A 221,410-nucleotide genomic window follows, 5' to 3' on the forward strand; every position below is an offset into this window, starting at 1 on the left:
CGCAGCACCCGGCGCCGTGCTGGTGCGGCCCGACGGGCACGTGGCCTGGGTGGGAGACGAGAGCCAACACGGACTTGCAGAGGCGATGACGAGGTGGTTCGGACCGGCCGCAGACTAGTTTCAGGTCGGGCGCGAAGGAACGCGGCTCAAGATTCGAATATTCGTGCGCTCACCGTGCGCAGGCTCATCGACGCTGCCGGCTTGCTGCGGTGGCGTGGGGGCCGGCTGACGAGATAGCGCGTCGCGCATCCATCGAGGTAAACCGATCAGAGCCGCGTTCTCTTGCTGTGGATGCATATTTTCAGGCGCCACGGGAGTCGATGGCGACGGTGTTTTCATTGCAATTCCTCGTCTGGAGACAAGACGATGCGAAGCTTACGAAGCCTCGGGTTCGCGCGTCTCATTGTTGACTATCGATGGATGATCCGGATGTACGATGATGCGTTCGATCCGTTGCAGCAATTCGCGCGGCCGTGCGTCCGTCGCTAAGGGCTGCACCGGCTTGCCCCATCCACGATCGAGAATAGCGTTTGCGGCGGCCACCCGCGCGAAGGCATTCGCTGTCTCTCTAAACATGATGGCAGCAAGCACGTTGAGTGCGGCTTCGGTCTTGGCGCGTGCCAGGGTTTCGATATCGCCCAGCGTTGGTGCCCTGAAACCTTCACTGGCCACATGCTGAGCAACAGGAAGACGCAGCTCGGTCCTTCTCCTAAATTTGGTCATTGGAAATCCGTTTATTAAATGACGAGTCTCCGCAAACAAAAAGCCCGCGGCGGATTGCTCCGCGCGGGCTGATCTTCAATGATGCTATTCTGCCAGTGTTTTGCCCGACGTGTCAAATCCGTAGTCAATAGCGGAATGTGCTGACACGCCCGCTGAGGGCCAACAGATGACCTCAATGTCAGGCGCGGATGGAATGAAGGGCCAGCCAGCGCGACCGGCTGACCGGAATCGATTCAACCTGCAGCCGCGAACAGGATCCAGGAGACTGCGAATCGGGTTACCGACTTCTCGGTTGATTGCATGATCTCGACGTCGAAACCTTTCTGGTCGGCACGAGTAACCTCGACAAATAGGCTGGTCACTCCACGATCTCCTCCAATATGGAAACCGGTCAAGGAGGCCAACACGACGGGTTTCGCATTCTTGATGTCGCGACCGTAAGGAATATTGAACTTGGTTTGACCAGACGTATCGAATTCAGCGGTGCCACCAGCCAAGGCTGCACCAAGAGAAAACGTTTTCATGAATGCCCCTATCAATTAAAGCGGGAATAGTTTCCCGCAACAACTACAGCAGAGGGCGCCTGTTTTTGCAACCATCCTAAAGTTAGAGGCTAGGCCCGCACGCGACACCTGGGCCCAAAGAAAGCCGGCCGCTCACGCGACCGGCTTGCCACGAACCCACGGACTGGCGCAAAATTGTCAGCCCCCCAGCTTACGATCCACCTTCTTCCGACTGCTGCCGACCTTCTTGACCGCCTTCTTCACGGCAGAAGCCGAGCGGCCCGTCTTCTTTGCCTCGTAGCTCACTTCGTATTTCTGTCCGCCCGCCACGCGCGCGCGGTCCTGCTTGCGACCGCGAGCGGTCTGCTTCTTCGCTTTAGCCATGTTGACGCTCCTTGCACCTGCAAAACGCAAGAGGACTCAAACGGTTCCTAGCGCCCATTAGGGCCGCGCCAATCAGCGGAACGAATCCGGCCTTTAGGATTCGAATCAACGTGTTCGTTGCGTGGAGTTTGTCAGTGGCGTTTCAGCGTCAGCGTAAGCCGGGGGTGATCGGCGTGAAAGCGCCCTTCCCCGGCTTCATCGAACCGGCCTTGGCATCGGCGATGGACCGCGTGCCATCCGGAGAGCGGTGGATTCACGAAATCAAGTTCGACGGCTACCGGGTGCAGCTTCATTTGGCCAACGAGGCCGTCACAGTCTACACCCGTCGCGGTCACGACTGGACCAAACGCTTCAAGAAAGTTGCCGACGACGCTTGGCACATCAAGGCGGGATCGGAGGTCATCGATGGCGAGGTTGTCGTCCCTGCTGCCGATGGCAGCACCGATTTTTCCGTCCTTCAACACGAGCTGAAGGGCACATCGTCCAAGATCATGCTCGTGGCATTTGACCTGCTTCATCTCAATGGGCGAGACCTGCGGGGCCTGCCGCTGTTCCAGCGCAAGGCCGAGCTGAAGAAGATCATCTCCGGAACCGACGTGCAATTCAGCGAGAGCTTCGAGATCGAAGGGCGCGAGATGTTCGCACATGCCTGCAAGGTCGGGCTTGAGGGCGTGGTCTCCAAGGTTCGCGACAGCATCTACAATAGTGGCCGCGGCAATAACTGGGTCAAGACAACTTGCGCGCAACGAGAGACGCTAACCATCGCCGGCTTCGCACTCGATGAAGGCAAATGGGACGGCATGTATCTGGGGCGCCATAAGGGAGATCATCTTGTTTATGCGGGCAAGGTTGACCACGGCTTCGACAAGACATCTGCCGCAGAACTGCAAAATCGATTGAAGCCGCTCATTCGCAAGACGCAACCTTACGCCAAGCGCATCGCGCACAAGGGCATCTGGGTCGAGCCGAAGCTGCTTGCGGAAATCGAATACCGCGCCAAGTCGGCCGAGGGAAAAGTCCGGCATCCATTCTTCAAAGGGTTGAGGGAGGATCTGTGAGAAAGCAGATGGTGGTTTACTGCGCCCATAATTGTAACACCGAATTCGAGACCGACGTTGAGGACGTCGAATGCGGTGCCGGCCAAATCGTCTGCCTGGAATGCGACGGAGGCGGGCGCTGCCTGTTTCCTCCGGAGATGGTCGGAGGCGAACTGGCCTGCGTCGATTGCAAGGGGACGGGCCGCCAGTTGGTCAGCATTTGAATGCGCCTTGGTTTTCCACAGCCACGACAGGCAGTAGCTCATTGCGCTCCTCGCCTACCACCCATCGATAATTTGCCAGCTTGGCCGGCACATGGCTTTGATCGCCGCATGAGCACCAAGTCCCGCCAACATCTCTACGGCACTCAAATCAAGATTTCGGCCGAGCGCGCCAAGGAGGCGCGCAAGGAGGCCGACAAACTGGCTTGCGCGGCCTGGAACTATCGGATGCTTGGCTATAAGGGCCCGGCGCAGCCATCGCCGACGATCGGAGACGCCATCAACGCCGGCTTCCTATACCTCGAAGTGCGATGCCTTGGATGCGACACCAACCAAACCGTGGCGCTCGATATCGTCCGTCGTGCCAAGACGACGCCGGTGCATGAACTTGAGCGCTACATGCGATGCAAGGACTGTTCGGAAGTGCGGCGCTATCCGTATAAGCGAAGCGCACTTGTTGCATTATGACCAACGAAAATCTCGGCGGATAATCCGGCATCTTACTGGTGGCCCGGCGAGCGCTAAGGATCGTCGAACATATGTGCAATCTCTATTCGATCACCACCAATCAGGCCGCGATAGCCGACCTCTTTCGGGTCGTCCGTCGCTATGAAGGAAATCTGGCCCCGATGCCCGGCGTGTTTCCGGATTACCCCGCGCCGGTCATCCGCGACGCAGCCGGCGAGCGAGAGATGGTGCTGATGCGCTGGGGCATGCCGCCGCCGCCGCGTACCGGCGGCCCGCCCGTGACGAACATTCGCAACACCTCGTCGCCGCATTGGCGCGCGTGGCTCAAGCCGGAGCACCGCTGCCTCGTCCCGGTCAACAGCTTTGCCGAATACGCACCGGAGCCCAACCCGGAGACGAAGAAGAAAGACATCGTGTGGTTCGCGCTTTCGGAGGCTCGTCCGCTGTTCGCGTTCGCCGGCATCTGGACGACCTTCAATGGTGATCGCGGCTCGAAGTCGAAGCCCGTTCTGGGGCCGCATCAGGTGTACGGATTTCTGACAACGACGCCAAATGCAGTCGTTGAACCGATCCATCCGAAAGCAATGCCGGTGATCCTGACCTCAGCGGAGGAGCGAGAGGTTTGGCTGAGGGCGCCCTGGGATGAAGCCAAGGCGCTGCAGCGGCCGCTGCCCGACGAGAGTTTGAAGATCGTGGCGCGGGGAATCGAGAAAGAAGACGCCTTGACCGCGAACTTGCCGGCGTCCGAGCCGGGCTAACGTCCGATTAGCGTGCGCTTCTGTCCAAAAGTGAACATTGCCTCAAGTTGAGTAACCCGCTCAAACCCTGAACCTGCTCACGCAATTTAATCCGCCGACATATCATATGCTGTGTCTCTCCCTCAAACGCGGGGCGTAAGCTTTATCCATCACCGCAAGGCAATTGGCGTCGACCGGTGATGAGAACGCCGAAAAAGCGCTCCCACCCCGCACACGAACGAGGGAGACGTGCATGCCGACACGCCGACGATTCAAGCAGACCACGACACTCACCGAACGGCTGGCCGAGGAGGCCGCCCGGCTGCGCGAGGAAGCGCGCACGCTGGCACCGGGGCGCCGCCGCGAGATGCTGCTGCGCCGCGCGCGGCAGGACGAGACCGCCATGCACATCGACGCCTGGCTGCAATCGCCAGGGCTGAGGGCACCGTCATGATGCAGCAATATCGCGCCTATCTGGTCGGCGACAACGGCGTGTTCCGCTCCGCCGAGGCGTTCGAGGCCGCGTCGGATGCGAACGCCCTCACCTTCGCGCAGCAGTTCACGCGGCACGGCAAGGTGGAGGTCTGGCAGCTCGGCCGCAAGATCGCCGTGCTCGAGCCCGACTCCTACCCGCCGGAATTTCTCACGCGTCAATGATCGCGTGATGTCGAGGGCGGCCTGAAGGTCTCGATCGCGAACGAGAACTTGACCTGCATCACGGGACCTTTGGCATCGCGAACGTCGATCGCCATGGTCTGCCTGGCACCCGCGGGAGGCGCGGAGAGGATGGCATCGCGCGCCATGTCCGCGACCGACTTGGCGGCCTCCGCCTGAACGGCGCGCGCGCTGGCCAGCTCCAACCCTTCCTCGTCGAGCGCTACACCGGTGTCGTCGCGCAGGTCGAAATAATATCGGGGCATTGCAGCATCCTTTGCCCGTAATAGGCCCGAAGCGGACAAAGAGTTTCCGGCGGCCCCGAAAAAATCTGGTGGAATCAACGGGTTCCGGGAACCCGGGGTTTTCCCGACCTGCGCCTGCACTTCGCCTGCGTGTACCCATCTCAGGTCGATCCGGCAGGCAACGAGCGCCGGCCGCGCCGCCCCTCCCCCGTCATCTCTCATTCCAACGAAGGAGGATTTCGCCTGCTGTGTGCGCGGCGTCACGGATGCACGCGCCATGTCCGCCTATCACTCATCCCACGACGACGGCATGAGACAAAACAAACAACCAGACAGGTGGACCATGACGAAGACCCTGATGATCACGAAGATGGCGGCAGCGATCGTGTTGGCCAGTGTTGCGGCAGGCGTTGCGAGCAGCTCGGCTCAGGCCGGCTGGGGCGAGAACGGACAGTACGGCAACGCGCCGCAGGCGCGGCCCCAGTTCGGTCCCCATTTCAACGGCTATGGCGGCAACGGCGGCCAGCGCCCGGTCGTCTATCCCGGCCCCCGGCCGATGCCCCAGGTCGTCGTCTATCCGCGGCCCGCGCCGCCGGTCTATATCCCGCCGCAGGTCGTGGTCCGGCCGGTCCAGTATCCGGTTGTCGTGAACAGGCCGGTGTACGTTCCGACGCCGCAGGTGGTGGAGAAGACGGTGGTCGTGCAGCGGCCCGCCACCGTGGTTGCGGCACCGGTCGCGGCGGCTGCGCCCACTCCGGTGGTCAACAACAACTGCAACTGCCTCGTGAAGGAATATCCGCAGGCCGGCGTCGTGGTGTTCAGGGATATCTGCACCAAGGAAAGCGCGACCTACACCAACCTGCCGCAGCAGACCACGCAGGCCGTGCTGCCGCCGACCCAGTAATCGCGGGAGCCGGGCTCAGGATACGATGACCAAATCGAACGCGGCAGCATCGCCTGCCGCGTTCGTGTCTCTTCTTGAAGCGAAAGCGACAGGGGCGAAACGACATTCGGCCCTTCACTCCTCCGCAAGCTTCCCGACGATATAGGCATCCACCGTCTCGGCGAACGAGCGCTGCACGCCGACCGCGGTCCCATGCTGGTCGAGCGCGTCGCGCTGGAGCACGCGCAGGCCGCGGCCGCGCATGCAGATTGGCGCCGTGTTCAGATATTGATCGATGGCGCCCTTCGCGAGCGGGATAGCCTTCGGGTCGCCCCTTGCGATCAGAAGCCGCAAGAGGCTCTGGCATTCGGCCAAACCTGGCATGGGATCAGCGCCTCACGCGCGCGATTTCGCCGGCCGCTTGACCGGCTGGGTGTGGGTGCCGAACAGCGCCAGCAAGAACGCGACTTCTTCCTTCGAACCGACCTGGATCATGATGATCTCCTTTTCGCTAGGTTGGTCGGGCACAGCGGGCGGGGCGTTCGAGACAATCGGGTTTCAGCACTGTTTCAGGCGTGTTTCGTCGCGACGCGCGACATGGTCGTCTGAAATAGGAACAGCTGTTCGGGCCAAAGGTTATCGGTGCGTCGGTCCGGATGCACGACCGGCTACCCCCCACGGCCTCAGCTCCGCCCCCGGGCTGGGGCCGTTTCTTCCCCCGCGCAAATTCAACCCGAGCGCGCCTGGTTCTGGTCTCGCCTGGGCTTCTCCCAGGACAGCTTGTTGCAGCCGGAACACCGGAAGATCGCAATCGCCCCCTCGGGTGAACTCACCGCGTCGATGAAGGTCATGGGCTTGTTGCACGCGGCACACATCGGCCGCTGCCTGGTATCTCGGTTCGCCATCCGCGCAAACGCGGGACGGAGCAGGAGGTTTCTATCGTTCTGCTCTTCGCTGTTCCTTAACGCCTGCGACCTAGTTTTTCCCGCGGCGCTTGAGAGGACGTGGGGTTCGCGTGATGGCTGTGAAGTGTGCGGGATGTGCCGACGGGACCGAGCTCCCGTTCCAGTTCAAGATGGCGTTTCAGCCGATCGTCAACGTCGTCGAGCACCGCATCTGGGGCTATGAGGCCCTGGTGCGCGGTCCGAACGGCGAAAGTGCGCATAGCGTCCTTAGCCAGCTCACCGACCAGCAGCTCTATCGCTTCGACCAGGCCGCACGCGTGCTGGCGATCGAAACCGCAGGCGCGCTGTTCGACGATCCGGAGGCGCGGCTCTCGATCAACTTCCTGCCGAACGCGGTCTACGAGCCGCGCGCATGCATCCAGAAATCGCTGGAGGCCGCGCGCCGCGCGAGCTTTCCGACCTCGAATTTGATGTTCGAATTCACCGAGAACGAGCGGATCAGCGATCCCGCCCATATCGAAAACATCGTCCGCGCCTACAAGGCCTTCGGGTTCTGGACCGCACTGGACGATTTCGGCGCGGGCTATGCCGGCCTCAGCCTGCTTGCGCGGTTGCAGCCGAACCTGATCAAGATCGACATGGAGCTCGTGCGAGACATCCAGCTCAGCCATCCCAAGCAGGTGATCGTCGCCTCGGTGGCCGCGATCGCGCGCGAGCTCGATATCACCGTGCTGGCCGAAGGCGTCGAGAGCGAGGCCGAGCTCACTTCCTTGCGGGCCGCCGGCATCGCGCTGTTCCAGGGTTACTATTTCGCCAAACCAGGCTTCATGTCGCTGCCGCAGGTTGCGGGACTCCAGCGGCTGGATGTCTCGATCGCAAGTGCCTCGTGAAGAACGGTGGACGAGGTCTCTATTGTTCTGGAGGCTCGGGATGCCAAATCTTCGGCACCTGGTGCTGAAGCAGCGCCATTGACGCCGCGATCTGCTCCCGGGAACGGCGCAGCATCTGCGGCGTCGTTTGGCTTCCATCAAGCTGATGCGTTTTCTGCCGGTCGAGATACGCCTCGAATTCCTTGCTGGTGAGCATGACAAGCTCCCGTCTTCCTGCTCGATGGGCGAAGTAGGTCAAGAGATGATTGCGGACAGTTCAGAAGTGAACTTAACGAGACCGGCGACCAGATACGGCAGCACGCGAGACCATGCATGTCTCCATCGACTTGGGCTGCTGTTTAACCCACGGCCATCGAAGGCATATTGAAAAGCACATAATTTGTTCCGAGCAGGGAACTGAACTTACCGTTTTCAGTTTTGGAGTCGTCGTCAACAGCTCAGGAGCGTGCGTCGTGATCGGACATCGCCGCAGAGTGAAGCATACTCGTTCCCTGGAAGAGCGACTGGCCGAACTGGCCGCCAAGTTCAAAGACCTGGCCAATCAATTACCCGCAGGCGCGGAGCGCGACAGTCTTCTCAGGCGGGCACGCCTGGCGGAGACGTCCGCGCACATCAACGATTGGTTGAAGTCCCCAGGCTTGCAGGCGCCAAAGTAATGCCATCGGCCCGGTATGTCATGGGTGATCGGATCGTGCGCGCTTCTGCGTGACGAGGCGCAGCGCGATGCCGTGCTGCCAGGCGCGCACCCTCACCGCCGCTTCGCTGCGACCAAGCTCGCCGGCGATCTCGTCCGGCCGCCAGCCGGCTTCGGCCAGCGCCTTCAGCCGCTCGTGCTCTTCCGTTGTCCACTTCTTCAACAACGGGTAGCGTGATTGCATGGTCGGAAGCTGTCTCGCCTTGCGTGGTCGATGCAGACGAAAAGCGCGCGAAACAAGCGAAGTTCCTATGCGGCGTTCCTCTGCGACCCGCAAAAGGCCATCCCGCAGATGGGGCCGACGCTGGGGACCCCCTCACTCAGATCCATACGTCCTCGCGGCACGAGTCGCAGCGATAGATCAGGATCGAGCAATCGCGCCTCACGTCGAAGATCGAGGTCAGGCAGCGCGTCCCCCTCTCGCATTTGGGGCAGGCCGGCCCCGGCCTGAAATGCTGATCCGGCCTCGTTGCCGGGCCCTGCTGTTCGCTGCTCATCTCATCCCTCATTGGAGGACCGAGTTCCTAAGTGCCAAAGTGGACATTCGTTCCAATGGCGGGCGGTGCTTCCGATAGAAGCGAGGGCCTAGACGCGCCATGATCGCGCGCGCTGGTCATGGGCTTTGTCCTGAACCATCAAGCGGGTTTGTCCTGAACGATCAAGCCGGCTTGCTGTTGGCGGGCTCCCCCCCCCCCGCAGTTCGTCCAGGCTTTCGAGTGTGGAGATGCGCGCGGCGCGGCGGGCCAGTTCGTCGTAATTTTCCGCCACCTTGCGCAGCACGTCCCGCGTCTCGGGATATTCGCAATTGTCCGCCTTGGTGCGGAATTCTTCCGCCCGCATCCGCCAGTACCGCGGAGGGTGCATCCGCTCGGCGCCCATGGGCCACTCCCCTCAGTTGGTCCAATTGTTCAGGTTCGTTAATGGAGAGCGCGTCCAACAGTTCCCGCGCAGATATTCCATTCCCGCCCGCACGTCCAGATTGCGCAGCAAACTGCAGCCGACGGCGGCATCCTGCGGGACGAGCCAACTTTAGTTCAAATGCAGCAGGGAGAATTCGGCAGGACGCAATGGGTTCGCGCCATGCTGGGACGCGTCCCTTGACAGGTCCCTTGCGACAGACGCAAGGGGGATAGCTCGGAGAGATCGTCGATGTATGTCGTCGCCGCCGCATTGCTGGTGCTGTCCGGACTGTTCTACTCCGCGAGCCATCACGAGATCGGCTCGTTTGGCGTCACCATGTGCACCTATGGCAGTGCGTTCTGCGACAACCCGCTGATCGTCTTTTCCGGCGCCGCGCTGGCCGGCGCCTGGGGCATGTTCGTCAGCATCAAATAATCCCGACCGCACTCTCTGCGGGACGAACACCTTGCTGGTGTCCGTAATACGGGGGTTGCGGAATGCGCGACAGCCGTCCATGGCCGCCCGGTTGCGCCCGGGGATGCGCGCCAAAGCGGGCACCGGGTATTCTCCGATGATGAACTTATACAGGTGTTTTGCCCGACGAGTCGAAGGCGATTAGCTTTATCCGAATTGGATGAGGCGCCCGCTCACCCCGGCTCGGGAACCTTGTTTCCTGCTTAGCATTTGTGAAGGACGCGCCCGACCGAGGTCCTCCTGCATGACCGACAGTGCCCTCACCCCTGCGAAATCCGCGCCGACGCTGTTGCAGAGGCTGGGGCCGGGTCTCGTCACCGGGGCGGCCGACGACGATCCGTCCGGCATCGCCACCTATTCGCAGGCCGGCGCGCAATTCGGATACGGACTGCTCTGGACGGTGTTTCTGACCACGCCGTTCATGATCGCCATCCAGCTCGTCAGCGCCCGGATCGGCCGCGTCACCGGCAAGGGGCTCGCCGCCAACGTCATGCAGATCGCGCCGCGCTGGGCGGTGCTGTCGCTGGTCGCCATGCTCGTCGCCGCCAACACCTTCAACATCGCCGCCGACATCGCGGCGATGGCGGAGGCGCTGTCGCTGGTGATCGGCGGCCTCAACCACGAGCACGCGCTGATCTTCGCGGCGGGCTCGACCCTGCTGCAGGTGTTCCTGCCCTATCGGCGCTATTCGCCGGTGCTGAAATTTCTCACCTTGGCGCTGTTCGCCTATGTCGCGACCGCCTTCACCGTCAAGATCCCGTGGAGCACGGCGCTGCTCGCGGCGGTGTGGCCGAAGACGAATGTCAGCGCCGACTATTTCATGATGGTCGTCGCCGTGCTCGGCACCACGATCAGCCCGTATCTGTTCTTCTGGCAGGCCTCGCAGGAGATCGAGGAGATGAACCAGGGCAAGCGCGACAAGCCGCTGCGCGAGCTCAAGCGCGGCGGCAGTCCGGAGCTGGCGCGCATCAGGTCCGACACCATCGCCGGCATGCTGCTCTCGAACGGCATCGCCTTCTTCATCATCCTCACCACCGCGTCGGTGCTGCACGCGAATGGCGTCACCAACATCAATTCGGCGACGGAGGCCGCCGAAGCGCTGCGGCCGCTCGCCGGCGACTTCACCTTCGCCCTGTTCGCGACCGGCATCATCGGCACCGGCCTGCTCGCGATTCCGGTGCTGGCGGGCTCGGCCGCTTACGGCGTGGCGGAGATCTTCGGCTGGCGCGCGACGCTGGAAGCGAAGCCCGACGAGGCGGTCGGCTTCTACACCATCATCGCCGCGGCAACCATCATGGGCTTCGGACTCGGTTTCACCGGCATCGATTCGATCCACATGCTGGTCTGGAGCGCCGTGCTCAACGGCATCGTCGCCGTTCCGATCATGGCCATGATGATGCTGATCGTCTCGAGCAAGGCGATCATGGGCCGCTTCAAGGGCCGCTCTTGGCTGGTCGCGCTGGGCTGGCTCGGCACCGCGCTGATGGCGCTGGCCGTGCTCGCTCTGCTCGGCTCGTCCGCGATCGGCTGACCAGCCTTTCACTAACCTTGCGACAAGGCTGCTGATATCTGCGAGGCGATGACGAGGGCCGCGAACACGGCCGGCACGCTGATGAAGCGCAGAAATTGGTCGATCGAAAGCATCGCTGTCTCCCCCAAGACAAAAAGCATCTCCGCCCGCCGCGCTATTCCACCCCGTGCGCGACGTGCTGATCGGCCGTCAGAAACTGATCGGAAATGGCGGCTCCACCCATCGTGAGCAGCGCCAGGATCGAAATCACAGCCAGAAATTTCATGGCCGGAGGGTCGATCCCGATTGTGGCCAAAAACGTCAAAGCATGGTCCCTTTTCAGGACGATCCCGGGAAAGATCATGGCTGTCCCCACCGGATTCCCCAACCTTCCCGCCGAAGAAAGGCGGCAAAGCGCCCCCGGCGCAGCTCCGCGGGCTTCACTGCGCAGGGCCATTAGCTTAACAGTTGCGGCTGGAGCGGGGCTTGCGAGCCGGCCAAACAAAAAAAGGACCCAGCCGGGTCACAGGGAGCGACATGACCAGATCATCAAAAGCAACGAGTCTTGAAATTCTCGCCTGCGACGCCGGCTGGCGAAACTACCACTTCGTCAAGCTGACGACCGAGGACGGCATCGTCGGATGGAGCGAGTTCGACGAGGGCTTCGGCTCGCCTGGCGTCGGCGCTGCGATCCAGCGCCTGTCCGCCCGCGTCGTCGGGCAGAACGTCTTCCGGCACGAGCGCATCTACGCAGAGCTGTTCGCGGCCACGCGTCCCGCCGCCGGCGGCGTGGTGGCGCAGGCGCTCGGCGCGATCGAGAATGCGCTGCTCGATGCCAAGGCGAAGTGTCTCGGTGTGCCCTGCTACGAACTGCTCGGCGGCAAGATCCGCGACCGTGTCAGGGTTTATTGGTCGCATTGCGCGACGTGGCGGATCAATCATCCGTCCTGGTACAAGCCGCCGATCGAGAACCTTGACGGCGTCAAGGCAATGGGACGCGAAGTGCGCGAGAACAAGTTCACCGCGCTCAAGACCAACATCTTCTCCTACGACGACGGCAAGCCAACCGGTTGGCGACCGGGCTTCGGCTCGCCCTTCGCCCCCGAGATCAACGTCGATCGCAAGATCCTGCGCGACCTGCGCATGCATCTGGAAGCGATCCGCGACGGTGCAGGCCCTGATGTCGACATCCTGCTTGACTGCAACTTCAACGCCAAGACCGAGGGCTATCTGGAGATCCTGCGCACCATTGCGGACCTCGACATGTTCTGGATCGAGATCGACAGCTTCAATCCGGAAGCGCTCGGGTACATCCGCAGGCAAAGTCCGCATCCGATCTCGTCCTGCGAGACGCTATTGGGCTTGCGGGAATTCCTGCCCTATTTCCGCGAGCAGGCCATGGACGTCGCGATCATCGACACACCCTGGAACGGCGTCTGGCAGTCGATGAAGATCGCAGCCGCTGCGGAAGCGTTCGAAGTCAACGTTGCGCCACATAATTTCTACGGCCATCTCTGCTCGATGATGAACGCGCATTTCTGCGCCGCCGTGCCGAACCTGCGCATCATGGAGATCGACATCGATCGCCTGGCATGGGACCGCGAACTGTTCACGCATGAGCCCGAAATTCAGAACGGCCATCTGGTCATTCCGGACCGACCCGGCTGGGGCACCGATCCGAACGAGGAAGCCCTTCGCGCGCACCCGCCAAAGACCACCGGCGGACTGCTCAACTACGGCCGCAAGAGCTAGAGCGTCTTACGGCGTCACTGGATTGACGGTCGGGGACGTCTTGGGCCCCGGCCGCTCCGGCTCGAGCGGCGACTTCTGTTCGGTCGGGAGCACTGCGGCGCCTGCGGCGCGTGCGGCCTCGCCCGTGGTCGCATACATCGCAACGTGAGCAGGCTGCGTCTTGGCGCGATTCCATGGCCCATGATCGACGATGAGCATCGCAGCAATGGTCACAGCGGCCACAATCAACGCGATTACGCCGGGATGGCGAAGCGCTGAGGACACGGAATTTGCGAAGCGATCCGTTGGCATCGTGGAATCCATACGTTTTCCTCTCACAGGTTAATGCAGTCGCGTCCTGCGAGTTCCGCCGTTGTCCAGCCCATACGGGGAACCTGATCGCCCCAAGGCATTCAGTGTTTCACATCCGGCCGCGTATCGCCGACGAACCGGTCGCGGTTCGGCATCTTGACAGCCGCAAGCGATTTGGCATCGAGCGTCGCATCCGCTCCCACCAGCCCGTTCAGGTTCAGGATGTACGCGGACACCGCATAAACCTCCTCATCGCTCAGCGATTGCGGCGCGTTCTGCGGCATCGCACGGCGGATGTAGTCGAACAGCGTCGGCGCATATGGCCAATAGCTGCCGACGGTGCGGATCGGCTTTGGCGTTGCCATCGTGCCCTGCCCACCGACGAGCCGGTCACCCAGCCCGCCCTCGCCTTTGTCGCCATGGCATGATGCACATTGCTGGGCGAACACCTCGCGCCCATGGCTGACCGAGCCACTTCCCTTCGGGAGATTGCTGCCGTCGCGTCCGATGTCGATATTCCAGCCCGCGATCTCCGCAGCTGTCGCGGGGCGTCCGAGGCCGTACAGGCTTTGTGCTTGCGCTCCGCTCGCGAACGCACACAGCAAGATGACGACGGCAATGCCGCAAGTCTCACGCCAGCGCATTGGTCACCTCGCCGTCAGCCGCGATGCGCCAGGGCCAGATTGCGTTGTTGTGGTAGAAATAGTTCTCGCCGCGGACCGCGAGCAACTCGGAGAGCGTCGGCTGCACATAACCGGTCTCGTCGATGGCACGGCTCTGGATCACGGCAGGCTTGCCGTCCCACTGCCAGGGCAGGCGAAAGCGTGTCAACGCTCGCGTCAGCACCGGCTCCTGCAATTGCGCCGGTTGCCAACTCTTTCCCTCGTCGACGGACGCTTCGACGCGCGCGATCTTGCCATGCCCGCTCCAGGCGATGCCGGTGATCTCGTGGAAGCCGGGCGCGCCCAGGCGTTGGCCGCCGGAGGGCCTCGTGATGATCGACTTCGCCTCCATGTAGAACGAAAATTCACGCGCGGTGCCGTCCGGCAGCAGGTCTGTGTATTTCGAGGTCTCCTCGCGCGAGTAAACCGGCTCAGCCGTCACATGCAGGCGGCGCAGCCACTTCACGCTCATATTGCCCTCGAAGCCCGGCAGGAACAACCGCAGCGGATAGCCCTGCTGCGGGCGCAGCCGCTCGCCGTTCTGGCTGTAGACCAGCATGGCGTCCTCGAGGCATTTCTCGATCGGGATGCTGCGGGTCAGTGCAGCCGCGTCGGCGCCCTCGGCGACGACCCATTTGGCTTCCGGCTTCAGCCCGGCCTCTTGCAGCACCAGCTTGAGGCTGACGCCGGTCCATTCTGCACAACTCACCAGACCCACAAGGTCCGACGCTGTCTTGCCGTAAGGCTTGCTGTAGCCGGGATTGCCGGAGCATTCGAGAAAGTGGACGCGCGATTCCGACGGGAAACGCCTGAGATCGTCCATTGTGAAGATCAGCGGGCGCTCGAGCAGCCCGTGCAGCATCAGCCGGTGCTGGGCCGGATCGATGGTCGGAACGCCGCCGTGGTGACGCTCGTAGAACAGTCCATTCGGCGTGATGATGCCATCGAGTTCCTGCAACGGCGTCCGGCTGGAGGCCGAGATGTACTGTTTGAGAGTCTTCGAGATGTTCTTGACGACGCCCTTCTCGAACGACGATGGCGCGCCATAGAGCTGGCCCCCCGTCGGTTCGCCCGGCGCCTTCATCCATTCGGGAATGTTGGGTGGAAGGTTGTCGATCCCGGCGGCAACCGATGCGCCGGCGCCCAGGACAGCACCACCCGCAGCGGCAGCGCTGCCGCGCAGAAAGCGGCGGCGAGTCGTCCCCGCGGGTTTGTCGGCGGCGTCGAACGTGCGGCTCATTTGCGGATCCTCGGTTGAAGCGCGACCCGCATGAAACATTCTGCGACGAGCATTTGCAATTCGCACCTGTTTCAAAAACAGGCGATTTCGATCTGGACTGATCTAAATCCGGTGGCGGCGACGGCAATTCTCTTCTTCGCAACGCACAAACGGCTCGTCGGTCACTCGCCCGGCGCGATCGCATTGCTCGGGGTCGGCCGGTCGGCGATCTGCTGGCCGAACAGGCTGCCGATCAGTTCGACCGCGGTGCGCGCGGTGCGGCCACGCTCGTCGAGGAACGGATTGAGCTCGACGATGTCGAGTGAACCGACTACGCCGGAATCGTGCAGGAGCTCCATGATCAGATGCGCCTCGCGATAGGTCGCTCCACCCGGCACCGTCGTGCCCACGCCAGGTGCGACGCAGGGGTCGAGAAAATCGACGTCGAAACTGACATGCAATACGCCGTTGCTGGCCCTGACGCGCTCTATGACGCGGCGGATCAGCACGGCGACGCCGAATTCGTCGATCTGGCGCATGTCGACGACCCTGATCCGGCGCGTGCGCATCAGCTCCTTTTCGAGCTTGTCGATCGAGCGCGCGCCGAACAGGTCGAGCCTGTCGGGATCGATCGAGGCGCGCGGATCGTCGCCCAGCAACCCCTCGAGGCCGGGTTCGCCGCAAAGGAATGCCGCCGACATGCCGTGCATATTGGCAGTGATGGTCGTCTCCGGGGTGTTGTAGTCGGCATGGGCATCGAGCCAGAGCACGAACAGCTCGCGTCCGCGCTCCTGCCAGTGACGGGCCATGGCATTCACCGATCCCATTGACAACGTGTGATCGCCGCCGAGAAAAATCGGCAGCGCGCCGGTTTTCGCGATCTCGTAGCCTCTGCGGCTCAGCACGCGCGTCCAGCGCTGAATTTCGCGGTAGTGATTGGCTTTGTCGGGGGCCCTGTCTGCGAGATCCCGGAGCTCGGCCACCGAGAGATCGCCGTAATCGACCACCTCGAAATCCAGGCTCTCGAGCAGTGTCGCAAGGCCGGCAGTGCGGAGCGCCGCAGGGCCCATCAGGGTACCGCGCTGCGAAGCCCCCATGTCGATGGGAGCGCCGAGCAAGGCGATGCGCCGGGCTCGATCCGTCGTGGTCCGGTCGGTCACAGCTGTCTCCTGACATCAGCAAGATTGAGCCAGCCTAACAGAGATTCGCATCCGTCGTTTCACGGGGGCGGGTCCGCGCAGGGGCGGATCGTTTCGGAACAAAAGCCCGCGCGCCGAATTGCCCATTCAAGGCCGGTACCCGCCGTAAAAACCACGGCGCCTGTCGCGGATAGCCAAAGGTCATCTGACCCGCTGTTCAGAACGAGCGCTCGCGCGGATAGCCAAAGGTATCGGCCTCCGTCACATGATCAGCCCGGAGGTCGCGCACTTGAGCACGGAGATCCCGCAGTCCACCTCACATCCCGGCATGGCCGAGCGCGCCATCGATGCCGCGACGGACGTATCCCGCACCATCGGTGAAGTCGCGGGTGGCCTGCATGCAGCTGTCGACCGCATGACCTCCGCTATCGACGAAGCGCGAAAGCCGGGCCGGCCCCTCGCGACCGTCGCCGCGATCACGCGCGAAGCGCCGCTCGCCAGCCTGTTCGTTGCTTTCCTGTTCGGCGTCGCGGTCGCGCGTCGGCGCTAGAGCAACGTATGTTCAGGCCGCACTGACGGCGGCGCACTCGGCTGCGAGGAACTGCCGCTCGAATGCTTCCGCCGGCATCGGACGGCCGAAGAAATAGCCCTGGCCTTCCTCGCATCCCATGCTCACCAGGAAGTCGGCCGTAGCGCGATTCTCGATGCCCTCGGCCACGACCGTCAGTCCGAGCTGTTTGCTGAGGCCGATGGTCGACCCGACGATCGCGGCATCGTCGGAATTCGCGAGCAGACCGAGCACGAACGACCGGTCGATCTTGAGCCCGTCGAGCGGAAACTTCTTCAGATAGCTCAGGCTCGCATAGCCAGTGCCGAAATCGTCGAACAGAACGCGGACGCCGAGCTGCTGAATACGCTTGAACATGTCGAGCACGCGGGCTTCGTCGTGAAGCAGGATGTCCTCAGTGACCTCAATCTCGAGCAGCGACGGTGTGAGCCCCGTCGCTTCGAGCATCCCCGCAACCGAATGGGCGAGGTCGCCGGAGTGAAGCTGCGAGGGTGACAGGTTGATCGCGACGCGCACAGGGTCGCCTGACAATTCCCAGGCGCGTGCCTGGCGGCAGGCAGTCTCCATCACCCAGTTTCCGATCCGCTCGGACAGGGCTGAGCTGTTGACCACGGGCATGAACTCTCCGGGCGAAACGTAGCCGCGCACGGGATGCCGCCAGCGGATGAGCGCTTCGGCCCCGACCAGGCTGGCGTCGATCAGGCGAACCTGGGGCTGGTAGAACAGCTCGAACTCGCCGCGATCCGCGGCAAGCGCCAATTCGCTCTCCAGCGTCAGGCGGTTCTCCAGCTCCTGCCGGATCGCGCTCTCGAAGACCACATGACCGCCGCGCCGCGTCAGCTTTGCCTTGGTCAACGCAAGATGGCCGTTGCTCAGGAGATCGTCGGCGTTGTGTCCGCCTTCCGGATGGACCGCGACGCCGATGCTGATCCTGACGCGATGCTGCCGCGTGCCGGTCGCAAGCGGCGCTTCGAACGCGCGCGCAATTCGTTCGGCGTACTCTGCGATCCGCTCGTCGCCATCGGCGCCTTTGCGCGCAATTGCGAATTCGTCGCCGCTAAGCCGGGCAACGACAGCGCCGTCGCCCGCGTGGGCTTTCAGGCGAGTAGCGACCGCCTGCAGCACGAGGTCTCCGGCAGAATGGCCCAGCATGTCGTTGATGCTCTGGAAACCGTCGAGCCCGATCACGAGCAGCGCGACCTCGCAAGGACGCTGCGCTGCATCCGCGATCATGCCGACCAGTCCGGCGTGCAGCGTGTTGCGGTTGACCAGACCGGTCAGCACGTCGTACTCGGCGAGATATCTGACGCGTTCGGCCTCGCGCTTGCGGACCGAAATGTCGCGCAGGATGGCTCCGTATTGGAAGCCGTCCGTTCCCTGCCAGCCCGAGAAGCTCGCCTCGACCGGGAAAGTTTCACCGTTCTTGCGCCGCCCTTCGAACTCGATGACGACCGCTCCGCCGGGTGCGAGGAGTGCCTGGCGCGCGGCGTCGCGCGTGGACGGCCTCGCCTCACCGTCCACCGGAACGGCACATAGCGTTTCGAACGGGCGGCCGATGATCTCGGCGGGCATATAGCCGAAGATCGCGCTGGCGCCGGGGTTCCAAACGGTGATCAGCTGATCTTCGTCGGTGCAGACGAGGCCATCGCCGAGCGACATCGCGATACGATGAAAGCGGCTTTCGGCGATGCGCCCCAGCAGACCACGAAAATCGATCTCGTCGAGTGCGATCGCCGTCAGATAAGCGACAATCGCGATGTGGAACAACGATGTGTCGATGATGAAGGGCCATCTTGCCTGAACGAGGATCGCAACCAGCTCGAAGGCCGCCCCGGCCGAGATCAGGATTGCGACGCGAATTCCCGAAGCGAAGCGGCGCCACGAATACATCATCAGCAGGCAGATCACCGCGAGACCCAGGATCATGCCGGTATCGGAAGTCCAGCGCAGCATCCGGTTCTGGAGGATCGATTCCGCTGCCAGCGCCTGGAGGATGGGTCCGGAGATGATGCGGCCATTTGGAACGCTGAAGCGGTCGCCGAGTTCGAGCGCCGTCGCTCCAATGATGATCTTCTTGTCTCTCAGCCTGTCGAGAGCGGCGGCTTTGCCGCGGAGCACGTCGACATAGGAGACACTTGGAACGGAGCCCGCCCGAATGCTGAAATCGATCAGGAACGGCGGCCGCCGATTGGCGTCCTGCCCGGCCAGCACGACGGCCATCGAAGGCATCAGGGCATCGCCGAGCTTCTCGCCGAACGGATATCGGCGAACGAGCCCGTCGGATTCGATGGCGACATTGACCAGCGCGGGCCACGACTGGTTGCCGAACGGCTTCAGGGGGCGATTGATGTGAGCTGCGCCGCCATTCGGCGCCGGCTGCTTGAAGGACGGCAGGATGGTCGAGCCGCCTGCCTCACGCAGCGCGTTGACGAAAGCCTCGTCGGAGGCCGGATCGGATGGCGAGCTGAAATCGACGTCGAAAGCGACGTCCTGTGCCCCCGCAGCCTCTAACCTTTGCAACAGTTCCGCGTGCAGCCGGCGCGGCCAGGGCCATACCCCGATCTGGTCGATTGAGGGCGCGTCAATGGCCACCACGACGACGTTGCCGCTCGCGGCGCGCGATTGCCAGGCAAACCGTAGGTCGGTCAGCGCGTTGCGAAGCGCACCATGCCACCCCGTCGACAGCACGATCGCCAGCGCGGTCACGACTAGAATATGCGGACGATAGCGCTTCACTCCGGTCCTCCCGCGCACCCGCTTCTGCGGTTGCGCCCCCTCATCCCCAGGAAATCGCCTCAGTGCTTGTTGTGGCCAAAGGCATTGCCGTGGCCATTGCTGCCGTTGCCGCCGCCATTGCCATTGCCGTTGCCGTTGTTGCCCTTGCCGTTTCCGGTGGCACCGCTGTTGCCATTGCCGTTGCCGGAATTCCCATTGCCGGAATTGCCGTTACCGGAGTTGCCCTTATCCGGTTTGGTCTTGCCATCGGAATTTCCGCTGCCGCCGCCCGAACCGTCGCTGGACGCACCTGCCGTGGTCGCGGCTATTGTCGTGCTTGCAGCCGACGAACTGGTGCTGCCAGCCGTCACGCCGCTGCTCGTGGTTACCGCAGTCTGGACGGTGCTGTTGGATGCGTTTGTGCCCGATTTCGAGTCGCTCCAGACCGTCTCCGTGCTGGCGTGCGCGTTGCGCACCTGTCCGGGGGCACCGCCGCCGTGGGCGAGCCCGTGCGTGACCTTGTGGACGTTCAGCTTGACCTCGCCGAGCGAGTTCGAGATGCGTACGACGCCGGGCTTTGCAGCACCGCCCTTGGACGCGTGAGCTCCAGCCGCCTGTTGCGATGGCTTGAGCGCGCCAGCCGCCTTGGTGCCCTTATCGATCGGCCCGAGCGCATGGATCATGTGGCCATTCGCCCCGTTGCGCGGCGCCGGCAGGCCCGATTTCGGCACGGGCACGCGCTCGATGCTCGAGGCGCGTGGCTTGCCGTGCTCGATCGGATTGAAAGTCCCGGCGCCGCTCAGGCTGAGACCAGGCTTGCCATGCTCAAAAACGGTGGCGGCCTGCCCCGGCAGGACCTGGGCGATCTGTCCCGTCTTGAAGTCGGAGACCTCGACCTGGCCGCGAAGCACGCCGACCTTGGTGCTGCCCGCGGCCACGGTGACGCTGAACTGCGTTCCCTTGACGACAGCGGCGAGATAGGGCGTCTCGACCTCGAAATGCTTGACGTTGCGCTTCTCGACCTCGAGCAGGATCGAACCTGCCTGCTGGATGATGGTAGTCGAGAGGCCCTCCTTGCTCTCGGTCGGCAAGCCGACCACCGAGTTGGGAGAGATCAGGATCGTTTCCTCGCCGCGGACGAGCAGCACGCGGCCATTACGTCCGGTGCGAATGGTGTCGCCGGGCTTAAGCGCCTCCTGCTGATTCAACGAGACCTGCTGCGCGCCGCTGGTGGCGACCCAGACCTCGCCGGTGGCTTTGCCGACCGACCAGACGCCATCGTCGGCGGCGGATGCGCCGCAAGCCGTTCCCAGGATCAGCGCAGCCGCGAAGGCGCACCGCATTCCAATTTTGCTCAGCATGACGATCCTCAGTCCGCGTTACAGCCAGCCTGAGGGGTATCCGAAATCACTCAACATAGGATTAGCGGGAAGCAGCCAGCGGAGCGGTCGCGTTAACGGTTCATTGACCATAAAAAACTATGAAAAATCATGTGGCTAACGAACCCTTATCGCACCAGGGGCACATCTCCGTCGAACTACGGGGGCAGGCGCATTGCGCGCGTCGGGAAGCGGCATCTCATTACCGCATTGGCGCTGTTAGCCCCTTTTTTCACGGGAGTTCCTCAGGCTTTCGCACAACAGGCGAACCAGCCGGGCTTCGATCCGCGCCAGCCTGAGAAATATTTTGAAAACCAAACCGAGCGGGAATCGCTGACCCGCCCTCCGGTCAGGCTGCCGACAGTCGGCCAGCCCAACACCGGCGGCGATACCAAGCCTCAATTCGTGCTGCGCGGCGTCGATGTCAGCGGAGCCCGGGCCGTTTCCCCCGATCGCATCGCCGCGGTCTACCAGCCCTATGTCGGCAAGAAGGTTTCGCAGGCGGATCTCGCCGCGATCGCAGGCGCGATCAGCGATCTCTACCGTGCCGATGGTTTTCACTTGAGCCGTGCGATCGTGCCGCCGCAGGATATTGCGGACGGACGCGTCCGGATCCAGGTCGTCGAAGGCGCCATCTTGGAGGCCGAGTTGAAAGGCGACGGCGCTGAGCAGTTCGGCGTGAGACCGATGCTTGGGCCGGTTCTGGCTGAGCAACCGTCGCGCCTGGCAACGCTGGAACGTCAGCTCTTTCTCGTCAACGGCAGACCTGGCGTCCGGATCACCGATACCGCACTGGAGGAGATCGGCACTGCAACGGGCCGATTCCGCCTCATCGTCTATTTGAAGACTTGGCACGTCTTCTCGTCGTTCGGTCTGGACAATCTCGGCTCATCATCAGTCGGTCCGTGGCAGACCTATGCGACCGGCGCGTTCAACTCCTATCTCACGCCCGGCGACACGCTGGCGGTCAATCTGTCGACCATCGCCAACGACCCCCGCCAGCTTGGCTTCGCACGGTTGTCCTACGATGCACCGGTCGGTGTCGACGGTGTGCGTCTCGGCGGGTCCGTCCTGTACAGCGCGGTTAGACCGGGCGATGCCCGCCGCCTCGACAACGACATCACCACGACCGAGGCGTTCGAGCTGCGTGCCAGCATCGTCCCATTGCAGTCGCAATCCTCCTCGCTGACCCTGACTGCGGCGACGACCTTCAGCAACGTGTCCGAGCATGACCTTTACGGCCCCTGGTACAATGACCACATCAGGACCGTGAGCCTGACCGCCGACTACCGGCTTCAGGACCATTTCGGCGGCACCAATTTCGCGACGCTGACCTACCGCCAGGGCCTCGACATCTTCGGTGCCTCGCATTTCGACGACGATCTTTTGTCGCGCGATGGCGCTTCATCGAACTTCTCGGTGCTAAACCTCTGGTTCACTCGCTACCAGACGCTCAACGACGTCTGGTCGCTCAAACTTTCCGCTGCGAGCCAGACGGCGTCACGGCCGCTGTTCACCTCGCAGCAATTCTATCTCGGTGGCGCTGCCTTCGGGCGCGGCTATGGCGCAGCAGAGATCAGCGGGGACAACGGTCTTGCCGGCTCTCTCGAACTGCGCTTCGACCAGAAACTCAACTACCGCTACTGGACCGGCTATCAGCTCTATGCCTTCGGCGACGCCGGCGCCGTCTGGAACGACGGTTACCGCCTGAGCGACGGCCTGTCGCTGACCTCGGCCGGAGCTGGCGTGCGGTTCTTCCTGCCGGACGATTTCCAGGCCGATCTCGGCGTGGCCGTCCCCCTGAGCTACCGGGCGCCCGACAACGACCGCCGCAGCCCCCGCTTCCTGTTTACTCTGTCCAGCGCGCTGCGGCTCTGCTCCGAACGCGGCAAGGGCGGCTGTCTGTAAACCCTCGCCCTTCGCGCTATGGCCCCGGGCGTGCGGCTCTTTTGGGGCGCGGCTCACAGACTTGCCTAAATTTAATCCCGTAACCTGCTCACGATCGCTCGATCCGGGAGTTCCCAATGGCCATGTTCAGTCGAAAGTGATTTGGGACGGAACCATGAAAAAGGTTTTTGCTGTTCTGGCGTTTCTCTGCATCCTCGGCGTCGGCCAGTATTTCGTCGTCAGCCGGTTCGCGATCCGCCATGAGGTTTTGACCCTGTTCGACGCCGCGCGCCAGCGGCCGATTGCGGTCGAAATCGCTGTACGGCGCGATTACGAGACCAAGGCCAATCTCGGCCTCTGGAAGCTCCCGCTCGCCATCATCAGCAACGGCAATACCGTCAAGGCCACCGAATATTCCTTCCTCGCCAACGTGCTCGCCGCACGCGGTTATCTCGTCGCGAGCATCCAGCAGGATCTGCCGAGCGATCCGCCGCTGATGACCAAGACCGGCCAGCAATATGTCGGCCGGCGCGAGGTCTATATCCGCTGCGAGGCCAATATCCTTTTCACCTTGGGCGAGTTGAAGCGGCGGCAAGAGAACGCCGACTACGACCACATCACGCTCGTCGGGCATTCCAACGGTGGCGACGTTTCGATGTATGTCGCCCATCAGCACCCGGAGCTGGTGTCGAAAGTGATCACGCTCGACAATCTGCGAGTGCCTTTCGTGCTTAGCGACAACATGAAGATCCTGTCGTTCCGCTCGAAGGATCCGCATTTCGTAACCGATCCCGGCGTGCTGCCGACGCCGGAAGAGGCCAAGGCGCGCGGCATCGACATTATCCACACCGGTGCGCAGCATACCGAGATGAGCGATCGCGGTCCCGATGCGGTCAAGGAGAAGATCCAGGCGACACTCGACCGCTTCCTGCGCGACAGCGCCAGCAGCGCGCTCGCGCCGGCCGATACACAAAGTCCGATGATCATGAACCCCGGCGACTATTAGTCCAGCACCTTTGCGGCAGATCAAGGCTGCGGCGAGCCGGCCACGCTAGAAAGGGCCTTGCCATCTCGGAGAGACACCGTGTCGCACTCCATCGAAAGCCTTGGTACGAAAAGACTCGCTGCGGCAAGCTTTGTCCTGCCTGCGGCAAGGACGCCGAGATTCGCCCGGCATCTCTATCGTTTGGCCCGCAAGCTGCTGCGGTCGATCATCGCCCGCATCGACCTCTCGCAGTTTCCGGGTTCGTGTTGCGGATGAGGACGGCGTCGCTAGCCAACAACACACAGGGTTGCCCTATGCACCGGCATTTGAGACGAATCTGTCTGCTGGTTGCAGTGGCCTCGAGCGTGTGCGCGTCGTCCGCTCTCGCCGCCGATGCAGATCACGGCGCCGACCTTGCGAGGCGCTGGTGCGCCAGCTGCCATGTCGTGGCGAACGGCCAGATCCAGGCGAGCGCCGACGTCCCCTCCTTCGCGTCCGTTGCGCGCAGGCCTGACTTCAGTTCGGAAAGGCTCGCCTTTTTCCTGCTAGACCCGCACCCGAAGATGCCGAATTTCCCTTTGAGCCGGATCGAAGCCGGCGATATCGCGGCCTACATCGCATCGCTGCGCTAGCAGAGCCACCGATCGGTCAAGACACCCGCGACAAATGCTTATCCCTGCCTGAGAACCGACAGGGATCAGCAGAAGGGATGATGGGCGGCGAATGAGGTCCATTCGACGGCCCAGCATGGACCGGTACCCGCATCGACGTGCGGATAATCGCGCCCGGGCAAGTCCAATCTCTGGACGCGCCAGGAACACACCGAGAATCAGGACTTGCCCTTCCCTGGCTGCATGAGACTGCCGGTCATCTGGCGCATGTGGTCTCCGGCATTGGTGAACTGGCTGCGCAGGAAATCCGATTGAATTCGCATCGCCTCCTGAAGGTCGGTCGCATGGACGAGCTTGCGAGCATGCTCGAACGCCGACTTCATGTTCTGCTCGGTGAATGCGAGCGCCTGCTTCGAGACGTCCGTCCCCGCACCCGGAACGGTCGTCATCGATTTGGTGGCGGCTTCGAAAAACATGCCGAATGCTTTTTCCGCCTGGTCAATCGTCTTCTCGGCCAGGTCGCGCAGTTCGGCCGGAACTTCGAGCTTCGGTTCGATCATGGTCGCACTCCTCCCGTTTTCAGAACTGAATACCACACTTGCCGGATCGCCTGCCAGCGTCCATGCCGGGGAAGACGTCGCCCGGCGGCCGGCTCTGGCAGGAAAACGAAGGGCAAGGGGTAAGGCCAGCGCGCAGGCCGGCTCAGGACAGGGGGTGTTCGGGAAGGGATTCTTCGGTGGCGAGGTCTTCGACAAGCTTGATGACCTCGAAACGCTGCCGGGGCGCGAGCTTCAGAAAGGCGCGGAGCAGGCGCAGGCTTTCGACAGTACCGCTTGCAGGCGCGCCGAGCTTGAGGTGCAGCTCAGCTGCGAAATTGAGGTTCTTCATCTCGCACCTATGACAAGCATCGGACTTCGTGATCCAACATCGAGGTCCCAACTAAGAACCGAACGCCACAACCGAATGACACAACCGGGATGCCGTGGCGACGGCGCGCTTCGTCCGGGGGAAGCACGGTGTGTTCGCACGCCGAGTTGCATGTGCAAGCGGGCGCACTTGAGCAGGTTGCAACTATGTCAAGAAACAACCCCTCCAGCAAGCCTAAGAGTTGGCCCAGCGATGCTTCGTCTGCATCGCGCCACGGCAATTCCGGATAACAGGAATATGGCCAGCCGTCACCCACCTGCGTCAAGAAGCGTCATCGATCAGGCATGCAGCCTGGATCCCCGTCAATCGACGCCTTGTTTCGTCTTGTTTCAGATGTGAATGGACATTGGTGGATCCGACCAGTGCTTCTTCAGCTTATGCACGTAATTGTTGAGTCCGTCGTCGGCGGTTGTATCGTCGCGAAATAGACGTCGATCTCGGGCCATGGATCGGTGGCCACAGCGCGGCCTTCTGAACCAAGAGACAGACTATGGCGTTTGGATTCATCTAAACCCGCTCCATCGAGCTCTTGGACTTGGACTCGCCTCTTCGCATCAGAATTCATCGGGCCGCATTTGTTTCCGGCGGTGAACCGTTTTTGAGGAGCAAACGACAAAGCGGTGGCGAAACAGCCACGCAGATCACGGGCGCCATGGCCGATGCATTGATCGATTCGGCGCCCCAGAACCAAAGGACGACGGCATGCTTTCTCGCTGCGATCTCATCAAGGGCGCCGCAGTCGCGCTTCTCACCTTCTCGATACAAGGCGCATGGGCGCAGGAGACCAGGATGAACCTGTTCAAGATCGTCACCATCAAAGACGAAGTCGTCGTCGGATTGTCGACGGAGGAGCTTCAGGCGCTCGGCGGCAATGATGCCAGCGCCGTTGCACATGCTCTGGCACAGAAGGGCGATCTCACCGTCTGGCAATACAACGTGCATCGCGGTCCGAACGGCGAATTGCAGCAAGCGCCGACCGCCAGAATCGGGCTTTTGGCCAACGCGTCGCTCCGGGTCGAGCCGTATACCACGACCTACCAGATCCTACCGCATCCCTAAGCAGCAGACCGGCGCGCCCGCGACCGAGGTCGCGGGCGCGCCCTTGTCATCTGCGTTGGCCTGCACGCCGTGCCCCCGTTTCCGTCGCAAAGCCGTAGATCAGTGCCAACCGGTCCAGGCATTCACGAAAACGTCGGGAAAAATAGTCGGTCCAGCGTTGCGTACGAACGGCGCGACGCTGGCCGATCTCGTCCATGGTCAGGCCCAGCACCAACACGTCGTGCACTAGCGCGGCACCGTCGGTGCCGAGTTCGCGCTCGATCCGGTTCAGCCGCAGCACCGCCTGACGTTGGCTCTCGGTAACCGGCTCGCGCGTGCGCGCGCCATCGACATATTCGCGGGTCGGGTCCATCGCCTGAGGGCCACGCTCGGCCCTCTCCCAATCGTTCTGGAAGGCGCGCCCGCCGCGATACTGCGCCTCGTCGATCTGATGGTGCGCGTGCAGCCGGCCGAGCGGATCGCTGCGGATCGACCGCACGGCCATGATCTTCTCGCCGGGGTCGAGCGCCAGCGGATTGTCCACCTCGACTTCCGCGATCTCCGCATTGAATGGTATCTCGCGCGAGCGTCGATCGTAGACATTCGCCAGTTTGTAAGACCTGTTGCGTCGGACACGTGCCACTCGGATACTCCTTGCGAAATTGACGATTGAACGGGCGGTCGTCAGGTCAGGCGGCAGAGACCAGCCTCAGCACGACGGGGCCGGCGACGCGAGCGGATCCAGCTCCGGCGCGGCGCGTCAGGCGCGCATGCGGCGTGCAATAGCTCGAGCCCGGCTCACGCGGATGGCCGCAGAAGGTGATCTCCTCCCCGTCCTTGTCGCCGCCATAGGGATAGCGACAGTCCTCGCCAGCGAGTTCGACCAACGGGACCAGGCGCGGCTGGACGCCGACGCAGCGCAATTTGACCTGCGCGGCAGGCTTCATCGCAGATTTCGGCGGCAGGCTCAGCACCGTAGGGCGGTGCGGCAGGACAAGACAGCCCCCAGACGGCAACACTGGGACGATCGACGGGCTCGCCGTCCGCACCTGCACGACCAGCCCGAGCCGCTTGGCGCGGCCGACCACCGCGTTGCGCGTGTAAGACGTTCCAAACCTTGCGTTAATCTGTCTTCCGATCTCCGCATAAGACATTCCCTTGAGAAAATAGTCGCGAAGCGCGTCGGAGTGCTCCGACGGCCAATGGCCCGGTTCCATGCTGCTGTCCTGTGATGCGCCTCCTCCGATCGCACGATCGCGAGGCGAAGCGCACATTCCGGTATTCCGAAGTTAGAGTCAAGCGATAATTCTGATATTCATAATTGCATCAATTCCGAATTTCGGATTACAAGAGGCGGAACGATGGACAATCGAGGGAATCACCATGTTGGACGCTGCAATGATCGAACGGGGCCTGGAAAAGACAGGCAAGAGCAAGGGCGGCCTGGCGGCTGCCATGGGCGTACGGCCCGGCGCGGTCTCGGAGATCCTCGGCGGTGAACGCCTGGTGAAGGCTTCGGAAATCATTCCGATCATGGAATATCTCGAGCTCAATCTCGCGCCGATCATGGGCCGCGTCGGCGCCGGTGCCGTGATCGAGCCGGATTATGAGCAGGTTCCACCGGAAGGCCTAGGCGACATCGCGCTGCCCTTTCCGATCATGGAGGAGACCATCGCATTCGAGATCGTAGGCGATTCGATGCTGCCCAAATACGAGAGCGGCGACGTCATCGTGGTCTACAAGGACCAGCGCCATCCCCTGTCGAGCTTCTACGGCGAGGAGGCCGTGGTCCGGCTCAAGACCGGCGAGCGCTATCTAAAGACGATCGAGCGGGGCAAATCCCCCTCCGTCGTCAATCTCAGCAGCTTCAATGCCAAGCAGATCGTCGGCGTGAAACTGGAGTGGGTCGGCGAGATCTGCCTCTCCATGCCCAAGGGGCAGCTGGAGCGGCTGCGCGCCAAATCGGCGCGCCCTCGCAAGAGGAGCAAGTAGGCTGGAATTTCCGTTTTTGCGAAATGCGTCTTGACTGGATTCCGTTTTTCGGAAATACTCTGCCGTGCCCGACATGGGGCACGGCAGGATTATTTCATGCAGTATTTTGTCGTGATGATCGATTATGGGCGTCGCGGCCGCGAGGCGGTCGTCGACCCTGAAATCACCAGGCGTGAGGTCATTTCCCGCGTTGCCTCAGGTGAATATCGGAACATCTCGTTCATCCACGAGATCGCGGAGAGCTCGGTCGAGGACATTACCGAGGCCATCCTCGCCGAGGCGGCCCTCCCGGAGATCCGGCCCGAAGAAGTCGACTTACAGGCTATCCGCTTCGATCACGCCCACGATCTGCGTAAGCACGAGCCGACGTGACGCAAGGCCAAGCGGCCTGCGCCACAGCCCGGTTGGAGATCACACCGTGAGGACGGTCGATCCCGTGGTCTTGCGCGCGGCGAGATCGGCATGCGCCTTGGCGGCGTCCTTCAGCGGATAGGTCTGGTGCACCTCGATCTTGACCGCGCCGGACTTGACCACGTCGAACAACTCACCTGCCATCGCGACCAGGCTTTCACGCTTGGCGGCGTAGGTGAACAACGTCGGCCGGGTGACGTAGAGCGAGCCCTTCTGCGCTAGCAAACCGAGATTGAGCGGCTCGACGGCGCCGGACGACGCACCGAACAGCGCGGCGACGCCGAGCGGCGCGAGGCAGTCGAGCGACTTCAGGAACGTATCCTTGCCGACGGAATCATAGACCACCGGCACCTTCTTGCCGCCAGTGATCTCATCCACGCGCTTCACGAAATCCTCGCGGCTATAGATGATGACATGGTCGCAGCCATGCGCCTTGGCGAGCTTGGCCTTTTCGTCGTTGCTGACGGTGCCGATCACGGTCGCGCCGAGATGCTTGGCCCACTGGGAGAGAATCAGGCCGACACCACCGGCTGCCGCATGGAGCAGGATAGTGTCGCCGGCCTTCACACGATAGGTCTGCCGGATCAGATACTGCGTGGTGAGTCCCTTCAGCATCATCGCCGCCGCGGTCTTGTCGTCGACACCGTCCGGCAGCTTCAGTAGTCGGTCGGCCGGGATCAGCCGCGCCTCGGAATAGGCGCCGAGCGGCGAGGCGCCGTAGGCGACGCGATCGCCCGGCTTCAGATCGGTGACACCGGGCCCGACCTCCTCGACGACACCAGCGGCCTCGCTGCCAAGCCCGCTCGGCAGTTGCGCCGGGTAAAGGCCCGAACGGTTGTAGATGTCCACGAAGTTGAGACCGACGGCGGTATGGCGGATTCGTGCCTCGCCCGGTCCGGGCTTGCCGACACTGACCTCCTCCCAGACCAGCACTTCCGGACCACCAGTCTTGTGAAAGCGAATGGCATGCGTCATGGGCGTTGCTCCCTTATCGTTGAGGTCAAAATCCGAATACCGGATCGGGCTTTTGAAATAGGTATTTGGTCCGCCCGTCACAGTACAGAGACGTAACAAGAATGTCACAGCGAACGACAAACCTCCGCCGTTCCGCCTCTGTTCGAAAGAGTTGATGTCGGCCTTGCGCCAGCCGGCAGTAGCCTTCGCGCGGGTTGGGAGGTCGTCTGCGAAGGAGAGCCGAGATGCCAGCTTATGTACAGCATCATCAGGATATCGAGATCGCGCCTGTGATTTGCCCTGCTTGCACGGGGTTCCTTCCAATGTATGTGCGCGAGGTCGAACCGCATTGGAGTCTTGCCAAGATCGACTTCGTCTATGAATGCGCCGATTGCGGCGCCGAGGTCAGACAGACGATCCGCAAGCCGGAGTTGCTGCGGCACTGATCGCGCGGCTGGTGGCTGCTCGACTATTTGCGCTGAGCGGAAAAAACGCCCATTCGCGCGGGTCTGGCCTCTCCCAAACGAGGCTTGTTCTTTGCCGTGAACGCAGGCAGAACAAGCCTCAAACAAGACCTTTGGGAGCGCCTTTTCGTGGCTGAACAGAAGCCCTCGACAGCGATCGAGGCAGTGGAGAGCGGCCTCGCCGCGCAAGGCTACATCGCGAGCCGGCAGATCGCGACCGCCGTCTATTTGTCCCAACAGATCGAGAAGCCGATCCTGGTCGAAGGCCCCGCGGGCGTCGGCAAGACCGAGCTTGCCAAGGCGATCGCGGCCTGGCGCGGCCTGAAGATGATCCGCCTGCAATGCTATGAAGGTCTCGACGAGGCCAAGGCGCTCTATGAATGGAAATACGCCAAACAGCTTCTGTACACGCAGATCCTCAAGGACAAGCTCGGCGAAGTCCTTGGCGGCGCGCAGACTTTGCACGCTGCACTTAATCAGCTCCACGATTTCGGTGACGTGTTCTTCTCCAAGGAGTTCGTCGAGCCGCGGCCGCTGCTGCAAGCGCTGGAGCAGCCGGGCGGCTGCGTGCTCCTGATCGACGAGATCGACAAGTCGGATGCGGAGTTCGAATCGCTGCTGCTGGAAATTCTCTCCGACTTCCAGGTCACGATCCCCGAACTCGGCACCGTCTCCGCGATCACGCCGCCAACGGTGATCCTCACCTCGAACAGCGAGCGCGATCTCGGCGACGCCCTGAAACGGCGCTGCCTGCATCTGCACATCGGCTTTCCCGAGCAGCGGCTCGAGGAGCGCATCGTCGAGAGCCGCGTCCCCAACATTTCGCAGACGCTGCGGCGGCAGATGGTCGGCTTCATCCACGAAATCCGATCGCTCGACCTGAAGAAGCTGCCTTCGGTCAGCGAGACCATCGACTGGGCACGCGTGCTGGTGCTCTTGCAGGCCTCGGAGCTCGACACCGAGATCGTCAAGGACACGCTCAACGTACTTCTGAAATACGAGGCCGACATCGAGGCGGCTCAGCCTCAGATTACGACCTTCATTGCCAAGGCAGCACGATCCAACGTCTTCGGTTGACGCCGATGCGCGAGAATATTCATCGCTTCTTCCGTGCGGCGCGGGGCGCCGGGGTCCATGTCTCGCCGGCCGAAAGCATCGATGCGATGCGTGCGGTCGCGCAGGTCGGCGTTTCCGACCGGACCATTCTGCGCGATGCGCTCCTTCTGACGCTCGCCAAGTCGCAGGACGAAAAGCTCGCGCTCGGTGACTGCTTCGATCTGTTCTTCAGCCAGCCGGAGCCGCGGCAGGAACAGCCTGAAGCCGACAGCAACGATGTTTCGGAGGACGCAGATCAATCTCCGTCATCCGGCGAGGCCAGCGATGCGAGCGGCGGTTCGCCTCCCGCAGAATTGGGCCCCCTCGCGCAGATGCTGCTGTCGCAGGATCGCAACGCGATCACCGCCGCGATCGCCAGCGGCTCAGGTGCGGCCTCCCTGTCCGACATCCGCTACTCCACCCAGCGCGGCATCTTCTCCAGCCGCATCCTCGACGCCATGGGGCTCCAGCGGCTACGCGACGATCTCGACGAGCTGACCGCGACCGATCCGGCACTGGCCGAGCGGCTTCGCGCCGCGCTCGATGGCTTGCGCGACGCCGTTCGCGACACTGTCGCGCAGGGGCTTGCGCTCTATGCCCGCGAGGAGGCTGAAAACCTCCGCAACGAGATTCTGCGCAACGCGCCGCTTGCCCGCATCGAGCGGCGCCATGTCGCGGAAATGCGCGCTCTCATCCGCCAGATCGCGCGGCGCCTGCGCGAGCGCTATTCGAAGCCACGCAAGCGCCAGCGGCGCGGTCATCTCGACGTCCGCCGCACGCTGCGCCGCAACGCCGCCTGGGGCGGCATCCCCTTTCTCACGGCCTGGAAGCGCAAGCATCGCGACCGGCCGAAGATCGTGGCGCTCTGCGACGTCTCGGGCTCGGTCGCGCAGGTCTCGGATTTCTTCCTGCTCCTGATCCACTCGCTGCACGAGGTGGTCGACGACGTCCATTCCTTCGCCTTCTCCTCGCATCTGATCGAAGTCAGCGACGTCCTGGAATCGAAACTACCGGAAGAGGCGATGGCCGAGATCATGTCCAAGGTCGGCTTCGGCTCCTCCGACTACGGCTCTTCGCTGGCCGATTTCGACAAGGAGTTTATGAGCACGCTGACGCCGCAGACCACGGTGATCGTGCTGGGCGATGCCCGCAGCAACAATCTCGATCCGCGCGCCGACATCCTGCGCCGCATCTCTGAGCGCTCGAAGCGACTGGTGTGGCTCAATCCCGAAGGACGTCTCGCCTGGGGCTTTGGCGATTCCGAGATGCCGCGTTATGCGACCTTCTGCAGCGTGGTGCGCCAGTGCGCCACCGCGCAGCAGCTCGAGCGCGCGGTGTCCGATATTGTGGCGACTTATCAGTAGGGCTTACCCAAGCCGACGTCAGTTTCGCATCAGCTCCGTCTGAGCCATTGCACTCCCGGAAATGATAGGCGATCTCGTCAAGCGCGCGCTGCTCCCATTCCTGAGCTTGCGCAAGCCAGAAAACCCGGCGCTGGAAATCAAGCGCGGCGCGCTCCCGGCACAGGGATTCCTGACTACGAATTTCGACCAGTCTGTTCATGCACTCCACTCCTGCCGTGTGAAGCCATTCCCCGCGAATCAGCGTACAGAATCCCGAACCCTTCGTCTCATGATTTCTGTGCATATTGCGACGCAGAATGGGACAGCAGCGCTTCCCGTGCAGTGCGGTGGTTCGCCGACCAATATGAAGCCCACATCATCAATATGTGATCGAGCTCCAGACGGTCCTCGTGATCGAGCGGTCTTAACGCTTGTGGCGCAATGGCGTGCAGCAATTTGTGAAGAGGAGTTCTAAACACCTCACCGAATTCCCGACTCATTGTCGTCGCACGGTCTTCATGCAGCGCCTCTAACAGAGGCGCACGAACGGCACTACGGCTTGAGGCAACATGAGCAACGACATCGACTTCGATCTTTCGCCAGACCAATGGGAGGTTCTGAAGGCGCTTCGCAACCCGGTGTCGAACGGTCGCCTTTCCAAGGCCTATCTCATCGAGAGCCTCGTTAAGCTCGGACTTGTCGTCGTCTGCGACGGTGTGCCGGTCATGACGCCGAATGGACGAAAGGTGCTGGTACGCGGATCGTGTCGGCTGCTGGATCTGGCGGCGTGACACGGCCACCCGCGTGCGGAACATGACGGTACGACCGCAAAATCGCCTGTCCATGTGACCGATGGCAGCTCGAACGGTGGCCCGGTGCCGATGCTGGATGCCCAGTCGCACCGCAAAAGCGACCAAATAGACCTCCTCCTCAGCGGAAACCGCGACAATCTGGCACGCTAGTTGCTCCTTTCGACGATCGAGACGTCGTCAAAACGGGGGAGTCACCATGTCGACCATTGCCGCGGCCCCGGCTGCCGAGCCAAAGCCGCTCTATACATCGCTGTTCGTCCAGGTCCTGGCCGCGCTGATCCTCGGCATCATTCTCGGCGTGGCCGCGCCGGATTTTGCCATCTCGCTCAAGATTCTGAGCGACGCCTTCCTGAAGCTGATTTCGATGATCGTGGCGCCGATCGTGTTCTGCGTCGTCGTGCACGGCATTGCCGGTGCGGGCGACCTCAAGAAGGTCGGACGCGTCGGCGTCAAGGCGCTGGTCTATTTCGAGGTGATGACCACAGTCGCGCTCGTGGTCGGTCTCATCCTGGCCTACACTTTCGGCCCCGGCCACGGCATGAACATCGACCCTTCGACGCTGGACGCCAAGGCCCTCAATACCTATGCCGACAACGCCCACAAGCTTCAGGGCGGCGGCATCGGCTCCTTCCTCCTCAATGTGATCCCGAGCACCTCGTTCGACGCGTTGTCGCGCAACGACGTGCTCCAGGTGCTGTTCTTCGCCGTGCTGTTCGGCGTAGGCCTCGCACTGGTCGGCGGTGAGAAAGGCAAGCTCGTCACCTCGATGATCGATGCCGCCTCAACCGTGCTGTTCCGCGTCATGGGGCTTATCGTCCGCGTCGCTCCACTTGGCGTGCTCGGCGCAGTCGCCTACACCGTCGGCAAATACGGCGTCGGCTCGCTCAAGCAGCTCGTCTCACTGGTGGCGCTGTTCTACGTCTCGGTCGGCATCTTCGTGCTGGGCGTGCTCGGCGGCGTCATGGCGCTCGCCGGCATCAACATCCTCAAATTCCTCGCCTACCTGCGCGAGGAGTTGACCATCGTGCTCGCGACCGCCTCGTCGGACGCCGTGCTGCCGCAGATCATGAAGAAGCTGGAGCGGATGGGCGTAAAGGATTCCGTGGTCGGCCTGGTGATCCCGACCGGATATTCCTTTAATCTCGACGCGTTCTCGATCTACCTGACGCTTGCGGTCGTCTTCATCGCGCAGGCGACCAACACGCCGCTGTCATTCGGCGACCTCCTGCTGGTGCTCGGCGTCTCCCTGATCACCTCGAAGGGCGCGCATGGCGTACCGGGCTCCGCGATCGTGATTCTGGCGGCGACGCTGAACGCGGTGCCGAGCATCCCTGCGATCGGCCTCGTGCTGGTCTTGTCGGTCGACTGGTTCATCGGCATGGCTCGCGCGGTCGGCAACCTCACCGGCAACTGCGTTGCCACCGTGGTGGTGGCCGCCTGGGAAGGCGACCTCGACCGCGCCAAGGCGGCGAAGGTCCTCGACGGCGGCGAGCTCGTAGACGTAACGGTGGGGTAACGACCGCCGTTCAGTCATTCCACTGGAGGAGCGGCGTTCCATGCGCCCTCCTCCAGACGGAGAGGAAACGCGGAAACCAGGAGTGGGCTACGGCGCCCTTGTAGGCCCAGGTGCGATATTTCAGGCCCTGCTCCGAGATCAGTTCCTGATAGCCGCCGTGGACTTCGGTCGCGGTGCGAATGAACTTCAGAATTCCCTGGGCGCAGGAACGGTAAGTATTGCTCCCCGAGAATTCGTCGTAGTCCAGCATGCGATCCGCGAACTCGACGTTGAACGTCGGCCAGGAGGACCGTCCCTGGTAGGCGGGAGCCGCGATCTTATGGATCATCTTGTTACGCGGATTATCCGCGGACACCAGGAAGTGGAATGTGCCGGGGATGCGAAAGCGCGGCTCCGCAATGATCAGATCCGCCGTGGCCGCGAACAGCGCGCGCTCGCTTTCTTCGCTCATATCCCAGAAGCCGCGATGCACATTGACGAAATCCAGCGCGACCGAGGACACCGGCGAGCCCGTAGGGCCATCAAGAGAATGCCTGATATGGCCGCCCTTGCCGAACAGGTGGAGCAGGTCCCTCTTGTACTGCGCCAGGTCGCGTCCGAGCCGCCGCTTCAGCTCGTTCTCGTTGACGATTCCGAGCTGCACGCCCCACACGAACGTCGTGTGAACGCAGGCGTTGGTGACGAAACGCCTGCGCTCGGCGCGCGTGTCGGTTGCCGCGGAGCGCGGAGCACTGGCGTCGCACAGCAAATAGGTGGAGCCATCATCATTGAACGGTTCGAGCTCGCTTGCGAGCTGGAGGATCGCGCGCTTCAGATCACCGCAATATTCGGCCAGCAGCAGGCGGCCGGCATGCGCGCATTGCGACATCGCCAGATAGGATGACGCTCTCTCCTCGGCAGAGATCATCTGCCGCAGGCCGGCCAGAATGCCGAGCAGCGTATCCGAGGGACGCGAGAAATAGTTCACGCCAAGATACCGGGCGCGCCCAGCGGGGACGATGGTCGTCGTGACGACGTTGGCGCGAACCGCTTCCAGCAGCAGGCGGACGCTCTTGTCGAGCAGACGAGCCCGCCGCACCGCATCCTGCGAATCGATGATGGTGTCGGGGTCGAGGACGTCGGGATAGAACCAGGCGAAGTCGCGCGGATAATACGCAGAGGCGTGCGGCGCGCCCGTGACGAGAAAGGACTCAGTCACCGCAAAGGCGCTGTCCATCGAGTGCCGGTAAAGGTCTTCGATGGCCGTGAACGGATGATGTGACTGCCTCAGGAATCGATCACCGAGAAAGTTCACGGCTTGGAGCGCGTTGGCGACGAAGGTCGCCGCCACACCCTGGTAAAATCGGTTTTCGCGATGGGATGGAAAAGAGATGCCGCTGTTCATAGGCGCCGTCGAATGGTGTCTCGTGGTTCGGCGGGAGGCCGTCGCGGCTCTAGACCTGTCTGATTCGTGTCTCTATCCCGTGACTTGCGGGCTCAGTTTAGCCTTGCCGGGGCCGAAAATTCTCGATCAGCCCCAGCAACACCCGCGCGCCGGCATCGGCGTCGGCTAGCTCGACATGCTCGTCCGGGTGATGGCTGATGCCGCTGCGGCAGCGGACGAAGATCATGCCGACATCGGCAATATCGATCATGGCCATGCCATCATGCCCGGCCCCGCTCGGCAGCTCGAACACGGAAAACCCCTCCGCCTTGATTGCCTGCGCGATCTGCTCCTTCAGCCAGGGCGCGCACGGCGCGGTGCGGTTCTCGTGGGTGACGTCGAGCTGAAGCGACAGTTGACGGCGCTTTGCGATGGCTTCGATCTGCCTGACGACATCGGCGACCGCGCGCTTGCGGTGCATGTCCGTCGGTGCCCGCATGTCGATGGTGAACGACACCTCGCCCGGAATGACGTTGGTCGCGCCGGGCCTCGCCTGGATGTAGCCGACGGTGCCGACCAGTCCGTCCTCGTCGGTGCGGCAAAACTGTTCGATCGCGCCGATACATTCGGCCGCGCCCGCCAACGCATCGCGCCTGAGCGCCATCGGCACCGTGCCTGCGTGCCCCGCCATGCCGGTCAGCCGCGCGGCAAGCCGTGTCGCGCCCGCAATCGCGGTGACCACGCCGACGGGCAGGTTTTGTGTTTCCAGCACCGGCCCTTGCTCGATGTGCAGCTCGAGATAGGCAAGCAGCTCGCGCCGGGCTCGCGCGGCCGCGCCAATATGATCGGGGTCGAGCCCGAACTGCACCAGCGCGTCGCGCATGGACACGCCATCGCGGTCGCGTGTGTTGAGGGCGCTCTCGTCAAAGGTGCCGGCGACCGCGCGGCTGCCGAGCAAGGTCGAAGCAAAGCGCACCCCTTCCTCATCAGCAAAACCGACGATTTCGATCGCGAACGGGAGGCGCTTGCCGCGGCCATTGAGATCGGCGACGCAGGCGATCGCGGTGATCACGCCCAACGGCCCGTCCCATTTGCCCGCATCGCGCACGGTGTCGTAGTGCGAGCCGAGCATCAGGCAAGGCGCGCCCGGCTGCTCGCCTTCGTAGCGCCCGCAGACATTGCCGATCGCGTCGAGACGCGCACTCATGCCGGCGTCGCGCATCCAGCTCAGGATGAGGTCCGCCGCCTTGCGCAGCTCGCTGGTCAGATAGATGCGGGTGAGCTTGTCGCCTTCTTCCGAGATCGCCGCGAGCTCATTGATCCCTCGCACGATCTCTTCGCCGAGCGAACCAGTGTGAACGGCGTTACCAGCAGCCATCTCGGCGAGCTTTCCATCTCTTGGGACCGCGGCGACGGCGGTCCTGGCGCAATCGATTCAAGTTCGGTGCCAGCGAAATCACGCGGCCGACACCGTTCCAATCAGCGCGTGGTTAGCATGAATGCGGTCGCCGGCAGACCACCCGGCCCTCGTCATGCACATGTCCAGGCCGGTTAAGACTGCTTAACTCCATTGCATACAACTATAAAATATTGCCTATAATTTCATCTGCTGCTTTCCTGATCAAGCTCGAATTGCCGAAAATACCTAATTAATTTCAACGGCTTAACCACAAGATTCTCTCTCGGCAACCTCTGGCACGAAGCTTGCGACAATTGATCCCGGGCTCCGCCAGACCGGCGCAGCGCGAGATGAGGCGGTGCATCCGCCAAGGGGAGCAAGCAATGGAATTTGGCAGGATCTCACGACGTCATTTGTTGCAGGGCAGTGCGGCCCTCACGCTCGGCGCGGCGGCCGGCGCCCGCCCGTCCTTTGCGGCCGAGACGACGATCGGTTTCATCTATGTCGGCTCGCGCGACGACTACGGCTACAATCAGGCGCATGCGCAGGGCGCGGCGGCGCTGAAGAAGATTCCCGGCCTCAAGGTCGTGGAAGAAGAGAAGGTGCCGGAGACCGACGCGGTCGAGAAGACGATCGAGTCGATGATCAATCTCGACGGTGCCACCCTGCTCTTCCCGACCTCGTTCGGTTACTACAATCCGCACATGGTCAAGATGGCCAACAAATTCCCGAAGCTTCACTTCGAGCACTGCGGCGGCCTGTGGAGCGACAAGGACCCAAAGAACGCCGGCAGCTATTTCGGCTATATCGATGAAGCCCAGTATATCTCGGGCATCGTCGCCGGCTACAGCTCCAAGAGCGGCAAACTCGGCTTCGTCGCCGCGAAACCGATCCCGCAGGTGCTGCGCAACATCAACGCATTCGCGCTCGGCGCGCGGCTCGCCAATCCCAAGGCCACCACGCAGGTCATCTTCACCGGTGACTGGTCGATGCCGATCAAGGAAGCCGAGGCCACCAACAGTCTGATCGACCAGGGCGTCGACGTACTGACCTGCCATGTCGACGGTCCGAAGACCATGGTCGAGAACGCCGCGCGCCGGGGCGCCATGGTGTGCGGCTATCACGTCAACCAGTCGCCACTCGCGCCAAAGGCGTATCTCACGGGAGCCGAGTGGAACTGGGAAGCGTTGTACCCCAAGTTCGTCAAGATGATCGCCGCCGGCGAGAGCATCCCGAACTTCTATCGCGGCGGCCTCAAGGAGGAAATCGTCAAGACCTCGCCCTATGGCGAAGCGGTCTCCGCCGAGGCGCGCAAGCACGCCGACGACGTCAAGGCCAAGTTCTTGTCCGGTGACGGCTACGCCATCTTCAAGGGAGGCCTGGTCGACAACAAGGGCAAGACGGTGATCGCAGCCGGCACCGATCGCGGCCAGAAGGATCCCGAGCTCGAGAAGATGGACTATCTTGTGGAGGGCGTGGTCGGGGCAACTTCGTGACGACGGAAGCTGCGGATCTCGTTGAAGCGGTCGGGACGGTGGCCCCGGCCGCCGATCCGGGATTCCTCCAACGTCACGGCGGAGCGATCGAATATATCCTGATCCCGGGCGCGGCGCTGGCCGGCGCGCTCGGGGTCTTCGGCATCTTCGTCGCGATGTTCGGCAAGAGCCCGCTCGACCTCTATTTCTACATGTACTACGGCGCGTTCGGCACCTGGTTCTCATGGCAGAACACGCTGACGCGCGCGGCACCGCTGATCCTTACCGCACTCTGCACGGCGCTGCCCGCCCAACTCGGCATGGTCATCATCGGCGGCGAAGGCGCACTCCTGATCGGCGCGCTGTCGGCAACCAGCGCGGCACTGGTGCTTCAGGGCATGCCGCCGCTCGTCGTGCAGATCGCCATGGTCATCGCCGGCGTGATCGGCGGCGGCCTCTGGGTCATGCTCTCGGGCGCGCTGCGGCAATATCGCGGCGTCAACGAGACGATCTCGAGCCTGCTGCTCGTTTACATCGCGCTCGCGGTCCTCAACCATCTCGTCGAAGGCGTGATGCGCGACCCCGCGAGCCTCAACAAGCCGTCGACCCGCGAGATCGGCGCGGCCAACATGATCGGATCGATCCCCAGCACCGACGTGCATTGGGGTCTGGTGTTCGGCCTGATCACCGCGATCGCCGCCTATATCCTGATCTATCACACTGTGTTCGGCTTTGCCGCGCGCGTTGCCGGCGGCAACATCCGCGCTGCGAAGATCGTCGGTCTCAATGTCAGCAAGCTGATCCTGACCGTCTGCTTCCTCGCCGGCGGCGCCGCGGGCCTTGCCGGCATGGTCGAGGTCGCCGCCGTGCAGGGGCGCACCAACGCCAACCTCGCCGCGGGCTACGGCTTCACAGGGATTCTCGTCGCCTTCCTGGCGCGGCAAAATCCGCTCGCCATTATCCCCGTCGCGATTCTGCTCGGTGGTATCAGCGCCAGCGGCGGGCTGTTGCAGCGCCGCCTCGGATTGCCGGATGCATCCGTGCTGGTGCTGCAAGGCATCATCTTCGTCTTCGTCCTGGCCAGCGATGCGCTCTACGGCCGCATCGGGTTTCTGAAGGGAAAGTCCTGAGATGGCAGACGGCTCGATCGGACTCTGGACCGTCCCGCTCGCCGTGCTCGGCGGCGCCATTCGCGTCTCGACCCCGTTCCTGTTCGTGAGCCTGGGCGAATGCATCACCGAGCGCTCAGGCCGCATCAATCTCGGCCTCGAAGGCACGCTGGTGATGGGCGCGATGAGCGCATACGGCATTTCCTATCTCACGGGATCGCCGTGGCTGGGCGTGCTCGCCGCTGGCATCACCGGTGCGCTTCTGGGCGCGCTGCATGCCGGCATCTGCTCGTTGCCGCGCGTCAACGACGTCGCGGTCGGCATCGCGCTGATGTTGTTCGGCACCGGACTAGCTTTCTACCTCGGCAAACCGTTGATCGAACCGACGGCACCTCGACTGCCCGCAATCGATTTCGGCTGGTGGAGCGATATTCCGCAGGTGCGCGCGGCCCTACGGGTCAACGTGCTGTTCCTGATCGGCGTCGCACTCGCGCCAATTTTCTACTGGGCCTTCCGGACCACGCGCTGGGGCCTCCTGATCCGCACGGCCGGCGAGAGTTCGGACGCCGCGCGTGCGATGGGCCACTCCGTGCTGCTGATCCGCCTGCGCGCGACAATGGTCGGCGGCTTCCTCGCCGGCATCGGTGGCTCCTTCCTGTCGCTGTTCTATCCCGGAAGCTGGAACGAAGGCCTGTCCTCGGGCCAGGGCATCACGGCCGTGGCGCTCGTGATCTTCGCGCGCTGGGACCCCTTGTTGTGTCTGTGGGCCTCGCTCGCCTTCGGCGGCGCCGCGGCGCTGGGCCCGGCGCTGCAATCGGTCGGCGTCACCTCCGGCTACCACCTCTTCAACGCTGCCCCCTACATCCTGACGCTGGCGATCATGATCATCACCTGCTCGCCGAAGCGCACGCTGACCGGAGCACCGGCCGAATTGTCGATCACCCGCTAGGAAGCGAAATCATGCCCGAGCGCACCATCAAGTCCGAGCCCTATGCCTGGCCGTACAACGGCGATCTCCGCCCCGAGAATACCGCGCTCATCATCATCGACATGCAGACAGATTTCTGCGGCGTCGGCGGCTACGTCGACAAGATGGGCTATGACCTCTCATTGACGCGGGCACCGATCGAGCCGATCAAGAAAGTGCTGACGGCAATGCGCGCCCAAGGCTTTCACATCATCCACACCCGCGAAGGCCACCGTCCCGATCTCTCGGATTTGCCCGCCAACAAGCGCTGGCGCTCCCGGCAGATCGGCGCCGGCATCGGCGATCCCGGCCCCTGCGGCCGCATCCTGGTGCGCGGAGAGGCCGGGTGGGACATCATCCCGGAGCTCGCGCCGCTGCCCGGCGAACCCATCATCGACAAGCCCGGTAAGGGCTCGTTCTGCGCCACCGATCTGGAGCTGATCCTGCGCGTGCGCGGCATCGAGAACATCGTGCTCACTGGCATCACCACCGACGTCTGCGTTCACACCACCATGCGCGAGGCCAACGACCGCGGCTTCGAATGCGTGCTGCTGCACGATTGCTGCGGTGCCACCGACAAGAGCAACCACGACCACGCGCTGAAGATGATCAAGATGCAGGGCGGCGTGTTCGGCGCGGTCTCGACGTCCGACGCTTTCATCGGAGCGATTTCGTGATCGTCGGCGAAACGCCGCCGCCATCGGGCGCCTTCGGCGTCGATGCCATCGCCATGACCATGCGCTTCGGTGATTTCCTGGCGCTGAACAATGTCGCGCTGAAAGTGCGGCCGGGTTCGTTCCATGCGCTGCTCGGCGAGAACGGCGCCGGCAAGTCGACCCTGGTCAAATGCATCATGGGCTACTATCACGCCACCGAGGGCGACATTTTGGTCGGCGGGCGCGAGCACGCGATCGGCAATCCTAAGGACGCCCACGCCCTCGGCCTCGGCATGGTCTACCAGCATTTCACGCTGGTGCCGGCGATGACGGTCGCCGAAAATCTGGTGCTGGCGCGCGATGACGTGCCGGCTGTCGTGAACTGGCCGAAAGAGATGAAGGAGCTCGAGGCCTTTCTCGCGCGCATGCCATTCAAGGTCCCGCTCAGCTCAAAAGTCGCCGACATCTCCGCGGGCGAGCGGCAAAAATGCGAGATCCTCAAGCAGCTCTACCTGAAGCGCCGCTTCCTGATCCTGGACGAGCCGACTTCGGTGCTGACCCCGGCGGAAGCCGACGAGGTGCTCGGCATGCTCCGCGACATGGTCCTCAAGGGCGAGCTGACCATCCTGATGATCACGCACAAGTTCCGCGAGGTTATGGCCTTCGCCGACGACGTCACGATCCTGCGCCGCGGCAAGCTCGCCGGTGCCGGCAAGGTGTCCGAATTGACGCCGGACGCGATGGCGCGCACCATGATCGGCGCCGAGGAGCTGACGGTGCAACCGCCCCGCACCGGAGAGGCCGGCAAGGCGAGGCTGGAGCTGGCGAAGATGCGCGCGCTCGACGACGCCGGCGCCATCGCCGTTCATGATGTCTCCCTCACGGTCCGCGCCGGCGAGATCGTCGGCATTGCCGGCGTCTCCGGCAACGGCCAGCGCCAGCTCGTCGAGGTGCTGGCCGGGCAGCGCGCAGCCGACAGTGGCGAGATCCGCGTCGCCGGCAATCCCTATCACGCCAGCCGCGAGGAGATGCGGCGGCACAATATGTCACTCCTGCCGGAGGAGCCACTGAAGAACGCCTGTGTCGGCGGCATGAGCGTCGCCGACAACATCGCCTTCCGCGAGTTCGACCTCGCGCCTTTCGCTAGCTTCGGCTGGTGGCTCAACCGCGGTGCCTTCCGCGTCGACGCCAGGAAGAAGATCGCCCAGTACAAGATCAAGACCCGCACGCCCGACACGCCGATCTCGGCGCTGTCGGGCGGCAACGTCCAGCGCGCCGTGCTGGCCCGCGAACTCGGCGGCGACGTCGAGGTGCTGATCGCGGCCAATCCCTGCTTCGGGCTCGATTTCGCGGCGGTGGCGCAAATCCATGCGGAGATCATGGCCGCGCGCAACCGCGGCGCCGCGGTGCTGCTGGTCAGCGAGGACCTCGACGAACTCCTTGAACTCTCCGATCGGCTGGTGGTGATGTTCCACGGCGAATTCGTGTATGAAGCACGGACCAGCGAAGCCGATCTCACCGTTGTCGGCCGGCATATGGCGGGGCATTGACCAGGGGAGAGCGATGAGCGGCGGGTCCGAGCGCGACGAGCACTTCCTCCGCCTTTCCTTTGCGGTCGCCCGCCGTTCCCTCACCCACGGCAACCATCCCTTCGGTTGCATCGTCGTCGATGCCGAAGGCAAGGTCCTGATCGAAGCCGAGAACGGCTACATGCCCGATCACGACGGCACCGCGCATGCCGAGCGTCTCGCCGCGACGCAGGCCTGCCGCACGTTCGGCCGCGAGGTGTTGGCGAGGGCCACGCTCTATTCCTCCGCCGAGCCCTGCGCGATGTGCGCCGGCGCGATCTACTGGGCCGGCATCGGCCGAGTCGTCTATGGCCTCAGCGAACACCGCCTGCGCAGCATTACCGGCGATCATCCGGAGAATCCGACGCTCGACCTGCCCTGCCGCGAGGTCTTTGCCAGTGGCCAGAGGCCGACAGACGTTGCGGGGCCGTTGCTCGAAGACGAGGCCGAAGCACTGCACGATGGCGTGTGGACGAAGTAGCAAACACCAATTCAATTTCGTAGAGCGGATTGCGCCCACGGCTCATCCCCTACCTTCTTGCCCACAAACGAAGATGACGCCGCGAAGGTTTGACGCGGCGTCATCATCATTCACCTGAAGAATGTCAGGTGGTTAGAACTTCACAGTGATACCGGAGTAGAGCGAGGACTCGGTGCAGGATCCGGTGCTCACCTTCGTACCACCGACGAAGGTGGTGCAAGCAAAGGCATTGTTGTGATCGAGGCCGAACTTGTTCTGCCAGTAGCGATAGGCGACCCAGACGTCGACGAAGTGCGAGTACTTGTCGCCCCAAATCGCCTTCGAGGCATCGAGGGTCAGGCGGATTGGCTCGGAGTTGAACTCGACCTTGGTGGGATAGACGCCGTTGGCGACGCTGGCGGGAAGCGGCTCAGTGTCGGTGCCCTTCTTGCCGTACCACGCCGCGCGGCCGCTGATCGAGAAATACTGCATGTTCTGCGGCAGGAAGCCGAGGTCCATATAGTAGTTGGTTTCGATCGCCCAGGTCGGCTTGAACGACGTGTTGCCGTCGGCAATACACGGAGCGGACCAACCGGCGCCGCACTGCGAGAAGGAGTTGTGGTTGGCGAACTCCCAGTACACCAGCGGCGCGACGTTGAAGTAGCCCTTATAGGGAAGATCGAAGGCGAACTGCAGACCCGCGACAACGTCGCGCTTGGCGGCGCCGAAATACCGGTTCTCCGTGTTGGCATCCATACCAACCTCGAACGAGATGTTGTGCAGGGGGCCTTGCGTGAAGGCCTTGGTGTTGAAGATCTCGTTCCAGCCGAAGGTCGAGCGGAAAAGGCCGTAGATTTCTGTCGCGCCGGCACAGCTCGTCGGCGTCGCAGCGAAGCCCGCAGCCGGCGAAACGACCACGCCTGTGGCGGTGCAGGGGCCTGCCGGATCGTTGTGGTCCGACTTGAACATCGAGATGGTGAAGAAGTTGGTGCCGTAAGTCCAGGCATCGAAGTGGGTGAAGGAGTAGACCTGCTTCGTCGTCTTGGCGTTGATCACACCGTTGGTGTTGGTGAACGCACCGGGCTGCGAGGCATTGAAGATGTAGGAGAAGGTGACGCGGTCGTCGATCACCAGGAAGAACGGAAGGTCGGCCGCCTTCTTGGCAGCCTTGACCGGCAAGTCGGCTGCCTGAGCCATGCCACCGGTAGCGAGCGTAGCAAGTGACAGCGCCGCCGCCGCAACTGCCTTCATACGAAACGACATCCGAATACCCCCAAGTTTGGACACGTAAAAATGAACGTCCCTTGGGTGCGACACTTGCGCCGATCTCCCGGAGTGAGAAGCCTCAACTTGTTTCAAGGTATGCCGCTTGTTTGCACAGGGTGCGGCGTTTCACCGGCGGATTTGGAAGGCCAAGCTCACCGCCACAGGGTCAGGCGAGAGCGGCCATTGCCGGATATTCCCGTTTGATTTCGCTCGCCTTTTCATGTCTCGCGGACGAGGCAGACAAGATGGGCGGGAGCTACTGTCGCGGTGTTCGCAAATGCATACGCGTGATGGCGCGTCTCTGCTTAACTTCACGCCAAGCCTGCATAGCGGGTTCCGATTTGGCTTGAGCCGTCACAAATTTGCAACACGCGTCGCACGCAAGTCGGGACTGCAAAGGCTGCTCGGCAGGCTTTGGGGACGATCGCCGCCGGGCGACAGCCGCGACTCGCCGACACCACTTGCCTGCCGAAGCGTTGAGCAAGGGATGACGCTTTTTCACACCTTACGCGGCGGTTCAAACTAGCCCAGTATTGAGGCACTTCACCCCATGCAAGCGCATCAGCGAATGTTGGATCCCACGGCTAAGAGCCTGCATTCCGGCGAGTCCCCGCTCCTCAGGACGGTCGGGCTCACCAAGCGCTATGGCGATTTCCTTGCCAACGATGCCATCGACATCGATATCTGGCCAACGGAAATCCACGCGCTGCTGGGCGAGAACGGCGCCGGCAAGTCGACGCTGGTCAAGGCGATCTACGGGCTGATCCAGCCCAGCGCTGGCCAGATTTTCTGGCAGGGCCAGCCGATCGTGCTGTCCGGCCCCTCGGAAGCGCGCAGCCGCGGCATCGGCATGGTGTTCCAGCACTTCTCGTTGTTTGACAATCTCACCGTCGCCGAGAACGTCGCGCTCGGCCTCGACGGGAAAGAATCCTTCAAGGACATGTCGGCGCGGCTTGAGCAGGTGTCGAAGACTTATGGATTGCCGCTCGATCCCAAACGCGAGGTCTGGCAATTGTCGGTCGGCGAACGCCAGCGCATCGAGATCGTTCGCGCGCTCATGCAGGATCCACAATTCCTGATCCTTGACGAGCCCACCGCGGTGCTGACGCCACAGGAAGCCGACCAGCTCTTCATCGTGCTGGAGCGGCTCAAGGCCGAAGGCCGGGCGATCCTCTATATCAGCCACAAGCTCGAAGAGGTGAAGCGCCTGTGCGACACGGCAACGATCCTGCGCGGCGGCAAGAAGGTGGAGACCTGCAATCCCAGGCTTGAGACCGCCGCTTCGCTCGCGCGCATGATGGTCGGCGGCGAGATCAAGGAGGTGAAGGCGGCCGCCGGCCGGCAGACCACCGTGCCGCGCCTCGTGGTCAACGACCTCTCGCTCGCCCCGGGCGAGGCGCATGGCGTGCGGCTCGAGCACATCTCGTTCGAGCTGAAAGGCGGCGAGATCCTCGGCATCGCCGGGGTTGCCGGCAACGGCCAAGACGAATTGTTCGCCGCTCTGTCCGGCGAACGCCTGTCGAAAGATCCCGGCACGATCGTGATCGAAGGCCTTGCTGCCGGCCATCTTTCGATCACGCAGCGCCGCAAGCTCGGCGCGGCCTTCGTTCCCGAGGAGCGGCTCGGCCACGGCACCGCGCCCCGCATGAAGCTTTCGGAGAATGCGCTTCTCACCGGGCATGCCGCCAGCGGCATGGTCCATCACGGCTTCATCGATACTGCGGCCACTCTGAAGACGGTCGACCGCGCAACCGAGACGTTCGACGTCCGCAAGGCCAAGCGCGATCCGGAAGCAGCATCCCTCTCCGGCGGCAATTTGCAGAAGTTCATTGTGGGACGCGAGATCCTGCGCAATCCCGCGGTGCTGGTGGTGAGCCAGCCGACCTGGGGCGTCGACGCCGGCGCTGCCGCCGTCATCCGCCAGGCGCTGCTTGATCTCGCAACCGCAGGCGCCGCCGTGCTCGTCACCAGCCAGGACCTCGACGAGCTCGCGGAAATCGCCGACCGCATCGCCGTGATGTTCCATGGCCATCTGTCTGCACCGCTCGCCACCAGCGAGGCGACGCGCGAAAAACTCGGCCTGTTGATGGGCGGCAGCACGCTGGAGCCGAAGGAGGCCGCGCATGCAGTTGGTGCTTGAGAAGCGCGCCGAGCGCTCCAACACGATCGCGCTGATCTCTCCGCTGATCGCGATCGGCCTCACGATCGTGACCATGGTCATCCTGTTCGCGATCCTCGGCAAGAATCCGCTGCTCGCCCTGTACGCCTATTTCATCGCGCCTTTGACCGACAGCTATTCGCTCCAGGAAATCGCGGTGAAGGCAACTCCGCTGGTGATGATCGCAATCGGACTATCGCTCTGCTATCTCGCCAATGCCTGGAACATCGGCGCCGAAGGGCAGTTCCTGATTGGTGCAGTCGCCGGAAGCTGGATTGCGGTGAAGACGCAGGGCACCGACGCCGGCGGCTGGGTGCTGCCAGTCATGCTCGTGCTCGCCGCCGCGGCGGGCGCGCTCTACGCACTGATCCCGGCAATCTGCAAGGTGAAGTTCGGCGCCAGCGAAATCCTGACCAGCCTGATGCTGGTCTATGTCGCCGATCTCTTCCTAGACTATCTCGTGCGCGGCCCCTGGCGCGATCCACACGGCTTCAACTTCCCGACCACCGCCGAGTTCGATCCGGTCGCAACGGTGCCGCTGCTGATCGAAGGCGGCCGGCTGCATCTCGGCTCCATCATCGCCCTTCTCGTCGTCGCGGCGGTGGCGATCCTGCTCGGGCGCACCATCAAGGGATTCGAAATTCGCGTGGTCGGTGCGGCGCCTCGCGCCGCGCGGTTCGGCGGCTTCAATTCCAACCAGTTGATCATCCTGACCTTCGCCGTCTCGGGCGCGCTGGCCGGCCTCGCCGGCATCATCGAGGTCGCGGGTCCGGTCGGACATCTCCAGCCCGGCATCTCGCCGGGTTACGGTTTTACGGCGATCATCGTGGCCTTTCTCGGCCGGTTGAACCCCCTTGGAATATTAATTGCAGGCCTTTTTCTCGCGTTGACCTTTATCGGCGGCGAGCAGGCGCAGATCGCGATGAAGATCCCGTTGGACGTCACCAAGGTTTTTCAAGGCATCCTGCTGTTCTACGTGCTCGCCTGCGATTCCCTCATTCTCTACCGCTTCAAGCTGGTCTTCCCGAAGCGACAGGTGGCTCGTGGAACTCATTGAAGCCATCATTCTCGCAGTGCTCGCCGCTTCGACGCCGCTCCTGATCGCGGCGACCGGCGAGCTCGTGACCGAGCGCTCCGGCGTGCTCAATCTCGGCGTCGAGGGCATGATGATCGTCGGCGCCGCATGTGGCTTTGCAGGTGCGTGGCTGACCGGCTCGATCTTCATTGGCGCACTGTTTGGCATCGTCGCCGGCACGCTGATGTCACTGGTCTTCGCACTGATGGCGCTCGGACTTGCGGTCAACCAGGTCGCAACGGGTCTTGCGCTGACCATCCTGGGCGTCGGACTCTCCGGCCTGATCGGCGCCGGTTTCGTCGGCGAGCGCATCACCCCGGCGCTGCATCTCAACATTCCCGGTCTCACGGATATTCCGCTGGTCGGCCGCGTGTTGTTCGGCGAGGACGCCTTTGTCTATTTCTCGCTGGCGCTGGTCGTCGGCGTCTGGTGGTTCCTGTACCGCACGCGGCCAGGATTGATCCTGCGCGCCTGCGGCGACAACCATGTCTCCGCGCATGCGCTCGGCTATCCCGTGCTGCGCATCCGCGCCCTAGCGGTGATGTTCGGCGGCGCCTGCGCCGGACTTGCCGGTGCCTATCTGCCGCTCGCCTATACGCCGTTCTTCATTCCGGGCATGACCGCGGGACGCGGCTGGATCGCGCTGGCGCTGGTGGTGTTCTCGTCCTGGCGGCCGGGCCGCCTCGTGGTCGGCGCCTATCTGTTCGGCGCGGTGACGATCCTGCAGCTGCACGCGCAGGGCTGGGGCGTTGGCATTCCCTCGCAGTTGATGTCGGCGCTGCCTTACCTTGCGACTGTCGTCGTCCTGGTCCTGCTCTCACGCGCGCGCACGGGTGGATCGACCGCACCGGCTGCGCTTGGCACCGTGTTCGTGCCTGACCGCTGAGTTTCATTTCCACACCGTGCGCGATGGGGCGCGCACGTTGCGGATCGTGGCTTTCCCCTGATATTTGGAGATTGATGATGAGGAAATCACTTCTTGCGCTGGCTGCCGGGCTCTTGCTTGCCGGGAGCGTCAGTGCAGCCTCCGCCGCCGACAAGCTGAAAGTCGGATTTATCTACCTCGGCCCGGTCGGTGACCTCGGCTGGACCTATCAGCATGAGCTGGCACGCCAGGCGCTAGTGAAGGAGCTCGGCGACAAGATCGAGACCACCTTTCTCGAAAACGTGCCTGAAGGCCCCGACGCCGAGCGCTCCATCGAGCAGCTCGTCCGCGCCGGCAACAAGCTGATCTTCACCACCTCGTTCGGCTACATGGATCCGACGCTGAAGGTCGCGAAGAAATATCCGAACGTGCATTTCGAGCACGCGACCGGCTACAAGCGCAACCCGAACATGTCGACCTATTCGGCTAAATGGTATCAGGGCCGCTACATCCAGGGCCTGATCGCGGCCAAGATGTCGAAGTCCGGCGTGCTCGGCTATATCGGCTCGTTCCCGATTCCCGAGGTCGTCTCCGGCATCAACGCGACGATCCTCGCCGCGCAGACCATCAACCCGAACATCAAGGTCAAGATCATTTGGGCCAACACCTGGTTCGACCCGGGCAAGGAAGCCGACGCCGCCAAGGCGCTAATCGACCAGGGCGCCGACATCATCATGCAGCACACGGATTCGCCCGCTGCGATGCAGATTGCCAGCGAACGCGGCAAGCTCGCCTTCGGCCAGGATTCCGAGATGATCAAGTTCGGGCCGAAGACCCAGCTGACCTCGATCCTCGATACCTGGGGTCCGTACTACATCGCCCGGGTCAAAGCGGAACTCGACGGCACCTGGAAATCCGAGGACAGCTGGGGCGGCCTCGACAGCCACATGTTCGCGATGGCGCCCTACACCAACATGCCCGACGACGTGAAGAAGATCGCCGAGGATGCCCAGGCCGCAATCACCGCGGGCAAGCTGCATCCGTTCAAGTGCCCGGTCGTTGGGCAGGATGGCAAGCCGGTCGAGTGCAAGGGCGGCGCCAATCTCGACGACGGCCAGATCCTCGGCATGAATTTCTACGTGAAGGGCATCGACGACAAGCTGCCGGGCAAGTAGCACGCTTCTTGCATCGCCTAAATCACCTGCTCCTCCCGGAGGAGGTTCGGAGGGGGTGGCCAGAAGCACCCGGCACTTGTGGTCGCCCCCTCTTTCTATTTTCGCCTGGATACTATCCCGCCTGCATGGCCCGCGCCGCCGAACTGTGGCGGTGGATGAGGTCTGCCACATCTAGGCCGGGGACCGCGCCGTCGATCACGACCCATTTTCCTGCCACCATCACCCTATCGGCCCGATGCGCCCCGCACAGCACCAGTGCGGCCAGGGGATCGCCATGGCCGGAGAAGCGTAGCTCGTCGAGCCTGAACAGCGCGAGATCGGCCGCCTTGCCGAGCGCGATCTCGCCGAGTTCCGGCCGGCCGACGCAGGCTGCCGAGCCCTTGGTGGCCCAGCGCAGCGCATCCTTGTGACTGACCTTCGTCACCCCGTAGCGCGCCCGTTGCAGCAGGAACGCGGCCCGCACCTCCTGCATCAGGTTCGATCCGTCGTTCGAGGCCGAGCCATCGACGCCGATGCCGATGCCGACGCCGGCCTCCTCCATTTCGCACACCGGACAGCAGCCCGACGCCAGAAGCTGATTGCTGCATGCGCAATGACTGATGTTCGTCTTCGCCTTGCCGAGCCGCTTCATCTCGTCTGCGTTGAAGAAGATGCCATGGGCGAGCCACGTCCGCGCATTGAGCCAGCCGCATTGTTCGAGATAGTCGAGCGGACGGCAGCCATAGATCTCCTGGCAGAATTTGTTCTCGTCCTCGGTCTCGGCGAGATGGGTATGCAGGCGTACGTCAAGCTTGTCGGCCAGATCGGCGGTGGCGCGCATCAGGGACGTCGTCACCGAGAAGGGCGAGCATGGCGCCAGCGCGATCTGCACCATCGCATCCGCGCCGCGCTGGTGGTACTTGGCGACCACGCGCGCGCTGTCCGCGAGGATCGTGTCCTCGTCCTGCACGACGCTGTCAGGGGGCAGGCCGCCATCGCGCTGTGACAGGTTCATCGAGCCGCGCGTGAGCAGCACGCGCACGCCGAGCCGCCTGGCCACCCCCACCTCGATATCGACGGCGTCTTCGAGCCCTGCCGGAAATACATAGTGATGATCCGTCGTGGTGGTGCAGCCCGAGAGCAGCAGTTCGGACATCGCCACGGTGACAGCGAGCTCGAGCGCATCCGGCGTCAGCTTCGCCCACACCGGATAGAGCGCCTGGAGCCAGGGGAACAGCTCGCGGTCCATCGCCGCGGGTAGCGCCCGTGTCAGCGTCTGGTAGAAATGGTGATGGGTGTTGATGAGGCCCGGCAGCACGACGTGGTCGCCAGCGTCGAACACCGCGACGTCAGCGGTTGCGGGCGCAGCGCCGGCCGGCACCAGCTCGACGATCCGGCCGCCTTTCACCACGATCCCGCGCTCGGCGCCATCGGCGAGGATAGCCAGAGGATCCCTGATCCAGATCGGCTTTGCGTCGCTCATGATCCCGCTTCTCCTCACATCCGCTGACGACAGGCCTGCACGGCAGGGGCCGGCCTGATTGCGTTTTTGTTGCGACTTGTTGTTGCGACTTGGCGCTCGTCTTGCAAGACTTTCTCCTGGCTCGATTCACTCGTTGGAAGCGTTGACGTCGCCATGGACTTGAATACCATCACAGCGGTCGCTCATCCGCAAACGCGCGCGCAGCTGCCCGTTTGGACGCCAGGTGATGCTTGGCTCGCGGGCGGCACCTGGCTGTTCTCGGAGCCGCAAGTTCACCTCACCCGACTCATCGATCTCACTGACCTGAAATGGTCGGCGCTGACGGTCACCGAGAGCCATCTCAGCATCGCAGCCACCTGCACCGTTGCGCAGCTCGATGGATTCCTCTGCCCACCCGACTGGTTCGCGGCGCCGCTGATCAACCAGTGCTGCCGCGCCTTCCTTGCTTCGTTCAAGATCTGGAAGACGGCGACCGTCGGCGGCAATCTCTGCATGTCGCTGCCGGCGGGACCGATGATCTCACTCACCGCGGCGCTCGACGGTGTTTGCACCATCTGGAAGGCCGGCGGCGGCGAACAGATGATGCCTGTCGTCGACTTCGTCACCGGCAACCAGCGCAACCTGCTGGCGCCGGGGGACCTGCTCCGGCAGATCGATATCCCGATTGCCGCCTTGAAGCGTCGTACGGTCTTTCGCCAGATCTCGCTGGCGCCGGTCGGCCGCTCGGCGGCGCTGGTGATCGGCAGTCTGGATGCCGATGGCACGCTGACGCTCACGGTCACCGCCTCGACGGTGCGGCCGATCCGGTTGTCCTTTCGCGAGGCCCCCGACGTGACAGTGCTCCGCGACGCCATCGCGCAGCAGATCACGGACGATCTGTACCACACCGACATCCACGGCAAGCCGCTCTGGCGCAAGCACATGACACTGCGGCTTGCCGAAGAGATCCGCGACGAACTCCTCGGAGCACCATCGTCATGAGCTTCGAGGTCAACGGCACGACGTTTCCGCAGGAGCCACGCGCCGGCCAGTGCCTGCGCACGTTCCTGCGCGAGCTCGGCCATTTCGGCGTGAAGAAGGGCTGCGACGCCGGCGATTGCGGCGCCTGCACCGTGCTGCTGGACGGCGAGCCGGTGCATAGCTGCCTGATCCCGGCCTTCCGTGCCGAGGGGCGCGCCGTCACCACGATCGAAGGTCTCGGCGGAGACAGCGGCGCGCACCCGATGCAGCAGGCTTTCCTCGATGCGCAGGGCTTTCAATGCGGCTTCTGCACCGCCGGCATGATCCTGACCTGCGCCTCGCTGAATCAGGCGCAGCGCACCGATCTCGGCGTCGCGCTGAAGGGCAATATCTGCCGCTGCACCGGGTATCGTTCGATCGAGGATGCGTTGATCGGCAAGACCAATATCGAGGAGAACGTCGAGGCCGGCGCCGCATTCGGCCGCAGCCTGCCGGCGCCAGCTGGCCCCGATGTCGTGCGCGGCAAGGCGCGCTACACGTTCGACACGCAGATTGACGGCTTGCTGCATATCAAGCTGCTCCGGTCACCGCACGCCCACGCGAGAATCGTCGCGATCGACAAGTCGGAAGCCCTGAGCGTTCCCGGCGTGCACGCGGTGCTGACGCATGAGGATGCGCCAACCACTCTGATGTCGACCGCGCGGCATGAGAAGGACTGGATGGATCCCGAGGACACTCGTGTTCTCGACGACATCGTCCGCTTCATCGGCCAGAAGGTCGCAGCCGTCGTCGCAGACAGCGAAGCCGCCGCCGAGGACGCTTGCCGCCGGCTGAAGGTCAGTTACGAGATTTTGCCCGCGCTGGTCGATTCGGAGCAGGCGATGGCGTCCGGCGCCCCCATCATTCATCCCGATCGCACCACCGCGAACCGCGTTGCCGACGCCCAGCGCAACCTCGCCGCGGAGACGCATGGCGAGTTCGGCGACGTGGCGGCTGCGCTCGCGACATCCGCCGTCACCTTCGAGGGCACCTTCCATAGTCACCGTGTGCAGCATGCCGCTTTGGAAACCCACGGCGGCCTCGCCTGGCTCGACGCTTCCGGCGTGCTCAATGTCCGCACCTCGACGCAGGTGCCGTTTCTGACCAGGCGCGCGCTGTCCGACATCTTCGAGTTCCCGCTGGACAAGGTCCGCGTCTTCTGCGAGCGCGTCGGCGGCGGCTTTGGCGGCAAGCAGGAGATGTTCGTCGAGGACATTCTGGCGCTCGCCGCGCTCAAGACCGGACGGCCGGTGAAGCTGGAGCTCACCCGCGAGGAGCAGTTCATAGCGACGTCGACGCGGCATCCGATGCGGGTCCACGTCAAGGCCGGTGCAGACGCGAACGGCAAGCTCACCGCGCTCCAGCTCGACGTGCTCTCCAACACCGGCGCCTACGGCAATCATGCCGGCCCCGTGATGTTCCACTCGCTGGCCGAATCCATCAGCGTCTACAATTGCCCGAACAAGCGGGTCGACGGCTGCGCCGTCTACACCAATACGGTGCCGGCAGGCGCGTTTCGCGGATATGGCTTGCCGCAAACGCTGATCGCGGTCGAAGCCGCGATCGACGAACTGGCCAAGCAGCTCGGCATCAGCCCTTACGAGATGCGCCGGCGCAACGTCGTTAAGCCCGGCGATCCCATGGTGTCGCCACCGTCATCGGAATTCCACGACGTGCTCTACGGCTCCTACGGGCTCGACCAGTGCCTCGACCTCGTCGAGCGCGCGATGCAGGCTGATGGCCCGCAGCCGGACCTGTCGCCGGAGTGGCTGATCGGCGACGGCATCGCGCTGACCATGATCGATACGGTGCCCCCGGCGGGCCATCTCGCGGATGCGATGGTCACGCTCAACGACGACGCCAGCTTCGACCTCATCGTGGGTACCGCCGAATTCGGCAACGGCACCAGCACCGTGCACCGGCAGATCGCGGCCACGACGCTTGCGACCACCGTCGACCGCATCCGCCTGCGCCAGTCCGACACCGCCCATGGCGGCCACGACACCGGCGCCTATGGCAGCGCCGGCATGTTCGTTGCCGGCAAGGCGACGCATTCGGCAGCCATGCAGCTCGCGACTGAGCTGAAGGCGGCCGCCGCCGGCGCATGGCTCTGCGACGTCGGGAACTGCGCGCTCGAGAACGAGGCCGTCGTCAGTGGCGTGCGGCGGATGTCCTTTGTGGAGCTGGCCAAGCTCGCGCGCGAACGCGGACAGCCGTTCGCAGGCGCCGGCAATTCCGGTGGCACGCCGCGTTCGGTCGGCTTTAACGTGCAAGGCTTTCGCGTCGCCGTGAGCAAGGGCACCGGCGAGCTCCGGATTCTCAGGAGCGTGCATGCGGCGGACGCCGGCGTCGTCGCCAATCCCATGCAGTGCCGCGGTCAGGTCGAAGGCGGTGTCGCGCAGGCGCTCGGTGCCGCGCTCTACGAGGAGATGGTGATCGACGCCGAAGGCCGCGTCACCAACCCCAAATTTCGCGACTACCACCTGCCCTCCTTCGCCGACCTGCCCCGCACCGAGGTCTTCTTCGCCGAGACATCCGACACGATCGGACCGTTGGGGGCGAAGTCGATGAGCGAGAGTCCGTACAATCCGGTCGCCGCCGCCCTCGGCAACGCGATTGCCGATGCCACCGGCATCCGCTTCACGGCGCCGCCCTTCAAGCCGGACAGGCTGTTTCCGGCGCTGCACGATAAGTTTGGGTAGGCATATTTCGGGGGATTGATCCATGAGCAGCGAAGTGCATCCCGTCGACGAGGTCTTGCCGGTCCCGCGCCTGCTCGCGCTCGGGCTTCAGCATGTGCTGGTGATGTATGCCGGCGCGGTCGCGGTGCCCCTGATCATCGGGCGCGCACTCAAATTGCCGCCGGAGGATGTCGCTTTCCTGATCAGTGCCGACCTGTTCGCCTGCGGACTCGCGACGCTGGTGCAATGCCTTGGTTTTCCCGACGTCGGCATCCGCCTGCCCGTGATGATGGGCGTGACCTTCGCATCCGTCGGTCCGATGCTGTCGATGGCGGCTTCACCTGACATCGGCCTGCTCGGCATCTACGGTTCGGTGATCGCCGCCGGCCTGTTTGGCGTTGTCGCAGCGCCGTTCGTCAGCCGGCTGTTGCCGCTATTTCCGCCCGTCGTCACCGGCAGCATCATTCTCGTCATTGGAATCTCCTTGATGCGGGTCGGCATCAACTGGGCCGGCGGCGGCCTGCCGACGCTGACCAGGATGGTGGACGGCGTCGCCGGCAGCTTTCCCAATCCGGCTTACGGACAGTTGCAGGGGCTCGGCATCTCGCTGTTCGTGCTGCTCTTCATTCTCGGCCTGATCAAATGGGGCACCGGCTTTCTCGCCAACGTCTCCGTGCTGCTTGGCATCATCGCCGGCGCCGTGCTCGCGAGCATTCTGGGCGTGATGCATTTTGACAAGGTCGCTGCGGCCTCCTGGGGCGCCATCGTGATCCCGTTCCGCTTCGGCATGCCGCAATTCCATCTGGTATCTGTTATCACCATGTGCGTCGTCATGGTCGTCGTGATGATCGAATCGCTCGGCATGTTCCTCGCGCTCGGCGACATCACCGGCAAGACGGTCGATCGCGATGCCCTGAGCCGAGGCCTGCGCGCCGACGGCGTCGGCACGCTGCTCGGCGGCATCTTCAACACCTTCCCGTACACGTCGTTCTCGCAGAATGTCGGCCTCGTCTCGGTCACCGGCGTGCGCTCGCGCTGGGTGACGGTCACGGGCGGCTTCATCATGCTCGTGCTCGGCCTGTTGCCGAAGCTCGCCGCGCTGGTCGAGGCCGTGCCGATGGTCGTGCTCGGCGGCGCCGGCCTCGTGATGTTCGGCATGGTCGCCGCGACAGGCGCACGCATCCTCACCTCGGTCGACTTCCGCAACAATCGCTACAATCTCTTCATCGTCGCGATCTCGATCGGCTTCGGCCTGATCCCGCTCGCCGCACCCGGCTTCTTCAGGAATTTACCGCACGATCTCCAGCCGCTGCTGGAGTCAGGCATTCTGCTCTGTGCGATCGTCTCCGTGCTGCTCAACGCCTTCTTCAACGGATTGAGCGGCGGCGCAGCCGCGGAAGCGGATGCAGCAGCGGTCGCCTCATCCGCGCAACATGTTTAACTACCGCGATAGGTCGAATAGCTCCACGGCGTGACGAGCAACGGCACGTGGTAGTGGCTCTCCGGCTCGCTGATCGCGAAACGAAGCGGGATTTCGTCGAGAAACGGCGGGTCAGAGAGCTGCACGTTGCGCTCGGCGTAATATTTGGCCACGCTGAAGCGAAGCTCGTAGCGGCCGATCGGAAGCGGACGGCCGCCGATCAACGGCTGGTCGGTGCGGCCGTCCGCATTGGTCACCGCGCGCGCTATCACGCGGCTCTCGCCGAGGTTCGCGAGCTCGATCAGTTCGACCGGAATGCCTGGCGCAGGTTTGCCGACGTGGTTGTCCAGCACATGGGTCGAGAGCCGGCCGTGGACCTTGAGCTTGTCATCGGCTGCGACGAGTTGATCGAGCCGCAAAGCCGAGATGCGGCCAATCTCCTCGATCGCACGCCGCGTCTCGGTCTTGGCGATATTGCGCAACCGCGTCTCGAAATCGCGCAGCACGGAATCTTTGGTGTGACGGCGCACGCAGACGATATAGGGGATGTCGAACTTCTCGCGATAGGCATTGCTGACGCGCTCGAACGCCGCGTATTCGGCATCCGACAGCCGGTCGAGGCCGGCGCTGTTCTGCTCCTCGGTCGATTCCGCGGTGAGCCCCGCCGCGCGCTGGGTCTTGTTGGCGAGGTCCGGATGCGCCCGGATCAGCGCCAATTGCACGTCGGGTTCGGCACTCTGGATCGCCGCCACCAGCGCGGCGTGCAACTGGTTGATGCCGGCGAACGGTCGCTTCGCGGCCAGTTGCCCGGCGATCCACGGCGAATATTCAACGACGTTGGCGAGCGCGGCAACGAAATCGGCTTCATCGGCGGCATTGAGATCAGACAGCGATATCTGCGACATCGTCCTCACCCGATCTCGAATGCATCGGCCGCAAGGTGCGCGAGCTTGTCGTGCCAATGCTGGGCGATCTGCAACCGTGTCGGCACCCAGACGCGGTCGTGCTTGCCGATGTAGTCGAGGAAGCGGATCAGCCCCGCCGCACGGCCGGGGCGACCGGCGAGACGACAGTGCAGGCCGACCGACATCATCTTCGGCGCGCTCTCGCCTTCGGCATAGAGCACGTCGAAGGCATCCTTCAAATAGGTGAAGAACTGCTCGCCTTCGGCAAATCCTTGCGGGTTGATGAAGCGCATGTCGTTGGCGTCGAGCGTATAGGGAATGACGAGCTGCTTGCCGCTCGCGCCCTTGATCCAATAGGGCAGATCATCGGCATAGGAATCGCTGAGATAGAGGAAGCCGCCCTCCTCCATCAACAGACGGTTGGTGTTGATCGAGGAGCGTCCGGTATACCAGCCGAGCGGACGCGAGCCTGTCGCGGCGGTGTGGACGCGGATCGCTTCCGCGATCTCCGCCCGCTCCTGCGCCTCGGTCATGTCCCTGTGCTCGATCCACTTCAGGCTGTGGCTGGCGATGTCCCAGCCCGCCTCCTTCATGGCAGCAACGATTTCCGGATTGCGCTTCAGCGCTGTGGCGACACCGAACACGGTGGTCGGCCACTTCCGCTCGCCGAACATCCGCCACAGCCGCCAGAAGCCGGCGCGCGAGCCATATTCGAACATCGATTCGATATTGGCGTGGCGCTGGCCGGGCCAAGGCTGAGCGCCGAGCACGTCGGACAGGAATGCTTCCGAGGCCGGGTCGCCATGCAGGATGTTGTTTTCGCTGCCCTCCTCGAAATTGACGACGAACTGCACCGCGACCCGCGCGTTGCCGGGCCATTGCGGATGCGGCGGGTTGCGGCCGTAACCGCGGAGATCGCGCGGGTAGCGGGTACCAGTCACTCAGACTTCCTCGAAGCGGATCGGCAGCGCGCCCTTCCACAGCACGCTCTTGCCGAGCGTCGCCAAATTCTCCAGGCCGGAGGTCAGCGTGATGAAATGGTTGCCGGCGAGCTGCCCCATCTTGCTCGCGAAGTGCACGCCGCCATAGGCCATCAGGATCTCGGTCTCGCTGATGCCGCCGGGATAGAGGATGATCTGGCCGGGCGCGGGATAGCTGGTGTGGTTCTCGTAGCCGACACCGAAATCGAGGTCGCCGAGCGGCATCCACACGCCCTCGCCGCTCCAGCGCACGTGGATGATGTGGCTTTCGAACGGCAGCGCCTTGCGGAACGCGGCGACAGTCTTGGGCGCCGCTTGCTCCTCGAAACGGGCATCGAAGGTGAAGTCGCCGGCACGGATAACGAGTTTGCTCATCTCATCTCTCTGGATCGGGGGCGGTGGCCCCACGGGGAATTTTCAGGCAAAGAGCATTCCATCGGGCTTCGCGCAAGGGGCGCGGCAAGTCACCTCAAGTTACCTGCGGTCGTAGGACCAGCCGAAAACGCCACTCCGCCGCGTCTCGGGCTCCGGCTCGGCGGCGGGCTGCGGCGCCTCCCTCAGTTCCGCCTGCGGCGGCGGAGGCGGCACCGGCAAATTCTCGCATTTCATGGAATAGACCAGCTTGCCGTCCGCGGTATGCCCGATCGGCGCGCAGGAGTCCGGATGCGCCACCGATTTTTTTGGGGTCAGCTTGACCTGCGCCACCGCTGGCGCAGCGATCAGCAGAAGGACCAGCAGATATTTCGACATCATTGTCGCCTGAAAACTAGATCTGGCCCATTGAACCGGATTGGAGGGAGCAAGTCCACCGGTGCAACGGGCGCGATTGCCGAATATTTAGCCGAGGCTAGAAAATTGGCTCGCCCCAATGTGATGTCGCGAGCGCTGATATCGGCTGGGCGCGTCGCCATGTCAGCCGCGACGGCGAGCACACAAACACACAATCTCACAGCCGGGCTGTCGTCACGGGAGAAAGAAACAATGCAAAAGACTTTCATCATTCTCGGCGCGACGCTGATTGCCGCCGCCACGATCCAAATCGCCGCGGCGAACGACCGCCGTCATGTCCGCAAGGCGCAGCCCCATCCCATCACCCAGTCGGTGCGCGACTCCAACGCCGCGCTCTGGCCATCACAACGGACCGAGCCCGCCTGGTCGCGCTATTCCAACGGCGCGATGTCTGCACCAGCGGGACGGTGATGCGGGAAGCCTAGCGCGATCAAGCGAAACTGCCTCCACGTCGCCATTGCGAGGAGCTCTTGCGACGAAGCAATCCAGACATTCTCCCCGGATGCATTTCTGGATTGCTTCGCTGCGCTCGCAATGACGAAGTATGAGGCGGCAGCGCCACGCTTCCAGCTCGCATTTTTGAAGCAGACACAGCTTCGCAGCCTCGCGGCTGATTTCGCCCGAGCTTTGCTTCGTCGCTTCACCCTCTTGTCCAAGAGGGCGCAGGGAAGGCCGGGTGCCGGCTGGCACCCGCGGTCCGCTGCGCGAAAAGCACACGCAGGAAAACCGCACAGCAGCATACAGGTGTAGCCAATCACTCGGCCTTCCCTGCGCGATGATTGGACGGCTTATGCCGTGCTCTCCCGGGAGCCGAGTTCCTTTTGGCCTCCCTCACCCTCGCGAAATTCACCGACACCACGCCGGTTGACGCAAGTGCCGCATCCGCCAGAGCTTGACCGTAGCAACGACGGCCAGGACCACACGGTTTTGCCGTACGCACGGCCCGCCATTTCGTCACCGGTTTCGACGACGTTGTGCACGTTGCCGCCGACCTGATGACGAGACGAAGCCTAGCAGCGCCGCTCGTCGGAACGAAGCCTTGGGCTCACGGAAAGCAATCCGCCCTGCCCCACGCCTCGCACCCGAACGCTGCCGCGTCCACCGCAAGCCCGGCTCGCGAACGTGACGACCACAAGATCGCCCCTCAAGGATGAGCCGGGATGGGCGACACATACGCCATTTCCGAATTTCGGTAAAGTGGAATATTTTTCCCGAAGGGGATTGACGCGCCCGCGACACAGGCCGCGCAATGACACGCCTCGCGTAGAAGCAACAAGGGGCGGCGCAAAACACCGCCCCTTTGGCGCAATCAAGACTGCGGCGAGGACAGGCGCCTAATACGGCTGATAATAGCCACGCGGACCATAATAGGGACCGCCGCCGTAATATCCCTGGCCGCCGTAGTAAGGACGGGGTCCGTAATTATAGCGGTCCTCGTAGTACTCTTGGCGTCTGCTCTCTGCGATCGCGCCGCCGATCAGACCTGCCGCCACGCCCATGAAGGCGAGACCTGCAGCGTTCGGACCTCGTCGATAATAGCGGTGGCGGCGAGCGGCGCTGAAATCGGTGGCAGCCGGAGCGGCCGGGCCCGCGGCAGCGGCCTTGGTGGGCGCGGGCGAGTCGGCAGCCGAAGGCGTGATAGAGGCCGTAATCAGAGCGAGACTTGCGAAAACCGCCAACACAGCGTTGCGGCCGGCTGCAGAAATCATCGGTCCTTTATTCATCGTGACCTTCCCTGTTCTCGCTCAAAGCGACATAATCAAACAAGACCTAATGCACAAACCACTGAAATGGTTTCGTGATCGCGGCAATCTGCCACGCTTTGAACGATTGTAAACCGAACGTCCACATCCAGCTTGAACCATCCAACATGAGCGGATAATGAACGGACGCACCGTTTTTCGGTCGCCGTAAGCGTTTTACGTGAACCAACGCATCAACCGACGTCGTCGGGATCGATGCCATTTTTGGGTTCACCGTGACTGACGCGTCCTATTCCAAAGAGAAATCAGATGATTGCGGTTCGCAAACTGCCGGCGCGCTATGCGCCGATCGTGATGCCATTCGTGCTGTCCATCCTCATGACGGCCGTGGTGTCGGTCATTTCCACGCTTCGAAGCCTCGGCGCAACGCCGGCGTTTCTCGCGACCTGGCCGGGCGCCTGGGCGCTGTCAATGGCTCGTCGCGTTTCCGACGCTGCTGATGGTGCTGCCGCTGGTCCGCCGGATCGTGGCTAGCGTCGTTGCCGTTCCCTCCCAATCGGGCCGATAGCGGGCGCGGACGGCGGCGCATGATGCACGCCGTCCCGCTTCCGCATGACCTTACGACAGCGCCCCGAGCACGCCGCGCGTCGCCTTGTCGATCTCCTCGACATAGCGGCGCCGGACGAAGGTCTCAGTGAGGAAGCCGACCACCTTGCGGCTGTCGGTGGAATCGACCACCGCCAGCATTTCGGCCTCCGCCTCGTCGAACACCGCCATCGCCGATTTCACGTTCATTTCCGGGATCAGCACGATCTCGGTCAGGCGCGCGAGCTCGATCACCTGGATCTCGTCGGCGATGCTGTCGAGGTCGCCGGAGAACAGGTCGGGCAGCAGGACGAGGCCGACATATTCGTCCGCATTGTTGACGATGACGATCCCGGGCCGCGAGCCCAGCGCGAATTCACGGCGGACCGCGGCGATCGTCGTGGTCGACGGCACCTTGCCGACATCGGAGCGCATCAGCCGCTCGACGGTGAGGTTGCGCAGCCAGCCGACGTCGTTGGCGCTGCGGATGGTCTCGCCGCGCAGATGCAGGCGCCAGGTCGAGAAGGAGTGTCCGAACATGAAGCGGACGCAGATCGAGGTGACGATGCAGCCGGCCAGCACCACGGCGGTGACGTCGACGTTGCGGGTCATCTCGAGCACGAGGAACGACATGGTCAAGGGACCGCCGACGATGGCGACACCGAGCGTCGCCATGCCCGTCAGCATCGCGACCAGCGGATCGATCACGAAGTTCGGGCTGATCAAGACCAGCACCGCGGCAAAGAACTTTCCGATCAGGCTCCCGACGAACAGCGAGGCAAAGAACAGCCCGCCGCGGAAGCCGGAGGCGAGCGAGATCAGGCAGGCCGTCACCTTCAAGGCGATGATCAGCGCGATCAGGCCGATCGTCATGTCGTGAAAGAGATCGAGCACCATCGCGCCGTGGCCGGCCGCCAGCACCTGCGGCGTGACAATCGCAAAGCCCCCGACGATGAGGCCGCCGATCACCGGGCGCAGCCAGACCGGCAGCCATTTGAACAGGCGCTCGAACATCGAGGACGAGCGCATCACGGCGATGCCGACGCCGCTGGTGACGAGGGCGAGCCCGATCAGCGCCAGATATTGCTCGACGCCGACGGCGCTGACCTTGGGGATTTCGAGCGAGTATGGCGCGCCGCCGAGCCATTGCGCGGTCAGCGCACCGGCGAGCGAGGCGGCGAGGATCGGCGCGGCGCTGCCGACCGAATAGACGCCAACGATGAGCTCGCAGGCGTAGAAGGCGCCCGTGATCGGTGCACCGAAGGCCGCCGCGATCGCCGCAGCGGCGCCGCAGCCGACGATCAGGCGCAGATCGTTGCGTCGCAGATTGAAGAACTTGCCGAGCAGCGAGGCGATGCCCGAGCCGATCTGGGTATAGCCGGCCTCGAGGCCGACTGAGGCGCCGCAACCGTTCGAGATCAACGTCTGGCTCGACACCACCATGCTGTCGCGCATCGACAGATTGCCGCCACGCAGCGCGTTCGCCTCGATCGGATCGACCGCACTGGAGAGCTTGAGCCGTCGCCGCCACCACTCCATGATACCGAGCGCCAATCCACCCAGCGCGGGCGCAATCAGCGCGGCCCAAGGACTGACGCTGGTATTGGCAGACAGGCGGACATCGATGGGAATGCCGTAGATCACCATATGGGCGATCTGTGCAATCTCGGCCATCAGCGTCACGATGGCGCCGGCAAGCGTGCCGATCACCAGCGCCAGCGGGATCAGATAGAATTCGTTGCTGCGCAGCAGCGCCCGCAGCCGAACCATGACGCGGTTCGTCCCCTTGCGGTCGGCGAGATGTCTGATCCGCAGGAACACTTTCTGCCCGCCCTACCCTTCCGACATGCCGTAGCCGGACATGCGCTGGCGGACCCGCTCGATCTCGGCGCTCGACAGCAGCGGCGGCTCTCCGATCTGGAGACAGCCGTGATATTGCCGCGCCAGCGTCTCGGCCTCGACGGCGAGCCACATCGCCTTGTCCAGCGACTTCCCGATCGCGATCATGCCGTGATGGTCGAGCAGGCAGGCAAGCCGGCCCTCCAGCGCCCGAACGGCATGCTCGGACAGCTCCATCGTTCCGAAGGTGGCATAGGGCGCGCAGCGGATGCTGTCGCCGCCGGCGGCCGCGATCATGTAGTGCACGGGCGGGATCTCCAGGCCCATGATCGCCAAGATGGTGCAATAGGTCGGATGGGCGTGGACGACAGCGTTGATTTCGGGCCGGGCCTTCAGGATGTCGAGGTGGAAGCGCCACTCGCTGGACGGCTTCTGATCGGGCGCGTGCGAGCCGTCCATGGTCATGAACACGATCTGGTCCGGCGTCATGGCGTCGTAGGGCACGCTGGTCGGGGTCACCAGAAGCCCGTCCACATGCCGGACGCTGATATTGCCCGAGGTGCCCTGGTTGATGCCGAGCGCGTTCATGCGGCGGCAGGCGCCGATGATGGCCAGTCTCTTGTCGAGCTCGTCCGCTGTCATCGACATCTCGATTTCCTGACGATGGGCGCCTGTCAGACGGGGAGTACGTCAAGCAATATGGCAGCGCAAGAGAAAGCGGGCCGGATCGCGCGCGAGCCCGCCAGCCGCCGCGTGGCATCATGAAATAAACATGAAAATCAACGCATTAACAATTGTCGCAGCTCTACGGCAAGCTCGCCCGGACCGCTGCGATCCCATTGATCACGAACTGCACCGAATAGGCCGCGAGCAGCATGCCGAGCACGCGTGAGAGGACGGCGTTGCCGGTGCGTCCAAGGCTCCGCGCGATCATGTTCGCGAAGATAAAGCAGAGCGTGCAGAGCAGGCACACCGAGAGCACGACCGCGATGATGATCGCGAGCCTCGGACCGTAGCCGGCATCGCCCGTCAGGAGCAGCGTGGTCGCGATCGCGCCGGGACCGGCCATCATCGGGATCGCCAGCGGGAATACCGCGACGTCGGAGGCATGCTCGGAGCTTGCCTTGTCGGCCTCGCGAGCCTCGCGATGCGGACGGTCGCCGAAGATCATCTGGTAGGACACGCCGAACAGCAGCAGTCCGCCGGCGATCTGGAAGGCGGGGATGCCGATCCCGAGCTGGCGCAGCAGCCAGTTTCCGATCAGGGCGATCACCACCAGGATCGACGCCGCAATCAGCGGCGCGCGCAGCGCGATGGTGCGCTTGGTCTTGTCGGGCATACCTCCGGTCGCGGCAAGGAAGGCCGGCGCAAGGCCCACGGGATCGACCACGAGCAGCAGCGTCACGAACGCAGATAAGGTGAAGTCGATCATGTCTCGGTGGGCTCCCTGGACGCAGGAACGATGGCTGGCGGAGTGACTTAGCCCGACAGAACCGCTTTGAAAATCACCGGAGATGCACAATGAGCGACAGTGGAATTGGAATGTTGCTGGGCCAGCTTTCGGGCAACCTGCTCTGGCTCTGGTTCATCGGAGCCTTCGTGCTGGGTGCGGTCCTCGTCTACGGCGTGGCGAAGGCGGGGCGCCTGCGGCGCCACGAGCGCGCGCAGCTTGACCGCAACACCGAGGCGCGGCAGCGGCAGGAAGATCCCTACAAGCGTCCGACCTGAGCGCAGGTTGCCGTTTGGAACTTTCGTTCTCCGAAAGCTTTTGATCGCCTGAGGATTGCGGAAGGCGATGCCTTCGCGTGTCACCTCAAGAGGAGGATGTATGGCCAAGAAAGCAAAGAAGCGCACAACCAAGAAATCGTCGACGGGCCGTGCCCGTCAGGCGCCGAAGATGTTGAGCGACCTATTCCTGGAAACGCTCAAGGACATCTATTTCGCCGAGAACAAGATCATCAAGACCTTGCCCAAGATGGCCAAGGCTGCCAACTCGAAGGAGCTCGCGGCGGCTTTCAACAAGCATCTGCGCGAAACGCAGGGTCAGGTCAAACGTCTGGACCAGATCTTCAAAATGCTAGGCAAGCCGGCCCGCGGCAAGCCTTGCGAAGCGATCAACGGCATCACCGACGAAGGCGCCGAGATCATGAAGGAGTTCAAGAACGCGCCTGCGCTCGACGCCGGTCTGCTCGCAGCCGCGCAGGCGGTCGAGCATTACGAAATCTCCCGCTACGGCACCTTGCGCACCTGGGCTGAGGAGCTCGGCATGCAGGACGCCGCAAGGCTGCTGCAGGCGACGCTGGACGAGGAAGAGGCGACCGATCACGCGCTGACCGAGCTCGCCACCTCCGTGATCAACCTCGAGGCGGAAGAGGAATACCGCCAGGCGGCCTGAGCCGCACATCGCGTGACAACGGAGCGCCGCGGTCTGGAAGGCCGCGGCGCTTGTCTTTTCGGATCGCACGATCCGCATGGCACCTCCGCGCCGCCGGGCTGGAATTCTTGGGAACCGGCCCCATATTCAGCGTTCCCCACCGCCGAGCCTGCATCATGCAACCCAAAAATCCCCTCGACTGGATGCTGTCCGAAGCCCTGGACTCGCTGACCCGCGCCGAACGGCTGCGCCAGCAGTTCGGCCGCCAGGAAGCCTGCTGGGAGCCGCCGATCGACGTGCTCGAAACCGAGCATGAGCTCCTGATCCTGGTCGCGCTTCCCGGCGTCAATCCCGACAATGTCGAGACTGTCATCCATGACGGCGTGCTCGTCATCTCCGGCCAGCGCACCCTTCCGCCGGAGCTTCGCAACGCCCGCATCCACCGGCTCGAACTGCCGCAGGGGCGTTTTGAGCGCCGCATTGCATTGCCCGTTGGCCGCTACGCCATCAGCCGCTTCGTGATGGACGGCTGCGTCGCGCTGCGCCTCGCCAAATCCTGAGGTCGATCATGGCCACCGAACCAATGAATACCGCACAGACAAGTCCCCAGAGCAATTCCGACGTGAAAATCCCCGAAGACGCGCTGATCATCATCCCCGTGCGCGAGATGGTGCTGTTCCCCGGCGCCATCGCGCCGATCGCGATCGCGCGGCCGAAGTCGGTCGCCGCCGCGCAACAGGCGCTGCGCGAGCAGCGGCCGGTCGGCATCGTCCTGCAACGCAGCCCCGAGACCGAGGAGCCCGGACCGGACGACCTCTATCGGGTCGCGACCATCGCCAACATCGTGCGCTACATCACCGCGCCCGACGGCACCCATCACATCGTTTGCCAAGGCGTGCAGCGCGCGCGCATCCTCGACTTCCTGCCGGGGACGCCGTTCCCGGCCGCGCGGATCCAGCAGATTCCGGAGCCGACCACGAGCACGCCCGAGATCGAGGCCCGCGGGCTGAACCTGCAGCGCCAGGCCATCGAGGCGATCGAGCTGCTGCCGCAGGCACCGCCCGAACTGATCGCGATGTTCCAGGGCACCACCGCGCCCGGCGCGCTGGCGGACCTGGCGACCTCGTTCATGGACATCAAGCCGCAGGACAAGCAGGAGGTGCTGGAGACCATCGACCTCGCTCTGCGTGTCGAGAAGGTGTCGAAGCATCTGGCCGAACGGCTGGAGGTGCTGCGCATCAGCAACGAGATCGGCCAGCAGACCCGCGCCAGCTTCGACGAGCGGCAGCGCGAAGCGATCCTGCGCGAGCAGATGGCGACCATCCAGCGCCAGCTCGGCGAAGGCGACGGCAAGGCGGCCGAGGTCGCCGAGCTGACCGCTGCCATAGCCAAGGCCAACATGCCGCCCGAGGCGGACGCTCATGCGAAGAAGGAGCTGCGCCGCTACGAGCGCATGCCGGAGGCCGCCGGCGAGGCCGGCATGGTCCGCACTTACCTGGACTGGCTGATCGAGCTGCCGTGGGCGCTGCCCGCGGAGAAGCCGATCGACATCAAGGAAGCGCGCCGCATCCTCGATGCCGATCACTTTGGCCTGGAGAAGATCAAGAGCCGGATCATCGAATATCTGGCGGTGCGCAAGCTGGCGCCGCAGGGCAAGGCGCCGATCCTGTGCTTCGTCGGACCGCCCGGGGTCGGCAAGACCTCGCTCGGCCAATCCATCGCACGCGCGATGGATCGTCCCTTCGTGCGCGTCAGCCTCGGCGGCGTGCATGACGAGGCCGAGATCCGCGGCCATCGGCGCACCTATATCGGCGCGCTGCCCGGCAACATCATCCAGGGCATCAAGAAGGCCGGCACCCGGAACTGCGTCATGATGCTGGACGAGATCGACAAGATGGGCCGCGGCGTGCAGGGCGATCCTTCCGCAGCGATGCTGGAGGTGCTCGACCCCGAGCAGAACGGGACGTTCCGGGATAATTACCTGGGCGTGCCCTTCGACCTATCGCGCGTGGTGTTCATCGCGACCGCCAACATGCTGGACCAGATCCCGGGTCCGTTGCTGGACCGCATGGAGCTGATCAGCCTCACCGGCTACACCCAGGAAGAGAAGCTGGAGATCGCGAAGCGCTATCTGGTGCGGCGGCAGCTCGAGGCCAATGGCTTGACGCCGGAGCAAGCCGAGATCGAGCCGGAGGCGCTGCAACTGGTGGTCAAGGGCTACACCCGCGAAGCCGGCGTGCGTAACCTCGAGCGCGAGATCGGCAAGCTGTTCCGCCATGCTGCCGTGCAGGTCGCCGAAGGCACGGCTGCCAAGGTCGTCGTGGCGCCGAAGGATATCGGCACCGTGCTCGGCCAGCCGCGCTTCGAAGGCGAGATCGCGCAGCGCACCAGCATCCCAGGCGTGGCCACCGGCCTTGCCTGGACGCCGGTCGGTGGCGACATCCTGTTCATCGAGGCCTCGCGGGTATCCGGTCGCGGCGGGATGATCCTGACCGGCCAGCTCGGCGAGGTCATGCGCGAGAGCGTGCAGGCTGCGATGACGCTGGTGAAGAGCAAGGCCACGCAGCTGGGCATCGATCCGCAGCTGTTCGAAAAGAGCGACATCCACGTTCACGTGCCCGCAGGCGCGACCCCGAAGGACGGGCCGAGCGCGGGCGTTGCGATGTTCACGGCGCTGACGTCCCTGCTCACCAACCGCACGGTGCGCAGCGACACCGCCATGACCGGCGAGATCTCGCTGCGCGGCCTGGTGCTCCCGGTCGGCGGCATCAAGGAGAAGGTGGTGGCGGCTGCGGCCGCGGGCCTGAAGCGGGTGATGCTGCCGGCGCGCAACAAGCGGGACTACGACGACATCCCGCAGAGCGCGCGGGATAACCTCGAATTCATCTGGCTTGAGCGCGTCGACGAAGCCATCGCCGCGGCGCTCGAGCCGGCCGAGGCCAAGATCGAGGCCAAGGTCGAAGCGGCGGAGTGAATGCGATGAAAAAACTGCTGGAAAGAGCGAAGCGATCGCGGACAACGCAACGGCTGCGCCAGTTGCTCGATCGCACCATCGACGGGGTTCGCGATGCGCTGGCGGCATCAGGACCGCGGCTTCAGCCGATCCCGGTTCGCGCGAAGCGCCGCAAGGGTTGAGCCCTCCGTCTCAAGTCCTCGCGACAGCCCCGAACAAAAGGCCCCCTCCACGCGAGGGGGCCTTTGCGTTGTTAGCCCACGGCGTCCTTGGCGGCCTTGACCGGGCGGGCGCGGACGATCTTCCGGGCCGGCTTGGCCTTGAACATCATCTCTTCGCCCGTGAACGGGTTGGTGCCCTTGCGCGCCTTGGTCGCGGGCTTCTTGATGACCACGAACTTGGCGAAGCCCGGCACCAGGAACAGGCCGTTCTTCTTGAGCTCCTTGTGGCCGACGTCGGTCAGCGTCTCCATGACGCTCTTGACGTCACGCTTGGAAAGCTCGGTGGTGGTCGCGATCTTTTCGATCAGCTGCGATTTCGACATTTGGGTGGCCATCGTGTCTCCTCTGATTCGTTGACGGCTGCATATTAGACCAACCGGTGAAGGCCTATAGCCTTCTGCACAGTTTTGTCGGGGTTTTACGGGCTTTTTTGGCCCTCTGTGGCAAAAAACCCTGCTTTTTAGCCACTTCCGGAGCGGGAGAAGCCTCAGGCAGCGGATTTTACCTTGTTTCAAAGGCCCGCACGCAGCCTTGCTAAAGCTGATTCGATGCTTTCGACAAGCGACGACCGGCCTCTTTGTGAAAGGCGGGTCGCGATTCACCCTGGAAATAAGGCTAGACCGTCGGGATGCGGCGATCGCGGGTACTTTCTTTCCCTTATTTCTAAGGAGCCCGACGAGCTTCGCTCGCGCTAGATACGTTCGATGATGACGGCCGGGGCCATGCCACCGGCCGCGCACATGGTGACGAGACCGCGCTTCAAGTCGCGCCGCTCGAGCTCGTCGAGCAAGGTGCCGATCAGGATCGAGCCGGTGGCGCCGATGGGATGGCCGAGTGCGATCGAGCCGCCATTGACGTTGACCCGGGCGCGGTCGAGCTTGAGGTCGCGGATGTATTTTTCCGCAACCACGGCAAAGGCCTCGTTGATCTCGAACAGGTCGATGTCGTCCACGGTCAGCCCCGCCTTCGCCAGCACCTTGCGCGTCGCCGGCACCGGCGCGTTCAGCATCAAGGTCGGCGAGTCCCCCATGTTGGCCATCGCGACCACGCGCGCGCGCGGCTTCAGGCCATGCGCCTTGGCATAAGCTGGCGACGCCAGCAGGATCGCAGCCGCGCCGTCGACCACGCCGGACGAGTTGCCGGCGTGGTGCATGAAGTCGATCTCGAGCTCGGGGTACTTCTGCAGGATCAGGCCGCGATAGGTCGTGCCCTTGTCGTCGAGCGCATAGTCGGCGACCGCGGGGAATGCGGGCTTCAACGCGCTCAACCCTTCCATCGTGGTCTGCGGCCGCGGATATTCTTCATGGTCGAGCGCGAGGCTGCCGTTCTCGCGATGCACCGGCACGAGACTCTTCTTGAAGTGGCCGTTCGCGATCGCGAAGGCTGCGCGCTTCTGGCTTTCGAGGCCGAGCGCGTCCACGTCCCTTCGCGTGATGCCTTCCATGGTCGCGATCGCGTCGGCGCAGACGCCCTGATGCGACTGCGGATGCCGCGCACGCAGGCGCAGATTGCCGTTGTCCATCATCATCGGGCCGCCGCCGCGACGTCCTTCCATCGACATCATCTCGCAGCCGCCGGCGACGACGAGATCTTCCGCGCCCGCCATGATCGAGCTTGCGGCCATGTTGACGCTGGTGATGCCGGAGCCGCAGAAGCGGTCGAGCGTCACGGCACTCGCGCGCACGTCGTAGCCGGCGTCCAGCGCCGACATGCGGCCGAGATCGCCGCCTTGCGTTGCGACCTGCGCGCTGCAGCCCCAGATGATGTCGTCGACATCGGCGGTGTCGATGCCGGTGCGCGTCGCGAGCGCGCGCAGCACGGTTGCTCCCAGCTGCTGTGGATGAATGCCCGAGAGTGCGCCCTTGCCGGCCTTGCCGACGCCCCGTGGGGTCCGGCAGGCATCGATGATGAGTGCGTCGGTCATTGGCGTTATCCTCTTTTTGAATTCTTGGAGGCGTTTTGAATCAAGGTGCGAAGGGAGTCAATGCGCGTCGGCGGAACCGCCTCACCCCACCCTCTCAGCGCAAGCCAAGCTCGTCGCGCCTCCGCAAGAACGGGGGGAGGGAGAGCAATCACGCCCCCGCCGCGTTCTTCGCGATCACGTTGCGATAGAAGCTGGCACTGAGTTTTGGCGTACGCACCTGCGTGTCGAAATTGACGTGGTAGAGCCCAAAGCGCTTGTTGAGCCCGAACACCCATTCAAAATTGTCCATCAGGCTCCAGAGGAAGTAGCCGCGCACCGGCACGCCTTCGGCGGTGGCGCGCTGGAGCTGAGCGAGGTAGTTGCGCAGATACATGATGCGGTCGGTGTCGTAGATCTTGCCATCGGGCGTCACGACGTCGTCGCCGGAGGTGCCGTTCTCGCTGATATAGATCGCGTCCGTCTTCCATATCTTCGCCGCCAGCTTCGGCACCCAGTAGATCGTCTCGGGGCCGACGCGCAGCCAGTCCGAATTCATGTGCGGGAACGATTTCGGGATCGGCAGCGGCATGAAGCCCGCGCCCTGGTCGGACGCCACCACATAGTTCTGCGGCGCGTAGATGTTGAGGCCGAGGAAATCGACGGGCGAAGAGATGATCTTCAGCTCCGCATCGGTGTATTTCGGCGCGTCGCGCCCGGCGAACTTCAAGAAGGCGTCGGTGTACTGGCCCGTCATGATGACGTTGAGATAGCCGGCGTTCATCTCGCGCAGCGCGATCTCGGCGGCACGGACGTTCTCCGGCGTGTCGATCGCGGGGGCGCAGGCATCGATGTTCTCGGCCGGCCCCACCCTGGTGCCGCGGCGGCCATGGGCGCGCACCGCCTGCACCGCGAGCCCGTGCGCGAGCGCGCTGTTGTGCCTGATCTGGTTGACCTCGGCTTGCGGCAGCATCACGCCGGGCGCGTCGATGCCGATGCCGTAGCCGAAATGGACGAAGCGACCGCTCTCGTTTAGTGTGAACACGTTCTTGACGCGATCAGTCAGATGCTCGGCGACATAGGCCGCGTAATCACCGAAAATCTTGCAGGTCTCCGTCGAGCGCCAGCCGCCAAACCGGTCCTGGAGCGATTGCGGCAGGTCCCAATGATAGAGCGTCAGCCACGGCTCGATGCCGTTCTTGAGGAGTTCGTCGACCAGGCGGTTGTAGAAGTCGAGCCCCTTCGGGTTGGGTTTGCCATCGCCGTCCGGAAACAGCCGCGGCCAGGCCACCGAGAAGCGATAGGCCTTGCAGCCGAGCTCCCTGATGAGCGCGATGTCTTCCTTGTAGCGGTGATAGTGCTCGTTGGCGCGGTCGCCGGTGCTGCCGTCCTCGATCTTGCCGGGGATGCGAACGAACTTGTCCCAGATCGAGGCCCCTCGCCCGTCCTCGTTGACCGCGCCCTCGACCTGATAGGACGAGGTCGCCGTGCCCCAGACAAAGCCCGCCGGAAAGCCGTCCACGCTCCGCGGGGACGATGCGGGCTTGGCATCCGCGACCTCAAGAGGATTGGCGATTCCGGCTGCGGACAATCCCGCCAGCGTGGCGAACTGGCGGCGCGAGACCTTGTCCGACATTGATAGTGCTCCGGGTGATGCTCTTTCGGCGGCACCATGGCGAATCGCGGGTCGTTTGAGAAGCGGGCGAGCCGAGGGCCGAGGATGCAGGATTGCGGAATGCGACAAAGTTGTCCGAAAGGGACTAGGGCGATTGTCGGCAGAGCTACCCCAAAGCCGAAATACCAGCCCAATCCGGCGAGGAAGTTGTCAGTTCCCCTCGATAAGAGGGCCCGTAGGCTCACAGAATGCCCTAAACCGCTCGGAAATTACGACCAAAGTTCGAAAATATGGCGTATGGTGCAACCATCGCCGCTCCGCTCTGGGCGATTGTCTGTCTGCACCGGTCAAGCAAGAGAACGCTGACTTAGGACGCGGTTTGACCGCATGAGACTGTGGTCACCGCTTCCGCTTGACCAAGCGCCTGTCCCGCCAGGGATACATCGACTGACCCCGCGTCAGAGCCACTGTGAATTCGAGGTAGATATATGTCGTATGCCTACAAGCTGAATGAAGACGTTCGCCACCAACCCCAAGGCCCACAAGGACGTGCCGCAACTGAGCCGCCGATGATTTACACCATCGTCCAGCATATGCCCATCGAGTCCGATGGACGTCTCCGATACCGCATCAAGTGCAAGTCGGAGAAAATCGAGCGAGTCGTCACGGAAGATCAGCTTTCGTATTCGCAGTGAACTGCTTGACGACGGCGGCTTCCGCGATCAGCGTGAGCGCTTCGGCAATTTTGGCATCTTGTCGGGATTGAACGGCGGTATCTGCCGGGCTCGTTCGGGTGCGGGGGTCTGCTGTTCCGTCAGAATCAGCGTACCCTGGAGGACCATTCCCGGCACCTGCGCTGCCCTCGCCGTGTAAGTCGCGACCTTGCCCGGGCAGTTTCCGTCGATATCCAGCGTGAGCTCATCGTCGACGCCGAACACCGTTGCGCGTCCGTCGGTATGGCGCCTCGTCGACACGGTGGCGGTGAAGCGATCGCCGTCGACCTTGCAAGAGCCGTGATAGGTCATCAGGCTATCGCAGCCCCAAATCTGTCCGTCTGCGACATGGACGATCCCGGTCCCCTGATCGAGCGGCGTCTTGTACCAGGCGGCGTAGGTGCCGTCCTTCAACATGGGAGCAGTCTCCCGGTATTCCCTCGCGCATCATCGACACGATCAGCGCTAACAAAGCGTTAATCGCGCGGCCTGTGCCAATCCGGGCTATCCCTGCGCAGTTCGGCCTCCAGGTCTTCAATGATGCTGTGAAGCAGGCAGGCGGCAAGTGGATCGGTCACTTCGCGCTCCAAATGCCGGTAACGCGCGATCTGGAATTCCTGCTCTCTCAACTGGTGCTCTGTCATCGGACGGGCCCTCCGACGAAACGACGCAGAGACAGCCGAACAGTTTCGTTACAATTTTAGGATCATTCGCTATGGTTTCTGATCGGTAAAACAACGCAGGCCAGGCTTTGCCGACGCGCGGACCATGGGGCGTCAAAAGGTCGATACGCTGACACGTACCGCTGTCACGGCACCTCGCCGTTGTTGCGACTTCCGCCGATGCTGTGCGGCTTGTTGAGGAAGAACTCCCGGTTACCGAGAGCCGCCTCCGCGTACTGGTCGATGGCGACCTGGATGGCCTCGATGTGCATGCGGCACCAGCCCTCGAGGCAGGACAGGCGCCGCGCATGATGGAGAGCCTTCAGAAATTCCGGGGGCTCCGGCATGTCGGAGAAGTAGGTCGGCCTCTCCCCCTTCATGCCCGTGCCATCTCTCGCGGCGGAACAAGGCGGCGCTTCTCAACGCCGACGCGCGATGGCATCGGTCGCCGGCGGGGAACGAAGAGGCTGGCGACAACGATCGGGTCGGTGTCTCCGAGCGCGGCCCGCTCCTGGACGAGGCCGCTCATCACCGTGCGCATTTTCATGACTTCGCCCGCAACGAAGCCGCAGTCCTCGTCCCTGTTGATCTGCTCATGCATGATGGCCTCGGCCTCACGCATGCTGACGCGTAACGCCCTGATGATCCTGCGGATTTCGTTGATGCGGTTGTCCATGGCTCGCTCCCTTGGCTGGACGAGCAGCATAAGAACAAAACATGAACAATGAGTCAATCGGCTTGAGGTAGAACACACCCGTGGCGGCACGCCGCGCCGGCGCAAACCGGCCTCCTCGTCATCCCACATGGGCCGGGGCTTGCGAGCCAGATCAGAACGTCACCCGCATCCCCGCATAGAATGCACGCGGCCTTGCCGGGCTGAGCGAGCGCGGGTCGTTGAAGTCGGCGGCGCCGTTGGTGAAGTTTGGCAAGGCTCCTGTGTCGAAGAACTGTCCATAGGTCGCGTAGCGCTTGTCGAAGATGTTGTCGATCTTGCCGTAGAGCTGGAAGTTCTTGGTCACCTGGTAGGACGTGTGCAGGTTGAACACGGTGTACGACGGCAGCTTCGCATATTGGTTGGACTCGTCTCCAACCAGGTATTGGCTGGAGACGAACAGCGCGTTGCCGCCGACCTTCCAGACGTCGGTGACGGCATAGTCGACACCGACCTTGACGCGATGGCGCGGGATCGCGGGGAGCTGGTTGCCGGGCAGCACCTGAATGGTCTCGGTGGCAATATCCCTGAACGGGCTTTCGGAACCGAGCGCGAAAGCGTCGAGATAGCGTGCGTCGACGAACGCGTAGCTCGCCTGAAACTGAAGCGTGGGCGACTTGATGTTGACCTCGGCTTCGAGCCCCTGACGCCTGGTCCGGCCCACGTTGGAGAAATAGCCGAAGCCGGTGCGGCCGACTGCGGGAACGGCGACGATGTCGTCGTAATTGGTCGCGCGGAATCCGCCGAGCTTCCATCCGAGCGTGCCGATGTTGAGCTCCCTGCTGCCGCGCAGGCCCGCTTCCACGGTCTTGGACACGACCTGTTTCAGCGGTGGATCGGAGACGAGAAACGCGGCAATGAGACAGGGACGGGCGGGATCGGAGCAGCCGAGCTCGAGCGGCGTCGGAACGCGGTTGGCCTCGGAATAGCCGGCATAGGCCGTCAGCTCCGGTGTAATTTTGTATGTGCCGCCGATCACCGGATTGAAGCGGGTGAAGGTGTGATCGCCGTTAAGATCGGTCCCGAGCTGATCCTCCAGCGTGATGCGCGCCACGTTGAAACGGCCGCCGCCGGTGACGGCGAAGGCGTCCGTGATATTGAACGTGTCCATTGCGTAGAGGCCGTTATACTGGTTGACGGTCCGCAGCGAGACAGGGCCGGCAACGGTTTCAGGTACGCCGGTCGGCCCCAGGAAGAGACTGCTGCCGCTGACGACGTAGTTTTCTCCGATCGTGCCGATTTCGGCGGTGGCGTTGTAGCGCGTGACGCTGGCATCATAGGTCGTGCCCATCACGAAGCGGTTGTCGTGGCCAAACAGTTGATCGGTGTTGGTGGCCTGCCCCGACACGCCGAAGGTGGTCGAACGTATCGAACTGCGGTCGATCTCGCCGAGGATGGTTCCGGACGCGAAAGGATTGGCAAGCGGCAGGCCGTTCACGCCGTTTGCCGGTGTGGCGCCGTCGCCGAAGCAAAGAAGGCCGGTGAGCCCCGGATCGGTGCATTCCTGCGCGTCGGTCGGATTGCCGTCGACGAGCTTCTGCTCGTAGCGGCGCACATGGGCGGTGCCTTCGAGCGTCCAGGTCGGCGTCGCATCGACCTTGCCGGTCAGGTTGAGATAGCCGACGCGATTGGAGGTGGTCTGCGGTGTCGTGTAGGTCGCACCCCAATATTTGTCGAGCAACTCGGCGGGAACGGTGGCGCTGGCGCCGAAATCGTTCTTGGCGACGCCCATGTTGGCGTGGAATTCGCTGTCGCCGGCCTTGTAGCCGACATCGCCGTAGAAGCGCCGCACGTCCGATTGGGAGAAATTGCGGAAGCCGCTGTCGTGCAGGCCTTCGAGCGCGGCATAGACGCCGTAGTTCTTGTCGACCGTCTTCCCCCATTGCGCCGAGCCCTGGATGCGGCCGAACGAGCCGCCCATGAGATCAAGCTCCGCACCCTGATAGGTGAAACCATCCTTCATTTGCAAATTAATCGCGCCACCCAGCGCGTTGAGGCCGAAGGCTGGGTTGTTGGTCACGAGCGTGACCGACCGGATCGCCGCGGTCGGGATCAGGTCCCAATTGACGGCGTCGGAGAAGGCTTCGTTGATGCGGACGCCGTTCTGATACACGGCGAGGCCTTGCGGCGTGCCCGTCACCGGCGAGGCAACGAAGCCGCGGAATTCGACATCCGGCTGAAACGGATTGCCGGTGACCTCGCTGATGTTGACGCCGGCGATGTTGTCGCGAAGCGCATCGGTGATGCTCATCGAGCCGGTGCGCTTGATCTGGCTGGCATCGACGGCGTTGATCGCCGACGGGACCTTGTCGACGTCGAGACCTCTGCCGGTACCCGGCGCGGTCGGATAGACGTAGAGGCGCGTCCTGGAACTGGCGGATGACGGTGCCCCGACGTGCGCGACCGGACGCGACGACGCGGTGCGCCGCGCCGTCGACGGCGGTGGCGCCGTCACCTCGACCGGCGGCAGGTTCTGGACGTTGGTTTCCTCGTCCTGCGCGGCCCTCGCGGGGATCGCGAAGATCAACCCCGACACCAGCCCGGTCGAAACCGAGGCCATCACCAAACGACGCTTGAACCCAAGAGGCTTGAACCCAAAACGCTTGAACCCAACACGATCGCCCATCCTAGCCTTCCCATCCGTGACCGCCGGCTGTTTTGATTTTCGCCGGTTGGTCGAGACGAGTGTAATCGGCAGAGATGCGTGCGCCACCCACAAAAGGTCGGGCCGTATCCGCACCAATTTTCCCGCCAAAATCGGGAATTTTTCCCGACGCGATCAGGCCGCCGCCGTCGGAACCAGTGCTTCGACGGTCAGACCGCCATCACCGGAAACGACGTTGAGCGTGCCGCCCAGCGCCAGGATCCGCTCGCGCATGCCGACGAGCCCGAAGCCGAGCTTCTGGCCTGGCTCCATGCCGCGGCCGTTGTCGCTGACCCGTACCCGGGCACAGCCGCGGCCATCGCTTGCCGCCTGCGCCACCGGCTCGATGACGACATTGACCGAGGTCGCGCCGGCGTGGCGGAACACGTTGGTGAGCGCCTCCTGCACGATGCGGTAGATGGTGAGGTCGGCGGTCTCCCCGGTGACGCCAAGCGCCGGCGAGATCGCGGTCTCGATGGTGACATCGGGATGCGACTCCCGCCACAGCCGCGACAGCGATTCCAGCGCCTGGCGCAGGCCGAGCTCGGCAAGGCCGACGGGCCGGAGGCGTTCCAGTACCCGGCGATTGAACTGCTGAAGCGCGTTGATCTGCTCCAGCATGGCGCTGCCGTGTTTTCGTACGGCCTCCGCACTGGGGGCGCGTCCGTCCGCCTGCTTCGCCAGCGCGCTGGCATGCGCCCGCAGCGAGAACAGGTATGGCCCGAACTCGTCATGGAGCTCGCGCGCGATCTCCTTTCGCTCGACGTCCTGGAGCGACACCGTTCGCTCGGCGAGGCGCCGCTTGTCCTCGATCGCCTCGCTGAGCGTTGCCGCAAGATGGTTGAGCTTGGTGCAGATCGCGGCGAGCTCCGGTGCGCCGCCCGGCGCGACGCGCGCCTGATAGCGCCCGTCTTCGAGCTCGGCCATCACATCCGCAAGGGACTGGAGCGGCGCCAGTGCCCGGCCGATCACATTCATCATCACCAGAAACAGCGCCAGCGCGATCACCGAGCCGACCTCGAGCTGGGTCACGATGGCGTCCCAGATCTCGGCGATCTCGTCATCGGGATGGGAGGTGATCAGCAGCGAACCCGGCTTGCCATGGATCGAGACGGGTACGCTCACCGCGGTCTGCTCGGGATGGACCAGGCTGACGAACCAGGCCGGCGGCGCGCGGGTCTCGTCGTCGGCGTCGGTCCGGGGCTGCGTCAGCGGACTGCCCGCTTCGTCCCGAAGCGCAATGCTGACATGGCGCAGGCGGCTGAGGTCGCGTGCGATCTGGTTCAGCCTGGCGTCCGGATCGGGCGCCTCGTTGAGATCCGCCACGATCATTTCGATGAATTCGCGCGCCAGCCGGATCACGCTCTGGTCCTCTGCCTGCACGCGCGGCCCGGCTTCCGCGACCTGGCGGCCGATATTGACGGCGAGCCCCAGCGCCAGCAGCAGCGCCAGCAGCAAGTTGATGCGCCCACGCAAGGATAGATTTTGCCACATTGGTATCGCCCGTGCCCCGCGAAGGATTGGCCTGCGCCTGTCCGATAACGTTGACAGAGGCGAAGCGCCCGATATCTAATCGAAAGCGTACAGCAATCCCGGCCGGGCGCGAAACAGGCCAAGACGCTGTCGCGAGGAACGCCTATGCGCATTTTGATCGTCGACGATCATCCCATCGTCGCCTCCGGCTGCCGTGCCGTGCTGGCCGACGAGGGCGAGATCGAGATTTTGGAGGCCGCCGACGCCGAAGACGGCGAGTGCGTCTTCATCGTCGAGCGCCCTGACCTCTCGATCATCGACATCAACCTGCCGACCGTGTCCGGCTTCGAGCTGGCGCGCCGCATTCTGGAGCGCGCGCCCGAGGCCCGAATCATCATGTTCAGCATGAACGACGACCCTGCGTTTGCCGCGCGTGCGATCGAGTGCGGCGCCAAGGGCTACGTCTCAAAGACCGGCGACCCCGACGATCTCGTCGAGGCGATCCGCACCGTCGGCAGCGGCGGTACCTATTTGCCGAGCGCGATCGCGCGCAGCATCGCCTTTGCAGGACCCGCGCTGGCGCAAAGCCCGCTGTCGAAGCTGAACGCGCGCGAGATGGAGATCTTGCGGCTGCTCAGCGCGGGAAAGAGCCTTTCCGAGATCGCCTGGCTGGTGCAGTCGTCCTACAAGACTGTCGCCAACACCTCGTCCATCATGCGCCAGAAGCTCGGGGTGAAAACCTCTGTCGAGCTGGTGCGGCTCGCGATCGACAGCGGCGTGGCCTGAAGGCCGCCACGAATTCGGTCACACAAGCGTTGCAATCCTGATGTGGCTTGATGCCACGGAGCATAACGGCATGATGATCCAGACTGTCTCGACCAATACATCCTATGGCGGCGTGCAGGGCGTGTATCGCCATGCCAGCCAGGCGACCGGAACCGACATGACGTTCTCGGTCTATGTTCCCCCGCACGCGCAGGGCGCCAAGCTGCCCGTGGTCTGGTATCTCTCCGGCCTCACCTGCACGCACGCCAACGTGACCGAGAAGGGCGAATTCCGCAAAGCCTGCGCCGAGCTCGGCTTGATCTTCGTCGCGCCCGACACCAGCCCGCGCGGCCCCGACGTGCCGGGCGATGCGAACAATGCCTATGATTTCGGCCTCGGCGCCGGCTTCTATGTCGACGCGACGGAAGCGCCGTTTTCACGCAATTATCGGATGTGGAGCTACGCCACCGACGAACTGCCGAAACTCGTGGCGGAGAATTTTCCGGTCGACGCGAAGCGCCAATCGGTGATGGGCCATTCGATGGGCGGCCACGGCGCACTGACGGTCGCGCTGCGCAACCCGCACCGTTTTCGCGCGGCCAGCGCTTTTGCGCCGATCGTGGCACCGTCGCTCGTGCCTTGGGGTATCAAGGCGCTGACCGGCTATCTCGGGCCGAACAAGGACAATTGGCGCAGCCACGACACGGTGGCGCTGATCGAGGACGGCGCGAAATTTTCAGGCTTTCTGGTCGATGTCGGCGAGGCCGATAATTTCCTCAAGGAGCAGCTCAAGCCGGAGCTGCTGCAGGCCGCCTGCAACAAGGCCAACATCCCGCTGACGCTGCGACGGCAGGCGGGCTACGACCACAGCTATTATTTCATCTCGACCTTCATGGGCGATCACCTGCACTGGCATGCGGAGAGATTGAAAGGGTGATGGCTTCTTCTCTCTTGGAAGAACCTACTCCGGCTTGCCGTAGTTCGGTGCCAGCAACCGGTTGCGGATCAGATAGCTCATCGTGCGCGTCCAGGATTCATCCGTGTTGCCGCGCATGTCGGCGCTGGCGGCCGTGATCATATTGCCGGTCTTCACGTCGCGCAGGTAGATGTTCAGATTGATGATCAGGTTCGAAACCTTCTGCACCATGCCGGTGATTTCCAAATCGGCACCCAACTGCCCGGCAAGCTTGAGGTCGCAATTGCCGCAGGCCTGCAAATTGCTGTGACGCGCCGCATCCCGGATCGGCGCGATATCGAGCAGCTGGAACCTGCCTGACTCGACCAGTGCCTTGCGCAACTGCTCGCTGATAAGGTCGAGCCTCGCCTCCTCCGGCTTGGAGCCGTAGAACTCGCCGGGCAGGCTGGTGTCGATCAGTTCGAAATCGAACACCGCGAGTTTCGGCGGATCGGCGAGCGCGACCGAGCCCGTCAACAGCAAAGCCGCGAAACCTATCAGCGCTCGCATGACCGTGATTCCCGGCCTCACGCGCGCGAGGACGAAATGCGGGGTTGCATGGCCTGACAAATCGGTCATGCTTTAGCAGAGACAATTCTCCATCGGTGGTCAAGCCGGGGAGTTGTACGGAGGAAACATGATCCGATGGTTGGTCGGCCTGATCGGCCTGGGTGTTGCTGCGACGAGTGCGCTCGCGGCCGACCCTGTCATGATCGGCGTCGGCTATCTCGGAGTCGCCGGCACCAGATCGACGCTGTCGCTGGTCGCGCAGCCCGCGGAGAATGACGGCATCGCCGGCGCACGCCTCGCCATCGAGGACAACAACACCACCGGCAAGTTCCTCAACCAGCGTTTTGCGCTGGAGGAGCGGCGCATCAAGGAGGGCGAGGATGCCGTGCAGGCCGCGACCGACCTCGCCGCACGCAACGGCTTCATCATCGCCGACCTGCCGGCCGACGCGCTGCTGAAAGTCGCCGATGCCTTGCGCGAGCGCGGCACGTTGCTGTTCAACGCCGGCGCGATCGACGAGCGGCTGCGCGAGGCCGATTGCCGTGCCAACGTCATCCACACCGCGCCGACGCGCGCAATGCTGGCCGATGCGCTCGGCCAATATCTGGTGTGGAAGCAGTGGAAGCGCTGGCTGCTCGTGGTCGGCTCGCATGACGAGGACAAACTGTTCGCCGATGCGCTCCGGCGCACCGCGACGCGGTTCGGCGCCAAGATCGTGCAGGAGCGCAGCTTCGAAGACAAAGGCGGCGCGCGCCGCACCGACTCGGGCGTGACGCTGATCCAGCGCCAGATGCCGGTGTTCACGCAACAGGCTCCGGCCTACGACGTGCTGCTCGCGGCCGACGAGAGCGAGGTGTTCGGCGCTTACCTGCCCTATCGCACCTGGGATCCGCGGCCTGTCGCGGGCTCTGCCGGCCTCGTGCCGCGGAGCTGGGACGCCGCGCAGGACCAGTGGGGCGCGATCCAGATGCAGAACCGCTTCGTCAAGCTGAACGCGCGGCGGATGACCGCGCTCGACATGCAGGCCTGGACGGCCGTGCGCATGATCGGAGAGGCCACCTCGCGCACCAATTCCGGCGACATCAAGAAGGTCACCGATTTCATCAAGGGTCCGGAGTTCTCGGTCGCCGCCTTCAAGGGAACGAAGCTGACCCTGCGCGACTGGAACCTACAGCTGCGCCAGCCGATCCTGCTGGTCGACGGCCGCATGGTGGTGTCGGTGTCGCCGCAAGAAGGGTTCCTGCACCAGGTCTCCGAGCTCGACACGCTCGGCTATGACCGCCCGGAGAGCAAATGCAAGCTGAAATGAGGAAGAAGATGTTGCGCTTGTGGCGTGTGGGACTGCTGTCCGGGCTGGCGCTGACGGCAGCGCCCGCGCATGCGTTCATCGCCTATGTCTCGAACGAGAAGAGCAACACGGTGTCGGTGATCGATACCGACAGCTGGACGGTGACCAAGACCATCAAGGTCGGCCAGCGCCCGCGCGGCATCGACTTCACGCGCGACGGCAAGTTCGTGATGGTCGCGGTCGGCGACGACGACACCATCCAGATGATCGATGTCAAGACGCAAACCGTGGTGGACAGCCTTCCCTCCGGGCCCGACCCTGAATTGTTCGCCCAAGATGCCGCCGGCAAGGTCCTCTATGTCGCCAACGAGAACGACAACACAGTGACGGTGATCGACCTCGAGAAGCGCGCCCGCCTTGGCGACATTCAGGTCGGCGTCGAGCCCGAGGGCATGACCATCAGCCCGGACGGCAAGACGCTGATCAACACGTCCGAGACCACCAACATGGCGCATTTCATCGACACGTCGTCGCGCCAGATCGTCGCCAACGTGCTGGTCGACGCGCGGCCGCGCTTTGCCGAATTCAAGCACGACGCTTCCGAATTGTGGGTGTCCTCCGAGATCGGCGGCACCGTCTCGATCATCGACCCCGGAAAGCACGAGGTGACCGGCAAGATCAATTTCGAGATTCCGGGGTTGAGGAAGGAGGCCATCCAGCCCGTCGGCATCGGCATGACCCGGGACGACAAGACCGCCTTCATCGCGCTCGGGCCCGCCAACCGCATCGCCGTGGTCGATACCGCCTCGCGCAAGGTGACGAAATATCTGCTGGTAGGACAACGGGTCTGGCACATGGCCTTCACGCCGGACGAAAAATACCTGCTCACCACCAATGGCGTCTCGAACGACGTCTCCGTCATCGACGTCGCCGCGCAAAAGGTGATCAAGACCATTCAGGTGGGCGAACTGCCCTGGGGTATCACGATCGCGCCATGACCAACCCTGCTCCCATTGCCGAACAACGCGAAACACCAAGGCCCGATCCGACGGCGGTACCCGCGCTGTCGATCGACGGCGTCAGCCACGCCTATGGACCGCGCCGCGCGCTGATGGACGTGTCCTTCAACGTGCAGCCCGCGAGCTTTACGGCCCTGCTCGGCCTCAACGGTGCGGGCAAGAGCACGCTGTTCTCGCTGATCACACGGCTGTTCGGCATCCAATCCGGCCGCGTCGGCATTTTCGGCCATGACGTCGGCAAAAGCCCCGGCGAAGCGCTGCGGTTGCTCGGCGTCGTGTTCCAGCCGCGCACGCTCGATCTCGATCTGTCGCTGACGCAGAACCTGCTCTATCACGCCGCACTCCACGGCATCAGCCGCCGCGAGGCCCGCGCGCGAGCCGCCGAGCTGCTCGGCCGCATCGGGCTTACAGAGCGCGCCGGCAGCAAGGTGCGCGATCTCTCGGGCGGGCAGATGCGGCGGCTGGAAATCGCCCGTGCGCTGCTGCACCGGCCGCGCCTGCTGTTGCTGGACGAGCCCACCGTCGGCCTCGACGTCAAGGCGCGCGCCGACATCATCAGCCATGTGCGCCAGCTCGTGAGCGAGCAAGGCATCGGCGTGCTCTGGGCCACGCATCTGTTCGACGAGATCATGGCCGGTGACAATCTCGTGGTGCTGCACCAGGGCAAGGTGCTGGCGCAGGGGCCGATGAGCCGCGTCGTCGCGGAAGCCGGCGCGCAGGACGTCAACACCGCCTTCATGCGTCTGACCGGCGCGCAGACCCTGCCGGGAGGCGGCGCATGAGCAGCATCGCCACCCGCAATGCCCCACGCGGCTTCTCGTTCCAGGAATACATGACCTGCCTCACGGGCATCGTCTGGCGCGAAGGCCTGCGCTTCCTGCACCAGCGCGAGCGTTTCGTCTCGGCGCTGGTGCGGCCGCTGGTGTGGTTGTTCATCTTCGCCGCCGGTTTCCGCCAGGTGCTCGGCATCTCCATCATCCCGCCCTACGAAACCTACATCCTCTACGAGGTCTTCATCGCGCCGGGGCTGATGGCCATGATCCAGCTCTTCAACGGCATGCAATCCTCGCTCTCGATGGTCTACGACCGCGAGATGGGGAACATGCGCACGCTGCTGGTAAGCCCACTGCCGCGCGGCTACCTGTTGTTCTGCAAGCTGCTCGCGGGCACCGCGGTGTCGCTGCTCCAGGTCTATGCGTTCCTGCTGATCGCCTGGTTCTGGGACATCACCCCTCCTTTATCCGGCTATCTCACCGTGCTGCCGGCACTGATCCTGTCGGGACTGATGCTGGGCTCGCTCGGCATGCTGATCTCCTCCGGCATCAAGCAGCTGGAGAACTTTGCCGGCGTGATGAATTTCGTCATTTTCCCGATGTTCTTCGCTTCATCGGCGCTCTACCCGCTCTGGCGGGTGCAGGAGGGCAGCCCATATCTCTACTATGTTTGCGAGGCCAATCCGTTCACCCATGCGGTCGAGCTGATACGTTTTGCATTCTACGGGCAAATCAACTGGATCTCGCTGGCGGTGGTCGCGACCTGCACAATCGTCTTCATGATCGGCGCGATCTATGCCTATGATCCCTCGCGCGGGCTGGCGCGACGGGGCCCTGCGGGAGGCGAAGGATGACGGTTCGGGTTCTGGCCATGGCCGCTCTGATGCTCGCAGCCGCGAGCACGGCGGCACGCGCGGCCGATCCGCGCTATCCGGATTGGCCCTGCACGCAGGCCAAAGTGCCGGACATTTCGCTCGCGGCCGTTTGGGCCGGTCCTTCGCTCGACGACGTGCAGAACAAGTGGAAGGACGACGCCAAAGTCAGCGCGCTGGTCGCCAAATTGTCGGCACGCAAGACGCCGCTGGACGAAGCCGAGAAGTTGGTGAGGGAGTTTTTGGCGGGCTCCGCGGCCGACAAGACCGCGAATGCGAAACTGCTGTTCGCAGGCTTGTTCGACACGCTCAACGCTCAGCGCTCGCAGGTCATGAGCGGACTGGAACGCGTCAGCCGCAAGCAGCGCGAAGCCGCCGACAAGATCCGTGAGGAGAGTGTGCAGCTCCAGGCGCTCCAGGGCGCCACGCCGCGCGACGAGGCCAAGGTCGATGCGCTCAGCAACGAGCTGATCTGGAAGACCCGCATTTTCGAGGACCGCTATAAGGTGGTACGGTTCGTCTGCGAGGTTCCCACCACAATCGACCAGCGGCTGTTTGCGCTCGGACGCGTGATCCAACAGGAAATGGAATAGCGTCAGCCTCATTGACCGCTTGCGGCAGGTTCCCGCGCCCCCATTGCGATGATTAACCTGTCGCCGCGCTATATGCCGGAACCAAATCGATCCAGGATGTCTTGTCGATGGGTAATCCAAGGCATCGGGAGGCCTCGATGGGAACCACGAAATTCATCCTCGCAGGCGCTGCGGCCATCAGCATGCTCGCAAGCAGCGCATTCGCTGACGATTTGACCGGAATGGTCACCCGGATAGATCGGCTCAACAGCACGATTTCGATCCAGCAGACACAGAAGGGCACAGTCGGCGGCAGCGCAGGCGGCGCCGGCGCGCTCCAGGAGTACAAGGCCAAGGATGCCGCGATGCTTGACGCCGTCCACGCCGGCGACAAGGTGAGCTACTCTGCGACCGACAATAACGGCACGGGCACGCTGACGAAATTGCAGAAGCAGTAGGCTTTCCTCGCCTCTTCCCACGTGCGACAGGGCGTCATGGCCGGGCTTGTCCCGGCCCTCCACGCATAGCCACGCGGCACCAAGAACGTGGATGCCCGGGACAAGCCCGGGCATGATGATCTCTTGCCTACTGCTCCGGCCGCGGCTCCGGCTGAGCCTCCTCGGTCGGAAGTTTGGCGCGCTCCCAGCCGTCGGTGCCATCGGGATACCAGGCGATGTTGGAGTAGCCGTACGCGAGCGCGCGCTTGGCGGCGTTCCAGGACATCCAGCAATCGGCCAGGCAATAGATCACGAGCAGCACGGTCTTGTCGCCGTGTGCTGCACGCGCGAGGCCGCGCTGGAAATAATCGTCCATGACGGGCGGCAGCGTGCCGTAGCCGGTATCCGGCAGCCAGATGCTGCCCGGAATGTTCTTGCGGGGCGCCTCGCGCCAAACGGTACCCGCTGGGAGGTTCTTCGGCTTCGGCGCGCGCGGCAGCACGTCGATGAAGGCGCCGCTCCTCGCGTGCCAGATCGCCTCGGCCTCTGACGTCGACAGCACGCGCGCGCCGCCCAGCGTCTCCGGCACAGGCGCGCGGTAATTGTCGGTGCGATAGCCCTCGGGCTCGAACGGCTCCTGCTGCTGCGCAACGCCCGGCGCCGCCAGCATGGCGGCGACCAGCGCAACGGCAAGGTGCCGCCTCATGGCGTCTGCCTCATGGCGTCTTTTTGGCCGTCTCCGCGCCGAGCGGCCGATCGTTCTCGTCCAGCAGCGGAACGCCGAAGTCGAGCAGGATCTTGTTGATCTCGCCCTGGTTCTCCTGGATCAGCTTGTTGAGCTGCCGCTTCCAGTTCTGGTCGGCGCCACGCACGCCCATGCCGATGCGATAGACCAGTTTTGGCCCGGTGGTTTCCTTGACCAGCGGGGTGACATGAAGCGAGCCCGCCTTCTTCGCGTAGAACCCCGCCATCGGTCCCCACAGCACGCCGGCGTCAATCTTGCCCGCCGTGAGATCATTGATCATTGCCTGCGCTGAATTGTCGTAACGCGTGTCGATCATCAGCGGATAGGGTTTTGCATCACCCATCAGTCCCGCGATGGCCATGTTGGTGGCAGGCGGCGTGCCGGCGACGATGCCGACATGCTTGCCCTTCAGCCTGGCATCCTCGAGCGTGTCGACCTCCTCCAGCCCGCTGCCTGCTTTCGCGACTAGGGCATAGCTCGTGCGGTAATAGGGATTGGTGCCTTGCACGAGGTCATCGCCTTGGGGAAAGCCCATGATGACGTCGCAGCGATGCGAGCCGAGCGTCATGCGCACGAAGCCGGTGGCTTGCGGAAAAAAGACATAGTCGAGCTTCTTCTGGAGCTTGTCCGCAAACAGCTCGGCAAGCTTGTTCTCGAACCCCTCGCCCTTCTCATTTGAGAACGGCAGATTGCGTGGGTCGGAACAGACGCGCAACACCTTGGGATCGACCAGCTCGAACGAGAGGTCACCCGTCTCGTTGGTCTGCGCGATGGCGACGTCACCGAACGCGCAAGACGCAACCAGTATACTCAGTGAAAACAACCAGCGACGATGTCGTCCGGCCTCCGTCATCGCGCTTCCTCCTGGGCTTGTTTGAATGCTAGCCATGCAACGCATGACGCGCCATGTTTTGCCAGACTGTGTGCTGGCTTTTCTTTATTGCAGTGCAGTGCGCACAACCCTTTGAACTGAGGCGAAAAAGTGTCTCGCATCGCTCTCGTGATCGCAGCCTTGTCCCTGCTGGTGACAGCGACGCTAGCATGCGCCGCAGCGGCCGAATTGCCTGTGAGCGAAGTCGCACCGGGAATCTTCGTACACTCCGGGACCATCGCCCTGATGACCCGCGAGAATGAGGGCGACATCGCCAATGTCGGCTTCATCGTGGGCGAGGATGCGGTGGCCGTGATTGATACCGGCGGTAGCGTTCGCGAGGGCGAGGCGCTGCTGGCGGCGGTGCGGGCCCGCACCAGCAAGCCGATCCGCTACGTCATCAACACCCACGGCCATCCCGACCATGTTTTCGGGAATGCGGCCTTCGCAGTCGGGGACACCATTTTCGTCGGTCACAGCAGGCTGCCGCGGGCGCTCGCTGCCCGCGGGCCGTACTATCTCGACAATTTTAGGCGCATCATGGGCGACGAATTGATATCTCCCGTGAAGATCGTGCCGCCCACAATGCTCGTCACGGACGCAATGACGCTCGATCTCGGCGCACGCCGCCTGACCTTGCGGGCCTGGCCGGCCGGGCACAGCGACAATGATTTGACCGTGTTCGATGAGATGACGAAGACGCTGTTCACCGGCGACCTCGTCTTCCTCCGCCATATTCCGGTGATGGACGGCAGCATTCGCGGCTGGCTCGGCACCCTCGCGGAACTCGAGAGCATTCCGGCGCAGCGCGTCGTTCCCGGTCACGGGCCCGTGAGTGAATGGCCTACGGCGCTGTCCGATGAGCGGCGCTATCTGATGGCACTGCTGGCGGACGTCCGGGCATCGAACAAGAAGGGCGAGCCGATCCGGACCGCCGCAGACAAGGCCGTCGCCTCGGAACGGCCACACTGGGAGCTGTTCGATGACTACAATGCCCGCAACGCAACCGCAGCATTTTCGGAAATTGAATGGGAGTAGCGGACGCGCTACGATGTCCGTAACGTTGCTTCGTCCGCGAGACCATGACCATGACGGGATGCACGCGCCGCCTGCCTCTGATCGCCCTGCTCCTCGGCATTGCATTCGCCGTGCCGGCGCAGGCGGAAGACGCTTACGATCCCTGGCCGGGCCTGGTGCAGGACATCTTCAGCAACCGCCCGATGAATGACGGCGGCAATGTCATTGGCATCGAGATGCCGTATCGTGCCGAGGACGCGGCCATCGTGCCGGTCACTCTGCGCAGCAAGCTCTCGCCTGGCGATGCCCGCCGCATCCGTTCGATCACGCTGGTGATCGATCGTAATCCCGCGCCGATGGCGGCGAAGTTCGAGCTCGGACCGAATGCTAACGTCACCGAAATCTCGACGCGCGTGCGCGTCAACAATTACACCGACGTCCATGCGGTGGCCGAGCTCAGCGACGGCCAGCTCTATGTCTCGAAGGTCTATGTAAAGGCTTCCGGCGGTTGCTCGGCCCCGGCAGGAAAGAATGCGGAGGAAGCCCAGAACCGGCTCGGGCAGATGCGTTACCGGCAATTCGCGCGCGAGGAGGCACCGGCGAGCCGCATGCGGGAGGCTCAGATCATGATCGGCCATCCCAATAATTCCGGGCTGCAGATGGACCAGGTCACGCAGCTCTATATTCCCGCCTTCTTCGTCAACCAGCTCAAGCTGACGCAGGACGACAGCCCCGTACTCTCGATGGAAGGCGGCATCTCGATCTCGGAAGATCCCAATCTGCGCTTCACCTATGTGTCCAACGGCGCCAGGCGTTTTCGCGCGGAAGCCAAGGACACGGACGGACACGTGTTCCGCAACGAGTGGGATGTGGAGAAGCCGGGGACGTAGGTCTCCTGGTCGTCATGGCCGGGCTTGTCCCGGCCGCATGACGGCCACTACAGGCGCAGCGAAGCGGTCAGAAACATCTCACCTCGGCTTCCGCCTGCGCTCGCCTCAAATCATTCACGGCCGAATTCGCCTGCTCCGAGGTGCGGAACTGGACGCCGAGATTGCCGCGGACCTGGGACATGCTGAGCGCGGTTTCGGCGGTGACGTAGCGCTCATAAGACACGATCGAGGCCACCACGTCGATCGAGCAGGAACATTGCTCGATCGCCTGTCGGCTCTCGCCATTGGCCTTCATGCAGCCATAGACGTATTCCGCACGCGCCGACGTCGGATAATCATTGGCCTCTTCAGCCTGCGCGGCGAGCGCGGTCGCAGCCCACACCGCCAATGCGGCGACAATCGGTCGTAGCTGTCCGGCCAGATTCATGCGCGTCCTCCCGCTGGTTGCGACGGAAGCTATGCTATGCCTATTGTCCTGAAAAGCACTCTGTCTGAGGAAACGGCTCACAAGGTGATGAGAGCAATTGGTCGACCGTTGGCACTTGCGGTGACGCTGGCGCTGACACTAGCCGGGCCCGGCCGCGCCGCGGATACAATCCGCCTTGCGGTGCAGAAGACCGGAACATTCTCCTGGGAGCTGGCCGCGATCCGCGCCGGTGGCCTCGACAAGGAGGCCGACCTGTCGCTCGACGTCACCGAGCTTGCGAGCCCCGAGGCCGGCAAGATCGCGCTGCGCGCCGGCAATGCCGACATCATCCTGTCCGACTGGCTGTGGGTGTCTCGCGAGCGCACGCTCGGCGCCAAGCTCACCTTCTATCCCTATTCCAGCGCGCTCGGCGCGGTGATGGTGCCGGCCTCCTCGCCGATCAAGTCGCTCGCCGATTTGAAGGGCCGCAAGCTCGCGGTCGGCGGTGGTCCCATCGACAAGAGCTGGCTGCTGCTCCAGGCGCGCTTGAAGCTGGACGGCATCGACCTGAAATCGGAGGCAACCATCGTCTATGGGGCTCCGCCCCTGATCGCCGCGAAGGCGCTCGACGGGGAGATGGATGCAAGCCTCAACTTCTGGAATTTCTGCGCACAGCTGGAGGCGAAGGGTTTTAGACGCCTCGCCGGCATCGAGGACATTTTGCCGAAGCTCGGCGCCAAGGGCGCCGTCTCCGCAGTCGGCTATGTCTTCGACGAGAGCTGGGCAGCAAGTCATCGCGAGGCCGTGGCGCGCTTCATCGCGATGACCCGCAAGGCCAAGCAGCTGCTGGTGACCTCGGATGCCGCCTGGGACAAGGTCGCGCCGCTCACCGGCACCAGCGATGCCACCCTGCTCAAGACCTATCGCGAGCGCTATCGCGACGGCATTCCGCGCCGGAGCATCGCTGACGAAGAAAAGGACGCGCGCGTGCTCTACCGCGTGCTGGCCGAGACCGGCGGACGCGACCTCGTTGGCTCGGCCGCTGAACTCGAGCCCGGCACGTTCTATCACGCAGTTCCCGGAGACTGAGGTGCTGCGTCTTCTGTCGTTTGCCCTGTTGCTCGCGATCTGGTGGACAGCCGCGCTGTTCGTCGGCGCCGCGAAGCTGCCCTCCCCGCCCGCCGTGCTCGACGTCGTCATCGCGGAAGCATCGAGCGGCGCGCTGTTCCTGCATCTCGGCGCCACGCTTGCCCGCGTAAGCCTCGCCTTCGTGCTGGCGATGTCGCTCGGCAGCGCCCTCGGCTATCTGATGGGACGAGTGAAGCTCGCCGACCGGCTCGGCGATCCCTGGCTGATCCTGCTCCTGAACCTGCCCGCGCTGGTCGTGATCGTGCTCGCCTATATCTGGGCCGGGCTCACGGAGGCCGCAGCGATCGCGGCGATCGCCATCAACAAGCTGCCGACCGCCATCGTTACCCTACGCGAGGGCGCGCGCGCGCTCGACCGCTCGCTCGACGAGATGGCGAGCGTGTTCGCGATGCGGCGCTTGCGCGCCTTTCGCCACGTCGTGCTGCCGCAACTGGCGCCCTATATCGCAGCCTCAGCCCGTTCCGGATTGTCGCTGGTGTGGAAGATCGTACTGGTCGCCGAACTCCTGGGCCGGCCGAACGGCGTCGGCTTCGAGATCGGCGTCGCTTTCCAGCTGTTCGACACGCCGCGGCTGCTGGCCTATTCACTGACCTTCGCCGCCGTCGTGCTCGTGATCGAGACCGCGCTGGTGCAACCGTTCGAAGCCCGCGCAACACGATGGCGACCCCGTGCGGCTTGAGGTCGATATCACAGGCAAGACGTTCAGGAGTGCCGCGGGCGGAACGCAGGAGGTGCTCGCGCCGGTCCACTTCGCGCTTCAATCCGGCGAGGTCGGTGTGCTGATCGGCCCGTCCGGCTGCGGCAAGAGCACGATGCTGCGCATCATCCTCGGGCTCGACCGCGATTTCGAGGGACGCGTCTCGCGCCCGCCGGAAGCGCGGATCGGCATGGTTTTCCAGGAGCCGCGGCTGCTGCCATGGCGCTCGGTCGAGCAGAATGTGCGGCTTGCGGCACCCGACGTCACTGATGCCAAGCTCGCCGAGCTGTTCAGGATCCTGGAGCTGGAGGCGCATCGCAGCCATTTTCCCGGCGAATTGTCACTCGGCCTCGCCCGGCGCGTCGCGCTCGCCCGCGCCTTTGCGGTGGAGCCCGACCTGCTCGTGCTCGACGAACCCCTCGCCTCGCTCGACGACGCACTCGCCGGCCGTTTGCGCGACGAGATCGCGACGCTGGTGGCGCGCCGTCCGGTGATGACGCTGCTCGTCACCCACAGCCTGGATGACGCGATCCGGCTCGGCGACCGCCTGTTCTTGCTGTCGCCGCGACCGGCGCGCATCATGCGGGAGGTGCCGATTGCCATCCCGCGCGCGGAGCGCAGCGAGGCCGAGCTCGGTAGGATCAAGGCCGAGCTCGCGGCGTTGCAGCTTGAATCAAAATGAGAAGTCATGGTCAACTGGACCAACGAGATTTTCGCGGGAGGTTCACCATGCGGCGCACGCTGATTGCGATCGGCATCCTGTTGGTTGCGATGCCGGGCGCGGCGCTCGCGCAGGCCAAGGGCAAGGGTATCCGGCTCTGGAATCTGACGACGGAGACGATCTCCGGCTTCCAGCTCTCGCCGGCCGGGAAGACCGAGTGGGGGCCGAACCAGTGCCTGAACGACAAGGACAAGGAGGTCGACCACGACGAGCGGCTGCGCATCACCGGCGTCGAGCCCGGCCGCTACGACGCCAAGGTCAGCTATCCCAATGCGCGGCAGTGCATCGTGCGCGACATCGAGATCAAGGCGGATGCGGTGTTCTCGATCGCCGACAAGGATCTGAAGGATTGCAGCAAGTAACGCGGGCTGCGTTACGAGCGTTTTCCCCTCATGGTGAGGAGCGCGGAACGCGCGTCTCGAACCATGCAGGCCCGTCTGTCGCCTGCGGCCATCCTTCGAGACGCTTGCTTCGCAAGCTCCTCAGGATGAGGACCTAAGCCAGTCGCGACCGGCAACGCAGCTCAGGGCTTCACGCCTTGTCGTTCGGGTGCGGATATTCGCAGCGCCACCGCACCGCCTGCCACTTCGGATGGTCGCCGACCCATTGCGCGATATAGGGCGGCGCAGCCATCGCGCATTGCGTCGGCGACCCCGCATAGTTGAACACCAGATGCTGCTCCTCGCAGGTCGCAGGCGAGAGCACCGCACACACAGTCACCACCAGGTCGATCGGGTTCATGCCGGGATCCTCGCAGAGGCGATGAAGTTAGCACAAAAGATTACGTTCCGAGGAGCGGGAAGTTTCAATCCGGCCGCGCGAAATCGAGCGGGAATCGCCCGTCGCCTGTCCCCGCAACCGGTGCGCGAGCGCTAGAAATTGACCCCAAACACCAGCCTCGCCTGATGGCGCTCAAAATTGACGAGGTCAAGATTGCCGCCCGATCCGGCCGGACGGCCCCAGGCCTGCATGCTCCAGCTCATGGTTAGGCGCGAGCGCTCCGAAAGCTGGAAATAGGCGGTCGGACCGACGAAGAGGGCCTGGCCTGCGAACTCGCCGAGGCCGATGCCTTCGTACTGCCGGAAGTAGCGCACCTCACCGCCGAGCAGCACATCGGGCCGCACGCGCACGAGGCCGGCGAACGCCGCGCCGATGGTCGAGCTCTTTTCGGACAGCCCCGTCATCTCGAAGCGCGCCCATTCCGGCTGATAGATCAGGTTGAGCGCCCCGATAGCAAAGTTCGGGATCAGCTCGCGATCGAAAGCGAGCGTGAAATCGGTACCGTACATCCGCCCTTTTGCGCCGGAGGTCTCGTCGATGCGGTCGCCATGGAGTTCGGCGGCAACAGTTAACCCGAATGGCGCGCGCTCGCGATCGAGCAGGCGATAGCGCAGGTCGAGCGAAGCGCCCTGGAAATTGAACTGGCGACGGTCGCCGATATCGGGGACGCCGGTGATGTCGTGCAGGGTGGCAGTGCCGCCGACCTCGACGCGGAAGTTCGGCAGCGGCACGACCTCGATTTCGACCTCCTGCGACAGCGCGCGATAGGTCCCGCCGCCTTTGCCGAATCGACCTGTCGTCTGGGTCTGGAATTCGCGCTCGCCGGGATTGCCGACATCGGTGCCGATCATGAAGCCGAAGATGTGCTCGGTATCGAAGCCCTCTTCGGCGCTGACGCATGCCGGCGCGAGCGCGACGGTGCAGGCGACTATGGTCCAGAATGTATGGGCTCTCGCTCGCATCCCCGACACTACCACGGCTTCGACGGTGTTTGCCATCGAAGCCGCGGCAGGTCGTCAGTCTTGCAGTCTTACTTGCGCAAAGCGCAGGCGTACATGTTGATTTCCATGCCGACCGGCACTTCCACGATCTTCGGAGCTTTCCAGGCCATTCGGGGACTCCCAAGGGATTGAGCGCGACATCGCGCCGGCCAAAACCTAGGGCTGCGTCAGGCACAGCGCAAGTCTGGAATCGCGCCGTTGACACAGCGAACGGTCGCATCGCGCTTGCAAATTTCTCTCTCGGGCAACTCGCCTTCGCTCTCAGTCAAGCGGCGCGGTTCTCACCGCAACAAGCGCAGCAGCGCGCGGCCGGCGCGCGAGTTCATCTCCTTCGCATCCAGCGTTCCGTCCTTGTCGGGATTCGCTGCGTTGAAGCGCTGCTCCACCACCGAGAGATATTCGTCGAGCGTGAGAGTCCCGTCGCGATCGGGATCGGCGGCGGCGAGCTCTTTCGCCGTTAACCGTCCGCGCAACTCGCGGGCGTCGAGCGTGCCGTCGTGATCGGGATCGAGCTTGGCGAACAACGCGGCCGCCGCCTTCTTCACCTCGGCGAGATCGAGCGTGCCGTCATTGTCGGTATCGAACGTCTTGACCGCATTGCCGGAGGCCGACCATGCCGGACCGGACAGCAGTGCAATCGTGAGCGCAAGTGCAACAGAGCGACGCGATATCATGAAAACCTCCCAGACCAAGAGCTCCGATTCGAGCCAGATCGACGACATAAGTCCCCAAGCGAGCCTCGGTTCAAGCCCCGAATTGCAGCCTGCGCCCGTACAACTTGCGGAACCCGTCGGCCCGACCATTGCCGTGGCGCACGCGCTCCTGCTCCGTGTCGCGGAATTTCTTCAGCGCCTGCGCACAAGTGAGAGTTGCTTGTCAGCTCTCCGTCAGATGACCGGCATCCCGCGCCGCCCACCATATCGGCATCGCAATTACGACTTTCGTATTGACGCGTTTTGCATTCGGGCGGAGTGTTGCTGTCGCAGCGTCAATAGGCGCGCATATTGGGAGGAACGGATGAAACGCTTTGCGATGGCCGCGAGCCTCGTCATGCTTGCATCGACTTGGGCAAATGCACAAACCAGCGAGCAGCTGGTCAAGGGCGCGACCGATACATCGAACGTTCTCAATTACGGGATGGGCTACAATCTCCAGCGTTTCTCGACGCTGAACCAGATCAACAAGGACAGCGTCAAGAACCTTGTCCCGGTCTGGAACTACTCTTTCAACGACGATCGCAGCGAGGAATCGCAGCCGCTGGTGTACCAGGGCGTGATCTACGTGACGTCGCACAACGCGACCATGGCGGTCGACGCCAAGACCGGCAAGCAGATCTGGAAATCCAAGGTCGAGTATCCTGCCGAAACGCCGCGCATCGTCTGCTGCGGCATCATCAATCGCGGCGCAGCACTCTATGACGGCAAGGTGTTCCGCACCACGCTCGACGCCAACGTGATCGCGCTCGACGCCAAGGACGGCAAGGAGCTGTGGCGGCAGAAGGCGGCCGATATCAAGGAGGGATATTCGATGACGGTGGCGCCGCTGGTCGCCGACGGCATCGTGATCACTGGCATCTCCGGCGCCGAGTTCGGCACCCGCGGCTTCATCGACGGCTGGGATCCCGCAACGGGCAAGCATTTGTGGCGCACCCATTCGATCCCCTCCCCCGACGAGCCCGGCGGCGACACCTGGAAGGGCGATACCTGGAAGCTCGGCGGTGGCTCGACCTGGATTACGGGCTCCTATGACCCCGAGCTGAACACGGTCTATTGGGGTATCGGCAATCCCGGACCGTTCAACTCGGCGGTTCGCCCGGGCGACAACCTCTACACCTGCTCCGTGCTGGCGATGGATCCCAAGACCGGCAAGATCAAGTGGCACTACCAGTTCTCGCCCAACAATCCATTCGACTATGACAGCGTGGCCGAGATGGTCCTCGCCGACATGAACGTCGAGGGCAAGCCGACCAAAGTGTTGATGGACGCCAACCGCAACGGCTTCTTCTACGTGCTCGACCGCACCAACGGAAAGCTGCTCGCGGCCAATCCCTACGTGAAGGTCAACTGGGCGACAGGAATCGACATGAAGACCGGACGTCCCATCGAGACCGACGTCTCGAAGGACGCGCGTGAGGGCAAGAAGGTGACAGTTTATCCGTCGATCCTCGGCGGCAAGAACTGGGAGCCGATGTCGTTCAATCCGCAGACCGGCCTCGCTTACGCCAACACGCTAGCCTTCGGCGGCAGGTACAAGACCGAACCCGCCACCTTCAAGCAGGGTGAATGGTATCTCGGCATGGACCTTACCGATCTCTGGGAATGGGGTGATGGCCCGCGCGGTCATCTGAAGGCGATCGATCCCATGACCGGCAAGGCGAAGTGGGAAGCACCAAGCGACATCCCGCGCTTCTCCGGCGTGTTGTCGACTGCGGGCGGCGTCGTGTTCTCGGGCGCGCTGACCGGCGAGTTCGAGGCCTTCGATGCCGACACCGGCAAGAAGCTCTGGCAGTTCCAGACCGGCTCGGGCATCGAAGGACAACCGGTGACCTGGCAGCAGGACGGCGTGCAGTATGTCGCGGTGACGAGCGGCTACGGTGGCGTCTACTCGCTGTTCTCCGGCGACGAACGGCTGGCCAAAGTCCCGCCCGGCGGCTCGCTTTGGGTTTTTGCGGTCAAGCAATAACCACGGCACGATGCTGAGAAAGCTATCTCACAAGACGGTGGCGATCCTCGCCACCGTCGCGGTGCTGACGGTCGCGCTTGCGGCGACCGTTCGTGCCGCGGATGATTCAACCGGCAATCCCGTGCAGGCACAGATCGACCACGGCAAGTCGACTTATGCCGAGAAATGCTCGCACTGCCACGGTCCCAACATGATGAACCCCGGCACCATCACGCCGGACCTGCGCGCCTTCCCCGACGACAAGACGCGCTTCGTCACCACCGTGAAGAACGGCAAGAACAACAAGATGCCGCCTTGGGCCGATATTCTCAGCGACGAGGAGATCGGGAATCTCTGGGCCTTCATCTCGAGCCGGAGAAAACCATGAGGCGCTGGCTGGCCGCTTGGAGCATTGCCGCGATCCTCGCGGCGGCGGCCGCGGCTGCACGCGCGGCCGACGATCCGCTCAAGATTTGTCTCGACGAAGACAGGCCGCCGCTCTCGGTGCATCACAAGGGCAAGCCGGGCTCGGGTTTCGACGTGCTGCTGGCGCAAGCGATCGCCGATCGGCTCGGACGGCCGCTGACGATCCAGTGGTTCGAGAGCAAGCTGGACGAGGATTCGAGCCCGCAGCTCGAGGCCAATGCGCTGCTGTCCGACGGGCGCTGCTCGCTCGTCGGCGGCTATGCGCTGACGACGGACTCCCTCGTAAAGCCCGGCATGAAAACGGCGCGCCTGCCGGATTTTGCCGGCGCCACGCGCGACGACCGGCGCCGCCGTGTCGCACTCGGCGTGCTCGTGCCGAGCCAGCCCTATGTCTACTCGCCGATCACGGTCGTGCTCGGACCGAAGGCGCGGGGTCGCAAGATCGCCGATATCGGCGACCTCGCGGGCCTGCGCCTCGTCATCGAGAGCGGCTCGCTCGGCGATGCGATCCTCATGACCTTCGACAAGGGGCGCATGATCGACGACATCACCCATCTCGTCCCCGGCCGCGATGATCTCCTCGGTGCACTTGCCCGCGGCGACTATGACGCGACGCTGATCGACCTCGGCCGCCTCGACGCCCATCGCGCCGCGCACCCCGATACAGCGATCACCGCGTCCGGCTACTACTATCCGATCGGGGCCAATCGCGGCTATGTCGGGCTCGCCAGCGATCCCGCGCTGACCGACGCCGTCAACAAGGCGCTGACCGGGCTTGCTGCCGAGGGCAAGATCGCCGAATTCGGCAGGCAGGCGGGGCTGACCTATCTGCCGCCGCGTGAGCCCGCGATCCTCGGCGACGTCTGGATGAAGATCATTCAGCGTTGACCGGAGCGTCCGGCTCCCGGAATGACGGATAAAGTGGTCGGCGATGGGCCGCTACAACCATGGCTAGCTCGGCGACATTCTGCACCCTATGATGCCGCCGTTTTCATTCGGCCATCTGGTGGCATCGTGAATCCTTCCGCCGCAAGCCTGCGCGATCTCCTCTCGCGCGAAATCAAGACCGGCGAGCTGGTGCGGGCGCTGATCGTCGTGGGCCCGATGGTCGCCGCCTATTTCATCGCGCACGAGACGGCGCTGCTGAATCTCGGGTTGGTCGCGGTGTCGTTGCTCATTCCCGCACTCAGGCTTCACCTGCCGCCGAAAGTCGTCGCGTGGCATTATCTCGCCATCCTCCTCACCTTTGCCGCGCTGTTCCTCGCGAGCCCGATCAAGCCGCTATTCGCAGTGCTGACGGCGCTCGCCGGATTCCTTGCGGTCGCAGTGACGCGCCACGGCGAACATTTCCGCACGCTCGGGAATTGGGTGTTCATCCCCGCCGTGTATCTTGCCTGCGAGGTGCGGGAGGGCGTGAGCGCCTCGGAAGCCCTGCGCCATGCCGGCATGATCATCGTGTCCTCTCCGATCGCGCTGGCTCTGGTCTGCGCCATCCGGATTTACGACCAGCGACGGTGCGGCGATGCCGCGACCTCGTTCGGAGCGCCCGCGGCCGGATGGTTTGTGCCCGCGGCGGCAACCGCCCTTGCGGTGTTCGCTGCGGCGGCTCTGGTCGAGATCCTCGATCTCGCGCAGGGCCAATGGGTGATGTGGTCGGCCGCAAGCGTCGTGGTCGGCGATCTCGTCGCTTCGACCGGCAAGCTGAAGCAGCGGGCGATCGGCGCCGTCGCCGGCGTGCCGCTCGGTTTCCTCGCCGGCATGGTGCTGCCGCAAAGCCGGGTCGGCTATGCGCTCGCGGTTCTCGCGGCCACCCTCACGCTGATCTCGTTCTCCCGCTACATCATCGGCTTCGGCCTGCGCTGCTTCTTCATCGCGCTAGCCGCCTCTTTCGCCGGCAGCGCCAGCGGCATCTCGGAGGAGCGCATCGTCAACGTGCTGATCGGCGGCACCTTTGGCTTGCTTGCGGTAGCCCTGACCGAAATCGTCTGGCTGCGTGTCATGCGAAAAGCGCGATTGTCCTGATGACGCCCGAATAGGCACAGCGCGGCCCTTCGAATGCGCCAATCTGTCTCGCCTGCCACCATGGCAGAGGCGACCCGATGCAGTACCGTCGGCGACAACCCGGGAGAGAATCATGTCCCCAAAACTCGATCGCCGCCACTTCATTGCCGCCGGCACCGCCACGCTCGCGACGCCTTTCGTCTCGCGCAACGCCTCGGCGCAGGCTGCATGGCCATCGCGGCAAATTCGCATGATTTGCAGCTATCCCGCCGGCGGACAGACTGACCTGCTCGCACGCGCCTATGGCGAATTCATTGCCAAGCAGGTCGGAAAGACCGTCGTCGTCGAGAACAAGCCGGGTGCCGCGGGCGCGATCGGGACGGCGGAGGTCGCACGCGCGGAGCCCGACGGCCACACCATCCTGTGCTCGATCTCGACCACCTACATCATGAACCGGGTGGTGATGAAGACTCCGGGCTACGACATGGACAAGGATTTGACGCTCGTCAGCGTCATTCCGGGCGCCGGCCTGTTGCTGGTGGCGAACCCGAAAACCAGCGTCAAGACGCTGGAGGATTTCGTCGCCTTTGCGCGCAAGAGCGGCAAGGTCAACTTCGGCACCGATAGCGCGGGCTCGGCCCCGCATATGACGGTCCACGAGCTCAACAAGCAGTACGGCCTTGCCATCGAGCCGATCCACTATCGCGGCGAAGCCCCGATGTGGACGGGCATGCTGGAAGGTACGCTCGATGTCGCCATGGGCAGCTACACGGCAGCGCAATCGGTTTTGCAGAGCGATCGCGGCACAGTGTTCGCGGTTCATTCGAAGAAGGTCGACGCCATCCCCGATATCAAGACCCTCCCCGAGCAGGGCGCGACGTCGAAATTCTTCACCGTCAGCGGCTTCTCCGGCTGGGCCGTGCCGAAGGCGACACCGCAACCGGTCGTCGACCGCCTGGCGGAGCTTTGCGTTGCTGCCAACAACGATCCGAAGGTGAAGGAAGTTCTCAACACGTTCGTGCTCGAACCCGCGATCGGCTTCAAGGACACCAACGCGCTGTATCAGCGCGAGCTGCCGATCTGGATCGATAGCGCGCGGTCGCTCGGCCTCGAGCCCTCCTGAACCGCGAGACAAGACGCTCTTCGCGGCGCAGCATTCGACCAAAGCCTAGTGCCGGAAACGTATTTTCCCGCTATGATTGTGCGACGCTGCCGGGAAGCTCTCACCGGCGCGGAACAGAAAGGCCGATCCCATGACACCGGATGGCGTTGCCGTAGCCGTCATGATCATCCTGCTCTTTCCGATGGGCTATTTCACGTTGGCGTCTCCGGCCTTCCTGCTGGTGAAGCTGGATATCCAGCCCGTCGCCCAGCTTTTGCGCGGAATGTTCAATGCGCATTTTCTGGTGATGCGCGTTGCCGGACTCATCGGAGCGGTCGCTTTCCTGCTCGACGGTCGTCTGGTCGCCGCGATGGGCGTTGGCCTTCTTGCAGCCTTGGCGATCTACGGACGCCGCTGGTTCATGCAACGGATGGACGAACAGCTCAGCGCCAGGGACGCCGGCGATGCCGAGGCCCCGCGCCGGCTACGCCGACTACATTGGAGTGGAATGCTCGGCAATGCGGTGCTGCTCGCCGCTCTCCTGACCAGCATTCCCTACATCGCCATATCGGCGTGAGAGACATCGCGGGCGCGCGACGGTCAACCGTCGTCGTCGCCGAACCTGGCGTTTGCCTAATGCTCGTCCGCGGCAACCGCGCCCTGTTGCGCCTTGTGGATCGAGGACGGCACTACGCCAAAATATTTCCGGAACACCCGGCTGAAATGCGATGAGCTGGAGAAGCCCCAGGAGAACGCGACGTCGGTGATGGTCTTGCCGGCGTGGGCCTCGAGCTCCTGGCGGCAATTCTGAAGACGCGCCTGCCAGATGTAGTCGCTCACCGTGGTGCCGCGCTCCGAGAACAGCATGTGCAGATAACGCTTGGAGCAGCCGAGCTCGCCGGAGATCTGGTCGATGCACAGATCCGGATCGCGCAAATGCTCGCGGATGAAGAACTGCGCGCGCACATAGGTCGCTTCGGGACCGACGCGATCGAGCATCGTGTCCGCCTCGCGCAGCGGCAGCAGCAAGAGGTCGATCAGCGAATCGGCGACGCCGACCGCACTATTCGCCGACAGCTTGGCCGCCTCGTCGAAGGTCGCATGGACGAAATCGTGGGCGATCCGCCCCGTTCCCGTGCGTGAGGTCAATTTGCAGGCCGGCATTCGCTGCGACGGGAACCCGCGGTCGCGCAGCAGCGCCTTGGGTACGATCACCACGTCGTGGCGCGTGAAAGCAGGGCTGATGATCGAATGCGGACAGGAGACGTCATAGGCGATGATGTCGCCCGGGTTGATCTCGATGTGGCGGCCTTCCTGCTCGAAATAGGACACGCCGTAAGTCTGGAAGTGGATCTTGATATATGGGTGTTCGTTGGCCTTGGCGCGCGCCAGTGTGTGCGCGATGCGATGCTGGCTGACCTCGATCTGGCAGAGCTTCAGGCGCGAGACGCTGGTGTAGTCGATGCGGCCTTCGAGCGAAGACGCTTCCAGCGGATCAACGTCGAAATGCCCACACAGGCTCGTCAGCCCGTCAATCCAGCTCTGGATCTGCCGCTTCGGCGTCATTCCCGTCGTCGAGAGCGTGTGAATTGTGTCGGACATTAATCCAGCCACTGGTTTGATCCGGAGATTTTGACGCGAATCGCGAGCCGCGCTGCCGGAGCCCTGAACCGTGATTGCGTGACGTTTACCTCGATTTTGAGCGATCTTCTGGAACGAGCGCCATCGTTCCATTGCCACCCTTGGAAGTTAATCCTCCGCCTTAGTTGCAGCGCCGTCAAGGGGAACCTAAGCGTGGAAGACGGTCCCAAAGCGCTGCGGAAGCCGCTGAATTCGCTACTGCAAAATCAAAATCTTCGCGGCCGTGCGCTGTCAAGCAAACCAGCTTCTCTCTTGGGCAAGTTTCCCGATGGCGAAGTCGCTACGGATGCATCAGGAACAACAAAAACGGGCCGCTCCTGCATGTGGACCCGTAGCTCTCATCAGGAGGAGAAAGCACCCAGCATCGTTTCTGGTCCCAAATGTGACCGCCCTGCACGAGCAGACACCGGACGAGAAGCCCGGTGATTGAGCAATGCTTCGGAAAAATAAACGAGACAACGGAGGAATGACTATGCGCAAGGTACTACTGGCGACCTTTCTTGGGTCCGCTGCGGCTCTCGCCGTAGGCAGCGCGTCAGCCAATGACGAGCTGAACAAGATGGCGCAGAACCCGAAAGACTGGGTGATGCCGGCGGGCGACTATGCCAATACCCGCTATTCCAAGCTCAACCAGATCAATGCTCAAAACGTCGGCAAGCTCCAGGTCGCCTGGACCTTCTCGACCGGCGTGCTGCGCGGCCATGAAGGCGGCCCGCTGATCATCGGCAACATGATGTACGTCCACACGCCGTTCCCGAACAAGGTCTACGCTATTGACCTTTCGAACGAGAACAAGATCGTCTGGAAGTATGAGCCGAAGCAGGATCCGAACGTCATCCCCGTGATGTGCTGCGACACAGTCAACCGCGGCGTATCTTACGGCGACGGCAAGATCTTCCTGCATCAGGCTGACACTACCCTGGTCGCGCTCGATGCCAAGACCGGTCAGGTTGCATGGACCGCCAAGAATGGCGATCCCGGCAAGGGCGAGACCGGCACCTCGGCGCCGCTCGTCGTCAAGGACAAGGTGCTGATCGGCATTTCCGGCGGTGAGTTCGGTGTTCAGGCGCATATGAGCGCCTACGACATCAAGACCGGCAAGCTGGCTTGGCGCGGCTACTCTGAAGGACCGGATGATCAAATCCTGGTCGACGCCGAGAAGACCACCGCACTCGGCAAGCCGGTCGGCAAGGACTCCAGCCTGAAGACCTGGCAAGGCGATCAGTGGAAGATCGGCGGCGGCGCCACCTGGGGCTGGATCTCCTACGACCCCGAGCTGAATCTCGTCTACTACGGATCGGGCAATCCTTCGACCTGGAATCCGAAGCAGCGTCCCGGCGACAACAAATGGTCGATGACAATCTGGGCTCGCAACCCTGACACCGGCCAGGCCAAGTGGGTTTATCAGATGACGCCCCACGACGAGTGGGACTATGACGGCGTCAACGAAATGATCCTCTCGGACCAGCAGATCAACGGCCAGCCGCGCAAGCTGCTGACGCACTTCGATCGTAACGGCCTCGGCTACACGCTCGATCGTGCCACCGGTGAGCTCCTGGTCGCCGAAAAGTACGATCCGAAGGTGAACTGGACCTCCGGCGTCGACATGGACAAGAACTCGCCGACCTACGGCCGCCCGAAGGTGCTCGACGCAGCTTCGACCGACAAGGCGGGCGAGGACCACAACGTGAAGGGCATCTGCCCGGCCGCGCTCGGCACCAAGGACGAGCAGCCGGCAGCCTACTCGCCGGACACGCAGCTGTTCTACGTCCCGACCAACCACGTCTGCATGGACTATGAACCGTTCAAGGTGAGCTACACCGCGGGCCAGCCCTATGTGGGTGCGACGCTCTCGATGTATCCGCCGCAGGGTGAAACCCACATGGGTAACTTCATCGCCTGGGACGGCAAGACCGGCAAGATCGTCTGGTCGAACAAGGAGCAGTTCTCGGTCTGGTCGGGTGCGCTCGCAACCGCAGGCAACGTGGTGTTCTACGGAACGCTCGAAGGCTACTTGAAGGCAGTCGACGCCAAGACCGGCAAGGAGCTCTACAAGTTCAAGACTCCTTCCGGCATCATCGGCAACGTCACCACCTATGAGAACGGCGGCAAGCAGTATGTCGCAGTGCTCTCCGGCGTGGGCGGCTGGGCTGGCATCGGTCTGGCGGCAGGTCTGACCGATCCGACCGCCGGTCTCGGCGCAGTCGGTGGCTACGCGGCGCTCAGCAACTACACGGCACTCGGCGGTACGCTGACCGTGTTCTCGCTGCCCAACTAGGCCTCTCAGCATCGCTCCGGCGCGTGGATAAACTCCACGCGCCGGCTCGTCTCACCGAATGCCTTCCGAGGAAAATCTCTTGCGTAAAATCTGCTCTGCCATTGCCGCGATGTTCTTGATCGCGTCCGGGGGAATTGCCGTCGCGGACGGCTCAGGTGACCCGACTGCCGTCAAGCAGAACGAAACCGGCGAATGGTCCGACAAGGAAGGCAACCCAACCTACAAGATCACCGACGGCTCCGTCGACTGGTATACCTATTCCGGATATCGCCGCTATCACTCGGACTGCCATGTGTGTCACGGCCCGGATGGCATGGGCTCGACCTACGCCCCGGCGCTGAAGGATTCGCTGAAGACGATGAGCTATGCCGATTTTCTCGGCGTCGTCGCCTCCGGCCGCAAGAACATCTCGACTGCCGCAGAGAACGTGATGCCGGCCTTCGGCGATAACCCGAACGTCGCCTGCTACATGGACGATCTCTACGTCTATCTGCGCGCCCGCTCCAACGAGGCCTGGGGCCGCACCAGACCTGGCAAGCACGACGACAAGAACGACGCCTATACCAAGAACGAAGATTCGTGCATGGGCAAGAAGTGAACGTGCGGAGCCCGACCAGGACCTGGTTCTTGGCGCCCTGCCGGAATTTGAGGAGCTTAAGATGAAGACACGTGCCGCCGTCGCTTTCGAAGCCAAGAAGCCGCTCGAGATCGTCGAAGTCGATCTGGAAGGACCGAAGGTCGGCGAAGTCCTGGTCGAGATCAAGGCGACGGGCATCTGCCATACCGACGCTTACACGCTCGACGGCTTCGACAGCGAAGGAATCTTCCCGTCGATCCTGGGCCATGAGGGCGCGGGCATCATCCGCGAGATCGGCCCTGGCGTGACCTCGGTGAAGCCGGGCGACCATGTCATCCCGCTCTACACGCCGGAATGCCGGCAATGCAAAAGCTGCCTCAGCCAGAAGACCAATCTCTGCACCGCGATCCGCGCGACGCAGGGCAAGGGCGTGATGCCTGATGGCACAAGCCGCTTCTCCTACAAGGGCAAGCCGATCTACCACTACATGGGCTGTTCGACCTTCTCGAACTTCACCGTGCTGCCGGAGATCGCGGTCGCCAAGATCCGCGAGGACGCGCCGTTCGACAAGAGCTGCTACATCGGCTGCGGCGTCACCACCGGCGTCGGTGCCGTCGTCAACACTGCCAAGGTCGAACCGGGCTCCAACGTGGTCGTGTTCGGCCTCGGCGGCATCGGCCTGAACGTGATCCAGGGCGCCAAGATGGCTGGCGCGGACAAGATCATCGGCGTCGACATCAACGACTCCAAGGAGGAATGGGGACGCCGGTTCGGCATGACCGATTTCGTCAATCCCAAGAAGATCACGGGCGACATCGTCCCGCATCTCGTGACCCTGACGGACGGAGGCGCCGACTACACCTTCGACTGCACCGGAAACACCACAGTGATGCGCCAGGCGCTGGAAGCCTGCCATCGCGGCTGGGGCACCTCGATCATCATCGGCGTTGCCGAATCCGGCAAGGAGATCGCGACCCGCCCGTTCCAGCTCGTCACCGGGCGAAACTGGCGCGGCACCGCCTTCGGCGGCGCGCGGGGCCGCACCGACGTGCCGAAGATTGTCGACTGGTACATGAACGGAAAGATCCAGATCGACCCGATGATTACCCACACGCTCAAGCTCGAAGACATCAACAAAGGCTTCGACCTGATGCATGAGGGCAAATCGATCCGTTCAGTCGTCGTGTTCTAACTCGAAAAGCGTCACCCCAAGGAGGATCGACCCATGACTGTTGCACTCCATCCCTCGATCGATAACGGCATCAAACAGGGCAGCGGCAGCTTCGCCGGCGGCACGCTCGCATGCAAATGCAGCGACCATCAGGTCAAGGTCGCCGTCAAGGGCGACGTCGCGCATAACCATGCCTGTGGCTGCACCAAGTGCTGGAAACCGCAGGGCGCGAATTTCTCCGTCGTCGCCGTGGTGCCCCGCCAGAACGTCACCGTGCTCGAGAACGGCGACAAGCTCCAGATCGTCGATCCATCGGCGGTGATCCAGCGCTACGCCTGCAAGGCCTGCGGCACGCACATGTACGGCCGCATCGAGAACAAGGGTCACCCGTTCTACGGCCTCGACTTCATTCACCCCGAACTGTTCCAGGAACAGGGTTCGCAGGCGCCGCAATTCGCCGCCTTCGTTTCGTCGGTGATCGAATCGGGCGTGAAGCCGGAGCAGATGGGCGGAATACGGGCTCGGTTCAAGGAGCTTGGTCTCGAGCCCTATGACTGCCTGTCGCCGGCGCTGATGGACGCCATCGCGACCCACGTGGCGAAGGCCAAGGCCGCTTAAGCAAAGGCCGCCTGAGCAAAGGCCGCCTGACGTTTGCCGCGCCCCGCCCGCTCGCTGGTTCCACCACACCCAGCGAGCGGACGGAGCCGACCCGGGACAATCGCGGCGATGCCGCCGCTTCTCGACTGCACTTGTGTGGGACCGTCAGCTCCCTCAGTCCTGGTCTCTGAATGACTGCGCAGGACCGCCGGCTTCCTGCTTGAAGTCCGCGGCCCCTGCGTTTCTCCCTCCCTCGACTGAGGCATCCTGCTTCGTCCGCACAGGTCTTCTGGCGGACGAAGCTTTTTTTTATTGTGCCCATCTCAAGAGGCGCGTGGCGTGATGCGGCGCCCTGCTTTTGACAAACCTTCGTTGCAATCTTTTCCCATCGAGAACAGCTGACGAGAGAACACTTGGCTGTGACCGGACCGAAGCGATCCCACTAAGATCGCGTCGTGACGATGCCGCGCGAAATTCAATAATCAAGAACACGACGGGAGGTATCGAGCACATCCGGACATGAATTGGCATTCCTGAGTCCTGCCGGGATCTGCCCGCGCGGGATGACCGTCGGAATGCGACGCCGCGCAGCGGACATTGCACCGACCGGCATCTGGAAAATCTGAAATCAACAAGCTTATGAAGAGCGAGGGACGATCATGATCAAGGTGAAGATCAACGGCCAGGAACAGAGCTGGGACGGCGACCCGGATCTTCCGCTACTCTGGTTCCTGCGCGACGAGGCCGGGCTGACCGGCACCAAGTTCGGCTGTGGTCAGGCCCTGTGCGGCGCCTGCACCGTCATCGTCGACAAGGAAGCTGTGCGCGCCTGCATCACGTCGATCAATGACGTCGCCGGCCGCGAGATCACGACGATCGAGGGACTGCATCCGAACGGCGATCACCCGGTGCAGAAGGCCTGGCGGCAGGTCAACGTCCCCCAATGCGGCTTCTGCCAGGCAGGCCAGATCATGCAGGCGGCTGCGCTGCTAATGGACAATCCAAAGCCGTCGCACGACCAGATCCGCGAAGCGATGTCCGGCAACATCTGCCGCTGCGGCTGCTACCAGCGCATCGAGAATGCGGTCCATCTCGCATCGACGGGAGTGTGACATGAATTTCATCGACAATCCGAGGAAGCTTCGTGGCTTCGAGAAGAACATCAGGGTCGAAAAGGTCTCGCGCCGTAGCATCCTGAAGGGGCTCGGCATCACCGGCGGCTTTGTGCTCGCTGCTCCCGTGATGTCGCGCCAGGCGTTCGCCTACGAGACCGGCGCCGGCAAGATGCCGCACGGCGTCGTGGTCGATCCGCGCGTGTTCGTCGCGGTCGCACCCGACGGCACCGTCACCATCCTGGCCCACCGCGCCGAGATGGGCACGGGCGTGCGCACCAGCCTGCCGCTGATCGTGGCTGAGGAGATGGAAGCCGACTGGTCGCGGGTCAAGGTGGAACAGGCCCATGGCGACGAGGTCAAGTTCGGCAACCAGGACACCGACGGCTCGCGCAGCACGCGGCATTATTTGATGCCGATGCGCCAGATCGGTGCCTCCGCACGCACCATGCTCGAGCAAGCCGCCGCGAAACGCTGGGGTGTGCCGGCAACCGAGGTCAAGGCCGTCAATCACGAGGTCGTCCACAGCGCGACGAGCCGCAAGCTCGGCTTCGGCGAGCTCGCGGCCGACGCCGCCAAGGAATCGGTGCCGAGCATCGAAGGGCTCAAGCTGAAGGACCCCAAGGACTTCCGCTATCTCGGCAAGGGCCAGATCGGCATCGTCGATCTCCATGACATCACCACCGGCAAGGCGCGTTACGGCGCCGACGTGCGGCTGCCAGGCATGAAGTATGCCGTGATCGCGCGCCCGCCGGTGACCGGCGGCAAGCTGGTCAAGTTCGATCCGGACGCGGCGTTGAAGGTCCCCGGCGTCGAGAAGGTGATGCAGGTGCGCGGATGGCCGTGGCCGTCGAAATTCCAGCCGCTCGGCGGCGTTGCCGTGATCGCGCGCAACACCGGCGCGGCGATCAAGGGCCGCGACGCGCTGAAGCTGACCTGGGACGACGGCGCCAACGGCAAATACGACTCCGTCGCCTACCGCAAGGAGCTCGAGGAGGCCTCGCGCAAGCCGGGCCTTGTCGTGCGCCAGGAAGGCGACGCCGAGGCTGCTCTGAAGGGCGCCGACAAGATCGTTGTCGGCGAATATTATCTGCCGCACCTGGCCCATGTCAGCATGGAGCCGCCGGTGGCGGTCGCCGATGTCAAGGGTGACAAAGCGGAGATATGGGCGCCGGTGCAAAGCCCGGGTGGCACGCGCGAGGACGTCGCGAAGACGCTCGGCATTCCCGAGGGCAATGTCACGGTCAACGTCACGCTGCTCGGCGGCGGTTTTGGCCGCAAGTCGAAATGCGACTTTGCGCTCGAGGCCGCGCTGCTGTCGAAGGAGCTCGGCGTGCCCGTCAAGGTGCAGTGGACGCGCGAGGACGACGTCCGTCACGATTTCCTGCACACGGTCTCGGTGGAACGGATCGAGGCGGGGCTCGACAAGAGCGGCAAGGTGATCGCCTGGCGCCATCGCAGCGTGGCCCCGAGCATCGCCTCGACGTTCGCGGCGGGTGCAAAGCATGAGGCGCCCTTCGAGCTCGGCATGGGCCTCGTCGACATGCCCTTCGAGATCGCCAACATCTCCTGCGAGAACCCGGAGGCCGCGGCGTTCACCCGCATCGGCTGGTTCCGCTCGGTCTCGAACATCCCGCGCGCCTTCGCGGTGCAGTCGATGGTGGGTGAGATCGCCCATGCAACCGGCCGCGACCAGAAGGAGACGCTGCTCGCGCTGATCGGCAGCCCGCGCATCGTCAAGCCTGCTGTGAAGGACATGTGGAACTACGGCGAGCCCTTGGACAGCTATCCGATCGACACCGCGCGCCTGCGCAAGGTGGTCGAGCTGGTCGCCGAGAAGGGCGAATGGGGCCGACAGGTGCCGAAGGGCCATGGCCTCGGCATCGCCGTGCACCGCAGCTTCGTCAGCTATATCGCGACCATCGTCGAGGTGGCCGTCGACGACAAGGGCAAGCTGACGGTGCCGCGGGTGGACACCGCCATCGACTGCGGCACCTATGTCAACCCCGAGCGCATTGCCTCGCAGATCGAGGGCGCGGCGATCATGGGGCTCAGTCTCGCGAAATACGGCGAGATCACCTTCAAGGACGGCAAGGTGCAGCAGAAGAACTTCGACGACTTCCAGGTGCTCAGGATCGACGAATCCCCTGCGGTGACCAACGTCTACATCGTGCCGCCCGGACCCGACACGCCGCCGAGCGGCGTCGGCGAGCCCGGCGTCCCGCCATTCGCGCCGGCGCTGATGAATGCCATCTTCGCCGCGACCGGAAAGCGCATCCGCAGCCTTCCGCTCGGCAAGCAATTGGAAGCGTAAAGGCGGGAACACAAGGCGGCCTCGCGCCGTTTGCATCGATCTGACAGGAGCAGATCGATGACCCATATCTCAAAGGCGCTCGCAGTCTCATTGCTGTCGAGCGCCTTTCTTTTGACGGCCACTGGCGCATACGCCCAGAGCAACACCACGCCGCCGACCACGGCGACGCGCCCCAGCACGCCGGACCAGAACTCCCTGCCCAACGCCAATGCCACGCCGCCATCGACCACCCAGACCACCGGGCAGCCCAATCCCGATCCCAAGGTTCGCGAGATGAACCAGAAGGAAAAGGACAAGGTCGAGCGCGAGGGGAAGTAGCGATCTGCGCATCGGCGTTTTGACGTCGTGATTATCGGCTCTACTTCTTCGCCGAACCGCATCGTTGTGCCCTCTCCCCTTGCAGGAGAGGGCAGCGACGCCGGTTGCCACGATCACGCTGGGTGAGGGGTATGCCTGCGCGAGCCTCGCACGTTGAGATGCGCGGATGGAACCCCTCATCCGGCGCTTCGCGCCACCTTCTTCCGCAAGGAGCGAAGGGAAGACGCCAACGCAAAATGCGGCGGACGTTGCCGTCCGCCGCATTTGCCCCCTGACACTCCGCTTCTTTCGATCCGCCAGCGGAGCTTATTTCTTGAGCGCGAACACCCAGATCACGCCGCCTTGCGGCACGTTGGCTTCGATGCCGATATTGTTGGTCACGAGTGCATCCTGGATGCGCTGCGCATCCACGCCCCATCCCGACTGGATTGCGATGTATTGCGTGCCGTCGATCTCATAGGACACCGGCATTCCCATGATGCCGGAGTTGGTCTTCTGCTCCCACAACAGCTCGCCGGACTTCGCGTTGAAGGCGCGGAAGTTACGGTCGTTGGTGCCGCCCACGAAAACGAGATCGCCCGCGGTCGCCGTTACCGAGCCGAACAGCTGCGATTTCGGGAAGTTGTGTTGCCACATCTTCTTGCCCGTGACGGGATCCCAGGCCTGGAGCTCGCCGAAATGATCGGCACCCGGCTTCGTCTTCAGGCCGATGTCCTCCGGCTTGGTGCCTAGCCAGAGCTCGCCGGGCTTGAGCGGAACCTTCTCGCCGGTGAACCCGCCGCAGAAATTCTCGTTGGCGGGTACGTAGACGAGGCCGGTCTTCTGGCTGTAAGCCGCCGACGGCCAATCCTTGCCGCCCCACAGCGACGGACAGAACTCCACGCGCTTGCCGACCATCGGCTTGTGCGCGGGGTCGACGATCGGCCTGCCGCTCTCGGCGTCGATGCCTTTCCAGACGTCAGTGGAGACGAACGGCCAACCGGCGACGTAGTTGATCTTGGTCGGCGTGCGCTCGAGTATCCAGAAGATCGCATCGCGTCCCGGATGGACCAGGCTCTTGATGTTGCGACCGTCACGTTGCAGGTCGATCAACATCGGCGCTTCGACCTCGTCCCAATCCCAGGAATCGTTCTGGTGATACTGGTGATAAGTCTTGATCTTGCCGGTGTTCGGATCGAGCGCGAGTACCGAGGAGGTATAGAGATTGTCGCCGGGATGCATCTCGCCGGGCCACGGCGCGGCGTTGCCGACGCCCCAATAGATCGTCTTGGTGTCCTTGTCATAATTGCCGGTCATCCAGGCCGAGCCGCCGCCGTTCTTCCAGTCCTCGCCCTGCCAGGTGTCGTGGCCGGGTTCGCCTTCGCCCGGAATCGTATAAGTCCTCCACAACTCCTTGCCGTCCTTGGCATCATAGGCGGCGACATAGCCGCGCACGCCGAACTCGCCACCGGAGCCGCCAACGATGACCTTGCCGTCGACGATCAGCGGCATCAGGGTCATATACTGGCCCTTCTTGTAGTCCTGCACCTTGGTGTCCCACACCACCTTGCCGGTCTTGGCGTCGAGCGCGACGACATGGTCGTCGGTGGTGGCGAGATAGAGCTTGTCCTCCCAGAGGCCGACGCCGCGGCTGGTCGGATGCAGCTGGAACAGATCGTCGGGGAGCTGCCGCTTGTAGCGCCAATATTCGTCGCCGGTCTTGGCGTTCAGCGCAATCACCTGCCCCATCGGGGTTGCCACGAACATCACGCCGTTGTTGACGATCGGCGGCGCCTCGTGGCCTTCGACGACGCCGGTCGCGAAGGTCCAGACCGGGGTGAGGTTCTTCACATTCGAGGTGTTGATCTGGTCTAGTGGGCTGTAGCCCTGCCCGTCATAGGTCCGCCGGTACAGCATCCAGTTGGAGGGCTCCGGGTTTTCCAACCGCTGCGCGGTGACCGGCGCGTAGTTCTCGACCGGGCCTGATACGGCGGCGGTCGACGCAAGACACGTGAAGGCGACGAAGCCGGACAGTAACCACTGCTTCCTGGTCATGGACGTTCCCCTTTTTCATCCGTTTGAATTCTTGTTTTGAATTCTTGTCGTTCGTCCCGTCGTCCGCCCATCGGCGGATGCGGCCTCTCGTGACGCGGGCACAACCCGCACGTCCATCATCCCGGCTGCGCGCCACCTACCTTTCCGACGAAGTTTCCGGCGACGGTGAGCGAGCCGTCAGCCAGCGCCAGCGGCAGCGCAGCGAGACGTCGCGGCGCCGGCCCGAACACGACCTGCGCGGCCGCGCGAGGATCGTATTCGGAGTTGTGGCACATGCATTTGAGCACTTCCTTGTCGCCGACATCGCTCTTCACCCAGGCCGTGACAGGACAGCCGGCATGCGAGCAGATTGCCGAATAGGCGAGGATGCCGTCGACAGCGCGCGCTTTCGTCTGCTCGTCGAGCTCGGCGGGGTCGAGGCGGATGATCAGAATCTCGTTGAGGCGCGAGGCGCTGCGCACGACCGACGTCTTCGGGTCTTTCGGCCAGGCATGCACCGGCGGGCCGCCGGCCGACAGATCGGCCGCTGTCACGGGCTTTCCCTCCTGATCGCCTTCGGAGAACACGAGCAGATCGCCCTTCTGAGGCCGCTCGTCGGAGCCGGGCCCATCCTCGCCCGCGTGGACCTGCGTGGAACAAGCGAGGCACGCCGTGGTGGCCAAAGCACTCATCAACAGCGCCCGCCGGGTTTGCTCCGTGCACGCGTCAGCTTCGGATTCCGCTGTGTTGTCGGAGGATGAAGAGGATGTGTTGAACGATGCACGTGACATGTTCGCAAGCAGGCGCTGGAACTCTGCCGAAAAAAAGGCAGAGATTTTTCCCGCAGTGCATCAATACGGCTTTGCTCGCACTGATTGAACGCGAACACGCGCATTCACGCGCATTTTCTCGATTGCAACGTCACGCCACGCGACCGGCATAATGATTTTGCAGATCAGGTAAAAGCTATCGGTATTGGTGCAACGCGCCAACGCACGGCGCGATCGACGGCGACATCAGTGCGGCTTGCGCATTTCTCAGGCAGGCATTTTGTATTCTAGGAGCGGAGCACGTGACGCGGCGCAGCGATGTGCCCGGCCAAGGTCGCCGATGCCATCTCGAAACTGTCGGCGATGCGGCGCGCCCTGTCGATGAACAGCGCGGCCGCTTCCGGCGGGCAGACCTCGCGCGCGGTCTGTTCAAACAATTCGAGCCAGCGATCGAAATGATGGCCAGCCAGGCTCAGCGGCATATGCGCCCGCATCGGCGAGCCATGGTAGCGGCCGCTCATCAGCACGACCGACGACCAGAAATCCCTGAGCTTGGCGAGATGCTCGTCCCAATTCTGCACGATCGCGAACACCGGCCCCAGCAGCGCATCCTCGCGGACTCGCCCGTAGAAGCGGGTGACGAGTTCCCCGATCATCTCTTCGGTGATCCCCGTGCGCTCGATCGCGTCCTGGGTCAGCAGGTTCCGCCGCGCGGTCGCAGCCTCGCGCTCGGCCTTCAGTCGATCCGACATGTCCCTTGTTATCCGTTCCGTTGTTCCCGCAGGCCGCCCGTTCGACATTGTCGGGTCAATTGCGCACGGCGTCTTTGTCGCAGCGCAAATTGCGGGGTGTCGCGGCGAGCACTAAACGCCCGCCGCCTGCGCCATTTTCAGGCGCTGTAGGTGTAGAAGCCCTGTCCCGTCTTGCGGCCGAGATGGCCGGCGTCGACCATTTCCTTGAGCAAGGGGGCCGGACGGTATTTGGGGTCGTTGAAGCCTTTGTAAAAGACCTCCATCACCGACAACATGGTGTCGAGCCCGACGAGATCGGCGAGCGCCAGCGGCCCGATCGGATGGTTGCAGCCGAGCTTCATGCCGGCATCGATCTCTTCCGCCGTCGCAATCCCCTCCTGCAGCGCGAAGATCGCCTCGTTGATCATCGGACACAGGATGCGGTTGACGGCAAAGCCCGGGCTGTTCTTGGCCGTGATCGCCACCTTGCCGACGCGCTTGGCGAAATCGAGCGCCTTGGCATGGGTGTCGTCGGAGGTCTGCAGGCCGCGGATGAGCTCCAGCAGCGCCATGACCGGAACCGGATTGAAGAAGTGCATGCCGATAATAAAGCGGTCGGGGCGGTCGGTCGCCGCAGCGAGCTTCGTGATCGAGATCGACGAGGTGTTCGTGGCGAGCAGCGTGCGTGGCGACAGCGTCGCACAGAGATCCTTCAGGATCTTGACCTTGAGTTCCTCGTTCTCGGTCGCGGCCTCGATGACGAGATCGCAATCGACGAGCTTGGCGCGGTCGGTGGTGCCGGTGATGCGCTTGAGCGTGGCGTCGCGATCGCCCGCCGACATCTTCTCCTTTTTGACCAGGCGCTCGAGGCTGCCGCCGACCGTCGAAATCCCGCGGTTCACCGCCGCATCGGAAATATCGACCATCACGACCGAAAGTCCGGCCGCGGCACAAATCTGCGCGATGCCGTTCCCCATGGTGCCTGCCCCGATGATGCCAACGGTTTGGATCATTGCCTCAAATCCTTCATCCTTGCGGACGTGCCATACCGGCCCGCCCCTTTGTTCCTGCACCAGGGTCTAGCACCGCCCCCGGGCGGGTGCGACCTGATCCTCTCCCTTCCTTAAAGCATCCAAGGCGGGAATAAAGCCGCCTTTCGGCCGCCAAACGGCGTGATTTGGTGCCCCGGCCTGTTTGGCCCGGCCTATCTGCGGCATCCCGTCCCCGGAGGGCGCGAGTGTGCGGGGAGCACCGGGCTCGAGGCGGTAGCGGCTTAACCGAGACGAAGCACCTTGCCCGGATTCATGATGTTCTTGGGATCGAGCGCCCGCTTGATCGTGCGCATGATGTCGAGCTCGGTCCGGGAACGGTAGTGCTGGAGCTCGTCGAGCTTCTCGATGCCGATGCCATGTTCCGCCGAGATCGAACCGCCCATGGAGGTGACGAGGTCGTTGACGGCCCGTGTGATCGCCGCGGAATACTGGGAGAGCGTATCGCGGTCCATGCCCTTCGGGCCCATGAAGGAGAAGTGCACATTGCCGTCTCCGATGTGGCCGAGCGGATAGGGGCGGATCGTCGGCAAAATGGCGAGCACGGCCTCGAGACCGCTGTCGATAAACTCGGGAATCCTGGAGACCGCAACCGACACATCGTAGCTCAAGCCCGGACCTTCGGTGCGCGATGCCTCGGCCACGCTCTCGCGAATCCGCCACATGTTGCGCGACTGCGCTTCGGTTTGCGCGATCACAGCATCCAGCACCCGGCCCGCCTCGAGTTGGTCCGCCAGGAACTGCTCCATCCTGTCCGACATGCCCGTGCCACCGTCCTGCCGGGGCCGGGCCGACGACCATTCGAGAAGGAGGTACCATTCGGTCTCAGCCTTGAGAGGATCCTGAGTGCCGGGAATGTGGCGCAGCACCATGTCGGTGCACGCACGGCTGATGAGCTCACAGGAGCCGACATTGTCATCGGAAGCGGCATGCGCCTCCGACAGAAGGTCGATGGCAGCCTTGGGATCGCGGATTGCGAGCCATGCTGTGCACACGTCTTTCGGCGCCGGCCAGAGTTTCAGCACCGCCTTGGTGATGATGCCGAGCGTCCCTTCGGCGCCCATGAACAGGTGCTTGAGGTCGTAGCCGGTGTTGTCCTTCTTGAGTGCGCGCAGGCCGTCCCAGACATCGCCGTTAGCCAGCACGACCTCGAGACCCAGCACCAGATTTCGCGCGTTGCCATAACGCAGCACCTGCACGCCGCCGGCATTGGTGGACAGATTACCTCCGATCATGCAGGAGCCCTGAGCACCCAGGCTGAGCGGAAACAGGCGGTCGTGGCGCGCGGCTGTGTCCTGAAGCGTCTCGAGGATGCAGCCTGCCTCCACAGTCATGGCGTAGCCGACGGGATCGACGTTCAACACCTGGTTCATGCGACCGAGCGACAGCACGATGCCGCGGTGCATGGGCCACGGCGTGGCGCCGCCCATCAACCCGGTGTTGCCACCTTGCGGAACGATGGCAATGCCGTTGTCGTAGCAGAGCTCGACGACAGCGGAGACTTCCGCGGTGCTGGCCGGACGCACGACCGCCGCGGCCTGCCCCGCCAGTTCGCCGCGCCAGTCGGTCACGAAGGGCCGCTTGTCGTGCTCGTCCAGGATCAGGCCTTTGTCGCCGACGATGGCCCGCAAGCGGTCGAGAACGGCTGAGGTCACGGGTGCGGTCGGAATCGAGGGAGCGATGGGAAGGGCTGCACCCGGCATGTGTTCCTCTCTTTTCGGCCGTTCAGCGCCTTGGGGCGCGCAAGGCTTCGTTCTTGTTTTCATTCTGGGCGGTGGTGCAACGACCCTAGCACAGGGGTCGCGGTTGCGGGAACGTCCCCGGCAGTAAGCCTCGTGCGGATTTGCGTGGAATGCTGAATGCAGGCGCACTTCCGCCGAGGTCCCGCATACCCTACTGTACCCCGATCAATTCGGATTGGAGCTCATGAGCCGTTTCTGGAGTCCGGTCGTCCACACGCTTTCGCCCTATGTCCCCGGCGAGCAGCCCAAGCAGGACGGCATCGTCAAGCTCAATACCAACGAGAATCCCTACCCGCCCTCGCCGCGCGTGCTGGCGGCGATCGCATCGGCCGCGGAGCGGCTGCGCCTTTATCCCGATCCGCGCGCAACGCGCCTGCGCGAGGCGATCGCGGCCCATTGCGATGTGGTGCCCGAGCAAGTGTTCGTCGGTAACGGCTCCGACGAGGTTCTGGCCCACACCTTCCAGGCCCTTCTGAAGCACGACACGCCGCTTCTGTTCCCCGACGTCACCTACAGCTTCTACCCCGTCTATTGCAGCCTCTATGGAATAACGCATGACAAGGTGCCGCTCGATGCTGCGATGAGGATCGATATCTCCAACTACAGTCGACCATCGAGCGCCATCCTGCTCTGCAATCCGAACGCTCCGACCGGTATCGCCCTTCAGCGCGACGCAATCTCATCCCTGCTGGCCGAACGACCGGACCGGCTGGTGGTGGTGGACGAGGCCTATGTCGATTTCGGCGCCGAGAGCGCCGTGCCGCTGGTTGCACGCCACGACAATTTGCTGGTCATCCAGACCTTCTCGAAGTCGCGCTCACTGGCTGGCCTACGGGTTGGTTTTGCCATCGGCCAACGACCGCTGATCGAAGCGCTGGAACGGGTGAAGGACAGTTTCAACTCCTATCCCGTCGATTGCCTCGCGATCGCCGGCGCTGTCGCCGCGATCAAGGACGAGGGCTGGTTCAGAGACACCCGTGCTCGTATCATCGCAAGCCGCGAAACCTTGGCCCGAGACCTTGGACAACTTGGCTTCGAGGTGTTGCCGTCGCTCGCCAACTTCGTCTTCGCGCGCCATCGAAGCCGGAGCGGAGCAGATCTCGCAGCAGCGCTTCGCCAGCGTGGCGTTCTGGTCCGTCATTTCGGAAAGCCGCGCATCGAGGACTTCCTGCGCGTCACGGTCGGAACGGAGGCGGAGTGTGCCCGGCTTGTTGAGGTGCTGCGTGGGTTGATCTGAGCCCCGACAGTCCCTGCATCGGCCAGCATCAAACGATGAGCCCAAACGCGGCACCGTGCCATGCCACCCGCGGCTTTGATTTCCGGCCAAATTCGGGTTACCAAACCTGCCTGCGGAGCGCGACCGCGCCGCTGCTTTGCCCGACGATACCCTCAGGGAAATATACGTGAAACACCTCCGCAGTCCTGAAATCGACGCACCCAAGACGTCGTGGCGGGCGCCGAAGGTCAGGCACGGATGAACGACTTTGCGCGATCCATCGGCGCCGCATTCACGCTGATCGGCGAGGCCGATGCAGAACTTCTGGGCATCGTCGGACTGTCGGTGCGCGTCAGCCTGACCGCCAGCATCCTCGCGCTTCTGATCGGGGCGCCGTTCGGGGTCCTGCTTGCGATCACCCGGTTCCGCGGGCGGCAGGTCATCATCGTCCTGACCAATGCCTTGCTTGGTCTTCCACCAGTCGTGGTCGGGCTCGCGCTTTATCTTCTGCTGTCGCGGTCCGGGCCGCTCGGGGCCGCCGGCCTGTTGTTCACGCCGGCGGCCATGGTGGTCGCGCAGACGCTGCTCGCCACACCGATCGTGGTCGCACTGGTGCACCGGCCGGCGAGCCTGCTGTGGGCGGAGTATGGCGACCTGGCGCGGATCGATGGGCTGTCAACACTACGCAGCATCGGCTTGCTGTTCGCGCTGGGCCGGACCTCGCTGCTGACGGCCTTTCTCGCAGCCTTCGGCCGCGCGATTGCGGAGGTTGGCGCCATCCTCATCGTCGGTGGCAACATCCGCGGTTTCACGCGCACGATGACGACGGCGATCGCTCTGGAGACCAGCAAGGGCGACCTGCCGCTGGCGCTCGGACTCGGGCTGATCCTGCTCGCACTCAGCGTCGCAGTGTCGACCGTCGCCTTCCTGCTAGTGGGACGCGTTGGGGAAAAATAGCTGCTCGCCCCCGACCTTGTAGCCGGCGATGGCCTCCTGCCCTTTCGAAGAGATCAGCCAGTCAATGAAGGCTTGCCCGTCCTGCGCCTTCGCGTTCGCATGCTTGGCCGGATTGACCAGCATGACGCCGTACTGGTTGAACAGCCGCTTGTCGCCTTCGGTCAGGACGGCGAGTTCGCCGCGGTTCTTGAATGACAACCAGGTGCCGCGATCCGACAGCAGATAAGCATTCGACGACGACGCCATGTTCAGGGCTGGACCCATGCCCTGGCCGATCTCGCGATACCAGCCGTCCTTGGCGGCACCGAGGTCGACGCCAGCCTCCTTCCAAAGCCGCAATTCGGCCGCGTGCGTGCCGGACTTGTCGCCGCGCGAAATGAACGGCGCCTTCGCGGCCGCGATCTTGCGCAGCGCCTCGGCCACGTCCTTGCCGCCGGCGATCTTCGCGGGATCGCTCCTCGGCCCGACAATGACGAAGTCGTTGTACATGACGTCGAAGCGCTTCACGCCCTCCCCTTCGGACATGAACTTGTCTTCGGCGGGCCTGTCATGGACGAACACGACGTCTGCATCGCCGCGCCGCCCGATGTCGAGTGCCTGGCCGGTGCCAACGGCAACGACCTTCACGTCGATACCCGCGGCCTTCGAGAACAGCGGCAGCAGATAGCCAAACAGCCCCGACTGTTCCGTCGACGTCGTCGAGGCCACGGTGATGGCGCGCTCCTGCGCGACTGCGATCGTGGACCAGAGCAGAATCGCTCCGAGAGTCATTATCCTTTTCATACCTCGTCCCTACACCAGATGCCGGATGTTCCAAACTCTACCGTCAACAGAGACGCACAGGGAACCCCAACAAGCGCCGCAACGCGCTTGGTCATGATCGTCGCAACGCTCCCCTGTGAGGAACGTCCGCTCCGCGCGCAAGTTGTCATCAAGTCAACCCAGGAGGAAACAGATGAAGAAGATCATTTTGGCATCCGCGTGCATCATGGCGCTGGCGACCGGCGGCGCCTTCGCACAGACACAACCCGCCCCAGGCGCATCCGGTCAGGGCGACGTCGGGCCCTCGTCCCGGGGCCCCGCGACCAAGGGCATGACGACCGGCACGTCGTCGAACATGCAGAACGAGGCCGCCGACAGCAAGGGCAAACAGGCTCCGAGCGCCGGTGGCAGTAACACCAATAACATGGGCAGCCAGGCCGGCGGCGGCGCGGGCTCCGGGAAGTAGGTCGGCATCGATCGGAAACCTGGAGAGGGGGCGATCGTCCCCTCTCCCCAGATGTCTTCATGCCGTCGAAAGCTTGTCGACGTCATGCGCAAAGGTCTTGGTGTCGAACAAAGCGCATTGGCGAGGCTGCACCTTGATTGCAGTCACGCCGGCGACATCGCAGCTTCGCGCTGTGAAAGCGTGGATGTTCTGCAATTGGTCCCACCTACATTGACATCAGTGTGACAGCCGGGGATTTTTACATTGCTGGCGAATCAGCGATGGCCTCAAGCCGAGTACCTCTTGGATAACTCCCAGTGCTTTCGAGACTGATATCGTTGTTGCGCCGCATCCCCGCGGTGAAATGGGCGTTCAACCGGCTCCGGCCCGCGCCGCACGGCGGCAGCATCGACGTCGCAGCTGATGCCGCGGACGCCTCGCCCGCCCTCGTTGCCGAGATTTTAGAAGCCGCTCCGGCTCTGGACACCAGCATCAGCGCGGATACGTCAAACTGCGACGTTGCGGCCGCCGCTTCAGCCGCCGAAGACGGGACCGCCAGACCCGTCATCGCGGAGAGCCCGTCGGAAGCGCCAGCCGATGTCAGCGGCAGCGACGATTCATCCCGGGAGACGGCGGCGGAAGTCGAGCTGGTCGTCGTGGAGGAAGCTTCGGTCGCGACCATCGATGTCGAGCGTGAGAAGGTCGACGCCCCCGAACTCACCATCAACAGCGATCCATCTCCCGAACTCGCGGACGACGTTGAGCCCGTTGTCGTGGAGAAGGCCTCCTCCGTCGATGTCGAGCTCGTCCCGGTTGATGCCCCCGCTCTCGCCATCAACGACGAGCATTCCTCCGCCGTCGACGTGGATACTTGCTCAACTCTCGACGACACGCGTGTCTCGCTTGCCTCCAGCGCGGCGGAAGTCGTCGCCAGCACGCCCAGCGTCGTCACGGATGTTGCGTCGGAGCCAGCCCTCGAGGCTCCCGCTGCGGAGATCACCAGCACGCCGAAGATTCGTGCAAAGATCGCAGAACCCGCCGACCGCGCCGCGCTGATCCGGCAGCGTTGGACGGAGACCGGGAGCAGGATGTGGAATCCGCGCGTCCACGGCGCCGGTGATGCCACGCTGAACATCCAGGGAAGCGTCGGGTTGCTGCCGCCCGCGCCTGGCGAGACAATGCCGCGCTACGACAAGCTGGAATTCAGGATGCTCGGCGGACAAATCGTCTGCGAGGGCGTGATCGTCGAAGCACCCGCGCATGCGAGCCAGCGCAGTTTTACGCGGCTCGCGGAGCCGGGGAAACCGGATCGGGTCCGCGAACCAATGCGGGAACGCCAGGCCGCTCTCGCCTGACCCTTTATTTCCTACGACGACCAGCCCATATGATAGGCTAACGCCTTGAATTTGGGAGATCGCATGCCCACAAAATCATTGCGACTGGTTGTGATTGCCGCCCTCTGCGTCTCTCAAGGAGCCTTTGCCGCATCCAGTAAACGCCATGCGCCCGCGACCGATCAGGCGTCACCCTACAAAGCCGACCGCCTCTCCTCTTCGCGCGGAGAGACGATCCTCAACACGCCCGGCCAGACCACCGTGATGACGCGAGAGATCCTCGACGACAAGAACGCGACGAGCCTCAAAGATGCCATGCGCTCGACCGCCGGCGTGACGATCGGGCGCCAGGCCACTTCGCTCAGGGGAGCGGATAGCCCTTCCAGACCCACTCCAGCGCCGACGGCAGCGTCTGCGCGATCGTGGGCCGGTCGACGTGCTTGGCGTTGCGTACGAACAGAAACTGATAGTGGTAGCCCTTCTCCGCCAGCACCTTGGCCATCAGCGCGTTGGAGAGGGTCCAGTCGTGCATGCCGTCGGGAATGGTGGGGTTCGGATAGAACAGATCCTGGTCGCCGCCGAAGAACCAGAAGCGGATCGGCTTGGTCGGCGCAGCGACGATCAGCGGCACGCCGGGCGGCTCGGCCGGCGTGAGCACGCCCGCCTTGGAGATGAGATTGGGTGTGGCCGGCCCCGGCCATGCGCTGTGATATTCCCAGGCGCCACCGCGCAACGACGGGTCATGCGGCCATTGCTGGTTGACCATGGTCGGCGAGAACGCCAGCACGCGGTGATAGAGATCGGGATAGAACCACGCCATCGTGAAGGCTGCCACGCCGCTTGAACTCAGCCCCATGGTCGCACGCCCATCGGGATTTTTGGTCAGCCTGACCTCGGCGTTCTTTTCGACCAGCGGCAGCACTTCACGCTCGACGAATTGCGCGTAGGCGCCTGACACCGCGTCATATTCGCGGCCGCGCTGACTGCCCTGCGCGTCCTGCCCGCCATTGCCGATCTGGATCGCGATCATCGGCGGCACGCGGCGCTGCGCGATCAGATTGTCCAGCGTGACGGCGAGATCCTTGTAGGCGTTGGAGCCACCGTCGCCGACCACGATGAACGGCGCCTCGCTGCCGCGCACATATTGCGCCGGCACATAGACGTCGATGGTGCGCGACCAGACGCCGGGATGGCTGGTAGTGACGATCATGTGCGACTTGTCGTCCGGCGCCGTGACGGTCGTCATGATCGAGGAATTGGTGCAACCAGCAAGATCGTCGCGGATCAGACCCGGATTGTAGATGGTGCTCTCCTTCGACGACAACGTGAAGGACTTTGTCGTCCCACGCGGCACGCCCTCCTTCGCGATCGTCTCCGGCGCAGGATTGTGGGTGGGACCGATGATGAAATTGCCCTCGGCATCCGGTGGCGGCAGCGTTCCGTCAGGAAGCTCCGCGGCGCGTGGATAATTGGGATTGGAGGGATCACGCGTCGGAGGCGCCGTCTTGAAGTCGAGACCCGTCGTATCGATGAAGAACGGGCCCGCCTTGTCGGTGCTGTTGGCCCCAGGCGGCACCACCATGTTCTGGGTGACGCAGGCCGGCTGCGAGAAGGCAATCGACGTGAAGGAGACGAGGGAAATCAGAGTCCCCGCAAGGACGGACAACGAATTGGTCATTTCAGCTCCCGATGCCGACGAGTCTTTCTGGCTCGCCTTGGCGCAAAGTATGACGAGCCGCCTGCGCGTGGTCAAATCCCGCCCGGCCGCGTTACCGCAATGGCCGCCATGCTCAAAACGGACAGGCACGGCTATTCCGCGCATGCCACGAATTTTTTCAGACACGTGGCCGTTGCTGCCGCACCTCGCACGACGTAGCTTGCCGGTCGGCCGCGCGAAGGCCGCGCCCGATCAAGACGACAAGAACAATCTGCAAGAACAATCCCGGGAGACAAACCATGAAGAAGCTCACGGCCGCGCTGTGCGCGCTGGCGTTCCTCGCAACCGGCGCGCAGGCGCAGACCGTCAAGGACTTCCTGGCGGTGGTCACCAAGAAATGGACCACGCCGTTCGAGCCGTTCCAGCTCATCGGCAACATCTACTATATCGGCACTGACGGCATCGCCGTCTACATCATCAAGACCTCACAAGGCCTGATCCTGATGGATACGGCGCTTCCGGAATCCAGCGGCATGATCAAGGACAACATTGCCAAGCTCGGTCTCAAGGTCTCAGACATCAAGATCATCCTCAACACGCACGCGCATTTCGACCACACCGGCGGTTTCGCCGAAATCAAGAAGGAGACCGGCGCGCAGCTGATCGCCGGCGACCGCGACAAGCCGCTGCTGGAAGGCGGCTATTATCCTGGCGACGAGAAGAACGAGGACCTCGCCTTCCCCGCAGTGAAGGTCGATCGCGCCGTGAAGGAAGGCGACAAGATCACGCTCGGCGACACCACGCTGACGGCTCACGCCACCCCCGGCCATTCGCCCGGCTGCACGAGTTGGGAGATGACCGTCAAGGACGGCAATCAGGACCGCGAGGTGCTGTTCTTCTGTAGCGGCACGGTGGCGTTGAACCGGCTGGTCGGCCAGCCGACCCACGCCGGAATCGTCGACGACTACCGTGCGACCTACGCCAAAGTGAAGGCGATGAAGATCGACGTGCTGCTCGGGCCGCATCCGGAGGTCTATGGCATGCAGGCCAAGCGCGCCGAAATGAAGGACGGCGCACCGAACCCGTTCGTCAAGCCGGGTGAACTCGCAGCCTACTCCACAACCCTGTCGGAAGATTTCGACAAGCAGCTCGCCAAGCAGACCGCCGCGATCGAGAAGAAATAGCGATCGTCTCGCGCTATCTTCACCTCTCCTTCTCCGGGGGAGAGGTGAAGCCGGCATGCCGGCTCGCACTGTGTCGATGCGACAATACGCTCCGCTGGCGCATATGGTTAGCAGAGCGTAGCCGCAATTTATGCAAACTCTCTTTCAGCCAATCCCCGCACTTCCGCCGCCGGATATCGTTAACGCGGCCTCACCGGTGCGCGGATCGAGAAGGTCCGCGGCGCGTCGAACCTCTCGCGAGGACCCCAATCTAACGCCCCCTTTACCCCCGCAGTGCAAGATCGCCCGCGTTTTGAGGAAATTCAGGGCTGATATTGCAATGCCTATCACCAATTTGAAGTCACATCTAGCTGCCGTTGCAGAGCTGTTTCGGGTGCCGGCCGACAATCCGGAGCTGATGCGCGCGCAATTCGACGCCTTCTCGAAACAGATCCCGCTGCTCTATTTCATCCTGATCACAAACACGATCGCGGTGGCCTATACCTATGTGCCGCTGGCACCGGCCTCGCTCAGTATGATCGTGCCGGCCGTGTTGATCGCGGTGACAGGCTTTCGCACATTCTGGTGGCTGCGCCAGCGCGGTGTCGTCCGCAACGATGCCGACATCCTGCGCAACCTGCGCCTCACCAATTGGATTGCAGCGCCGATCGCGGCGGGTTTTACTCTCTGGTCGTTTGCCCTGTATCCCTACGGCGACGCTTTCGCCAAGAGTCAGGTTGCCTTCTACATGGCGGTAACCGTGATCGGCTGCATCTTCTCGCTGATGCATCTGCGCTCGGCAGCACTGATCGTGACGCTGGTCGTCGACGTGCCCTACGTGCTGTTCTACTTCGCCACGGGCGAACCGACGCTGGAGGCGATGGCCGTCAACAATCTGCTGGTCACCGGTGCGATGGTGACGGTGCTGTTCATCTATTATCGCGACTTCGCCGATCTCGTCGCGAGCCGCAAATCGCTGCTGGCGCAGCAAGCGGCCACCCAAGCCCTATCGGACGAGAACTTCCGCCTCGCCAACCTCGATTCCCTGACCGAACTACCTAACCGCCGCCGCTTCTTCGCCGAGCTGTCGAGCGCGTTCACCGATGCCGAGCGCAGAAACGTTCGCGTCGCGGTCGGGATCATCGACCTCGATGGCTTCAAGCCGATCAACGACAATTACGGCCATTCGGTTGGCGACCGCGTTTTGATCGAGGCGGGCCGGCGCATCCGCGAGGTCTGCGAGGGCTTCGGCCCGCAGCGGGTGGAATTCGCCAGGCTCGGCGGCGACGAGTTCGGCCTCGTCGTGTGCGGCGACCCTGACGATGCGGATCTGATGCGGCTCGGCGAACGCGTTGGTGACCAGGTCAAGCTGCCCTACCAGCTCGACACCGCCCATACCGGGCTGTCCTGTTCGATCGGTTTCGCGCTGTTCCCGCAATCGGCAACGACGGCAGAAGCGCTCTATGAATGCGCCGACTATTCGCTTTATCACGCCAAGCGCCATCTGCGCGGCCGCATCGTGATCTTCTCGAGCGAGCTCGAGGCCGAGATCCGCAGCCGCGGCGTCATCGAGAATTTGCTGCGCACTGCCGATTTCAGCACCGAGATAAACCTGGTGTACCAGCCGATCGTGGACGCCATGAGCGAGCATACCGCCGGCTTCGAGGTCCTGGCGCGCTGGCACAGCTCCCGCCTCGGCCTGGTTTCGCCGGCCGATTTCATTCCGGCCGCCGAGCGCATCGGCCTGATCCGGCCGCTGACGCAGGCGCTCCTGGTGCGCGCGCTCGCGACGGCCAGGACCTGGCCCGATCACATCCGCCTGTCGTTCAACCTGTCCGCCCACGACGTCTGCTCGCCCGAGGGCGTCCTGCCGCTGATTACGATCATCGAGAAGAGCGGGCTGCCGCCACACCGGATCGACTTCGAGATCACCGAGACCGCCGTCACCTTCGATTTCGTACGCGCACAACAGTCGATCGCGGCATTGAAGGCGATGGGCTGCGGCATTTCGCTGGACGATTTCGGCACCGGCTACTCCTCGCTGAGCCACGTGCACTGGCTGCCGCTCGACAAAATCAAGATCGACCGCAGCTTCATCGCCGACGTCAACGACAATCCAGTGAGCCACAAGATCATCAAGTCCCTCACGGGCCTCTGTGACGACATGGAGATCGCCTGCGTCGCCGAGGGTGTCGAGACCCGCGCTCAGCTCGACACCCTGCGCCGGCTGGGATGCGACTTCATCCAAGGCTACTACTTCGCCAAGCCCATGCATGGCGACGCCATCGACGAGTATCTCGCCAAGGAACGCCAGCGCCTTGGCGGCGCCGTATCCAGGGTCGTGGCCTAAAGTCAGACCGCGCAGTAGCGCTCCTGGATGTCCTTGTCCGCCAGCAGCGCCGCGGCGCTGCTTTGATGCACGACTTCACCCTGATCGATGATCACGGCACGGTCAGCGAGCCGCAGCGCCCATTCGACGTTCTGCTCGACCAGGAGCAGCGTCTTGCCCTCGTCGCGCAGGCGACGGAACAGCACGCCCATCTCCTCGACCAGGACAGGCATGATGCCCTCCGACGGCTCGTCGAGCAGAAGCATCTTGGGCTTTGCGATCAAGGCGCGTGCAATCGCCAGCATCTGCTGCTCGCCGCCTGACAGCGTGACACCCTCCTGATCGAGGCGCTCCTTCAGGCGCGGAAAGGTCTCGGCGATCTCGTCGATCGCGACGCGCTCATCGATGTCGCTTCCTGCCGCGACGAGGCCGAGACGAAGGTTCTCGCGCACGGAGAGACCGGGGACGATGCGGCGCTCCTCGGGGACGTAAGCAAGGCCGAGATGGAAGCGCTGATGGGCGCGAAGCTGCAGAAGCTCCCGGCCCGCAAAGCGCACGCGACCCGTCGTCTTCGCCATCAGGCCCATCATCGACCGCAGCGTGGTGGTCTTCCCGGCCCCGTTGCGGCCGACAAGGGCAACGACCTCGCCGGGCTGCACATGCAAGGAGATGCCGTGAAGGACGTGGCTCGCGTCATACCAGGCGTGGAGATCCTCAATTTCGAGCAGTGCGGTCTCAGCCATAGCCTTCACTCTGTCCGAGATAGACCCGGCGGACCTCCGGATTGCTCCTGATCTCATCGGGCGCGCCGTCCGCAAGCAGGCGGCCGTGATGCAGCACCACGACGCGCTTGGACAGGCCCAGCACCATCTTCATCTTATGCTCGACGAGAAGCACGGTGCGCTTCTCGGCGAGCCGTTCGAGCAGCGCGACCATGTCCTTGGTCTCCTCCGGCCCCATGCCGGCGGTCGGCTCGTCGAGCAGAAGCAACTCCGGCTCCGAGACCAACGCAATCGCGATCTCCAGCGCGCGCTGCTGGCCATGCGCCAGGAATTTCGCCAGTTCGGCGCGCCTGCCCAGCAGCCCGACCGCCTCGAGCGCAGCATCGGCGCGGGCATTGAGTTCTGTTAGTCGGGCGCGGTTACGCCAAATGTCGTAGCTCACGGTCAACGCCTGCGCCGCCACGCGGACGTTCTCGTGCACGGACAGGTCCGGGAAGATGTTTGTGATCTGATAAGAGCGCGAGATGCCCTGATGCACGAACCGATGCTGCGGAAGGCGGTTCAGCTCGCGACCTCTGAAATGCAGCTTGCCTGACGTCGGTGTCAGCGCGCCGGATAGGATGTTGAAGAACGTGCTCTTGCCGGCGCCGTTCGGCCCGATGATCGAGGTGAGCTGTCCGGCCGCAAAAGACACCGTGATGCCTTCGAGCGCGACGAAGCCGCCGAAGTGCTTGCCTATTCCCTCGGCACGAAGCAATTCGCCGCTCATGGCCGCGCCTTTCCGACACCCAATGTGTCGAGCAGCGTGCCCCAGATGCCCTTGGGCAGGAACAGCACGAACAGGACGAAGATCGCGCCGACGAAGAGCTGCCAGTGTGGGGTCCAGACCGAGATGACGTCCTCCAGAATCAGAAACGCCGCCGCGCCAACGAACGGCCCGAAGAAGCTGCGCGCGCCGCCCAGCAGCACCATCATCACGATCATGCCCGAGGTCTGGTAGTGCAGGATGTCGAGCGGCACGATCGACAGATGTAGCGCCAGCATGCAGCCACCGAGCGAGGAGATCGCGCCTGACAGCATGAACACGATCAGCTTGCTGCGCTCGACGTCATAGCCGCAGGCCCGCGCCCGCTGCTCGTTCTCGCGGATGGCCTCGATCACCGCCCCAAAGGGCGAGTTCAGGATGCGCGACTGGAACCACATCGCCAATGCGGCGAAGGCCATCAGCACATAATATTTGTTGACGGGGTCGAGGAAATTGACGGGGAAGCCGAACAGGCTGATGCGATCGACGGTAAAGCCGCGCAGGCCATTCTCGCCACCGGTGAAGGACGAGGCCTGGAGCGCGACGTAATAAACGAGCTGAGCCAGCGCAAGCGTCACCATGGAGAAATAGATGCCGCGCGTGCGCGTCGAGACGATGCCGATCGCGGCGGCGAGGCCTGTGCTGAGGAGGACGGCGATCGGGACCGCGGCGAACCAGGGCACGCCGTAACGGCCGATCGCAATGCCGGTGAAATAGGCGCCCGCACCGAAGAACGCGGCTTGGCCGAACGACAACAACCCCGTGTAGCCGAACAGCAGATTGTAGCCCATCACCACGACGCCGTAGATCAGGACGTTGACGGCCAGCGCCTGGGACGGCAACAGCCAAGGCAACACAGCCAGCACCGCGATCGAGAGCAACACGCGTTGGTCGAGAAGCCGGCCGAGCCCGACGGACGAGAGTTTGGCGACCGCTTCGCCGCTCGATGGTGAGGTCACGCGGTCCTCCCTCTGATGCCGAACAAGCCCTGCGGGCGGATCAGCAGCACCACGGCCATCAGTGCGAACATGACGATGGTCGCCATCTCCGGCGCGAACAGCGCGACCAGGCTGATCGAGATGCCGACCATGAGGCCTGCGACGACAGCCCCGACGATCGACCCGAGACCGCCGATCACGGTCACCACGAAGGCTTCCGCCAGCACCAGCGATCCCATCTCCGGATTGACGCTGCGCATAGGACCCGCGAGCACGCCGCCGAGCGCGGCCAGCCCGACGCCTAGCCCGAAGATCGCGAGCCAGACCCGGCCGATGTCGACACCGAGCACCTGCATGATGGTGGGATCGCGGGCGCCCGCACGCACGATCAAGCCGATCCGCGTCTTCTCCAGCGTCAGCCAGAGCACCAGGAGCACCACCGCCACCAGCGCAATGACGAACAGGCGGTAGCGCGGGAAGAAGCCGATGCCGAGATCGAGCACACCGATCAGCTGCGGCGGGGTCGGAAACGGGATGCCGTCGCTGCCGAACACGATCCTGACGCCCTCGACCAGGATGTAGCTGAGGCCGAAAGTGAGGAGCAGTGGATCGTCGATCGAGCGCCCATAGAGCCTTCGGATCAGGACGAACTCGATCAGCATGCCAAAGGCGCCGATCAGGATGGGCGCCAGCAGCAATCCCCACCAGAAGCTTCCGGTGAGAGACGCCAGATACAGCCCCGCATAGGCCCCGATCATGAACAGCGCGCCATGAGCGAAATTGACCACCCCGAGCATGCCGAACACGATCGTCAGTCCAAGCGCAGTGATTACCAGGACCGCCCCAAGAGCGATCCCGGAAAGAAGCTGCATGATGATCAGCGACAGGTCCATTGCCCGGGCTTCAGGTCGCGTGGCCCAGCTCGCTGCAACTGCGCAGCATGTCGTCGGAGCCAGTGTCGTTGGCGAGAATGGCGAACAGATCGTTGTCGTTGGCCATGGCGGACTTCTTCTTGGACTCCAGCACCAGCACCGGCTGCACCGATTGGTGATCGCATTTGCGGTAATGCTGCGGACCCTTGGTCAGGTCGTATTGCAGCTTCTCCAGCGCATCGACCACCTTGTCGGTATCGGTGCCACCCGCGGTCTGCATGGCCGCCAGCAGCGACCCGACGCCGGCATAACCGTAGGCGCCGTAGTCGGTCGGGATGGCGCCGCCATTGGCTGCCTTGAAGGCGGCGTTGAAAGCGGCGGCGGACTTGCTCTGCGTCTCCAGGCCCCAGTAATAGTTGGCGCCGCCAACCACGCCCTCGAACACGTCGGGGCCGACCGCGAGCCGCTGGTTGTGCAGGATCACCGGCACGACGATCTTCATCTGCTGCTTGACGCCGAAGTCCACCGCTTGCTTGATCGCATTGGCCTGATCACGGCCGAAATTGGAGATGCAGAGCACGTCGGGCCGCAGCGACATCAGGCGCGGCATGAAGGTGGAATAGTCGGCAGCGCCAAACGGATGCAGTATCTCGCCGACGCTATCCGCGCCGATCGCCGCCTGCGCGCGCTTGAAGCCGCGCAGCATCTCATGCCCGTACGCGTAATCTGCGACGAGATGGGCAACTTTCATGCCCTTCTTCAGGGTCTGCCGTGCCACGGCGGCGGTCGTCATGTGCGGGTTCAGCGCCTCGTGGAAGGTGTATTTGCTGAAATCCTTGACCTCGTTGATGGTGTCGGACTGGCTGATCGAAACGTAGATCACGCCGCGGGCGCGGGTGACTTCGTTGACCGCGAGCTGCACGGCGCTGGAGAGCGCGCCGACCACGGCGTGAACCTTGTCCTTCTCGATCAGCTCCAGCGTACGGGTCGCGGCCTCGCCGGCATTGAGCTTGTCGTCGCGCACCAACAGCTCGACCTTGCGGCCGCCGATGCCGCCCTTGTCGTTGGCAAGCTTGACCGCGAGCTCGGCGCACTTGACCTGGTCGCGCGCCTCCGCAGCGAACGGGCCGGTCAGCGGGGTCGGAAAGCCGATGCGGATCGTTTCGTCGGCAGCGCGCCCGAGCCGCGGCATGGCGAGCAGTGCCGCGCTTGCCGAGAGACCGGCGAGCGCGGTGCGGCGGGATATTTTCGAGGTGGAAGCGGACTTGGGCATGATTTCCTCCAATTGTCTTTTTCTAGAATCGCTTCAGGGCTTTCAGGATTTTTGTAGGCGTGATCGGGATCGAATTGATCGTCGCATCGAACGGTGTGAGCGCGTCGTTGACGGCGTTCAGCACACAGGCCGACGCCGCCGCCGTCCCCGCCTCACCGCATCCCTTAGCGCCAAGCTCGGTGTCGGCGGTCGGTGTCTCGACGTGAGCGATGACGATGTCAGGCATCTCCATCGGCATCGGGACGAGGTAGTCGGCGAGCGAGCCGTTCACGAGCTGGCCGGTCTCGCTGTAGCGACACTCCTCGAACAGCGCCGCGCCCAATCCCTGCACGATGCCACCGCGGAGCTGCTCGTCTACCAGCATCGGATTGATGACCCGGCCACAATCCTCGACGATGAAATGCTTCAACATCTTGATGAAGCCAGTCTCGACGTCCACCTCCAGCGAACAGCCCTGGATGCCGTTGGTGAAGGCGAACGGATAGCCCTGTGGCGCGAAGTGATGGCTCACGGTGAGCTGGGCCTGCGTGCCCGGCGGTAGCGTATCGGAACGGAAATAGGCAATGCGCGCGATCTCGGAAATCGGCATCCGCTGGTTTCGCGTGCCAGCATCGACGACCTCGCCATCGATGATGTCGAGTGCCGATTGCTGCTCCTGGAGGATGAGCGCGGCGATTTCCAGGATATTGCGCCTGAGCGCGCGCGTGGCCTGGAGCGCAGTCTCGCCGCCGATGCCAGCGCCGCGGCAGGCCCAGGTCGCACCGCCATGCGGCGTCACCTCGGTATCACCGGTAATGACCTTGACGTGCTCCTGCGCGAGGCCGAGCTGGTCCGCCACAATCTGGCTGATGATCGCCTCGGTGCCTTGCCCCTGCTCCGTGACCGAGATCAGGCAGCGCACTTCGCCTGATGGCGTCAGGCTGATGATCGCACCGTCCTGCGAGGAGATACGGGCTCCGCCAACACCATAGAACGCGGGACTTGGATTAGTGATCTCGACAAAGGCCGCGATGCCGATCCCGCGATAGATGCCGCCCTTGCGCAACTCCGCCTGCTCGGCGCGCAGCCCGTCATAATCCATCATCTCGTGCAGCCGCTTCAGGCAGGCCTGATGCGACAACGCCTCGAAACGGTAGCCGGTCGGCGAGGTCTGCGGATAGGCATCATCGGCGATGACATTCTGCGCTCGGATCGCGAAGGGATCGAGACCGAGCTTCGCCGCAGCCATGTCGACCAGCCGCTCGGTGACGGCGCAGGCGATGGGATGGCCGACCGCGCGATACTGGCTGGTCTGCACCTTGTTCTGGAAGAGCACTTCGAGCGTCGCGTGGTAGTTCTTGAAGCGATAGGGCGCGCCGATCAGGCGGATGACCTGGTTGCCCTCCACCACGCTTGTACGCGGATAGGTCGAAAACGCCCCGATTGCGGTCAGGTCCAGCACGTCCATCGCAAGGATCTCGCCCTTGGCGTCAAGCGCCATCCGGGCGCGGACGCGGTGGTCGCGGGCATGGATGTCGGAGACGAACGATTCGATGCGGTCGGCGACGTATTTGACGGGCCGGCCGAGCAGGATCGAGAGGCCGACCACGGCCATGTCCTCATGATAGACATGCAGCTTCATCCCGAAGGAGCCGCCGATGTCGGTCGCGATCACGCGAACGCGGGCCTCCGGAATGCCGAAGTGGCGCGAATAGAGGTCCTGGAACTGATACGGCGTCTGTGTCGCGTGATGCACGGTGAGCATCTCGGCCGAAGGATCGTAATCGGAAACGATGGCGCGCGGCTCCAGCGTCACCGCGGTATGGCGGCCGAAGGACAACTCCTCCTCCACCACATGGGCCGCATGCGCAAAGGCGTCGTCGACGCTGCCGTTGTCGAGCTGGCTGCGGAAGCAGACATTGTTGGCACTGCCAGGATTGATCAGCGGCCCGCCGCCCTCACGCGCGCTATCGATATCGGCGACGATCGGAAGGTCTTCGTAGTCGATCTCGATCAGTTCCAGCGCATCCTCGGCGATCGCACGGCTCTCGGCAACGACTGCAACCACCGCCTGCCCGGCCCAGACCACGCGGTCGAGCGGCAGCGGTAATTGCGGTGCCGAGATCATCCCCTTGAAATGGTCGAGCGTGCCGGTCCAGGGCGAGCAGATCTTGGCGAGATCGGCACCGGTCGCAACGAGATGCACGCCTTCGAGCGCGCTCGCCCGCCCGGCATCGATCGAGATGATCTTCGCATGCGCGTGCGGGCTGCGCAGGAACGCGGCATACAGCATCCGCGGCAGCCTGAGATCGCTGACATAGCGCCCGCGCCCGGCGAGCAGCCGCTTGGCGTTCGGGCGCGGCACGGAGCGGCCGATATAGGAATTCGGGCGATCCAGCGAGGTCAGCGGCGCGCTCATGTCACGCCTCCGCTTTCGCTGCGGGCTTTTGCCACCGCGTCGATGGCATCTACGATCGCTTCATAGCCGGTGCAGCGGCAGTAATTGCCCGACAGCGCGTCACGAATGTCCTTGCGGCTTGGCCGCGTCACCTGCGAGAGGAGTTCGTGGGCGTTGACCAGCATGCCCGGCGTGCAAAAGCCGCATTGCAGAGCGTTGCGGCGGTGGAATTCGGCCTGGAGGTCGGCGATCACGCCGCTCTCCGTGAGACCTTCGATCGTATCTATCCTGGCGCCGTCAGCCTGCACCGCGAACATTAGACAGGCGTGCACGGCTTGGCCGTCGAGCTGGACGAGACACGCGCCGCAGGCGCCCATCTCGCAGCCGGCATGCGTGCCTGTCAGCTCGAGCGCGTTGCGCAGGCAATCGACCAGCGTCTCGCGCGGCGCGACCTCACAGGCCACCTTGCGGCCGTTGACGGTGAAGCGAACGCGCACGGTCTCGTCCGCATCATCCAGGAGGGATCGGTCGAAGCCGCTCATCCGCCCGCTCCGAGACGTCCGAGCATGCGTCCGAGCAATACGCGGGCAAGATGCAGCCGCATCGCCGGCGGCACCTCGTCGCTATCCGGTGGCGTCAGATCACCTTCTAGCGCAGCTTGCGCTGCGGCGATGCGTTCGGTGCCAAGGCTCGAGCCGATGAGCGTAGCCTCCGTTCCCTTCACCCGCGTCGGCGTATTGCCGACAGAAAAGAACGAGATCCTTATGTCATCGATGCGCTCGCCGGTGCAGGTTGCGAGCATGCCGCAACCGACCAGGGCATAGTCCCCGCGCCGCCGGGCCAATTCGTCAAACGCAAAGCGCTGATCGGCCTTGAACAGCGGGACGAAGACCGCGGTGATCAGCTCACCGGGCTGCAAAGCTGTCTCGAACAGGTCGACGAAGAAGTCGTCGGCCTTGACGCGCCGGCTGCCCGAAGGGCCGACAATCTCGATCTCGGCATCGAGCGCCAGCGTCATCGCCGGAAATTCGGAAGCCGGGTCGGCCTGCGCGACACTGCCGCCGAACGTGCCGCGGTTGCGGATCGCGGGATGGGCGACGAAGGGCGCAGCCGCATGCAACAGCGGCGCGAATTCGGCGATCAGCGGCTCGCTCAGCATCTCGCAATGGCGCGTCAACGCACCGATGCGCAAATATCCGCCCTCACGCCTGACGCCACGCAGCTCGGAGATATGAGTGATGTCAATCAGCAGCCGCGGCGCCTGCAGCCGCAGCGACAACGCCGGCACGAGGCTCTGGCCGCCGGCAATGAAACACGCACCGTCGCCGGCGCGCGCGTGAGCATCCAACGCCTGGTCGATCGTCGCAGCGCGAAAATAGCTGAAAGCCCTCGCCTTCACCGCCGTTTCCTCGGATTCCTCGGATTCCTCGGCTCATCAGCCGGGACGCCAGATTTGTAACCATCTGGTCTCAAAATCCTGACACGCCATCGGAAGTCGGTCAACAGGAAATGACCATTTGGTTACAAATGCGCGTTGGGCTATGAAGACGACGGGACGTGCGATTCAGCGACGAAATGGCCCGCAAAGCGCAGAAAACGGCGAAGCGACCGGTCCGGAAGCGGTCCGAGACAGGCAGCAAGTCCGCGCCAAAGCGCCGCAACATGCGTGCGGCCGACCGCGAGCGCGCCATCCTGGACGAGGCAATCCGATTCTTTGCCGAGCGCGGCTTCGAGGGGCAGACGCGCGAGCTCGCCAAGCGCCTGGGAATCACGCATTCGGCGATCTACCGCCACTTCCCGAGCAAGGAAGCGCTGATCGAGCGTGTCTACCAAGAGGTTTATCTCAGCCGCTGGTCGCCCGATTGGGGTCCGATGATCCGCGACCGCTCGCTATCGCTCGAGGCCCGGCTGACGCGCTTTTATCTCGACTATGTCGAACGCGTGTTCGAATACAATTGGGTGCGGATCTTCGTCTTCTCCGGCATGAAGTCGTTCGGCATCACCGGCCGCTATCTCGACATCATCAGGCGCGAGATCATCGAGCCGGCGGCCGGCGAACTGCGCCACGACCTGAAACTGCCCGAAGCAAAGACACTTCCGCTCGGCGAGCGCGAGACCGAGCTGTTCTGGGGCCTGCACGGCCGCATTTTCTATCTCGCGATCCGCAAATTCATCTACGCGACGCCAATCCCGGCAGATCTCGACGCGATCGTTCGCGATGCCGTCCAGACCTTCATGGACGGTGCGAAGACCACGATGCCGAGGCTCCTGGCGCGCGACTGAGCCTGGCTACGTCGCCAGGCTCGGCAGATCGAGCCCTTTCTCGCGGGCGCATTCGATCGCGGTCTCGTAACCCGCGTCAGCGTGGCGCATGACGCCGCTGGCAGGGTCGTTCCAGAGCACGCGCGCGATGCGCTTCGCCGCTTCCGGCGTACCGTCGGCGACGATCACCATGCCGCCATGCTGGGAATAGCCGATGCCGACGCCGCCGCCGTGATGCAGCGACACCCAGGTCGCGCCGCTGGCGCAATTGAGCAGCGCGTTGAGCAAGGGCCAGTCGGACACAGCGTCCGAACCGTCCTTCATCGCTTCGGTTTCGCGGTTGGGGCTCGCCACCGAGCCGCTGTCGAGATGGTCGCGGCCGATCACGATTGGTGCCTTCAATTCGCCACGCGCCACCATCTCGTTGAAGGCAAGGCCCAGGCGATCGCGATCGCCGAGCCCGACCCAGCAGATCCGCGCCGGCAGGCCCTGGAACTTGATGCGCTCCCTGGCCATGTCGAGCCAATTGTGCAGGTGCTTGTCGTCAGGCATCAGCTCCTTGACCTTGGCGTCGGTCTTGAAGATGTCCTCGGGATCGCCCGACAGCGCGGCCCAGCGGAACGGCCCGACGCCGCGGCAGAACAAGGGACGGATATAGGCGGGGACGAAGCCGGGAAAATCGAAGGCGTTCTTCAGGCCCATGTCCTGCGCCATCTGGCGGATGTTGTTGCCGTAGTCGAGCGTCGGAATGCCCTGCGCATGGAAATCCAGCATGGCCTGGACGTGCTCGACCATCGAGGTCTTTGAGGCGCGCTCCACGGCCTTGGGGTCGGCGGCGCGCTTAGTCTCCCACTCCGCAAGCGTCCAGCCCTTCGGCAAATAGCCGTTGATCGGATCGTGCGCGCTGGTCTGATCGGTGACGATGTCGGGCCTGACACCACGGCGGACCAGCTCGGGAAAAATTTCCGCGGCGTTGCCGAGCAGGCCGACCGAGATGGCCTTCATCGTCTTCGTCGCCTCCGCCATGACCGCAAGCGCCTCGTCGAGCGTCGCGGCCTGGCGATCGAGATAACCGGTGCGCAGACGCATCTCGATGCGGCTCGGCTGGCATTCGACCGCCAGCATCGAAGCCCCGGCCATGGTCGCAGCCAACGGCTGCGCGCCGCCCATGCCGCCGAGACCCGCGGTCAGAATCCATCTGCCGGCGAGGCTGCCGCCATAGTGGCGGCGGCCAACTTCAACGAAGGTTTCGTAAGTGCCCTGCACAATGCCCTGGCTGCCGATATAGATCCAGGAACCGGCCGTCATCTGGCCGTACATCATCAGGCCCTTTCGATCGAGCTCGTTGAAATGGTCGAGCGTCGCCCAGTGCGGCACGATGTTGGAGTTGGCGATCAGGACACGCGGCGCGTCGGCATGGGTGCGGAACACACCGACCGGCTTGCCGGACTGGACCAGCAGCGTCTGGTCATCTTCGAGCTCGCGCAGCGAAGCAACGATCCGGTCAAAGCTCTCCCAATCGCGCGCAGCGCGGCCGATGCCGCCATAGACCACGAGCTCGCTCGGACGTTCTGCAACGTCGGGATCGAGATTGTTCATGAGCATGCGCAGGGGCGCTTCCGTCAACCAGCTCTTGGCGCTGATTTCGCTGCCGCGGGGTGCGCGGATGGTGCGGTCATTGTCCAGTCGGCGGTTCATGCGGAACACCTCGTCAGGCAAGTGTCGGAAACGGGTCGGTTGAAAGCACGGCGAGCGCCGCAGCCGGCAGCGCATCGGCCTCGACCAGCGCTGCAGCCTTGGTGAGATCGCCGGCCATGTAGCGGTCGGCGCCGAGCGGCGGCACCTGCTCGCGAAGTGCGGCGATGACGGCAGCGAGCGGCGCGCTGGTTGCATGCGGCGCGCGCAGCGTGATGCCTTGGGCGGCGACCAGCAGCTCGATGCCCAGGATGGTGGCGAGATTGTCGGCCATGTCCGACAGCCGTCGTGCGGCATGCGCGGCCATCGAGACATGGTCTTCCTGGTTGGCACTGGTCGGGGTCGAGTCGATCGAGCAGGCGGCGGCGCGCTGCTTGTTCTCGGCATAGAGCGCGGCCGCCGTCACTTCGGCGATCATGAATCCGGAATTGATACCGGGATCGGGAGTGAGGAACGGCGGCAGGCCGAAATTGAGCGCGGGATCGACCAGCGTCGCGATGCGCCGCTCGCTGATCGCACCGATTTCCGACAGCGCGAGCGCGATGGTATCCGCGGCAAAAGCCACCGGTTCGGCATGGAAGTTGCCGCCGGAGACGATCTCGCCGGTCTCGACCAGCACGAGCGGATTGTCGGTGACGGCATTGGCCTCGACGACAAGCGTCCGCGCCGCCTGCACGATCAGGTCGAGCGCCGCGCCCGCAACCTGCGGCTGGCAGCGCAGGCAATAGGGATCCTGCACGCGCTCGTCGCCTTCGAGATGCGACAGGCGGATGTCGCTGCCGTGGAGCAGCGCCATCAGGGTTGCCGCAGCCGCGGCCTGTCCGGAATGGCCGCGCAGCGCCTGGATCTCGGGGCGGAACGGCGCCGTCGAGGCCATCGCCGCATCGACCGACATCGCGCCGGTGACGAGCGCAGCGCGAGCCATGCGAAATGCGCGCAGCACACCGGAGACGGCGTAGGCGGTGGAGAATTGCGTGCCGTTGATCAGCGCGAGCCCTTCCTTGGGACCGAGCGTCAGTGGCGGCAGGTCGGCGGCCGCGAGCGCCTCGCTGCCCGACACTGTCTTGCCGTCGACGATCGCCTGCCCTTCGCCGATCATCACAGCGGTCATATGCGCGAGCGGCGCGAGATCGCCGGAAGCACCGACCGAACCTTGCTGCGGCACCAGCGGTGAGACGCGCCGCGCCAGCATGGCCTGCAGCTGCTCGATCACCCCGCGGCGCACGCCGGAGGCGCCGCGCCCGAGGGAGATGATCTTCAGCGCCATCATCAGGCGGACGATCGGTTCGGGCGTCGCCGCACCGACGCCGCAGCAATGCGAGACGATAAGATTGCGCTGGAGCAGCGCGGTCTGACCGGGCGGGATGCGCTTCGACGCCAGCTTCCCGAAGCCGGTGTTGATGCCGTAGACGGGAGCATCCGCTCGCGCGGCCCTTGCTACGATCTCCGCGGCCGCGTCGACGCGCGGCCAGAACGAGGGATCGAGAACGACAGATGCGCCTTCGAGCACGCGCGCGAGATCATCGAGGCTGACCGTTCCCGGCTTGACAACGATCGGCGCGCGCGGCTCCGTCACTGTCCCCTCCACACCCGGCGGTGCAGCGGATTGAAGCCGATGCGGTAGACCAGCTCGGCAGGGCGCTCGATGTCCCAGATCGCAAGGTCGCACCATTTGCCGGCCTCGAGCGTGCCGGTATCATGGAGCACGCCGAGCGCTCGCGCGCCTTCGCGAGTGACACCGGCAAGGCACTCGGTCACATTCATCCGGAACAGCGTCGCGCCCATGTTCATGGCGAGCAGGAGCGATGTCAGCGGCGAGCTGCCCGGATTGCAGTCGGTCGCCAGCGCCATGGCAACGCCGTGCTTGCGGAATGCCTCGACCGGGGGTTTTTGCGTCTCGCGGATGAAGTAGAAGGCGCCGGGCAGCAGCACGGCCACCGTTTCAGCTTTTGCCATCGCCGCTGCACCGGCTTCGTCGGTGTGCTCGAGGTGATCGGCCGAGAGCGCCGAGAATTTTGCGGCGAGCGCAGCGCCGCCGAGGTTCGAGAGCTGGTCGGCATGCAGCTTGACCGGCAGGCCAAGCCGCCTCGCTGCCTCGAACACCCGCGTCGTCTGCTCGCCGGAAAATGCGATACCTTCCATGAAGGCATCGACCGCATCGGCGAGGCCCGCCTTCGCGACCGCAGGCAACATCTCCCTGCAGACGAGATCGATGTAGCGATCCTTGTCGCCATCGGCCTCCGGCGGCAGGGCATGCGCACCGAGAAACGAGGTTCGGATCGCGACCGACCGCTGACGACCCAGGCTTCGCGCGGCGGCCAGCTGCCGCATCTCGGTCTCGGTGTCCAAGCCGTAGCCGGATTTGATCTCGACCGTGGTGGCGCCCTCGCCAATCAGCGCATCGAGCCGCGGCAGCGCGAGTGCTACGAGCTCGGCCTCGCTTGCCTTGCGCGTCGCGGCCACCGTCGAGACGATGCCGCCGCCGGCGCGCGCGATCTCCTCGTAGCTCGCGCCCTTTAGGCGCAGCTCGAATTCGGGGGCGCGGTTGCCGCCATAGACCAGATGGGTGTGACAATCGACGAGACCGGGCGTGATCCAACGCCCTTCGCAATCGATGCGTTCGGCTGTATCGGCATTCGCCGGAAAATCGGCCTGCGCCCCCGCATAGACGATACGACCGGCGCGCGCGGCGATCACGCCGTGCTCGATTTCGCCGAGATCGGGACGATCGGCCTGCATCGTGGCGAGCCGGGCGTTATGCCAGATCCGGTCGAAGCGTTCTGCCATGCAACTGTCCCTTCGCGTGGGATGCTTGACTTATATGTCTAGACATATAATCGTGTCGCGGTTCTGTCCAGCCGGCATGGAAACATGACACGACTGCATTTCGCCTCCGCGCTCCTGCCCTCGGGCTGGGCCAATGACGTGCAGGTGGTGATCACCGCCGGCGCGATCGCCGAGGTGACCGCGGGCGTGGCCCCGGTCTCCGGCGACGAACGCCACGACATCGCGCTTCCGGGACTTGCGAGCCTGCACAGCCACGCCTTCCAGCGCGGCATGGCGGGTCTCGCAGAACTGCGCGGCGATAGCACCGACACTTTCTGGACCTGGCGCGAGACGATGTATCGCTTTGCGCTGGCGATGACGCCTGACGACGTCGCAGCGGTCGCGACACTGCTTTATGTCGAGATGTTGGAGCAGGGTTTTACCCGCGTCGGCGAATTCCATTATCTGCATCACGATCGCGACGGCTCGCCATACGCCGACATCGGCGAAATGGCCGCACGCATCGCGCAGGCCGCCGAAGCCTCGGGTATTGCGCTGACGTTGCTGCCGAGTTTTTATGCGCATGGCTCATTTGGCGGCGCAGCACCGCATGCCGGCCAGCGCCGCTTCATCTGCACGGTTGATCAGTTCGCCGCGCTGGTGGGCGCCTCGCGCAAGGCGCTCGCAACATTGCCGGATACCAACATCGGCGTCGCGCCGCACAGTTTGCGCGCTGTGACGCCGGCCGAGCTTGCGGCAATCCTTCCGCTCGCGGACGGCGGCCCGGTGCACATTCATGCCGCCGAGCAGGTGAAGGAAGTCGAGGATTGCCTGGCCTGGTCCGGACGACGTCCGGTGCAATGGTTGCTGGAGCACGCGCCCGTCGATCAACGCTGGTGCCTCATTCACGCCACCCATACGACGAATGAGGAACTGGCCGCCCTCGCCAAGACCGGCGCGGTCGCCGGCCTCTGCCCCGTTACCGAGGCGAGCCTTGGCGATGGCATTTTCCCGGCTCGCGAATTCGTCGGTGCCGGCGGTACCTTTGGCATCGGCACGGATTCCAACGTGCTGGTCGGCGTCGCCGACGAGCTGCGCCAGCTGGAATATGGCCAGCGGCTCAAGCACCGCGAGCGCAACGTGCTCTCCGCCGGCGCGGGGCGCTCGACGGGACGCACGCTGTTCGATCATGCGCTTGCAGGCGGCGCGCGGGCACTGGCACAGATGTCAGTCGGTCTCACACCCGGTGCGCGCGCCGACATCGTCACGCTCGACACCACGCATCCCTCGCTGTCGGGGCGCGCGCGCGACGCCGCCATCGACGGCTGGATCTTTGCCGCGGGCAGCGGTGCGATCGATTGCGTTTGGGCCGGCGGCGACAAGGTCGTCGAGGGCGGCCGGCACAGACTGCGCCAGGCCGCGCGCGAACACTTCAACACATCGGTGCGGAGGCTCGTTGCATGAGTCTCGCCACTGATACACCGGACCAGCCGACGCTCTACAAACGGATTCGCGCCGATATCGAGAAGCGCATTCTGACAGGCGAGTGGCCGCCCGGTCATCGCATCCCGTTCGAGCACGAGCTGGTGGCGCGTTACGGCTGCTCGCGCATGACAGTGAACAAGGCGCTGTCGGAGCTCGCGCAAGCCGACCTGATCGAGCGACGGCGACGTGCCGGCTCCTTCGTCCGCCGGCCGCAACATCAGTCTGCCGTGCTCAAGATCGCCGACATGCGCGCCGAGATCACCGCGCTCGGGCGCGCTTACGGTTACGAGCTGATCGGTCGCAAGCTCCGCGCCGCGACCGCGGCCGACCGTGACCGCCTCGGTGTCAAGAAGGCCGGCAGGGTGGTCGCGATCACCTGCCGCCACAGCGCTGACGACGTACCTTTCGCCGTCGAGGACAGGTTGATCGATCTCGCGTCGGTGCCGGACGCAGCGACCGCGGATTTTTCGCGTGAGCCACCCGGCTCGTGGCTGCTTCACCATGTTCCATGGACAGAAGCCGAGCATACGATCAGCGCTATCGTCGCGGACGATCGCACGGCGGAGGCGCTCGACATCGCCGTCGGCGCCCCCTGCCTCGTGATCGACCGCTATACCTGGCGCAGCGCGCGCACGATTACCGCGGTGCGGCTGCTCTATCCCGGTGACTCTCACCGCCTTGTCGCCCGATTCAAGGGAGGCTGAGAGGACGTGTCGGCACAAATCGTGCAACGCTTCGGGCAACGGTCCATGAGGACCGACCGAGATCAACAGGACGTCAATCCATCGATCGGCAAGAGGACGACAACCATGCGTAGTTCGAAAGTATTTGCGACTATCATTGCGCTTACGGTCTCCACCCCCGTGCTCGCCGACGACGTCAAGGTGGGCGTCGGCATCTCCGGATGGACCGGCTTCGCGCCGCTGACGCTGGCGAAGGAAGCCGGCATCTTCAAGAAGAACGGCCTCGACGTCACCATCAAGAAGATTCCGCAGAAGGATCGCCATCTCGCGATCGCCTCCGGTGACGTCCAGTGCGCGGCAACGACCGTGGAGACCTGGATCTCCTGGAACGCCAACGGCGTCGCGACCAAGCAGATCTTCCAGCTCGACAAGAGCTACGGCGCCGACGGCATGGCCGTGCGCAACGAGCTCGCCGCGATCAAGGATCTGAAGGGCAAGACGGTTGCGGCTTCCGCGCCCGGCACCTCGCCCTATTTCGCGCTGGCCTGGATGCTCAAGAAGAACGGCTTGTCGGTGAAGGACGTCACCGTCGTGAACCTCGAGCCGGCAGCGGCCGCGCAGGCCTTTGTCTCCGGCCAGAACGATGCCGCGATGACCTATGAGCCGTATCTGTCGACGGTTCGTGCCGCACCCGACAAGGGCAAGATCATCGCGACCACGCTCGACTATCCGATGGTCATGGACACGTTCGGCTGCACGCCGAAATTCCTCACCGAGAACCCGAAGGCCGCCAAGGCGCTCGCCGACAGCTATTTCGAGGCCCTCGACATGATCGCCAAGGACCAGGCCAAGGCCTACGAGATCATGGGTGCCGACGTGAAGCAGACCGGCGAGGCGTTCGGCAACTCAGCGAAGTATCTGCGCTGGCAGGACAAGGCCGCGAACCAGAAATTCTTCGCCGGCGATTTCCTGACCTTCAACAAGGAGGCCGCCGACCTCCTGCTGGAGATCGGGATCATCAAGGCCGCGCCGAAGGTCGAGGATCTCTTCGACGCCAGCTACATCAAGTAAGCCTTCCAGGAACCGCCGGCCCCGTCTCGCGGCGGGGCCGGTAAACTTATTCACCGCCCGGATAGACAGTTTGATGCGTCCCCTCGATCCCGTGACGTCAAGGCAGCGCGTGGCTTACGGCCTTGCGTTCTTCGTAGTGTTCGTTGCCCTCTGGTCCTGGGCGACCTTCGGCGGCCACGTGTCGAAAGTGTTCCTCGCCAACCCGCTGACCATGGTGCAGGAAGGCGTCGATCTGATCATCAAACAGGGCTTCCTGTTCGACATCGGCATGACGATCTGGCGCGTCGTCGGCGGCTTCGTGCTCGCCGCGCTCATCGCGGTGCCGCTCGGCGTGCTGATGGGGGCCTACAAGCCGGTCGAGGCGTTCCTCGAACCGTTCGTCTCCTTTGCGCGCTATCTGCCGGCCTCCGCCTTCATTCCCCTCCTGATCCTGTGGGCCGGCATCGGCGAGCTGCAGAAGCTGCTCGTCATCTTCATCGGCTCGGTGTTCCAGATCATCCTGATGATCGCGGTCACCGTCGGCACGACGCGGCGCGACTTGGTCGAGGCGGCCTATACACTGGGGGCCAGCGACCGCGGCATCATCCGCCGCGTGCTGTTGCCCTCCTCCGCGCCTGAGATCGCCGAGATCCTGCGGCTGGTGCTGGGCTGGGCCTGGACCTATGTCATCGTCGCTGAACTGATCGGCTCCTCCTCCGGCATCGGCCACATGATCACCGACAGCCAGGCGCTGCTCAACACCGGCCAGATCATCTTCGGCATCATCGTGATCGGGCTGATCGGCCTGGTCTCGGACTTCCTGTTCAAGGCGTTCAACGCGTGGCTGTTTCCCTGGAGGCTCGCATGACGATCCTCAAGATCGAACAGGTCTCGCGAACCTTTCCCGCGCGCCACGGCAACGCCCCGACCAGGGCGCTGGAGCCGACCGATCTTGTGATCGGCAACAACGACTTCGTCACCATCCTCGGCCCTTCCGGCTGCGGCAAGTCCACGCTGCTTCGTATCGTCGCCGGCCTCGATCGCCCGACCGGCGGACGTGTGGTGCTCGACGGACGCGAGGTGACCAGCCCCGGCGCCGATCGCGGCATGGTGTTCCAGTCCTACACGTTGTTTCCCTGGCTGACAGTGCGCGAGAACATCGCCTTCGGCCTGCGCGAGCGCGGCGTGTCCGAGGTGGAGCGCAACAAGGTCGCCGATGGCTTCATCCGCCAGGTCGGTCTGTCCGGCTTCGAGAACCATTGGCCGAAACAGCTCTCCGGCGGCATGCAGCAGCGCACCGCGATCGCGCGCGCGCTCGCCAATGATCCCAAGATCCTGCTGCTCGACGAGCCCTTCGGCGCGCTCGACAACCAGACGCGCGCCCTGATGCAGGAAATGCTGCTCGGGATCTGGGAGCGCGACCAGAAGACCGTGCTGTTCGTGACCCACGACATCGAGGAAGCGATCTTCCTCGGCAGCCGCGTCATCGTCATGAGCGCACGTCCCGGCCGCATCAAGGCCGAGATCAACGTGGACCTGCCGCATCCGCGCTCCTACAAGATCAAGACCACGCCCGAATTCGTCCAGTTGAAGGAACGGCTGGTCGAGGAGATCCGCACCGAGGCGTTGAAGGTTGCCGAGCATGCCTGACACCTTTTCACTCGCAAACGGCGAGCGCGTTCTCGCCGATCTCAATGCGCTCCGTGCCATCGGCGCCTACAAGACCGGCGTGCACAAGCCGACCTTCTCCGAACCGCACAAGCTTTCGCTGGATTGGCTGGTGCGGAAGCTCCCCGACGCGGGCCTCTCCGCCGCGATCGACGGCATCGGCAATGTCTTCGGCACCAGCGCAAAGGCGGGACCCAAGCTGCTCGCGGGATCGCATCTCGAAAGCCAGAACTACGCCGGCTGGCTCGACGGCCCGCTCGGTGTCGTCTACGCGCTCGAAGCGGCGCGCGTGCTCAATGCTGATCCCTCGCTCGAAGGCGCGGTCGAGATTGCCGCCTGGTGCGACGAGGAAGGACACTTTGGGCACTTCCTCGGTTCGCGCTCCTATGTCGGGCAAGTGAGCGAGGCGGACATTGATGCCGCACGCGACCGCACCAGCGGCCGCACCATGCGGGACGCACTCGCCGACATGGGGCTCGCAGGACGACCGCGCATCACCGCCGAGCCGGGCCGGCACGTCGGATATCTGGAAGCCCATATCGAGCAGGGCGACACGCTCGAAAGCGGTCGCCTTGCGGTCGCCGTCGTCACCTCCATCGTCGGCATCTGGCAATACCAGATCAATTTCGTCGGTGAGCAGAATCACGCCGGCACCACCCGCATGGCTGCACGGAAGGATGCCGGGCTGGCGCTGGCAAAGTTCTGCGTCGCCATCGACGAGCGTTTTCCCGAGAGCTGCGGTCCGCGCACGGTCTGGACCACCGGCCGCATCACGCTCGATCCGGGCGCGCCGAGCATCATTCCGGGTGGCGCCGAAATGCTGTTCCAGATCCGCGACGACGATCCTTCCGTCATCGCCCGGTTGGAAGAGCTGCTGCGGAGCATGGCGGACGAGGCCAGTGCGAAGGGTCCCTGCACCGTCACCGTGGAAAAACTGCGCACCGGCGCGCCGGCCATGATGAACGCAGGCATCCAAGACGCGATCGAAGCCGCGAGCAAGACTCTGGCCGGCGGACGATCCATTCGCATGCCCAGCGGTGCCGGCCATGATGCGCAGATGCTGGCGACAATCATGCCCGCGGGCATGCTGTTCGTACCGTCGATCGGCGGCATCAGCCATCACTGGACCGAGAACACCGCCGACGTCGACATCGTCACCGGCGCCCAGGTGTTCGTCGAAGCTTGCCGTAGGATACTCAGCGGCTAGAACGAGGCGCCGCCCCACTCTCGTGTCCCGGAAGCGCTGCAACGCACCGTCGAAGAGACGCTGCGCTGCGTCCGGCACGAGAACGGAGTGTGGCGCACACTCTCTCCACATCGTCATTGCGAGCGCAGCGACTTGTCCGCCGAAGCTTTAGCGAAGGCGGAAGCAATCCAGAATCCCTCCGCGGCGGCAGATTGGATTGCTTCGCTGCGCTCGCAATGACGAAGCAAGGGGCCAGCATCCTCATCCTCCAAATGCAGGCTCGATTTGCAGACACGCCTTCGCATCCTCGCGGCGCGTTTCGCCCGAGCTTTGCTTGGTCACTCCACCCTCAAATCCAAGAGGGCGCAGGGAAGGCCGGGTGCCGGCTGGCACCCGCGGTCCGCTGCGCGAAAAGCACACGCAGGAAAACCGCACAGCAGCATACAGGTGTAGCCGATCACTCGGCCTTCCCTGCGCGATGGTTGGACGGCTTATGCCGTGCTCTCCCGGGAGCCGAGTTCCTTTTGGCCTCCCTCACCCCAACGAAATTCACCGACACCGCGCCGGTTGACGCAGATGCCGCATTCGCCAGAGCTTGACCGTAGCAACGACGGCCAGGACCACACGGTTTTGCCGTACGCACGGCCCGCCATTTCGCCGCAGTTTTCCCAGCCCTGTCGACAAAGCCGGAAACTTACAGACGAGACGAAGCCTAGCAGCGCCGCTCGTCGGAACGAAGCCTCGGGCTCACGGAGAGCAATCCGCCCTGCCCTTAGCCTCTCGTATCCGAACGCTGCCGCGTCCACCGCAAGCCCGGCTCGCGAACATGACGACCACAAGATCGCCCCTCAAGGATGAGCCGGGATGGGCGACACATACGCCAAAACCGAATTTCGGTAAAGTGGAATATTTTTGCGCGGTGGGATTGACAGGAGGGCGACACAGAGGCGGTCGTGTAGCCCGGATGGAGCGCAAGCGTAATCCGGGACGGTGCCGAATGCGCGCGAGCGGCTCCGGATTGCGCTGCGCTCCATCCGGGCTACGAAGCCTCACTCCTTTGTTCGCACTGGCGTTCCGTCCGCCCAGGGCCGCCTGCGACAAATTCGAGTCCGCCGCGGACATAAAGACGCAACAATTGCGAGGCTTGTCGATCGCCCCCGCCCTAATTCTCCTCCCCGGAGTTCCCATGTCTTCTGCCGACAAGCCGGCGACACGCCTTGCGACCAGGCTTGCCTTCCTCGTCGCGGGCTTCGGCATCGCGTGCTGGGCACCGCTGGTGCCGTTCGCGAAGGCGCGGCTCGCCGTCGACGACGGCATCCTCGGACTGCTCCTGCTCAGCCTTGGCATCGGCTCGGTCATCGCGATGGTTCTGACCGGCGTGCTGAGCGCGCGCTATGGCAGCAAGCCGATCATCATTGCGGGCGGGCTCGGTCTTGCCTTGGTCCTGCCTCTGCTGACAATCGCGAGCTCGCCGGCGACGCTGGCGCTGGCACTTCTCGCATTCGGCGCCGCGCTCGGTTCCATCGACGTCGCCATGAACATCCACGCGGTGGAGGTGGAGCGCGCCGCGGGACGTCCGCTGATGTCCGGCTTCCACGCGCTGTTCAGCATCGGCGGCTTCGCCGGGGCCGCACTCATGACCGCACTGCTCTCGCTGCAACTCGGCGCGCTCGCTTGCACGCTGATCTGCTCCGTCCTGATGCTGATCGCGATGCTGGTGGCCTGGCCGCGGCTGCTTCGCTCCGTGCAGGTGCAGGAGGGACCGCTGTTCGTGCTGCCGCATGGCGCCGTGCTCCTGCTCGCACTGCTTTGCGCCATCACCTTCCTGGTCGAAGGCGCAATGCTCGATTGGGGCGCGTTGCTCGTCATCGGCGCGGGCCTCGTCTCCGAAGCGCAAGGCGGGATCGGCTATATCGTGTTCTCGGTCGCGATGACGATCGGGCGGCTCGGCGGCGACGCCGTCGTCGCGCGCATCGGAGACCGCACCACATTGTTCTGGGGCAGCCTGATTGCGATCGCGGGTTTCGTGGTCCTGCTCACGGCTCCCGTCGTGGCGGTGGCTGTGGCCGGCTTCCTGCTCATCGGCCTCGGCGCATCGAACCTCGTGCCGGTGCTGTTCCGCCGGGCGGCGAGGCAGACGGTGATGCCCACGGGGCTCGCCGTCGCAGCGATCACGACCGCCGGCTACGCCGGCGTTCTCGTCGGCCCCGCCGGTGTCGGCTTCGTCGCACGCCTTGGCGGATTGCCGGTCGCGTTCTGGCTCCTGGCCGCGCTGATGGGTCTCGTCACGCTGACGGCGCGCATTGTCACGCGCGCCGACGGCTGAGCGGCCTCACAAATTGCTCAGCCCGATCGATTTGATCAGGGGCGCGAGGCTTGCGGATGTGGCCTCGACGATGCGCTGGAATTTGTCCGGGCTTGAATTGTTGTCCGGCTCCATGCCCTGGGCGCGATAGCTCGCCAGAAGCGCCGAATCGGCCATGGCGAGCCGCGTCGCCTGCGCGATCCGGTCGATGATCGCATCGTCGGTGTCCTTGGGTGCGAACAGACCGAACCAGCCCTCATACCGGATGCCGGGCATGCCGGATTCGACGGCGGTCGGGATCTCGGGCGCGCCGCTCAGCCGCGTTTCGGTGGTGACCGCCAGCAGTCTGACTTTCCCCGCTTGAGCCAACTGCTGCAATTGAACGGACATGACGGCAATGACGAGCGATATCTGGCCGCTGACGAGATCGTTGGTCGCCTGCGCGATGCCCCGATAGGGCACGTGGACGATGTCCAGTGCACCGGCCTGCTGCTTGAAGGACTCGCCGACCAGATGGTTTCCGGTGGCGATCCCCGGCGTGCCATAGGACAGCTTTCCCGGATTGGCTTTCGCATAGGTGATCAACTCGCGCAGGTTTGCGGCGGGCACCGAAGGATTGATGGCGAAAACCAGCGCGCTGTTGATCAGGCGGTAGATGGCGCGGAAGTCGCCAACGGAATATCCGGGATTCGCCGACGTCATGGGAATGATGACCTGCGTGCTGCCGTTGCCGAGCAGCAGCGAATAGCCGTCGGGCTCCTCGCGCGCGACCGCCGCGGTCCCGATGGCGCCGCCCGCGCCGCCGATATATTCGACGAAGGTCGGCCCCAGCAGCGACGGCATCCTGTCCACCCAGGGGCGCGCGATCTGGTCGCCCGATCCGCCGGCTCCGTAGGGAATCACCAGGCGAATGGGACGAGACGGATAGTCGGCGGCTTGTCCGCTGCGGGGAAGCGCGGCGAGCGCCGCCGCGCTTGTCAACGCGTGCACGAATTGTCGCCGCGTGAAAGAGGCCATGCTGGAAATTCCGGAAGTCGGCAGTCAATGTGGTGGCGGGACCGGCTCCCGGACCATGCCATCGCAGCAATCCGGCACCACAGTCAATGCTCCATCCGGACGAACCCCGGTGTCATCGCATTGTCACGTCGGCCTAACTCTTTACTTTCCAAGCATAATTTCGCGAGCGAGCCGACCCAAGCCGTCCACGCAGGGCTGCCAGCCCTGCCCACTGCTTTCGGCCAGTTTACTGTACGCCTCGTTCTGGTAGACCAAAAAGTAATACCTTTTGACTCCCTTCGAGGGGGCGATGGCGCGTGCCAGATCGTAGCGAAGACTCGGCCATTTCCTTTGGGCCATTTCGACTGTTTCCGAAGTCCCGGCTCTTGGAGAAGGAGGGCTCGCCGCTTCATGTCGGCGGCCGCGCGCTCGACATTCTCATCTTCCTTGCCGGACGCCCCGGAGAAGTCGTCGACAAGAGAGAGCTGGTCAAGCGCATCTGGGCCGGCGTCAATGTCGACGAGGGCAGCCTGCGCTTCCACGTCGCGGCGCTGCGCAAGGCGCTCGGCGACACCGGCAAGTCGGCCCGTTACGTCGTCAACGTGCCGGGCCGAGGCTATTGTTTTGTCGCCTCGTTCGCTCAAGCAGCTCTGCCGGCCGCCCCGCTCCCGGCCGAAACCGCCCCTCCCCGCTCCCTGCCCGCTCAGCTCACAAGGATGGTCGGCCGGGAAGATGTCATCGAGAAGATCTCGAACGGACTTTCGCTCTATCGCTTCATGACCGTCGTTGGCCCGGGCGGCATCGGCAAGACCTCGGTCGCCGTCACCGTCGGGCATCGCCGTTCCCAGGATTTCGACGGGCGAGTCTTCTTTGTCGATTTCGGTCCGCTGAGGGATGCCAGTCACATCGCGACCACCATTGCTTCGGCGCTCGGACTGACCATCAGCGCGGAGGATCCGACGCCGGCTCTGCTGACGTTTCTGAAGACCGGCCCGGCCCTGCTGATCTTCGACGGTTGCGAACATGTGTTGGATCAATTGGCGCCGCTGGTCGAGCACATCGTTCGCGAGGCACCGCGGCTTCGTGTTCTCGCAACCAGCCGCGAATCGTTCCGCAGCGAAGGCGAGCGGATTTTCCGGCTGTTCCCGCTGGATTGTCCGCCCGAGCGCGAAGGGCTTGCTGTCGACGAGGTCCTTGCCTATCCCGCGGCTCAACTCTTTGTGGACCGCATTGCGCAGAGCTCGGGCCCGTTCCAGCTCAGTGCAGAGGAGGCGCCCCTCGTCGCGAGCATCTGCCGGCGCCTCGACGGCATCGCGCTGGCGATCGAGCTCGCGGCGGGCCGCGTCAATGCTTACGGCATCGCCGGCACGGCATCCCTGCTCGACAGCCGCTTTTCGCTGCAATGGCGGGGCCGGCGTACCGCCGTGCCGCGGCACCAGACGCTCGCTGCGGCTCTCGACTGGAGCTACGACCTTCTGCCTCCCGTGGAGAGCGCCACGCTGCGACGCCTGTCGGTCTTTGCCGGCCCTTTCGCGCCGGAGGCGGCTGCCGCGGTCGCGTCCGGTGACGGACTCAATGCGTCCGAGACTCTCGAAGCAATCGACAGCCTGGTGACCAAGTCGCTTATTTCGCCGTCCGGCTCGCGCACGCTGCGCTATCGGCTGCTCGACACCACGCGCACCTATGCATACGGAAAACTCAACGAGCTCGGCGAAGCCAGGCAGTTCGCGCGGCGTCATGCCGAGCATTTTCGCGATTTATTCCAGCGCGCGGAGGCGGATATTTCGACGCCGCTGCCCGAATGGCTGAGCATCTATGGCGCGGAGCTGGACAATGTGCGTGCGGCGTTGGACTGGGCCTTCGGCCCCGACGGCGAGGCGAGACTCGGTATCGCGCTGACGGCGGCCGCGGTCACGCTGTGGGTGCGTCTTTCGCTGTTCGCGGAGTGCCGTGAGCGCAGCAGAACGGCGCTCGCGGCGCTCGGAGACACCGCCGACGATAACCGCATCCGCATGCAGCTGCTGTCAGCGCTCGGCTGGTCGCTGATGTATGGCGAGGGCCGCGCGCGCGAGGCGCGGCCGATCCTCGAGACGACCCTTGAGCTTGCTGACAGGCTCGACGACAAGGATTTCCGGCTGCGCGCGCTCTGGGGCTTGTGCATCGACCAGTTCAACAACGGACAGTTCGGCAAGGCCCGTGCGCTCGCCGATCGCTTTGCGAACGCGGCCGCCAACTCGCCCGACAAGACCGATGTCATGCTGGGCGACCGGCTGATGGCCGTGGCGCTGCACTATCTCGGGGATCAGAACGAGGCTCGGCTGCGCATCGAGCGGGTCAATGCATCGCTGCATGTGTTGGCGGAGAAGCCGAAAATCTTTCCGCTCGATCTGAGAATCTCGACGCAATATTTTCGGGCTCGCATCCTGTGGCTTCAAGGCCTAGCCGATCAGGCTCAGGCCCTTACCGCCAGAAACATCGAGGAAGGCCGGGCCAACGGCCACGCGCTGACCTTCTGCAGCGTGCTTGGACAAGCCGCCTGCCCGATCGCCTTCTGGTCCGGCGATTTCGACGCTGCGGAACGTCACGGCGCCGAGCTGCTCGAACACACCGAGCGCCACGCGATCCGGCTGTGGGGCCTGTGGGCGCGGGCCTTCAATGCCGCGGTCATGGTCAAGCGCGGCGACGTCACGACCGGGTTGCCGCTGCTGCGTGAAGAGCTCAATCGCGCCGGCGATGCGCGCTTCCTGCCGCGCTTTCTGCCCCTGCTCGGCGAGCTCGCCGCGTGTTCCGGAGAGGCCGACCAGGTCGATCGCGGGCTCGACGTGATCGAGGATGTCCTGACCCGCTGCAACGACCGGCAGGAGCTCTGGTATCTGCCGGAGCTGATCCGCATCAAGGGAGAGTTGATGCTCAGGAGCACTCGGCATTCGGAAGACGCCGAGGCGCACTTTCGCGAGGCCATGGACATTGCCGTCCAGCAAGGCGCGCGCTTCTGGGAGCTGCGAAGCGCGGTCAGCCTGGCGCGGTTCATGATTGGGGCTGGCCAGACCACGGAAGCCTTGGCAATTCTGGAACGCGCATGCGGGCCATTCAAAGAGGGCGCCGGCATCGCCGAGATCCGTAGCGCCCACGATTTGATCGAGCAGCTCCGGGCTTGACGAGTCGGCTGACCGGCACTGATTCATCCAGCCCGCGGGATGAATCCGGGCACGCCGGTCTCGACGACCGTGTTGAACCTGATGTTTGTCGTGATCTGGTCCCTCATGTCTCGCATGGCGTCTTCGGGCAAGGCTGAAATATCGAAGTTTTCCTGGATGCGCCGGGGATTGGTCGAAGTCGTCAGGAAAGCGGTGCCGCGCTGGACGGCCCACGCCAGCGCAATTTGAGCCGGTGTCTTGTGCAAACGCTCCGCGATGGCAGTGATCACCGGATCAGCCAGGACGTTCGGCTTCATCGCGTGTCCCAGCGCTGCAAACGCCTGCAGCACAATTCCGTGCTCTCGACAGAAGTCGAGCAGGTCCCATTCGGGGAGATACGGATGCGATTCGACTTGCACCATGGCGGGCCTGATCCGCGCGACCGAAACGATCTCGCGCAGCTTGTCCAGGGTGATGTCCGACAGGCCGATCGACTTGCAGTGCCCCTCGTCGACAAGGCGTTCCAGCGCCCCCCACGTTTCGGCCAGCGTAACCCCAGAATCATAGATGACCCGACCGTGCTCATCCCTCGGGTCCTGCTCGTCGCCGGGTTGAAAGGCAAAGGGCGTATGGATGATGTAGCAATCGATCTCGTCGAGCTGCAGCCGTCGGCGACTGGCGTCGAAGGCAGGCCTGACCCGTTCCGGCCGATGATTGGTGTTCCATAGCTTCGTCGTAACGAACAGGTCCTTGCGCTGAAGCGTCTCCGCCTTGAAGGTCTCCTGCAGCGCGTCGCCGACCGCTTCTTCGTTGCGATAGCGCTCCGCGCAATCAAGATGTCGAAATCCGGCCTCCAACGCAGCCTTGGTGGCCCGCCTGGTCACGAGCGGATCCGGAATGAGCGTGCCAAATCCCACCGCGGGAATCGTCCCGGATTGATGAGTTGGAATTCTCGTATAACGAAGCGTATCTGACGAAGTCATGCTGATGCTCCTTTGCTTGTCCACGGCTCCCTCAAAAGTGAGGGACGAGGTATTCGGAATTGACGATGCGATGTCGTTCCACGGCTCCAGGCGTTAACCGGTAGGCCGCGGCTTACGGAGAAAAAACACGAGCGGAATCACGACGAGCATGGCGAACATCAGGATCTCGAACTGGTCGATGACCGCGACGGTCGCCGCCTGACGCGTGACCATGCCGTTGAGGGCCGCAAGGCCCGGCTTGCCGACCGAGGCCCCGACATAAGCGGCGACACGATAGGGCGTGAGATTCTTTGCGAGTGCGGCGTGCACAGCCTGCGTGTTGGCGTAGAAGAAGAGCTGGACGACCGCGATGCCAATGGTGCTGCCATAGAGGCGCGAAAGGTTGACCAACGCGCTGCCTTCCGGGCGGAGCTTCGGATCGAGCGTGCCGAACGCGGCCCTGGCGAGCGCGGGCAGCAACATGCCGAGACCCGCTCCCTGGAGCAGGCCGGCCTCGACCACCGGCCGCCAATCCATCGCCGGCGAATAGCCGAGCATCAGCCAGTTGGCATAGACCACCAGCGTCATTCCGCCCACGAGGAACGGCCGGTAGTCGATCTGCGCCGGGATCAGGCTCGTCAGCACCAGCGCTCCCACCAGCGCGACGCCGCGCGGAACAGTCATGTATCCAGTGGTGTCGACGGGGTAGTTGAGCAATTCCTCCAGCATCGGGGACGTCAGGGCCAGGGTCGGCAGCAGCACGAAACCAAGCGCGAAGGAGATGACCGTCGAGAGCACGAGATTGCGGTCCCTGAACAGCGTCGTGCGGAGAAAGTGCTCCTTTGTCGTCATGACGTGCACGATGAAGAGATAGAAGCCGAGCACGGAGGCGCCCGCCTCGATCCAGATTTCCGTCGCGGCGAACCATTCCAGGCGCTCGCCGCGGTCGAGCAACATCTGCAACCCGATCATGCCGACGGAGAACGTCGTCAGGCCGAAGAAGTCGAAGGGCTGGCTCCGCTCGACCCGCTTCTCGCCGAGCAGCTGAGCCATCGTCAGGAAAATGAAGCCCGTCATCGGCAGGCTGAAATAGAAGATCGCAGGCCAGCCGTAATATTCACTGAGCCAACCGCCAATGGCTGGGCCGCTGCTGATGCCGAGCAGGGAGCAGACGGTCCACGCCAGGCTCATGCGCGCATGTCGCACCGGCGATGTCGCCTCGAGCAGGATCGCCAGCGAGAGCGGCGCCAGCGGTCCGCTCGCCGCGCCCTGGAGGATTCGCGCCAGCACGAACTGAATCGAGGTCGTCGCCAGTGTATCGAGGGCGAGACCCAACACGAAAATCGTGACGGCGGCCTGATAGACCACTTTCCGGCCGTAGCGTCCCGCCAGCCATTGCGTGATCGACATGGTCACGGCGCTCGCAGCGATATAAGAGGAAAACACCCAGCCGACCTCGTCATTGGCCATCGAGAGCGTCGCCTGAATATGAGGTAGCGCCGCGTTCGGTATCGAGATGTTGACGGCCTGCATGTAGGTCGCCATGAGGGCGGCCGCGGCGATCGCGTGACGACCACCGGGCGCCGTGGTCGATGGAAGGGGCGTAGTCATTTTCCCTCCGTTGCGCGCGCGGGTTGGAGCAGATGTGCCCAGCTGCGGCGATGGCCGGTATCAACCCGCGCCGTCACGCTGATGCCCGAGAACAGCGGCCGGCTTGGATCGAGATCGTCGAGTTCCAGGCGCACCGCCAATCGCTGGACGACCTTGACCCAATTTCCCGTCGCATTCTCGGGCGACAGGAGCGAGAAGTCCGATCCGGTGCCGGGACTCATGCTGACGATATGCGCCCTGAACTTGCGATCCGGATAGGCATCGACGTCGATCGTCGCCTCCTGCCCTGGACGCATATGACTGAGACCGGTCTCGCGAAAATTCGCCTCGACCCAGACGTGCCGGCTCGACAGCAGCGAGAACGTCGGTGCCCCGGCATTGACGAAGCCGCCGATCTGGAGATCGTCCACCTTGGTCACGATGCCGTCCTCCGGCGCCGTCACAGTGGCATAGGAGAGATCCAGCCGCGCACGGTCGAGCTGTGCCCTGGCCGCGCGAACGGTCGGATGGCGATCGATGTCGATATCGGCATCGCCATTGAGGGCAACGATCGTATTGGCGATCTGCTGTTCGATCGACACCATGCGGTGGCGAGCGACCTTCATGTCCGTCTCGGCCCGCTCGTAGACCGCGCGCGGCGTGAAGTCGGAAGCGACCAGCATCTTCTTGCGGTCGAACTCGCGCTCGTCGAAGGCAGCAGATTCTTTGGCCGATTGCAGCTCCGCCTGCTGCTGACGATGGGTCGCCTTGAGGGATTCGATCTGGAGCCGCGTACTTCCGAGGCGCGCCTCGGCCTGGTCGACGGCAATTTCATAAGGCTCCGGGTCGATGCGAAACAGCACCTGCCCCCGCCGGACGCGCTGATTGTCACGTACGGCGATCTCGACCGCCTGGCCGGAAACCCGGGCATTGATGGTCACCTTGGCGGCGCGAACAAATGCGTCGTCGGTCGAGACATATTGCTCCTGCGCCAGATAGATAAAGGCGCCGACCACGGCCACCGCCATCGGCAGCGCGAGCATCAGCGGCCGTCGCAGCCGCTTGCCGAGCCCTGTCCTGAACCATTGCGCGGCGGCCTCGCTCGTGCGGAACCTGTTGCGATCTCCAAGCCCGCCGGCGATTGGCGCAAAATCAAAACGCATCGGAATATCCTCGGGTTCAACTCATTTAATAACGATCGTTACAAATATTGTACTCCGACGTGGTGATCAAGGGCGCGACCTTGATTTTTATAACGATCCATACAAATATATGTGTGGAACGTGGCAACCGGGATTCTGACGACATGGCACGGAAAAAGAGCGAAACGAGCCCGGCGCGCCGGGGACGGCCACCGGCCTACGACGCAGAGACGGCCTTGAAGCGGGCAACGGAAACGTTCTGGAGGACGGGCTATTCCGGTACCTCCCTGGACAAGGTCGCTGCCGCGACCGGGATGAGTCCGCCGAGCCTCTACGCTGTGTTCGGCAACAAGCATGCGCTCTATCTCGAGGCGCTCGCGCGTTATTGGGAGATCAGCCTGGCCGCGACGCGTGAGGCTCTCGCCGGGGACCATCCCTTGGACGAAGCGCTGATGCTGGCCTATGACACGGCGCTGTCGATCTATTTTTCCGGCAAGGGAACCGCGCGCGGCTGCTTCGTGGTGGGGACGGCGGTGACCGAAGTCGCAGAAGATGCCGCGATCCGGAGCAGCGTCGCGGCGGGACTGCGCATGATAGATGCCGATTTCGAAGCCCGCTTCCGCCTCGCGCAGGACAAGGGCGAGCTAAAGCGCGACGCCGATCCGGCGGCGCTTGCCATTCTCGCTTCAGCCACGATGCACACCATTGCCATTCGCGCCCGTGCCGGCGCCCGCCGCTCCGAGCTGAGGGAGATGGCCCGAAAAGCGGTCGATGTGCTCTGCGGATCAGGGCGATGATCTCGCGGATTTCGGGCATGGCTCTCCCCGGCAATAGCGCCGACCAGCTTAGCCTGCCGCTGCAGCCCCGCGCCGCGGCAGCGTCCAGTCGGGGCGGATAAAGTGGCAGGTGTACCCGTCAGGATAACGCTCGAGATAATCCTGATGCTCCGGCTCGGCTTCCCAGAACTCGCCCGCGGGCGCGACCTCGGTCACGACCTTGCCAGGCCAGAGACCGGACGCCTCGACGTCTGCAATCGTGTCCTTTGCGATCCGCTTCTGTTCGTCGCTCGTATAGAAGATCGCCGAGCGATAGCTCGTGCCCAAATCATTGCCCTGGCGGTTGAGCGTGGTCGGATCGTGGATCTGGAAGAAGAACTCCAGCATGGTCCGGAAGCTGGTCTTGGCGGGATCGAAGGTGATCTCGATCGCTTCGGCATGACCTTCATGGTTGCGGTAGGTGGCATTCTTCACCGTGCCGCCGGTGTAGCCGACACGGGTGGAGATCACGCCCGGCTGCTTGCGGATCAGATCCTGCATCCCCCAGAAGCAGCCTCCGGCCAGAATTGCACGTTCCGTTGTCATTCGATGCTCCATCCGTTTAGCTGAGATGCTTACCGCTGTTCTGCGATGGCACGCAGGCGCGGGTCATCATGGTCGTCGTGATACTCCAGGCCCAATGGGCCGATGGCTGAAACCTGCGTGACGTATTCGCCGGACTTCGCCCAATGAAAATGCCAGGTCTCGCCGGGCAGCACGATAACACTGCCCGGCGGATAAGCCTTCACTTTGTCGCCATCAAAGCTTTCGCCGAGCCCGATGTAGAACACACCCGACATGACTGTGTAGATGCGGTCCTCCGGATGCTTGTGCGGCATCAGCCTGGTGCCGCCGGGCACTTTCACCCGGACTACGTAAGGCCCGGGTTCACTGGGGTGGCCAACCATGACGGCCAGCCGCGCGCCCGGCGGGAATGCCGGAAACGGCTGCCATGCGATATCCTCGGGCAGAATGGCCCGGAACCTGTCTTCGTCCGGCTGATGTTGGCGGGGCATGACGGCAGTCCTGGTGTGTTGAGCTAGATCAGCTTGGCGTCGAGCGTGATTGCGGCGTTGAGCACCTTCGACACCGGGCAGTTCTTCTCGGCTTCGCCGGCGATCTTGGCGAAACCTGCGTCATCGAGGTTCGGCACCTTGGCACGCAACGTCAGCGACGATTTGCTGATCTTGAAACCCTTGCCTTCAGGTTCGAGCGTGACCGCGGCTTCTGTCGAGAGCTCGTCAGGCGTGAAGCCGGCGAGCTGCAGGCCGAAGGCCAGCGCCATGGTGAAGCAACCGGCATGGGCCGCCGCGATCAATTCCTCGGGATTGGTGCCCTTCTCGTTCTCAAAGCGGGTCTTGAACGAATAGGGCGTCGCGGCGAGCACGCCGGATTCACTCGATAGCTGACCGGTGCCATCGCGACCGGTGCCTTTCCAGACTGCTGTTGCCTTGCGGATCATCTCAATTCTCCATGTTTGATTTCAGCACCGGGGCTCGGTACCGGACGAAAGCGACATTGGCACGACCACCTGTCGCCGTTCCGCCCGGCCGAACGCCGTAGCGGTTCCGTTAGGCGCCAATCTGTCCGACGTGGAAGCCGAGCCGGTTCTCGACGTCACCGGCGCGGTGGAAGCCGCGCGACATCAGCGCCTTTATGCGGGTCTGACTCGCGGGGCGGCTGAGCGAGGCCAGGAACGCGTCCCATTCCGGCTTGATCTCGACATCCGGCGGCAGGCTCGCGACGTCGACGAGGCGCTTGGTCTCGGCAATCGCCTCCTTGTCAAAGGACGCGATGCGCATAGCCAGCGCCTCGACGAAGCCGTCGAGCTCGGCATCCGGCAGCGACCGGTTCACATAGCCGTAACGTTCGGCGAGATCGCCGTGGATATCATCGGCGCCGAGCAGAACTTCGAGCGCGCGGCCGCGGCCCATCAGGCGCGGCAACCGCGCCATCGGCCCGCCGCCGGGCACCAGGCCCGCACCGACTTCCCATTGCGACAGAATCGCCTTTTCGCGGCTGGCAAAGCGCATGTCGCTCGCGAGCGCCAGCTCGCTGCCGACGCCGGTCGCGCGGCCCCGGATCGAGGCAATCGAGACGACCGGCGCGCGGCTGAGACGCACCAGCATGTCGGGCAGCGCCTGCAGGCCGGTCGGCCCGGGCGGGATACGAAGCGAATCCTCCAGCGGCGCGAGGAAGTCGTAATGCGTGATGAAGAAGCCTTCGACGGCGCTGTCGAACACCACGACCTTCACCTCAGGATCGGTCTCGATCGCCGTGACGACGTCGTCGAGAAGCGGAAGCTGCTTGGGGCCGAAGATATTGACCGGGGGCATGTCGAAGGTGACGCGCCAATATGACGGCAGTCGACGTTCAACGCGGATTTGGTCAGTGGTGAAGCTGCGTTCGGGGCGGTTCATGATGTATTCCTGTCTATGGGAAAGAAGGGAACGCGCGGAAGTGCGCGTCCCCGCAGGTCTCAGATCGACTGACGCAGCGCTCGGAAGGCGGTGCGCATTTCCGAGGAGAACAGCGCGGGCTGTTCCCAGGCAGCGAAGTGGCCGCCCTTATCGAGGCGGTTGTAGTGCATCAGTTTCGGATAGGCCTTTTCGGTCCAGCTGCGCGGCGCGGCGTAGATCTCGTCCGGGAAGACGCTGACGGCGACCGGGATCTTGATGTGCTTGGGCTCGAAGAACACCAGCTTGTTCTCCCAGTACAGTCGCGCCGAGGACACCGCGGTGTTGGTGAACCAGTAGAGCGTGATGTTGTCGATCACGTCGTCCCGCGACAGCCCTTCCGTCTTGCCGTCGAACACCCGAGCGATCATCGCGGTGCTGCGCGAATCATGGTCGAGCATCCAGGACGCGAGACCCGCCGGCGAATCCACCAGGCCATAGAGCGTCTGCGGCCGGTTGGACATCTCGATCGCGTAGCCGAGACCATGCTTGTAGAAATCATCGAGCTGATCGTAAGCGTAGCGCTCGTCCGCCGAGAGGTTTGGCGGCCGCGACCCGCCGGGCTGAAGCGCCTTGGCAATGTCGTCCGGAACGGTCGCGGGCATATTGGTGTGGATGCCGAGCAGTTCCGGCGGCGCGATCACCGCCATCTGCTCCGTCACGGCATTGCCCCAATCCCCGCCTTGCGCGACATAGCGGTTGTAGCCGAGCCGCTTCATCAGCACGATCCAGGCGCGCGCCACGCGCTGGGGGTCCCAGCCCAGCTCCGTCGGCTTGCCGGAGAAGCCGTGGCCGGGCAGCGAGGGGATCACGAGATCGAAGGCGTCCGCCGCCGTCGCGCCGTGTGCGGTGGGGTCGGTGAGCGGGCCGACGATCTTCATCTGCTCGATGATCGAACCGGGCCAGCCATGCGTGACGATCATCGGCAGCGCGTTTTCGTGACGCGAGCGAACGTGAATGAAGTGGATGTCGACGCCGTCGATCTCGGTGACGAATTGTGGCAAGGCATTCAGCCGCGCCTCCATCTTGCGCCAGTCGTAGTCGTTCTGCCAGTAGCTCACGAGTTGCTGCACCGTCGTCAGCTGCACGCCCTGCGATTGATCGGCAACGATCTCACGATCCGGCCAGCGCGTCGCGGCGAGACGGCGGCGGAGATCGAGCAGATCCTGCTCGGGCACGCTGACGTGGAACGGGCGGACCGCCCCGCTCACGCCGGCCTTCACGGAATGCAGCGGCAGCAGGCTCGACACGCTTGCCGCGACCGCGGTCATCGCAGCTTGGCTCAACAGTTGACGGCGGTCTGGATTGAGAATGTCGGTACGTGCTTGCGTGGTCATGTTCGATCTCCCTGGCTTTGGTCGGTGACGCTGACCGAATTCGACATCAACGCCTCGGTTCGTCATGCCGAGAGATTGGCGCAGGCCCTGGCAATTTGCTCGTTATGGGTTGTTAGAGCGCGTTAGCCGTTGCGAGCCGCGCGACACCGAGGAGAGCGATCGTCGACTCGCGATGCGCGCCGCCAAAGCAACACGGCGCGCGATGAGCTCAGTCATCGCGCGCCGTGTCGGCTTGCATCAGTCGAAGAATCTGTGCTGTCCAGCTCAGGATGGCAGCGGCTGGCCCGCCTGCTCGCGGACGATGTAATCGGCGTACCAATCGGCCCAGTTCTCGTCGTGCCCGCCGGTCCGCTTCTCGTGCTCGCCATGTGCCGCCGCCGCGCGGCGCAGTGCTGCGGCCAGCGCAGTCTGTGAAGCGAATGTCGTGCCGCCGCCCGCGATCCGTCCCGGCAATCGCGTCGTGACCTCCTGGAACAACCAGCCATTGCCGTCGGGATCGCTGAACGACGCGTATGAGCCGTAGCTGCCGCGCTTCGGGTCAGCACCGCTCACCCGAACGCTGCCGGAGAGATAAGGCTCGTCGGTCCCGGCGTGAACATCGCCGGCACCGTGGAATGGAGCGCTGACCTCGACGCCGCGGTCGAGCAGATCCGTTCGCGCCGCCTCCAGATCGGAGACGATCAGGTACAAGCCTCGCGCCGAGCCCGGCGCTGCCGCCGTCACGTTCCTGCCGAAGATCACCGAGCAGGCCGAACCCGGCGGCGTGAACTGGATCACGCGCCAGTCATCGCCGGAGGCAAAATCGGCGTCCAGTCGCCAACCGAGACGCGCGTAGAAGGCCTTGGCGCGATCGACATCGGACACCGGGATCACGATCACCTCGAGCCGCTGATCGACGCTAGGCGATGTCGAAGGCGTCTTCGTAGACTTGTTGGAAGGCTTGTTGGAAGGCTTGGCCGCGGCGTCGCGGTCGATTTCGGTAGTGGCCATGTCGAACTCCCTGGGTTGGATCTAAGACGAGCTTCAAGCAGCTGTGATCGGCATCACGATGGTAACCCGTGTGCCGTCTTCTCCCGCCTCGCCCTGCAGCCGGGCGTGAATGCTGCGTGCGAGTCCTTCGAGAATCCGGCTGCCGGTGCCCTGAAGCGGCCCGGTCGCGCCGATCCCGTTGTCTGTTACCGTGCAGAACCAGGCGCCGTCGCGATTGGCCATGTCGATGCGGATCAGTGCGTCATTCCTGTTCGGGAAGGCGTGCTTGGCCGCATTCGTCACCAGCTCCGTCAGCATCAGCGCAAGCCGATGGCATTGCGACGCCGGCAGCGTCCCGCTTTCGATCGCAGCCTCGCAGCGGATTCCCGCCGGCTCCAGCACGGCCTCGGAAATCGCTCCGCACAGGTTTTCGAAAAAGGCCGCGACCGGGATCGCCGTATGGTCGTCATTGTCGGACAAGAGCTGATAGAGCCTGCCGAAGGCGACGATGCGCCGCTCGAGCCGGTCCGCTGCAAGCGACACGTCCCTGGTACCCGTTCTGGTGAAATCGCGGCGGACTGACGCACCGAGTATCGTCAGCGTGTTCTTCATCCGATGGTGGGATTCCCGCAGCACGAGCTCCCAGTCACGCGACTGATCGTCAAGACTAGCCACAAATTGAGATCGAACGACGTGGTCATTCGGCCGAGCATCGATACCGGACATCGTAGCCTCCCCGTTGGAATTAACGCCAAACTCGGAACGGATACTGGATGCAGTTCGTGCGCATTGCTCGTTAGACGTTGCAAGATTCTGTTATGATGGCGGTACGACGACGGGCACTCCGAGCGTGAGCTGGTCGGTCAAGCACGCTGCCGGGTTGTCCCGATCGCTTCGCAAGATGCTCGCGTTTGAGTACAATTTGCGACGGATCGTCGCGCGCGACCGGCCAATTGCCGGCACCCTCCACGCGATTTCGCCACTTTCGACCAGTTTACTCAGGGTTCCCTTCTGCTAGATCAAAGTGCAGAGTTCAGCTCTCACTGGAATGATTGGCCCGTGCCGGACACTAACGACCAGGATTCGGCCATTGCTTTCGGGCCTTTCCGGCTGTTCGCAAAGACGCGGCTGCTCGAGAAGGACGGCGCCCCTGTTCACCTCGGCGGCCGTGCGCTCGACATTCTCGTTTTTCTCGCGGAGCGAGCCGGCGAGGTCGTGGACAAGCGTGAGTTGATACCGCGGGTCTGGGCCGACGTGAATGTGGACGAAGGCAGCCTGCGCTTTCACATCACGACACTGCGCAAGGCCTTGGGCGATCCGGGCGAAGGCTCCCGCTACGTCGTCAACGTCCCCGGACGAGGTTATTGCTTCACGGCCGCGCTGCTCCAGGCCGCCCCTTCGGGGAGCCGGACCAGCCTGCCCGTTGCTGCGCCGCGCTCGCTGCCCTCGCCGCTCGCGAGGATGATCGGGCGGGACGATGCGGTCGAGAGAATTTCCGCTGAGCTGGCCTTGCATCGCTTCGTCACGATCGTCGGCCCCGGCGGAATCGGCAAGACTTCAGTGGCACTGGCGGTCGCGCATCGCGAGCTCCAGGCCTTCGACGGCCAGGTGTGTTTTGTCGATTTCGGCGCACTGAGGGAGACCCGGCTCGTTACGGGAACGATTGCGGCCGCGCTGGGCCTGACAGTCAATTCCGACGACCCGATGCCGGGGTTGCTGACATTCCTGCGCAGCCGGCGGATGCTGCTGGTCTTCGATAGTTGCGAGCACATCCTCGACGATCTCGCCCCTCTGGCCGAGCGCATCGTCCGGGAAGCGGGCGAGCTGCATATTCTCGCCACCAGCCGCGAATCTTTCCGCGCCGAAGGTGAGCGTGTCCATCGGCTGTTTCCATTGGATTGCCCGCCACAGCGCGACGGGCTCGGCATCGCCGACATCCTTGCCTATCCTGCAACTCAGCTCTTCGTGGAACGCATCGCAGAGAGCCTGAGCGAGTTCGAGCTCAGCGAAGAGGATGCGCCGCTCGTCGCCGATATCTGCCGTCGGCTGGACGGCATCGCGCTCGCCATCGAGCTCGCGGCCGGGCGTGTGAATGCCTATGGCATCGCCGGGACCGCCTCTCTGCTCGACAGCCGTTTCTCGCTGCTGTGGCGCGGGCGGCGCACCGCTGTGCCGCGGCACCACACCCTGAGTGCGGCACTCGCCTGGAGCTATGATTTGCTGCCGACGACCGAAAGCGCAACGCTACGCGGATTGTCGGCATTCGTCGGGCCATTCACCCTGGAAGCCGCGCTTGCGGTCGCATCCTGTCAGGGCATTGGCGAAGCAGAAGCCGCCGAGGCGATCTCCAATCTGCTTTCCAAATCGCTGATCGCGACCTCGCCTGCGGAGCGGCGGCTGCGCTATCGCCTGCTCGACACCACACGTGCCTTCGTCGCGGAGAAGCTCGTCGAGAACGGCGAAGCGGACCGCGTCGCACGCGCCCACGCCGAATATTTTCGCGACTTCCTGCGCGACATCGCTCTCCAATCCACGGGCATGCAGAGTGCCGGCGGCTTTCTTCCCTATGCCGACCACCTGCCCAATGTCCGGGCCGCGCTGAACTGGAGCTTTTCGGACGGCGGGGACCGAACGATCGGCGTGGATCTGGCGGCGTCAGCGGCCCAGTTCTTCCTTGAGCTGACATTGCTGACGGAATGCTACCGCTGGACCCAGCAGGCGCTGGCGTCCCTCGACGCGAGCGCGGAGGATGGCCGCAATGAAATGATCTTGCAGGCCGCGCTCGGCGTCTCCGCGATGTTCACGCAAGGCAATACCGAAGCGGTCCGGTCGGCATTCACGCGCAGTCTCCAGCTTGCGCGGGAGCTCCAGGATTTGCACTGGCAGCTCTGGCTGCTGCGCGGATTACACATCTACCTCACCAGGGTCGGGGATTTTCACGGAGCACTCGGAATCGGTGGACAAGGCGAAAGCGTCGCGCGGAAGCTGAACGATCCCGCCAGCACGCTGAACGTCGAATGGATGTTGGGGGTCGCCCATCATTTAATCGGCAACCAGGACAAGGCAGTGCAGCTCTGCGAGAGCGCGATGTTGCATAATCCCGGCTCGCAGCGGCTGAATATCGGGCATCTCGGCTATGACGACCGCATCGTCGCACTGGTGGCGCTGGCACGCGGGCTTTGGCTCACCGGCCGGCCCGATCGTGCGATCGAGGCGTCGCGATACACCATTCGCGAAGCCGAGCTGCTCGAACAGCCGCTTACTCTCGGTATTTCCTTGATCTGGACCATCTACGTGTTCCTGTGGGTCGGCGATCTGGCCAATGCGGAAATCCTGATCGAGCGGCTGATCGATCATTCCGCGCGGCACTTCCTCGGGCCCTATCACGCGGTCGGCATCGGCCAGAAGGGTGAGCTGCTGCTTCGCCGCGGCGACGTCGCCGCCGGCATCGAGCACCTCCGCCGCAGCCAGGCCACGCTGTACGCGACGCGACACCGGATCATGACGACGGTGTTTGCGACTGCGCTCGCGGAGGGTCTCGCCTTCCAGAACCAGGCCGGCGAAGCCTTGCAGACCATCAATGATGCCATCGCCGAGATTCCCGATCATGGCGAATCCTTCGACATGCCGGAGATGCTCAGGGTCAAGGGCGACATCCTCGCCCGGTCGGGCAAGGCCGCGGAGGCCGAAAGCTGCTTCCGGGACTCGCTCGATCTGTCACGTCGCCAATGCGCGCTCGGCTGGGAGCTGCGGGGGGCCATCAGTCTCGGCCGGGTCTGGCGCCAAGCTGGTAAGGCCCGAGACGCCCGCGCCCTGCTCGCTCCGCTCGTCGCACGATACCAGGAGGGCCTCCAGACCCGTGATCTCGTCGCCGCCAGGGAGCTCCTTACGGCGCTGAATTGAGAGTATCTTCAATGGGATACCGCAAGGCTATCCGCTCGCAACTCCTAACAAATTCTAACACGCCAAGCCGCATCCGCCCCGCCATGGTGGTGACACTTCATGGTGGATATGGCGGGACATGGCGCTTCTTGACGATGTAATTGATGCCAGCGGCGGAATGGCCCGCTGGAATAGCTTGAGCCGGTTCACGCTTCACCTCTCCGTCGCCGGAACGCTGTTCTCCAGCACCGGACATGCCAGCGAATTCAAGGACGTGACGGCGGAGGGCTCGATCCGCACCCAGTCGGTCCGCTTCACCGGCATCACCGGAGGCGAACACTCTGGCTCTTTTCAGCCTGACGCGATCACGATCGAAAGCCTCGAGGGTGAGATCCTCAGGACCTGGCCCAATCCGAGCCTTGCGTTCACCGAGACTGGTTCGCCCGCGCTCGCGGACGAACTGCATCTCGTGTTCTTCTGCGGCGTCGCGATTTGGAATTATCTGACCAATCCATTCCTGCTCGCCCATCCCGACGTGGTGGTGGAGGAACTGCCGCCGTGGCAGGAGAACAACGAGTCATGGCGGCGGTTGCGGGCGCAGTTCCCGCCGGGCCTGATCACGCTCTCGCCCGAGCAGACCTTCTATTTCGACGACAACGCGTTGCAGCGGCGGACCGATCACGATCTGTTCGGCATGAAAGTCGCGCATTACTCCTGGGCCCATGACAGCTTCGGCGGCATCGTGGTGCCGACGCTCCGACGCGCGCAGACGCTGCGGCCCGACGGAACCGTGGTCGCCAAGCCCGTGCTGATGGACGTCGAGATCTTTGACGCCGTCTTCGAGTAGCGGCACGCGCGACATCTCCGTGCTCTCAACGTCTAACAATACATAACGCGCCAACAGCCGGCCTTGAGTGCAGATTGGGATCGCGAGCAACGAACGACGTGACGTGCTCGGACGAGATCCAGCTCGGCGCATCTCCACCACAATGGAGTGCGTCATCGCCGCAAACGCACTCAAGGAGAACGGTCATGAAAATATTGATGGTCATCACTTCGCACGACCAGCTCGGCAACACCGGGCGCAAGACGGGCTTCTGGCTCGAGGAGCTCGCCGCCCCTTATTTCGTCTTTAAGGATTCCGGGGCCGAGATCACCCTCGCCTCGCCGAAGGGTGGCCGTCCGCCGCTCGACCCCAAGAGCAACGAGCCCGAATTTCGCACCGACCTGACGCTGCGCTTCGAAGCCGACGCCGACGCGGAAGCCCAGCTCGACAGGACGGTTCGCCTCGACAGCGTCAAGCAGGAAGATTTCGACACCGTCTTCTACCCAGGCGGTCACGGCCCGATGTGGGACCTCGCCGCGGACAAGGACTCGGTCAAGCTCATCGAATCCTTCCTTGCCGCCGGCAAGACAGTCGCCGTCGTGTGCCACTCGACTGGCGCGCTGCGCCACGTCAAGGCGCCCGACGGCAAGCCACTGGTCCAGGGCAAGGAGGTGACCGGTTTCACCAACGGTGAAGAGGAGGACGTCGGCCTCACCAAGGTGGTGCCTTTCCTGGTTGAAGACGAAATGCTGAAGCTCGGCGCAGTCTTCTCGAAAACGGCAAACTGGGGCGTTCACGTCGTCACCGACGGCCTCTTGATCACGGGCCAGAACCCGCACTCCTCGGGTCCTGCCGCGCAGGCCCTGCTGGCCGCCCTGAAGGGCAAGCCGCTGGCACGCGCTTCGTAGTTCCCGGATGCGGCACATCACGAGAGGTGCCCGCAATCGGGCCTCTCGACGCCGACAGGCCGGAGGCATGCCCCGCAGCAAGCGCAATGCACTTGCGACACATCTTCACGCCACATGCTGGATTCGGAGCGATGACATGAACATCCCAATCACTCTTGCCCTGTCAGCCGCTTTGGCCTGCGCGACCGTGCAGGTCTCGGCGCAGGATCTGCGATCGAGCCGGCGCTCGATCAGCTATCACAAGGTCGACATCCGCGGCCTCGAGATCTTCTACCGCGAGGCCGGGCCCGCCGACGCTCCGACGGTGCTGCTGCTTCACGGGTTTCCCTCGTCGTCGCGGATGTGGGAATCTCTGATGCCGCTGCTCGCCGACAAATATCATCTGATCGCGCCGGACTATCCCGGTTTCGGCAACAGCAGCGCGCCGCTGCCGTCCGATTTCAACTATACGTTCGACAACATCGCCGCCGCAATGGGCGAGCTCACAACGAAGCTCGGCCTCACGGACTACGTCTTGTTCATGCAAGACTATGGAGGTCCTGTCGGCTTCCGCATGGCGCTGGCGCATCCCGAACGCGTTCGCGCCATCATCATCCAGAACGCGGTTTCGCACGAGCAGGGGCTGAGCCCGCTGTGGAATGTGCGCAGGAAGTACTGGGCCGACCCGGCACGCGAGCTCGAGGCGCTCAAGGCCAACTTCACATCCCTGGAGGCGACGCGTCAGCGGCATCTCGGCTCCAGTCCGCGTCCCGAGCGCTACGACCCCGACGCCTGGATCGACGAATACGCGTTCCTGACGCGTCCCGGCCAGGCCGAAATTCAGACCACGCTGTTCTTGGATTACCGGACCAACGTCGCCTCCTATTTGAAGTGGCAGGCTTGGTTGCGCCAGACGCGGCCACCGACGCTGGTGGTCTGGGGCAAATACGATCCGTCCTTCACTGTCGCAGGCGCGACGTCCTATCGCGACGATGTGCCGGATGCCGAGGTTCACATCCTCGAAGCCGGCCACTTCGCGCTAGATGAAGCCACCGACGAGATCGCTACGCTTGTCCGCGACTTCCTGGCGCGGCTGGGTGGACACAAGGGTTGAGCACTGGTGGCGCGCTCAGCAGCGAGAAGGGCACGGTCGTGTCGACCTGGTCAGGCCGCCGGCCCGTTCAGCATATGCCGTGCTGCAATGAGATCGGCGGTCTCGAAACCTTCGGAGAACCGGGCATAGGTTTGAGCGAGCTGTGCGAGCGGATTTTGTACATGCTGCCGGATTCGAAGCCGCGCCAGCGACATCTCGGCTCGCAGCCGCCAGGACAAGGCGCCCTGCTGTTCGGCAAGCGAGATCGAGGCGACAAGATCCGCCTCGGCCGCGTCGGGATTGCCGCCAAGGATCTCCAGCTCTCCGCGCAGGCGGAGCAGCTCGGGCAGGTCGAAGGCGCCGCCTTCCTGCTCGACCCGAGCAATGGATTCGTGAAGAACCTGAATGCCTTCCGTCAATTGTCCCAACGTGACCAAACCTTGGGACAGATCCGCGGCGAACGCCGAGGCATAGAGTTCGTAGCGATCGGCATGCAGGCGTGGAAGCGCACTCCGCATTAGGTCGACGCCGCCGGCCACCTCGCCCCGGGCGATCAAGCTCTGTGCCCGAAAACCCGTCGCGACGGCTTCGTAGGGCACGAGTCCGTGCATGCTCGCATGCGCCGCCAGGCGATCGGTCATGGCCTCGACTGACGACCAGTCGCCGAGCCAGCCGAAAACCGAAGCGGACCAGCATAATGCGATACAATGCATGACCACGTCATGCGGCGCCGAAGCGCCGACGAGCGGCCGGACGCATTCGAGCGCGCGATCGGGAAAGCCGCGCAGCCATAGGACGCGCGCGAGCGGAATCTGCGGTGTGCGTGAATAGGCGAAATGCCCAGGTTGCGTCCCGCGGAGCGCAGCGTCGTCGCGCAGGCCCTGGTCGAGATGGGCTTGCGCCTCGGCCTGGTCTCCGGCGAGGTGATATGACACGCCGAGCAGCGCTTTGCTCCCGGCGATGCCCGCGGTATCGCCGATCACACGGGCAATCCGCTCGGCGTGAAGCGCAGTCGGCACCAGATGCCGATAGCGACCGGTCCGGCGGTAGAACATGTTGAGCCGGGACAACAGCCTGAATGTGTTGGCGTGATCGGAAAGCGCTTCCGCTATCTCCAGCCCGCGCCTGAGCGCCGATTCCGCCTGCTCGCTGTTACGCTCGGTGAACATGAAGGCGTGACCGAGCGTCGACTGAAGTTCGAGCTCCCATGCGCCGCCCCGGTCGGCCTCGTCCAGCATTGCGAGTGCGCGATCGGACCAGATGCGGGCCTCGTTCAGCAAATTGAGTTCGACGAACAGCCTTGTGCAGCTGCCGGCGAGCGGCACGCGCAAGCCGGCGCCGTCGTCGTTGGCATAAGCCCATTGCAGCGCAGCGCGGGCATCGGCGAGCAGGCTCGCGCGTTCCTGCAAACGTGACGCATGATCGCTGCCCTCCTTGTCCCTCATGCCCGCTTCGAGCGTGCATTGAACATAGAGAGCATGACGATGCGCGATCCGCGCCAGCTGTCCGCCGTCGGCCAGTTTCTGCAGGGCATAGGCACGCGTTGCGTCGAGCAGGCGATAGCGCCGCGATGCGCCGTCCGGCTGGGTGGAAACCAGCGACTTCACCACGAGTTGCTCCAAGGCCTCGACGACGCGATCCTCCGCCATCTCCGCCCCGGCCGCGACTGCTATCGCGCCCTTCAACGTGAAGTGACCTGCGAAGACGGCGAGGCGCTGAAATACGATCCGCTCGCTCTCGCCGATCAGACCGAAACTCCAGTCGAGCGTAGCGCCGAGCGTCTGCTGCCGCGGCGGCGCCGTCCGCCGCCCGCGCCATTCGAGCTGCAGCCGGTTGTCGAGCAGCGCCGCCATCTCGCGCAGTCCATAGAGACCGACACGTGCGGCAGCCAGCTCGATCGCCAGCGCGATGCCGTCGAGCTTGCCGCAAATCCGGGCCAGGACTTCGGCATCCTCGTCGGTGATGTCGTCGCGATGCCCCGCCGCGACGGCGCGATCGACGAACAGGCGCACAGCGGGATAGGCCAGCACCTCGCCGGCACTAAGGCGGGTGCCCTGCGGCGGACCAGGGAGCGAAACGAGCTCGAAAATCTGCTCGCCTTCCACCAGCAGCGACTCGCGGCTGGTTGCGAGGATGACGATGCCGGGCGCCTCCCGGTAGATGTTTTCTGCAAGGCGCGCGACCTCCTCGATGACGTGCTCGCAGCTGTCGAGCACGAGAAGCAGCCGGCGGCCGCGCAGGAAATTGACGATGCTGGCCGAGGGGTCCTCGTGGTGCACGACGAGGCCCAACGCGGCTGCAACCGTGCTCGCGACCAGCGCTCCGTCCTTGAGCGGACCGAATTCGAGGAAATGGACCTTGCCGTCGAAGCTATCGCACATCTCGTGCGCGAGCGCGGTCGCAACGGTGGTCTTTCCAATGCCGCCCGGCCCTCGCAGGGTGACGAAGCGATCGCGGAGCAAGCGCGCTGCCAACTCGGCCACGGCGTCCTCCCGCCCGACCATCCGGTCCAATCGGCGCGGCAGCGACGGTGGCGGCGCGGCCCTTTCAGGCACACGCGACGCCGGTGTAGCCACCTCCGCGCGCCCGCCACGCCGCACGGGCGCGACAAAGCAATAGCCCCGGCCCGGGATGTTGGTGATGTAGCGGGCACCATCCTTTCCGTCGCCGAGCACCTTGCGCAGCTCCGCGACATGGACGCGCAGGCTGACCTCCTCGACGGAAAGTCCGGACCACGCATAGCCGAGAATTTCGTTCTTCGGGACCACTTCGCCGGCGCGACTGACCAGCAGGCGCAAAATATCCGTCGCGCGGCTGCCGAGCCTGACCGGCAAGCCATCCTTCTCCAGCAGCCGCGACCGAAGCGAAAATGGCCCGAACGCGACGGCATCGAGATCCAGAATCGTTGCGGCGTCGCTGCCGCGGGGGCCATGTCCTGCCGAGAGCTCGGTCATTTCTGACTCATCCTGACGATCGCTCCTTCGAAATGCGGCGCGACTATACCCGGCACCGATGCGAGGTCCAGCGAGGGCAACGCATGGAACTCACACCGCCGCATCGATCTCCTCGCGACGTCCGGCGCTCTCCTGAGTCGGATCGAGAATGCGCAAATATCTGATAAATTGTACAAAAAGGACGCTTCCTGAGACGGGATGCCGCACCTGATGCGCTCCCACAAAAACTAACACATCCTAATCACCACTAACGAGCTTGCAGGTCAGCTCACGCCTATCCTCTCAACATGGAAAGCAGGGCTTTGCACGTTTGCTGGTTGCAAACAGCGGAGAAAGCCCGGAGAGGACGAACGATGTTGACCAATTTGCAGGCAGGTGATGCCTGGATTGAATTTCTGGGCGCCTCGGGGGATTGCGAGCTCCCCCAGGCAACACAGGCGATCATTCGCGAGCATCAATGGCGTCAGGTCGATCCGCGCACGGGCGCGGTGGCAGAGGACATCGCGATCTCGCGATGGGAAGACCCGCGGAGCACCTCGTCGCACCAAGCGACGACGCCTGAGGATCGCTATTTCGTCGGCATCGCCCTCAAGACCACGCGGGCGAAACTGACCCGGGATCGCCAAGTCATTTTCGACGGGACCATGCCCGCGGGCACACTGTATCTCACCGCGCCGTCGAAGCCCCTTGCCGTGCAATTCCAGTCGCCATGCGCCTTCCTGCACATTCACATTTCCGCGGACCAATTTCCGGCACAATTTTCCGGGACCGAGGGATTGAATGATCTCGTCCTGTTGCGCGATCCGCTCGCAGCCGAGCTTGCCAAGGCGCTAATCGAACTTGGCGACGCCGCGGACCACGAGTTTACGCGCTGCATCGGTCAAACCCTTGCGATGCATCTGGCGCGCCTGGAATTGCCACGCGCCAGGGTCAATGCCTTGCCGAAATGGCGACTGCGGCGCGTCGAGCAATATGTCGCCGATCATTTCCACCGCTGCATCAGCCTGTCCGAACTCGCCAACGTCGCCGGCCTATCCAGAATGCACTTTGCGGCTCAGTTCCGCGTCGCGACCGGTTACCGGCCCCGCGAATATCTTCTCAATCACCGGATCGAGCATGCCAAGATGCTGCTGGCAACCACCGACCGGCCGTTGGCGGAGATCGCGCTTGCGGTCGGCTTCAGCACGCAGGCGCATTTTTCGACCGTGTTCAAGCGCATCAGCGATCAATCCCCGGCACGCTGGCGCCTCGCCACCAAGGGTGAACGGCGAGAGGTGCAAGCACTCCCGCCGCGTCGTCCTTCTACGGAGAGAGACTGGATCAGCGCAGCCGCGTGAACATTCGCTCGCGCCCTCATCCTCCCGGGCCTGCGAGCCACTCGGGGCTGTCCCTGCACCCACAGGGCGGCCCCCTTTTTTCTACACCGGATCGAAAGCCCGGATCGGCGGCAGATTGCCGGTGAACTTCTCGACCTCGACTGTCGTGAGCTGGCCGGTGCAGCCCTGCGCGAAGGACGAGGTGCCGACGTCACGTGTGAGCACGTTCGGGTTGCCGTGCACGCAGAGCGGCGCGTCGTCTTCGGGGTCCATCGGGTCGTACCAGGCGCCGGTCGGGAGCTGAACCACGCCGGGCGCGATACCGTCGGTGACGTGAACCGCGGCGAGACAGGCGCCGCGCGCGTTGAACAGCCGAATGATGTCGCCGTGCTTGATTCCGCGTGCGTCTGCGTCCTGCGGGTTCATGCGCGCGACCTCGCGGCCGCGATGTTTGCTTTGAAGCGAATGTCCACCGAAATCGAGCTGACTGTGCAGACGCGTCACCGGCTGGTTGGCGACGAGGAAGCACGGCGCCCCCGGCTTCGGCATGTCGGACTTCTCCAGCCAGACCGGATGGCCCGGGCAATCCGCATCGCCATGACCCGCGATCTTGGCAGAGAATATTTCGATGCGACCGCTCGGCGTCGGCAAAGCGTGGTTGACGGGATCGTCGCGGAAGCGGCGCAGCCGGCCGCCGTCGTCGGGCTGTTGCGGCACCACCAAGCTGCCCCGCCGCCAGAACTCTTCGAAGCTCGGCGCCTCCAGGCCGCGCGCTTCGAGCGAGGCGCGGGTCGGCTCATAAAGATGCTCCAGCCACTGCCGTGACGTCCGCCCCTCGGTAAAGGGTTCGCGCGCGCCGAGACGGTCGGCGAGATCGGCAAAGATCTCGTAGTCGTCGCGCGCAAGGCCGAACGGCTCGGCAATCCGGTGCATGGCGACCATCAGGGGATCGTTGCTGGAATAGCCGATGTCTTCGCGTTCGAGCGTCATCGTCGAGGGCAGCACGATGTCGGCATGCCGGGCCGTGGCAGTCCATGCGAGCTCGTGCACGACCAGCGTGTCGACTTTCGCAAACGCCTTGCGCAAGCGATTGATGTCCTGGTGGTGATGGAAGGGATTGCCGCCGGCCCAGTAGACGAGGCGGATATCCGGATAGGTGCGCGTCTCGCCGTTGTAGCGATAGGTACTGCCGGGATTGAGCAGCATGTCGGCGATGCGCGCCACCGGAATGAAATCGCGGACAGCGTTGCGGCCCTGCCCCAGTGTCGGCCCCGGCACGTCGTTGACGCGGCGGCCGTAATAGCCGATCGCCCCCAACGAATAGGCGTAGCCGCCGCCGGAGAGGCCGATCTGGCCGAGCGCTGCCGCCAGCACCATGCCCATCCACACCGGCTGCTCGCCGTGCTCGGCGCGCTGGAGCGAATGAGAGACGGTGATGAGCGCACGCTTGCCGGCGAGCCGGCGCGCCAGCTTGCGGATTGTATTCGCGTCGACGCCGCAGATCGCGGCGGCCCATTCGGCGTGCTTGGGTTGGCCATCGCTCTCGCCGGTGAGATAGCGCAGGAAGACCGGCCATCCCTCGGTGTAGCGATCGAGGAAAGCCTGGTCGTGCAGGTTTTCCGCGACCATCGTATGAACGATGCCGAGCATCAGCGCGGTGTCGGTGCCGGGCACGCATATCATCCATTCGGCGCCGGCCTCGACCGGCAGGTCTTCGCGCAACGGGCTGACCAGGATGAACTCGCAGCCGCGGCGGCGCGCGGCTTCCATCGCGCCGCGCTCGACGTGCTTGCTGATCGAGCCGCCTGCGACCATCGAGTTCTTCAGCGCCATGCCGCCGAACGCCAACACGACGTCGGTATCAGCCGCGATCTGCTCCCAGGTGACGTTGCGCTTGGTGATGTCCTCGTAACCGCAGAGGATCTGCGGCAGCAGCACCGAGGACGCACCGGAGGAATAGGAGTTCACCGAGCGCACATAGCCGCCCAAGGCGACGTTGAGGAAGCGATGCACCTGGCTTTGGGCATGGTGGAAGCGGCCCGCGCTCGACCAGCCATAGGAGCCGCCGAACACCGCGCCGGGGCCGCGCGTGTCACGGATGCGTGCCAGCTCGTCGCCGAGCAGATCGAGCGCCTTTTCCCAGCTGACGGAGACGAATTCGTCGCGGCCGCGGCGATCGTCCGGACCGGGACCGCGTTCGAGCCAGCCGCGGCGGATCGCAGGTTGGGTGATGCGCGCCTGATGGCGCAGTGCGCCGGGAAAATTGTCGATGATGCCGTTCGGATCGGGATCGCCCGCATAGGCCCTGACCTCGAGCCCGGCCTCGCCTTGACGTGCCGAGAACACGCCCCAATGCGAGGTGTGCGGCTTGAAACCGTCGGAGAGGTCGAGGCCGGGGTCGGGGAAGCCAATCGTATCGTCCATCGTCGCATTCCTTGTTCCGGTCGGCGCGGTCCCGGCCGTACCGATGTCATCCAAGATAGCAGTATAGCGATCCGCTCTTCGATGTCGTCGGGTCTGGGCCGGCGAAAATGCCGGGCGCTCGTGCAAAGACAGATTGGCGAACGTTCGCAGGGACGACAGGCGGCGATTTTTCGACCAATTTGTACTTTTATTTTCAACGCGTTAGCCGTCTGCATTGAGAGCTGTGCAGGTCCGTCTTCCGACAAGACCTGGCGCGAGATCTCTTGCGACGACACTGACATTGAAATGTGCGATATCCCGGCCCGTCACACAGCAACATCGGTCCCATCATGATCAAGCGCGTCTTGCCCTACGAAGGTCTGCTCCACGAAGTAGTCGAGCACAATGGCGTACTTTACATCGGTGGCATCGTCCCCGAGGACACGAGCCTCGACATGTCGGGCCAGGCAAACGACGTCCTCGAGCAGTTGGCGCAGTTGCTCAAGACCCTCGGATCCGATCTGAGCAACGTCTTGCAGGTGACCATCTACATGGCCGGCCTCAAGGAAAAGGCAGAGTTCAATGCGGCCTGGAAGGCGCATTTTGCAGAGGCTCATCTGCCGGCGCGCGCCGCAATCGGCGTCGCCGATCTCGGTCGCGGCGTCAAACTCGAGATCACGGCCATCGCCGCTCGACAATAGTGGCATGCCACGGCGCCGCAAAGAACCTCACACCAAACCCATTTTGTTCTCGGCAAGATCCACCTCAGATTAGCGCCGCTTGTGAAGGATAACCGCCACCAGCGACGTTGCTGTCAGCACGATTCCTAGCCCGACAGCCGGATCGCTGGCGACAATCGCCGCGAGAGAGGCACCGCATGCAGCGCCCGCCATTTGCGAGAATCCGAACAGGGCTGCGGCGATACCGGCCTTGCTGCCAAACGGCGACAGCGCTGCCGCGCTCGACAGCGGGCTCACCACTCCGACGCCGAACAGAAAGACGGACGCCGCTAACAGAAATGGCAGCAGCGCGCCGTTCGCGAGCAGCACTGCGCAAAGCAGCCCGACGCCTCCGAGGACGGTTAATCCCAAACCGACCGACGTCGCACGGCAGGTACCAACCCGCGCCGATAGCCTAGGCGCCAGCATGCCGGCCGCAAACACCAGGAAGACGACGCCCGCAAATAGCTGACCAAGTGTGATTGGCGAGAATCCAAACAATTCGAGCAGCACCCGCGGCGCGCTGGAGAAAATCGCGAATAGACCGGCCATCACCAGTCCAGCGGTTCTAGCAGGCGCAACGAACCGGCGATCCCGAACAAGCTCCAGATAGGCCCCGGCAATTTTGAGCGGGTTCAGAGAACGACGCGCGCCGTCATTGGTTTCGCCGACGAAGGTCGCATAGGCCAAAGCCGTGCAGAGCGCGAAGGCCGCGACAAAGGCAAATTCCGAGCGCCAGCCAAAGAATAGATCGAGCACACTCCCCAGCAGCGGTGAAAATCCTGGGGCGGCCGCGGTTGCCATTGTGATCGACGCCATGACCTTTGCAAGTGCCTGGCCATCGAACAGATCCCGGGCGATCGCACGTGAAAGCACCGAAGCCGCACATGCGCCGCAAGCCTGCATCGATCGGCCGATCAGCAGGCTCGATAGATCGCGCGCGAAAGCGCACCAGATCGTACCGGCGATGAAAATTCCGAGTCCTATCAGGATCGGCATGCGTCGCCCGAACCGGTCCGATAGCGGGCCGGCAATCAATTGCCCTATGGCGAAAATCGCCAGGAAGATCGTGAAGGCCGACGTGACCGCCGCGCTGGATACATGCAAATCGGCCGCGATGACCGGCAGCGAAGGCAAGAAGATGTTGGTTGCAAGAATGCCTGTCGCCGCCAGGGCACAAATCACTATTCTGCGCGCCGCCGCCCCTGCTTTACGCCCATGCCCCGCCGCAGAAACCGTGCCCTCGACGTCAATGGACATGCTGCGCTCCCAACTCCTGTCCAGATGCGGCGAGGCAGGGACGCCTGATCACCTACCCCACCGCGTGCCGGCGGGACGCATGCCATCCTGAACAACCGCTGCTTGGGTGTCGTCCTGCGAACGTGGGAGGAGCGCGCAAATATTTGCTGCTTCTGGGTGCTGCAACGAGCGACCTCTCTCCTATTCGGCCAGCGGCGTCGTATAGCCTGCAACCAGCTTGACGAGATCCGCCTGGCGCGCGGCACCTGTTTTTTCAAACAACCGGCTGACATGCGTCCTAACCGTGCTATCCGCGACCCCGAACGCCATAGCAACCTCGGGAATGCCACCGACCTCGACGACGGCCAGCAACACGCGAAGCTCGGTCGGCGTCAGCTTGAACGCGCTGCCGATGGCTCCGGGAACAGAAGCGACGGCCAGCGACGCCTTGCGAACGAACAAGGCCACCGTGGCGGTGTAAACAATACCGGCCCGCCGACGCGCGCCTGACGTGAGCGGCAATGCATGGGCCACATAGCGGTCGCCCTCCCTGCCGGTCAGCGGCACCGCGATGCCCCTTATACCAAGTGCGGCATCGCCCTGCCCCGCGGTGGCGAAGACATCTCGTAGGGTGCGGTCGATCTGCGGATCGCTGGCGACCAGCCGCCCACCCACCGAACTCAAAATATCGCGGGCGTCGAGAATGGCATTCCCGGCCGTATTGGCGTGAATGAGACGTCCACCGGGATCGACGAGATACATGCCGGCACCGAGCCCGTCCAACGTGTCAACGAACGTCGCGAGTTCAGCGGCCTTGAACTCGAACATCTTCCCGATCACGACGGCACGCCTGACATGCGGCGCTATCAGCCTCATTTGCCGGCGCGCGTGCTCGTCTACGATCCCATTTCGCCGGTGGCGGAAGACCCCAAAAATGGCTGTGCTGACCGTGGTTCTGTCGACAACCGCGCTGACGAAATCGACAAGCCCCTGGGGCTCGGCCCACTGCCGGTATAGTTCACTCTGGGTGAGTGCTGCGAAGGACATCAAATCGGTCGTCGCGACCGGCTGTTCGAGGTCACCGAGAAAGTGACCCTCCGCGGAGGAATAAATCTGCCGAAAAAGTTCGACCCGCAACGGCACGTCAAATCCGAAGCGATGGGGCACCGTGGCGTGTTGAACACCAATGTCTTTGCAGAACAGCCCGCCTCCCGCGCCGCCAACGAATTGCACGATGCTGACGATGGCGTCTTCCCAACGAGAGGGATCGATTGCGGCATCGTAGATGACGCTGATCAGGTCGCTCAGTTGCTGCTGAGCATCTGAATTGTCTTGCGACGATTCCGAAGCCGACCGCGGATGTGAAACCCTGTTCATTCGACGACGCGCTCCGGTATGAGGATAGCTATGAAACAACTTTAAGCTTTTCCGCTGATATCGAGCCGGTGTCGCGCTCAAATCATTTTGATCGAGTCCCAGCGGGGCCGCGGGGAATATCGGCCATCCTTCAAATGGAGGATGATCAGTGCGATCGGTGACATCTTGGCCGGACGCTTCAGGTTGAAAATGAGTTGATCAGAACGCGATGCGCACGCCGCCCCGCCCGTGTCGATACGGCTGCGAACGGACAACGCGCCGCCCTGGAACCCCGCCAAATAGCGCGACACTTGGCGCGGACGCGGCAATCAAGGCCTGCCCAGCAAGTGCCAGTCGCGGATAGCTTGTGCCTAGGCTCTTTCAATCCACCCTGCTTGCTGACTGATTGGCCTGTCTTGACGAGCGTCTTGGGTCAGATGTCGGCGTCCTCGGAAGCAGCGAATCTTCGGCCTGGAAGCGGGACGAGCATGGCCGCATGACGGCGGTAGCGGCGATACCGGTCGCCGAACTGCTGGATCAGGTCGTGCTCTTCCAACTGAATGCCGATCAGAATGTAGGCGGTGATGCCAAGCGAATAGAGCAGATGACCGATCGTCATCGCAGGCGTGGCCCAGACTGCGAGCAGGATGCCGAGATAGATCGGATGGCGGACATACCGGTAGAGCAACGGCGTGCGGAAGCTGGTTTCGGACGGTTGTTTACCGAACAGGCGCATGAACACCTGGCTGAGGCCGAACAACTCGAAATGATTGAGAAGAAACGTGCTGGCCACCAGCACGACCCAACCCAGCCAGAAGATGGCGTCGATTGCCCCCGCCGCGACCGGGTGGCTCACGGTCCAGACCGGCGTGGGGATGGGCTGCCACTGCCAGTACAGCAACAGCAGTGCAAAGCTGGCGAACAGCACGTAGGTGCTGCGCTCGACCGAAGCCGGCACGATTCGCATCCACCAGCGCTTGAAGCCCCGACGCGCCATCACGCTGTGCTGGATCGCGAACAGTCCGATTAGCAGCACATCGATAACAATGCTTGGCAGAACCGGACCAATGGCCCCGGAATCGACAGACTTTGGAACGACTAGGTTCCCGGTGAAGCCAATGAGATAGAGCAACGCGATCAGCGTCACCCCGTAAGCGGCAGTGCCGTAGAGGACCGCAACTAGACCCGCCATCAATCTTCTCCCAGAGAGTTCAATTTTTTGCATCGATTCGTCAGATCGCGGCGGCTGCGGCGGTGCTTACAATGGAGAGATTTCGAGCAGAGACCGGCGCGGGTACGTCACCCCCGGGGCCGCTGCGGTGATCCCGGATTCTGCGCGGTGACCATCCAAGAGCTTGAATTCATCATCACGCCTTCAGGGCGGACGAATTGTTTCAACTCGTCCTTCAAGGCCGCCACCAGCGTATCAAACAGGCGAGCAGCCTTCGGGCCGGCTTCGCGATAGACTTCCCCTGCGGGACCGATCGCGAGCTGAAACGCGACCGCTTCGTCAAGATCTCGCCCGACCAGGACTTCGGCATCGATCCGTTCGAACCTGATGCCGCTGTAGCCGGCAATCATCAATTGCCGAGTCACGGCCTCGGGATCGGTCATGGAAAACGGTCCGGGGCCGCAGGTTGCGGCGTCTTCCCTGACGGGGGGCAGGTAACGAAGCAGAACCTCCTTCGACAGTGTAAGCCACGGATTGTCCGCCCGTTCGCGCCAGACGACCATCGTCAGCAGTCCACCCGGCTTGAGCGCAAATCGCATGTTGCTCAAGCCAGCCGTTGGGTTTTCGAAGAACTGGGTTCCAAAGCGAGAGAAGCAAAAATCATGTACCGGCTCGAACGGATGGGTCTGAACATCCGCTTCGAGAAAGCTGAGATTGGTCACCCCTGCCTCCTTCGCATCGGCGCGGCCGACGTTGAGGAAGGCATTGCAGCAATCGAGGCCGAGGACGGATCCGGCCGGTCCGACGCGCCGCGCAAGTTCAATTGCGGTGTCGCCCCAGCCACATCCCACATCCAGGACCCTGCCGCCGGCTCTGATCGGCAGCGACGGGAATACTTTAGCGCTATGCAGGTGAAGGCCGCCGGCGAGGATGTGCCGCCACGCATTGAATTTCGGAGCCAGTATTGCGTTCCAGAAATCGATATACGGAGTGACGGTTGCGTTAGCCTGCGCGATGCTCATGATCGAGATGTCCGTCTGCTCGGTTGCCATCCGGAACCCCGTCGTGGCGTCCCGCTTTTCCGTTCTTCCGCAACCGGTTCCGCGTCCGCCTGACCGTCTGGACAGCGTCTCAAGGAAACGTGGAGGAATCGGTTGCTTGGCAGTTCATTCATGAGCCCCGTATAAGCGCGGGGATCGCCACGGTGAATGATCGCCCAGCCGGATCAGTTGACCGATCGTCCAAATCTGAGATTAGCCTAATGATCGATCCGCTATCGGAAGTGCTTCGATCGGTTCGCCTGACTGGCGGGATTTTTCTGGATGCGCGTTTCACCGCGCCGTGGAGCGTGCATACCCAGATCGTCGCTGAGGACTGCGGGACTTTCGCAGTCAAACCGTCGCTGTTGATCGCGTACCACTTCGTCATCGCGGGAAAATTATTGCTCAGCGTCGATGGTGAACCCACCATTGAAGTGCGGGCCGGGGAAATCGTACTGCTGCCGCGAAACGATGTTCATACGCTGGCCAGCGACGCGGGTCTGGTACCGACAAGCGCGCGTCATCTCATTCAACCCTCAGTGGATGGAGGGCTGGCAAAAATTCTGCACGGCGGAGGCGGTGAGCCGGCGCAAATCGTGTGCGGGTTTCTCGGCAGCGAGGAAACCTATAATCCGTTGATCGCGGCCCTGCCAAGAGTGCTGAAGCTCAACATTCGCGAGGGCGTCGCACGCGACTGGATCGAGGCTTCAGTGCGATATGCAGCCGGCGAACTGACGGCCGGCAGGTTCGCCTCGTCAAACCTGATGTCTCGGCTTTCCGAACTGCTGTTCGTAGAGGCGATGCGCCAGTATTCCGTGACATACACCGATCAAGATGGGGGATGGCTGAAGGGGATTGCCGATCCGCAAATCGGACGCGCGCTCGCCTCCATTCATCATAACGTCGGGCTGCCGTGGTCCGCGGAGTCCCTCGCGAGAGAAGTCTCGATGTCGCGGAGCGCCTTCGTCGACCGCTTCACAACCCTGATCGGGGTGCCACCAATCCGGTATCTGACCATCTGGCGGCTTCAGGCAGCCAAGGTGAGCCTACGAGAAACACGCAAGCCCATCGACCAAATCGCAGAGGAAGTGGGTTACGGATCCGGAGAAGCATTCAGCCGGGCGTTTAGGCGTGAATTCGGCCTGGCGCCTGCGCGATGGCGGCAACGCTGACAAGCCAATTGATTGCGCACGCGTCAAGTTTCAGAACGAGCCTCCATAGGGGACGATCAGGAAATGATGCGTCGCCGTCGCGGCGAGAGCCGTGGCGGGTCAAAACCGCCATGGACGGTCGGAATCGCACCTCTTGTCTACCTCGCACAGCGGAGCATGTGACCAGCTGATAGGCACGCCCAGTGCCCTCGGCGTGGACCTGGAGTAGGGGACGCGTCACGCACGCCGATTTCGGTGCGCACAAACACGCGTAATATCGGCGATGGGTCGAGATCGGCGAAGGCACGCACATGGTTCTGCTGGAGAAGAACCGGTTGCAGGCGTTCGACGCGATCAATCAGTTTCTCTCGGAACAGTATGAGCATGACTAGCGCGATCTCCGCGGATCCCGCCGCGAGAACACAGATGCTTCGCCTGAGCGCGCCTCGCGCTTCCGGTTCCCGAATCGTCCGATCCTTGAGGACGATCGCATGCGCCGTCTACTGTTCCGGAACCGTTTGACCGATGGTCCCCCCTTCTGGGCGCATGCTGGGCAGACAAACATGACCTGCATGGAGTGAAACTATCAAAGTTTAATGCGCTCTGTCGTTCTCATCGATCAGATTGGGGACGGGTTCTGAGTTGTTAGGCGACCAATGCAGGCAGGATTTGCGTTCTCCAAGCTCGCGGACCGGTTGGCGAGCCTCACTCCCGTAACGGCCGACGATCTCCACCTGCTCGCGGACATGGCAAGCACAATCGCGCATCTCAGTTCGCGCCAGGCCGTTTTGCGGCATGGCGATGATGCCACTCAGTGCTGTCTGCTCCTTCAGGGATATCTGTCTTGGCAGGATGCAGAGAGTGCAGACGGGCAGATCACTTCAATCCATGTCCCCGGAGACATCGCCGATCTGCACACGCTTTATCGTCCTCGCGTTGACGGCAATTTGATCGCGCTCGGGCCTGCCATCGTCGCTCTCGTGTCCCACCGCTTCTTCCACGATTTGTCCGCGCGTTCGCCCGCGATGTCTCGCGCATTGCTGCTGATGCTGCTCACCAGCCACGCCATTCAGCGCAACTGGACAGTGAACCTGGGTAGCCGTGATGCATTGACGCGCGTGGCGCATCTGCTGTGCGAGATCACCACCCGCCTGCAAAGCGTCGGCCTGGCGAGAGATCTCAGGCTGCCGTCGCCCTTTACCCAATCGGACCTTGCGGCAGCATGCAGCATCTCCCCGGTCCACGCCAACCGCACGATTCAGGAGCTGCGACGATGCAACCTCCTGCAATGGCAGGGTAAGACGGTAACGATTACGGACTGGCCGGGACTCGTGCGGCTCGCAAGATTCGATCCGACTTACCTGGGCATTCAGTCCAGCCGCGACGATGCGTCGTCATTGCGGCTCCGGCCACTTACGGCGGACCTTGCGCTCGCTTGAGCCCCTTTCGGACGACACGTTGGAAACTTGCGGAGCGTGCAATCAGGGCCTCCCGCGCCTCTCCAAGGACGTCATCCCAATTGCCTGATGTCCTCTGATGAAACAGCCGCAGGCTCGGATACCAAAGGGAATGGGACTCGGATGACGGCCAGCGCCAGTCGCAATCCGCATGCAACAAGACCCACGCGTCACAGCCGAGCGCTCCCGCAAGATGGGCCACCATGGTATCAACGCAAACGAGGAGATCGAGCCGCTGGAGGAGACGACCGAGAACCGTAATGTCAGGCGTGCTGACGTCCTTCGCGTCGATCTCGGCCAGTTCGGGCGCTCGGGCCCCGCGTTGCAGCGAGCAGAGCGTCACTCCGGGAACGGCAAGTTGCCCTAGCAGGGACGGCGGGATGGTCCTTCGCTTGTCCCAGTTGCCGACTTCCCAAACCAGGCCGACGGCAAGAGCTCCAACTTCAAGACCTCGGACTTGCTCGACCGCCGGCGGCAGCGATACGTAAGATGCACGCATCTCGACGTGCTCCCGCCTCGCCCTTATGGCATGCGGCACCTCCATGATCTCGATATCGACCTCGAAGTCGATCTCAGGTGCACCATCATGGAGCGCAAAAGCCCGATCGACGCCTGCCGCTCGCTCGACCAGCGGCAGAAGCTCGCCCTGGCACCAGACCGTGACGCGGCGCGCGACGTCACGAAGCGGCCGCATGAAGCGCAGGAACTGGATGGTGTCGCCGAGCCCGTGGTAACAGCGGACCAGTACATCCTTGCCCCTCAGCTCCTCGCCGCGCCAGATGCGCTGGAGGTGACGAGGCCCGGTATGCTTGGGTGGATACGCAAACGTTGCCAGATCGCGATCGTTGATCGCCCAGGCGCGCTCGAATTCGCCTGCCCGCATCGCCTCCGTCCAACCGCCCGACACCCGCGGTGATCCGATCAACGCCGAACGAATTTGTGAAAGCGGCTCGGCTTTCCGTCCTTGGTGCGGTCCTGGTGGAGGAACGCAATGCCGGTCTCGTCGAACTTGGCGAAGAATTCGTCCCAGCTGATCCGGTCGAGCCCTTCGTCGGGCGGATCGAAATCGATGCGCAGGATGCCGGCGTGTCCGTCCTCCTCGGTAGCCTTGACCGTCGCGGGCTTTCCGCCGCGTTCCTCCGCCCATTTCCGGATCACGTCATGGCTGGTGGTCTGCTGGGCTTCGCTGGTTTGTGATTTGGATGACATGTGACACCTCGATTCCTGACAAGGAGCGAGCGACGGATCGGCCCTCGCGTCAGACTGTTTCGCCGTGAACGCCGGACGCGAGGATTTGTTCTTTCGTAGGCCGGACTCTCTCAAAGCATCATCTTCTTCATCTTCATCATGGAAGCGTTTCGTTCCCGCCAAACTGCCCGGGATTCTATCCCAGGTTAAGCGCGTGAAATTTTTTCGGCCGAAATCCGACGTGAGGCGGACATAGTGCCGTGAGTTCAGGAACGAACATACGTTCCTCACGTTCGCCGACGTACTTACGTCAACACTGCAAGTCTTCAACACTGCATGCCTCAACGCTGCACGTCTTCCGGAGGGCCTCGATCCATGCATTCTCGTCTTCAGGACAGGCGGCGCGTGCGCGTCGGCATCGTCGGTGTCGGCAATTGTGCGAGCTCCTTCGTTCAGGGGCTCTCCTATTACCGGGACGCCAAATCGAACGAGCCGGTGCCTGGGCTGATGAACGCCGATCTCGGCGGCTACCACATCAGCGACATTCAGGTCGCGTCGGCTTTTGACGTCCATGCCGGCAAGGTCGGACGCGACGTGGCCGAGGCGATCTTCGCAGCGCCGAACAATACGCACCGCTTCTCCGACGTCGCAGCCACCGGCGTCATGGTCCAACGCGGCCCGGTCATGGACGGCGTCGGCCATTATCTCAAGGACGACGTCCCGATCGCGGATGTCCCGGAAGCCGACGTCTCCGAAGTGCTCGCGACCTCGCGCACGGACGTGCTTGTGTCCTATCTTCCCGTCGGTTCGCAGCGCGCGAGCGAATTTTACGCCGCGCGCGCGATCGAGGCCGGCTGCGGCTACGTCAATTGCATCCCGGTCTTTATTGCCTCGAATCCCGACTGGCGGCGGCGATTCGAGGATGCAGGCCTGCCGATCGTCGGCGACGACATCAAGAGCCAGGTCGGCGCCACCATTCTGCACCGTGTGCTCGCCAATCTCTTCCGCGAACGCGGCGTGCGGCTGGACAGAACCTACCAGCTCAATGTCGGCGGCAACACCGATTTCAAGAACATGCTCGAGCGCGAGCGGCTGACATCAAAGAAGATCTCCAAAACCCAGGCCGTGACCAGCCAGTTCGACGTGCCCATGGATGCCGATAATATCCATGTCGGCCCGAGCGACCATGTGCCGTGGCTGACCGACCGCAAGCTGGCCTTTATCCGCCTGGAGGGCACGACGTTCGGCGGTGTTCCCTTGAGCGCGGAAGTCAAGCTCGAGGTCTGGGACTCTCCAAACTCGGCGGGCGTCGTGATCGACGCGGTCCGCTGCGCCAAACTTGCCATGGACCGCGGGCAAGCCGGCGCGCTGACGGGCCCCTCGAGCTATTTCATGAAGTCGCCGCCTCAGCAGTTCACGGACGAGGAAGCCGGACGGCGAACGCGCGCCTTCATCGACGACAAGGCGTACACCTGATGGCGAAGATCATTCATCTGATCCGCCACGGGCATCATGCCCTGCTCGGCCGCACGCTCTGTGGCCGGATGAAAGGCGTAGAGCTCGATGATCTCGGCTGCGAGGAAATCGCGCGATGCGCCGATACCTTCACGCCGCCGCCGAGCATGGTTCAGTCGAGCCCGCAGCGGCGCTGCATGCAGTCGGCCTGCATCCTGGCCGCACGCTTCGGCTTGCCGGTGGAGATCGTGCCGGCACTCGACGAGCTCGACTACGGCGAATGGACCGGGCTGTCGTTCGAGGCACTCGCCCGAGACCCCCGATGGTCGCGCTGGAACGAACAACGCGGAACGAGCCGCCCGCCGTGCGGCGAAAGCATGCGGTCGCTCCAGAAGCGCGTCGTCGCCCATCTGGAGCAGCTGCGCAATGATCATGGTAGCGGCACCGTCGTCGTCGCCGTCAGCCATGCCGAGCCGATCCGCGCGGCGCTGCTGCATTATTCCCGGAAAGAGCTCGACGACTTTCTCTCGATCGAGATCGACCCCGGCAGCGTCAGCACCCTCAGCGTGGACAATCGCGGACTCAAGATCACCGGGATCAATCAGCGGGTGCCAGCGTGAAGATCGTGATTTTCGGCCTGACAATTTCCTCATCCTGGGGCAACGGTCACGCCACCTTGTGGCGAGGGCTTTGCAAGCATCTCGCGCGAGCGGGCCACAACGTCGTCTTTTTCGAGCGCGACGTTCCCTATTACGCCGGCGCGCGGGATTTGCACGAAGTGCCCGGCGGCCAATTGCGCCTGTTCTCGAACTGGGACGATGTACTTCCTTTGGCGCGCAGCGACATTCGTGATGCCGATGTCGCGATCGTGACCTCCTATTGTCCCGACGCGATCGCCGCGACGGAACTTGCCCTGTCCGAGGGCCACGCGGTGCCCGTGTTCTACGACCTCGACACGCCGGTCACGCTGGCGAAGCTCATGGCCGGCGAGGCCGTTCCCTATATCGGGCCGCGGGGCCTGCGGGATTTCGCCCTGGTCCTGAGCTTCACCGGCGGTCCACGCATCTGCAACGAATTTCGCGACAGGCTCGGCGCCGGCAATGTCCGCCCGCTCTACGGCCATGTCGATACGGACACCCATCGACCGGTGTGGTCGCAGCCGCATTACCGTGCGGATCTGTCCTATCTCGGCACATATTCACAGGATCGCCAGCGCGCGCTCGAGGCTCTGTTCGTCGAACCCGCACGCAACAGGCAGGATCGGCGTTTCCTGATCGGGGGTGCACAGTACCCGGAAGATTTTCCCTGGTCGCCAAACATCTACTTCGTGCAGCACTTGCCGCCGTCTGAGCACGCGTCGTTCTTTGCGTCGTCCCGGCTAACGCTCAACGTCACGCGCCGCGCCATGGCGGAGATGGGCTGGTGTCCCTCCGGTCGCCTGTTCGAAGCCGCTGCCTGCAAGGCCCCGCTCCTCAGCGACGACTGGCCGGGACTCGATGAATTCTTTGTACCCGGCCAGGAAATCCTGATCGCACATGATGCGAAGGACACGCTTGCTGCGTTGACGATGGCCGACGCCGACCTTCAGCACATCGCCGGGCGCGCATATGAGCGGACCATGGATCAGCACACATCCGACAAGCGCGCTGCCGAACTGATTTCGCTGCTCGAGCAGACGGCATCCCTCGGCGCGCGCCGACAGCAACCCGAGGAGGCCTGATCATGTGGGGCATCGTTCCGGCCGCGGGCCGCGGCAGCCGCATCCAGCCGCTCGCCTTCTCCAAGGAATTGCTTCCGGTCGGAAGCCAACGGGACGACGGTATCGATCGTCCATGCGCCGTCTCCGAATATCTGCTGGAGCGGCTGATCCTTGGGGGTGCCGACAAGATCTGCTTCGTGATTTCCCCCGGCAAATCGGACATCCTCGAATATTTCGGCGATCATTACGGCAGCGCTCAACTCGCCTATGTCGTGCAGCCCGATGCGTCGGGGCTCTGCGATGCCGTGTTCAGGGCGGGCACGGTGGTTGGCCACAACGAAGACATCCTGGTCGGACTTCCGGATACCGTCTGGTTCCCAAAGGCCGCCCTGCAGGCGTTGCCGGCCGCTGACCTGTCGTTTCTGCTGTTTCCGGTTGAACACCCCGAGTTCTTCGATGCCGTCGTGCTCGACGGGGATCGCGTCACGGAGATCCAGGTCAAGCAGCCGGATGCGGCGTCGAAATGGATATGGGGCGCCTTCAAGATGTCCGGCAACGGATTTCGCGAGCTACAGTCGCTGTGGACGAAGCGCGAGCGCCGGGATGAATATTTCGGGACGCTCGTCAACGCCTACATCGCGGCCGGCGGCCAGGGTCTCGGCGTCAAGGCCGGCGAATCCTATGTCGACGTCGGCACCATCGACGGCTACCGGACGGCAATGGCGTTGCTCGCCGAAAGCTCCGTCGGGAACGGACGCTCTCGACTGCTGGCCGGCGGTTCGCCGGAGGCGGCCCGCCCGGCCCACGCAATGAACAATGGAGTGACCGCATGAGCAGAGGCGCCCTCTCCCGCGAGGAAATCCGCCAGCGCGTCGATGCGCTCGGGCCATGGTTTCACAATCTGGACCTGAATGGCGTGCCGACTGCGCCTTCACACTTTCTCGGTGACTATCCCAACGTGAAATGGCGCCGCTTCTCCGGGATCATCCCGGACCGCCTCGAAGGCAAGACCGTGCTCGATATCGGCTGCAATGCCGGGTTCTACGCCATGGAGATGAAGCGGCGCGGCGCCGAGCGCGTCCTCGGCCTGGACACTGACGACGAATATCTCGCACAAGCCCGCTTCGCGGCCGAGGTGAACGGGCTCAGGATCGAATTCCGCAAGATGTCAGCCTACGACGTCGGACAGCTGCGCGAAAAGTTCGATCTCGTGATCTTCATGGGCGTGCTCTACCACCTGCGGCACCCTCTGCTGGCACTCGATCTGATCCACGAGCACGTGGCCGGCGATCTCCTGCTGTTCCAGTCGATGCAGCGCGGCGACAGCCGCGTGGATTGCGTCGACAAGAACTACGACTTCTGGACCACCGATCAGTTCGATTCCCCGGGCTATCCAAAGCTGCACTTCATCGAGAACAAATATGCCGACGACCCCACGAATTGGTGGGTGCCGAACCGCGCCTGCGCCGAAGCCATGCTGCGCAGCGCCGGCTTTGCGATCGCGGCGCATCCGGAAGACGAAGTCTATCTATGCAAGCGGGTAGCAAGGCCGCAGGCGGAAGGTCCGGTCTATCCGTCGCGGGAGACCGGCCGATGATCGAAGCCGCCAAGATCTGGAACGAGCCCAACAACAAGTCGCACTGGGACATCCTGATCGATCCGGATTGGACCATGTTCGCGAGCCTGGCGCTCGCTGCGGGAAAGGCGATCCGCAGCGCGCATCCCACACTCCCGCGCGTGCTTGGCGGTATATCGCCGATCGATCCGTCCTTCATCCGCAACATGCAGGCGCGCGGCGTGCTCGATCATGTCGATGCCGTGGCCGTGCACGGCTTTCCGCTGGACTGGAACCTGTGGCAGATCGCGGAATGGCCGGCCAAGATCGACGAGATCAAGGCCGTCACTTCCCTGCCGGTGTGGGTAAGCGAGGTGGGAGTCTCGTCCTTCGGTGCCGAGGAGGTGCAGGCCTGGGGACTGACGCGGACCGCCGAGCTGTTGACTGGCCGGGCGCCGCGGATTCACTGGTACAGCCTCTACGATCTTCCTTCCAGTTGGGAGGCGACGACGCGGCACAAGGAAGCTGAAGGTTCCTCCTACTATCGGCATTTCCACATGGGGCTGCTGCGCGAGGACGGCACGCCGAAAGCTGCCGCGGGCCTGTTCAGCCAATATGCACCTGCGATGGGCCTGTGCCAGTGGTTTCACTTCGAGGACCACCGCCTCGATGACGCCGTGCGCTGGATGCGCCGGCTCGGCGTGCAGCATCTCAGGACTGGCCTGTCCTGGGCCGACAGCTTCCGTCCCAATGCGCTCGCCTGGTTCGATCGGCAGATGGACGCGCTGGCCGAGTTTCAGGTCACGGTGACCTTCTGCTTCACCCCGGAACATCGGGGTATCGAGCCTCATCACACCAGCCCGCCGCTCGACGTCAACGAGTTCGCGGATTTCTGCGCAAAGATGGTCGAACGCTATTGCGCGAAAACCGGACTCGCGCCGTCCGCAGTGTCTTCGCGCCCGGCCATCTCGGAGCCGACATGCGTGCCCTGATCCTGGTGATGGACTCCGTCGGGATCGGCGCCGCGCCCGATGCCATCAATTACGGCGACGAGGGTGCCGATACCGTCGGCCACATTGCTGCCATGTGCATGGCCGGCACTGCCGACGGACCCAGCCGGGAGGGGCCGCTTCGGCTTCCTAATCTGGTTGCGCTCGGACTTGGCGAGGCTTGCCGTCTCGCCACCGGGCGCGTGCCGCCGGGGCTGGATGGCCGTCCTGAGCACGCGCGATTTGGCTGTGCGAGCGAGATCTCCAAAGGCAAGGACACACCATCCGGTCATTGGGAGATCGCCGGCGTTCCGGTGCCGTTCGACTGGGGCTATTTTCCAAGAACCAAGCCGTGCTTCCCGCGCGACCTGATGGAGCGCCTGTGCGAACAGGCGCGATTGCCCGGCATCCTCGGGAATTGTCACGCCTCCGGCACAGAGATCATCGCCGAATTCGGCGAGCATCACATCAGAACGGGCGAACCGATCTGCTATACATCGGCCGACAGCGTGTTTCAGGTCGCAGCGCACGAGGAGACGTTCGGACTCGAACGCCTCTATGAGGTCTGCCGCATTGGCCGCGGACTGGTCGATCCCCTCAACATCGGGCGCGTCATCGCACGTCCCTTCATCGGTACGTCGGCAGGTGGCTTCAGGCGGACATCGCACAGGAAGGACTTTTCCGTCCCGCCGCCGGAGCGGACGATCCTCGATCTTGCCGAAAGCGCAGGCCGTGACATCGTCACGATCGGAAAGATCGACGACATCTTCGCTCATCGCGGGACCGGGAGGAACCTGCGCGGCGATGGCAACCAGGCGCTGTTCGATGCCACGCTCAATGGGCTGGCCTCTCTCGCAGAGGGCGGGATGTTGTTTGCCAACTTCATCGATTTCGACACTCTGTACGGCCATCGGCGCGACGTCGCGGGCTATGCAGCGGCGCTCGAAACATTCGATGCGCGCGTTCCGGATCTGCTGAACCGCCTGCGCGACGATGATTTCCTGATCATCACGGCCGATCATGGTTGCGACCCGACCTGGAGCGGTACCGACCACACGCGGGAACAAGTGCCGATTTTGGCATGGAGCCCGCGCTCAACTTCTTCGATCGGCAAGCGCGCCGGATTTGCGGACATCGGCGCAGCGGTCGCTAGGCATCTTGAACTGCGGGCGCCGGGTCACGGCGTGCATTTCTAGCCCGCTGCACCCGGCAGATTCACCTGGGTTATTGATCCAGGTTAGAGAAATATTCGTTTGTAGGTTTCGCAGGAACGAACATTCCTTGCATCGCTTCTACTCCCAAATGTGACTGGCGCGCCGGTCGCCCGACCAGAACAGCAGCGCGCTTTCATTCTCATCACGGATTGATCCCGCAGGATCGATCTCACGGCGGCACGGAGCGGTGAATGACGCGAGTATTGATCACTGGAGGTGCGGGATTCATCGGATCGCATGCGGCCGACGCGCTGCTAGCGGCCGGCTATGAAGTCCGCCTGCTCGACAATCTCTCGCCGCAGGTCCACGGAGGCAACCGCCAGCGTCCCGCCTATCTTGCCAAAGACGCGGAGCTCGTCGTCGGTGACGTCACCGACGCTCTCGCGGTCGATCATGCGTTGCGCGGCACCGACATGGTCCTGCATCTCGCATCAGCAGTCGGCGTCGGCCAGAGCATGTACGACATCGAACCTTATGTCAGGACCAACGAGCTCGGCACCGCCGTGCTGTTGCAGACATTGTCCAAGCGCCCGGTCGCGCGGCTCGTGGTGGCCTCATCCATGAGTATCTACGGCGAGGGCCTCTACCGGAGCGCCGATCAGAGCGTGGTCGCCTGCGAGGAGCGGGCGCTCGAGCAGCTTCGCCGCGGCGATTGGGAGCTGCGCGATGCAACCGGCAACCCGCTCGATCCTGTTCCGACCCCGGAGGCAAAGCAGCCTTCGCTGAGCTCAATCTATGCGCTCAATAAATATGCGCAGGAGCGCATGTGCCTGATCACAGGCAAGGCTTATGGCATCCCGACGGTGGCGCTACGCTTCTTCAATGCGTTCGGGCCGCGTCAGGCGCTGTCCAATCCGTATACCGGCGTGTTGGCCATCTTTGCCGCCCGGCTGCTCAACGGCCGCCCTCCCCTCGTCTTCGAGGACGGCCGGCAGCGCCGCGACTTCGTCCATGTCCATGACGTCGCCCGCGCCTGCCGGATGGCGCTGGAGGCGGAGCACGCGCAGGACGTCTTCAACGTCGGCTCTGGCCAGAGTCGCACCATTCTATCGGTCGCGGAGGATCTAGCCGAAGTCATGGGGCGCCGCGACATTGCGCCCGAGCTGACGCGGAAGTATCGCGCCGGGGATATCCGGCACTGCTTCGCCGACATGGGAAAATCCCGCGACGTGCTCGGCTTCGAGCCTCGCGTCGCATTCAGGGATGGGCTCGAAGAGCTGGCGGAATATCTCGCCGACCAGATCGCCGACGATCAGGCGGAGCGGGCCACCAAGGAGCTGCAGCAACGAGGATTGGTCGCGTGATGAGTGAACGAGACAACAGACCCGTCCTGATCACCGGCGGCTGCGGGTTTATCGGGTGCAACCTTGCCGACCGCCTCGCGGAGCGCGGCGAGCCGGTGCTGATCCTGGATAACCTCGCCCGCGCCGGCGTGCGGGAGAATGCGCAGTGGCTGAAGTCCCGGCATGGCGACCGGGTCACAATTACCGTGGCCGACATTCGCGAGCCGATCCCGGTGATCGACGCCGTACGCGAAGCCCGCGCCGTGCTGCACCTGGCCGCCCAGGTCGCCGTCACCGACAGCGTGAGCGATCCGGCCGCCGATTTCGAGATCAACGCGCGGGGCACATTGAACGTGCTCGAAGCCGTGCGCCTCCACAACAACGCCGCGCCGGTGGTGTTCGCCTCGACTAACAAGGTCTACGGACGCCTGATCGACGATGGCGAGATCGCGCTCACCGGCCGCCGCTACACGCCGACAAGCGGCCTGCTCGCCGCCGGCATCTCGGAAAATGCGCCGCTCGACTTCTACAGTCCCTATGGATGCTCCAAGGGAACGGCGGATCAATACGTCCACGACTATGCGCGGGTCTACGGCCTGCAGACCGTGGTGATGCGCATGAGCTGCATCTATGGGCCCCGTCAATTCGGCACCGAGGATCAGGGCTGGATCGCGCATTTCCTGCTGAGCACCATCCGCAGCAAAGAGCTGACGATCTATGGCGACGGCCATCAGGTCCGCGATGCGCTTCACGTCTCCGACGCGGTCTCGGCCTGGCTCGCCGTGCTCGATGGCATCGCGCTCGCCCGTGGACGCGTCTTCAATCTCGGCGGCGGTCCGGCCAACGCGATCAGTCTGCTGGAATTGATCGACCGCATCACCGATCTGACCGGCCGCAAGGTGGCCTATCGCTTCGCCGATTGGAGGCCCGGGGATCAGCCCTGGTACGTGACCGACACGCGCGCGCTCTCCAGCGCGCTCGGGTGGGCGCCTCAGGTTTCGTTCGCAGACGGCCTCCGATCCCTTCACACCTGGCTGGACGGCCGGTTCGGATCGTCACAAGGCAACCGCGAGGCGCTGGCATGACGCGTGTTGCCCTCATCAACCCGAATTGGGATTTTGGCGGCAGCATCTATTTCGGCTGCCGATCCCCTCACCTTCCGCTCGAACTCGGGATCTCCGAGCATTATTTGAAGGCGGCCGGGCACAAGACGCTGCTGCTCGACGCCCACATGTTTGACCTTTCTCTCGCCGATATCGAAGCCGAGCTGCGCGCGTTCGGCCCCGACCAGATCGTCATCACGACGGCACCGACCTATCTGTTCTGGCGCTGTGCCCCTCCCGAGCTCCGCGTCCCGCAGGAGCTTGCGAGGGCGGTGCGCGACTTGGCTCCGATCCTCGTCGCGGTGGGCCCCCATGGCTCGACCGTGCCAAAAGCGGCGCTTCGAAAGCTCGGCACCGACATCGTCGTGATGGGCGAGTGCGAGGCCTCCTTATTGCGTCTCGCCAATGGCGAACGGGACTTTCCGGGCCTGTGCTTTGCCGATGGCGCCTCGCTCCGCGTCAATGGCGGCCCGCAGGCGGTCGCATTCAAGGATCAGCCGCCGCTTGACTGGCCGGAGGAGATGATCCGGCGGCACCACCATCACCACCACCGTTTCGAAGCCGGGCCGCAGGCGCCGGGCGCTGAGGTCGAGGCGTCCAGGGGATGTCCGTACAACTGCACGTTCTGCGCCAAGGAGAACTTCCGCAACGCCTACCGCAAGCGGCCTGCCACCATCGTTCTCGAAGAGGTCGAAGGCCTGCGCCGTCAAGGCATCGAATATGTCTATTTCATCGACGAGATATTTCTTCCGAACGAGGAACTGCTGGAAGGGCTGGCCACACGCGGGCTGAAGTTCGGGGTGCAGACCCGCATCGACCTCTGGAAGCCGGACATGCTGGCTCTGCTCGGCCGCGCCGGCTGCGTCTCGATTGAAGCCGGCATCGAGAGCCTCACGGTCGAGGGCCGCGCCGCGCTCGCCAAGAACTGCAAGATGACGACCGACCAGCTCGCCGAACGGCTGGTCGAAGCGCGCCGTCACGTCCCCTTCGTGCAGGCCAATTTGATCGAAGTGCCCGAGGACGAGGATCCCATCGTGCAGCGCTGGCGCCGCACCATGCAGGATGCCGGCATCTGGGCCAACGATCCGGTCCCGCTCTATCCTTATCCCGGCTCGCCGGATTATCGGAAGCTGTGGGGCGAGCCCGACGATTTCGCCTGGGAACGCGCACACCGGCACTATCTCGCGATGTTCGACCAGTTCAGCGATGTGCAGAACGATCGCCCGGTCCCGCTCGAGGCTCTCGAACTGCAGGTGGCATCATGAGCCGCAGCTCGCAGCTCAGGATCCTTATGACGACCGATACCGTCGGAGGCGTCTGGACCTATTCGTCATCTCTGGCTTCGTCCCTTGCAGCGAAGGGGGCCGACGTCACCCTGGTGACGATGGGTCCGCGCGCGCGGGCCGGCCAGCTTGAGATGCTCGGTGGCTCGCGGGTCCGCCTGATCGAAACGGACCTTGCACTCGAATGGCAGGATCCGGAAGGACAAGATCTGTCCCAGGCCAGGCGCGTCCTTACGAAGCTCGAAGCCAAAATCCGGCCTGACGTCGTTCACCTCAACAGCTTTCGCGAAGCGAACTTCGCCTGGCGCGCTCCAGTGGTGGTCGTCGCGCATTCCTGCGTCAACTCCTGGGGGCTCGCGTGCCGCGATACGAGCTGGCTCGGCGAACCGAAATGGCGCGGCTACACCGAACGGGTGACGGCCGCATTCGACACGGCACAGGCCTGGGTTTGTCCCAGCCAGTCCTTCCACGATGACATTGCGGAAATCTATCGGCCTCGCTCGCGCGGCATCGTGATCTGGAATGGAATTGAGCCTCAGGGCCTCGCGGGACGGAAGCAAGACATGATCTTTGCAGCGGGCCGGCTCTGGGACCGCGCCAAGAACATCGAGGTCCTGGCGGCCGCGGCGCCTGGACTGGACTGGCCCGTTCAGGTCGCCGGGCCGGCGGATGAGTGCCCTTCGGCTTCCGTCACCTGGCTCGGGCAGTTGTCTCACGAAGCCATGCGCGCGCACTTGCAGCACGCTGCCATCTTCGCCAGCCCCGCGCTCTATGAGCCGTTCGGCCTCTCCGTTCTGGAAGCCGCGGCCGCGGGATGTGCCCTCGTCCTGTCCGACATTCCGACCTTTAAGGAATTATGGAGTGGGGCCGCGCTGTTCGTCGATCCCACCGCCAGCAAGGCGCTGCATCGAGCGCTCGCAGGTCTGTGCACCGACGATCGCGAGCGGGTGCGGCTGCAACGTGCCGCCCTCGAGCATTCCCTGACCTACTCGCTGACCCGAACCACGAGCGCCTATCTCAGCCTGTACGAGGAGCTGCTTGCCGTCCATCACGCGCCCGCCCCCATGGAGGTCCGTGCATGAAATGCGTTCTGTTCTACCACGCGTTCACCTCCTGCTGGAACAACGGCAATGCCCATTTCCTGCGCGGTTATGCCCGCGAACTTCACGCGCTCGGTCATGAGGTCGTCGTGTTCGAGCCGATCGACGGCTGGAGCCGGTTGAATGCGATCCGCGAGGGTGGCAATCAGACCATGGAGGATATTCCAACGCTGTTTCCCGGCATCGGCATCCGCCGCTACGATGCCTCCCTTGATCTCGATGAGGCGCTGCACGGCGCCGATCTCGTCGTCGTCCACGAATGGAATTCACCTGATCTGATCGCAGACATCGGATCGAGACGGGCTCACGGCGCTCCGTTTACGCTGCTGTTCCACGACACCCATCATCGCGCCGTCAGCGCACCGGACGAACTTGCGCAGTTCGACCTCGACGGATTCGACGGTGTGCTCGCCTTTGGCGAGGTGCTTCGCCAAATCTATCTGAAGCTCGGCTGGGCCGACCGGGCCTTTACTTGGCACGAGGCGGCCGATGTCGCCCTGTATCATCCGCTGCCGCATATCGAGCGCACCGACGATGTCGTCTGGATCGGCAATTGGGGCGACGGCGAACGCAGTGCCGAGCTCAACGAATTTCTGGTCGAACCCGTGGCCGAGCTGAAGCTGCGCGCGGGGGTCTATGGCGTCCGCTATTCGGACCCAGCCCTCGCCACCATTCAAGCCGCAGGTATTCGGTATGGCGGCTGGCTGCCCGCGCACTGGGCTCCCATTGCTTTCGCTGGCGCACGTGCGACTGTCCACGTCCCCCGCGGCCCCTATGTCCGCTTGCTTCCGGGCATTCCGACCATTCGCGTCTTCGAGGCGATGGCGTGCGGCATTCCACTGGTCTCGGCCCCCTGGTCAGACGCGGAAGGACTGTTCCCGGAAGGTGCCTATCTCAGCGCTTCCGACGGCGCAGAGATGAAGCGGGCGCTTCGTGCGCTGCTCGACGACCGGGACTTATGGTCCGCCACGGTGGAGACCGGATTCCGGACGATCAAGGAGCGTCACACCTGCCGTCACCGGGCGGAGCAGCTTGTCGGCATTGTGCAGGACCTCAGGGCCTCAGGCCACTCCACACAGCCCCTGCGATACATCGGAGCCTCCGCATGAAGATCTGCTTCTTCGGATCCAGCCTTGTCTCATCCTACTGGAACGGTGCCGCCACCTATTACCGCGGCATGCTGAAGGAGATTGCGGCCCTCGGCCACGACGTCACATTCTACGAGCCGGATGCCTTCGAGCGCCAGGCCCATCGCGACATCGACGATCCCGACTGGGCGAAGGTGGTGGTCTACGCCGCAACGCCCGACGGCTGGCGAAGCGCGCTTGAGGACGCCGCCCGCTCGGCCGACATGCTGGTCAAGGCCAGCGGCGTCGGCGTCTTCGATCTTGAGCTGGAGAACGCGGTCGCCGACGTCCCGTCGAATGCAATGCGCATCTACTGGGACGTCGATGCCCCCGCGACGCTGGAGTCGGTGGCGGACAATCCAGACCATCATCTGCGCCATGCGATCCGGTCCTACGACATGGTTTTGACCTATGGCGGCGGCGATGCCGTCGTATCCGCCTATCGCGGCATCGGCGCGCGAGACTGCGCGCCGATCTACAATGCGCTCGACCCCGCCACGCACTTTCCGGCGCCGCCCAATGCGCGCTTCACGTGCGATCTGAGCCTGCTGGCAAACCGCCTGCCCGATCGCGAGCAGCGCGTCGAGCGGTTCTTCATCGATGTCGCACGCCAATTGCCCGACAAAACGTTCGTGCTCGGTGGATCGGGGTGGGACTCCAAAGACACGCCAGCCAATCTGCACAAGGTCGGGCATGTCGGGACCGGCGACCACAACGCGTTTTTCGGCTCCGGTCTCGCTACGCTGAACGTCAATCGCGACAGCATGGCGCGCTACGGCTTCTCGCCGCCAACGCGCGTGTTCGAAGCCATCGGTGCCGGCGCCTGCCTGATCACCGACCAGTGGGACGGCATCGATCATTTTCTCGAGCCAGATCGCGAGGTGCTGGTGGCCGCGAGCGGGGCGGAGGTCGCAGAGCATCTTGCCGGACTGCGCCCCGACCGTGCTCAGGCGATCGCGGCGCGCGCTCGTGCGCGCATTCTGAGCCATCACACCTACCGGCAGCGCGCGCGCCAGTTCAACGATCTCTTTGCCGCAAGCAGTTCGCGAATCGAGGCAGCAGAATGAAGCTCACCATCGTCGTCGTCGGTCTTTCGGTTACTTCGTCCTGGGGCAATGGCCATGCCACGACCTACCGCGCCCTGATCGAAGCCCTGGCACGACGAGGTCACCACGTCACGTTTCTGGAACGCGACGTCCCCTGGTATCGCGAGCATCGTGATCTTGCCAAGCCTTCCGGTTGGACCGTCGAGCTTTATCAATCCTTGAAGGACATCCCGCAGCGCTTCGGCAAGATGATCCGGGATGCCGACCTGGTGGTCATCGGCTCCTACGTGCCCGACGGCATCGCGATCTCCGAATGGATCACGACCCATGCCCGGGGGATTACCGCCTTCTACGACATCGACACGCCGGTCACGCTTGCGAAGCTCGAGCAGGGCCTGGACTACCTCTCCGCGGCGATGATCCCGCGCTTCGACCTTTATCTGTCCTTTGCCGGCGGCCCGGTGCCCGGCATGATTGAGGAGAACTATGGCAGTCCGTTGGCTCGGGTGCTGTATTGCAGTGCCGACACCGAGATCTACGCGCCGCAACGCGCGGAGAAGAAATGGGCACTGGGCTATCTCGGAACCTACAGCGAGGACCGGCAACCGGTTCTGGAGGAGTTGCTGCTCGCCCCTGCTCGCACTCTGTCACGCGAGCAATTCGTCGTCGCCGGCGCGCAATATCCCGGTGAGGTGGCCTGGCCCGCCAATGTCGCCCGGATCGAGCACCTCACGCCCAGACATCATCCGGGATTTTACGCAGAACAACGCTTTACGCTAAACGCCACCCGCGCCGACATGCGTGCGCTCGGCTTCTCGCCCAGCGTTCGGCTGTTCGAAGCGGCCGCGTGCGGCACGCCCGTCATCTCGGACCGGTGGCCTGGAATCGAGACCGTCTTCGAGCCTTCGCGGGAAATCCTGCTCGCATCGAGCCCACGCGACGTCGTGGAGATCCTGCGCGACATGCCCGAGGAGCAAAGGCGCACGATCGCGGAAAACGCAAGGCGCCGCGTTCTGGCCGACCACACCTCCGACCATCGCGCCCGGCAAGTGGAGACCTACTACGCCGAGGCGTCGGTACGTCGCCGCCGGAAAGCACCGCAACTTCCCGCCTCGCGTCCCATGCAGGTCGCGCAAATCTGAAAGGCAGCACCATGACAGTTCAGACCCGCATCAACGCGTCCCGCCGCTCTCCCACCGTTCTGGTGGCCGGAGGCGCCGGCTTCATCGGATCCCACCTCTGCGACGCGCTTTTGCAGCGCGGCCACACCGTGATCTGCCTCGACAACCTCTTCACGGGGACGACCGACAACATTCGGCCGCTGCTCAATCATCCGAACTTTCGCTTCATCGAACATGACGTACGCGATCCCGTCGAGATCGAGGGCGACATCGACCGGATCTACAGCCTCGCCTGCCCGGCGTCACCCCGTCATTATCAGAAAGATCCGGTCGGCACGATGAAGACCTGCGTGCTCGGCACTATCAACATGCTGGAGCTCGCGCAGCGGAAAGGCGCACGGGTGCTGCAGGCATCGACCAGCGAGATCTACGGTGATCCCGAAGTGCATCCGCAGCCGGAATCCTATCTCGGCAACGTCAATCCGATCGGACCCCGGGCCTGCTACGACGAGGGCAAGCGGGCAGCGGAAACGCTGATGTTTGATTACCATCGCATGTACGGGGTCGAAATCAAGGTCGCGCGCATCTTCAACACCTACGGACCCCGGATGCTGGAGAACGACGGACGCGTGGTCTCCAACTTCATCGTGCAGGCGCTTCGCGGAGAGCCGATCACGATCTATGGAGGTGGTACGCAGACCAGGAGCTTCTGCTTCGTCGACGATCTCGTGCGTGGCCTCCAGTTGCTCATGGAGAGCCCATCGTCAGTCACCGGACCGTGCAACCTGGGTAATCCGCACGAGGTTACGATCGAGGCGATCGCGCGCGACGTGCTGGCGTATACGGAATCAGCCTCCCCGCTCCGGTTCGAGGAGCTGCCGAAAGACGATCCGAAGCGCCGCAAGCCCGTCATTGACACGGCCGTGAAGGCGTTGGGGTGGCGCCCGCGCGTGGCGCTCAAGGATGGTCTTCGCGCGACGATTGCTTATTTCGCCATGCGCATGGCCGGCGAAGCGCCGGCACTGGTCCCGGCCATTGCATCGCGGAGGAGCGGACGTACCGGGGCACGCGGCCAGCTCACGATCGCAGATCGGCAGTAACAGCCCACGAACCCGCGCGAGCCCTCAAGCGCGTGAAGCAGCCGCGCCACGGGCCGGCTTGCAGAGGTTCTCGAGATGGTACTGGTATTCGGATATCGCGCGATTGGCCATCCGGATTCGGTTTGCCTGCCCTTCCTCGACCATCATGGTGATGCGTTGAGCCAGAAACACGCACGCCTCGAACTCATCGTGGATCACCCCGCTGCGGGCCAGAAAGTCCCATGCGATCTCATAGGCCTGTTCGGCAGCAGGATTGCGGTAGTCGCTGAAGATGATGTGCGCCATTGCAGCAAAACGCGGATGAGAGGGTTTCGGTCCTGCGAGCCCATATCAGGACGCAGGCGACTCAGCGGCCGAAGCCGCTGGTCTCGCCCTTGCGGGTGTGATGTTCGATCAGGCCGCCTGGCGCTGATGCGCCAGATATTCCATCGTCACCTTCTCGACGTTTGAGTCGATCCAAGCGGCCATGCGCTGCTCCTCCTTCAGCGATGTCTCGAGCGGCTCCTTGGCCTCCGCGAAACCAGCGGCGCCGCAGAGGGCGAGCAGAGACTTGTAGGCAGCGATCTCGAAATTCTCGAAGGCATTGTTGGCGAAAGTGTTCTTGAGAATCTCGTCGCCGGCCACCGAGTGTGCCATGGCTTGCATGTTCGCCATCATGGATTGCGTCGTATCCTTGAGGCTGGAGGTACTCTCGCCGCAAGCTTCTAGGCATCTCTCCAGCCGCTTCAGTTGCTCGTTGGTCTCCTGAAGGTGAGCGGCGACCTTGGCCTTGACCTCGGGATATTCGTCCAGTCGTTCCGACTGGCGCTCCATCAGCTCTCTTGCTTGCACTTCCATCGCATGCGCATTGCGTAATCCAACGACGAATGTATCGCGGGCTGCGTTCGTCATTTCATGTTCTCCATTTCACGGGGCCCTGCCGCCGCCAACCGCAGTTTCGGTGGATCGTTCCTAGGGTGATCCACGACGCCAACGCCGGGTTCCGGCCGTCGGACCCGAAGCTAACCTGCGATAACAGAACGCAAATCCTCCTCCCGCCGCAGGAACGCCGTATGCAAATCACTGTTTCCCGGAGCGGGTGGTCGCATCGCCAAACGGCCGCAGCGCTCAGGGACACGAATGACAAACAATTTTCCGCACGTCGGCAGCTCAGGCCCTTCGCTTGACCGGCCTGGATCTGGCCGGCCGGGCGAGGGACGGCCGGACAACACTTGCGATCCGTTCTTCATGACGATCCGCGACGATCTTGCGGACAAGGGCTTCTTCACGGCGACGGCGGAGGAGCTGATCACCTGGGCGCGGACCGGCTCGCTGATGTGGATGACGTTCGGGCTCGCCTGCTGCGCGGTCGAGATGATGCAGATGTCGATGCCGCGTTACGACGCCGAACGCTTCGGATTCGCGCCACGCGCATCACCGCGCCAGTCGGACGTGATCATCGTCGCGGGCACGCTCACCAACAAGATGGCGCCGGCGTTTCGCAAGATCTACGACCAGATGCCCGAGCCGCGCTACGTGATCTCAATGGGGTCCTGTGCCAACGGCGGAGGCTATTATCACTATTCCTACTCGGTCGTGCGCGGCTGTGATCGCGTCGTGCCGGTCGACATCTACGTGCCCGGCTGCCGCCGACCGCAGAGGCGCTGCTATACGGCGTGATGCTGCTTCAGAAGAAGATCCGGCGCATGGGTACGATTGAGCGCTAGAGAATTGATTACATCGGACTCGAATGAACATGACGCAGATCTCGCTTCCCTCTTCCGCCGACGCGGAGCACCCGCAATCCGACCTCGACCGCAACGACAGCACGCGGCAGATCGTCGCTGACGTCGCCTATCGTCAGCTTGCGATCGTCAACGTCATCTTCGTCGGTTTCGAGAACGCCGGCGACGGCAATTGGGTGCTGGTGGACGCCGGCATTCCTGGATCGGCTGGCGCCATCCGCTCCGCCGCGAAAGCGAGATTCGGAGGGAACGGCCGGCCCGCCTGCATCATCATGACGCATGGGCACTTCGATCACGTCGGCGTGCTCGAAACGCTGGCGAATGAATGGGAGGTTCCGGTTTATGCCCATGCGGCCGAGCATCCCTATCTTGACGGAAGTCAATCCTATCCGTCGGCCGATCCCACCGTCGGTGGCGGGCTGCTCGCCCGGCTTTCTCCGCTCTTCCCGACAAGGCCGGTGAACGTCGGATCGCGCCTCTATGATCTTCCCTTTGATCATAGCGTACCCTTCATGCCGGAATGGCGGTGGATCCATACGCCCGGCCATACCCCAGGGCATATCTCGCTCTGGCGCGAACGCGATCGCGTGCTGATCGCCGGCGACGCCTTCATCACGACGCGGCAGGAATCCGTTTACGCCGCGGTGACGCAAACACCGGAGATGCACGGGCCGCCGATGTATTTCACGCCCGATTGGGAAAGCGCGAAGACATCGGTGCGCGCACTTGCCGCGCTCGCTCCAGAGATCGTCGTCACCGGGCACGGCGCGGCCATGCAGGGGCCGCAGATGCGCGCGGCTCTCGATGCTCTCGCCGAACGGTTCGACGAAGTTGCCGTGCCTTCGCAATATCGACGCGGAGTCGTCGAGGACAGAGCTTGATCGCGCTGCACGGCTAGGAACGGTGGATGCTTCACATGATTGGTCCGACATCGAAACCTCAAGGAGAAGACAGATGCGTAAGACGATCCTGACGATCTTTACGGCAGCAATGCTTGCAGGCGCTTCAGTCGGCGCAGCGTTCGCGCAAGGTGCAGGCGGTGGCGCTGGTGGTGGCGCAGGCGGCGCCGGCGGTGGTGCGGGTGGCGCCGGAGGTGGCGCGGGCGGCGGCGCGGGCGCCGGGGCCGGCGGCGCGGGCGGCGGTGCTGGAGCTGGCGCTGGCGGTGCAGGAGCCGGCTCGGGCGGAGCCGGCGGCTCCGGTGGCGGCGGCATCACCCATGTCGAGCGGGGCGGACAAGGTGCTTCCAGTCCTCCCGGCATGCGCAACGAGACGACCCCACCGTCCAACGGCACCATGCCGCGGCGCTAACGGTTCGCGGTTCGCAATTTTCTAACGCGCGCTCCCTGCTGTTGCGCGCCTGAGAGCGGCCTCGGCGAGATCCTCTCCTCGCCGGGGCCGCATCGCGTTCACGTCTAAATTTAAAGGCTTCCAAAATAGTCGCTAGAAACTCAATAGGAACGCAACCCGGCAGCACTCATTGCGCAATAGCGTCAACACAAAAAGGAGCTGCGCATGTACTACTTCGACAAGCGACTGCAATATCCGGTCAGGGTCGAGAAGCCCGATCCGATCTTCGCCCGCCAGCTGCAGCAAGCCATCGGCGGCGTCGAAGGCGAGATCCGCGTCTGCCTTCAGTATTTCTTCCAGGCCTGGGGTGCGCGGGGGCCGGCCAAATATCGCGACATCCTGCTTAATACCGCGACCGAAGAGATCAGCCACATCGAGATGCTCGCGACCGCGGTAGCGCTGAACCTGGAGAATGCGCCGGCAACGATGCAGGAGACCAGCCTGCAGGCCAATCCAGTCGTCGGCGCGGTGATGAACGGCGGCGAGCGGCCGCGGCACGTGATCGAGGGCATGCTGCACCGGCACCTGCTCTCGACCGGCATGGCTGCCTTCCCTGCCAATTGCGACGGCGTTCCCTTCGATTGTTCGCATGTCTATGCCAGCGGCAATCTGGCCGCCGACATGTATTGCAACGTGGCGGCTGAATCCACGGGCCGGACCCTCGCCGTGCGTCTCTTCAACTCCACGAGCGATCCCGGCATGCAGGACATGCTGAGCTACCTGATTGCGCGCGACACCATGCATCAACAGCAATGGCTCGCGGTGATCGAGGAGATGGGCGCGGACGCCGCCCTGCCTATTCCGAACAGCTTCGACCGCAGCAAGGAGGCGACCGAATTCAGCTACATGTTCATGGGCACCGAACGCAACGCCGCGCCGTTGCAGCCGGGGCGCTACTGCGAAGGTCCTTCGCTCGACGGGCAGGGGTCGTTCAGCTTCCGCGCCGGGTTCGAGCCTTTGGGCGAGGAGCCTGTGCTCGGACCGGCGCGGCCGGATAGCGGCGCACAAGTCGAGCAGATGAACGAACCGCCGGTGACGAACGCGCTGACCTGATTGTCGTGCAACGGCCGGGGTCGTCCGATGAAAGGGACGGCCCTGGCCGACGTCTAGCGACGCCGAGCTATCAAAACGCCCAACAGAAACGCCGCAAAGATTGCCTGCAGCGGCGCTGCTCTGGTCATCGTCCTGAGCTGGTCGGCCAATTGCGCCGAAGGCGCTTGAGAAGGCGTATCGCCTGCTGTTCGTGTATCACCGTGCGGCGCGTGCGAGTCGCTCTGCGCGGTGAACTGATCGTCCACGAGGCCGGACGCTTCGGTCATCGCGGAGGTTTCCTTGATATCCATGCTGATCCTCCAGTGCGGCTTTCCAGTCAGCGATCGACCTCGCCGAAGACGATGTCCAACGACCCCAGGATCGCCGAGACGTCCGCGAGCAAATGCCCCCTGCAGAGAAAGTCCATCGCTTGCAGGTGGGCGAACCCCGGCGACCTGATCTTGCACTTGTAGGGACGGTTGGTCCCGTCCGCGATGAGGAACACACCGAACTCTCCCTTCGGAGCCTCGACGGCGACATAGACCTCGCCGGCGGGAACGTGGAAGCCCTCCGTGTAGAGCTTGAAGTGGTGAATCAGCGCCTCCATGGAACGCTTCATCTCACCACGTCGCGGCGGCGCGACCTTGTTGTCCTGCACGAGCACCGGGCCCTGGCCGTCCGCAGACTTCAGCTTCTCGATGCATTGCTTCATGATGCGCACGGATTGCCGCATCTCCTCCATTCGGATGAGATAGCGGTCGTAGCAGTCTCCGTTCCTGCCGACGGGGATGTCGAAGTCCATCTCGGCATAGCAGTCGTAGGGCTGTGCCTTTCGCAAGTCCCAGGCCGCGCCCGACCCCCGTACCAGCACGCCGGAGAAGCCCCAGGCCCAGGCCTGATCGAGCGTCACGCGACCTATATCCACGTTCCGGGCCTTGAATATGCGGTTGAGCGAGAGCAACCGGTCCAGATCGTCGACGACGCGCAGGAACGGATCGCACCAGGCTTCGATATCGTCGATCAGTTTGGGGGGAAGGTCCTGATGCACACCGCCGGGACGATAATAGTTGGCATGCATCCGACTGCCGGACGCACGCTCGTAGAAAACCATGAGCTTCTCGCGCTCTTCGAAGCCCCAAAGGGGTGGCGTCAAGGCGCCGACATCCATCGCTTGCGTCGTGACGTTCAGAAGATGAGACAGGATGCGACTGATCTCATGAAAGAGCACCCTGATCAGCTGCCCTCGCCGCGGAACTTCAAGCCCGATCAGCTTCTCTATCGCCAGGCAAAATGCGTGCTCCTGCGTCAAAGGAGCGACATAGTCGAGCCGGTCGAAATAGGGGATCGCCTGAAGATAGGTCTTGGCCTCGATCAATTTTTCGGTGCCCCGATGCAGAAGACCAATGTGCGGATCGACCCGTGCGACGACTTCGCCGTCAAGTTCGAGCACGAGCCTGAGCACGCCATGAGCGGCGGGATGCTGTGGACCGAAATTGATGGTGAAATTTCTAAGGCTGGGAGATTGGTCAGGCATACGGCTTCCGATCGAGGACATCCGTCACCTTAATCGCGATCGGCATCGAACGGCTTCACACAGGTTAACGATTCGCGTCGAACCCGAGAAAAGGAGCGGTCAACGTTGCACTTTGGAACGCCGCTTCACGAGGGACGTTCAATGTTGAAATTGGAGATATTCATGAAACATCGATTGCTCCTGGCTGCCGCGTCTCTCGCGCTTGTGATGGGCTTCGGCTCCTCGACGGCCGCCGTCGCACAAGACCGCTACTGCCTTCAGGGCCGCGTTTGGGGCTATCCGGGCAACTGCCAGTTCGCCAGTTACGCTCAGTGCATGGCGACTGCATCGGGAACGAACGCCTATTGCGGCGTCAATCCTCGCTATGCCTATGCCCGGCGATATAGGGGATATCGGTGACCAGTCCTGCTTGCGGACTGGCAATCGAGCCCCGTTCTGACCGATCCCGCCGTTGAGCCGAGCGCCCCATGGCAGCAGAGCAAATGGTCACGGCCATCGTGTTCGCCGGTGGTCTTGGTCTGGGCGCGCATCGTGGCGGCGCAGTTGAGGCACTCACTTCTTTCGGTCAATACGTTGGCGGATGTCCAGCAAGAACCGGGTAACACCTTCATCTGGACTGACGCCGTCAGGCGGCGCGATGGTGGTGATGCCCCAGTTCGCCAATACCGCCTCCTGCACCGGATTGCGCTGCGTGACGAAAACGAAGGACCTCGGTCGGTCCTGGCGGTGCCCGGATTCGTCCCAACTCTGCCAAATTCGGTGCAGCAGCAGCCGAATGTTGGGATCAGACATGCTGTATCCGATGAAAAGAAGCGTGCTGCCCAAGGCATCGGCGCGAAACCGGATATCGAGTGGCGAGTCGAACGCGAGCCGGTTGAGGAAGTCGGTTTCGGTCAGGACGAGCGAGGCATCGTCGTCGAAGTCACCATGGAATTTGATGATGTGCGTCACGCCGGAACGGGCGCCTGCAATGTCCTTTGCGTTGCTGATCTTGGCGTAGGGCTTTTCCAGGACGTCAAAGGCTGTCTCGAGGTTGCGGTCGTAGTTCGTGGTGTAAATGGTCGGAAAATCGAGCTCCACGATCAGCTTGTGGAGCCGTGAGGCCGCGATCCTGTCCGGGTCGACGCGCCAGTTGCGGTCGAGCCAGCTGCGAAGCGGGCCAATTCCGCCGCGCTTCAGCCGGTAGTACTCCGCCAGCATCTGATAGCCGCCGTGCATTCCATCGATCACGTTGCGCTCAAGTCCAAGGTCATCCAGCAGATGGTCGATCAGAGATTGCCAGGACGGCAGGCCGACAGCCATCGAGACGCCGGCACCGACGAACAGGATGGCGCAGCGCCGCTTGATCGCAGCGGCCAGGACCTCATGAGGCGGTCGCTCCTCGAATGCAAGTCCGGTCGGTTGCTGGTTCATCTACCTTGAATAGCTGGACGAGACGCGGGTTCCTGGGCCGTCGCCCAGCGGTAAGGAGGCGGTCTTCTCCGTCTGCGCCGCAAACCGGGCGATCAGGCGCCGAAGCTGCGCCTTGTGTACCAGACGGTTCGCCTTCTTCGGCGACACCCAGATTGCTTCGCGCTCTCCCTTTTCCGGCCACCAGCGCTCCTGCCCGTGGACCCTCATGGGAAAGACGGCGACGTTCACGGTCTGCTTGCGATCACCCTTCCGTTTGCGATGCTTGAAGGACCCGAGCGCGCGCTTTGCGGTGACGCCAACAAGACCAGCCTCCTCGTATGCCTCGAGCGCAGCCGCACGATGCGGCTCGGTCTTGCGCATCGGCGACCCCTTCGGGACACTCCACCTGCCCTTACGCCTGGTCGTGATCAGCATCACTCGCAATTCGGAATTGTTCAGCGTGAACGGCAAAGCGGCGAATTGTTTCTTGCCCATCAGGCGCCTCCGGTTTGGTCGATAAGCCTACGCCGCAGCCATCGTTCCTTTCTGCGGGGAGCGTCCATCTACGATCAGAACTTCCGTTCGACCATCTTGAGGCGCAATCCGGAAATCGCTTCGCCCGGATTCAAGCCCTTGGGACACGCCTTCGCGCAGTTGAGAATGGTGTGACAGCGATAGATCCTGAAGGGGTCTTCAAGCTTGTCGAGGCGCTCGCCTGTCGCTTCGTCGCGGCTGTCATTGACCCACCGCGCCGCCTGGATCAAAGCCGCTGGGCCCAGGAAACGCTCGGAATTCCACCAGTAGCTTGGACAAGACGTCGAGCAGCAGGCGCAGAGGATGCATTCGTACAGCCCGTCGAGCTTCGCCCGATCCTCATGGCTCTGCCGCCATTCCTTCTGCGGCGTGGGCGACACGGTTTGCAGCCAAGGCTCGATCAATGCGAGCTGGGCGTAGAAATTCGTCAGGTCGGGAACGAGGTCCTTGACCACGGGCTGATGCGGCAAGGGCAGCACGCGCAACGGCTCGCCGTTCGGGACCTCCTCACTCATGGATTTGGTGCAGGCGAGCGTGTTCTGGCCGGCAATATTCATCGAGCAGGAGCCGCACACGCCTTCGCGGCAGGACCGCCTGAACGTCAGTGTGGAGTCGATGTTGTTCTTGATCCAGATCAGACCATCCAGCACCATGGGCCCGCAATCGCTGATATCGACGAAGTAGGTGTCGAGCCGGGGATTGCGACCGTCGTCGGGATTCCAGCGATAGACCTGGAATTCGCGCAACGATTTGCTGTCCGGCTTGGGCCAGATCCTTCCCTTTTCGACGCGGGAGTGTTTCGGAAGCCTGAACTCGACCATGTTACCTCCGGGCGGACATGAGGCGTTGATAACTGCGCATCAATTGGGATTGAAGCAACGTAGTTGCAGGAGATCATCCAGCGACACACCAAACAGCACGATGCGAAAGGCCGGTGCTGTCGCGAGCATCAGCAGCAATATAAAAAGGGCATAGACCAGAGCTGGCGGGGTCTCTCTAGCGAGCCTGTAGACTGCTTTCCGCATGTACCCTCGCTTGCGTGGCGGCGCGTGTCATGGCTGCGCCGATCACCAACATGGCCGCACCCCATAGCAGGAATCCGATATCCCAGAAGATGCGCTGTGCGTCGGGCACGGTCTCATTCACCCGATGCAACTTGAAGATCTCATGGTCCACCACGCCTTCAACCAGATTGAAGATGCCCCAACCGAGCAAGACCGCTCCGAGACACCGGCCGCCCGACAGGTGAATGTCGGACCTGCGCGCCCGTTGCCACAGCACATACAGGCCGAGCAGCACAAGCAGATAGGTCGCACTGTGGAAGATGCCGTCCCAGGTCGTATTGAGCTTGACGTTGTCGATGGAGTTGAGCGGGTACCAGCCGCTTAACATATGATGCCATTGCAGCAGCTGATGAAACACAATGCCGTCAAAAAACCCGCCCAGGCCAAGCCCGAGAAGGACACCCGCGGAAATCGGGAAGCTGGATGAATTGCTGTCTTGCATGAATCTGCTCGTGCGTCGGTCGGCATCTGGATGATGGACAAACCCTCCTCCAGGTTGCCGTTCCTATGATCATGACACACTCCCCCTGCCAATAACCTGCGTTAACCTGCCTGCTCATCTCATGCCACCGAAGGCGCTCGGTGGAGCATCGCTCGGCTGCTTATGTGACGATAGGAACGTTCGAAACGGTAGCAGTGTCTTGTGAATCCAACATTGGAGATTCATCATGCTGAGAAGATCGTTTTTACTTGCGTTGGGCGGCCTCGGACTATCGACCTACGCTGCGCAATCCAAGCCAGTCCCACAGCGGGATTTTCGAACGGCCGACCTCATGGGTGGCGCGTTTGCGATGCAGACGAGTCAGCTCGCCCTGACGCGCACCGGCAATCCCGACATCGTCAACTTCGCCAATGCAGAGATCACCGAACAGGTCCAGGTCGCGAGCGCGCTCGGAGCAGCGCCGGGATCGGCACCGCTGCGGCCGGATCATGCCGCCCTGCTTCAGCGCCTTCAGGCCACACCGTCGGGTCCCTTCGACCGGATGTACGTGCAGGGGCAGATCCGCGGACACCGTGAATTGCTCGCGCTCAACAATTCGTATTTGCGATCCGGTGTTAACCCCAGCGAACAGCAGGTCGCACAGATGTCGCTGCCCATCATCCAGCGTCACCTTGCGATCGTGAGCAGTCTCAGGGAAGTCGACTAGAGGTTCACCCCAGCGACAAGGAGGTACAAATGGCAAGAAAGGTCGAGACGGACCGCCGTGAAGCACGGCAAAGGAAAAAGGGGAAACGGCGCGCAACGTCTCAAGCGCAAGCGGAAGTGGCAGCCGTAGCATTGGCGGTGGCCGCGCGTGACGGCCGCCGTCAAAGTTGCCGATGATCAAACTGTGAGGACCGAGATGGCGTATGCCCTGTTCAAGGATGACGAAAAACTGAGCCGGACATTTTCGACCAAAGAGGAAACGCTGAAGAGAGCCGAAGACGCTGATCTGGTCGAAAGCAGCGAGGGCGAGGGCAAGCCCAGGCTCGAGGACGACCTGAAGATCAAGCCCTGCTCGCCCGACCCCGAACCTCGAAGCGAGGATGACCTCGATTGGACGCCGGGAAGCCCGGCGTCCTGATCACCACTCTAGCAGCCTTTGCAGATGCTCTTGATCTTTCGATCGACGTGCGAATCCTGAGAGTTCTCGGAGCGTATTTCGGCATCGCCCGGCATCGACGGACCGGGTGTCGCAGTTCCGTCGATCCGTCCGCTGCTGGTGCCTCCTGCGGGATTGCCGGCCCGCCCGACGGTGGTCGATCCTTGCGGGCCGCTACCCGTTGATTGTGCCGTTCCAGCGGTGTTCGTGCCGGTAGCCGTCGTGCCGCGCGAAGCCGCGGCCGCGTCGGCTGGATTGACCAGGTTGGGCGATACATCCCCCGCCTGGTTTGTCGCTCCCGTCGACCCAAGACCTGTCGACCCACGACTTGCAGACCCAAGACCTGCAGACCCAGGACCTGTCGACCCAGGACCTGCAGACCCAGGACCTGCAGACCCAAGGCTCGAAGCACCGCCGGCTGACCCGGGGCTTGTCGCACCGCCGGGGCCGCCGCTCGTGCTGCTCGCGCTTGCTCCGCCCGATCCTCCCGAACCGCCACCGCCCCCACCCCCGCCACTCTGCGCCGAGGCGGCCCCTATCGACGCGCTCGCCAGGAAGGCGATCAGCATCAAGCCCGAACTTGTCCTATGCATTGCTCAGCTCCTCTCACGATCATTATGCGTGTGATGTTGATCGCGCTCACCACCGCCTCCCGAGACGTGTGATTTGCGATCGTTGGTGGGCGTTCCGGGCGCAGGGCGCTCGTGCTCGCGACCTCCCTTTTCCGGGTGCTTGCGGTCCTGCCGCGATGAGCCCGGACCACCGAAGCGTTCAGTGTCAGAGTTCTTGTGTGGCATTCATCGGTCCTGCTGGTAGCCTTGGTTTGTCGTGTTCTGCTTGATGTTGCCGTGACGGCCCTGGGCGTCGAAGTTCTCGCGGCCGGGCACCTTTTCGTCCGTCTCGATCTTTGGATCAGATCCGGGTCCCTTGTCGCTGCGCTGCTCTGGCGGAACGGGGGGCATTTTGGACATTGCATGCTCCTTGTTTCGGTCTCGCGACCTCATGTGCTGGCAATGAGATGCGGCGGCGGTCGTTCCTGATCGATGCTGATGCATGCCCGCAGGAACGAACGATTCCTGCGCGGGTTGACTCCGCAGTTCATACCGAAGGCTTTTTGTTCATGGTCAAGTATCTATCGCGTGAAACGGAGAAGGACGGCACCCGGAAGCTGATGATGGCAGGATCGGGAGTGGCCGCGGTCCTGTTTGTAGGTTTCATCGTCTGGTTCGCCGTGCCCCAGATGTTCGGGGCAACAGACTATCTGGGCCGCCCCTCCACAGGCGCCGACAAAGGTGCCCCTGCCACAACGGTCGGCACGGGAGTTCCCACGCAACGCGAAGCAGTCAGCAAAGCGGCCAAGGAAAACCCGGCTGGCAATGAAGACACGACCGGCGCCCGTGCGCGGGATGTGAAGCAGAGCGCCCAGCCGGCTGGCCTCAACGATCAGCAACGCGAGCAGCTCCGCGCCACCATCTCATCGGCGCATGGCCCGACGATGGATCGCCCGAATTTCGAAATGATGATCGGTACGTCTGTGCCGCGCCAGACCGAGGTTGCCGATTTGCCGCCCGAAGTCACCCAAGTGCTGAACGGGTTCTGGGGCGATCAATATCTGATCGCCGGAAACGATCTCGTCATTGTCGATCAGCATTCGCGCCGCGTCGCGGCAATTATCGCTGGCGTACGCTGATCGCGTGCCGCCGCATCGACAGACCATAAAGAGGACAACTTATGCCGAGAGCGAAAGCACCTGAAAACGACCCCAGAGAAACCCCGGTCGACGATCCGCGACAGCAGACTGATTTGCCAACCCACCGGCAGACGGACCAGCCTTGGCAGGGGAATCCCGAGAAGGAGCAGATCGACCCAAAGCGTCCCCCGATTGATCTGGAGCGGTGGCAAAAGTCGAATACTCACTAGCTGGCACGCACGCACGTCGTTCACGCGTCGAGCTCATGGATGGTGGGGCGCAGGTCGCCGCCCTCATCCATTTCGAGCGTTGCCAGCGTGATCGGCAGCTTGAAGCGCCTTGGACCGGCGCTTCCGGGATTCAGGAAAAGCACTCCGTCGATCGTGTTGACCTGCACCCGATGCGAATGTCCTGATATCACCACGTTCACACTGGTTGCCGCGGGGTCGATGGCGAGCGCCTTGAGATCGTGAAGGAGGTAGAAACAACGAGCGCCGAGGTGCACTGTTTCGGTTTCGGGATAGCGCTTCGCCCAACTGGCGACGTCGACGTTTCCCCTGATGGCGGTGACCGGTGCTATCAGGCAAAGCCTCTCCAGAACCTCCGGCGCGCCGATATCACCGGCGTGGAGGATATGCGACACCCCCGCAAGACGGCGTTCGGCCTCCGGCCTGAGAAGGCCGTGCGTATCCGAGATCACGCCGATCCTCAACGTCATGTCAGGCCAGGGCTTCAGTGCAGGACATCAAGGGGCACCTTCCCGATCTCCTCACCCTCCTGGTTCGTGACCAGGATGGAAAAATGACGATTTCTGAGTTCGGGACGCTCCGCAAGAAGTCTCCTGGCGATCTCCTCGGCAACATCCAGGGCCATGATGTCGTCGGGCAATTCAGCACCTCCCTCGTCTGCAACGGTCTTCGAATCGACCAGATCGAAATGATAGCGCGGCACGTGAACCCTCGAATTCGTCGCAGGAACGCGCGATCTCGAGCCTTCGTTCCGGCGCTCGCAGGTCAACTCCCGGCACGTCCGCAGGAACCCTCAGGGTCGTCGCGGCATTGCTGCGTTTTTGGAGCCGACACATGCTCGGAGAGTTGCGCGTGCTTGCCCAGCCGGGTGCGATCATCGCCAGTCTTGCCATCCTGTTGCTGATGGCCGCGGGCGATGCGGCGATCGTGATCGCCGTGAAGGGCTGGCCGTTTTAGCCCGATGATCGATGTCGGACATGTCCTTCGTCGGCCAACCGTTCCGGTTGCGCATAGGAACCTTTGTAGGCCTGACCGGTTCCGCCTGTGAAGCGGAGTGCGACAAAACGTCAATGCAGGTCCGGGTGCAAAGGGTTCTGGTGTTGTGCATGACCTGGCCGCTTGCCGCGTGCGCGGGCCAGCAGTCGGCGCTCGACCCTCAAGGGCTACAGTCTGAGCAGATTCGTCACACGCTGTTTCTCTTCCTCATTGTCGCGGCGATCGTCTGGACTGCCGTCGTCATCGTTCTGGGTGTGGGGCTGTTGCGCCGAAAGCGCGCAGCCGATCAGCCGCTGGACCTCCACCAGCCCTTCGAACGACGCTCCGGGCGCGTCATCCTCGCGCTTGGGATTGCGACCACCGTCGTCGTGCTCGGCCTCTCCTTGGTCAGCTATGCCGGTCAGCGCACCGTCTTTGCCAAGGACGAGAAAACCCACACGCTCAAGATCATCGGTCACCAATGGTGGTGGGAGGTCCGCTATGAGGCCGATAGTCCGCACCAGAGTTTCGTGACCGCCAACGAGATCCGGATCCCGACCGGGCAACCGGTTAAAGTCGAGCTGGAATCCGCCGACGTGATCCACAGCTTCTGGGTGCCCAGCCTGACCGGCAAGATGGACTTGATCCCCGGGCAGAAGAATGAGCTGCAATTTACGGCGAAGAACGCGGGCATCTATCGCGGTCAATGCGCCGAGTTCTGCGGGATCCAGCACGCCCACATGGCGTTCGCCGTGATCGCGATGTCCCCCGACGAGTTCGGCCGCTGGCGCGACCATGAAAACCAGAGCGCGAGTAACCCCGCGGATCAGCTCGGCAAGCAGGGCGAGGCTCTGTTCCGGGCGCGCGGATGCGCCTTGTGCCACAACATCAGCGGCACGCTGGCCGGCGGCCAGCTCGGCCCGGATCTCACGCATATCGGCAGCCGCACGACGATCGCTGCGGGAACGCTGCCGAATACTCCCGCGACGCTCGGCGCCTGGATCGCCGATCCCCAGCACATCAAGCCCGGCAATCTCATGCCGAAGATGCCGCTGCAATCGGACGAGCTGATCGCGATCATTCATTATCTGGAGCAGCTCAAGTGAGCATGGCCGCTGAACCAAATGAATTGCGGGACGACGTCCTGAACGGTCTGCAGCTTTCGACGCAGCTCGAGCGGGTGTGGCGCACGCCGTCTGGACTTGTCGGTGCGCTCATGTCGGTCGACCACAAGGTCGTTGGACGTCGCTACATCTTGACCGCATTCGCCTTTCTGCTCCTCGGCGGCATCCTTGCGGTCCTGATGCGCATTCAGCTGGCCGGGCCGGAGAAGACGTTTCTCTCGGCCGACAAGTACAATCAAGTCTTCACGATGCACGGCTCGACGATGATGTTCCTGTTCGCCGTGCCTGTCATGGAGGCGTTCGCCGTCTATCTGGTGCCGTTGATGGTCGGCACGCGGAACATCGCCTTTCCGCGCCTGAATGCCTTCAGCTATTGGATGTTTCTGTTCGGCGGCTGCTTCCTGTGGACCTCCTTCCTGTTCAACGTCGGCCCCGACGTCGGCTGGTTTTCCTACGTTCCCCTCTCCAGCCTGCAGTTCACACCGACCAAGCGCGCCGATGTCTGGGCGCAGATGATCACCTTTACCGAGGTTGCGGCGCTCGCGGTCGCCGTCGAGATCGTCGTGACCGTGTTCAAGCTCCGCGCGCCAGGGATGACGCTCGACCGCATTCCCCTGTTCGTCTGGGCCATGCTGGTGACGGCCTTCCTTGTGATGTTCGCAATGCCCTCGATCATGGTCGCATCGACGTCACTGATCCTGGATCGCCTCGTCAATACCCGCTTCTATGATTCCTCATCGGGCGGCCATCCCTTGCTCTGGCAGCATCTGTTCTGGTTCTTCGGCCATCCCGAGGTCTACATCATCTTCATCCCGGGCACGGGAATGGTTTCGGCGATCCTCGCGACGTTCGCGCGGCGGCCGGTGATCGGCTATCCCGTGGTGATCCTCTCCTTGATCGCGACCGGCTTCCTGTCGTTCGGCCTCTGGGTCCACCACATGTTCGTCACGGGCTTGCCCCAACTCGGTGCGGCCCTGTTCACGGCCTCCAGCATGCTGATCGCGGTGCCGAGCGGGCTGCAGATTTTCTGCTGGCTGGCAACGCTCTGGGACGGACGTCCGGTGTACCGGACGCCGCTGTTGTTCGTGATCGGCTTCATCGTGATCTTCGTGCTCGGCGGGTTGTCCGGCGTGATGGTCGCCTCGGTCCCGATCGATACCCAGGTGCACGACACCTATTTCGTCGTCGCCCACTTCCATTATGTTCTGATCGGCGGCGCCGTCTTCCCGCTGGTCGGCGCGGTCTACTACTGGTTTCCCAAGATCGCCGGCCGCATGCTGAGCGAAAGACTAGGGCGCTGGAATTTCTGGCTGGCCTTCATCGGCTTCAACGTCGCCTTCTTCCCGATGCACATTCTCGGGCTGATCGGAATGCCGCGCCGGGTCTATACCTACACCGCCGACATGGACTGGGCGCATCTGAACCTCGTGTCCAGCGGCGGTGCTCTCGTTTTCGCGTTTAGCTTCGCGCTGCTTCTGGCCAATGTGGTCTACAGCCTGCGCAAGGGCGCGCTTGCGGGCGACAACCCCTGGGATGCCTCGACGCTGGAATGGGCGACCTCGTCGCCGCCTCCGCCGCAGAATTTCGACCGCATTCCGGTCGTCAAGCACCGCGATCCGCTGTGGGCCGACAGCGAGAGCCTGCCAGTAGTCGCGGGTCTGAGCGCCGAGCGGCGCGAGGTCCTGCTGACCTCGCTTGCGGAAGCCGAGCCCCAGATCCGCGAGGCTTCGCCCGAGCCGAGTATCTGGCCGCTGCTTGCGGCGATCGCAACGACGATCTTCTTCATCGGATCGATCTTCACGCCCTGGGCGGTGCTCTGGGGCACGCCGCCGATGGCCGTGACTTTGATCGGCTGGTTCTGGCCAACCGGCAGCAAGGAGGACGAGGAGTGAGACAGACTATCGTCCGCGACGTCTCGGACCTGCCGACTTACGGCTACGGCCCGCGTAGTGGCCCGTGGTGGGGCGCCATGGGTTTCATGGCGCTCGAAGGCATGGGCTTTGCCATTGCCATCGGCGCCTACCTTTATCTCTACGCAGTCAACCCGACCTGGCCGATCGGAGCATCCCCGCCGGATCTCTGGCCGGGGACGGTCGAGACGGTGATTTATCTATTGAGCATCATTCCCAACGAGTTCACGAACCGCGCCGCACACCGACAGGGTCTCGCGAAGGCGCGGATCGGCCTGATCGTGATGGCCTTGATCGGCATCGCGCTCCTGGTGCTGCGCGGCTTCGAGTTCGCGCATCTCAACACCCGCTGGGACAATTCAGCCTATGGCTCGATCGTATGGCTCATTCTGGGGCTGCACACGACCCACCTTGCCACGGATGTCGGCGACACGGTCGTGCTGGCGGTGTTGATGTTCACGCGCCATGCGAAACCGCGCCGGTTCAGCGACGTGACCGACAACGTGTTCTACTGGAACTTCGTCGTGCTCGCCTGGCTGCCGCTCTATGTCTTGCTCGATTGGGTACCACGCCTATGACCGCAGCCGAGGGACGTTCCAGACTGCTTTACTGGGCCGGCGTTGCGCTCGGGCCCATCGCGTGGGGGATCAATTTGCAGGGCATCTACGTGCTCGCGCACTTCGCCTGCGAACAGACCAGGATCAGCGGCGCGATCATGAGTGCGGCTCTGGCTGTCGTCGCCCTCGCGGGCACTGTCATTTCCGCCCGCGCGGTTCGACGCGGGGCGGGGGCTGAATGGACGGATGCGCAAGGCGGCGGGCCACGAACGTTCATGGCCTGGCTCGGCGTCGGCTCCGGCGTGCTGTTTGCGCTGGTGATCGCGAACCAGTTCGCCGCCTCGCTCATGATCAGCCCATGCCTGCGCTGAGCCTTGCAGCACTGCTGCTCGCGCTGTTCACGGCGCCGGCCGATGCGCATGGACTATCGGAGGTCGATCCCGGCTCGCTGTGGAGCTACGATCCCTGGCTGATGGCCCCGCTCTATGCCGTCGGTATCGCCTTCTATGTCGGAACGCAGCGGCTCTGGCATCATGCGGGCGGCGGCCGCGGCGTCAGCTTCCGCCAGGTGGCCGCATTCTGGACCGGATGGCTGGTCGCCGCGCTTGCCGTGACCTCGCCGCTGCACTGGCTCGGCGAGCGTCTGTTCACCGCGCACATGGTCGAGCATGAACTCCTGATGGTGGTCGCAGCACCGCTGATGGCGTTCGCCCGGATCAATGGCCCCCTGCTGTGGAGCCTGCCGGCCCGGCTCCGCCCGGCGGCGGGTCGAATGCTCAATTGGCCGATACTGGCGTGGCCGTGGCGGTTTGTGAGCCACCCCATGAGCGCGACCATCCTGCACGGCGCAGCGCTCTGGGTCTGGCACGCACCGCCGTTATATGCATGGGCGCTCGAGAATACGGCGATCCATCGTCTCCAGCACATCAGCTTCTTTGCGACCGCGCTGTTGTTCTGGTGGGTGCTGCTGCATGGCCGCGGTCAGGGCCGTAGCACACGAATTCGCGACGGCATCGCTGTCGCGTGCCTGTTCATCACGATTTTGCATTCGGGTGTGCTCGGGGCTCTGCTGACGGTGTCGCCGCGGCTGTGGATCCCCGGTCAAGGCGCCCTCGCCGGTGAATTCGGCCTCTCGGCACTCGAGGACCAGCAACTCGCCGGCATCCTGATGTGGGTGCCCATGGGCCTACTCTATACCGGCGCGGCGTTGTTCTTTGCTCACCGGTGGCTGACTGCGAACGGCGGCCATTCCCACCTGCCGCTCCCTTCAACATCCGGGCTGAGCGATGCGGCATAGGAACCGCAACTTCTGTTCGAACGTTCGCCTGCCGACTGCGACACTCCACGGAGGCCACATGGAAAAACGATCCGTCATGGCGCTAACGGCTATCTTCACCGCAGCATTCTTGGTGCCTGCAGTCTTGAACGCGCAGGACCAACCCCAGCCGGGGATGTCGTGCCCGGTCAACCATGACAAGCTCGCCGATATCCTCAAGAAGAGCGTCAAGTCGGGCGGCGGCCCCAGCAACGGAGGTCTGGACAACAACGAATGGGCTGCCGTCGTCAATCGGCAGGGCGTCGTCTGCGCAATTGCCTACAGCGGCGGCAAGGTCGACGACCAGTGGCTGGGCAGCCGTGCCATCGCGGCCGAGAAGGCCAACACAGCGAATGCGTTCAGCCTGAAGGACAAGGCGATGGCGACCGCCAATCTCTATGCAGGTGCGCAGCCGGGCGGGTTCCTGTTCGGCGCGGCACTCGGCAACCCACCATCCCAGGAGGCCTTGTACGCCGGATCTCCGGACAACTTCGGCACGGCTCAGGATCCGATGGTGGGCAAGCCGATCGGCGGCACGATCGTGTTCGGAGGCGGGCTCGCGCTCTATGACGGCAACGGCGTCACGGGCGCGCTGGGCGTCAGCGGCGACAGCTCCTGCGCGGATCACAACGTGGCCTGGCGCGTGCGTCACCAGCTCGGGCTTGACCGGGTGCCGGCCGGAGTCAGCCCCAACATGAAGGACGCGATCATCTACGACATCGGCCCCGACGGCAAAAGCCCGTCGGGATTTGGCCATCCCAAGTGTAACGGCAAGGAAGATCAGATCTCAGTCGACCTCGGCGCCGGCGTATCCGGCAACGTCGTGAGATAGCGCTGCGTCAATCGCCGCTTTTTGGAACCAAGGGAAGGCGGAACGTTTGTACGTCCGCAAGCCGGCCTGCAATGCGGCACGGCCGCATCCCTGCCGTGGAGATCTTTACATATGTTAGTGCGTGGTCTCACGCGTCTGCTCAACCGGATTCCGGCCATCCTTTGCGCCTGCTGCGCGATGCTGTCATCCGCGTCAGCACAAAGCGATCTCGCCAGCCGCATGAAAGATCCCGGCCAGTGGCCGATGGCGGCGCGCGACTACGCCAACACCCGCTACAGCGAGCTCGACCAGATCAACGCGTCCAATGCTTCGCGCCTCCAGCTCGCCTGGACCTTCTCGGTGGGCGCCGACCGGGGCCAGGAAGCGGCGCCGCTCGTGGTGGACGGCACCATGTATGTGGTCGGTCCCTATGCCGGCCCCTATCCCAACCGCGTGTTCGCGCTAGATGCCACGACTGGCGAGTTGAAATGGTCCTATGCGCCGAAGCCGGAGCCCGCAGCCGCGGGCGTTGCCTGCTGCGACGTCGTCAATCGCGGGCTGGCCTTCGACAACGGCAAGGTCTTCCTCAACACGCTCGATAACCACACCGTCGCCATCGACGCCAAGACCGGCAAAGAGCTCTGGCACACGAAGCTCGGCGAGATCAACAAGGGCGAAACGATCACGATGGCTCCCATCGTGGTGAAAGGCAAGATTCTCGTCGGCAACAGCGGCGGCGAACTGGGCGTGCGCGGCTGGGTGACCGCGCTCGACGAGAACACCGGCGCCATCGCTTGGCGCGCCTATTCAACAGGTCCCGACAAGGACGTGCTGATCGGCGACGATTTCAAGCCATTCTACGACAATCTCAAAGGCCAGGATCTCGGCGTGAAGACCTGGCCCGCCGACCGCTGGCAGGTTGGCGGCGGCACGGTCTGGGGCTGGATCTCCTACGATCCCGATCTGAACCTGGTCTACTACGGCACGGCCAATCCGAGTCCCTGGAACGCGAACCAGCGCAGCGGCGACAATCTCTGGAGCACCACAATCTTTGCCCGCGATCCCGACACCGGTCGCGCCAAATGGGCCTACCAGATCAACCCGCACGATCTGTTCGACCACGACGAGATCAACGAGAACGTGCTTGTCGACCTCGAACTGAATGGACGGCCGCGCAAGGTGCTGATCCACCCCGGCCGCAACGGCTATATGTACGTCATGGACCGCGCCACTGGCGAGGTGATCTCGGCGGACGCTTATGACTTCGTCAACAGCTACAAGGGCGTCGATCTGAAGACCGGCAAGATCATCCCCAACGAGGAGAAGACGCCGCT

Annotated in this window: 226 protein-coding genes and 3 pseudogenes (2 of these 229 running past the window's edge); 128 read left to right on the forward strand and 101 right to left on the reverse strand. The window is 63.5% G+C overall.

Going from position 1 to position 221,410, the window contains the following annotated elements; all coding sequences use genetic code 11:
- Window positions 1-118: the 3' end of an FAD-dependent monooxygenase gene (locus IVB45_RS26200; protein WP_247356499.1), read on the forward strand. 1,409 nt of this gene lie to the left of the window's left edge; 118 of the gene's 1,527 nt are visible here — the last part of the coding sequence; its start codon lies off the left edge, out of view; the stop codon is at window positions 116-118.
- Window positions 119-375: 257 nt separating this feature from the next.
- On the opposite strand, the gene IVB45_RS26205 is transcribed toward IVB45_RS26200, so the two are convergent.
- The 3 genes from IVB45_RS26205 to IVB45_RS26215 form a co-directional block, all read right to left on the reverse strand.
- The gene (locus IVB45_RS26205; RefSeq protein WP_247356496.1) at window positions 376-723 is read right to left on the reverse strand and encodes a hypothetical protein; all 348 of its coding nucleotides are present in this window, start codon (window positions 721-723) and stop codon (window positions 376-378) included.
- Window positions 724-956: 233 nt separating this feature from the next.
- Window positions 957-1,247 (reverse strand): H-type lectin domain-containing protein, encoded by a 291-nt coding sequence (locus IVB45_RS26210; protein ID WP_247356495.1) that lies wholly within the window; start codon window positions 1,245-1,247, stop codon window positions 957-959.
- Between the two features lie 177 nt (window positions 1,248-1,424).
- Entirely contained in the window at window positions 1,425-1,610 is a 186-nt protein-coding gene (locus tag IVB45_RS26215) for a DUF3606 domain-containing protein (RefSeq protein ID WP_247356494.1), read from the reverse strand.
- A 134-nt stretch (window positions 1,611-1,744) separates the two neighbouring features.
- Here IVB45_RS26215 and ligD point away from each other — a divergent pair, with 134 nt between their 5' ends.
- The 5 genes from ligD (at window position 1,745) to IVB45_RS26240 (ending at window position 4,730) form a co-directional block, all read left to right on the forward strand.
- On the forward strand, window positions 1,745-2,668 hold the full coding sequence (ligD, locus tag IVB45_RS26220; protein ID WP_247356493.1) for a non-homologous end-joining DNA ligase: 924 nt from the start codon (window positions 1,745-1,747) through the stop codon (window positions 2,666-2,668).
- Window positions 2,669-2,979: 311 nt separating this feature from the next.
- Window positions 2,980-3,336, forward strand: a complete 357-nt coding sequence (locus IVB45_RS26225) for a hypothetical protein (protein ID WP_247356492.1) — start codon at window positions 2,980-2,982, stop codon at window positions 3,334-3,336.
- Between the two features lie 71 nt (window positions 3,337-3,407).
- Window positions 3,408-4,094 carry an SOS response-associated peptidase gene (locus IVB45_RS26230; protein WP_247356491.1) on the forward strand — a complete coding sequence of 229 codons (687 nt, stop codon included), beginning with the start codon at window positions 3,408-3,410 and terminating at the stop codon, window positions 4,092-4,094.
- A gap of 232 nt (window positions 4,095-4,326) precedes the next feature.
- The gene (locus tag IVB45_RS26235; protein WP_027566628.1) at window positions 4,327-4,527 is read left to right on the forward strand and encodes a hypothetical protein; all 201 of its coding nucleotides are present in this window, start codon (window positions 4,327-4,329) and stop codon (window positions 4,525-4,527) included.
- A complete protein-coding gene (locus IVB45_RS26240; protein WP_247356490.1) occupies window positions 4,524-4,730 on the forward strand; it encodes a hypothetical protein in 207 nt (68 codons plus the stop codon). The genes IVB45_RS26235 and IVB45_RS26240 overlap by 4 nt, the downstream gene beginning before the upstream one ends.
- Here the strand turns inward: IVB45_RS26240 and IVB45_RS26245 are convergent.
- Entirely contained in the window at window positions 4,724-4,993 is a 270-nt protein-coding gene (locus tag IVB45_RS26245) for a hypothetical protein (protein ID WP_027566626.1), read from the reverse strand. The two genes, IVB45_RS26240 and IVB45_RS26245, sit on opposite strands and share 7 nt — an antisense overlap.
- Before the next feature lie 322 nt (window positions 4,994-5,315).
- Between IVB45_RS26245 and IVB45_RS26250 the strand changes: the two genes are divergently transcribed.
- Complete coding sequence (locus IVB45_RS26250; protein WP_247356489.1) at window positions 5,316-5,876, forward strand: hypothetical protein; 561 nt, start codon at window positions 5,316-5,318, stop codon at window positions 5,874-5,876.
- A gap of 114 nt (window positions 5,877-5,990) precedes the next feature.
- Here IVB45_RS26250 and IVB45_RS26255 read toward each other — a convergent pair whose 3' ends face one another.
- Window positions 5,991-6,239 carry a hypothetical protein gene (locus IVB45_RS26255; protein WP_027566624.1) on the reverse strand — a complete coding sequence of 83 codons (249 nt, stop codon included), beginning with the start codon at window positions 6,237-6,239 and terminating at the stop codon, window positions 5,991-5,993.
- 344 nt (window positions 6,240-6,583) lie between these two features.
- On the reverse strand, window positions 6,584-6,706 hold the full coding sequence (locus IVB45_RS38950; protein WP_256469443.1) for a hypothetical protein: 123 nt from the start codon (window positions 6,704-6,706) through the stop codon (window positions 6,584-6,586).
- A gap of 167 nt (window positions 6,707-6,873) precedes the next feature.
- Between IVB45_RS38950 and IVB45_RS26260 the strand changes: the two genes are divergently transcribed.
- Window positions 6,874-7,650: an EAL domain-containing protein gene (locus IVB45_RS26260; protein WP_247356487.1), complete on the forward strand. Its 777-nt coding sequence runs from the start codon at window positions 6,874-6,876 to the stop codon at window positions 7,648-7,650.
- Between the two features lie 19 nt (window positions 7,651-7,669).
- Here the strand turns inward: IVB45_RS26260 and IVB45_RS26265 are convergent, their stop codons facing one another.
- On the reverse strand, window positions 7,670-7,846 hold the full coding sequence (locus tag IVB45_RS26265; protein ID WP_247356486.1) for a hypothetical protein: 177 nt from the start codon (window positions 7,844-7,846) through the stop codon (window positions 7,670-7,672).
- 112 nt (window positions 7,847-7,958) lie between these two features.
- Here IVB45_RS26265 and IVB45_RS39110 point away from each other — a divergent pair, with 112 nt between their 5' ends.
- Window positions 7,959-8,306 carry a hypothetical protein gene (locus IVB45_RS39110; RefSeq protein WP_249800050.1) on the forward strand — a complete coding sequence of 116 codons (348 nt, stop codon included), beginning with the start codon at window positions 7,959-7,961 and terminating at the stop codon, window positions 8,304-8,306.
- A gap of 18 nt (window positions 8,307-8,324) precedes the next feature.
- On the opposite strand, the gene IVB45_RS26275 is transcribed toward IVB45_RS39110, so the two are convergent.
- From IVB45_RS26275 to IVB45_RS26285, 3 genes are all read right to left on the reverse strand, one after another.
- On the reverse strand, window positions 8,325-8,528 hold the full coding sequence (locus tag IVB45_RS26275) for a hypothetical protein (RefSeq protein ID WP_247356485.1): 204 nt from the start codon (window positions 8,526-8,528) through the stop codon (window positions 8,325-8,327).
- Window positions 8,529-8,664: 136 nt separating this feature from the next.
- A complete protein-coding gene (locus IVB45_RS26280) occupies window positions 8,665-8,841 on the reverse strand; it encodes a hypothetical protein (RefSeq protein WP_247290480.1) in 177 nt (58 codons plus the stop codon).
- A gap of 88 nt (window positions 8,842-8,929) precedes the next feature.
- Window positions 8,930-9,223, reverse strand: coding sequence for a hypothetical protein (locus IVB45_RS26285; protein WP_247356484.1), 294 nt, complete (start codon window positions 9,221-9,223; stop codon window positions 8,930-8,932).
- Window positions 9,224-9,493: 270 nt separating this feature from the next.
- On the opposite strand from IVB45_RS26285, the gene IVB45_RS26290 reads away from it, so the two are divergent.
- The gene (locus IVB45_RS26290) at window positions 9,494-9,679 is read left to right on the forward strand and encodes a hypothetical protein (RefSeq protein WP_007612773.1); all 186 of its coding nucleotides are present in this window, start codon (window positions 9,494-9,496) and stop codon (window positions 9,677-9,679) included.
- Between the two features lie 283 nt (window positions 9,680-9,962).
- Entirely contained in the window at window positions 9,963-11,249 is a 1,287-nt protein-coding gene (locus tag IVB45_RS26295; RefSeq protein WP_247356483.1) for a divalent metal cation transporter, read from the forward strand.
- Window positions 11,250-11,403: 154 nt separating this feature from the next.
- On the opposite strand, the gene IVB45_RS26300 is transcribed toward IVB45_RS26295, so the two are convergent.
- Window positions 11,404-11,592 (reverse strand): hypothetical protein, encoded by a 189-nt coding sequence (locus IVB45_RS26300; protein ID WP_027566617.1) that lies wholly within the window; start codon window positions 11,590-11,592, stop codon window positions 11,404-11,406.
- A gap of 173 nt (window positions 11,593-11,765) precedes the next feature.
- Here IVB45_RS26300 and IVB45_RS26305 point away from each other — a divergent pair, with 173 nt between their 5' ends.
- Window positions 11,766-12,980 carry a mandelate racemase/muconate lactonizing enzyme family protein gene (locus IVB45_RS26305; protein ID WP_247356482.1) on the forward strand — a complete coding sequence of 405 codons (1,215 nt, stop codon included), beginning with the start codon at window positions 11,766-11,768 and terminating at the stop codon, window positions 12,978-12,980.
- Between the two features lie 6 nt (window positions 12,981-12,986).
- On the opposite strand, the gene IVB45_RS26310 is transcribed toward IVB45_RS26305, so the two are convergent.
- The 4 genes from IVB45_RS26310 to rocF form a co-directional block, all read right to left on the reverse strand.
- Window positions 12,987-13,271: a hypothetical protein gene (locus tag IVB45_RS26310; protein ID WP_247356481.1), complete on the reverse strand. Its 285-nt coding sequence runs from the start codon at window positions 13,269-13,271 to the stop codon at window positions 12,987-12,989.
- Between the two features lie 101 nt (window positions 13,272-13,372).
- On the reverse strand, window positions 13,373-13,915 hold the full coding sequence (locus IVB45_RS26315; RefSeq protein ID WP_247290492.1) for a cytochrome c: 543 nt from the start codon (window positions 13,913-13,915) through the stop codon (window positions 13,373-13,375).
- On the reverse strand, window positions 13,902-15,173 hold the full coding sequence (gene soxC, locus IVB45_RS26320; protein WP_247356480.1) for a sulfite dehydrogenase: 1,272 nt from the start codon (window positions 15,171-15,173) through the stop codon (window positions 13,902-13,904). The genes IVB45_RS26315 and soxC overlap by 14 nt, the downstream gene beginning before the upstream one ends.
- Window positions 15,174-15,334: 161 nt before the next feature.
- Window positions 15,335-16,312 (reverse strand): arginase, encoded by a 978-nt coding sequence (gene rocF, locus IVB45_RS26325; protein WP_247290496.1) that lies wholly within the window; start codon window positions 16,310-16,312, stop codon window positions 15,335-15,337.
- Window positions 16,313-16,556: 244 nt separating this feature from the next.
- On the opposite strand from rocF, the gene IVB45_RS26330 reads away from it, so the two are divergent.
- Window positions 16,557-16,841 (forward strand): hypothetical protein, encoded by a 285-nt coding sequence (locus tag IVB45_RS26330; RefSeq protein ID WP_007612789.1) that lies wholly within the window; start codon window positions 16,557-16,559, stop codon window positions 16,839-16,841.
- A gap of 12 nt (window positions 16,842-16,853) precedes the next feature.
- On the opposite strand, the gene IVB45_RS26335 is transcribed toward IVB45_RS26330, so the two are convergent.
- Window positions 16,854-19,595 carry an EAL domain-containing protein gene (locus tag IVB45_RS26335; protein ID WP_247356478.1) on the reverse strand — a complete coding sequence of 914 codons (2,742 nt, stop codon included), beginning with the start codon at window positions 19,593-19,595 and terminating at the stop codon, window positions 16,854-16,856.
- Between the two features lie 59 nt (window positions 19,596-19,654).
- On the reverse strand, window positions 19,655-20,935 hold the full coding sequence (locus IVB45_RS26340) for a FecR family protein (protein ID WP_247356476.1): 1,281 nt from the start codon (window positions 20,933-20,935) through the stop codon (window positions 19,655-19,657).
- A gap of 129 nt (window positions 20,936-21,064) precedes the next feature.
- On the opposite strand from IVB45_RS26340, the gene IVB45_RS26345 reads away from it, so the two are divergent.
- The 3 genes from IVB45_RS26345 to IVB45_RS26355 all read left to right on the forward strand — a co-directional run bounded on the left by IVB45_RS26345 (window position 21,065) and on the right by IVB45_RS26355 (window position 24,457).
- Window positions 21,065-22,861 (forward strand): POTRA domain-containing protein, encoded by a 1,797-nt coding sequence (locus IVB45_RS26345; protein ID WP_247356474.1) that lies wholly within the window; start codon window positions 21,065-21,067, stop codon window positions 22,859-22,861.
- A 154-nt stretch (window positions 22,862-23,015) separates the two neighbouring features.
- Window positions 23,016-23,846, forward strand: a complete 831-nt coding sequence (locus tag IVB45_RS26350) for an alpha/beta fold hydrolase (RefSeq protein ID WP_247356473.1) — start codon at window positions 23,016-23,018, stop codon at window positions 23,844-23,846.
- Between the two features lie 293 nt (window positions 23,847-24,139).
- The gene (locus IVB45_RS26355; RefSeq protein ID WP_247356472.1) at window positions 24,140-24,457 is read left to right on the forward strand and encodes a cytochrome c; all 318 of its coding nucleotides are present in this window, start codon (window positions 24,140-24,142) and stop codon (window positions 24,455-24,457) included.
- A gap of 197 nt (window positions 24,458-24,654) precedes the next feature.
- On the opposite strand, the gene IVB45_RS26360 is transcribed toward IVB45_RS26355, so the two are convergent.
- On the reverse strand, window positions 24,655-24,996 hold the full coding sequence (locus tag IVB45_RS26360) for a phasin (RefSeq protein ID WP_027519308.1): 342 nt from the start codon (window positions 24,994-24,996) through the stop codon (window positions 24,655-24,657).
- Window positions 24,997-25,138: 142 nt separating this feature from the next.
- Complete coding sequence (locus IVB45_RS26365; RefSeq protein ID WP_027519309.1) at window positions 25,139-25,324, reverse strand: hypothetical protein; 186 nt, start codon at window positions 25,322-25,324, stop codon at window positions 25,139-25,141.
- Between the two features lie 741 nt (window positions 25,325-26,065).
- Between IVB45_RS26365 and IVB45_RS26370 the strand changes: the two genes are divergently transcribed.
- Complete coding sequence (locus tag IVB45_RS26370) at window positions 26,066-26,422, forward strand: hypothetical protein (RefSeq protein WP_247356471.1); 357 nt, start codon at window positions 26,066-26,068, stop codon at window positions 26,420-26,422.
- 46 nt (window positions 26,423-26,468) lie between these two features.
- Here the strand turns inward: IVB45_RS26370 and IVB45_RS26375 are convergent, their stop codons facing one another.
- Both IVB45_RS26375 and IVB45_RS26380 read right to left on the reverse strand, forming a co-directional pair.
- Entirely contained in the window at window positions 26,469-27,044 is a 576-nt protein-coding gene (locus IVB45_RS26375; protein ID WP_247356470.1) for a hypothetical protein, read from the reverse strand.
- 46 nt (window positions 27,045-27,090) lie between these two features.
- Window positions 27,091-27,618 carry a GcrA family cell cycle regulator gene (locus tag IVB45_RS26380; protein WP_027566605.1) on the reverse strand — a complete coding sequence of 176 codons (528 nt, stop codon included), beginning with the start codon at window positions 27,616-27,618 and terminating at the stop codon, window positions 27,091-27,093.
- A gap of 166 nt (window positions 27,619-27,784) precedes the next feature.
- Between IVB45_RS26380 and IVB45_RS26385 the strand changes: the two genes are divergently transcribed.
- Together IVB45_RS26385 and IVB45_RS26390 are read left to right on the forward strand one after the other, a co-directional pair.
- Window positions 27,785-28,393, forward strand: a complete 609-nt coding sequence (locus IVB45_RS26385) for a S24 family peptidase (RefSeq protein WP_007612810.1) — start codon at window positions 27,785-27,787, stop codon at window positions 28,391-28,393.
- Window positions 28,394-28,489: 96 nt separating this feature from the next.
- Complete coding sequence (locus tag IVB45_RS26390) at window positions 28,490-28,765, forward strand: hypothetical protein (protein ID WP_247356468.1); 276 nt, start codon at window positions 28,490-28,492, stop codon at window positions 28,763-28,765.
- 39 nt (window positions 28,766-28,804) lie between these two features.
- Here IVB45_RS26390 and IVB45_RS26395 read toward each other — a convergent pair whose 3' ends face one another.
- On the reverse strand, window positions 28,805-29,779 hold the full coding sequence (locus tag IVB45_RS26395) for a quinone oxidoreductase (RefSeq protein WP_027566603.1): 975 nt from the start codon (window positions 29,777-29,779) through the stop codon (window positions 28,805-28,807).
- Window positions 29,780-30,003: 224 nt separating this feature from the next.
- Here IVB45_RS26395 and IVB45_RS26400 point away from each other — a divergent pair, with 224 nt between their 5' ends.
- From IVB45_RS26400 to IVB45_RS26420, 5 genes are all read left to right on the forward strand, one after another.
- Window positions 30,004-30,204, forward strand: coding sequence for a hypothetical protein (locus tag IVB45_RS26400; RefSeq protein ID WP_247356466.1), 201 nt, complete (start codon window positions 30,004-30,006; stop codon window positions 30,202-30,204).
- Between the two features lie 147 nt (window positions 30,205-30,351).
- Entirely contained in the window at window positions 30,352-31,299 is a 948-nt protein-coding gene (locus tag IVB45_RS26405; protein ID WP_007601482.1) for a MoxR family ATPase, read from the forward strand.
- A 5-nt stretch (window positions 31,300-31,304) separates the two neighbouring features.
- On the forward strand, window positions 31,305-32,681 hold the full coding sequence (locus IVB45_RS26410; RefSeq protein WP_247356463.1) for a VWA domain-containing protein: 1,377 nt from the start codon (window positions 31,305-31,307) through the stop codon (window positions 32,679-32,681).
- Between the two features lie 548 nt (window positions 32,682-33,229).
- Window positions 33,230-33,451 carry a hypothetical protein gene (locus tag IVB45_RS26415; RefSeq protein ID WP_247290522.1) on the forward strand — a complete coding sequence of 74 codons (222 nt, stop codon included), beginning with the start codon at window positions 33,230-33,232 and terminating at the stop codon, window positions 33,449-33,451.
- A 217-nt stretch (window positions 33,452-33,668) separates the two neighbouring features.
- Window positions 33,669-34,988 (forward strand): dicarboxylate/amino acid:cation symporter, encoded by a 1,320-nt coding sequence (locus IVB45_RS26420; protein WP_247356462.1) that lies wholly within the window; start codon window positions 33,669-33,671, stop codon window positions 34,986-34,988.
- Window positions 34,989-34,998: 10 nt separating this feature from the next.
- Here the strand turns inward: IVB45_RS26420 and IVB45_RS26425 are convergent, their stop codons facing one another.
- Together IVB45_RS26425 and IVB45_RS26430 are read right to left on the reverse strand one after the other, a co-directional pair.
- Window positions 34,999-36,372 carry a hypothetical protein gene (locus IVB45_RS26425; RefSeq protein WP_247356461.1) on the reverse strand — a complete coding sequence of 458 codons (1,374 nt, stop codon included), beginning with the start codon at window positions 36,370-36,372 and terminating at the stop codon, window positions 34,999-35,001.
- Window positions 36,373-36,469: 97 nt separating this feature from the next.
- Complete coding sequence (locus IVB45_RS26430) at window positions 36,470-37,729, reverse strand: allantoate amidohydrolase (RefSeq protein ID WP_247356460.1); 1,260 nt, start codon at window positions 37,727-37,729, stop codon at window positions 36,470-36,472.
- Between the two features lie 404 nt (window positions 37,730-38,133).
- Between IVB45_RS26430 and IVB45_RS26435 the strand changes: the two genes are divergently transcribed.
- The 6 genes from IVB45_RS26435 to IVB45_RS26460 are packed head-to-tail and all read left to right on the forward strand — an operon-like array spanning window position 38,134 to window position 44,006.
- A complete protein-coding gene (locus IVB45_RS26435; RefSeq protein WP_247290527.1) occupies window positions 38,134-39,246 on the forward strand; it encodes a BMP family ABC transporter substrate-binding protein in 1,113 nt (370 codons plus the stop codon).
- Window positions 39,243-40,355, forward strand: coding sequence for an ABC transporter permease (locus IVB45_RS26440; RefSeq protein ID WP_247356459.1), 1,113 nt, complete (start codon window positions 39,243-39,245; stop codon window positions 40,353-40,355). Before IVB45_RS26435 ends, IVB45_RS26440 begins: the two co-directional genes overlap by 4 nt.
- 1 nt (window position 40,356) lies before the next feature.
- On the forward strand, window positions 40,357-41,283 hold the full coding sequence (locus tag IVB45_RS26445) for an ABC transporter permease (protein ID WP_247356458.1): 927 nt from the start codon (window positions 40,357-40,359) through the stop codon (window positions 41,281-41,283).
- Between the two features lie 11 nt (window positions 41,284-41,294).
- Window positions 41,295-41,978, forward strand: coding sequence for an isochorismatase family cysteine hydrolase (locus IVB45_RS26450; protein WP_027566594.1), 684 nt, complete (start codon window positions 41,295-41,297; stop codon window positions 41,976-41,978).
- The gene (locus IVB45_RS26455) at window positions 41,975-43,507 is read left to right on the forward strand and encodes an ABC transporter ATP-binding protein (protein WP_247356457.1); all 1,533 of its coding nucleotides are present in this window, start codon (window positions 41,975-41,977) and stop codon (window positions 43,505-43,507) included. The genes IVB45_RS26450 and IVB45_RS26455 overlap by 4 nt, the downstream gene beginning before the upstream one ends.
- 13 nt (window positions 43,508-43,520) lie before the next feature.
- On the forward strand, window positions 43,521-44,006 hold the full coding sequence (locus IVB45_RS26460; RefSeq protein ID WP_247356456.1) for a nucleoside deaminase: 486 nt from the start codon (window positions 43,521-43,523) through the stop codon (window positions 44,004-44,006).
- 132 nt (window positions 44,007-44,138) lie between these two features.
- On the opposite strand, the gene IVB45_RS26465 is transcribed toward IVB45_RS26460, so the two are convergent.
- The gene (locus IVB45_RS26465) at window positions 44,139-45,248 is read right to left on the reverse strand and encodes a hypothetical protein (protein WP_027566591.1); all 1,110 of its coding nucleotides are present in this window, start codon (window positions 45,246-45,248) and stop codon (window positions 44,139-44,141) included.
- Window positions 45,249-45,819: 571 nt separating this feature from the next.
- Between IVB45_RS26465 and IVB45_RS26470 the strand changes: the two genes are divergently transcribed.
- From IVB45_RS26470 to IVB45_RS26485, 4 genes are all read left to right on the forward strand, one after another.
- Complete coding sequence (locus tag IVB45_RS26470; protein ID WP_027566590.1) at window positions 45,820-47,391, forward strand: ABC transporter ATP-binding protein; 1,572 nt, start codon at window positions 45,820-45,822, stop codon at window positions 47,389-47,391.
- The gene (locus IVB45_RS26475) at window positions 47,375-48,466 is read left to right on the forward strand and encodes an ABC transporter permease (RefSeq protein WP_247356454.1); all 1,092 of its coding nucleotides are present in this window, start codon (window positions 47,375-47,377) and stop codon (window positions 48,464-48,466) included. Before IVB45_RS26470 ends, IVB45_RS26475 begins: the two co-directional genes overlap by 17 nt.
- Window positions 48,453-49,370: an ABC transporter permease gene (locus IVB45_RS26480; RefSeq protein ID WP_247356452.1), complete on the forward strand. Its 918-nt coding sequence runs from the start codon at window positions 48,453-48,455 to the stop codon at window positions 49,368-49,370. The genes IVB45_RS26475 and IVB45_RS26480 overlap by 14 nt, the downstream gene beginning before the upstream one ends.
- A 77-nt stretch (window positions 49,371-49,447) precedes the next feature.
- The gene (locus IVB45_RS26485) at window positions 49,448-50,524 is read left to right on the forward strand and encodes a BMP family ABC transporter substrate-binding protein (RefSeq protein ID WP_007612862.1); all 1,077 of its coding nucleotides are present in this window, start codon (window positions 49,448-49,450) and stop codon (window positions 50,522-50,524) included.
- Between the two features lie 112 nt (window positions 50,525-50,636).
- Here IVB45_RS26485 and IVB45_RS26490 read toward each other — a convergent pair whose 3' ends face one another.
- The gene (locus tag IVB45_RS26490; RefSeq protein WP_247356450.1) at window positions 50,637-51,986 is read right to left on the reverse strand and encodes an 8-oxoguanine deaminase; all 1,350 of its coding nucleotides are present in this window, start codon (window positions 51,984-51,986) and stop codon (window positions 50,637-50,639) included.
- A 153-nt stretch (window positions 51,987-52,139) separates the two neighbouring features.
- Between IVB45_RS26490 and IVB45_RS26495 the strand changes: the two genes are divergently transcribed.
- From IVB45_RS26495 to IVB45_RS26505, 3 genes are read left to right on the forward strand one after another with little or no spacing between them, the layout of a single operon-like run.
- Window positions 52,140-52,967 carry an FAD binding domain-containing protein gene (locus tag IVB45_RS26495; protein ID WP_247356449.1) on the forward strand — a complete coding sequence of 276 codons (828 nt, stop codon included), beginning with the start codon at window positions 52,140-52,142 and terminating at the stop codon, window positions 52,965-52,967.
- Window positions 52,964-55,687 carry a molybdopterin-dependent oxidoreductase gene (locus tag IVB45_RS26500; RefSeq protein WP_247356447.1) on the forward strand — a complete coding sequence of 908 codons (2,724 nt, stop codon included), beginning with the start codon at window positions 52,964-52,966 and terminating at the stop codon, window positions 55,685-55,687. Before IVB45_RS26495 ends, IVB45_RS26500 begins: the two co-directional genes overlap by 4 nt.
- 22 nt (window positions 55,688-55,709) lie before the next feature.
- On the forward strand, window positions 55,710-57,107 hold the full coding sequence (locus tag IVB45_RS26505) for a nucleobase:cation symporter-2 family protein (RefSeq protein ID WP_247356445.1): 1,398 nt from the start codon (window positions 55,710-55,712) through the stop codon (window positions 57,105-57,107).
- On the opposite strand, the gene uraD is transcribed toward IVB45_RS26505, so the two are convergent.
- The 4 genes from uraD to IVB45_RS26525 form a co-directional block, all read right to left on the reverse strand.
- Window positions 57,104-57,991 carry a 2-oxo-4-hydroxy-4-carboxy-5-ureidoimidazoline decarboxylase gene (gene uraD, locus IVB45_RS26510; RefSeq protein WP_247290550.1) on the reverse strand — a complete coding sequence of 296 codons (888 nt, stop codon included), beginning with the start codon at window positions 57,989-57,991 and terminating at the stop codon, window positions 57,104-57,106. The genes IVB45_RS26505 and uraD overlap by 4 nt on opposite strands.
- Window positions 57,992-57,996: 5 nt before the next feature.
- Window positions 57,997-58,932, reverse strand: coding sequence for an allantoinase PuuE (puuE, locus tag IVB45_RS26515; protein WP_247290552.1), 936 nt, complete (start codon window positions 58,930-58,932; stop codon window positions 57,997-57,999).
- Entirely contained in the window at window positions 58,933-59,346 is a 414-nt protein-coding gene (locus IVB45_RS26520) for a DUF3830 family protein (RefSeq protein WP_027566580.1), read from the reverse strand. It lies immediately after the preceding gene.
- Window positions 59,347-59,445: 99 nt separating this feature from the next.
- Window positions 59,446-59,724 (reverse strand): hypothetical protein, encoded by a 279-nt coding sequence (locus IVB45_RS26525; RefSeq protein ID WP_247356443.1) that lies wholly within the window; start codon window positions 59,722-59,724, stop codon window positions 59,446-59,448.
- A gap of 228 nt (window positions 59,725-59,952) precedes the next feature.
- Between IVB45_RS26525 and IVB45_RS26530 the strand changes: the two genes are divergently transcribed.
- A complete protein-coding gene (locus tag IVB45_RS26530) occupies window positions 59,953-60,171 on the forward strand; it encodes a hypothetical protein (RefSeq protein WP_247290554.1) in 219 nt (72 codons plus the stop codon).
- 923 nt (window positions 60,172-61,094) lie between these two features.
- Here the strand turns inward: IVB45_RS26530 and IVB45_RS26535 are convergent.
- Window positions 61,095-61,484 carry a hypothetical protein gene (locus tag IVB45_RS26535; protein ID WP_247359159.1) on the reverse strand — a complete coding sequence of 130 codons (390 nt, stop codon included), beginning with the start codon at window positions 61,482-61,484 and terminating at the stop codon, window positions 61,095-61,097.
- A 288-nt stretch (window positions 61,485-61,772) separates the two neighbouring features.
- Between IVB45_RS26535 and IVB45_RS26540 the strand changes: the two are divergent.
- A pseudogene (locus tag IVB45_RS26540) lies at window positions 61,773-62,031 on the forward strand (DUF2798 domain-containing protein).
- A gap of 50 nt (window positions 62,032-62,081) precedes the next feature.
- Here the strand turns inward: IVB45_RS26540 and IVB45_RS26545 are convergent.
- The 3 genes from IVB45_RS26545 to IVB45_RS26555 form a co-directional block, all read right to left on the reverse strand.
- On the reverse strand, window positions 62,082-63,869 hold the full coding sequence (locus tag IVB45_RS26545; protein WP_247359153.1) for a chloride channel protein: 1,788 nt from the start codon (window positions 63,867-63,869) through the stop codon (window positions 62,082-62,084).
- 12 nt (window positions 63,870-63,881) lie between these two features.
- On the reverse strand, window positions 63,882-64,535 hold the full coding sequence (locus IVB45_RS26550; protein ID WP_247359150.1) for a class II aldolase/adducin family protein: 654 nt from the start codon (window positions 64,533-64,535) through the stop codon (window positions 63,882-63,884).
- Window positions 64,536-64,692: 157 nt separating this feature from the next.
- On the reverse strand, window positions 64,693-65,319 hold the full coding sequence (locus IVB45_RS26555; RefSeq protein ID WP_027566573.1) for a MarC family protein: 627 nt from the start codon (window positions 65,317-65,319) through the stop codon (window positions 64,693-64,695).
- A gap of 89 nt (window positions 65,320-65,408) precedes the next feature.
- Here IVB45_RS26555 and IVB45_RS26560 point away from each other — a divergent pair, with 89 nt between their 5' ends.
- From IVB45_RS26560 to IVB45_RS26580, 5 genes are all read left to right on the forward strand, one after another.
- On the forward strand, window positions 65,409-65,615 hold the full coding sequence (locus IVB45_RS26560; protein ID WP_027566572.1) for a hypothetical protein: 207 nt from the start codon (window positions 65,409-65,411) through the stop codon (window positions 65,613-65,615).
- Window positions 65,616-65,715: 100 nt separating this feature from the next.
- Window positions 65,716-66,282, forward strand: a complete 567-nt coding sequence (locus IVB45_RS26565) for a ferritin-like domain-containing protein (protein WP_027566571.1) — start codon at window positions 65,716-65,718, stop codon at window positions 66,280-66,282.
- A gap of 155 nt (window positions 66,283-66,437) precedes the next feature.
- On the forward strand, window positions 66,438-66,821 hold the full coding sequence (locus tag IVB45_RS26570) for an Hsp20/alpha crystallin family protein (RefSeq protein WP_007601432.1): 384 nt from the start codon (window positions 66,438-66,440) through the stop codon (window positions 66,819-66,821).
- A gap of 8 nt (window positions 66,822-66,829) precedes the next feature.
- On the forward strand, window positions 66,830-69,235 hold the full coding sequence (gene lon, locus IVB45_RS26575) for an endopeptidase La (RefSeq protein WP_247359149.1): 2,406 nt from the start codon (window positions 66,830-66,832) through the stop codon (window positions 69,233-69,235).
- A 5-nt stretch (window positions 69,236-69,240) separates the two neighbouring features.
- A complete protein-coding gene (locus IVB45_RS26580; protein WP_247359147.1) occupies window positions 69,241-69,396 on the forward strand; it encodes a hypothetical protein in 156 nt (51 codons plus the stop codon).
- A 71-nt stretch (window positions 69,397-69,467) separates the two neighbouring features.
- Here IVB45_RS26580 and IVB45_RS26585 read toward each other — a convergent pair whose 3' ends face one another.
- From IVB45_RS26585 to IVB45_RS26625, 9 genes are all read right to left on the reverse strand, one after another.
- Window positions 69,468-69,770: an HU family DNA-binding protein gene (locus IVB45_RS26585; protein ID WP_007601427.1), complete on the reverse strand. Its 303-nt coding sequence runs from the start codon at window positions 69,768-69,770 to the stop codon at window positions 69,468-69,470.
- A 356-nt stretch (window positions 69,771-70,126) separates the two neighbouring features.
- Window positions 70,127-71,359: an acetyl-CoA C-acetyltransferase gene (locus tag IVB45_RS26590; protein ID WP_247359145.1), complete on the reverse strand. Its 1,233-nt coding sequence runs from the start codon at window positions 71,357-71,359 to the stop codon at window positions 70,127-70,129.
- A gap of 148 nt (window positions 71,360-71,507) precedes the next feature.
- Window positions 71,508-72,971, reverse strand: coding sequence for a GH1 family beta-glucosidase (locus IVB45_RS26595; protein ID WP_247359143.1), 1,464 nt, complete (start codon window positions 72,969-72,971; stop codon window positions 71,508-71,510).
- Window positions 72,972-73,672: 701 nt separating this feature from the next.
- Window positions 73,673-74,080: a hypothetical protein gene (locus IVB45_RS26600; RefSeq protein WP_247359141.1), complete on the reverse strand. Its 408-nt coding sequence runs from the start codon at window positions 74,078-74,080 to the stop codon at window positions 73,673-73,675.
- Between the two features lie 59 nt (window positions 74,081-74,139).
- Window positions 74,140-74,307: a hypothetical protein gene (locus IVB45_RS26605; RefSeq protein WP_197031110.1), complete on the reverse strand. Its 168-nt coding sequence runs from the start codon at window positions 74,305-74,307 to the stop codon at window positions 74,140-74,142.
- Window positions 74,308-74,471: 164 nt separating this feature from the next.
- Window positions 74,472-74,705, reverse strand: coding sequence for a hypothetical protein (locus tag IVB45_RS26610; RefSeq protein ID WP_027566566.1), 234 nt, complete (start codon window positions 74,703-74,705; stop codon window positions 74,472-74,474).
- A complete protein-coding gene (locus IVB45_RS26615; protein ID WP_247359139.1) occupies window positions 74,702-75,001 on the reverse strand; it encodes a hypothetical protein in 300 nt (99 codons plus the stop codon). Before IVB45_RS26615 ends, IVB45_RS26610 begins: the two co-directional genes overlap by 4 nt.
- Window positions 75,002-75,152: 151 nt before the next feature.
- Window positions 75,153-77,663, reverse strand: coding sequence for a TonB-dependent receptor (locus IVB45_RS26620; RefSeq protein ID WP_247359136.1), 2,511 nt, complete (start codon window positions 77,661-77,663; stop codon window positions 75,153-75,155).
- A 153-nt stretch (window positions 77,664-77,816) separates the two neighbouring features.
- Window positions 77,817-79,175, reverse strand: coding sequence for a histidine kinase (locus IVB45_RS26625; protein ID WP_247359133.1), 1,359 nt, complete (start codon window positions 79,173-79,175; stop codon window positions 77,817-77,819).
- 144 nt (window positions 79,176-79,319) lie between these two features.
- Between IVB45_RS26625 and IVB45_RS26630 the strand changes: the two genes are divergently transcribed.
- Together IVB45_RS26630 and fghA are read left to right on the forward strand one after the other, a co-directional pair.
- On the forward strand, window positions 79,320-79,940 hold the full coding sequence (locus tag IVB45_RS26630; protein WP_007612921.1) for a response regulator transcription factor: 621 nt from the start codon (window positions 79,320-79,322) through the stop codon (window positions 79,938-79,940).
- Window positions 79,941-80,010: 70 nt separating this feature from the next.
- The gene (gene fghA, locus IVB45_RS26635; protein ID WP_247359131.1) at window positions 80,011-80,856 is read left to right on the forward strand and encodes an S-formylglutathione hydrolase; all 846 of its coding nucleotides are present in this window, start codon (window positions 80,011-80,013) and stop codon (window positions 80,854-80,856) included.
- A 24-nt stretch (window positions 80,857-80,880) separates the two neighbouring features.
- Here the strand turns inward: fghA and IVB45_RS26640 are convergent, their stop codons facing one another.
- Window positions 80,881-81,453 (reverse strand): DUF3280 domain-containing protein, encoded by a 573-nt coding sequence (locus IVB45_RS26640; RefSeq protein WP_247359129.1) that lies wholly within the window; start codon window positions 81,451-81,453, stop codon window positions 80,881-80,883.
- 58 nt (window positions 81,454-81,511) lie between these two features.
- Between IVB45_RS26640 and IVB45_RS26645 the strand changes: the two genes are divergently transcribed.
- The 6 genes from IVB45_RS26645 (at window position 81,512) to IVB45_RS26670 (ending at window position 86,366) form a co-directional block, all read left to right on the forward strand.
- Window positions 81,512-82,693, forward strand: coding sequence for an ABC transporter substrate-binding protein (locus tag IVB45_RS26645; protein WP_247359128.1), 1,182 nt, complete (start codon window positions 81,512-81,514; stop codon window positions 82,691-82,693).
- A complete protein-coding gene (locus IVB45_RS26650) occupies window positions 82,678-83,670 on the forward strand; it encodes a YVTN family beta-propeller repeat protein (RefSeq protein ID WP_247359126.1) in 993 nt (330 codons plus the stop codon). Before IVB45_RS26645 ends, IVB45_RS26650 begins: the two co-directional genes overlap by 16 nt.
- Entirely contained in the window at window positions 83,667-84,473 is an 807-nt protein-coding gene (locus tag IVB45_RS26655; RefSeq protein WP_027566558.1) for an ABC transporter ATP-binding protein, read from the forward strand. Before IVB45_RS26650 ends, IVB45_RS26655 begins: the two co-directional genes overlap by 4 nt.
- Window positions 84,470-85,318: an ABC transporter permease gene (locus IVB45_RS26660; RefSeq protein WP_247359124.1), complete on the forward strand. Its 849-nt coding sequence runs from the start codon at window positions 84,470-84,472 to the stop codon at window positions 85,316-85,318. The genes IVB45_RS26655 and IVB45_RS26660 overlap by 4 nt, the downstream gene beginning before the upstream one ends.
- Entirely contained in the window at window positions 85,315-85,929 is a 615-nt protein-coding gene (locus tag IVB45_RS26665; RefSeq protein WP_247359122.1) for a hypothetical protein, read from the forward strand. The genes IVB45_RS26660 and IVB45_RS26665 overlap by 4 nt, the downstream gene beginning before the upstream one ends.
- 137 nt (window positions 85,930-86,066) lie before the next feature.
- On the forward strand, window positions 86,067-86,366 hold the full coding sequence (locus tag IVB45_RS26670; RefSeq protein ID WP_247359120.1) for a copper-binding protein: 300 nt from the start codon (window positions 86,067-86,069) through the stop codon (window positions 86,364-86,366).
- Between the two features lie 127 nt (window positions 86,367-86,493).
- Here IVB45_RS26670 and IVB45_RS26675 read toward each other — a convergent pair whose 3' ends face one another.
- Entirely contained in the window at window positions 86,494-87,051 is a 558-nt protein-coding gene (locus IVB45_RS26675; RefSeq protein WP_247359118.1) for a PQQ-dependent catabolism-associated CXXCW motif protein, read from the reverse strand.
- A gap of 10 nt (window positions 87,052-87,061) precedes the next feature.
- Complete coding sequence (locus tag IVB45_RS26680; RefSeq protein WP_247290591.1) at window positions 87,062-87,943, reverse strand: substrate-binding domain-containing protein; 882 nt, start codon at window positions 87,941-87,943, stop codon at window positions 87,062-87,064.
- Window positions 87,944-88,072: 129 nt separating this feature from the next.
- On the opposite strand from IVB45_RS26680, the gene IVB45_RS26685 reads away from it, so the two are divergent.
- Both IVB45_RS26685 and IVB45_RS26690 read left to right on the forward strand, forming a co-directional pair.
- Window positions 88,073-88,999, forward strand: coding sequence for a quinoprotein relay system zinc metallohydrolase 2 (locus tag IVB45_RS26685; protein WP_247359116.1), 927 nt, complete (start codon window positions 88,073-88,075; stop codon window positions 88,997-88,999).
- Between the two features lie 50 nt (window positions 89,000-89,049).
- Window positions 89,050-89,868, forward strand: coding sequence for a quinoprotein dehydrogenase-associated SoxYZ-like carrier (locus tag IVB45_RS26690; protein ID WP_247359114.1), 819 nt, complete (start codon window positions 89,050-89,052; stop codon window positions 89,866-89,868).
- A gap of 67 nt (window positions 89,869-89,935) precedes the next feature.
- On the opposite strand, the gene IVB45_RS26695 is transcribed toward IVB45_RS26690, so the two are convergent.
- Window positions 89,936-90,295: a hypothetical protein gene (locus IVB45_RS26695; RefSeq protein ID WP_027566550.1), complete on the reverse strand. Its 360-nt coding sequence runs from the start codon at window positions 90,293-90,295 to the stop codon at window positions 89,936-89,938.
- Window positions 90,296-90,382: 87 nt separating this feature from the next.
- Between IVB45_RS26695 and IVB45_RS26700 the strand changes: the two genes are divergently transcribed.
- Genes IVB45_RS26700 through IVB45_RS26715 form a run of 4 tightly spaced genes read left to right on the forward strand, consistent with a single transcriptional unit; the run spans window position 90,383 to window position 93,203 of the window.
- A complete protein-coding gene (locus tag IVB45_RS26700; protein WP_247359208.1) occupies window positions 90,383-91,363 on the forward strand; it encodes an ABC transporter substrate-binding protein in 981 nt (326 codons plus the stop codon).
- A 1-nt stretch (window position 91,364) separates the two neighbouring features.
- A complete protein-coding gene (locus tag IVB45_RS26705) occupies window positions 91,365-92,102 on the forward strand; it encodes an ABC transporter permease subunit (RefSeq protein WP_247359112.1) in 738 nt (245 codons plus the stop codon).
- A complete protein-coding gene (locus IVB45_RS26710; protein WP_247359110.1) occupies window positions 92,092-92,802 on the forward strand; it encodes an ABC transporter ATP-binding protein in 711 nt (236 codons plus the stop codon). The genes IVB45_RS26705 and IVB45_RS26710 overlap by 11 nt, the downstream gene beginning before the upstream one ends.
- Window positions 92,803-92,849: 47 nt before the next feature.
- A complete protein-coding gene (locus IVB45_RS26715) occupies window positions 92,850-93,203 on the forward strand; it encodes a hypothetical protein (protein ID WP_027566546.1) in 354 nt (117 codons plus the stop codon).
- 169 nt (window positions 93,204-93,372) lie between these two features.
- Here the strand turns inward: IVB45_RS26715 and IVB45_RS26720 are convergent, their stop codons facing one another.
- The 4 genes from IVB45_RS26720 to IVB45_RS26735 all read right to left on the reverse strand — a co-directional run bounded on the left by IVB45_RS26720 (window position 93,373) and on the right by IVB45_RS26735 (window position 95,296).
- Window positions 93,373-93,582, reverse strand: a complete 210-nt coding sequence (locus IVB45_RS26720) for a hypothetical protein (RefSeq protein WP_027566545.1) — start codon at window positions 93,580-93,582, stop codon at window positions 93,373-93,375.
- 131 nt (window positions 93,583-93,713) lie between these two features.
- Window positions 93,714-94,619 (reverse strand): hypothetical protein, encoded by a 906-nt coding sequence (locus IVB45_RS26725; RefSeq protein ID WP_027566544.1) that lies wholly within the window; start codon window positions 94,617-94,619, stop codon window positions 93,714-93,716.
- 32 nt (window positions 94,620-94,651) lie between these two features.
- A complete protein-coding gene (gene pqqA / locus IVB45_RS26730; RefSeq protein WP_018460299.1) occupies window positions 94,652-94,732 on the reverse strand; it encodes a pyrroloquinoline quinone precursor peptide PqqA in 81 nt (26 codons plus the stop codon).
- A 171-nt stretch (window positions 94,733-94,903) separates the two neighbouring features.
- A complete protein-coding gene (locus IVB45_RS26735) occupies window positions 94,904-95,296 on the reverse strand; it encodes an EF-hand domain-containing protein (protein WP_027566543.1) in 393 nt (130 codons plus the stop codon).
- Between the two features lie 343 nt (window positions 95,297-95,639).
- Between IVB45_RS26735 and IVB45_RS26740 the strand changes: the two genes are divergently transcribed.
- The 6 genes from IVB45_RS26740 to IVB45_RS26765 all read left to right on the forward strand — a co-directional run bounded on the left by IVB45_RS26740 (window position 95,640) and on the right by IVB45_RS26765 (window position 101,389).
- The gene (locus tag IVB45_RS26740) at window positions 95,640-97,304 is read left to right on the forward strand and encodes a methanol/ethanol family PQQ-dependent dehydrogenase (protein ID WP_027566542.1); all 1,665 of its coding nucleotides are present in this window, start codon (window positions 95,640-95,642) and stop codon (window positions 97,302-97,304) included.
- Window positions 97,305-97,314: 10 nt separating this feature from the next.
- The gene (locus IVB45_RS26745; RefSeq protein ID WP_027566541.1) at window positions 97,315-97,671 is read left to right on the forward strand and encodes a cytochrome c; all 357 of its coding nucleotides are present in this window, start codon (window positions 97,315-97,317) and stop codon (window positions 97,669-97,671) included.
- Window positions 97,668-98,597 (forward strand): transporter substrate-binding domain-containing protein, encoded by a 930-nt coding sequence (locus IVB45_RS26750; protein WP_247359108.1) that lies wholly within the window; start codon window positions 97,668-97,670, stop codon window positions 98,595-98,597. Before IVB45_RS26745 ends, IVB45_RS26750 begins: the two co-directional genes overlap by 4 nt.
- A 126-nt stretch (window positions 98,598-98,723) precedes the next feature.
- On the forward strand, window positions 98,724-99,731 hold the full coding sequence (locus tag IVB45_RS26755) for an FUSC family protein (RefSeq protein ID WP_247359106.1): 1,008 nt from the start codon (window positions 98,724-98,726) through the stop codon (window positions 99,729-99,731).
- Window positions 99,732-99,843: 112 nt separating this feature from the next.
- Window positions 99,844-100,833: a tripartite tricarboxylate transporter substrate binding protein gene (locus IVB45_RS26760; protein WP_247359104.1), complete on the forward strand. Its 990-nt coding sequence runs from the start codon at window positions 99,844-99,846 to the stop codon at window positions 100,831-100,833.
- A 130-nt stretch (window positions 100,834-100,963) separates the two neighbouring features.
- A complete protein-coding gene (locus IVB45_RS26765) occupies window positions 100,964-101,389 on the forward strand; it encodes a hypothetical protein (protein ID WP_027566537.1) in 426 nt (141 codons plus the stop codon).
- Between the two features lie 56 nt (window positions 101,390-101,445).
- On the opposite strand, the gene IVB45_RS26770 is transcribed toward IVB45_RS26765, so the two are convergent.
- Window positions 101,446-102,414: a helix-turn-helix domain-containing protein gene (locus IVB45_RS26770; protein ID WP_027566536.1), complete on the reverse strand. Its 969-nt coding sequence runs from the start codon at window positions 102,412-102,414 to the stop codon at window positions 101,446-101,448.
- Window positions 102,415-102,925: 511 nt separating this feature from the next.
- Between IVB45_RS26770 and xoxF5 the strand changes: the two genes are divergently transcribed.
- The 7 genes from xoxF5 (at window position 102,926) to IVB45_RS26805 (ending at window position 110,820) form a co-directional block, all read left to right on the forward strand.
- Window positions 102,926-104,731: a lanthanide-dependent methanol dehydrogenase XoxF5 gene (gene xoxF5 / locus IVB45_RS26775; RefSeq protein ID WP_027566535.1), complete on the forward strand. Its 1,806-nt coding sequence runs from the start codon at window positions 102,926-102,928 to the stop codon at window positions 104,729-104,731.
- A 109-nt stretch (window positions 104,732-104,840) separates the two neighbouring features.
- Window positions 104,841-105,329 (forward strand): c-type cytochrome, methanol metabolism-related, encoded by a 489-nt coding sequence (locus IVB45_RS26780; RefSeq protein ID WP_027566534.1) that lies wholly within the window; start codon window positions 104,841-104,843, stop codon window positions 105,327-105,329.
- A gap of 61 nt (window positions 105,330-105,390) precedes the next feature.
- Entirely contained in the window at window positions 105,391-106,500 is a 1,110-nt protein-coding gene (locus IVB45_RS26785; protein WP_027566533.1) for an S-(hydroxymethyl)glutathione dehydrogenase/class III alcohol dehydrogenase, read from the forward strand.
- 33 nt (window positions 106,501-106,533) lie between these two features.
- On the forward strand, window positions 106,534-107,097 hold the full coding sequence (gene gfa, locus IVB45_RS26790) for an S-(hydroxymethyl)glutathione synthase (RefSeq protein ID WP_027519384.1): 564 nt from the start codon (window positions 106,534-106,536) through the stop codon (window positions 107,095-107,097).
- 638 nt (window positions 107,098-107,735) lie between these two features.
- A complete protein-coding gene (locus tag IVB45_RS26795) occupies window positions 107,736-108,188 on the forward strand; it encodes a (2Fe-2S)-binding protein (protein ID WP_007601363.1) in 453 nt (150 codons plus the stop codon).
- Window position 108,189: 1 nt separating this feature from the next.
- A complete protein-coding gene (locus tag IVB45_RS26800; RefSeq protein WP_027566532.1) occupies window positions 108,190-110,502 on the forward strand; it encodes a molybdopterin cofactor-binding domain-containing protein in 2,313 nt (770 codons plus the stop codon).
- Between the two features lie 57 nt (window positions 110,503-110,559).
- On the forward strand, window positions 110,560-110,820 hold the full coding sequence (locus IVB45_RS26805) for a hypothetical protein (protein WP_247359102.1): 261 nt from the start codon (window positions 110,560-110,562) through the stop codon (window positions 110,818-110,820).
- Window positions 110,821-111,126: 306 nt separating this feature from the next.
- Here the strand turns inward: IVB45_RS26805 and IVB45_RS26810 are convergent, their stop codons facing one another.
- From IVB45_RS26810 to IVB45_RS26830, 5 genes are all read right to left on the reverse strand, one after another.
- Window positions 111,127-112,854: a methanol/ethanol family PQQ-dependent dehydrogenase gene (locus IVB45_RS26810; RefSeq protein ID WP_027566530.1), complete on the reverse strand. Its 1,728-nt coding sequence runs from the start codon at window positions 112,852-112,854 to the stop codon at window positions 111,127-111,129.
- Between the two features lie 116 nt (window positions 112,855-112,970).
- The gene (locus IVB45_RS26815; protein ID WP_247359100.1) at window positions 112,971-113,624 is read right to left on the reverse strand and encodes a Rieske 2Fe-2S domain-containing protein; all 654 of its coding nucleotides are present in this window, start codon (window positions 113,622-113,624) and stop codon (window positions 112,971-112,973) included.
- Window positions 113,625-113,890: 266 nt separating this feature from the next.
- Complete coding sequence (locus IVB45_RS26820) at window positions 113,891-114,355, reverse strand: group III truncated hemoglobin (protein WP_247359099.1); 465 nt, start codon at window positions 114,353-114,355, stop codon at window positions 113,891-113,893.
- A gap of 137 nt (window positions 114,356-114,492) precedes the next feature.
- On the reverse strand, window positions 114,493-115,407 hold the full coding sequence (locus IVB45_RS26825; protein ID WP_346016169.1) for a 3-hydroxybutyryl-CoA dehydrogenase: 915 nt from the start codon (window positions 115,405-115,407) through the stop codon (window positions 114,493-114,495).
- Window positions 115,408-115,607: 200 nt separating this feature from the next.
- Entirely contained in the window at window positions 115,608-117,086 is a 1,479-nt protein-coding gene (locus IVB45_RS26830; RefSeq protein WP_247359097.1) for an FAD-binding oxidoreductase, read from the reverse strand.
- A gap of 223 nt (window positions 117,087-117,309) precedes the next feature.
- Between IVB45_RS26830 and hisC the strand changes: the two genes are divergently transcribed.
- Window positions 117,310-118,362, forward strand: a complete 1,053-nt coding sequence (gene hisC, locus IVB45_RS26835) for a histidinol-phosphate transaminase (RefSeq protein ID WP_247359095.1) — start codon at window positions 117,310-117,312, stop codon at window positions 118,360-118,362.
- Window positions 118,363-118,599: 237 nt separating this feature from the next.
- Complete coding sequence (locus tag IVB45_RS26840; protein ID WP_027566524.1) at window positions 118,600-119,298, forward strand: ABC transporter permease; 699 nt, start codon at window positions 118,600-118,602, stop codon at window positions 119,296-119,298.
- On the opposite strand, the gene IVB45_RS26845 is transcribed toward IVB45_RS26840, so the two are convergent.
- The gene (locus tag IVB45_RS26845) at window positions 119,272-120,081 is read right to left on the reverse strand and encodes a substrate-binding domain-containing protein (protein WP_247359093.1); all 810 of its coding nucleotides are present in this window, start codon (window positions 120,079-120,081) and stop codon (window positions 119,272-119,274) included. The genes IVB45_RS26840 and IVB45_RS26845 overlap by 27 nt on opposite strands.
- Window positions 120,082-120,253: 172 nt before the next feature.
- Here IVB45_RS26845 and IVB45_RS26850 point away from each other — a divergent pair, with 172 nt between their 5' ends.
- The 3 genes and pseudogenes from IVB45_RS26850 to IVB45_RS26860 form a co-directional block, all read left to right on the forward strand.
- A complete protein-coding gene (locus IVB45_RS26850) occupies window positions 120,254-120,526 on the forward strand; it encodes a hypothetical protein (protein ID WP_027566522.1) in 273 nt (90 codons plus the stop codon).
- A gap of 296 nt (window positions 120,527-120,822) precedes the next feature.
- Window positions 120,823-121,860, forward strand: coding sequence for a hypothetical protein (locus IVB45_RS26855; protein ID WP_247359091.1), 1,038 nt, complete (start codon window positions 120,823-120,825; stop codon window positions 121,858-121,860).
- A 63-nt stretch (window positions 121,861-121,923) separates the two neighbouring features.
- A pseudogene (locus IVB45_RS26860) lies at window positions 121,924-122,187 on the forward strand (TonB-dependent receptor plug domain-containing protein); the annotation flags it as partial.
- Between the two features lie 13 nt (window positions 122,188-122,200).
- Here the strand turns inward: IVB45_RS26860 and IVB45_RS26865 are convergent.
- Complete coding sequence (locus IVB45_RS26865) at window positions 122,201-123,517, reverse strand: alpha/beta hydrolase-fold protein (RefSeq protein WP_247359088.1); 1,317 nt, start codon at window positions 123,515-123,517, stop codon at window positions 122,201-122,203.
- A gap of 278 nt (window positions 123,518-123,795) precedes the next feature.
- On the opposite strand from IVB45_RS26865, the gene blaBJP reads away from it, so the two are divergent.
- Together blaBJP and IVB45_RS26875 are read left to right on the forward strand one after the other, a co-directional pair.
- Window positions 123,796-124,680, forward strand: coding sequence for a BJP family subclass B3 metallo-beta-lactamase (gene blaBJP, locus IVB45_RS26870; RefSeq protein WP_247359085.1), 885 nt, complete (start codon window positions 123,796-123,798; stop codon window positions 124,678-124,680).
- A 319-nt stretch (window positions 124,681-124,999) separates the two neighbouring features.
- The gene (locus IVB45_RS26875) at window positions 125,000-127,009 is read left to right on the forward strand and encodes an EAL domain-containing protein (RefSeq protein WP_247359083.1); all 2,010 of its coding nucleotides are present in this window, start codon (window positions 125,000-125,002) and stop codon (window positions 127,007-127,009) included.
- Window positions 127,010-127,011: 2 nt separating this feature from the next.
- Here the strand turns inward: IVB45_RS26875 and IVB45_RS26880 are convergent, their stop codons facing one another.
- Genes IVB45_RS26880 through IVB45_RS26915 form a run of 8 tightly spaced genes read right to left on the reverse strand, consistent with a single transcriptional unit; the run spans window position 127,012 to window position 135,374 of the window.
- Window positions 127,012-127,731, reverse strand: a complete 720-nt coding sequence (locus IVB45_RS26880) for an ABC transporter ATP-binding protein (RefSeq protein WP_247359081.1) — start codon at window positions 127,729-127,731, stop codon at window positions 127,012-127,014.
- Window positions 127,724-128,479: an ABC transporter ATP-binding protein gene (locus IVB45_RS26885; protein ID WP_247359079.1), complete on the reverse strand. Its 756-nt coding sequence runs from the start codon at window positions 128,477-128,479 to the stop codon at window positions 127,724-127,726. The genes IVB45_RS26880 and IVB45_RS26885 overlap by 8 nt, the downstream gene beginning before the upstream one ends.
- Window positions 128,476-129,474: a branched-chain amino acid ABC transporter permease gene (locus IVB45_RS26890; protein ID WP_247359077.1), complete on the reverse strand. Its 999-nt coding sequence runs from the start codon at window positions 129,472-129,474 to the stop codon at window positions 128,476-128,478. The genes IVB45_RS26885 and IVB45_RS26890 overlap by 4 nt, the downstream gene beginning before the upstream one ends.
- Window positions 129,471-130,346, reverse strand: coding sequence for a branched-chain amino acid ABC transporter permease (locus tag IVB45_RS26895; RefSeq protein WP_027519401.1), 876 nt, complete (start codon window positions 130,344-130,346; stop codon window positions 129,471-129,473). Before IVB45_RS26895 ends, IVB45_RS26890 begins: the two co-directional genes overlap by 4 nt.
- 10 nt (window positions 130,347-130,356) lie before the next feature.
- Window positions 130,357-131,598: an ABC transporter substrate-binding protein gene (locus IVB45_RS26900; RefSeq protein ID WP_027566512.1), complete on the reverse strand. Its 1,242-nt coding sequence runs from the start codon at window positions 131,596-131,598 to the stop codon at window positions 130,357-130,359.
- A gap of 22 nt (window positions 131,599-131,620) precedes the next feature.
- Window positions 131,621-133,996 carry a xanthine dehydrogenase family protein molybdopterin-binding subunit gene (locus IVB45_RS26905; protein WP_247359075.1) on the reverse strand — a complete coding sequence of 792 codons (2,376 nt, stop codon included), beginning with the start codon at window positions 133,994-133,996 and terminating at the stop codon, window positions 131,621-131,623.
- Window positions 133,993-134,517 (reverse strand): (2Fe-2S)-binding protein, encoded by a 525-nt coding sequence (locus IVB45_RS26910; RefSeq protein ID WP_247359073.1) that lies wholly within the window; start codon window positions 134,515-134,517, stop codon window positions 133,993-133,995. The genes IVB45_RS26905 and IVB45_RS26910 overlap by 4 nt, the downstream gene beginning before the upstream one ends.
- Window positions 134,514-135,374 (reverse strand): xanthine dehydrogenase family protein subunit M, encoded by an 861-nt coding sequence (locus IVB45_RS26915; protein WP_247359071.1) that lies wholly within the window; start codon window positions 135,372-135,374, stop codon window positions 134,514-134,516. Before IVB45_RS26915 ends, IVB45_RS26910 begins: the two co-directional genes overlap by 4 nt.
- A 263-nt stretch (window positions 135,375-135,637) precedes the next feature.
- Between IVB45_RS26915 and IVB45_RS26920 the strand changes: the two genes are divergently transcribed.
- Window positions 135,638-136,258: a TetR/AcrR family transcriptional regulator gene (locus IVB45_RS26920; protein WP_027566508.1), complete on the forward strand. Its 621-nt coding sequence runs from the start codon at window positions 135,638-135,640 to the stop codon at window positions 136,256-136,258.
- 6 nt (window positions 136,259-136,264) lie between these two features.
- Here the strand turns inward: IVB45_RS26920 and hutU are convergent, their stop codons facing one another.
- The 3 genes from hutU to hutI are packed head-to-tail and all read right to left on the reverse strand — an operon-like array spanning window position 136,265 to window position 140,719.
- The gene (gene hutU / locus IVB45_RS26925; RefSeq protein ID WP_247359069.1) at window positions 136,265-137,935 is read right to left on the reverse strand and encodes a urocanate hydratase; all 1,671 of its coding nucleotides are present in this window, start codon (window positions 137,933-137,935) and stop codon (window positions 136,265-136,267) included.
- 13 nt (window positions 137,936-137,948) lie between these two features.
- Entirely contained in the window at window positions 137,949-139,508 is a 1,560-nt protein-coding gene (gene hutH, locus IVB45_RS26930; protein ID WP_247359068.1) for a histidine ammonia-lyase, read from the reverse strand.
- The gene (hutI, locus tag IVB45_RS26935; protein WP_247359066.1) at window positions 139,505-140,719 is read right to left on the reverse strand and encodes an imidazolonepropionase; all 1,215 of its coding nucleotides are present in this window, start codon (window positions 140,717-140,719) and stop codon (window positions 139,505-139,507) included. Before hutI ends, hutH begins: the two co-directional genes overlap by 4 nt.
- A gap of 84 nt (window positions 140,720-140,803) precedes the next feature.
- Here hutI and IVB45_RS26940 point away from each other — a divergent pair, with 84 nt between their 5' ends.
- From IVB45_RS26940 to IVB45_RS26970, 7 genes are all read left to right on the forward strand, one after another.
- The gene (locus IVB45_RS26940) at window positions 140,804-142,162 is read left to right on the forward strand and encodes a formimidoylglutamate deiminase (RefSeq protein ID WP_247359064.1); all 1,359 of its coding nucleotides are present in this window, start codon (window positions 140,804-140,806) and stop codon (window positions 142,160-142,162) included.
- Window positions 142,159-142,887 carry a histidine utilization repressor gene (hutC, locus tag IVB45_RS26945; RefSeq protein ID WP_027566503.1) on the forward strand — a complete coding sequence of 243 codons (729 nt, stop codon included), beginning with the start codon at window positions 142,159-142,161 and terminating at the stop codon, window positions 142,885-142,887. Before IVB45_RS26940 ends, hutC begins: the two co-directional genes overlap by 4 nt.
- 105 nt (window positions 142,888-142,992) lie before the next feature.
- Window positions 142,993-143,937 (forward strand): ABC transporter substrate-binding protein, encoded by a 945-nt coding sequence (locus IVB45_RS26950; RefSeq protein ID WP_247359062.1) that lies wholly within the window; start codon window positions 142,993-142,995, stop codon window positions 143,935-143,937.
- A gap of 73 nt (window positions 143,938-144,010) precedes the next feature.
- Window positions 144,011-144,784: an ABC transporter permease gene (locus tag IVB45_RS26955; protein WP_247359206.1), complete on the forward strand. Its 774-nt coding sequence runs from the start codon at window positions 144,011-144,013 to the stop codon at window positions 144,782-144,784.
- Window positions 144,781-145,566, forward strand: coding sequence for an ABC transporter ATP-binding protein (locus IVB45_RS26960; RefSeq protein WP_247359060.1), 786 nt, complete (start codon window positions 144,781-144,783; stop codon window positions 145,564-145,566). Before IVB45_RS26955 ends, IVB45_RS26960 begins: the two co-directional genes overlap by 4 nt.
- Complete coding sequence (locus IVB45_RS26965; RefSeq protein WP_247359058.1) at window positions 145,559-146,791, forward strand: Zn-dependent hydrolase; 1,233 nt, start codon at window positions 145,559-145,561, stop codon at window positions 146,789-146,791. Before IVB45_RS26960 ends, IVB45_RS26965 begins: the two co-directional genes overlap by 8 nt.
- A 1,165-nt stretch (window positions 146,792-147,956) precedes the next feature.
- Window positions 147,957-149,096 carry an MFS transporter gene (locus tag IVB45_RS26970; RefSeq protein ID WP_247359055.1) on the forward strand — a complete coding sequence of 380 codons (1,140 nt, stop codon included), beginning with the start codon at window positions 147,957-147,959 and terminating at the stop codon, window positions 149,094-149,096.
- Window positions 149,097-149,102: 6 nt separating this feature from the next.
- On the opposite strand, the gene IVB45_RS26975 is transcribed toward IVB45_RS26970, so the two are convergent.
- The gene (locus tag IVB45_RS26975) at window positions 149,103-150,092 is read right to left on the reverse strand and encodes a tripartite tricarboxylate transporter substrate binding protein (protein ID WP_247359053.1); all 990 of its coding nucleotides are present in this window, start codon (window positions 150,090-150,092) and stop codon (window positions 149,103-149,105) included.
- Window positions 150,093-150,388: 296 nt separating this feature from the next.
- Here IVB45_RS26975 and IVB45_RS26980 point away from each other — a divergent pair, with 296 nt between their 5' ends.
- Window positions 150,389-153,229 carry a winged helix-turn-helix domain-containing protein gene (locus IVB45_RS26980; RefSeq protein WP_247359052.1) on the forward strand — a complete coding sequence of 947 codons (2,841 nt, stop codon included), beginning with the start codon at window positions 150,389-150,391 and terminating at the stop codon, window positions 153,227-153,229.
- Between the two features lie 23 nt (window positions 153,230-153,252).
- Here the strand turns inward: IVB45_RS26980 and IVB45_RS26985 are convergent, their stop codons facing one another.
- From IVB45_RS26985 to IVB45_RS26995, 3 genes are all read right to left on the reverse strand, one after another.
- Window positions 153,253-154,191, reverse strand: a complete 939-nt coding sequence (locus tag IVB45_RS26985; RefSeq protein WP_247359205.1) for an aldo/keto reductase — start codon at window positions 154,189-154,191, stop codon at window positions 153,253-153,255.
- Between the two features lie 93 nt (window positions 154,192-154,284).
- Window positions 154,285-155,781, reverse strand: a complete 1,497-nt coding sequence (locus IVB45_RS26990) for an MDR family MFS transporter (RefSeq protein WP_247359051.1) — start codon at window positions 155,779-155,781, stop codon at window positions 154,285-154,287.
- Window positions 155,778-156,923: an HlyD family secretion protein gene (locus IVB45_RS26995; protein WP_247359050.1), complete on the reverse strand. Its 1,146-nt coding sequence runs from the start codon at window positions 156,921-156,923 to the stop codon at window positions 155,778-155,780. Before IVB45_RS26995 ends, IVB45_RS26990 begins: the two co-directional genes overlap by 4 nt.
- Window positions 156,924-156,982: 59 nt before the next feature.
- Here IVB45_RS26995 and IVB45_RS27000 point away from each other — a divergent pair, with 59 nt between their 5' ends.
- A complete protein-coding gene (locus tag IVB45_RS27000) occupies window positions 156,983-157,699 on the forward strand; it encodes a TetR/AcrR family transcriptional regulator (protein WP_247359048.1) in 717 nt (238 codons plus the stop codon).
- A 48-nt stretch (window positions 157,700-157,747) separates the two neighbouring features.
- Here IVB45_RS27000 and msrA read toward each other — a convergent pair whose 3' ends face one another.
- The 7 genes from msrA to IVB45_RS27035 all read right to left on the reverse strand — a co-directional run bounded on the left by msrA (window position 157,748) and on the right by IVB45_RS27035 (window position 163,205).
- Window positions 157,748-158,263 (reverse strand): peptide-methionine (S)-S-oxide reductase MsrA, encoded by a 516-nt coding sequence (msrA, locus tag IVB45_RS27005; protein ID WP_247359045.1) that lies wholly within the window; start codon window positions 158,261-158,263, stop codon window positions 157,748-157,750.
- A 29-nt stretch (window positions 158,264-158,292) separates the two neighbouring features.
- Window positions 158,293-158,733: a cupin domain-containing protein gene (locus tag IVB45_RS27010; RefSeq protein ID WP_247359043.1), complete on the reverse strand. Its 441-nt coding sequence runs from the start codon at window positions 158,731-158,733 to the stop codon at window positions 158,293-158,295.
- A gap of 23 nt (window positions 158,734-158,756) precedes the next feature.
- Window positions 158,757-159,179 (reverse strand): OsmC family protein, encoded by a 423-nt coding sequence (locus tag IVB45_RS27015; RefSeq protein WP_247359041.1) that lies wholly within the window; start codon window positions 159,177-159,179, stop codon window positions 158,757-158,759.
- 109 nt (window positions 159,180-159,288) lie between these two features.
- Window positions 159,289-160,137 (reverse strand): enoyl-CoA hydratase/isomerase family protein, encoded by an 849-nt coding sequence (locus IVB45_RS27020; protein WP_247359039.1) that lies wholly within the window; start codon window positions 160,135-160,137, stop codon window positions 159,289-159,291.
- 59 nt (window positions 160,138-160,196) lie between these two features.
- Window positions 160,197-161,510 (reverse strand): epoxide hydrolase family protein, encoded by a 1,314-nt coding sequence (locus tag IVB45_RS27025; RefSeq protein ID WP_247359038.1) that lies wholly within the window; start codon window positions 161,508-161,510, stop codon window positions 160,197-160,199.
- Between the two features lie 264 nt (window positions 161,511-161,774).
- A complete protein-coding gene (locus tag IVB45_RS27030; protein WP_247359036.1) occupies window positions 161,775-162,500 on the reverse strand; it encodes a VOC family protein in 726 nt (241 codons plus the stop codon).
- A 33-nt stretch (window positions 162,501-162,533) separates the two neighbouring features.
- Window positions 162,534-163,205, reverse strand: coding sequence for a sensor histidine kinase (locus IVB45_RS27035; RefSeq protein WP_247359034.1), 672 nt, complete (start codon window positions 163,203-163,205; stop codon window positions 162,534-162,536).
- A 333-nt stretch (window positions 163,206-163,538) separates the two neighbouring features.
- On the opposite strand from IVB45_RS27035, the gene IVB45_RS27040 reads away from it, so the two are divergent.
- The 4 genes from IVB45_RS27040 to IVB45_RS27055 all read left to right on the forward strand — a co-directional run bounded on the left by IVB45_RS27040 (window position 163,539) and on the right by IVB45_RS27055 (window position 169,188).
- Window positions 163,539-166,382: a winged helix-turn-helix domain-containing protein gene (locus IVB45_RS27040; RefSeq protein WP_247359032.1), complete on the forward strand. Its 2,844-nt coding sequence runs from the start codon at window positions 163,539-163,541 to the stop codon at window positions 166,380-166,382.
- A gap of 118 nt (window positions 166,383-166,500) precedes the next feature.
- Window positions 166,501-167,208 carry a hypothetical protein gene (locus IVB45_RS27045; protein ID WP_247359030.1) on the forward strand — a complete coding sequence of 236 codons (708 nt, stop codon included), beginning with the start codon at window positions 166,501-166,503 and terminating at the stop codon, window positions 167,206-167,208.
- Window positions 167,209-167,393: 185 nt separating this feature from the next.
- Window positions 167,394-168,095: a type 1 glutamine amidotransferase domain-containing protein gene (locus IVB45_RS27050; protein ID WP_247359028.1), complete on the forward strand. Its 702-nt coding sequence runs from the start codon at window positions 167,394-167,396 to the stop codon at window positions 168,093-168,095.
- Window positions 168,096-168,231: 136 nt separating this feature from the next.
- Window positions 168,232-169,188 carry an alpha/beta hydrolase gene (locus tag IVB45_RS27055; RefSeq protein ID WP_247359026.1) on the forward strand — a complete coding sequence of 319 codons (957 nt, stop codon included), beginning with the start codon at window positions 168,232-168,234 and terminating at the stop codon, window positions 169,186-169,188.
- 50 nt (window positions 169,189-169,238) lie between these two features.
- Here IVB45_RS27055 and IVB45_RS27060 read toward each other — a convergent pair whose 3' ends face one another.
- On the reverse strand, window positions 169,239-172,121 hold the full coding sequence (locus IVB45_RS27060) for a winged helix-turn-helix domain-containing protein (RefSeq protein ID WP_247359024.1): 2,883 nt from the start codon (window positions 172,119-172,121) through the stop codon (window positions 169,239-169,241).
- Between the two features lie 353 nt (window positions 172,122-172,474).
- Between IVB45_RS27060 and IVB45_RS27065 the strand changes: the two genes are divergently transcribed.
- A complete protein-coding gene (locus IVB45_RS27065; protein ID WP_247359022.1) occupies window positions 172,475-173,458 on the forward strand; it encodes an AraC family transcriptional regulator in 984 nt (327 codons plus the stop codon).
- 81 nt (window positions 173,459-173,539) lie between these two features.
- Here the strand turns inward: IVB45_RS27065 and IVB45_RS27070 are convergent, their stop codons facing one another.
- Window positions 173,540-175,861, reverse strand: coding sequence for a molybdopterin guanine dinucleotide-containing S/N-oxide reductase (locus IVB45_RS27070; RefSeq protein ID WP_247359020.1), 2,322 nt, complete (start codon window positions 175,859-175,861; stop codon window positions 173,540-173,542).
- Between the two features lie 329 nt (window positions 175,862-176,190).
- On the opposite strand from IVB45_RS27070, the gene IVB45_RS27075 reads away from it, so the two are divergent.
- Entirely contained in the window at window positions 176,191-176,541 is a 351-nt protein-coding gene (locus IVB45_RS27075; RefSeq protein ID WP_247359018.1) for a RidA family protein, read from the forward strand.
- A 69-nt stretch (window positions 176,542-176,610) separates the two neighbouring features.
- Here IVB45_RS27075 and IVB45_RS27080 read toward each other — a convergent pair whose 3' ends face one another.
- From IVB45_RS27080 to IVB45_RS27095, 4 genes are all read right to left on the reverse strand, one after another.
- Complete coding sequence (locus tag IVB45_RS27080; RefSeq protein WP_051462638.1) at window positions 176,611-177,819, reverse strand: multidrug effflux MFS transporter; 1,209 nt, start codon at window positions 177,817-177,819, stop codon at window positions 176,611-176,613.
- Between the two features lie 180 nt (window positions 177,820-177,999).
- On the reverse strand, window positions 178,000-179,175 hold the full coding sequence (locus IVB45_RS27085; protein WP_247359016.1) for a helix-turn-helix transcriptional regulator: 1,176 nt from the start codon (window positions 179,173-179,175) through the stop codon (window positions 178,000-178,002).
- A 412-nt stretch (window positions 179,176-179,587) separates the two neighbouring features.
- Window positions 179,588-180,346 carry a methanethiol S-methyltransferase gene (gene mddA, locus IVB45_RS27090; protein ID WP_247359014.1) on the reverse strand — a complete coding sequence of 253 codons (759 nt, stop codon included), beginning with the start codon at window positions 180,344-180,346 and terminating at the stop codon, window positions 179,588-179,590.
- Between the two features lie 107 nt (window positions 180,347-180,453).
- Window positions 180,454-181,377 (reverse strand): methyltransferase domain-containing protein, encoded by a 924-nt coding sequence (locus IVB45_RS27095; RefSeq protein WP_247359013.1) that lies wholly within the window; start codon window positions 181,375-181,377, stop codon window positions 180,454-180,456.
- 209 nt (window positions 181,378-181,586) lie between these two features.
- Between IVB45_RS27095 and IVB45_RS27100 the strand changes: the two genes are divergently transcribed.
- Complete coding sequence (locus IVB45_RS27100; protein WP_247359010.1) at window positions 181,587-182,537, forward strand: AraC family transcriptional regulator; 951 nt, start codon at window positions 181,587-181,589, stop codon at window positions 182,535-182,537.
- A 635-nt stretch (window positions 182,538-183,172) separates the two neighbouring features.
- Complete coding sequence (locus IVB45_RS27105; RefSeq protein WP_247359009.1) at window positions 183,173-183,955, forward strand: Crp/Fnr family transcriptional regulator; 783 nt, start codon at window positions 183,173-183,175, stop codon at window positions 183,953-183,955.
- Here IVB45_RS27105 and IVB45_RS27110 read toward each other — a convergent pair.
- Together IVB45_RS27110 and IVB45_RS27115 are read right to left on the reverse strand one after the other, a co-directional pair.
- On the reverse strand, window positions 183,930-184,856 hold the full coding sequence (locus IVB45_RS27110; protein ID WP_247359007.1) for a hypothetical protein: 927 nt from the start codon (window positions 184,854-184,856) through the stop codon (window positions 183,930-183,932). The two genes, IVB45_RS27105 and IVB45_RS27110, sit on opposite strands and share 26 nt — an antisense overlap.
- Before the next feature lie 38 nt (window positions 184,857-184,894).
- Entirely contained in the window at window positions 184,895-185,182 is a 288-nt protein-coding gene (locus IVB45_RS27115; RefSeq protein ID WP_247290759.1) for a hypothetical protein, read from the reverse strand.
- 354 nt (window positions 185,183-185,536) lie between these two features.
- Between IVB45_RS27115 and IVB45_RS27120 the strand changes: the two genes are divergently transcribed.
- The 15 genes from IVB45_RS27120 (at window position 185,537) to IVB45_RS27190 (ending at window position 201,236) form a co-directional block, all read left to right on the forward strand.
- A complete protein-coding gene (locus tag IVB45_RS27120) occupies window positions 185,537-186,637 on the forward strand; it encodes an inositol-3-phosphate synthase (protein ID WP_247359006.1) in 1,101 nt (366 codons plus the stop codon).
- Window positions 186,637-187,236 carry a histidine phosphatase family protein gene (locus IVB45_RS27125; protein WP_247359004.1) on the forward strand — a complete coding sequence of 200 codons (600 nt, stop codon included), beginning with the start codon at window positions 186,637-186,639 and terminating at the stop codon, window positions 187,234-187,236. Before IVB45_RS27120 ends, IVB45_RS27125 begins: the two co-directional genes overlap by 1 nt.
- A complete protein-coding gene (locus IVB45_RS27130; RefSeq protein WP_247359003.1) occupies window positions 187,233-188,336 on the forward strand; it encodes a glycosyltransferase in 1,104 nt (367 codons plus the stop codon). The genes IVB45_RS27125 and IVB45_RS27130 overlap by 4 nt, the downstream gene beginning before the upstream one ends.
- 2 nt (window positions 188,337-188,338) lie before the next feature.
- Window positions 188,339-189,148: a nucleotidyltransferase family protein gene (locus IVB45_RS27135; protein ID WP_027566467.1), complete on the forward strand. Its 810-nt coding sequence runs from the start codon at window positions 188,339-188,341 to the stop codon at window positions 189,146-189,148.
- A complete protein-coding gene (locus IVB45_RS27140) occupies window positions 189,145-189,912 on the forward strand; it encodes a TIGR04290 family methyltransferase (RefSeq protein ID WP_247359001.1) in 768 nt (255 codons plus the stop codon). The genes IVB45_RS27135 and IVB45_RS27140 overlap by 4 nt, the downstream gene beginning before the upstream one ends.
- Window positions 189,909-190,862: a beta-xylosidase gene (locus tag IVB45_RS27145; RefSeq protein ID WP_247358999.1), complete on the forward strand. Its 954-nt coding sequence runs from the start codon at window positions 189,909-189,911 to the stop codon at window positions 190,860-190,862. The genes IVB45_RS27140 and IVB45_RS27145 overlap by 4 nt, the downstream gene beginning before the upstream one ends.
- Window positions 190,850-192,055 (forward strand): phosphopentomutase, encoded by a 1,206-nt coding sequence (locus IVB45_RS27150; protein WP_247358997.1) that lies wholly within the window; start codon window positions 190,850-190,852, stop codon window positions 192,053-192,055. The genes IVB45_RS27145 and IVB45_RS27150 overlap by 13 nt, the downstream gene beginning before the upstream one ends.
- Window positions 192,056-192,264: 209 nt before the next feature.
- Complete coding sequence (locus IVB45_RS27155; protein ID WP_247358995.1) at window positions 192,265-193,377, forward strand: NAD-dependent epimerase/dehydratase family protein; 1,113 nt, start codon at window positions 192,265-192,267, stop codon at window positions 193,375-193,377.
- Window positions 193,377-194,441, forward strand: coding sequence for a GDP-mannose 4,6-dehydratase (locus IVB45_RS27160; protein ID WP_027566462.1), 1,065 nt, complete (start codon window positions 193,377-193,379; stop codon window positions 194,439-194,441). Before IVB45_RS27155 ends, IVB45_RS27160 begins: the two co-directional genes overlap by 1 nt.
- Complete coding sequence (locus IVB45_RS27165; RefSeq protein ID WP_247358994.1) at window positions 194,438-195,724, forward strand: TIGR04295 family B12-binding domain-containing radical SAM protein; 1,287 nt, start codon at window positions 194,438-194,440, stop codon at window positions 195,722-195,724. Before IVB45_RS27160 ends, IVB45_RS27165 begins: the two co-directional genes overlap by 4 nt.
- Window positions 195,721-196,824 carry a glycosyltransferase family 4 protein gene (locus IVB45_RS27170; protein WP_247358992.1) on the forward strand — a complete coding sequence of 368 codons (1,104 nt, stop codon included), beginning with the start codon at window positions 195,721-195,723 and terminating at the stop codon, window positions 196,822-196,824. Before IVB45_RS27165 ends, IVB45_RS27170 begins: the two co-directional genes overlap by 4 nt.
- Complete coding sequence (locus IVB45_RS27175; protein WP_247358990.1) at window positions 196,821-197,951, forward strand: glycosyltransferase; 1,131 nt, start codon at window positions 196,821-196,823, stop codon at window positions 197,949-197,951. Before IVB45_RS27170 ends, IVB45_RS27175 begins: the two co-directional genes overlap by 4 nt.
- Window positions 197,948-199,036, forward strand: a complete 1,089-nt coding sequence (locus IVB45_RS27180; protein ID WP_247358988.1) for a glycosyltransferase — start codon at window positions 197,948-197,950, stop codon at window positions 199,034-199,036. Before IVB45_RS27175 ends, IVB45_RS27180 begins: the two co-directional genes overlap by 4 nt.
- Window positions 199,033-200,157, forward strand: coding sequence for a glycosyltransferase (locus IVB45_RS27185; protein ID WP_247358986.1), 1,125 nt, complete (start codon window positions 199,033-199,035; stop codon window positions 200,155-200,157). The genes IVB45_RS27180 and IVB45_RS27185 overlap by 4 nt, the downstream gene beginning before the upstream one ends.
- 11 nt (window positions 200,158-200,168) lie before the next feature.
- Entirely contained in the window at window positions 200,169-201,236 is a 1,068-nt protein-coding gene (locus IVB45_RS27190) for a UDP-glucuronic acid decarboxylase family protein (protein WP_247358984.1), read from the forward strand.
- Window positions 201,237-201,260: 24 nt separating this feature from the next.
- Here IVB45_RS27190 and IVB45_RS27195 read toward each other — a convergent pair whose 3' ends face one another.
- Both IVB45_RS27195 and IVB45_RS27200 read right to left on the reverse strand, forming a co-directional pair.
- Window positions 201,261-201,521 carry a hypothetical protein gene (locus tag IVB45_RS27195; protein WP_247358981.1) on the reverse strand — a complete coding sequence of 87 codons (261 nt, stop codon included), beginning with the start codon at window positions 201,519-201,521 and terminating at the stop codon, window positions 201,261-201,263.
- Window positions 201,522-201,629: 108 nt separating this feature from the next.
- Entirely contained in the window at window positions 201,630-202,127 is a 498-nt protein-coding gene (locus tag IVB45_RS27200; RefSeq protein ID WP_026234016.1) for a ferritin-like domain-containing protein, read from the reverse strand.
- Window positions 202,128-202,355: 228 nt separating this feature from the next.
- Here IVB45_RS27200 and IVB45_RS27205 point away from each other — a divergent pair.
- The 4 genes and pseudogenes from IVB45_RS27205 (at window position 202,356) to IVB45_RS27220 (ending at window position 205,360) form a co-directional block, all read left to right on the forward strand.
- Window positions 202,356-202,942 (forward strand): annotated as a pseudogene (locus tag IVB45_RS27205) (NADH-quinone oxidoreductase subunit B family protein).
- A 29-nt stretch (window positions 202,943-202,971) separates the two neighbouring features.
- The gene (locus IVB45_RS27210; protein WP_247358978.1) at window positions 202,972-203,841 is read left to right on the forward strand and encodes an MBL fold metallo-hydrolase; all 870 of its coding nucleotides are present in this window, start codon (window positions 202,972-202,974) and stop codon (window positions 203,839-203,841) included.
- Between the two features lie 73 nt (window positions 203,842-203,914).
- Window positions 203,915-204,268: a hypothetical protein gene (locus IVB45_RS27215; RefSeq protein ID WP_197031109.1), complete on the forward strand. Its 354-nt coding sequence runs from the start codon at window positions 203,915-203,917 to the stop codon at window positions 204,266-204,268.
- Between the two features lie 204 nt (window positions 204,269-204,472).
- Window positions 204,473-205,360: a manganese catalase family protein gene (locus tag IVB45_RS27220; protein WP_247358976.1), complete on the forward strand. Its 888-nt coding sequence runs from the start codon at window positions 204,473-204,475 to the stop codon at window positions 205,358-205,360.
- Window positions 205,361-205,413: 53 nt separating this feature from the next.
- On the opposite strand, the gene IVB45_RS27225 is transcribed toward IVB45_RS27220, so the two are convergent.
- On the reverse strand, window positions 205,414-205,650 hold the full coding sequence (locus tag IVB45_RS27225) for a hypothetical protein (RefSeq protein ID WP_247358974.1): 237 nt from the start codon (window positions 205,648-205,650) through the stop codon (window positions 205,414-205,416).
- A gap of 26 nt (window positions 205,651-205,676) precedes the next feature.
- Window positions 205,677-206,873 carry an NADH-quinone oxidoreductase subunit D gene (locus IVB45_RS27230; RefSeq protein WP_247358972.1) on the reverse strand — a complete coding sequence of 399 codons (1,197 nt, stop codon included), beginning with the start codon at window positions 206,871-206,873 and terminating at the stop codon, window positions 205,677-205,679.
- Window positions 206,874-207,035: 162 nt separating this feature from the next.
- Between IVB45_RS27230 and IVB45_RS27235 the strand changes: the two genes are divergently transcribed.
- The gene (locus tag IVB45_RS27235; protein WP_155809547.1) at window positions 207,036-207,272 is read left to right on the forward strand and encodes a DUF3551 domain-containing protein; all 237 of its coding nucleotides are present in this window, start codon (window positions 207,036-207,038) and stop codon (window positions 207,270-207,272) included.
- A gap of 153 nt (window positions 207,273-207,425) precedes the next feature.
- On the opposite strand, the gene IVB45_RS27240 is transcribed toward IVB45_RS27235, so the two are convergent.
- The 4 genes from IVB45_RS27240 to IVB45_RS27255 form a co-directional block, all read right to left on the reverse strand.
- Window positions 207,426-208,286, reverse strand: a complete 861-nt coding sequence (locus tag IVB45_RS27240; protein WP_247358970.1) for an SIR2 family protein — start codon at window positions 208,284-208,286, stop codon at window positions 207,426-207,428.
- Window positions 208,287-208,760, reverse strand: coding sequence for an NUDIX hydrolase (locus IVB45_RS27245; protein ID WP_247358968.1), 474 nt, complete (start codon window positions 208,758-208,760; stop codon window positions 208,287-208,289).
- Window positions 208,761-208,834: 74 nt separating this feature from the next.
- Window positions 208,835-209,620: a succinate dehydrogenase iron-sulfur subunit gene (locus tag IVB45_RS27250; RefSeq protein WP_247358966.1), complete on the reverse strand. Its 786-nt coding sequence runs from the start codon at window positions 209,618-209,620 to the stop codon at window positions 208,835-208,837.
- A gap of 175 nt (window positions 209,621-209,795) precedes the next feature.
- Window positions 209,796-210,305, reverse strand: coding sequence for a DUF2243 domain-containing protein (locus tag IVB45_RS27255; protein WP_247358965.1), 510 nt, complete (start codon window positions 210,303-210,305; stop codon window positions 209,796-209,798).
- Between the two features lie 226 nt (window positions 210,306-210,531).
- On the opposite strand from IVB45_RS27255, the gene IVB45_RS27260 reads away from it, so the two are divergent.
- Both IVB45_RS27260 and IVB45_RS27265 read left to right on the forward strand, forming a co-directional pair.
- On the forward strand, window positions 210,532-211,011 hold the full coding sequence (locus tag IVB45_RS27260; RefSeq protein ID WP_247358963.1) for a DUF4142 domain-containing protein: 480 nt from the start codon (window positions 210,532-210,534) through the stop codon (window positions 211,009-211,011).
- Between the two features lie 147 nt (window positions 211,012-211,158).
- The gene (locus IVB45_RS27265; RefSeq protein WP_247358961.1) at window positions 211,159-211,428 is read left to right on the forward strand and encodes a hypothetical protein; all 270 of its coding nucleotides are present in this window, start codon (window positions 211,159-211,161) and stop codon (window positions 211,426-211,428) included.
- Window positions 211,429-212,042: 614 nt separating this feature from the next.
- Here IVB45_RS27265 and IVB45_RS27270 read toward each other — a convergent pair.
- A complete protein-coding gene (locus tag IVB45_RS27270; RefSeq protein WP_081747988.1) occupies window positions 212,043-212,243 on the reverse strand; it encodes a hypothetical protein in 201 nt (66 codons plus the stop codon).
- On the reverse strand, window positions 212,244-212,417 hold the full coding sequence (locus IVB45_RS27275) for a hypothetical protein (protein ID WP_247358959.1): 174 nt from the start codon (window positions 212,415-212,417) through the stop codon (window positions 212,244-212,246).
- Window positions 212,418-212,464: 47 nt separating this feature from the next.
- On the opposite strand from IVB45_RS27275, the gene IVB45_RS27280 reads away from it, so the two are divergent.
- Window positions 212,465-213,136 carry a DUF1236 domain-containing protein gene (locus IVB45_RS27280; RefSeq protein WP_247358958.1) on the forward strand — a complete coding sequence of 224 codons (672 nt, stop codon included), beginning with the start codon at window positions 212,465-212,467 and terminating at the stop codon, window positions 213,134-213,136.
- 41 nt (window positions 213,137-213,177) lie between these two features.
- Entirely contained in the window at window positions 213,178-213,366 is a 189-nt protein-coding gene (locus IVB45_RS27285; protein ID WP_081747987.1) for a hypothetical protein, read from the forward strand.
- A 20-nt stretch (window positions 213,367-213,386) separates the two neighbouring features.
- Here IVB45_RS27285 and IVB45_RS27290 read toward each other — a convergent pair whose 3' ends face one another.
- Window positions 213,387-213,854, reverse strand: coding sequence for a metallophosphoesterase family protein (locus tag IVB45_RS27290; RefSeq protein ID WP_247358956.1), 468 nt, complete (start codon window positions 213,852-213,854; stop codon window positions 213,387-213,389).
- Between the two features lie 14 nt (window positions 213,855-213,868).
- The gene (locus IVB45_RS27295) at window positions 213,869-214,087 is read right to left on the reverse strand and encodes a hypothetical protein (protein WP_027570906.1); all 219 of its coding nucleotides are present in this window, start codon (window positions 214,085-214,087) and stop codon (window positions 213,869-213,871) included.
- Window positions 214,088-214,218: 131 nt separating this feature from the next.
- Here IVB45_RS27295 and IVB45_RS38955 point away from each other — a divergent pair, with 131 nt between their 5' ends.
- From IVB45_RS38955 to IVB45_RS27330, 8 genes are all read left to right on the forward strand, one after another.
- Window positions 214,219-214,341, forward strand: coding sequence for a hypothetical protein (locus IVB45_RS38955; protein ID WP_256469442.1), 123 nt, complete (start codon window positions 214,219-214,221; stop codon window positions 214,339-214,341).
- 20 nt (window positions 214,342-214,361) lie between these two features.
- Window positions 214,362-215,465, forward strand: a complete 1,104-nt coding sequence (gene coxB / locus IVB45_RS27300) for a cytochrome c oxidase subunit II (protein WP_247358954.1) — start codon at window positions 214,362-214,364, stop codon at window positions 215,463-215,465.
- Between the two features lie 2 nt (window positions 215,466-215,467).
- Complete coding sequence (ctaD, locus tag IVB45_RS27305) at window positions 215,468-217,375, forward strand: cytochrome c oxidase subunit I (protein WP_247289213.1); 1,908 nt, start codon at window positions 215,468-215,470, stop codon at window positions 217,373-217,375.
- Window positions 217,372-217,971, forward strand: a complete 600-nt coding sequence (locus IVB45_RS27310; protein WP_247358952.1) for a cytochrome c oxidase subunit 3 — start codon at window positions 217,372-217,374, stop codon at window positions 217,969-217,971. Before ctaD ends, IVB45_RS27310 begins: the two co-directional genes overlap by 4 nt.
- Entirely contained in the window at window positions 217,968-218,321 is a 354-nt protein-coding gene (locus IVB45_RS27315) for a hypothetical protein (RefSeq protein ID WP_247358951.1), read from the forward strand. The genes IVB45_RS27310 and IVB45_RS27315 overlap by 4 nt, the downstream gene beginning before the upstream one ends.
- Window positions 218,309-219,247: a cytochrome c oxidase assembly protein gene (locus IVB45_RS27320; protein ID WP_247358949.1), complete on the forward strand. Its 939-nt coding sequence runs from the start codon at window positions 218,309-218,311 to the stop codon at window positions 219,245-219,247. The genes IVB45_RS27315 and IVB45_RS27320 overlap by 13 nt, the downstream gene beginning before the upstream one ends.
- A gap of 58 nt (window positions 219,248-219,305) precedes the next feature.
- Window positions 219,306-220,097, forward strand: a complete 792-nt coding sequence (locus IVB45_RS27325; protein ID WP_247289209.1) for a heme-binding protein — start codon at window positions 219,306-219,308, stop codon at window positions 220,095-220,097.
- A 177-nt stretch (window positions 220,098-220,274) separates the two neighbouring features.
- Window positions 220,275-221,410 carry the 5' portion of a methanol/ethanol family PQQ-dependent dehydrogenase gene (locus IVB45_RS27330; protein ID WP_256469444.1) on the forward strand. Its footprint extends 646 nt past the window's final position, so the window shows 1,136 of its 1,782 coding nt (coding positions 1-1,136); its start codon is at window positions 220,275-220,277; its stop codon lies beyond the right edge, outside the window.

Origin of the sequence: Bradyrhizobium sp. 4, assembly GCF_023100905.1 — a bacterium.
GTDB lineage: Bacteria > Pseudomonadota > Alphaproteobacteria > Rhizobiales > Xanthobacteraceae > Bradyrhizobium.

What these genes read in the sequence shown, in the direction of transcription:
- hutI (WP_247359066.1), bottom strand. Translation starts at nt 140,719, where the DNA reads ATGGCAGAACGCTTCGACCGGATCTGGCATAACGCCCGGCTCGCCACG.
- IVB45_RS27170 (WP_247358992.1), top strand. Translation starts at nt 195,721, where the DNA reads ATGAGCCGCAGCTCGCAGCTCAGGATCCTTATGACGACCGATACCGTC.
- IVB45_RS27210 (WP_247358978.1), top strand. Translation starts at nt 202,972, where the DNA reads ATGACGCAGATCTCGCTTCCCTCTTCCGCCGACGCGGAGCACCCGCAA.
- IVB45_RS26875 (WP_247359083.1), top strand. Translation starts at nt 125,000, where the DNA reads ATGCCTATCACCAATTTGAAGTCACATCTAGCTGCCGTTGCAGAGCTG.
- IVB45_RS26285 (WP_247356484.1), bottom strand. Translation starts at nt 9,223, where the DNA reads ATGGGCGCCGAGCGGATGCACCCTCCGCGGTACTGGCGGATGCGGGCG.
- IVB45_RS26330 (WP_007612789.1), top strand. Translation starts at nt 16,557, where the DNA reads ATGATCAGCCCGGAGGTCGCGCACTTGAGCACGGAGATCCCGCAGTCC.
- IVB45_RS26910 (WP_247359073.1), bottom strand. Translation starts at nt 134,517, where the DNA reads ATGAGCGGCTTCGACCGATCCCTCCTGGATGATGCGGACGAGACCGTG.
- IVB45_RS27315 (WP_247358951.1), top strand. Translation starts at nt 217,968, where the DNA reads ATGACCGCAGCCGAGGGACGTTCCAGACTGCTTTACTGGGCCGGCGTT.
- IVB45_RS38950 (WP_256469443.1), bottom strand. Translation starts at nt 6,706, where the DNA reads ATGACCTTCATCGACGCGGTGAGTTCACCCGAGGGGGCGATTGCGATC.
- IVB45_RS38955 (WP_256469442.1), top strand. Translation starts at nt 214,219, where the DNA reads ATGCTCGGAGAGTTGCGCGTGCTTGCCCAGCCGGGTGCGATCATCGCC.
- IVB45_RS26560 (WP_027566572.1), top strand. Translation starts at nt 65,409, where the DNA reads ATGAGCGACAGTGGAATTGGAATGTTGCTGGGCCAGCTTTCGGGCAAC.
- IVB45_RS26225 (WP_247356492.1), top strand. Translation starts at nt 2,980, where the DNA reads ATGAGCACCAAGTCCCGCCAACATCTCTACGGCACTCAAATCAAGATT.
- IVB45_RS26640 (WP_247359129.1), bottom strand. Translation starts at nt 81,453, where the DNA reads ATGACCGATTTGTCAGGCCATGCAACCCCGCATTTCGTCCTCGCGCGC.
- IVB45_RS26460 (WP_247356456.1), top strand. Translation starts at nt 43,521, where the DNA reads ATGAGCGGCGGGTCCGAGCGCGACGAGCACTTCCTCCGCCTTTCCTTT.
- IVB45_RS26880 (WP_247359081.1), bottom strand. Translation starts at nt 127,731, where the DNA reads ATGGCTGAGACCGCACTGCTCGAAATTGAGGATCTCCACGCCTGGTAT.
- IVB45_RS27145 (WP_247358999.1), top strand. Translation starts at nt 189,909, where the DNA reads ATGATCGAAGCCGCCAAGATCTGGAACGAGCCCAACAACAAGTCGCAC.
- IVB45_RS26500 (WP_247356447.1), top strand. Translation starts at nt 52,964, where the DNA reads ATGAGCTTCGAGGTCAACGGCACGACGTTTCCGCAGGAGCCACGCGCC.
- lon (WP_247359149.1), top strand. Translation starts at nt 66,830, where the DNA reads ATGGCCACCGAACCAATGAATACCGCACAGACAAGTCCCCAGAGCAAT.
- IVB45_RS27290 (WP_247358956.1), bottom strand. Translation starts at nt 213,854, where the DNA reads ATGACGTTGAGGATCGGCGTGATCTCGGATACGCACGGCCTTCTCAGG.
- IVB45_RS26385 (WP_007612810.1), top strand. Translation starts at nt 27,785, where the DNA reads ATGTTGGACGCTGCAATGATCGAACGGGGCCTGGAAAAGACAGGCAAG.
- IVB45_RS26370 (WP_247356471.1), top strand. Translation starts at nt 26,066, where the DNA reads ATGCTTTCTCGCTGCGATCTCATCAAGGGCGCCGCAGTCGCGCTTCTC.
- IVB45_RS26965 (WP_247359058.1), top strand. Translation starts at nt 145,559, where the DNA reads ATGCCTGACACCTTTTCACTCGCAAACGGCGAGCGCGTTCTCGCCGAT.
- IVB45_RS26520 (WP_027566580.1), bottom strand. Translation starts at nt 59,346, where the DNA reads ATGAGCAAACTCGTTATCCGTGCCGGCGACTTCACCTTCGATGCCCGT.
- IVB45_RS26530 (WP_247290554.1), top strand. Translation starts at nt 59,953, where the DNA reads ATGCAAAAGACTTTCATCATTCTCGGCGCGACGCTGATTGCCGCCGCC.
- IVB45_RS26785 (WP_027566533.1), top strand. Translation starts at nt 105,391, where the DNA reads ATGAAGACACGTGCCGCCGTCGCTTTCGAAGCCAAGAAGCCGCTCGAG.
- hisC (WP_247359095.1), top strand. Translation starts at nt 117,310, where the DNA reads ATGAGCCGTTTCTGGAGTCCGGTCGTCCACACGCTTTCGCCCTATGTC.
- IVB45_RS27270 (WP_081747988.1), bottom strand. Translation starts at nt 212,243, where the DNA reads ATGCCACACAAGAACTCTGACACTGAACGCTTCGGTGGTCCGGGCTCA.
- IVB45_RS26675 (WP_247359118.1), bottom strand. Translation starts at nt 87,051, where the DNA reads ATGAGGCGGCACCTTGCCGTTGCGCTGGTCGCCGCCATGCTGGCGGCG.
- IVB45_RS26725 (WP_027566544.1), bottom strand. Translation starts at nt 94,619, where the DNA reads ATGGCAAACACCGTCGAAGCCGTGGTAGTGTCGGGGATGCGAGCGAGA.
- IVB45_RS26310 (WP_247356481.1), bottom strand. Translation starts at nt 13,271, where the DNA reads ATGCCAACGGATCGCTTCGCAAATTCCGTGTCCTCAGCGCTTCGCCAT.
- IVB45_RS26295 (WP_247356483.1), top strand. Translation starts at nt 9,963, where the DNA reads ATGACCGACAGTGCCCTCACCCCTGCGAAATCCGCGCCGACGCTGTTG.
- IVB45_RS26815 (WP_247359100.1), bottom strand. Translation starts at nt 113,624, where the DNA reads ATGTCACGTGCATCGTTCAACACATCCTCTTCATCCTCCGACAACACA.
- IVB45_RS26355 (WP_247356472.1), top strand. Translation starts at nt 24,140, where the DNA reads ATGCACCGGCATTTGAGACGAATCTGTCTGCTGGTTGCAGTGGCCTCG.
- fghA (WP_247359131.1), top strand. Translation starts at nt 80,011, where the DNA reads ATGATGATCCAGACTGTCTCGACCAATACATCCTATGGCGGCGTGCAG.
- IVB45_RS26960 (WP_247359060.1), top strand. Translation starts at nt 144,781, where the DNA reads ATGACGATCCTCAAGATCGAACAGGTCTCGCGAACCTTTCCCGCGCGC.
- IVB45_RS26720 (WP_027566545.1), bottom strand. Translation starts at nt 93,582, where the DNA reads ATGAACCCGATCGACCTGGTGGTGACTGTGTGTGCGGTGCTCTCGCCT.
- IVB45_RS26585 (WP_007601427.1), bottom strand. Translation starts at nt 69,770, where the DNA reads ATGGCCACCCAAATGTCGAAATCGCAGCTGATCGAAAAGATCGCGACC.
- IVB45_RS26305 (WP_247356482.1), top strand. Translation starts at nt 11,766, where the DNA reads ATGACCAGATCATCAAAAGCAACGAGTCTTGAAATTCTCGCCTGCGAC.
- IVB45_RS26970 (WP_247359055.1), top strand. Translation starts at nt 147,957, where the DNA reads ATGTCTTCTGCCGACAAGCCGGCGACACGCCTTGCGACCAGGCTTGCC.
- IVB45_RS26475 (WP_247356454.1), top strand. Translation starts at nt 47,375, where the DNA reads ATGCAGTTGGTGCTTGAGAAGCGCGCCGAGCGCTCCAACACGATCGCG.
- IVB45_RS26230 (WP_247356491.1), top strand. Translation starts at nt 3,408, where the DNA reads ATGTGCAATCTCTATTCGATCACCACCAATCAGGCCGCGATAGCCGAC.
- IVB45_RS26625 (WP_247359133.1), bottom strand. Translation starts at nt 79,175, where the DNA reads ATGTGGCAAAATCTATCCTTGCGTGGGCGCATCAACTTGCTGCTGGCG.
- IVB45_RS27280 (WP_247358958.1), top strand. Translation starts at nt 212,465, where the DNA reads ATGCGGCGGCGGTCGTTCCTGATCGATGCTGATGCATGCCCGCAGGAA.
- IVB45_RS26605 (WP_197031110.1), bottom strand. Translation starts at nt 74,307, where the DNA reads ATGACAGAGCACCAGTTGAGAGAGCAGGAATTCCAGATCGCGCGTTAC.
- IVB45_RS27260 (WP_247358963.1), top strand. Translation starts at nt 210,532, where the DNA reads ATGCTGAGAAGATCGTTTTTACTTGCGTTGGGCGGCCTCGGACTATCG.
- IVB45_RS27050 (WP_247359028.1), top strand. Translation starts at nt 167,394, where the DNA reads ATGAAAATATTGATGGTCATCACTTCGCACGACCAGCTCGGCAACACC.
- IVB45_RS26895 (WP_027519401.1), bottom strand. Translation starts at nt 130,346, where the DNA reads ATGGACCTGTCGCTGATCATCATGCAGCTTCTTTCCGGGATCGCTCTT.
- IVB45_RS26210 (WP_247356495.1), bottom strand. Translation starts at nt 1,247, where the DNA reads ATGAAAACGTTTTCTCTTGGTGCAGCCTTGGCTGGTGGCACCGCTGAA.
- IVB45_RS26445 (WP_247356458.1), top strand. Translation starts at nt 40,357, where the DNA reads ATGGCAGACGGCTCGATCGGACTCTGGACCGTCCCGCTCGCCGTGCTC.
- IVB45_RS26600 (WP_247359141.1), bottom strand. Translation starts at nt 74,080, where the DNA reads ATGTTGAAGGACGGCACCTACGCCGCCTGGTACAAGACGCCGCTCGAT.
- IVB45_RS27180 (WP_247358988.1), top strand. Translation starts at nt 197,948, where the DNA reads ATGAAGATCTGCTTCTTCGGATCCAGCCTTGTCTCATCCTACTGGAAC.
- IVB45_RS26770 (WP_027566536.1), bottom strand. Translation starts at nt 102,414, where the DNA reads ATGTCCGACACAATTCACACGCTCTCGACGACGGGAATGACGCCGAAG.
- IVB45_RS26630 (WP_007612921.1), top strand. Translation starts at nt 79,320, where the DNA reads ATGCGCATTTTGATCGTCGACGATCATCCCATCGTCGCCTCCGGCTGC.
- IVB45_RS26760 (WP_247359104.1), top strand. Translation starts at nt 99,844, where the DNA reads ATGTCCCCAAAACTCGATCGCCGCCACTTCATTGCCGCCGGCACCGCC.
- IVB45_RS26780 (WP_027566534.1), top strand. Translation starts at nt 104,841, where the DNA reads ATGTTCTTGATCGCGTCCGGGGGAATTGCCGTCGCGGACGGCTCAGGT.
- IVB45_RS26490 (WP_247356450.1), bottom strand. Translation starts at nt 51,986, where the DNA reads ATGAGCGACGCAAAGCCGATCTGGATCAGGGATCCTCTGGCTATCCTC.
- IVB45_RS26390 (WP_247356468.1), top strand. Translation starts at nt 28,490, where the DNA reads ATGCAGTATTTTGTCGTGATGATCGATTATGGGCGTCGCGGCCGCGAG.
- IVB45_RS26350 (WP_247356473.1), top strand. Translation starts at nt 23,016, where the DNA reads ATGAAAAAGGTTTTTGCTGTTCTGGCGTTTCTCTGCATCCTCGGCGTC.
- IVB45_RS26850 (WP_027566522.1), top strand. Translation starts at nt 120,254, where the DNA reads ATGAAGAAGATCATTTTGGCATCCGCGTGCATCATGGCGCTGGCGACC.
- IVB45_RS27220 (WP_247358976.1), top strand. Translation starts at nt 204,473, where the DNA reads ATGTACTACTTCGACAAGCGACTGCAATATCCGGTCAGGGTCGAGAAG.
- IVB45_RS27235 (WP_155809547.1), top strand. Translation starts at nt 207,036, where the DNA reads ATGAAACATCGATTGCTCCTGGCTGCCGCGTCTCTCGCGCTTGTGATG.
- IVB45_RS26700 (WP_247359208.1), top strand. Translation starts at nt 90,383, where the DNA reads ATGAGAGCAATTGGTCGACCGTTGGCACTTGCGGTGACGCTGGCGCTG.
- IVB45_RS26215 (WP_247356494.1), bottom strand. Translation starts at nt 1,610, where the DNA reads ATGGCTAAAGCGAAGAAGCAGACCGCTCGCGGTCGCAAGCAGGACCGC.
- IVB45_RS26650 (WP_247359126.1), top strand. Translation starts at nt 82,678, where the DNA reads ATGCAAGCTGAAATGAGGAAGAAGATGTTGCGCTTGTGGCGTGTGGGA.
- IVB45_RS26565 (WP_027566571.1), top strand. Translation starts at nt 65,716, where the DNA reads ATGGCCAAGAAAGCAAAGAAGCGCACAACCAAGAAATCGTCGACGGGC.
- IVB45_RS26645 (WP_247359128.1), top strand. Translation starts at nt 81,512, where the DNA reads ATGATCCGATGGTTGGTCGGCCTGATCGGCCTGGGTGTTGCTGCGACG.
- IVB45_RS27155 (WP_247358995.1), top strand. Translation starts at nt 192,265, where the DNA reads ATGACGCGAGTATTGATCACTGGAGGTGCGGGATTCATCGGATCGCAT.
- IVB45_RS26905 (WP_247359075.1), bottom strand. Translation starts at nt 133,996, where the DNA reads ATGAGCGCGCCGCTGACCTCGCTGGATCGCCCGAATTCCTATATCGGC.
- IVB45_RS26800 (WP_027566532.1), top strand. Translation starts at nt 108,190, where the DNA reads ATGAATTTCATCGACAATCCGAGGAAGCTTCGTGGCTTCGAGAAGAAC.
- uraD (WP_247290550.1), bottom strand. Translation starts at nt 57,991, where the DNA reads ATGTCGCAGATATCGCTGTCTGATCTCAATGCCGCCGATGAAGCCGAT.
- IVB45_RS26290 (WP_007612773.1), top strand. Translation starts at nt 9,494, where the DNA reads ATGTATGTCGTCGCCGCCGCATTGCTGGTGCTGTCCGGACTGTTCTAC.
- IVB45_RS26395 (WP_027566603.1), bottom strand. Translation starts at nt 29,779, where the DNA reads ATGACGCATGCCATTCGCTTTCACAAGACTGGTGGTCCGGAAGTGCTG.
- IVB45_RS26955 (WP_247359206.1), top strand. Translation starts at nt 144,011, where the DNA reads ATGCGTCCCCTCGATCCCGTGACGTCAAGGCAGCGCGTGGCTTACGGC.
- IVB45_RS26840 (WP_027566524.1), top strand. Translation starts at nt 118,600, where the DNA reads ATGAACGACTTTGCGCGATCCATCGGCGCCGCATTCACGCTGATCGGC.
- IVB45_RS26690 (WP_247359114.1), top strand. Translation starts at nt 89,050, where the DNA reads ATGACGGGATGCACGCGCCGCCTGCCTCTGATCGCCCTGCTCCTCGGC.
- IVB45_RS26245 (WP_027566626.1), bottom strand. Translation starts at nt 4,993, where the DNA reads ATGCCCCGATATTATTTCGACCTGCGCGACGACACCGGTGTAGCGCTC.
- IVB45_RS26810 (WP_027566530.1), bottom strand. Translation starts at nt 112,854, where the DNA reads ATGACCAGGAAGCAGTGGTTACTGTCCGGCTTCGTCGCCTTCACGTGT.
- IVB45_RS26420 (WP_247356462.1), top strand. Translation starts at nt 33,669, where the DNA reads ATGTCGACCATTGCCGCGGCCCCGGCTGCCGAGCCAAAGCCGCTCTAT.
- IVB45_RS26735 (WP_027566543.1), bottom strand. Translation starts at nt 95,296, where the DNA reads ATGATATCGCGTCGCTCTGTTGCACTTGCGCTCACGATTGCACTGCTG.
- IVB45_RS26765 (WP_027566537.1), top strand. Translation starts at nt 100,964, where the DNA reads ATGACACCGGATGGCGTTGCCGTAGCCGTCATGATCATCCTGCTCTTT.
- IVB45_RS26620 (WP_247359136.1), bottom strand. Translation starts at nt 77,663, where the DNA reads ATGGGCGATCGTGTTGGGTTCAAGCGTTTTGGGTTCAAGCCTCTTGGG.
- IVB45_RS27085 (WP_247359016.1), bottom strand. Translation starts at nt 179,175, where the DNA reads ATGAACAGGGTTTCACATCCGCGGTCGGCTTCGGAATCGTCGCAAGAC.
- IVB45_RS26665 (WP_247359122.1), top strand. Translation starts at nt 85,315, where the DNA reads ATGACGGTTCGGGTTCTGGCCATGGCCGCTCTGATGCTCGCAGCCGCG.
- IVB45_RS26830 (WP_247359097.1), bottom strand. Translation starts at nt 117,086, where the DNA reads ATGCCGGGTGCAGCCCTTCCCATCGCTCCCTCGATTCCGACCGCACCC.
- IVB45_RS27080 (WP_051462638.1), bottom strand. Translation starts at nt 177,819, where the DNA reads ATGTCCATTGACGTCGAGGGCACGGTTTCTGCGGCGGGGCATGGGCGT.
- IVB45_RS26250 (WP_247356489.1), top strand. Translation starts at nt 5,316, where the DNA reads ATGACGAAGACCCTGATGATCACGAAGATGGCGGCAGCGATCGTGTTG.
- IVB45_RS26715 (WP_027566546.1), top strand. Translation starts at nt 92,850, where the DNA reads ATGCGGCGCACGCTGATTGCGATCGGCATCCTGTTGGTTGCGATGCCG.
- IVB45_RS26805 (WP_247359102.1), top strand. Translation starts at nt 110,560, where the DNA reads ATGACCCATATCTCAAAGGCGCTCGCAGTCTCATTGCTGTCGAGCGCC.
- IVB45_RS26550 (WP_247359150.1), bottom strand. Translation starts at nt 64,535, where the DNA reads ATGTCGATGACAGCGGACGAGCTCGACAAGAGACTGGCCATCATCGGC.
- IVB45_RS26435 (WP_247290527.1), top strand. Translation starts at nt 38,134, where the DNA reads ATGGAATTTGGCAGGATCTCACGACGTCATTTGTTGCAGGGCAGTGCG.
- IVB45_RS27065 (WP_247359022.1), top strand. Translation starts at nt 172,475, where the DNA reads ATGTTGACCAATTTGCAGGCAGGTGATGCCTGGATTGAATTTCTGGGC.
- IVB45_RS27125 (WP_247359004.1), top strand. Translation starts at nt 186,637, where the DNA reads ATGGCGAAGATCATTCATCTGATCCGCCACGGGCATCATGCCCTGCTC.
- IVB45_RS27215 (WP_197031109.1), top strand. Translation starts at nt 203,915, where the DNA reads ATGCGTAAGACGATCCTGACGATCTTTACGGCAGCAATGCTTGCAGGC.
- IVB45_RS26795 (WP_007601363.1), top strand. Translation starts at nt 107,736, where the DNA reads ATGATCAAGGTGAAGATCAACGGCCAGGAACAGAGCTGGGACGGCGAC.
- IVB45_RS27020 (WP_247359039.1), bottom strand. Translation starts at nt 160,137, where the DNA reads ATGAACCGCCCCGAACGCAGCTTCACCACTGACCAAATCCGCGTTGAA.
- IVB45_RS27015 (WP_247359041.1), bottom strand. Translation starts at nt 159,179, where the DNA reads ATGATCCGCAAGGCAACAGCAGTCTGGAAAGGCACCGGTCGCGATGGC.
- IVB45_RS27140 (WP_247359001.1), top strand. Translation starts at nt 189,145, where the DNA reads ATGAGCAGAGGCGCCCTCTCCCGCGAGGAAATCCGCCAGCGCGTCGAT.
- IVB45_RS26235 (WP_027566628.1), top strand. Translation starts at nt 4,327, where the DNA reads ATGCCGACACGCCGACGATTCAAGCAGACCACGACACTCACCGAACGG.
- IVB45_RS26670 (WP_247359120.1), top strand. Translation starts at nt 86,067, where the DNA reads ATGGGAACCACGAAATTCATCCTCGCAGGCGCTGCGGCCATCAGCATG.
- IVB45_RS27165 (WP_247358994.1), top strand. Translation starts at nt 194,438, where the DNA reads ATGACGCGTGTTGCCCTCATCAACCCGAATTGGGATTTTGGCGGCAGC.
- IVB45_RS27120 (WP_247359006.1), top strand. Translation starts at nt 185,537, where the DNA reads ATGCATTCTCGTCTTCAGGACAGGCGGCGCGTGCGCGTCGGCATCGTC.
- IVB45_RS26660 (WP_247359124.1), top strand. Translation starts at nt 84,470, where the DNA reads ATGAGCAGCATCGCCACCCGCAATGCCCCACGCGGCTTCTCGTTCCAG.
- ctaD (WP_247289213.1), top strand. Translation starts at nt 215,468, where the DNA reads ATGGCCGCTGAACCAAATGAATTGCGGGACGACGTCCTGAACGGTCTG.
- hutC (WP_027566503.1), top strand. Translation starts at nt 142,159, where the DNA reads ATGAGTCTCGCCACTGATACACCGGACCAGCCGACGCTCTACAAACGG.
- IVB45_RS26865 (WP_247359088.1), bottom strand. Translation starts at nt 123,517, where the DNA reads ATGACCAATTCGTTGTCCGTCCTTGCGGGGACTCTGATTTCCCTCGTC.
- IVB45_RS26885 (WP_247359079.1), bottom strand. Translation starts at nt 128,479, where the DNA reads ATGAGCGGCGAATTGCTTCGTGCCGAGGGAATAGGCAAGCACTTCGGC.
- IVB45_RS26260 (WP_247356487.1), top strand. Translation starts at nt 6,874, where the DNA reads ATGGCTGTGAAGTGTGCGGGATGTGCCGACGGGACCGAGCTCCCGTTC.
- IVB45_RS26425 (WP_247356461.1), bottom strand. Translation starts at nt 36,372, where the DNA reads ATGAACAGCGGCATCTCTTTTCCATCCCATCGCGAAAACCGATTTTAC.
- IVB45_RS26740 (WP_027566542.1), top strand. Translation starts at nt 95,640, where the DNA reads ATGAAACGCTTTGCGATGGCCGCGAGCCTCGTCATGCTTGCATCGACT.
- IVB45_RS26950 (WP_247359062.1), top strand. Translation starts at nt 142,993, where the DNA reads ATGCGTAGTTCGAAAGTATTTGCGACTATCATTGCGCTTACGGTCTCC.
- IVB45_RS27110 (WP_247359007.1), bottom strand. Translation starts at nt 184,856, where the DNA reads ATGCGGGCAGGCGAATTCGAGCGCGCCTGGGCGATCAACGATCGCGAT.
- IVB45_RS39110 (WP_249800050.1), top strand. Translation starts at nt 7,959, where the DNA reads ATGCATGTCTCCATCGACTTGGGCTGCTGTTTAACCCACGGCCATCGA.
- coxB (WP_247358954.1), top strand. Translation starts at nt 214,362, where the DNA reads ATGTCCTTCGTCGGCCAACCGTTCCGGTTGCGCATAGGAACCTTTGTA.
- IVB45_RS26985 (WP_247359205.1), bottom strand. Translation starts at nt 154,191, where the DNA reads ATGACTTCGTCAGATACGCTTCGTTATACGAGAATTCCAACTCATCAA.
- IVB45_RS27160 (WP_027566462.1), top strand. Translation starts at nt 193,377, where the DNA reads ATGAGTGAACGAGACAACAGACCCGTCCTGATCACCGGCGGCTGCGGG.
- msrA (WP_247359045.1), bottom strand. Translation starts at nt 158,263, where the DNA reads ATGACAACGGAACGTGCAATTCTGGCCGGAGGCTGCTTCTGGGGGATG.
- IVB45_RS27055 (WP_247359026.1), top strand. Translation starts at nt 168,232, where the DNA reads ATGAACATCCCAATCACTCTTGCCCTGTCAGCCGCTTTGGCCTGCGCG.
- IVB45_RS26265 (WP_247356486.1), bottom strand. Translation starts at nt 7,846, where the DNA reads ATGCTCACCAGCAAGGAATTCGAGGCGTATCTCGACCGGCAGAAAACG.
- IVB45_RS26990 (WP_247359051.1), bottom strand. Translation starts at nt 155,781, where the DNA reads ATGACTACGCCCCTTCCATCGACCACGGCGCCCGGTGGTCGTCACGCG.
- IVB45_RS27320 (WP_247358949.1), top strand. Translation starts at nt 218,309, where the DNA reads ATGCCTGCGCTGAGCCTTGCAGCACTGCTGCTCGCGCTGTTCACGGCG.
- IVB45_RS26655 (WP_027566558.1), top strand. Translation starts at nt 83,667, where the DNA reads ATGACCAACCCTGCTCCCATTGCCGAACAACGCGAAACACCAAGGCCC.
- IVB45_RS27285 (WP_081747987.1), top strand. Translation starts at nt 213,178, where the DNA reads ATGCCGAGAGCGAAAGCACCTGAAAACGACCCCAGAGAAACCCCGGTC.
- gfa (WP_027519384.1), top strand. Translation starts at nt 106,534, where the DNA reads ATGACTGTTGCACTCCATCCCTCGATCGATAACGGCATCAAACAGGGC.
- IVB45_RS26315 (WP_247290492.1), bottom strand. Translation starts at nt 13,915, where the DNA reads ATGCGCTGGCGTGAGACTTGCGGCATTGCCGTCGTCATCTTGCTGTGT.
- IVB45_RS26695 (WP_027566550.1), bottom strand. Translation starts at nt 90,295, where the DNA reads ATGAATCTGGCCGGACAGCTACGACCGATTGTCGCCGCATTGGCGGTG.
- IVB45_RS27195 (WP_247358981.1), bottom strand. Translation starts at nt 201,521, where the DNA reads ATGGCGCACATCATCTTCAGCGACTACCGCAATCCTGCTGCCGAACAG.
- IVB45_RS26845 (WP_247359093.1), bottom strand. Translation starts at nt 120,081, where the DNA reads ATGAAAAGGATAATGACTCTCGGAGCGATTCTGCTCTGGTCCACGATC.
- hutU (WP_247359069.1), bottom strand. Translation starts at nt 137,935, where the DNA reads ATGAACCGCCGACTGGACAATGACCGCACCATCCGCGCACCCCGCGGC.
- IVB45_RS27060 (WP_247359024.1), bottom strand. Translation starts at nt 172,121, where the DNA reads ATGACCGAGCTCTCGGCAGGACATGGCCCCCGCGGCAGCGACGCCGCA.
- pqqA (WP_018460299.1), bottom strand. Translation starts at nt 94,732, where the DNA reads ATGGCCTGGAAAGCTCCGAAGATCGTGGAAGTGCCGGTCGGCATGGAA.
- IVB45_RS26680 (WP_247290591.1), bottom strand. Translation starts at nt 87,943, where the DNA reads ATGACGGAGGCCGGACGACATCGTCGCTGGTTGTTTTCACTGAGTATA.
- IVB45_RS27185 (WP_247358986.1), top strand. Translation starts at nt 199,033, where the DNA reads ATGAAGCTCACCATCGTCGTCGTCGGTCTTTCGGTTACTTCGTCCTGG.
- IVB45_RS26300 (WP_027566617.1), bottom strand. Translation starts at nt 11,592, where the DNA reads ATGATCTTTCCCGGGATCGTCCTGAAAAGGGACCATGCTTTGACGTTT.
- IVB45_RS27250 (WP_247358966.1), bottom strand. Translation starts at nt 209,620, where the DNA reads ATGGTCGAGTTCAGGCTTCCGAAACACTCCCGCGTCGAAAAGGGAAGG.
- IVB45_RS27325 (WP_247289209.1), top strand. Translation starts at nt 219,306, where the DNA reads ATGGAAAAACGATCCGTCATGGCGCTAACGGCTATCTTCACCGCAGCA.
- IVB45_RS26275 (WP_247356485.1), bottom strand. Translation starts at nt 8,528, where the DNA reads ATGCAATCACGCTACCCGTTGTTGAAGAAGTGGACAACGGAAGAGCAC.
- xoxF5 (WP_027566535.1), top strand. Translation starts at nt 102,926, where the DNA reads ATGCGCAAGGTACTACTGGCGACCTTTCTTGGGTCCGCTGCGGCTCTC.
- IVB45_RS27135 (WP_027566467.1), top strand. Translation starts at nt 188,339, where the DNA reads ATGTGGGGCATCGTTCCGGCCGCGGGCCGCGGCAGCCGCATCCAGCCG.
- IVB45_RS27255 (WP_247358965.1), bottom strand. Translation starts at nt 210,305, where the DNA reads ATGCAAGACAGCAATTCATCCAGCTTCCCGATTTCCGCGGGTGTCCTT.
- IVB45_RS27105 (WP_247359009.1), top strand. Translation starts at nt 183,173, where the DNA reads ATGCAGGCAGGATTTGCGTTCTCCAAGCTCGCGGACCGGTTGGCGAGC.
- blaBJP (WP_247359085.1), top strand. Translation starts at nt 123,796, where the DNA reads ATGAAGAAGCTCACGGCCGCGCTGTGCGCGCTGGCGTTCCTCGCAACC.
- IVB45_RS26555 (WP_027566573.1), bottom strand. Translation starts at nt 65,319, where the DNA reads ATGATCGACTTCACCTTATCTGCGTTCGTGACGCTGCTGCTCGTGGTC.
- IVB45_RS27045 (WP_247359030.1), top strand. Translation starts at nt 166,501, where the DNA reads ATGGCGCTTCTTGACGATGTAATTGATGCCAGCGGCGGAATGGCCCGC.
- IVB45_RS26400 (WP_247356466.1), top strand. Translation starts at nt 30,004, where the DNA reads ATGCCAGCTTATGTACAGCATCATCAGGATATCGAGATCGCGCCTGTG.
- IVB45_RS26590 (WP_247359145.1), bottom strand. Translation starts at nt 71,359, where the DNA reads ATGACCGACGCACTCATCATCGATGCCTGCCGGACCCCACGGGGCGTC.
- IVB45_RS26595 (WP_247359143.1), bottom strand. Translation starts at nt 72,971, where the DNA reads ATGTCGGACAAGGTCTCGCGCCGCCAGTTCGCCACGCTGGCGGGATTG.
- IVB45_RS26570 (WP_007601432.1), top strand. Translation starts at nt 66,438, where the DNA reads ATGCAACCCAAAAATCCCCTCGACTGGATGCTGTCCGAAGCCCTGGAC.
- IVB45_RS26340 (WP_247356476.1), bottom strand. Translation starts at nt 20,935, where the DNA reads ATGCTGAGCAAAATTGGAATGCGGTGCGCCTTCGCGGCTGCGCTGATC.
- mddA (WP_247359014.1), bottom strand. Translation starts at nt 180,346, where the DNA reads ATGGCGGGTCTAGTTGCGGTCCTCTACGGCACTGCCGCTTACGGGGTG.
- IVB45_RS26255 (WP_027566624.1), bottom strand. Translation starts at nt 6,239, where the DNA reads ATGCCAGGTTTGGCCGAATGCCAGAGCCTCTTGCGGCTTCTGATCGCA.
- IVB45_RS26205 (WP_247356496.1), bottom strand. Translation starts at nt 723, where the DNA reads ATGACCAAATTTAGGAGAAGGACCGAGCTGCGTCTTCCTGTTGCTCAG.
- IVB45_RS26415 (WP_247290522.1), top strand. Translation starts at nt 33,230, where the DNA reads ATGAGCAACGACATCGACTTCGATCTTTCGCCAGACCAATGGGAGGTT.
- IVB45_RS26280 (WP_247290480.1), bottom strand. Translation starts at nt 8,841, where the DNA reads ATGAGCAGCGAACAGCAGGGCCCGGCAACGAGGCCGGATCAGCATTTC.
- IVB45_RS26615 (WP_247359139.1), bottom strand. Translation starts at nt 75,001, where the DNA reads ATGGACAACCGCATCAACGAAATCCGCAGGATCATCAGGGCGTTACGC.
- IVB45_RS27010 (WP_247359043.1), bottom strand. Translation starts at nt 158,733, where the DNA reads ATGCCCCGCCAACATCAGCCGGACGAAGACAGGTTCCGGGCCATTCTG.
- IVB45_RS27035 (WP_247359034.1), bottom strand. Translation starts at nt 163,205, where the DNA reads ATGTCCGGTATCGATGCTCGGCCGAATGACCACGTCGTTCGATCTCAA.
- IVB45_RS26505 (WP_247356445.1), top strand. Translation starts at nt 55,710, where the DNA reads ATGAGCAGCGAAGTGCATCCCGTCGACGAGGTCTTGCCGGTCCCGCGC.
- IVB45_RS27175 (WP_247358990.1), top strand. Translation starts at nt 196,821, where the DNA reads ATGAAATGCGTTCTGTTCTACCACGCGTTCACCTCCTGCTGGAACAAC.
- IVB45_RS26580 (WP_247359147.1), top strand. Translation starts at nt 69,241, where the DNA reads ATGAAAAAACTGCTGGAAAGAGCGAAGCGATCGCGGACAACGCAACGG.
- IVB45_RS26450 (WP_027566594.1), top strand. Translation starts at nt 41,295, where the DNA reads ATGCCCGAGCGCACCATCAAGTCCGAGCCCTATGCCTGGCCGTACAAC.
- IVB45_RS26470 (WP_027566590.1), top strand. Translation starts at nt 45,820, where the DNA reads ATGTTGGATCCCACGGCTAAGAGCCTGCATTCCGGCGAGTCCCCGCTC.
- IVB45_RS26940 (WP_247359064.1), top strand. Translation starts at nt 140,804, where the DNA reads ATGACACGACTGCATTTCGCCTCCGCGCTCCTGCCCTCGGGCTGGGCC.
- IVB45_RS27275 (WP_247358959.1), bottom strand. Translation starts at nt 212,417, where the DNA reads ATGTCCAAAATGCCCCCCGTTCCGCCAGAGCAGCGCAGCGACAAGGGA.
- IVB45_RS26750 (WP_247359108.1), top strand. Translation starts at nt 97,668, where the DNA reads ATGAGGCGCTGGCTGGCCGCTTGGAGCATTGCCGCGATCCTCGCGGCG.
- IVB45_RS27075 (WP_247359018.1), top strand. Translation starts at nt 176,191, where the DNA reads ATGATCAAGCGCGTCTTGCCCTACGAAGGTCTGCTCCACGAAGTAGTC.
- IVB45_RS26535 (WP_247359159.1), bottom strand. Translation starts at nt 61,484, where the DNA reads ATGAATAAAGGACCGATGATTTCTGCAGCCGGCCGCAACGCTGTGTTG.
- IVB45_RS27150 (WP_247358997.1), top strand. Translation starts at nt 190,850, where the DNA reads ATGCGTGCCCTGATCCTGGTGATGGACTCCGTCGGGATCGGCGCCGCG.
- IVB45_RS27190 (WP_247358984.1), top strand. Translation starts at nt 200,169, where the DNA reads ATGACAGTTCAGACCCGCATCAACGCGTCCCGCCGCTCTCCCACCGTT.
- IVB45_RS26525 (WP_247356443.1), bottom strand. Translation starts at nt 59,724, where the DNA reads ATGATGTCGAAATATCTGCTGGTCCTTCTGCTGATCGCTGCGCCAGCG.
- soxC (WP_247356480.1), bottom strand. Translation starts at nt 15,173, where the DNA reads ATGAGCCGCACGTTCGACGCCGCCGACAAACCCGCGGGGACGACTCGC.
- IVB45_RS27225 (WP_247358974.1), bottom strand. Translation starts at nt 205,650, where the DNA reads ATGGATATCAAGGAAACCTCCGCGATGACCGAAGCGTCCGGCCTCGTG.
- IVB45_RS26495 (WP_247356449.1), top strand. Translation starts at nt 52,140, where the DNA reads ATGGACTTGAATACCATCACAGCGGTCGCTCATCCGCAAACGCGCGCG.
- IVB45_RS27100 (WP_247359010.1), top strand. Translation starts at nt 181,587, where the DNA reads ATGATCGATCCGCTATCGGAAGTGCTTCGATCGGTTCGCCTGACTGGC.
- IVB45_RS26465 (WP_027566591.1), bottom strand. Translation starts at nt 45,248, where the DNA reads ATGTCGTTTCGTATGAAGGCAGTTGCGGCGGCGGCGCTGTCACTTGCT.
- IVB45_RS27245 (WP_247358968.1), bottom strand. Translation starts at nt 208,760, where the DNA reads ATGGGCAAGAAACAATTCGCCGCTTTGCCGTTCACGCTGAACAATTCC.
- IVB45_RS27030 (WP_247359036.1), bottom strand. Translation starts at nt 162,500, where the DNA reads ATGGCCACTACCGAAATCGACCGCGACGCCGCGGCCAAGCCTTCCAAC.
- IVB45_RS26410 (WP_247356463.1), top strand. Translation starts at nt 31,305, where the DNA reads ATGCGCGAGAATATTCATCGCTTCTTCCGTGCGGCGCGGGGCGCCGGG.
- IVB45_RS26920 (WP_027566508.1), top strand. Translation starts at nt 135,638, where the DNA reads ATGCGTGCGGCCGACCGCGAGCGCGCCATCCTGGACGAGGCAATCCGA.
- IVB45_RS27240 (WP_247358970.1), bottom strand. Translation starts at nt 208,286, where the DNA reads ATGAACCAGCAACCGACCGGACTTGCATTCGAGGAGCGACCGCCTCAT.
- IVB45_RS26975 (WP_247359053.1), bottom strand. Translation starts at nt 150,092, where the DNA reads ATGGCCTCTTTCACGCGGCGACAATTCGTGCACGCGTTGACAAGCGCG.
- IVB45_RS26360 (WP_027519308.1), bottom strand. Translation starts at nt 24,996, where the DNA reads ATGATCGAACCGAAGCTCGAAGTTCCGGCCGAACTGCGCGACCTGGCC.
- IVB45_RS26345 (WP_247356474.1), top strand. Translation starts at nt 21,065, where the DNA reads ATGTGGCTAACGAACCCTTATCGCACCAGGGGCACATCTCCGTCGAAC.
- IVB45_RS27230 (WP_247358972.1), bottom strand. Translation starts at nt 206,873, where the DNA reads ATGCCTGACCAATCTCCCAGCCTTAGAAATTTCACCATCAATTTCGGT.
- IVB45_RS27025 (WP_247359038.1), bottom strand. Translation starts at nt 161,510, where the DNA reads ATGACCACGCAAGCACGTACCGACATTCTCAATCCAGACCGCCGTCAA.
- IVB45_RS27095 (WP_247359013.1), bottom strand. Translation starts at nt 181,377, where the DNA reads ATGGCAACCGAGCAGACGGACATCTCGATCATGAGCATCGCGCAGGCT.
- IVB45_RS26610 (WP_027566566.1), bottom strand. Translation starts at nt 74,705, where the DNA reads ATGAAGGGGGAGAGGCCGACCTACTTCTCCGACATGCCGGAGCCCCCG.
- IVB45_RS26900 (WP_027566512.1), bottom strand. Translation starts at nt 131,598, where the DNA reads ATGCCCAAGTCCGCTTCCACCTCGAAAATATCCCGCCGCACCGCGCTC.
- IVB45_RS27115 (WP_247290759.1), bottom strand. Translation starts at nt 185,182, where the DNA reads ATGTCATCCAAATCACAAACCAGCGAAGCCCAGCAGACCACCAGCCAT.
- IVB45_RS26365 (WP_027519309.1), bottom strand. Translation starts at nt 25,324, where the DNA reads ATGAAGAACCTCAATTTCGCAGCTGAGCTGCACCTCAAGCTCGGCGCG.
- IVB45_RS26240 (WP_247356490.1), top strand. Translation starts at nt 4,524, where the DNA reads ATGATGCAGCAATATCGCGCCTATCTGGTCGGCGACAACGGCGTGTTC.
- IVB45_RS26820 (WP_247359099.1), bottom strand. Translation starts at nt 114,355, where the DNA reads ATGTCGGATCGACTGAAGGCCGAGCGCGAGGCTGCGACCGCGCGGCGG.
- IVB45_RS26430 (WP_247356460.1), bottom strand. Translation starts at nt 37,729, where the DNA reads ATGGCTGCTGGTAACGCCGTTCACACTGGTTCGCTCGGCGAAGAGATC.
- IVB45_RS26485 (WP_007612862.1), top strand. Translation starts at nt 49,448, where the DNA reads ATGAGGAAATCACTTCTTGCGCTGGCTGCCGGGCTCTTGCTTGCCGGG.
- IVB45_RS26745 (WP_027566541.1), top strand. Translation starts at nt 97,315, where the DNA reads ATGCTGAGAAAGCTATCTCACAAGACGGTGGCGATCCTCGCCACCGTC.
- IVB45_RS27200 (WP_026234016.1), bottom strand. Translation starts at nt 202,127, where the DNA reads ATGACGAACGCAGCCCGCGATACATTCGTCGTTGGATTACGCAATGCG.
- IVB45_RS26995 (WP_247359050.1), bottom strand. Translation starts at nt 156,923, where the DNA reads ATGCGTTTTGATTTTGCGCCAATCGCCGGCGGGCTTGGAGATCGCAAC.
- IVB45_RS27070 (WP_247359020.1), bottom strand. Translation starts at nt 175,861, where the DNA reads ATGGACGATACGATTGGCTTCCCCGACCCCGGCCTCGACCTCTCCGAC.
- IVB45_RS26380 (WP_027566605.1), bottom strand. Translation starts at nt 27,618, where the DNA reads ATGGAACCGGGCCATTGGCCGTCGGAGCACTCCGACGCGCTTCGCGAC.